Source organism: Pusillimonas sp. SM2304, assembly GCF_031628915.1.
Lineage (GTDB): Bacteria > Pseudomonadota > Gammaproteobacteria > Burkholderiales > Burkholderiaceae_B > Pusillimonas_C.
Genome location: NZ_JAVLUJ010000002.1, coordinates 565,297 through 790,204 on the forward strand (window position 1 = coordinate 565,297; position 224,908 = coordinate 790,204).

Genomic DNA, 224,908 nt, shown 5'->3' on the forward strand with positions numbered 1-224,908 from the left:
ACGCTGCCTTCCATGGCGTACTGCGGCTGCGTGCCGGTTTGCGCGGCGCTGGTGGTCACCAGGCCATTTTGCGAAATCTGGAAGGTCGTGCCGGTATGCATCAGCATGAAGCATCCGGTTCCGTAGGTATTCTTGGCCATGCCCTCGGTGAAGCAGGCCTGGCCGAACAGCGCGCTTTGCTGGTCGCCCGCCACACCGCAAATCGGGATGGCGTGACCGAGCAGGCTGGCTTGCGCCGCGCCGAACTCGGCGCCTGACGGCAAGACCTGAGGCATCAGGGCGGGCGGGATGTCCAGCATTTGCATCAGCTCGGCGTCCCACGCATTGTCGTGCACGTTGAACAGCATGGTGCGCGACGCATTGCTGACGTCGGTCACATGCCTGTCGCCCTGGGTCAGTTGCCAGATCAGCCAGCTGTCTATCGTGCCGAATGCCAGTTCGCCCTTGTTGGCCAGCTTGCGCGCCTCGGGGACGTGATCCAGTATCCATTTGAGCTTGGTGGCCGAGAAATAGGCGTCGACCCGCAAGCCGGTTTTCTCGAGGATGACGCGGTCGAAGCCTTGCTCGCGCAATTGAGCGCAGGTCGGTTCGGCGCGCCGGTCCTGCCAGACAATGGCGTTATAAAGGGGGGCGCCGGTTTTCCTGTTCCAGACCACCGTGGTTTCGCGCTGGTTGGTGATCCCGATGGCATGGATGTCCCGGGCGGTCAGGCCGGCCTTGGCGATGGCCTGCTGCGCCGTCGTCAACTGCGTTTGCCAGATTTCCATGGGGTCGTGCTCGACCTGGCCGGGCTCGGGATAGATCTGCGTCAGCTCTTCTTGGGCCAGCGCCACGATATTTCCCTGCTGATCGAAAACGATGCTGCGTGTGCTGGAGGTGCCCTGGTCGAGTGCAAGTAGATAGGTCATGACGGTTCTGGAGAATGGCTGAAGTGAAGTGTACGGGCATCCAGGCGGGGCTACAAGGCGGTTCGCTCCTGGGCGACATCGCATTGCACTTGGGCGTGGGCCAGCAGGTCGGGGAAGGGGTCGGGAGGCTGGGCATCGGTAAACAGGCGGTCGATCTGGCTGAGCTGGGCCACCTGCACCATGGCGGGACGGTTGAACTTGCTGGCATCGGTCGCCAGCCAGACTTCGCGCGCGTGCGAAATGATGGCCTGCGAGACCTTGACTTCACGATAATCATAATCACGCAGGGAGCCATCCGATTCAATGCCGGAAATGCCGATCAACGCAATATCCACCTTGAACTGGCGGATGAAGTCAACGGTCGCCTCTCCGACAATGCCGTAGTCCCGGGGGCGCACCACACCGCCTGTGACAATGACTTCGCAGTTCTGATTGCGGCTCAGGATGGCGGCGACGTTGATGTTGTTGGTGATGACGCGCAGGCCGGTGTGATGCAGCAAGGCCTTGGCGATGGCTTCAGTGGTGGTGCCGATGTTGATCAGCAGCGAGCAGTCGTTGGGCACGGCGCGGGCCACCGCCTGGGCGATGCGGCGCTTGCCCTCGGCATGCAGGCTCTCGCGCTGGTGATGCGCAATGTTTTCTATGGTTGAGTTGGGCAGGCGGACGCCGCCATGAAAGCGCGCCAGCAGCCCGGCTTCCGACAGGCGCTGCAGATCGCGCCTGACGGTTTGCACGGTCACGCCCAGATGAAGGGCCAGCTGGTCGACCGTACTGCTGTGGTGCTGGTGCACATGCTGCAGCAGCTTGATTTGGCGGGGATTCGGGTTCATTTTATTGTTTTCCATGCAACAAAACGAATTTACAACGAAACAAAAGGAATCGATCCTAGGGTTTTCATCAAGGGAAATATACGCAGAAACGAACAATAATGCGCAGAATAGAACAATAAATGCGAGACAAGCCATGCAGTTGACGCTCGAGAGCATCAGCAAGAAGGTAGGCAGCGAAACCTGGCTGTACGACATGAGCCTGAGTCCCCAGCCGGGCGCGGTCACTGTTTTGCTTGGCGCAACCCAATCCGGCAAGACCAGCCTGATGCGTGTCATGGCCGGCCTGGATGCGCCCACCGCCGGCAAGGTCATGGTCGATGGCCGCGATGTCACCGGCCAGCCTGTGCGCCAGCGCAACGTTGCCATGGTCTATCAGCAGTTCATCAATTACCCCTCCCTGACAGTCCGGCAGAATATCGCCTCTCCGCTGAAGTTGCGCGGCGAAAAGCAGATTCGGGAACAGGTTCAGTCGCTGGCCGACAAGCTGCATATCGGCATGTTTCTGGACCGCTTGCCGGCCGAACTGTCGGGCGGGCAGCAGCAGCGCGTGGCGCTGGCACGGGCGCTGGCCAAGAAGGCGCCCCTGATGCTGCTTGACGAACCGCTGGTCAACCTTGATTACAAGCTGCGCGAAGCGCTGCGCGAAGAACTCAGCCAGGTCTTTCGCAGCACCGATGCCACGGTGGTCTACGCCACCACCGAGCCGGGCGAAGCCTTGCTGCTGGGCGGCTATACGGCGGTGCTCGATCAGGGCAGGCTATTGCAGTACGGGCCCGCCGCCGAGGTCTTTCACTTTCCCAAGTCCTTGCGGGTCGCCCGGGCATTCAGCGACCCGCCCATGAATTTCTTCAGCGCAGCGCGGGTGGCGGGTGGCGTTCAGCTGCCGGGCGGCTTGCTTGTGCACGGCGTGTTGCCAGGCGAGGCCGCGCATGCGCAGCAGGCCGTTACTGTGGGCTTGCGCGCCAGTGCGCTGCGGCTGCATGCCCGGGAAGGCGATCAGGTCTTGCAGGGCAAAGTGCTGCTGGCCGAGATTTCGGGCTCTGATACCTATGTGCACTTGTCCAGCGGCATCGGCGACGTGGTGGCCCAGATACCCGGCGTGCACCATTTCGATATCGGCGCTGCGCTGACCTTGCACTTTTCTTCGTCTTCGATTTATGTGTTCGACCACGATGGCGGCCTGGTGCTGGCGCCGCCCAGGGCGGGGGAGTACTGACATGGCCCGCATCGACCTGGACCTTTCGCACGCCTATGGGGCGAACCCGCAAAGCGATGACGACTACGCCTTGCTGCCGCTGAATATGACGTTCGAAGACGGCGGCGCTTACGCCTTGCTGGGCCCTTCGGGCTGCGGCAAAACGACCATGCTCAATATTATCTCCGGCCTGCTGACGCCTTCCCGCGGTACGGTGCATTTCGACGGCGTCGACCTGACCTCGGCCACGCCACAGCAGCGCAATATTGCCCAGGTCTTTCAGTTCCCGGTTGTCTACGACACCATGACGGTGGGCGAGAACCTGGCCTTTCCCTTGCGCAATCGCAAGGTGCCCGCCGCCCAGATCAAAGCGCGTGTCGGCCAGATTGCCGAAATGCTCGACATGAGCCACCAGCTCGATCAGCGGGCCGCGGGCCTGTCGGCCGATGCCAAGCAGAAAATCTCGCTGGGGCGCGGCTTGGTGCGCTCCGACGTCTCGGCGGTGCTGTTCGACGAGCCGCTGACCGTCATCGATCCGCATCTTAAATGGCAGTTGCGCCGCAAGCTCAAGCAAATCCACCACGAACTCAAGCTCACCCTTATCTACGTCACCCACGATCAGGTCGAAGCCCTGACATTCGCCGAACAGATCATGGTGATGTCGCGCGGGCGTGTCGTACAGATGGGAACGCCGCAAGCATTGTTCGAGCGGCCGGCGCATACGTTCGTCGGACATTTCATCGGCTCGCCGGGCATGAATCTTTTACCCATCGATGTGGACGATGGGGTGGCGACCCTGGCAGGCCAGGCCGTCGCCTTGCCTGCCGGTCTGGCAGCTGGCCAGGGCCAGCTCAAGTTGGGAATACGGCCGGAATACACGCAGCCGGCGCCATTGGACGAGCCGGGCGTCGTGCAAGCCACCGTCGAGGCAGTGCAGCACGTAGGAACCTATCAGTTGCTGACGGCCCGCGTCGGCCCGCACACCGTGCGCGCGCGGCTGGGACTGGAGCACAGGCTTCCCGGCATCGGCGAGGCCATCGGGCTGGGGCTGTTCGGCCCGCAGGCCTGCTTCTACCGGAACGAGGAGCTCATCACATGAGTCAATACGTCAAACCCGTCAATCAGAAGGCGTGGTGGCTGATTCTGCCCGTATGCCTGTGCGTTGCTTTTTCCGCCGTCATACCCCTGATGACCGTCGTCAACTATTCCGTGCAGGATGTCATTTCGCCGACCCGGGCCGTCTTCGTGGGCACGGAATGGTTTACCGCCGTCATGCGCGACGAGGACCTGCATGCGGCATTGCTGCGCCAGTTGCTGTTTTCCCTGTCGGTCCTGGCCATAGAAATCCCCTTGGGGATTATGCTGGCCCTGTCCATGCCGGCCTCGGGCTGGAAGGCCTCGGCCGTCTTGGTGCTGGTGGCGCTTTCCTTGCTGATTCCCTGGAATGTGGTGGGAACGATCTGGCAGATTTTCGGGCGCACCGACATTGGCCTGATGGGGCGCGCGCTGTCCATGCTGGGCATTGATTACAGCTATGCCAGCAACCCGACTCAAGCCTGGCTCACGGTGCTGCTGATGGATGTCTGGCACTGGACGCCGCTGGTGGCCTTGCTGGCCTATGCGGGCCTGCGCTCCATCCCCGATGCCTACTATCAGGCCGCCAGCATCGACGGCGCCAGCAAGTTTGCGGTGTTCCGCTACATTCAACTGCCCAAGATGCGCGGCGTGCTCATGATTGCGGTCCTGCTGCGATTCATGGACAGCTTCATGATCTATACCGAGCCCTTTGTATTGACGGGCGGCGGTCCGGGCGATGCCACCACTTTTTTAAGCCAATACCTGACACAGAAGGCCGTGGGGCAATTCGACCTGGGGCCGGCCGCGGCATTTTCCTTGATCTACTTCCTGATCATCCTGCTGTTCTGCTTTATTTTGTACAACTGGATGCTCAGGGTGGGCACGCAAAGCAAAGAGGCCGATCATGAACAATAAGAAGCGGTTTAAAAAGCGCAGCCTCTTCTTGATCTTGTACCTGTTGTTTGCCATGCTGCCCATCTACTGGATGGTCAACATGAGCTTCAAGACCAATGCCGGTATCTTGTCCAGCTTTTCCCTGCTGCCGCAGCACTTTACGCTGGACAACTACATCACCATCTTTACTGACCGTTCCTGGTATAGCGGCTATATCAACAGCCTGATCTACGTGGCGCTCAATACGGTCATTTCCCTGTCGGTCGCCTTGCCGGCCGCCTACGCGTTCTCGCGTTATCGCTTCCTGGGCGACAAGCACGTTTTCTTCTGGCTGTTGACCAACCGCATGACGCCGCCGGCTGTGTTTCTGCTGCCTTTCTTCCAGCTGTACTCGACGCTGGGCATTATGGATACCTACTGGGCGGTGGCGCTTGCCCACCTGGTGTTCAATGTGCCGCTGGCGGTGTGGATACTAGAGGGCTTCATGAGCGGCATCCCGCGCGAGATCGACGAAACCGCCTATATAGACGGCTACAGCTTTCCCCGTTTCTTCCTGACTATTTTCCTGCCGCTCATCAAGTCGGGCGTGGGCGTGGCGGCATTCTTCTGCTTCATGTTCAGTTGGGTCGAACTGCTGCTGGCGCGCACGCTGACCAGCGTCAATGCCAAGCCCATCGTGGCCACCATGACCCGCACTGTGTCGGCGTCGGGCATGGACTGGGCCACACTGGCCGCGGCGGGAACGCTGACCATCATTCCGGGCGCCATCGTCATCTGGTTCGTCCGCCACTATATTGCAAAGGGTTTTGCAATGGGCCGCGTGTAAGGCCCGCACAAGGAGCGCACTATGTTTGGCTGGATGATGTGGACCTTGCCGGTCGCCGTCTTTTTTGTCTGCATTGGCCTGATGCTGGCGGGCATGACGATCTGGGAAATGAAAAGCCCCACCACCTTGCGCAAGGGTTTCCTGCCTATGGCCACCACACGGGGCGACCGCCTTTTCATTGGCCTGCTGGTCGCTGCCTACATCAACCTGGGATTCCTGGGCCTGGCCGAATCCCTGGCAGGCTGGCTCAGCCTTGAGCACGAGCCCAGTATCTGGATCAGTTTTGTCGTGTCGATGTTGGTCCTTGCTTTCATCATGCGCAAGGGCTGAATGGCTGTTTGGCTGTTGTTGCGCAATCCGACCATCCCCCGGAACCGCGCAACAGGACAAAGCAACGGGGACGGTTCTACCTAGGAGACAGCAATGTTATTTCGTCGTACCGCATTGGCGCTAGCCATCACGTGCCTGGTCTCGGGCCAGGCTTTCGCTGGCGAAGCCGAAGCCCAGAAATGGATTGATAACGAGTTTCAGCCCTCTACCTTGAGCAAGGATCAGCAACTGGCTGAAATGAAGTGGTTCATCGAGGCCGCCAAAAAACTGAAAGAGCAGGGCGTCAATGAAATATCGGTGGTTTCTGAAACCATCACCACCCACGAATACGAATCCAAGACGCTGGCCAAGGCGTTTGCGGAGATTACCGGCATCACCGTGCATCACGATCTGATCCAGGAAGGCGACGTGGTCGAGAAGCTCCAGACCTCCATGCAGTCCGGGCGGTCGATCTACGATGGCTGGATTTCCGACTCCGATCTGATCGGAACGCATTATCGCTATGGCAACATGCTGTCGCTGACCGATTACATGAACGGCGAAGGCAAAGAATGGACCAACCCGGGCCTGGACATCAAGGACTTCATTGGCACCTCGTTCACCACCGCGCCTGATGGCAAGCTGTATCAATTGCCCGACCAGCAGTTCGCCAATCTATATTGGTTCCGCGCCGACCTGTTCGCGCGGCAAGACCTGAAGGATCAGTTCAAGGCCAAGTACGGCTACGAGCTTGGCGTGCCTGTGAACTGGACGGCCTATGAAGACATAGCCAACTTCTTTACCAATGACGTCAAGACCATAGACGGCAAGCCCATCTATGGCCATATGGATTACGGCAAGAAGGATCCGTCGTTGGGATGGCGCTTCACCGATGCCTGGCTATCGATGGCGGGCACGGCCGACAAAGGCACGCCCAATGGCATGCCGATCGACGAATGGGGCATACGCGTTGCCGATGACAAATGCACCCCGGTCGGCGCGTCGGTATCGCGCGGCGGCGCCACCAACTCACCGGCGGCCGTCTATGCCTTGACCAAATATATAGACTGGATGAAGAAGTACGCGCCCAAGGAAGCGCAGGGCATGACCTTCAGCGAGTCCGGCCCCGTACCGGCCCAAGGCCATATTGCCCAGCAGATCTTCTGGTACACGGCATTCACGGCAGACATGACCAAGAAAGGCCTGCCTGTGGTGAACGACGACGGCACGCCAAAATGGCGCATGGCGCCGGCGCCGCATGGCCCGTACTGGCAGGACGGCATGCAGAACGGCTACCAGGACGTGGGTTCATGGAGCTTCTTCAAGGATCACGATCCCAAGAAAGTGGCGGCGGCCTGGCTTTATGCCCAGTTCGTGACGTCCAAAACGGCGTCGCTCAAGAAATCCATTGTGGGGCTTACCTTTATTCGCGACAGCGACATTCACAGCGATTATTTCACTCAACATGCCAATAATTACGGCGGCCTGATCGAGTTCTACCGCAGTCCGGCGCGGGTGGCCTGGACCCCCACGGGTACGAACGTGCCCGACTATCCCAAGCTGGCGCAACTGTGGTGGAAGAACGTGGCGACCGCGATTACAGCGGAAAAGACGCCTCAGCAAGCCATGGACAGCCTGGCCAAAGAGATGGACGCCGTCATGGCAAGGCTGGAGCGCGCAGGCATGAGCCATTGCGCGCCCAAGCTCAACCCTGAAAGCGATCCGTCCAAATGGCTGAGTGACAAGCAGGCGCCCTGGAAGAAGCTCGACAACGAAAGCCCCAAAGGTGAAACGGTGGCCTACGATGCCTTGCTGAGCGCATGGAAAGAGGGCAAGGTAAGGTAAAATCAGGCCTTTTTCATGACTACTTCCGTTTCCCCCCAAGCATCCGGGCGCGCTCAGTTAATCACGGCGCTCGCCGGGCTGGACCAGGTCGACCTGGCCATCATCGGCGGCGGCGCGACCGGCCTGGGGGTGGCTCTGGACGCGGCCCAGCGCGGGCTGTCGGTGGTCCTGCTAGAGTCGCACGATTTTGCCAAGGGGACCTCGTCGCGCGCAACCAAGCTGGTGCACGGGGGGGTAAGGTATCTCGCCCAGGGCAATATTGCCCTGGTGCGGGAAGCACTCCATGAGCGCGCCACCTTGCTGCGGAACGCGCCTCATCTGGCCAGGCCGCTTCCGTTCGTCATGCCCAGCTACAAATGCTGGGAAACGCCATTCTATGGCGTGGGCTTGAAAGTGTACGATGCGCTGGCGGGCAAGGCGGGGCTGGGGGCGACGCAATTCCTGGATGCTCGCCGGACGCGGGAATGCATACCGGGCGTCAAAGAGCAGGGCTTGAAAGGCGGTGTGAAATACTGGGACGGCCAGTTCGACGATGCGCGGCTGGCCTTGGCGCTGGCGCGTACCGCTGCGGCGCAAGGGGCTTTGCTGCTCAACTATTGTCCGGTGACCGAACTCATGCATGATCAGGGCAGGGTGGCGGGTGTGCGCTGCATTGATGCCGAGTCCGGTCAGGACTACGCCGTCAGGGCGCGTTGCGTCATCAATGCCACCGGTGTCTGGGTGGACGAGATCCGTCAAAAAGACGGCGAGGCCAGCGGCCGGGCGGTGCAAGCCATGGTGGCGCCCAGCCAGGGTGTGCATCTGGTCGTCGACCGCGAGTTTTTCCCCGGCGATCATGCCTTGCTGGTGCCCAAGACCGAAGATGGCCGGGTGCTGTTCGCCGTGCCCTGGCTGGGCAAAGTCATCTTGGGCACCACCGATACGCCGCGGCATGACTTGTCGCGCGAGCCGGATGCGTTCGCGCAAGAGGTCAACTTCATTCTGGGCGAGGCGGGCAAGTATTTGCGCCGCGCCCCCACGCGCGCCGATGTGAAAAGTATCTGGGTCGGGCTGCGCCCCCTGGTGCGGCCGCCCGAAAACGAAGGCGACAATACCAAGAAGATCAGTCGCGAACATACGGTGCTGGTCAGCCCCAGCGGCCTGGTGACCGTAACGGGCGGAAAATGGACGACATACCGCGCCATGGCGGAAGACACCTTGCAAAAGTGCGTGGATAGCGCGCTGCTGGGCCGGCTCCCGCCCGGCAGGACAGACAGCCTGCAGTTGGTGGGTGCGCCAACGGGCCGCCCGGAACGCACATCGATCACCCAGGCGCCGGGTTTGCTGGCCTATGGCGCCGAGGCCGGCTTTATCCAGGCTTTGCCGGGCGCCGGCACCGACCTTGCGCCGGGTCTTAGCGAGGCCATGATCCGTTTTGCGGCGCGGTATGAATATGCACGCAGCGTCGAAGACGTCCTGGCGAGACGATCCCGCCTGTTGTTTCTGGACGCGAAGCTGGCTGGCCAAGTGGCGGCGTCTGTGGCGGCGATCATGCTAGAGGAAACCGGTGTTGATCCCAAGCTGGACGAGTTTCTGGCGCTGACCGAACACTACCAGCGTCTGCCCGCTTGAGCCAGCTGGCATAAGCGATAAGGGAGCGGGGGCCGTAACGGCAACGCCTGGATAATAAGGGCGCGCTATGAGCCGAACAGGGTCCGGGCCGACTCGAAACGCTGCGCGAAATAAGGATTGTCCATAGAATCAATGCGCACACGTCCACCCGTCGAGGGCGCGTTCACGAAGCGCCCGTCGCCTATATAGATACCCATGTGTGAAAAAGATCGGTTCAGGGTATTGAAAAAAACGAAATCGCCCGCCTCCAGCCGCTGCGTTGCGATAGGCCGGCTCAGGCGGGCGATGGCTGCCGTGTTGTGCGGCAGCGGCTGGCTGGCCGCACGGCCAAATACGTAGGCGACCAGGCCGCTGCAGTCGAACCCGGTGTCGGGCACGGCGCCGCCATAACGATAGCGCGTTTCCAGCAGGCCCAGCGCGGTCAATACCACGTCGCCCCGCTGGCCGGGGTCGAGCGCAATGGTGGGGGGCGGCATATCCGGGCCCTGCGACGGCGGAACGGATTTCGGACCGGCGCAGGCGGCGAGCAACAGTAGCCCTATCAGGGCAGCTGACATCCGGATTTTTCGGGCCGCAATGCAAATCATGCAAGTCATAGTAGTAACAATAATGTAACTTCAACTGTTGGTTTTACGTTGTTTTTAAACATTAATATGTAACAAATCCGAGTGTATTTTCATGTATATTGTGTAACATCGATGCGACTGTAATGTAAATTTCTTTATATCTTTGATACTATTCCTGCCTGAGCATACAAAATATGCATAAAAACAGCCAGTTCAATGAGTATTTTGTAAGTGTCGACCGAAATAAAACGTAACGCCAAAAAGATACACGCTAGAAAGTTTTGTCATTTTATTAACATTTGTTAGCACTCGGCCGGCTTCATCAACCTGCTTGTTTAGTGAGCTACCGGTTTTCAACCAAGGAGGGCAAAATGCCCGTAACAGACAATTCGTCATTAAGCGATATTCAAGAAGTCAATTTGTCGTACTTGATGCTGGCTCAGCGCCTGTTGCGCGAGAACTATGCGGCGGGCATGTTCCGCCTCGGTTTTGACTCCGATGTTGCCGACATCGTCATGCGTTTGTCTCCTGCTCAATTGGTCAAGCTGGCCGGCTCCAGCCAGCTCATTTGCAAATTCCGCCTGAATGACTACGATCTGCTGTCGTCGTTGACCCAGGATGTATTGGGTGGCGTGCTGCAACAGGCGCACTCGACCATTCTCTTGTCGCAGCGCTCTGCCGAGCAGACGGCATAATCAAGGCGGCGTCAGTACTTACCATGGCAACTAAAAGTGTAGCGCGCGAAGCCGAAGAAATTCGTCTTGCCACTGAAATGATACAGCTTGGCGCCCGCTTGCAGGTCCTGCAGGCCGAAACCAGCCTGAGTTACGATCGCTTGGCCAGGCTGTACCGGGAAATCAAGGGGTGTTCCCCTCCGAAAGGCATGCTGCCATTTTCCGTTGATTGGTTCATGACTTGGCTGCCCAATATCCATTCCAGCATGTTCTATAGCGTCTATCAATACATGGACGCCTATACGCCGGCCAAAAAGTCGCGCGCCCTGGTCGAGGCTTATCGCCTGTACCTGGAGCAATCGTCGGCGGGCCGCAGCGCCGATGCCGGCGAAGAGCCTGTGCTCAGCTTCACGCGCGCCTGGATGCTGGTCAGGTTTTTCGACAGCAATATGGTGCAGTTGTCGCATTGCGTGCGGTGCAGGGGCGGATTCGTTGCGCATGCGCATGATCCGCAGAACGACTTTGTATGCGCCATTTGCCGGCCGCCTCCCCGCGCCGGAAAGACGCGCGCCAAAGCCGCCGCCGACAAAACCCCGGCCGGCGTCCTGCGGTCGGCCCGCCAGGCCGCCGCCAAAGCCAGCCCCGTGGCGAATTGACCCCATCCCGCCCCAGGCCGTGCAAAAACCATCCCGCCTCGGATTGCCCCAGGCGGTTTTTTTTGCTGTAGAGCGGACTTTTTTTCTAGAGCCCGGATTTAGGCTTAAAAACCCCCCTTGAAAGGCGCTTTTGTCAGGGCGAAAACAGGGGATCATACCCACTATGTGTTTACTGAAGGCGTATCCGTGTTTATTTTCATTGGGTTTCTGATCGTATTCTTCTCGGTATTCGGAAGCTTTGTCGCTTTGGGCGGGCATCTGGGCGCGTTGTATCAGCCATTTGAGTTCGTGCTGATAGGCGGCGCGGCGCTGGGAGCCTATATTGCGTCGAACAATGGCAAGTCGATGAAGTTGCTGGTCGAGGCCTTGCCGGTCGTCATCCGGAAGAGCCCCTACAGTAAAGACCTGTACATGGAGCTCATGGCCCTGTTGTATGTACTGCTGAACAAGGCGCGCCGCGATGGGCTGATGTCTATCGAGTCCGACGTCGAAGAACCCGAGACCAGCCCGATTTTCACCGAATACCCGCGGGTCTTGCGCGACAAGAACCTGATGGAGTTCATAACCGATTACCTGCGCTTGATGATCAGCGGCAACATGAGCTCCTATGAAATCGAAACCCTCATGGATCAAGAGATCGAAGCGCACCATCACGAGCATAACGTGCCCGCGCATGCCCTGCATGTGGTGGCGGATGCTTTGCCGGCCTTCGGGATTGTGGCGGCCGTGCTGGGCGTGATCAAGGCGCTGGCCTCGGTCGATCAGCCGCCCGCCATTCTGGCCGACTTGATTTCCAAGGCCATGGTGGGGACTTTCCTGGGCATTTTGCTGGCGTACGGCTTCGTGGCGCCGCTGGCATCGGCCATCGAGCGCCGCACGGTGGCGTCTTCGAAAGTGCTCGAATGCATCAAGGTGACTTTGCTGGCCAGCATGAACGGCTATCCGCCCCAACTGGCGGTGGAGTTCGGGCGCAAGGTGCTGTATTCCCATCTTCGTCCTTCATTCATGGAACTGGAAGACCATGTGCGCCAGACCCGTACGGCTGGCAAGAAGGCGTAGCAGGCGGTCATGAGAAAGTCCGAGCCGCGTATCGTCATCCGGCGCAAGCGCGTCGTCGCCGCCAACAAGCATGGCGGAAGCTGGAAAATCGCCTACGCCGACTTCATGACGGCGATGATGGCGTTTTTTCTGGTGATGTGGCTGTTGTCGCTGGTTCCTCAAAAAGACTTGCAGGCCATCGCCGAGTACTTCCGCATGCCGCTCATGACCGCGATCACGGGCGGGATGAAGAACGACAGCGGCAGCAGCGTGATTCCGTCTGGTTCCCCCAGCGTGATTCCCAATCCCAACCCCATACCGTCGCGCGGCGATGTCCATACCGAGGGCGATTTGCGCGATGTGCGGCGTTTGGAGGACTTGAAGGCCGAGCTGGAAGAGCTGATACAGACCGACCCGGTATTGCAGCAGTTCAGGCCTCAGTTGCTGCTGGATATGACCCCCGACGGTTTGCGGGTACAGATTATCGACAAGCAGAACCGGCCTATGTTCGCCACCGGCAGCGCCCAGGTGCAGCCTTACATGCGGGATATCCTGCGCGAGCTCGGCCCCGTTTTCAACAAGCTGCCCAATAGCCTGACGGTGGCCGGCCATACCGATTCGATCCAGTATGCGACGGGCGAGCGCGAGTACAGCAACTGGGAACTGTCCGCCGACCGGGCCAATGCAGCGCGCAAAGAGCTGGTGGCTGGGGGTATGGATGAACCCAAGATCAAGCAGATTCTGGGGCTCGCCGCCTCGGTCAGCCTGGTTAAAGATAATCCGGCCGCGGCCGTTAACAGGCGCATCAGCATTGTTGTGCTGAATCAGCGTGCCGAGCGGCGCATCGACGAGCAGAATGCGGCCGGCGCGTCTAACGCCAACCTGAAGGATTTGCTGGAACCCGGGCCGGCCCTGGATCTGCCGGGACTGCCCGTGTTGCCAGGCCTTATGTTGCCCGGGACGTTGGGCGGGCAGTAGCCGCTGAAAGGCCTCCGGCGTGCGGCAGGCCCGGTCCCGGTGGGCATCAGCATCGAGTAACCATCACAACAGCCAGGCTCCAGCGGATGAAGCAGATGACAGAGCGCTACAGTAAAAGGAAGAAAGCATGAGTGCGGGCGTCGACCTGAGCCAGTTTTTCGAAACGTTTTTTGACGAGGCGGATGAGTTATTGGCCGATATGGAGCAATTGCTGCTCGGCCTGGACATCGACGACCCTGATGCCGATCAGCTCAATGCCATTTTCCGGGCCGCCCATTCCATCAAGGGCGGCGCGGGAACGTTCGGCTGTTTCGGCCAGTTGGCCGACACGACCCACCTGCTGGAAAACTTGCTGGACTACATTCGCCGGGGCGAAATGCCGCTGCGCAAAGACATGATCGACCTTTTTCTGGAAACCAAAGATGTGCTGACAGAGCAAGTATCCGCCTATCGGAATGCGCAACAGCCCGACTCAGAGGCCTACGAGCGTATTTGTGCCCAGCTTCGGGAGCTGGCGCTGGAAAAAAAGGACGCGTCCGCGCCTGTAGCGGCTGCCAGCCCGGCTGCCGCCGCACCGCCGCCCGCACCGGCCGCCGCGTCGGCGCCGCAGCAAGATGCCGCATTGCCCTTGTGCGTCAGCCTGACGCGGCTCAACCCCAAGGACTCGGAGGCCCTGGCGGCCGAAATGGCTTTGCTGGGAGATGTCCTGCATCAGGAAAAAACGCCCGATTCCCTGACCATATGGCTCAGCACCACCGCCACGTCTGACGACCTTCAGGCGGTGTGCTGCTTCATTGTCAACGATGATCAGGTCGAGATCGCGCGCCGGGCAGTGCCCGCCCAGGCGGCCGCAGCGCCTGCGCCGGCCCCGGTTGAACCCGAGCCGCAAGCCGCCGCGGCGCCTCAAGCGCCGCCGGCTCAGCCCAAGGCGGCAACGCCCGTGCCGGCAGCTCCGGCCAAGCAGGAAAACAAAGCCCCCGCGGCGGCATCCAGCAGCTCCACCATACGCGTCGGTGTCGAAAAGGTCGACCAGATCATCAACTTGGTGGGCGAACTGGTCATCACCCAGGCCATGCTGGTACAAACGGCTTCAACGCTCGACCCGGTCCTGCACGACCGCTTGCTCAATGGTATAGAGCAGCTCGAGCGCAACGCCCGCGACCTGCAGGAGGCAGTCATGTCCATACGCATGATGCCTATGGACTATGTCTTCAGCCGCTTCCCGCGCGTGGTGCGGGAAAGCGCCGCAAAAATGGGCAAGCAGATCAAGCTCACGACCTACGGGCAGGCGACCGAACTGGACAAGAGCCTGATCGAACGCATCATCGACCCGCTGACGCACCTGGTGCGCAACAGTATCGACCACGGCATTGAGTCGCCGGAAGCGCGCAAGGCAGTGGGCAAGAGCCCGGAAGGCAATATGGTGCTGTCGGCGCAACATCACGGGGGGCAGATCGTGATCGAGGTGTCCGACGATGGCGCGGGGCTGAGCCGTGAGCGTATTCTCAAGAAAGCCCTGTCGCAGGGCATGGCCGTGTCCGAAAACACGCCCGATGACGAACTGTGGCAGCTGATCTTTGCGCCGGGCTTCTCGACGGCCGAGAAGGTCACCGACATCTCGGGCCGCGGCGTGGGCATGGATGTCGTGCGGCGCAACATCCAGGGCATGGGCGGGCATATTCAGCTTAGCTCGCGGCCGGGGCAGGGGACGTCCACGCGCATCGTCCTGCCGCTTACGCTGGCCATTCTCGACGGCATGTCGGTGCGGGTGGGTGAAGAAACCTTCATTCTTCCGCTCAGCCACGTCACCGAATCCATGCAGCCCTCTGCCGACCAGATCCGGCGTATTTCAGAAACCGAGTATGTCCTGCACGTGCGCGGCGAATACCTGCCGATGGTGGCCTTGCACAACGTCTTCGCCGTCGAAGGGGCGGAAACCGAGATCACGCGTTCCATTGCCGTGGTCCTGCAGGCCGAGGACGTGCGCTTTGCCTTGCTGGTCGATCACCTGATCGGACAGCATCAGGTCGTGGTCAAGAACCTCGAATCGAACTATAGAAAAATACCGGGCGTCTCGGCCGCCACCATCCTGGGCGATGGCAGTGTCGCGCTCATTGTTGATGTGTTCGCGCTGATGCGCGTCACGCGTGACAAAACAACGACGGTCTAAGGCCTATTTAAAGTTTCGGAGAAAGCCATGTTTACAAAATTCGACACCAACGCCGAGCATGCGGATACCGCCGGCCAGGAGTTCCTGGTATTTACCTTGGCTGCCCAGGAATACGGGATCGATATCCTGAAGGTTCAAGAAATCCGCGGTTACGACAGCCAAAGCGTGACGCGCATTGCCAACGTCCCCTCGTTCGTCAAGGGCGTGACCAACTTGCGCGGCATCATCGTTCCTATCGTCGACATGCGCATCAAGTTCAATCTTGAACGTGTCGAGTACGACCACCAGACCGTGGTCGTCATTCTTAACCTGCAGTCGCGCGTGGTCGGGGTGGTCGTTGACGGCGTATCCGACGTATTGATGCTGCAGCCTGGGCAGATCAGCGCCGCGCCGCAGTTCGGCACGGCCTTTTCCACAGAGTACCTGACCGGCATCGGGACGCTGGGCGAACGCATGCTCATCCTGGTCGATATCGAAAAGCTCATGACCAGCGAGGAAATGGCGCTGGTGGAAAACGCAGTGGCGTAAAGGCGGCCGCCATCGTCGGCCCGGTGTGTTCAATTGCAAGAGGCAAAAGCAGTATGCGCAGTTCTTTGTTTTCAAATCTGAAGATTCGCACCAGCCTGATTTTGGTGCTGACTTTCTTTTTGATCATGCTGGTGGCGGGCGCCGCGTTGGGCGTCCTGTCTTTGCGTGCCAACAACCAGTCGTTGCTGAGTATCGCCCAGAACGAGCGTTTGAATACCCGCCTCTACGAGGCGGTCGACGGCTATCAAGAAGTGCAGGCCGGGCTGGGCCGGATCGCAGCCAGCTTCCTGGTCAACAGCGACCTGCAGCGTTATGCAATCGATAGCGAATGGAATAACGATGGCGGCGCGAATGCGGGATCGGCGCTGAGCGATGAGTCGCGCGATCTGATTGCCGCGTCGCGCAGCCAGTACGAACAGGCCCGCAAAGCGCTGGCCGTTTATCAAGAGCAGGTCGAGGCGGTGGACGACCTTGACGGCCACCACGCCCGGGTCATCAAAGACACGACGGCGCTGCTGGAGCAGGGCATAGGCCCTTTGTTCGGCTTGCTGGAGGCGGGACAGACCACCGAGTTCCATCAAGCCCTGGGCGGCCGCATGCAGTCGCTGCTCGACACGCAGGCCCAGTCACTGGCCCGTCTGCGCAGCTATCAGCAACAGAGCCTGAACACCATCTACGACAGCGAAGCCAGGCATTATCAATTGGTCATCCAGTTGGTGTCGGTCGCCATGATCGGATGCATCTTGATTGCCGTGCTGGCCTATGCCTTTCTGGGCCGCATGGTCTTGCGCCCCTTGCGGCTGGCCGGTGCGCATTTTGACCGGATTGCGGGCGGAGACCTGACGCAGCGCATCGAGGTGAAGTCGCGCAACGAGATCGGTGTGCTGTACGAGGCGCTGCGCCGGATGCAGGAGAGCCTGACGCGCACGGTCAGCACGGTGCGCCACGGCGTGGAAGAGATCAACCTGGGCTCGCGCGAGATTTTCATGGGCAACACGGACTTGAGCAGCCGCACCGAGCAGCAGGCCGCATCCTTGCAGGAGACGGCGGCGAGCATGGAGCAGTTGGCCAGCACGGTGCGTCAGAACACGGATAACGCGACCGAGGCCGATACGCTGGCCAAGAGCGCCTCTGAGGTAGCGCAGCGCGGCGGTTCTGCGGTGTCAGCGGTGGTGAGCACGATGGACGAGATCGCCACGAGCTCGGGCAAGATGGTGGAGATTGTTGGGGTGATCGACGGGATTGCGTTCCAGACGAACATCCTGGCGCTGAATGCGGCGGTCGAGGCGGCGCGCGCGGGCGAGCAGGGCAAGGGTTTTGCGGTGGTGGCGGGCGAGGTGCGCTCGTTGGCGCAGCGCAGCGCGCAGGCGGCCAAGGAGATCAAGGTGTTGATCGAGGAGGCGCAGCAGAAGGTGCAGTCGGGGGCCAAGCAGGCGGACCAGGCGGGCCAGATCATGCAAGAGGTGGTGGGTTCGGTGCATGGGGTGACGACGATTATGGGCGAGATTTCGTCGGCTTCGCGCGAGCAGTCGGACGGGATCGAGCAGGTGAACCAGGCGGTGACGCAGATGGACAGCGTGGTGCAGCAGAATGCGGCGCTGGTCGAGCAGGCTGCGGCTGCGGCCGGTTCCTTGCAGGATCAGGCGGCGCGGCTGGCCGAAGCGGTGGCGGTGTTCAAGATCAACGCCAACGAAGTCATCGAGGTTGCGGCGCAGAAACTGCAGCATTCCCATTCCGGAGAAGATTCCGGCCCAGGCCCATTAAAGAGTTTGCCACAATCTTTCGGAGCGCTTGCCCGCTCCTAGACCATGTCTTCTATTGCTTCGTCCATTTTCACCATGCCCGCCTTGCCCGAAGTCGGGCATAACGATTTTGACCGCGCGGCACGCATCCTGCGTGCGCGGGCGGGGATCATCCTGGGTAAGCACAAGCAGGAAATGGCTGAACGGACCCTGGGCATGCGGGCCAAGGCCATGGGGCTGGGCACCGTGGAAGAATACCTGGACCTGCTCGAGCATAATGCGCAATCGCCCCAATGGGAGGTGTTCATCAATGCCTTCACCATCAACCATACGGCTTTCTTTCGCGAGCAGCATCACTTTGCCATACTGGCTAAGTTTGCCAAAAGCCGTAAAAAGCCATTTTCGGTGTGGTGCAGCGCCAGCTCCACAGGGGAAGAACCCTATTCGATTGCCATGACCTTGCGCGAATCCTGCATTGCGCCCGATACCGGCGTTTCCATCTGGGCGACCGATATCGACACCCATGCGATCGAGGCGGCGAAAAAAGGGATGTACACCAGCGAACGGGTCAAACCGGTGCCCGACGAATACCTGCACAAGTACTTCCTGCGCGGTACGGGGCATCGTTCGGGCATGGTGCGGGTCAAGCCCGCGCTGCGTGGCATGATCGAGTTCGACGTGTTGAATCTGTTGTCGCCCCACTGGCCGGCCGAGCAGAAGTTCGACGCCATATTCTGTCGCAACACAATGATTTATTTCGACAAGACGACCCAGACCCGTATCCTGGAGCGTTTTGCGACGGTACTCAAACCGGGCGGACTGCTGTTTGCAGGCCATTCGGAAAACTTCACCTATCTGACCAAGGCATTTCGCTTGCAAGGGCAGACCGTATATGTAGCAACGTAGCGGCAATCATGCAGGGTGTCCGCTTTTTTTACTGTGCAGCGTAAGAATGAAAAAAATTCGTGTCCTGTGTGTCGATGACTCTGCGCTGGTCCGGGGGTTGATGTCCGAAATCATCAACCGCCAGGCCGACATGGAGGTGGTGGCGGTCGCGCCGGATCCGCTGATCGCGCGCGAGCTGATCAAAGAGCATAATCCCGATGTGCTGACGCTGGATGTCGAGATGCCGCGCATGGACGGCCTGGACTTCCTTGAGCGCCTGATGCGCTTGCGGCCCATGCCGGTGGTCATGGTGTCGTCCCTGACTGAACGCAACTCCGAGGTCACCTTGCGCGCCCTTGAGCTGGGCGCCGTCGATTTTGTGACCAAGCCCAAGCTGGGGCTGCGCGACGGCCTGATGGAATACAGCGATCTGATCGCCGACAAGATCCGCGCCGCCGCGCATTCCCGCCCTCGTCCCCGCACGGCGGCGCAGGCCGGCGCAACGCCCCGGCCCAGGCTGGCGCAGCCCTTTTCAACCACCGAGAAGCTGGTGCTGATCGGCGCGTCGACCGGTGGCACCGAAGCCATACGCCAGGTGCTGGAACCCCTCCCGGCCAACAGTCCGGCCATCATGATCACACAGCACATGCCGGCCGGGTTTACGCGCTCTTTCGTACAAAGGCTGGATAATCTTTGCGCTGTTCAGGTACATGAGGCTGAAGACGGCCAGCGGGTGCTGCCCGGCCATGTCTACCTGGCGCCCGGCGGCGTCGCGCATATGAAACTGGCCCGCTCGGGCGCCAACTATGTGGTCAAGCTCGAGTACAGCGAGCCGGTCAACCGGCACCGCCCCTCGGTGGATGTGTTGTTCCATTCCGCCGCCGAACTGGCCGGAAAGAATGCCGTGGGCGTCATCCTGACAGGCATGGGCAAAGATGGCGCCCAAGGATTGTTGGCCATGAAGCAGGCCGGCGCAACAACCTTTGCGCAGGATGAAGCCAGTTGTGTTGTATTTGGAATGCCGCGCGAAGCGTTGCTGATCGGCGCCGCCGATAGCGCGGTGCCTTTATCGGAAATGAGCGAGCGTATCTTGGCAAGCGCGGGCTCGTACGGCCACCGGGTCTGATTCCCCGTCAGACTGGCGGCCACTTTATTATTTTGGAGAAGTTAAGTGGTACAGAAAACCATGAAAATATTGGTAGTTGATGATTTTCCTACCATGCGGCGCATCATCAAGAACCTGCTCAAGGACTTGGGCTTCGAGAATGTCGATGAGGCGGAAGACGGGGCCATGGGTCTCGAGAAACTGCGCAATGGCAGTTTCGAGTTCGTCGTTTCCGACTGGAATATGCCCAATATGGACGGGCTGACCATGTTGCAGAACATTCGCGCCGACCCCGCGCTGGCCCAGCTTCCCGTGCTCATGGTGACCGCTGAAGCCAAAAAGGAAAATATCATTGCCGCCGCGCAGGCCGGGGCAAACGGTTACGTGGTCAAGCCTTTTACCGCTGCAACGCTCGAAGAGAAATTGAACAAGATCTTCGAAAAGCTCGGTGCATAGGGAGGCGGCCATGATGAATACGGAAAACCCCCAGGCGGCCGGCGTGGCGGAAGAACCGCCCGTCGACCTGATACACCGGATTGCCTCGTTGACCCGAATGCTGCGCGAAAGCATGCGCGAACTGGGGCTGGACGAGGCCATCAAGGATGCCGCGCACGCCATTCCCGACGCGCGCGACCGCCTGCACTATGTTGCGCGCATGACCGAGCAGGCCGCCAATCGCGTGCTGAACACCACTGAGCAGATGCAGCCGCTTCAGGAAAACATGCAGCGCGACGCCAAGGCGCTCGATGCGCGCTGGCAGGCCTGGTTCGACCATCCTGTCGAGCTGTCGGAAGCGCGCGAGCTGGTAGACGACACCCGCGCGCTGCTGCAGGACATCCCGAAGCAGACACAGCGTTCGCAGGAAATGATCCTGGACATCATCATGGCGCAGGATTTCCAGGACCTGACCGGCCAGGTCATCATGAAGATGCTGGGCGTAGTGTCGGCCATTGAAACAGAACTGGTGCAGGTGCTGATCGACAACGTGCCGCAAGAGCGCCGCGAAGAAGCCAATTCGCTGATCAATGGCCCTGAAGTCAATCCGCATGGCAAGGCCGATGTTGTCACCAGCCAGGATCAGGTCGACGACCTGCTGTCCAGTCTGGGATTCTGATCACGGGCGCTGCGCTTCTACCGCAGTGGCGTCGGCCCGGGGCGCCCAGGCGCCGTCAGCGCCCGAATTAAGCGCATTTATCGGGTTTGCTCCGCCATTCGTTTTGGCGGGGGGCGACTAGAATCCTCCTGAAGCATTGTTTCAGGCGCCTGCTTGCTTAGAGCAGGACACCCATCACCCTCCCGTCTTTACGATTGCATGGCAGAGGAAAGCGACCTCGAGAAAACCGAACCCGCCTCACCCCGGCGCCTGGAAAAGGCGCGCGAGGAAGGCCAGGTTGTGCGTTCGCGCGAGCTCAACACCTTTTTGTTGTTGGCAACGGGCGTGGCGGTGCTGTGGTTCACCGGCGCGCACATGTATCAGGGACTGACCGGTATCCTGCGCTCGGGGCTGTGGTTTGACCTTAGGGTGGGGCACGATACCAATGTCATGCTCGCCGTTGCGACGGGCTCGGCGCTGCAAGGCATACGCGTCCTGGCGCCCCTGTTTGTGCTGCTGGCCATCGTGGCTGTTCTGGCTTCGGCCTTGCTGGGCGGTTTCATGTTTTCAACCAAAGCGCTCGAACCCAAGATCGAGCGCCTGAACCCCATCAAGGGCGTGGGCCGGATGTTCTCGGCCCAGACCTTGGTAGAGCTGCTCAAGACCCTGGCCAAGGCGGCGGTGATCGGCACGGTCGCGGTGCTGGTCATTTCACACTACCGCGACCGGATGATTTCGCTGATGCACGCGACGCCGTCCGAGGCGCTGACCACGGGTATCGGGCTGGTAGCTCTGTGCTGCGCCCTGATTGTGGCGGGTTTATTCCTGATCGTGGCCATCGATGCGCCCTGGCAGATCTACAGCCACTACAAGAAAATGCGGATGTCCAAACAGGACGTCAAGCAGGAACACAAGGAAAGCGAGGGCGACCCTCATGTCAAAGGTCGTATCCGGCAGCAGCAGCGGGCTATGGCGCGGCGGCGCATGATGGCCGAGGTGCCCAACGCCGATGTCATCGTGACCAACCCCACGCACTACGCCGTGGCCCTGGCCTACAAAGAAGGAGAGGGCGGGGCGCCGCGGGTTGTCGCCAAGGGGTCGGGCCTGGTCGCGGCGCGCGTACGCGAAATCGGGCAGGAGCACAAAGTGCCCCTGCTGAGCGCGCCGCCCCTGGCGCGCGCGCTGTATCACAATGTCGAGCTGGGCCGGGAGATTCCGGCCGAGTTGTATTCGGCCGTGGCCGAAGTGCTGGCGTGGGTGTTCCAACTGCGCAGCTGGAATAGGGGGACGGGGGCCGAGCCCAGGCAGCCTGCCCACTTGGATGTCCCGCCAGGGTTGGATCCCCAGGCTAACGACGGGCTTGCCGCACACGCATCATGAATAGTTTTCTCGCTTTACTCAAAGACAACAGCGCTGCGCATGCCCGCCTGATGGCCGGGCCAGTGCTGATCGTCATGGTTCTGGCCATGATGATCCTGCCGCTGCCGCCGTTTATTCTTGATTTGCTGTTCACCTTCAATATCTCGCTGGCGGTGATGATATTGCTGGTGGCCATGTTCACCAAGAAGCCGCTCGACTTCGCCGCCTTCCCGGCGGTCTTGCTGTTCGCCACTTTGCTGCGCCTGGCGCTGAATGTGGCCTCTACACGCGTGGTCCTGATGCACGGCCATAAAGGCCCTGATGCCGCAGGGCAGGTCATCGAGGCTTTCGGCCACTTCCTGGTGGGCGGCAATTTTGCCGTGGGTATCGTGGTGTTCGTGATCCTGGTCATCATCAACTTCATGGTGATCACGAAGGGCGCGGGCCGTATCGCGGAAGTAGGCGCGCGCTTTACCCTGGACGCCATGCCCGGCAAGCAGATGGCCATCGATGCCGACCTGAATGCCGGCCTGGTGGGCGAGGACGAGGCGCGCCGCCGCCGGATGGAAGTCGCCCAGGAGGCCGAGTTCTACGGGTCGATGGATGGCGCCAGCAAGTTTGTGCGCGGCGATGCCGTGGCCGGCCTGCTGATTATGATCATCAACGTCGTGGGCGGCCTGATTATCGGGGTGGCGCAGCACGATCTGAGTTTCGGCGAGGCGGGGCGCGTGTATACCTTGCTGACCATTGGCGATGGGCTGGTCGCGCAAATTCCCGCCCTGGTCATTTCCACCGCCGCGGGTGTCGTGGTGTCGCGTGTGGCCACCGACCAGGATGTGGGCCAGCAAATGGTCAGCCAGTTGTTTGCCAACCCGAATGTCCTGTTCATTACCGCGGCCATCGTCGGCATCATGGGACTTATTCCCAATATGCCGCATCTGGCCTTTCTTTCCCTGGCGGCGGCGATGGCGGGCGGCGGCTGGCTGATGCTCAAACGCCAGAAGGCCGAGGAATTGCTGCAGGCCGAAGAGCCCCGCAAGACCCAGGCCGCGGTCGAAGCGGCTGCCGCCGAAGCCAGTTGGGACGACGTTGCGCTGGTCGATCCGCTGGGCCTGGAAGTAGGCTACCGCCTGATTTCCCTGGTGGACCACGCACAGAGCGGCGAATTGCTGCACCGCATTCGCAGCCTGCGCAAGAAGTTCGCGCAGGATGTCGGCTTTTTGCCCCCGGTCGTCCATATCCGCGACAACCTTGAACTCAAGCCCAATGATTACCGCATCCTGCTGTCCGGGGTAGAGGTGGGCCGCGGGTCGGCCACCCCGGGGCAGTGGCTGGCCATTGACCCGGGCGGCGTCACCATGAAGCTGCCCGGCACCGCCACCACCGATCCGGCCTTCGGCCTGCCCGCCGTCTGGATCGACGTTTCCCTGAGGGAGCAGGCGCAGATCGCCGGCTATACCGTGGTCGACGCCGGCACGGTCATTGCCACCCATCTGAACCACCTGATGCACCGCCATGGCGCGCAGTTGCTGGGCCGCCAGGAAGTTCAGCAACTGCTCGATCATATTGGCCGCGAAGCGCCCAAGCTGGTCGAAGACCTGGTGCCCAAGACCGTCAGCCTTACGCTGCTGCAAAAGCTGCTGCGCGGCTTGCTGGACGAAGAAGTGCCGATTCGCGATGTGCGCAGCATTATCGAAACACTGGCCGACCATGCGCCGCGTCTTGCGGCGCTCAACCCCAACGGCACCGGGCCCGACGCCGGCGAGCTGCTGGCGCTCACGCGGGTGGCGCTGGGCCGGGCGATTACACAGCAGTGGTTCCCCAACGAAGGCGAATTGCGCGTCATTGGCCTGGATCCGCGGCTGGAACGCGTCCTGACCCAGGCCCTGACCACCAGCGGGGCGCTGGAGCCGGGCCTGGCCGAAAACGTGCTGGCCGAAGCCCAGCGGACCGTCCAGCTCCAGGAAACCAATGGCGATGCTACAGTACTCGTTGTGCCGCCGGTCTTGCGCCCCTCGTTATCGCGCTTTCTGCGGCATCATTTCCCGCAACTCGGCGTGCTTTCCAATGCGGAAATCCCCGATGAGCGCATCTTGAAAATTACCGCTGTGATAGGTGGGAGCGCAGGTTGAACATAAGTCGTTTTTTTGGCAGCACTAACCGCGAGGCGTTGCGGCAAGTGAGGCTGGCGCTGGGCCCGGACGCCATGATCGTGTCCAACCGGCGCGTCAATGGCGGGGTCGAGATTCTGGCCACCGATCCTACATCGGTGCCGGCCGATGCTGCCCCGGGGCAGGCCCAGGCCGCCGTGCCGCCGCAGGTCCAGCCCCAAGCGCCCGCTTATGGCGCGCGCGCGCCGGCGCCGGACGCGCGCGTCGAAGTCATGAGCGCCATCGGCGAAATGCGCGGCGCGCTGGAAAGCCGCATTGATGAGCTGTTGTGGGGCAACCAGCTGCGGCGGGCGCCGCAGGCCGTTTCGCTGTTCCAGACCTTGCTGGGTTTCGGCTTCAGCACGGCCTTGCTGCGCGCCATGCTCAAGCGCCTGCCCGAGCAGCTTTCCGCCAAGGCGGCATTCCAGTGGGCGCGCAACGAGCTGGTCACCCACCTGCCGGTTCTGGACAATGAAGACGCTTTGTGGACGCAAGGCCTGGCGCTGGCCCTGGTCGGACCGACCGGCGTGGGCAAAACCACGACCATTGCCAAGCTGGCTGCCCGATGCGTGCGGCGCACCGGCCCAGACGGCCTGGTCTTGCTGACGACGGATACCTACCGCATCGGCGCGCACGAGCAATTGAAGATATACGGCCAGATGCTCCGGGTGCCTGTGCATGTTGTCCAGGATGTCAACGAGCTGCGCCAGGTCATGCAGGGGATACGCCCGGACCAGACCATACTGATCGACAACGTGGGCATCAGCCAGCGCGATCGTTATATTGCCGATCAGGCGGCCATGCTGGCCGGGGCCGGCCGCCCCGTCCAGCGCCTGCTGGTGCTCAATGCTTCCAGCCATGGCGATACACTCGATGAGGTGGCGCGCAGCTATGCCAATGACGGCGGTTCGCCGCTGAAAGGCTGCATTATCACCAAGATCGACGAGGCCAGCCGGCTGGGCGCTGCGCTGGACACGGCGATCCGGTATCAGTTGCCCATCCATTATGTGTCGAACGGCCAGAAGGTGCCCGAGAATCTGGTGTTTCTGCAGGCGGCCGAGCTGGTCGACCAGGCGCTGGTGCACAATCAACAGGCGCGTGCGCTGTATGCGCCGACCGAAGCCGATTTTGCCGCCCTGATGTCGCTGAGCAAAGCGCCGGAAGACGATGCCGGCGCCGCCGCGGCCGCGCGCCGCCGCGAACGTTTGCTGCCCGGCCTGCTGTCCATGGCCGGCACGGTTGCGCCGGATCTGTCTATGGACGACCTGCACGCCGCTTGCGCCCACATCGATGACCAGGTGTCCGTATCCGAGGCCTACGACCTGTGGCGCAGCCGCACTGCCGGGCCCGATGCCGCTACGCTGGACAGTTACATCCGGCATATGGCGCGGGTGGCCCAGGGCGCCGCGTCGGAGCAGGGCAGTGCCCGGGTGCTTGCCGTGCACGATCAGGTCGGCATCAAGTCGCTGGCCGGCAATCGCGGGCAATTGCGCGCCACGTTGCTGCTGGGTGGACAGGGCCAGGCGTACAGCACAGTCATGCAGCAACTGAGTTTTGCCGACGGATGGCAGTCGTCCTGCGGCGCCGCGGCCCAGGCCTCGCCCAGCGCAGCCGATGCCGTGCACCATCAGGTTCAATGGCTGTTGCAGCATCACGGGCAACTGCCCCTGGTGCATTTGCTGGAAGGCGGCACCCAGGCGCTGTGGCGGCGGATCAACACGCTGGGGGTCGACTGGCTGGCGCAATGCACCGGCACGACCCGTGTCCATGCCGATGCCTGCCCGACCACGGCGGGCGCCGTGGCCAAGACATTGCGCCACAGCCCCATCAGTTTGCCCGGCTGCCTGCCGGTGCTGGGTGAAATGGCGGGATTGCCCGCCGGCGACCTGGTCTTGTGGGTTGCCGCTCAGCATGTGGAGCTGGTTATGCGCCAGCAGCCCAATCTTACTGTCACGCTGGTTTCAGTGCGTCTTGTCAATCGTCAGGACGGCGCCACGGTCAAAACCCTGTACGGCCTGAGCAATATGGCGGAGCCGGCGGCCAGCGCCGACCTGTTGGGCGCTTGGCTGGTCATTCGCGCTGAAGCGCGGCAGTGCATACGCTATGCAGCCCGCATCTGGGAAGGCCTGCCTGCGGGCGGCGGCGTAGACGATCTGCAAAAGAAAGCCCTGGCTTCGGTGCAAGCGGGTCTGGCGGCATGGCAACTGAAGCAGGGCGCCGATGCCGCAGTCGCCAGAACGGTGGCGGCGAGCCTGGTGGGCAAGCGCGACCTGCCCGCGCTCACGGCAGCGCCGGCCTTGTTAAAGCTGTTCGCCCTGAAAGAGATGGTTGAGTAAAGCGAAAGGCGGCCTGGCATGCCGCCGGACCGCGATCAGCCCGCTTTGATGTTCTTGGTCTGGCCCTTGGAACCGGGCTTGCTGCGGCCGCTGGCGTCGTACAGATTGCCGACGCTGACCAGGTTGCGCAAGGTTTCCAGCGCTTGCTGGTTATGGGCAAGAAACGTGTCGATGATAATGCCGTTGGAGGCATTCAGTTCGCTGGCCTGCCGGGCTTTGTCGAGCAGGTCCGCGCACAGCGCTTGCAGCCTGGGGTGGTCGTCGGCCAGTGCATCGAAGCCGGCTTGGTCGGCGCTGTAGCCCAGTGTGGTCAGCAATGCCTGGCGCTGTTCGCCAATGGCGGCAAGCTGGTCGGCATAGTGGTTCTTCGCGGACGTGCTTTCCGCCAGGGCCTGATCGTCTCCGGGTTCAGTCAGGACGCGCGCCTCGGTTTCCAGCGCGGCAATGAATTCCTGAACCAGGCTTTTTTCCTGTTCAAGCACGGTCTGCAGACGATCAAGCGCGTGAGGCATGGGAGTAGGGGTTTCTTATTTCAATAAATCGCGAACGCTGGCCAACAGGCCATCGGCGATACGGCTAGGGTCGATCTTGAGCTGCCCCGATGCCAGTGCGTCGCGGATTTCCTGGACGCGCGCCACGTTGATGTCGTTGTCGGCATCTTGCAAATTGGCCAGATGACGGGCGGCGGGACTCAGGTCGACCGCGCTCTTGCCGGCGGCCGAGGTGGAATTGGATACGCCTGCGCCGTTCACGCCGTCAGCTCGCGTGCCGGCGACATTGCCGGTTGCGGGGCTTTTTACAGGGGGTGAGCTGATTTTCAAGGCGATCTCCGGATACTGGCAAATAAGTTTACTGTGTCGTCTGGATTCTTTTACGGCCAATAAGGGCAGAACTTTAGGCGTATTGTTTGCTTTTACCCAATTTTACCCGGCAACGTGCTTTGTTACATAAAGACCTGGACCGTATTGGCGTTCAGGACGGTGCCGCTGACGATCTGCCCCGAACTGGAGCGTATCTGGATTTGGGCGCCCGGCGCGCCGCTTTGCAGGGCCTGGCCTTCGCCGGTGGCCACAAAGCCGGTGCCCCGGGCTTCGGTGCGCACGGTCTGGCCGCGCTGGATGGAATCGGGATTGCGCAAGGCGCTTGATTTAATGGGCCCGCCAACAGGAATCCGTTGCGCCGCAATGTAACCGATGGCCTGGCTGGGATCGAAAACAACACCCCGCGCCATGCGCAAGATGTCGCCTTCGCGTGCGCTCATGTCGTCCAGCGAAAGGGTGTCGCCCGCCTGGATCGCGCGATTGGCCACATAGTAGTGGCCCTGGATGCTCAGATTGGCCTGCACATAGCTGGTCCAGGCCTGCGGCGCCATGCAGCGCACCCCCACCGTGATACGGGCACGCAGGCGCTGGCCGCTGGGGAAGAAAGCCTGCAGTGCATCGCAAGCGGCCTGATTGGTAATGCGGGGCGTTTCGACACTGATCTGTGCTGCGCCGGGGTAGCTGCTGGCCTGCCCTTGCAGGAAGGCTTCGACTTCAGCGGCGACTTCGGCGGGGTCTTGCATCCCGGCCGCTGTTTGCGACCCGGCGGCAGGCGCCGGAGCCAGGCAGATAGACGCGGCGGTCAGCAAGGAAAGGAATGAGAACTTAGGCATAAACGCATTCTATAGAAGGCGCTGGCGCCGCAATGCGGGAATTGGCTGACAATTAGTGGCTTATTTCGTTCTTTATGAAATGCCTGCTCACATTACCATGCTGATATGTAAGCGAACTGTATTCATTTTTTGCAGTTCGGCGCCGTCTGGGGCGGATCTATTTTTAGGGTGAGTGGCGAATGATCGACCGAATCAGTGACGATTTGAGTTTTTATCAAAAGGCTATCGATTTGCGGCAGCAGCGGCAGGAAGTGTTGGCGGCCAACATTGCCAACGCCGATACCCCCAATTACAAAGCGCGCGATTTTGATTTTACCTCGGCACTGAAACAAGCCATGGGCGGCGAGGGCAGCATGCGCTTGCCCAACACCCAACTGGCGCTGACCTCGTCCCGCCATATCCCGGCCAAGGCCATGGCTGCCGATCCCGCCGAACTGCTGTATCGCCAACCCTTGCAGCCCAGCCTTGACGGCAACACCGTCGATATGGATGTCGAACGTGTGGCGTTTGCCGACAACACCTTCCGCTATCAGACCGACCTGACTGTGGTCTCGGCCCGCATCAAGGGCCTGATCGCGGCAATGCAGCAATAGAAGCCGTTCAGCGCGTAAACAGGAACAAGCATGTCTTCAACCAGTATCTTCCAGATTGCGGGCTCGGCCCTGACGGCGCAGTCGCAGCGCATGAACGTCACGGCCAGCAATATCGCCAACGCCGACAGTGTGGCCGGCCCCGACGGCCAGCCCTATCGCGCCCGGCAAGTCGTGTTCCAGATGGCGCCTGTGCCTGGCCAAGCTTATGCGCAGTCGGTGGGCGGCGTCAATGTGTCGGCCGTGCTGGAAAGCGCCGCCCCGCCGCGCATGCAGTACGACCCCAAGAACCCGCTGGCCAACGAAGACGGCTATGTCACGCTGCCCAATGTCGACGTGGTGGCTGAAACGGTCAACATGATCTCGGCCTCGCGTTCGTACCAGGCCAATGTGGAAGTCATCAACACGGCCAAGAACCTGATGATGCGCACGTTAACCATCGGCCAGTAGGCTGTATGGCATCGCTAAATTTTTCGGAGCTACAAAGTGTCTACAGTAACTAATCCGACCGACAGCTCATCCGCGGCCATGGCGGCGGCCAATGCCAACACCAACAACCTGATGGGCGACACGCAGGACCGTTTCCTGACCCTGCTGGTCACCCAGTTGCAGAACCAGGACCCGCTCAATCCGATGGACAATGCGCAGGTCACTTCGCAAATTGCCCAGCTCTCCACCGTCAACGGCATCAACCAGCTGAACAATACGCTGCTTGCGCTGTCCGGCCAGATGGATGTGTCGCAGTCCATGCAGGCGGCCAATCTGATCGGCAAAGACGTGCTGGTGCCGGGCAGCAAGGTGTCGCTGGGCGGCGAAACCGGCGCCAAGGTGGCTACCCCCTTTGGCGTGGACCTGATTTCCCCGGCGGCCAAAGTCACCGTGTCCATCCTTGACGGCTCCGGCAAGGCGGTCAGGCAGATCGAACTCGATCCCCAGCCTGCCGGTGTGTTTTCGGTGGAGTGGGACGGCAAGGGCGATGGCGGCGCCGAAATGCCCAATGGCGCCTACACCGTGCAGGTCACCGCATCCGACGCGGAAGGCCAGCCGGTGTCGGTTGGGCCGCTGACCTACGGCAAGGTGGCCAGCGTGGCGTATTCATCCACCGGTTTGCAGCTGGACCTTGGCCTGGCCGGCAAGCATTCGCTGCTGGATATTCGGAAGATCATGTAGTTTTGCGGCAAGCTTCGCGGTGGCGCTGCGGCGCGCCGCATCACTCATAAATAGTTAAATTCAACGAGGTAAATCATGGGTTTCGGACAAGGTTTAAGCGGCTTGAACGCTGCAGCGCAGAATCTGGACGTTATCGGCAACAACATCGCCAACTCCGGCACGGTGGGCTTCAAGGCCGGCTCGGCGACGTTCGCCGATGTCTACGCCAGCTCGCGCGTGGGCCTGGGCGTACAGGTGGCCAGCATCAATCAGCGTTTCACCATCGGCAACGTCTCCGGCACCGGCAACCAGTTCGACATGGCCATCGACGGGGCCAAGGGCCTGTTCCGGGTGCTGGACCAGAGCGGCAGCGTGCTCTATACCCGCAACGGCCAGTTTTTCCCCAATAAAGACGGCTACCTGGTCAACGCCCAGGGCCATCGCCTGACCGGTTACGAAGACGGCGGCACCAATATCGTGCCCATCCGCGTCCCCTCGGGCAACATCGCGCCGGCGGCCACCAGCACAGTGACCACCAAGGCCAACCTGAACGCGAATGCGCCCTTGGCGGGCGGGCAGGTGCTGGAAGAAGAGGGCGTGGTGGTACTGGGTGGTACGACCTACACTTTTACGGGCAACTGGTCTGCGCCTGTCTGGACTGGCGCTACGCCTCCAGACGGTAACTATACGACGGGCGCTGATAACGTCCCTGTCACCATAGCGGCGGGCGTTCCCGACACCGCTACGCTTCCCGAAGGCGGTGGCAACAGCGATTACATCGCCCCCGTGGCCGCGGCGCCTTTCGACCCCGCCGACCCCACCAGCTACTCGCCGTCGCACAGCCTGCCCATCAACATCTACGATTCCCTGGGCAACTCGCATCAACTGATCCAGTATTTCGCGAAGCGCGAGTCGACGACCCCGGGTGTCAGCGAGTGGGACGTCTACTATCGCCTGGACGGCGCCGAACTGCCGGCCCCCTATAACGATGCCAGCGCGGGCACGCGCCGCATGACCTTCGACGACGGCGGCCGCCTGACCAATCCGACGGCGCCTATCGCCATCAACATTCCCGGCATAGGCGGCGTGAACTCGCCGGCTCAAACCCTGAGCTTCACCCTGGACTACGCCAACTCGACCCAGTTTGGCGGCGATTTCAACAGCACCTTCGGCCAGAACGGCTACGCCACGGGCGAGTATGCCAGCATGTCGGTCGCTGCCGACGGTTCCATTGTGGCCAGCTATACCAACGGGGAAACCCGGGCCAACGGCACGCTGGTGCTGGCCGACTTTGCCAACCTGCAGGGCCTGCAGCCGGTGGGCGGCAACGCCTGGGCCGAAACCTCGGCCTCCGGCCAGCCCATATTGGGCCGCCCGGGCTCCAACGGCATGGCGCAGATCAAGGGCCAGGCGGTCGAGGATTCCAACGTGGACATGAGCCAGGAACTGGTCAACATGATTATTGCGCAGCGCACCTACCAGGCCAATGCGCAAACCATCAAAACCCAGGATCAGGTGCTGCAAACCCTGATCAACATGCGCTAAGCAGGCATTCATGGACCGCATCATTTACACCGCCGCGGGCGGCGCCGCGCGGGTGCTCGAGCAGCAGGCCATCATCAGCAACAACATGGCCAATGTCAGCACCACGGGGTTCCGCGAGCAGATGGCCATCCACCGTTCTGTACCGGTGGTGGGCCAGCCGGGCATGCCCACGCGCGTGTCCTCGGTCACCATGACCCCGGGCAGCTATATGGGACAGGGCGCCATGGTCGAAACCGGCCATGCCCTGGACGCCGCCATCACGGGCGACGGCTGGTTCAGCGTGCAGACGCCCCAGGGCGAAGCCTATACGCGGGCGGGGGAATTCGCGGTCAATGAACAGAACCTGCTGGTGACCCAGCAGGGCCTGCCCGTCCTGTCGGCCGATGGCGCACCGGTCGAGATCCCCGAGCGCGGCTCGGTGACCTTTACCGGCGATGGGCAGATCAGCGCCCTGGGCGCGGGTGACAACCCCAACGACATTCAACTGATCGGGCAATTGAAGCTGGTCAATCCGCCGGCCGAGAACATGGTGCGCGGCGATGACGGCCTGTTCCGGGTCGCGGGCGGGCAGGCGGCGCAAGCCGATCCCGATGTGCGCCTGGTGCCGGGTTTCGTCGAGAAAAGCAATGTCAACGCCGCCGAAGCCATGGTGGGCATGATCGCCAATGCGCGCCGCTTTGAAATGCAGATGAAAGTCATCCAGGACGCCAGCTCCAATGCGGAACGCGCCAACTCAATTTTGTCGACCAATTAAAGGCTAAGGCCGGTACGTAGCGCAGGCGCGGCCTGCGCGTCAAGGAAAGAATATGATTCGTTCACTGTGGATTGCAAAAACCGGTCTGGAATCGCAACAGACCAATATGGATGTGATTTCCAATAACCTGGCCAACGTCAACACGTCGGGCTTCAAGCGCAGCCGCGCCGTATTCGAAGACCTGATGTACCAGACCATCCGCCAGCCGGGCGCCCAGGTGGGCGCCGCCAACCAGTTGCCGTCGGGCCTGCAGGTGGGTACCGGCGTGCGCACGGTGGCAACGGAACGCATCCACTCCCAGGGCGACCTGAAAGACACCGGCAACTCGATGGATATCGCCATTCAGGGCAAGGGCTTCCTGCAGGTCGAAATGCCTGACGGCACCTTTGCCTATACGCGTGACGGCAGCCTGCAGGTGGACCAGAACGGCCAGTTGGTCACCGCCGGCGGCTATCCCATCCAGCCGCCCATCAACATTCCCGACAACGCACTGACGATCACCATCGCGCGCGACGGCACCGTCTCGGTGACCCAGCCGGGCGCAACCGGCACCAACGTTGAAATCGGACAATTGCAGCTAAGCACCTTCATCAACCCGACAGGCCTGCAAAGCGCGGGTGAAAACCTGTACGTGGAAACCGATGCGTCCGGCCCCGCCAACTTCGCCCAGCCGGGCCTGGACGGCGCCGGCCTGGTGTTGCAGCAGTACACCGAAACCTCCAACGTGAACGTGGCCGAAGAGCTGGTGAACATGATCACCACCCAGCGCGCCTACGAAATGAATAGCAAGGCTATTCAGACCTCCGACCAGATGCTGGCGCGCCTGACCCAACTGTAATAATGCTTAAACGTCTTAGCCATTGCCTGTTGTATGCCGTTGTGGCGGTGTTGTCCGGCTGCGCGCTGGTGCCGCCCGAGCCGGTCGTGACCGGCCCGTTGACGGCGGCGCCGCCATTGCCGCCCGCGCCCAGCGCGCTGGCGAACGGGTCGATCTACCAGCCCACTGCCTACGGCAACTACCCCTTGTTTGAAGACCGGCGTCCCCGCAACGTGGGCGATATCGTCACCGTCATCATCCAGGAAAAAACCAATGCGGCCAAGAACGTGCAGACCAGCACGGACCGCAGCGGAAGCGCTGGCTTCGACGTGGCTCTGGCGCCCGACATCCTGCCCTCGGGCCTGGGCGCCCGGCAGAATTTCGACATCGCGGGCAACAACGAGGCGCAGGGCAAGGGCTCCAGCCGCGCTGACAACACCTTCTCGGGCACACTCACGACCACCGTGGTGGGCGTGCTGCCCAATGGCAACCTGCAAATTGCGGGCGACAAGCAAATGGCCATCAACCGGGGCAGCGAGCATATCCGCTTTTCAGGCGTGGTGGACCCGCGTTCGGTCACGGGCTCGAATACGGTGCTGTCCACCCAGGTGGCTGATGCGCGCATCGAATTCCGCAGCAAGGGCGTCATGGATGAAGTGCAAACCATGGGCTGGCTGCAACGCTTCTTCCTGAATATTTCTCCGTTCTGACATGGTATCCGCTTTGATCTCTTTCCTTTTCAGCCCGTCCGGCCGCAAGGCCAGGCGGCTGGCCGCAGCTGCTTTATGCGGCTTGGCGCTGGCAGGCGCGGCGCAGGCCGAGCGAGTCAAGGACCTGGCTTCCATACAAGGCGTGCGTTCCAACCAATTGATCGGCTATGGCCTGGTCGTGGGGCTGGACGGCAGCGGCGATCAGGTCAGGCAAACGCCGTTCACTCAGCAAAGCCTGACCAACATGCTGTCGCAACTGGGCATCACGATTCCCCAGGGCACCAATATGCAGGTCAAGAATGTGGCGGCTGTCATGGTCACCGCCAGGCTGCCGTCTTTTGCGCGGCCCGGCCAGGCGGTGGACGTGGTGGTGTCGTCGATGGGCAACGCCAAGAGCCTGCGCGGCGGCACGCTGCTGATGACGCCGCTTAAAGGCGCCAATGGGCAGGTGTATGCGCTGGCCCAGGGCAACCTGCTGGTCGGCGGCGCGGGCGCCGAAGCCGGCGGTTCCAGCGTACAGGTCAACCAGTTGAACGGCGGTATTATTCCCAACGGCGCCATTGTCGAACGCGGCGTACCCACCGTCTATGCGCAGGACGGCATCATCAATCTGGAACTGAACAATACGGATTTCGGCACGGCGCAGAACATGGTGGCGGCCCTGAACCGCCAGTTTGGGCCGCAGACCGCGCAGGCGCTGGATGGCCGCGTCATCCAAGTGCGCGGCCCGCTGGACCCCGCCGCGCAAACCGCTTTTCTGTCGCAGGTGGAAAACCTGGATGTCGTTGTGCCGGCCGCCCGTGCCAAGGTGGTGATCAACGCACGCACGGGTTCCGTGGTCATGAATCGCACCGTCACGATAGACGAAGCCGCTATTGCCTACGGCAACCTGTCGGTGGTGATCAGCCGCGACACCCAGGTCAATCAGCCCGACACGCCTTTTGCGGGTGGCCAGACGGTCGTGACGCAAAACACCGAAATCGAAATGCGGTCCGATACGGGCAGCCTGACGCGGGTCAATACCAGCGCCAACCTGGCCGATGTCGTCAAGGCGCTGAATGCGCTGGGGGCCACACCGCAAGACTTGCTGTCCATTCTGCAGAATCTGAAGAGCGCCGGCGCCTTGCGTGCCGATCTGGAAATCATATAGGGCAAACCATGGCATTTGTTCAATATATTCCCCGGCCCAGTGCCAGCAGCCCGGTCTCGTCGCTGGATTTCAGCGGCCTGAACAGCCTGAAGCAGGGTGTGCGCGATGGGGCGAATGCGCCGCTGGAGGCGCAACAGAAAGTCGCCCAGCAATTCGAGGCGCTGTTCATCCAGCAAATGCTGAAACAGGCACGCCAGGCGTCGATTCCATCCATGCTCGACAGCCAGCAGACGCGCCTGGCGCAGAGCATGGGCGACGAACAGATGTCGATGCAACTGGCGGAGTCGGGTATTGGCCTGGCGCAGGCCTTGCTGGATCAAATCCAGCGCGGCCAGGGCGATGCCGGTCCCAAACTGCCCAGCCAGGCCACGCCGCCCGAACTGGCGTCTTCGCGCCTGCCCGGCCTGCGTTCGCGCATTGGCGACGAGCGTGCGCAAGATGCGCCCTCGATTTCAGACCTGATCTCCCTGCTGACCAAGCATCCGGCCGCCGATCGCATCTATTCAGCCATCAAGGGCGCCCCGGGACACATACAGAATTTTGTCGGAAGAATGTCCGATGCCGCCCAGCACGCGGCGGCCCAGAGCGGCGTGCCGGCCAAGTTGATCCTGAGCCAGGCCGCGCTGGAGTCGGGCTGGGGACGGCGCGAAATCCTGCGTGAAGACGGCAGCACCAGTTTCAATCTGTTCGGCATCAAGGCCAGCCCCAACTGGAAGGGCGAGGTGGTCCATGTTATGACGACCGAGTATGAAGACGGCGTCGCCCGCAAAGTGGAGCAGCCCTTTCGCGCTTATGGTTCCTATGCCGAATCGTTTGCCGATTACGCACGGCTGATCAGCCAGAACAAACGCTATAGCCAGGTGCTGGAAGCCTCGTCGGCCGAAGATGCCGCCCATCGCATTCAAGCCGCCGGCTATGCCACGGATCCGGCCTACGCCGACAAGCTCATTTCCATCATGGGCTATTTCGACAGCGGAAGCGCAGCGCGGCGGGGTTAGTTTTGGGGCCGACCAAGGCTAAACCTTTCGGGTTTCCGGCCGTTAATGCAGTACGTAGTCTTTAAATACAGACGGGTGCGCGCCGCGCCCGGCTGACTGAAAGCGGAATCCTTCATGAATTTAGCGAAACTGGGTCTTACAGGTATATCGGTCGCGCAGAACCGTCTGCAGGCGGCGGGCCACAACATCAACAACGCCGCCACCGAAGGCTATAACCGCCAAACGGTCCTGTCGGCGACCGCGGGCGCGACCGCTACCTACGCAGGGTACATTGGCCGGGGCGTTCAGGCCGTCACGGTTCAGCGGGCATATGACGGTTTTCTGTTTCGCCAACTGGTGAACGCACAAAGCACGGGTGCATCCATTGCGACCTATGGCTCGGAAATCACCCAGATCAACAACCTGTTTGCCGATCGTACGGTAGGCATTACGCCGGCCCTGCAGAAGTTCTTCGACGGCGTCCAGGCCGTGGCCACGGCGCCCGCCGATAGCGCGGCCCGCCAGGAGCTGCTGGGCAGGGCGTCCAGCCTGGTGGGACAGATCAACGATGCCAACGCCTTCCTGGACGGCCAGCGCGGCAACATCAATACGCAGATCACCACCGTGGTCACCCAGATCAACAGCTATGTCGAGCGTGTGCGCGACCTGAATGCGCAGATCACCACTGCGCGCGCCACCGCATCGGGCCACGAGCCCAACGACTTGCTGGATCAGCGCGACCAGTTAGTGTCGGAGCTGAGCCAGTTGGTCGGCGTGAACGTGGTGGAACAGGATGGCAAGTTCAACCTCACCATGGGCAATGGTCAGGTGCTGCTGGGCGGCGACACGGTGTATCCGCTGCATGCCCAGCCCTCGGCCGACGATCCCTCTCGCACGGCCGTGTTTGCCAGTGTGCCAGGCGGCGCCAAAGGCGCCATCGTCAAGGTCGAGCTGGATGAGCGCCGGATTACAGGCGGTACCTTGGGTGGCTTGCTCGATTACCGGCAAGAAGCGCTGGATTCGGTGCAGAACGATTTGGGCCGCATGGCGGCAGCCCTGGCCGTGGCCTTCAACGACATCCATCGCACGGGCGCCGATCTGAATCAGAACGCCGGCGGTGATTTCTTCCGCCTGGGCGATATCAAGTCCATGCCGGGCGCCAAGAACGCAGGCAGCGCCGTGCTGAATGTACAGTTCGACGACGTCAATAAACTGACCAGCCAGGACTACCGCATCGAATACACGGCCTCGGGCTACACCGTGGCACGCCTGCCCGACGGCAAGCCTTTTGCCCTGCCGGCCGATGGCATTGTCGATGGCGTCAAGTTTGATGTAGGGACCGGCACCCCGGCGGTGGGCGATTCGTGGCTGGTGCAGCCGACGCGTTCCGCGGCGGCCGGCCTGTCGCTGATCATCGACGACCCCGCCAAGATTGCCGTCGCCGCGCCCAATACCGGCACCGCCAACGGCGATGTCGGGTTGAAGCTCGCCGAACTGCAAAACAGCAAAGTACTGGGCAATGGCTCCATGAGCTTGAACGAATCGTTTTCGCAGATCGTCAACAAAGTGGGTGTGCTGACACAGCAAAACGCCACGGAAGCCAAGGCGCAGGCCACCCTGATCCAGCAGAACTTCGCCGCGCAGCAAGCCGTATCGGGCGTGAACCTGAACGAAGAGTACGTCAATCTGGACCGCTATAACGAGCAGTTCCGCGCTGCCTCGCGCCTGATCGATATCAGCTCTACCTTGTTCGACACCTTATTGGGCCTGCGCAACTAGTTTTTATATTTTTGCCGGTTTTGTTCATTGATCTGGTTCGCCGCTTAATTTTTCAGGATGTACACCATGCGTATTAGTTCCACCTTGTTTTTCCAGACGGGACTCAATTCCATCAATGCCCAGCAGTCCGATCTGATGCATCTGTATCAGCAGATCGGCAGCGGCCGGCGCATGGTCACCCCGGCCGACGATCCGCTGGCGGCGGCGCAGGCCATCAATATCAGCCAGTCGCAATCGCTGAACAAACGCTACGCCGACAATCGCGCGGTGGCCAAGCAGAACCTGGGCATCGAAGACAACACGCTGTTCTCGGTCACGAACCTGCTGCAAGACATCAAGACGCGTCTGGTCGAAGCCGGCAACGGCACCATGTCGGATGCCGACCGCGCCACCTTGTCCAACGTCTTGGTGAACTCGCGCACTACCTTGCTGGGCCTGGCCAATGCCACTGATGGCAGCGGCCAGTATCTGTTTTCAGGCGCCAAGGGCGGCACGGCCGCCTTCCAGGATGTGAATGGCAAGATCGTCTACATGGGCGACCAGGGCCAGCGCAAGATACAAGCGGACCAAACCCGCCAGATTCCGGGCAGCGACGTCGGTACGGATATCTTCAATCGTGCGGCGCCGGGCACCAATAGCTATCTGAGCCGTGCCCTGGATACCAACACCGGTACCGGCATCATGAGCGGGCCGGAAATTACCGACCCCAACGGCGCGAATATCGGCAATGTCTTCAGCGTCGAGTTCACCAGCCCGACCGAATACACGGTACAAGTCACGGACGCCACTGGCGCGACCGTGCAGACGGTGACGGGCAATGCCTACGACCCAGCTTCGGGTTCGAAGTTGACGCTGCCGGGCGGCGTTCAGGTCAGCTTCTCGGGCGCCCCAGCCACTGGTGACACCTTCAAGATAGAGCCGGCCAGCGCGCCCGACCACGTGGGCACTGCCGACGCAGCCAACACAGGCGGCGCGACCATCTTCTCGCCCACGCTGTCGGACTATTCGATTTCCCGCCCGGGCGATGTCTACAGCATCGCGTTTACCGGACCAGACCAATACGAAGTGACGGTCAACAATACGATCACTGGAACGACCGAGACTTTCCCGCCGCAGACGTTTGTGCCTGGCCGCGAGAACACCTTGTCGCTGCCTTACGGCATGCAGGTCAAGATTTCGGGCAGCCCCGCGGCCGGCGATGCGTTCACCGTGCAGGCCGCCGACCAGAACGTCAAGACCGACCTGAACATTTTCAATACGCTGGACGACATCATCGCTGCGCTGGAAAACCCCATGGAAGGGGACCCGGCGGCGGTGGCCATGTTCCAGAATGTGCTGTCCACCGCCATTCAGCGTATCGACGTCAACTACAACAATGTCCTGACCGTGCGCGCTTCGGTGGGTACGCGGCTGAACGAACTGGACGCCATCGATGCAAATGGCAATCAGCGCGCGCTCAGCTACAGCGCCCAGTTGTCGGCGATGGAAGATGTCGATTACTACAGCACGTCCACGCAACTGACGCTGCGGACCGCAGCGCTGGAAGCCGCTTCGCTGGCTTTCCGCAAAATCCAGGCAACGAGCTTGTTCAATATGAAATAGCAACCATTCCATCGCTAGATCAAGCGTGCGCGCGAAGCAGCGCAGATGAAACCGACATCAGGCAAGCGAGGCCGGCAAAGTGTGCGTTTGAAATAGAAATGGAATAAGGCGGTGCTGTCGCCAGCCCGGGACAAGGCCGGAGACAGCGTCCTGATCCGACGAAGGTGTGAGAATAATTAATGAAGTTCAGTCAACTGAAACTCAAAACCAGCCTGACCATTGTGGTGCTTTTCCTCTCGGCGTTGACGCTGGCCGCGGTGGGGATCAGTTGGTATGGCCAGCAGCAGACCCGCGCCGAGCTCGACACCTTGATCGCGACGGGCGTGTCGGCCAATACCCATGTCAAGAATGCGTACGTGGATGCCTTGCTGGCGGTCAACCAGATCGATGCCGCCATCAAGGTGGACAACCCCCAGCAGCGCAGCCGCGAACTGGACGCCGCCGACAAATTGCTTGAAAGCTCCCGCAGCCGCCTGCAGCATTTTCTTGACGCTAATAATCTGAACGGCAGCAGCGGCGATGTCACCAAGCAGATTCTGCGCGAAACCTTTGCCTCGTATTGGGCGCAGGCCCGCGAGCTTGGGGCTTTAGCCAGCACACAGAATACCGCCGCCTATGAAGCGCTCAAGCGCGGCCAGGCCCGCAATGCGGCCCGAACCATTGATTCGGCATTCAACAAGTTCGATGCCTACGTACAGTCCAGCAATGAAACCGTGGTCGGCAGCATGGATAGCCGTTTCCTGCAGGCGCGCTACCTCTCGGCGGGCCTGGTGGCGTTGGCCTTGCTGCTGGCCCTTCTGGCCATTTTCACGATGTCGCGCACCGTGCTGCGGCCGCTCAAGCAGGCGAGTCTGCACTTCGATTACATGGCCGCGGGCGACTTGACGCATCGTATCGACGTGTCGTCGCGCAACGAAATCGGCGCCTTGCATGGGTCGCTCAAGCGCATGCAGGACAGCCTGGGCCGCATGGTGGGTGCGGTGCGCCTGGGCATGGAAGGGATACACAGCGGTTCGCAGCAGATCGCGGCGGGCAATACCGACCTGAGCGCGCGCACCGAGCAGCAGGCTGCCGCTTTGCAGCAAACGGCCGCCAGCATGGAGCAACTGGCCAGCACCGTCAAGCAAAATGCCGATAACGCGCGCCAGGCCAATCAACTTGCGGCTACCGCCTCTGATGTGGCGCAGCGCGGCGGCCAGGCGGTGGGCGAAGTAGTGTCCACCATGGAGGGCATTTCCGCCAGCTCGAACAAGATATCGGACATTGTGGGCGTGATCGACAGTATCGCGTTCCAGACAAACATTCTGGCGCTCAATGCCGCCGTTGAAGCCGCCAGGGCGGGTGAGCAGGGCAAGGGTTTTGCCGTTGTCGCCTCGGAAGTCCGTGCCTTGGCGCAGCGCAGCGCGCAGGCGGCCAGGGAAATCAAGGGCTTGATCGAAGACTCAGTCAAGCGGGTGGCCGAAGGCTCCGGCCAGGTCGAGCGGGCCGGCGCCACCATGCAGGAAATTGTCGACGCCGTCGCGCGCGTGACTGACATCATGGGCGAGATTTCCGCCGCCACCACCGAGCAGTCCTCGGGTATCGATCAAATCAATCATGCCGTCACGCAAATGGATTTGGTGACCCAGCAGAACGCGGTGCTGGTCGAGGAGGCGGCAACGTCGGCCGCCAGCCTGCGCGAGCAGGTGGTTAACGTGAACAACGCCGTGGCTGTTTTCAAGACGGCCGACAAGCAAGTGATCGATGTGGCCGCCAAGCAACTGCCGGCGGCAGCGGCGCGCCAACCCGCCGCCGGCCGCAAGCTTGCCGCGAACCCGCCTGCGCCTGAGACGGGCGCGCTGGAGCGTCCCCAGGCCGATCCAGCCAAGCGGGAAGCCGCGCCGCCAGCCCCCGCGCAGACGCCCGCGCAAACAGGCAAAGCCGCGACGCCGGCCAAGCCGTCCTACGTCATGAAGCCCGAGGCGGGCGCCAGCAAGCAGCCCACGATCAATGAAGATGACTGGGTGGAATTTTAATGAACTTCGTCTATACATTGTCGCGCCGCGCGCTATCCGTTCTGCTTCTGTCCCTGACCTGCCTGTTGGGGCTGTCGGCATGCAGCACCACAGGCAGCAGTTTTGATTCATCGGCGCTGCCGCTGATTGTGCCGGGCCACACCACGCTGGCCGAAGCCAGCGCCTTGTTTCATGCCGACCCCGTCGATGTCTACCGGCAGCTTGACGGCTCGGCTACGGCGCGTTGGGCCCACAAGGCCACCCTGGCCACCGACGCCGTGTATTTCAACCAGGAGCTCTGGCTGGCTTTCGGGCACGACGGCCGCTATCAGCGCATCGTCAAAAGCGTCAATATTCCCAGAGCGTACGAGTTTCCGGCGCAGCAGCCCATGCCGATGCAGTAGTCCCGCGTACCCGCGGCCGTTGTTTTTCAGCAGTTGATTTTTGTTCGCGTCCAGGCGCGGCCCATAACGCTATTCAGGTTCTATTATGTCCACTTCCTTACCCAATTCCGCCAACGGAAAGAAAAACAAAGCACAAAAGAAACGTAGCCGTTTCCGTCTTGCCGATGCCAAGGTCAGCACGATTCTGATGCTGGTGCTGGCGGTGTTCATGATGTTGATTCTTGCGGTAGGCGGGATGAGTGCCTGGTTCCTGCAAAGCGACCTGGAGCAGTTCGAGGCCGTGCAGCGGCAGAACAAGCGGGCCCAGAACGTTTACGACATGGGTTCCGACATGCTGACCGCCCGCGTCTCGTTGCTGGTGGCGGCCCGTTACCAGCAGGAAGCGGCCGCAGCGGAAGACGCCAAACTGCGTGAAAATTCATTGGCCATGCTGGGCGCGGCGAAGATGAAGCTGGACGAAGTCAAGACACAGTTCGACGAGTTCCGCAAAGAGATGCCTGAAACAGCCGAAGGCCGCCGCCTGGCGACGCGCATCATCAGCTCGTATCGCCCCTATGTGGACGACGGCATCGAGCCTATGGTGCAGGCGCTGGAAAGCAATGACTTCACCACCTTCTACTTTGTGAACAATGAATTCGGCATTGCACGTTCCGATGCCTTCCAGGAGTCGATCGAAGCGTATGTAAAGTACGTCGACGCTGTGCAGGAAGTCAGTTACAACGACGCGGTCAACAGCTTCAAGCAAGCGTTGACAGCCATCGGTATCGCGGTGCTGGTCGGCCTGTTGCTGATGCTGGTCATGCGTATTGTCTTTGGCCGGATTGTGGTCAAGAAACTGGTGGACGCCGGTGCGCATTTTGACCGGATCGCGGGCGGAGACCTGACGCAGCGTATCGAGGTGAAGTCGCGCAACGAGATCGGAGTGCTATACGAGGCGCTGCGCCGGATGCAGGAGAGCCTGACGCGCACGGTCAGCACGGTGCGCCACGGCGTGGAAGAGATCAACCTGGGCTCGCGCGAGATTTTCATGGGCAACACGGACTTGAGCAGCCGCACCGAGCAGCAGGCCGCATCCTTGCAGGAGACGGCGGCGAGCATGGAGCAGTTGGCCAGCACGGTGCGTCAGAACACGGATAACGCGACCGAGGCCGATACGCTGGCCAAGAGCGCCTCTGAGGTAGCGCAGCGCGGCGGTTCTGCGGTGTCAGCGGTGGTGAGCACGATGGACGAGATCGCCACGAGCTCGGGCAAGATGGTGGAGATTGTTGGGGTGATCGACGGGATTGCGTTCCAGACGAACATCCTGGCGCTGAATGCGGCGGTCGAGGCGGCGCGCGCGGGCGAGCAGGGCAAGGGTTTTGCGGTGGTGGCGGGCGAGGTGCGCTCGTTGGCGCAGCGCAGCGCGCAGGCGGCCAAGGAGATCAAGGTGTTGATCGAGGAGGCACAGCAGAAGGTGCAGTCGGGCGCCAAGCAGGCGGACCAGGCGGGCCAGATCATGCAAGAGGTGGTGGGTTCGGTGCATGGGGTGACGACGATCATGGGCGAGATTTCGTCGGCTTCGCGTGAGCAGTCGGACGGGATCGAGCAGGTGAACCAGGCGGTGACGCAGATGGACAGCGTGGTGCAGCAGAATGCGGCGCTGGTCGAGCAGGCGGCGGCAGCGGCCGGTTCCTTGCAGGATCAGGCGGCGCGCCTGGCCGAAGCGGTGGCGGTGTTCAAGATCAACGCCAACGAAGTCATCGATATGCCGGAGCCGTCCCTGGAAGTGGAAGGGCGCAAGGGGCTCAATGCTTTGGAGGGGGCTTATTCCTGAACGGGATAAGGTAACCATGCAGGTGAAGGCGCCCGTTTTTTAACGGGCGTTTTTTTGGCTGCTGGATGCGTGGTTTTTGCTGTTAAGGTGCAGCCCTGCGGGCTGCCTTGGGCTGGTTCCGGCACGGCGTGCTTGTTTCCGCATCTTCCTCGTTCGGCCGGGCGTCGGGCGAACTCACTCGCTGCGCTCGCTCAGACAGCGCCCGACGACAGCCCCCGGCCTGCCTTCGGAAGCCTGCGGCGCACGCCTAACCGCCGGCCCCAGCCCAAGGCAGCCCGCAGGGCTCGTCATCACCACGGATAAAACAGCAAAATACACAGCTGATACAAGTGTGGAAATATCGAGCCATAGCAAGGTGAGCAGACGAAAGATACAGGCCAGTCAGGCGATAACAAGGACGTGTCAGTTATCTCTTGTCTAAAAGGCGGACGTGGCGGGTGCTGTGCAGGCGCCTCGCGCAAGCCGGTTCAGCCGTATCAATCGTGGATGCAAGAGTGCGGCTGTTTGAGCCCAGTGCTGATGGACAGCCGGGGGCTGTCCATTCGGGCGAGTTCCGCGCTCGCCACGATTGATACGGCTGAACCGGGCAGCCACGGCAAAGCCGTGGCCGTAGCGCGCGAAGCCGGAGCAGCGCCCGCCACGTCCGCCTTCTTAAGAATAGATTCAAAGAACAGATCAACGTCCCCGTGCGCTCGCAGGCGAACGGGTCAGCGCTACCGGGTTCCGTCCTTAAACCAATAGTCGCCCTGAAGAATAGAGCAGATACTTACCCACCGCCAGCCAGCGCCTGCGCCAGCCGCGCCATCGTGCTGTAGCCTTCCTCGAAGAAGCGCGACAAGAACGACGAAGACTGCGGCAATACGGTCGCCAGCAGCACCAGCCCCGTCATCAGGCTGATCGGAAAGCCCACCGCAAACACCGACAACTGCTGCGCCGTCCGGTTCAGAATGCCCAGGGCCAGATTAATCGTCAACAGCACGATAATCAGCGGCAGCGCCAGCAGCATCCCCGACACCATCACCTGAGAGCTCCACTCGAACAGCACGCCCCAGCCATTCGTGTCCAAGGACCCCACCCGTATCGGCAGCACATCGAAGCTGCGGATCAGCCCCGCCAGCATGATCAGATGCCCATTCAGCGCCAGAAACAGTAGCAGGGCCATATTGTTCATGAAACGGGCCAGCACCGCCGTATTCGCGCCCGTGGCCGGATCGAAGAAGGAGGCGAACGAAAGCCCCATCTGCAGCCCGATGAACTCGCCCGCCGTCTGTACCGCCGCAAAGACAATGCGCATCACCAGGCCCATGGCGATGCCAATCAGCACTTGCTGCACCGCCAGCCACAGCGCGGCAAAAGAGCCTGTCGGCAAATCGGGCATGGGGTCCAGCGTGGGCGCGATGCCGACGGCAATGATCGCGGCGAAACCGACCTTGACCCGCGTGGGAATAGAGCCGTCGCCCAGCAGGGGCGCCGTGCCCAGCAAGGCCAGGATGCGTATGAACGGCCACAGGAAGGCATTGAGCCATCCGTAGAGCTGGTTGATGTCGACCGAAATCATGATGTTGCCCGCGTCCCGCGGCGCTTACGATACCAGGCTGGGTATCTGCCTGAGCAGGCTTTGCATGTAATCGACCATGGTCGTGATCAGCCAGGGTCCCAGCAGGACCAGCACCGCGCCCACCCCCAGGATCTTGGGAATGAAGGACAGCGTCATTTCGTTGATCTGCGTGGCGGCCTGGAAAATGCTGATGAACAGCCCAACTGCCAGAGCCACCAGCAAAAGCGGGCCGGCCATGGACAGCGCAATTTTCAGCGCCTGGTAAGTCATCGACATGACGGTTTCGGAATTCATGTGTTCACCTTACTGATAAAAACTGCGGGCCAGGGAACCCAGCAGCAGGTGCCAGCCGTCGGCCAGCACAAACAGCATCAGCTTGAAGGGCAAAGAGATGGTGACCGGCGGCACCATCATCATCCCCAGTGCCATCAACACGCTGGCCACGACCAGGTCGATGATCAGAAACGGAATGAAAATGGTAAAGCCGATCTGAAAAGCCGTTTTCAGTTCGCTGGCCACAAAAGCGGGCACCAATACACGCAGCGGGACCTGATCCGGGCTTTCAATATCGGGCACATTGGCCATGTTGGCGAACAGCGTCAGATCGGTTTCGCGCGTCTGGTGCAGCATAAACGTGTGCAGGGGCTTGACGCCGCGCTCCAGGGCTTCCTCGAACACGATGGCGCCGCTGCTCAAGGGCTGGTAGGCATCCGTGTAGATCTGGTCGAACACGGGCGACATGGCAAAGAAAGTCAGGAACAAGGCAATGCCGATCAGGATCGAATTGGGCGGCGACGCGCCCGTCCCCATGGCGTTGCGCAACAGGCCCAGCACAATGATGATGCGCGTGAAGCCCGTCATCATCATCAGCATGGCCGGCAGGAACGACATCATGGTCAGCAGGACCAGTGTCTGGAGGCTCAGCGACCAGGTCTGGCTGCCGTTGTCATTGAGTGTCGACGTGATGGCGGGCAGGGTGGCCTGCGCCAGGGTATCGGCGGGCAACCACAGCATGACCAGCCCGGCCAGTATGGCCCAGGCCCGCAGGGCGGGTGCGCGCATAAAGCGGCGGAAGGAATAGGCAGGGTGATTCATGGCGAAAATAGCGAGCGCCGCGTGCTTAGCGGCGTTTCAGGACCTTGCCCAGGGCGGCGGCAAAGCTGGGGGTGTCCGTTGCCGCCTGAGGGCCGGCCATTGCGCCGGGCGCCGATGGTCCAAGTGTGTGCAGCAGGGTGATCTGGCTGGCCGTGACGCCCAGTACCAGCCGGGCGTCCTCGATTTCTACGACGGTGACGTGGGCGCGCGCGCCCAGGCTTTGCGTGCCCAATACCTTGACCGCCCTGTGCCCGCCTGTTTGCGCCCAGCCCGCGCGCCGCGCAATCCAGGCGCAGGCAAGAATCAGCCCGACGATGAAGATCAGGCTGATGATCAGGCGCAGGACGCTTTCTTCCGTCATGCTGGCGCCTAGCGGCGGCTGTTCAAGCGGCTGATGCGGTCTGAAGGGGTAATGATGTCGGTCACGCGTATGCCGTACTTCTCATCGACCACCACCACTTCGCCCTGGGCGATCAAATAGCCATTGACATAGATATCCATGGGCTCGCCGGCCAGGCCGTCCAGTTCGACGACGGAACCCTGGCCAAGCTGCAAGATATTCTTGATGGTCAGGCGTGTGCGGCCCAGCTCGACCGAGAGCTGCACCGGAATATCCATGATCATGTCGATGTCGCTATTGCCTTCAATGGCGCTATCGACCAGCGGCTGGAACACATTTGCCGCCGGGTTGGCGATGGCCGCGGGCGCGGTTTCGGCGGCGGCCGGGGCTTGTGCCGCGGTCTGCTCGGCCAGGGCGCTTGCCCAGTCATCGGCTTCCTGGGCAAGGCCGTCGGCCTGGGTGGCTTTTTGTATCTGGCCCGCCTGTTCAGACAGGGCGGCCGCCCAATCGGCATCCGCGTTTTCAGTTGCCGGATTGACTTTGGCGGAATCGTTGGTGGGATCAGTCATTTTGCTTTGCTCAAGTGAGGTCTGTTTCAGAGTTCGCCAATATTCTTTTCACGCGCAAGGCGTATCGGCCGTTGAAGGTTCCGTAACTGCATTCCATGACAGGAACGCCGCCGACGTGCGCCGTGATCGCGGGGGAAATATCGATGGGCAGCACGTCGTTGACTTGCAGCCTGATCAATTCGGCGATGCTGGTGTGGATCTGGGCGAATTCGGCCACGACTTCCACGTCGGCGCTGCGTACCTGGCGTGTCAACTGCTGGGTCCAGCGCTGATCGATCGCGGCGACGTTGGCCTCTTGCAGTGGCCGCGTCAGCAGGTCGCGCACCGGCTCGATCATGGAATAGGGCAGGCAGATATTCAGATTACCGCCCGAGGCGCCCAGTTCGATATTGAAGGAGGTCACCACCACGATCTCGTTGCCGCTGGTAATGCTGGCGAACTTGGTGTGCATTTCCGAACGGATGTACTCGAACTCCACGGGATGAACCTGTTCCCAGGCCGTGCCGTAGCTTTCCAGCGTCAGGCTGAGCAGCCGGCGGATAATGCGTTGCTCGGTCGTGGTGAAGTCGCGGCCCTCTACACGCATGCTGTAGCGGCCATGGCCGCCAAACATGCTGTCGATGACCAGAAAGACCAGGTTGGGGTCGAAGCTGAACAGGGCCGCGCCGCGCAATGGCTTCATGGTCACCATGTTCAGGTTGCTGGGCACCGGCAGGTTGCGTTCGAACTCGGAGTATTTCTGTATGCGGATGGCGCCTACGGTGATGTCGGCATTGCGGCGCATGAAACTGAGCAGCAAAGACCTGAGCTTGCGTGCAAAGCGCTCATTGATCAATTCCAGCGTTTGCATCCGGTGGCGCACCACACGGTCCGGCGAGCTCAGGTCGTAAGGCCTGACGCCGCTTAAGTCTTCGGCCTGGGTAACGTTTTCGCTGCTTTCGCCGGTAACTCCTGCCAGCAGCGCATCGACTTCATCCTGCGAGAGTAGGCTTTGATAAGACATTTATTGAATCACGAAGGCGGTAAACAATACGCCGGTAATCACGGGGCCGGCCGGTTGCGGCGCGTACGGCGCCTGGAGCGTCTGCGTCAGTGTGCGGACCAGGGCGGCCCGGCCTTCTGTCGTCTGGATGTAATCGGCCTGTTGCTCGGACAGATCCCTGAGGATGCGGTCGCGTACTTCCGGCATGTAGTTGATGATCATGCGGCGCGAGCTTTCGTCGGGTACGCGCAGGGTCACCGCGACATACAGAATGCGGTTGCCGCGCTCGTTGCGCAAGGTGACGGTAAAGGGCTCGAGCGGTTCAAAAATGGGGTTGGGCAGGGGCGCGGCTGGCTGTTGCTCCGCTGGCACTTCGGCGCTGGCGGTGTTCAGTCCCAGCGCAATGCCGGAACGGTCGAAGTAGAACAAGGTAGCCCCAATGCTGGCCACCACGATCAGCACGATCGATAGAACAGACTTGACTAATTGACCGATTTTGCTGGATTCGTTTTTGGGCATGACGGGTTGCGGTGATTTGCGGTTGAATGGGGTCGCCATCGTGCAAGCGCACAGTTTCTTTCAAGGTAATGCATTGTGCCGCATCGCCGCACATGCAATCGCGTTGAATAAGGGACTGAATACTCGATAGCTCCTGAGTTTGGCTGACGGCGGCCGTGCCTGCCGGTCAGGCGAAGGTGTCCACCAGTGCATTGGCTGCGGGCATGCGCGCGGCGGCCGGCAACGCCAGGCTGTCGGCGCCATCGTTGGCGGCTTGGCCCGTTCCCGAACTGCCGCGGCCCTGGCCAAAGGTTTCGTTGAATGCCTGGCCGGGTTGTCCCTGGTCGTTGACACTGGTCTGGCCCAGCGAAATACCGGCCTGGGCCAGCATTTGCTGCAGCTGGGGCAGGGCGTTTTCCACCGATTGCCGCACCGAGGCGTGGGCCGATACAAACACCGCATGCGCGACGTTGTCGTTCAGGTTGATGGAGATGCGCAAAGGCCCCAGTTCAGGCGGATCCAGCCGGAGCTCGGCCGTGTGCGGCATGTTGTGGCCGCCCTGAGTGATGGTCAGGACCTGGCGCCCCAGCTCCGCCCCCCATTGCGGACTTTGCAAGGGCGCGGCAATGCCGGGCAACTGCGGCTGCGCGCCAGGGATGGGCAGGGGGTTGGACTGCATGGAGAGCAAGCCGGCGGACGCGCCGGGCATGGTCGCCGCAGCGGCAGCCTGAAGCGTGCCCGCATCGGCCTGGAACGGAATGGTACGGATATCGCCCGCAGCGCTGGCCAGGGCGGTAAACACCTCGGGGAAGGGGGACGCCGGCTTGGGCTGGCTGTGGTCGGCCACTTGCATGCGGGCCTGCATGGTCAGCACGGCCTGCTTGGCGCCGGCAATGCTGGCGGCTTTGCCGGCGCCAAGCACGGCCGGCGACAAGGGCGAATGCTGCGGCTGAAGATTGGGCGCAGCCGCCGCCGGCAATAATGTGCTGCGGACACGGTCGCCGGGCAGGGTGTCGGCCAGGGCTGCCGCCTTGCGGGCCAGCACGCCGGCCTGGTCCTGGGCGGCCGCCAGGGAAACGTTCGCCGCAGGAGCAGCCGGCAAGCGCGACAGCAGGCTGCGTACGCTTTGCTCGGCGTGTGCCGTCGTGCGTGCCGCCTTGTCCGCGACGCCGTGGTGCTTCAGCGCGGTGGCCAGGCCGGACTGGCGTACGGCCGCCACTTCGGCGGCGATGTTCAGGGCGATTTGCGGCAATGTCAGGCCTTGTTCGGCGGCTGCCTGCGCCAGGGCCTCATCGCCAAGCTCAGCCGGCTCGGCCTTGGCTTCGGATGGCGCCTTCCTGTCAGCTCCGCGATGGGCCGGGCTGGTTGCGTTGTGCGCCGGTTCGTGGCTGTGCTGGCGCGTCAGGACGTTGGAAAAACGGTTGTCGGGCGACGTGGCTTCGGCATTGCTGTCGTTGTGGACGTGCGCGGCATTTTTTTGCGCTACGGGCAGTACAGCGGAAATGTTTGATGTATGCATGTCTCGGCCTGATCAATGGGCTTGTCGAACCCGACGGTACATATTGGCCGAGAATTCGTCGCTGACGAGCTGTTCGGCGCGATTGTCGCGTACAAGCTGTTGCTGCGTTTGGCGCGTTTGCAGCGCTTCAAACGAGTTCAGCCGGCGTTTTTCGCTATACCAGCGCTGCCGTCCGTGCTCAAGCTTGCTGTCAATTTGCGCAACGACTCTATTTTGCTGCGAGATGGCCTCGTCCAAAGTGGCGATAAACTGCCTAAAATTGTGATAGTTCGATGCCGACAGGCCGTTTTCTGTCGCTTTTTGCAGGCGCTCGGCGTAATCCTGGCGGTAAACCTGCAGGGTGGACAGCTGCGTTTCCGCGTTATTGCGCTCGTTCATCAGTAGTTGTAACTGCTTGCCGGCCTCATCGGCGCCGTTCTGGGCCAGGTCGATCAGGGTCGGTAGCGCAGAATGCTTAGCCATGGTTCATTCCTTGAAATGACGGCAGTCCCTGGTTGCCGCCTTTGTTCAGCAAAGTGGCCAGTTCGCCCGCCGCCGACGGGTAATCGATGCGGGTTTCTATGCCTTGCTGAAGATAAGCCTCCAGCCAGGGGTATCGTTCGATGGCTTCGTCGATGTGCGGGTCGTTGCCCGGCGTGTACGCGCCAACGGCGATCAAATCGTGATTGCGCTGGTAGCGCGACAGCATTTTCTTGAACTGGTGCACCAGCGTGAACTGTTCTTTAGGCACGATGGCCGCCATCACCCGAGAGATGGACGCTTCGATATCGATGGCCGGGTAGTGCCCCGATTCAGCCAGGCTGCGCGACAGCACCACGTGGCCGTCCAGGATGGCGCGGGCAGAATCGGCGATGGGGTCCTGCTGGTCGTCGCCTTCGGTCAGGACGGTATAAAAGGCAGTGATCGAGCCGGCAGGCCGCCCGTCCAGCGGCGCGCCATTGCCGGCCCGTTCGACCAGGGCGGGCAGTTTGGCAAAGACCGAGGGCGGATAGCCCTTGGTGGCGGGCGGCTCGCCGATGGCCAGTGCGATTTCGCGCTGCGCCATGGCGTAGCGGGTCAATGAATCCATGATCAGCAGCACATGCTTGCCTTGATCGCGGAAGTATTCGGCCAGTTTGGTGGCATACACAGCGCCTTGCAGACGCAGCAAGGGTGACACGTCGGCCGGCGCAGCCACCACCACCGAGCGTTTCAGGCCTTCGGGGCCCAGGTTGTGCTCGATGAACTCCTTGACTTCACGGCCCCGTTCGCCGATCAGGCCCACCACGATGACGTCGGCCTGCGTATACCGGGCCATCATGCCTAGCAGTACGCTCTTGCCCACGCCCGAACCGGCGAACAGGCCCATGCGCTGCCCGCGCCCCACCGTCAACAGGCCATTGATGGCGCGTACGCCCACGTCCAGCACGGTATCGATGGGCGCGCGCGCCAGCGGATTGATGGCCTGGGCGCCAAGCGGCGCCGCCGTCACATGGCCCAGCGGCCCCAAGTCGTCCAGCGGACGGCCGGCGCCATCCAGCACGCGGCCCAGCAAAGCATCGCCTACGGGCAGGTGACGCGACAGCACAGGCGGCGGCCCGGCCCGGTCCAGGGCGCGCAAGGGCAGGGGCAGGCGGCTTTGCACCGCCGGCTCCATCGGAATGACCCGGGCGCCCGGCGCGACGCCGGAAATATCGCTTTGCGGCATCAAATACAGCGTGTGGCCATGAAAACCCACGACCTCCGCGTCGGCCCAATAATTTTGTCCCGGCGCGATTTCTATCTTGCAGGCGGCTCCGACAGCCAGCCGCAGGCCCGTGGCTTCCAGCACCAGGCCGGTGACGCGGGTAATACGGCCGCTGACATGCCAGGAATCGGTGGCCGCAACGCGGCGCGCACCCGCTTCAAGCTGGGCGCGCCAGCGTTCCGCCGGCATCGAGAGCAAGCCGGGCTCGGGCGCCATCAGGCTTTCCCGTCCAGCGGGGCCTGGTGGCCCAGCGAGGCAATGACGCGCTGCCAGCGTGTCTGCAAGGTGGCATCAATGCTGCCCAGGGCGGTTTCGGCAATGCAGCCGCCGCGCTCGATCGACGGGTCGGGCAGCAAGCGCCAGGACCCCGATACGCCTTCGGTGTGCAGATAGTGCTCGACCAGATCCAGGTCTTCCGGGTTGAGCCGCAGCTTGATCAGGGCTTCGTGGCCGCTGTCGACCTGCATGACATCATGGACCAGATCCAGGATCTTATCGGGGTAGGCCTGCAGGGTACTGCGCAATACCCGTTCGGCAATCTTGATGGACAGCGCGATCAGGGCTTGCCCCATTTCGGCATGAACGGACTCGATGGCGCCGGCGCAGGCTTGCGCCAGTGTTTGCAAGTGGGCGGCTTCTTGCGCGGCAAGCTCATAGCCCGCCTGGTGTCCGGCGGCGTAGCCGGCGTCGTATCCCTGCTGATGCCCCGACGCGTGCCCCGCATCGCTGCCTTCGGCCAGGCCCTGGGCGTGGCCGGCCGCATAGCCCTCGGCGTGCCCGCGTGCCTGCGCGGCGTCGCGCAGGCGTTCGACTTCTTTGCGCAAATGATTCAGGTCGGGCACCGGCGCCACCGCCGCCACGCTGGCGGCTGCGGGCGCGGGCTTTTCAAAAGCCCGCATTTCCCAGCGCTTCCAGGTTTCGGCGGCGCGGCGATGGCTCACGGCCGGTTTGTCAGACATATTCGTCGTTTCCAAGCCCGCTCAGCGTAAACTGACCGGCCTCGGCCAGCTTGCGCGCCACCTGCACAATGGCTTTCTGTTCCTCTTCGACTTTGGACATCCGTACAGGGCCTTGCGCCTCCAGATCGTCGCGCAGCATTTCGGCTGCCCGGTTCGACATGTTCTTGAAGAACTTCTCGCGCAGCTCTTCCGGCGCGCCCTTCAGGGCGATGGTCAGGGCGGCGGTATCGATTTCTTTCAGGATCAACTGGATGGCGGTGTCTTCCAGGCCGGCCAGGTTCTCGAAGACGAACATCTCGTCCACAATGCGCTGGGCCAGGTCGGCATCCAGTTCGCGCAGGCTGGCGACCACCGCATCTTCCTCGGCGGAATTCATGAAGTTCAGGATCTCGGCCGCCGTGCGTACGCCACCCATCTTGCTGCGCTTGGCGCCCTGGCCGGACAGCATGTCGTTCAGCACGTCGGTCAGTTCATGCAGCGCGGCCGGCTGCACGCCGCCAAACGTTGCAATGCGCAGCATGACATCGTTGCGCAGCCTTTCGTTGAGCAGGGCCAGTACGGCCGAAGCGCGGTCGCGCTCCAGATGCACCAATATGGTGGCAATGATCTGCGGGTGCTCATCGGAAATGAGTTCGGCCACGCTATTGGCTTCCAGCCAGTTCAGCGCGTCGATGCCGTTGCCGCTGTCACCGGCTTCAAGAATATCTTCGATCAGGCCGGCGGCGCGGTCAGTGCCCAGCGCCTTGGTCAGCACCGAGCGTATGTAATCGTCGGAGCCCAGCGTGACGGCCATGAACTGGTCGGCTTCCTGGCGGAAGTCTTCAAGCACCTTGTCCACGTCGGCGCGGGTGATCTGCTTGAGGTTGGCCATGGCGCCGCCCACCATCTGTACCTCGCGAGCGCTCAAGTATTTGAAGACCTCGGCCGCTGCGTCTTCACCCAGAGACATGATCAGGATCGCGCAGCGATCAAGGTCGGTATCAACGACTGCCATCTTTCTTTTCCATCCATGAACGCAGGACCATCGCGACGGCGCGTGGGTCTTTTTGTGCCATCGTACGCGCCGTGGCCAGGTTTTCTTCGTGGCGATTCATCTCCGACGCCAGCCTTTCCGCCGCAGCCAGCTTTTCCTGGTTCTTTTCCACTTCAGCGGCTTCGGCTTCCTGTTTGGCCTTGGCTTCGGCATTGCTGGCCAGCATGGGCTTGGCCACGCCGCGCCACAACAAGTACAGGACCAGCGCAATCAAGAGATACTTAATCAGCTGCATGGCGTAGTCCAGGTACAGCGGGTTTTCCCAGATAGGCAGGGTAGCCGGCGTGTCGTCGCTGAACTGGCTGTTGATCACGCTGAGCGTGTCGCCGCGCTCGGCCGAATAGCCCATGGCTTGTTTGACCAGCTCGTTCAGCTTGTCGAGTTCGGCGGCGGGCAGGGGTTCGAGCTCGCCGTCGTTATTGCGGTAGTTCACCACCACGGCCACCGACAGGCGCCGCAGCGTGCCCAATGGATCCTTCACGTGGCTGATCGTGCGGTCGACCTCGTAGTTGATGGTGGCGTCGTTGCGCGAATTGCTGGTGCCCTGTTGCAGCGTGCCGTTGGTGGCCAGCACGTTCGGCTGATCTTCCGGGTTGCCGTTCTGGCCCTGGTTGGCCGCGACGTTGGGGTCGGCCGGATTCTGGTTCTGATTGGCGGCGGGCGGCGTGACGATGGGCGCGGTGGCATTGAGCGGCGGCTGATTGGTCAGCGCGCCGGGTACGCCTTCGGGCGGCAAGACATTATGCTGCACCGATGCGCTGGTCTGTTCGCTGCGTACGGCTGCTTCGCCCGGCTTCTGATTGGGGCGATAGACTTCCGATGTCTGTTCACGCTGGGCGAAATCCACGTCGGCGCTGACCTGGGCGCGCACATTGCCCGGGCCGACCAGGGGCGTCAGCAAGGTCAGGATGCGCTGGACCGTCCGGTGTTCGATATCGTTCACCAGGCTGCGGCGGCTGTCGTCCGCGGCGGCTTCGCCGGTAGGCGAGGTAAGCAGGCGTCCGTTCTGGTCCACCACCGATACGTTGTCCGCGGTCAGGTGCGGTACGCTGGATGACACCAGCCAGGTAATGGCGGCGACTTGCGGGTCGCTCAGGCTGCGGCCGGGGTACAGCGTAAGAATGATGGAAGCGGTGGGCGGCTGGCGGTCGCGCACGAACAGCGATTCGCGCGGGATGGCCAGGTGGACGCGGGCGCTTTGTACCGCATGCAGACCCTGGATGGAGCTGACCAGCTCGCCTTCGAGGGCGCGCTGGTAATTGATCTGCTCGGTGAACTGGCTGGCGCCGAAACGGGTCTGGTCCAGCAGTTCGAAACCGGCTTCGCCGCTGCGCGGCAGGCCTTGCTGCGCCAGTTGCAGGCGGGCTTCATGTACTTTGTCCGCCGGCACCATGATGGCGCTGCCGGTTTCCGCAAACTTGTAGGGCACGTTCATTTGCGTCAGCGCCGTCACAATGGCGCCGCCGTCGCGATCCTCGAGATTGGAAAACAGCACCTTGTAATCGGGCGAGCGCGTCCACAGCAGCAGGACGACAAGCAGGGCCACTGCGGCGGCGGCCGCGCCGAGCTGAACGGGCTTGGGCCAGCCGTTTATTTTTTCCAGCGCCGGAAAGCGGGCCAACAATTGTGCCGATTGGCTCATTGACGACCTCTACCGCTAAGGTGGTTTTGGCGCAAGGGGAACGTCAAGCAGTGGGTTGGCAAGGTGTACATGCGACAAGACAAAGGTAAGAGAGCCTGAATTATGACCCGCAAGATCGGCGCGGCAAGCGCCGAAAAACACGGGTTTTGTGGGTCATTTAGCTCTTATGAATAGCAAGGCAGGCGAATTGCGTGCACCGGAACTATAGCTGTCGGATAGTGGTGCCGTATAAGCTGAAAAGCCGGGCTTTTTGGCGCTTGATGCACCGCTTGGGCCGGGGGCGTATTGATTACATTAGGCAGGCGGGAAAAGTCCGCATCGATTCAATACGCTTACTGATTATTATGGCCATACCACAACTATCCGCGATCGAGAACATGTTGGCGCAAATGCGCGCGGTTGCCGATGCAGCGTCATCGTCGCCCACCCGCACGCAACCCGCCGCCGCCGACACCGGCGGCTTTGCCGCTGCGCTGAAAAGCTCGCTCGAGCGCGTTTCTACCCTGCAAAACGACTCCGCCGCGCAAGCCCGCTCCTTTCAGCTGGGCGCGCCCGATGTATCGCTGAACGACGTCATGATCGACATGCAGAAGGCCAGCATTGCCTTCCAGGCAACGGTGCAGGTGCGCAACCGCCTGGTGGCGGCTTATCAGGAAATTGCCAGCATGCCTGTGTAATTCAATTTCTATACCAAGCGCGCGCTTTATCGGCGGCGCTTGCTGTTGCGTTCAACTTTGATCCGGAAAGGAAGCAGGGCGCGAGATATCAAGGCATAGCAGGCGGCGCGGGCTCGGGCAGCAGCGCCGCTTTTTTGTCGCCCGCCTCCAGGCCATAGAGCCAGGCCAGCAGTTCGGCAATCGCCTGGTACAACTGGGGCGGAATATGCGAATCAAGGTCCACCTGCATCAGCAAGCCGACCAGCTCAGGCGATTCGTGCACGTACAAGCCATGGTCCTTGGCCGTGCGGATGATGTTTTCAGCCAGCGTGCCATAGCCCTTGGCCACCACTCTGGGGGCCGAGTCGCTTTTGTCGTAGGTGATTGCAACGGCGCTGGGGCGGCCATCGTCCAGGGCATGCGGACGTGTGCTCATGGCGTGCCCGCCTGGTCGCCAGGGTCGGCGGCGATAGGCTCGGGCGCCGGTTCTGGTGCGTCTTCCGGCGCAATCGACAACTGGCTCAATTGCAAACCCTGGGCAGAGTAGCGCCCGCGCAAGGCTTCCGCGTGCTGGTCCAGCAGGTCGGCGGCGTCCGGCGCGATCAGGTGCATGACCAACTGCTGTCCCGACAAGGTCAGGCGCGCCTGAACATGGCCCAGCGTAGGCAGGTGGACATTGATGCGCGTAGCCCAGTGGTCTGCGACGTCGGTGCCGAGCGCCGCCTCGTGGCGGGTGACTTCCCATTCCATGGGCGCTTCGGGCCAGGCTTCGCCGCGCCAGGCAAACGTCTGGTTGGCCAGGACTTCAAGCTGCTGGCGCACCAGCACATGCGTTTGCGGGTCCAGGCCCGGAACGGGCGGGGCGGACGGCGAAGGCGTTGCGGCCGTTTGCGTGGTCCCCGCCGGGTGGGTGGTTTCCGCGCCACGTGCGCCTGTGCTGCTGCTCGCCGTGAGTTCGGCGCCGGCGCGCGGCGCCGCCGCATCGCCCGCCGTATTGTTGGCAGGGTTCGCCGCCTGGCGTCCCACCTGTGCCTGCGGTTCCTGTTGCAGGCTGGCCAGGCTGTGCTTGCCAAACGCCAAGTGGTTCAGGTGCGACTCGTAAAACATGCCGCTGCCCTGCAAGGCCTGGGACAAGGCCTGGGCCAATTGCATAGCCATGGGGGGCGCGCCCGTAGCGGCCAGGCCGGCGCCGGCTGTCACGCCGGCTGCCGCGCTGCCGCCCGAACCCGCCGGCGCGGCAGCGCCCGGGTTGAGGCTGGCCGGACCGCCGGCTGCCGGCCCCGCGGCGCGTGCCCCGGCACTTCCTGCGGTTGTTTGTGCGCCCGCGGTCGCTGCATTCGGGCCGGTCCCCGTTCTGGCTTGCGCCTGTCCATTGGGGTGGCGGTCCAGCAGGGGCCGTTTGCCCATGACCGCGGCGGATTGCTCGGGGTAATTCGCGAGCAAGGCCAATATGGTTTTTGCGGCCTGGCCCAAGGTCGTGGGGGCCGATGGCGTGGCGGCTGTGTTGGGGGCGTTGCGGGCCAGCAACGCGGCGGCCGTGCGCGCATCCAGCCTGGCCCGATCAACGGCGTGGCGGTTCTGCTGCTCGGTTTGCGCGGTAATCCGGTCGACGGTTTCACGCGGATGGCGTTGGGTTTCATTGCGCGCGGCGTCGGGCCGTTCGGGGTTGCCGGGTTGCGAGACGGCATCGGGCCGGGCCCCCGACACAATATTGGCCTGCGCGGACAGCGTCGTGCCCAACACGGCGTCCAGCCGTTGCACCAGCAGGGTGCCCAGGGCCGGCGGGCCGACGCTCATGGGTTAAACGAAGGCGCCAGATAAGCCTGAAGCACCGACTGTTGGCGTTTCATGTTGCCCAGCAGCACACCCAGGCGGGCAAGCTCGGGGGCCGCCAGCGTGCGTATATGGGCGTCATCTTCCAGAATCTTGACCAGCAGTTCGCGCCGGGCAAGGCGGTCTTTGTTGTTCAGGTCCTTCATGCCGCGCAGCGATTCGACGGCGGCCTGGTATTCTTCGCCCAAGGTGACGACGTCGTCCCATTGGTTGGCGCGTGCCGCCGCAAGCATGCGGCTTGAAATGCCGGCAATGATTTCGTATTGGCGCAGGATGGATGGCGATGTGCTCATGGATGGAATCGCTTGGCTGTACAGCTGTTATACGTGGTAACGCGGTGGTATGCCTGCTTAAGGACAAGCATATAAAAAATAGGTCAAAAATACTACAGGCAGCTGTATAAAACGATGTCCTGGGCCGTTTATACAGCGGTTTCGGTCTTGGCCGGGTCGACAGCCATGCGCCAGGCGCTGCTGAGGTCGACCAATATGCGCTCGGCCAGGGCGAGCTTTTCAAGGTCGGCGTTCAGGTTGGCCAACAGCAGGTTGCGGATGATCAGTTCGTAGGTGGCCACCAGGTTCGTGGCCAGCTCTCCGCCCGCTTCCTGGTCGACACTGGCTTTCAGGCCCGAGTCGACGATGTCGATGGCTTTCGACAGGGCCTTGCCGCGCCCCTGTATATCGCCATTCTGCATATGGAGCCGGGCTTTCAGGATGGCGGCCTGGGCGCCATTGAACAATAGGGTGATCAGGTGTTCGGGGCTGGCGCTCAATACCTCGGTTTCCAGGCCTATATTTGCATAGGCCTGGGCCGATTGCCTGCCGAAACCGCGTTTAGGGGCGCCGTATGTCATGATTATTTATCCGAGCTGGAGCCCAGCATGGAAAGTTGTTGCGTCAGGTAGGTGCTGATGGAGTTCATTTGCGACATCATGACATCAAGCTGGGCAAACTGCTTGCGGTAGTTTTCCATCTTCATGTCGATGCGGTCGGACGTTGTGTCGTACTGCTTCTGCAGGTCTTTGATTGTGCGGTTGATGCTGTCGGTGGCATTGCTGATGACACCGCCCGTCTTAATGAAGCTGTCGGCCGCGGCGCCCAGTTGCGCGCTCAGGCCGTTTTCGCCCGTGAACAGCTTCTGCACGTCGACCATATTGTCTTTCAAGGCATCGTTCAGTTTCGTCGCATCGACAATGAGCGTACCGTCGGTTGGATTGGTGGTAATGCCCATTTGCGACAAGTTGGCGATGGCGCCCGACGAGTCGGCCACATTCAGTGCGCCACGGATTTGGCTTTGCACATTGCGGGCCAGGCTGTCGCCGGTCAGCGCGCTTTGTGTCTCGGCTTCCACATTGAACGCCGTCAGCGACTTGATGGTGGTTTGCAGCTTGTTGTAGGCCGTCACGAACGCGTTGATGGCATCGGCGGTCACGGTATCGTCGTTGACCAAAGACAATGTGGCCGGTTCGGTGGTGACCTTGGACAGGGTCAGTTCCACACCTTCAATGGCATCGGTGACATGATTGCTTTGGCTGGTGATGGCAATGCCATTGATGGTCAATTGCGCATTGGCAGCGGCTTGCTGCTGCGTCAGGCCGCCTGTTGCGCCGCCGCTGTTAGTGCTGTTGTAGCCGATGGCGGCCTGCAGCTCGTTGCTGCCTTCGACGGTAATGCTGGCCACTGCGGCGTCGGTGCCGCTGGCGCTGGCCGTGAGCAGCAGTCGATGGGGCGTGCCCGAGCCGTCGTTGACCAGGGTGGCTTTGACGCCCAGCTCCGGGTCGGCGTTGATGGCTTTGACGATGCCGTTCAAAGAGGTATCGGCTTCATCCAGGGTCAGCGTTTTGGTGGTGCCGTCGGCCAGCGCGATCTCGATGTCGACAGTGCCGGAACCGGTGGCAATGGCCGTGGTACGGTCGGCTTGGCCCGCGGCCACCATGGTTTGCGTGGCGGCCAGTTGGGTCACGGCAATGCTGTATTCGCCCGCAATACCCTTGGCGGACGCCGTGGCGGTAAAGGCATCGCCGCTGACGCTGGCCTTCAGGGCGCCGAAGGCTTCCGGTTTACCCAGTGCATCGGATGCTTTTTTCAAGGCCTCAATGGTGCCTTTGAGCGTGCCGTAGGCCGATAGACGGCTTTCGACCGTTTTTTGCCGGGACTGGATCAGGGCCAGCGACTGATTTTCCGCAGTGCGCAGATCTTCCAGCAACTCATTCAGGGGCAAGCCCGAACCGACACCAATAGATGAAATAGCCATGTAAAACTCCCAATGAGGGTATTGTGCTGCAAAGTAAACGGATTCAATACAAACGTTAGCGGCTTGAAGCCTTGGCAATTTAGGCGTTTACCCCTAAATTGCGTGGTGGAACTATACCCGCGTATCCACGCTTTTTCCCTGAAGCTGCACGATCATCTTGGCCACGCGTATGACGGCGTCGCTGGGGACCGTGCGCAATACGTCGCCGGTTTCGTTGTCGATAATGGACACCACCACGCGTTGGGCTTCGGGGTCGACATCGAAGCGCATGCCGGTCGACCAGGCTTTCAGATTGCTGTTGAGCATTTCCAGCGCTTTTTCCAGGGGAGCCGAGCCGTCGGGTTGCTGCCCATCTTGCCGATTCAGCGTACCGCCTGTCGCGTTGCCGCTGTCCGTGGCCTCGCTGGCCGCCGTGACCTGAACCGCCGGTTCAGGCAGCGATACGGGGCGTTCGGGCTGGCTGGAGGGCAAGCCATAGGTGGCGGCAGCGGCGCCGGGAGTGATCGGGTTGACCATGACGGGGGGCTCCTGGAAATTATTATTGGGTGGACGCAAGCGCTCTACAGATGTCTATAACGGCATGGCTGGAAAAAACTTTAATTCAGCGAATAGACAATAAAATGGCGTGCTGATCGAACCTACTCATAGGGCAGAAGCGGGACACAATAGCGAATCTGAAAGTCCGTTCTATTGATCCCGCATGCCTAGCTCCGAAGACCTCCTTGTCGGACAGTACGCTCCTCTGGTCCGCCGCCTGGCCCTGCAGCTGGTTGCCCGGTTGCCCGCCAGCGTCGAACTCGATGACCTGATGCAGGCCGGCATGATGGGTCTGCTGGATGCCGTGCGGCGCTATCAGCAAACGGCCGATGCCCAGTTCGAAACCTATGCCGTTACCCGTATCCGGGGCGCCATGCTGGATGAGCTGCGCAGCCAGGACTGGCTACCGCGTAGCGTGCGCAGCAAGGCCAAAAGCATCGAAGAAACCCTGCACAGGCTGAATCATCGTCTGATGCGCCCGGCCACCGAGGCTGAAATTGCCGAAGAAATGGGCTTGCCGCTGCCTGAGTACCAGACCTTGCTGGAAGAAGCGCGCGGCGTGCAGGTAATCCATTACGAAGACTTGGCCAGGCGCGACGAAGATGCCAATCCGATGTTCGAGCGCGCCCAGGTTCACGATGCGGCGGAGCAGCCGGTGCATTGGGCCAATCCCTTAAGGCATTTGATGTCCAAGGGGCTGCGCCACGCCTTGGCTGGCGCCATACAGGGCCTGCCCGAGCGCGAGCAGCTGCTGCTGTCCCTGCAGTTCGAGCAGGACCTGAACCAGAAAGAGATCGGCGCCGTCATGGGCATTACCGAGGGCAGGGTGTCGCAGTTGCGATCCCAGGCCGTGGCACGCATACGCGCCTCGCTGGCCCATAACGACTGGCACGAAAGTCCCGGCGAAGAAGAGTTCCAGGCTTTGCTATAGGCGCGCATACGCGCCGCCAACCCCCATTTCATTCATGACCGGCATCAATGGTGTTGTGCTTTCTTAAAGATGTATTTAATATGTATCTTAATGGTTTTTATTTTTCAAAACATGTCTCGTAGGGAAGCATCATGGATATAGATCGTTTCAAGCACCAGCACGTCGAAATACTGCAAGGTATTGCCAGCTTGCGCAAGCTGGCCCATGCCGGCATCCAGGAAAATGCCCACAATATTGCGCGGCAGATCGTGGCGCTTAGCAATATCGTCAAACTGCATTTGGCGATTGAGGACCGCATCCTGTACCCGGCCCTTCAGCAGGCCAGCAATTCCCGCTTGGCGCAAATGGGCCAGGCCTACCAAGACGACATGAAAGGCATTGCCAACGCGTACATCGCTTTTTCACGCCGCTGGAGTTCCGCCGCCGCCGTGGCGGGGCAGGCGGAACAATTCCGTATCGAAGCCAATTCCGTGCTTAAAGTCGTCCATGCGCGCATGCAAAAGGAAAATACCGAGTTCTACCCGGCAATTGAAACGCTATAGGGGGTATTTACCGCTTTCTTCCGCACTTTGCCGACAGGCCTGGCTGCCTACAATCCACACTAGGGAAAACCCGAGACTAGCACTCATTATTGGAGCGTGGCATGAATTGGTTGGCCAATCTGACAGTTAAAACCAAACTGATCGGCGGATTTTTGATTGTGGCGTTCATCGCCGGGATTATTGGCGTAGTGGGCCTGTATTCGCTGCAGCAAGTCCATCGGATGGCCGAGCAAATGTACGGACGTGAAATCGTCGGCATGCGTGCCGCCGCGGATGCGCGAGGCAGCGTTATTGCGGTTGGCCGCGACATACGCAGTGCGATCGTGGCCGAGCCGCAGCATCGTCAGGCTTATATCGACGCGGTAAAAAGCGACTTTTCTGTTATTTACACCAATTTTGATCGGCTGAAAGGCCTTTTCGTCACGGAATCCGGCCTGGCTACAGTGGGTCAGGCTCGGTCCAATGTCGAGGCCTATGAAAAAGCCGTCAACAGCGTCATCGGGACGCTGAGCTCCCAGGCGGCCGATAGCGCTGAGCAGGCCCGGCTATTGCTAACGTCTCAAGCGGCCCCGTTGGGTGATAAGGCGGTGGACGGCATGTATCAACTGGTTGATCGCAAACAGAGCGATTCCAGCGCGCTGGATCAGCGAATTAAGCGGGTTTATGACAGTGCCAGCCTGACCATGATAGGGCTGACCGCTGTGGGCGTGATCATTGCATTTTTGCTGGGCTGGCTGATTACCCGAAGCCTGACGCGTCAGTTGGGCGGCGAGCCGGGCGCGGCTGCCAGGGTAGCCAATGCCATCGCCCGTGGGGACCTGAGCGGCCGCATCGACACCTCCCGCGCCAATGACGGCAGCGTGATCCACGCCATGAGCGTGATGCAGGCCGCCCTGCGCAACATCGTCAGCTCGGTTCGGGCCAGCAGCGACAGCATTGCCACTGGTTCCGGCCAGATCTCTTACGGCAATGCCGATCTGTCGCAGCGTACCGAAGAGCAGGCCGCCAACCTGACCGAAACCGCCGCCGCCATGGAAGAGCTGTCCAGCACGGTCAAAAGCAACGCCGACGTCGCCCAGCAGGCGGCGCACCTGGCGCAGGCCGCCAGCGGCGCCGCCGTCAAGGGAGGCGAAGTGGTGGGCGAGGTGGTGCAGACCATGGACGAAATCAATACTTCGTCCAAGAAGATCGTCGACATCATCGCCGTGATCGACAGCATTGCCTTCCAAACCAATATCCTGGCGCTGAATGCCGCCGTCGAGGCCGCCCGGGCGGGCGAGCAAGGGCGCGGCTTTGCCGTCGTGGCCAGCGAGGTGCGCAGCCTGGCCCAGAAAAGCGCGGCGGCCGCCAAGGACATCAAGCTGTTGATCGACGAAAGCGTATCTCGGGCTCAGGCCGGCAGCCAGATGGTCGATGCCGCGGGTGAAGCCATGACCGGAATTGTGACCCAGGTACAGCGCGTGACCGACCTGATCAGCGAAATCAGCGCCGCCACCAATGAGCAGACCACCGGGATTGCGCAGGTGAACGACGCCGTCCTGCAACTGAGCGACGTGACCCAGCAGAATGCCGCCTTGGTCGAGCAATCAGCCTCCGCGTCCAGCAGCCTGAACGAGCAAGCCAAGGCCTTGGTGGAAGTGGTCAGCATCTTCAAGCTGGGGCAGGAAGAAGCCCGGCTGAAACAGCGGGATGCGCGCGACGCCAAAGACAGTCGGCCTGTTGCAGCGCTTGCCCGGCCGTCGGCCGCCCCTGACCAGGCCAAGACACCGGCTAAAACCGCCTCGCCGGCGCAGATTCCCGCCGCCGCGCAACAGGTGTCCGCACCCACGCCCACGCCTTCCAGGCAGGCCCTGACCATGGGCAAGCCCGCGCCGGTGCGTGAGGAAGAGTGGGAAGAGTTCTAAGCAGCGGTTCGTAGCGCGCTTTGCTTACGGCGGCAGGCGGCCAATTCGGGCACGTGATTGGGCGTCAGTCCGACCTTTGGGCCGCTGTTGCTCAAAGCAGATATTACTGATGTAGCTTGGTGTACTCAAGAACAGATGGAATACGCCGCGGTAACCAGACCCCTTCGGGACGAACGGCCTCCCATCCAAGACAAGCGAGCCAGATGGCGCGGGGGATAGGTTTTTCGCCATTCCGATAGTAAATCAGCATCCGGCGAGAAATGCCCAAGGCCTTGGCCCCCTCGTCCAGTGAAAGCTGATTATCGTGAAGCCAATTCCATATGCGCTCATGGCCTATGCCGCCATTCTGTTCAATAGCAAGGTTACGCAGATTATCGGCCGCTAAATCCGGTCCATCGTTGGCCCATTCTACGTATTGCCCGCCCACACCCAACCTGGCGCTGGCAAAGACGCTTGGATCCTTAAGCGGCGCCAGCGCTTTCGTATTCTCGATCCAGGCACGAAGGTCAACCGCGACGGCAAGCCCGTCGGCATAATCAAGGTGTAGACGATATCTGGGCAGCGTCTGCATCTTTGTGAGTTGGAAGTGTCTTTTGCTCATTGTTGGAGCTCCCGGAACTTGGCAGTCAGTGCAATGCGATGGGTGCGTGCCCATTCCAGAACTTCGGCAATTTCGCGCGCGGCAAGCCTGCCGTGAATAATCTGGGTGGTGTCAATTGGCGTGTATATATTAGTGCAATGGTTGCACTTTTTCAAGGATGAAAGCACCGTTTTGGCGTCATACTGAGCACAAGGCGCGTGCACGGTCACTATAGGCAGCGATCACTTGCGGATGAAGCGCGTGTGTAGGATTTTGTCCGTACGCAGAAATACAGCGGGCCGAGCAACTGCGTTTTAAACCTGTCATATATTCTTCAAGAAGTTGCGGTATGGTCTAACTTGCTTACCCAAACAGCCCTGAAGAACATGAAAGTCACCGTATTCGGTATAGGTTATGTCGGCTTGACGCAAGGCGCGGTACTGGCCGAAGTCGGCCACGACGTCGTGTGTGTGGATATTGATGCGGGCAAGGTCGAGCAGCTCAAGCAGGGCAATATTCCCATTTACGAGCCCGGCCTGGGCCGCCTGGTCAAGGAAAACCATGCCGCCGGGCGGCTGAACTTCACCACGGATGCCGCCGCCGGCGTGCACCATGGCGACGTCCAGTTCATCGCCGTCGGCACGCCGCCGGACGAAGACGGCTCGGCCGACCTGAAATACGTGTTGGCGGTGGCGCAAACCATTGCGCAGCATATGGAAGCGCATCGCATCGTCATCGACAAATCCACGGTGCCGGTGGGGACTGCCGATAAGGTCGCTGCATGCATGACCAAAGCCCTGGGCCAACGCGGCCGTCCCGACCTGACCTTCGACGTCGTATCCAACCCCGAATTCCTGAAAGAAGGCTCCGCCGTGGGCGACTGCATGCGGCCCGACCGCATCATCATCGGCACCCGCAGCAGCCAGACCGAAGACACCATGCGCGAGCTGTATGCGCCGTTCAACCGCAATCACGAAAAAATCATCGTGATGGACGTACGCAGCGCCGAGCTGACCAAATACGCTGCCAACTGCATGCTGGCCACCAAGATCAGCTTCATGAATGAAATGGCCAACCTGGCGGAGAAGTTGGGCGCCGACATCGAAATGGTGCGCCAGGGGATCGGGTCGGACCCGCGCATCGGCTACGACTTCATCTACGCGGGCGCCGGCTACGGCGGCTCATGCTTCCCCAAAGATATCCAGGCCTTGATACGTACGGCTGACGGCATTGCCTTCGACGCCCGGATACTGAAAGCCGTCGAGGCGCGCAACAACGAACAGAAAACCGTGCTGTTCAAGAAAATAGAGCAACATTTCGAAGGCTGCCTGCAGGGCAAGACCATGGCGCTGTGGGGCCTGAGCTTCAAGCCCAATACCGACGACATGCGTGAAGCGCCCAGCCGAGTGCTGATGGAGGCCCTGTGGAACGCGGGCGTCAAGGTGCAGGCCTATGATCCCGAAGCCATGGAAGAAGCGCAGCGCCTGTACGGCACGCGCGACGAAATGACCTTGTGCGGCACCAAGGAAGCCGCCCTGAAAGGCGCCGACGCGCTCGTCATCGTGACCGATTGGCAGGCCTTCAAGGCGCCTGATTTCGACTATATAAAGCAACGCCTGAACCAGCCCGTGGTGTTCGACGGCCGCAATCTGTTCGAACCCGCGCGGATGGAAAGGCGGGGTATTACGTATTATTCGATAGGGCGGTAACGGTTGCGTGGCTAAGCTGCCTGCCGATCTGGCAGGCGTACGTCCACCGAAATTTCAGAAAAAGGGGCAAACACGCGCCCTTGCGCATCTTTTTCGATGGTTTGCCATTCGATCAACCGCTCTACATCGTTATAGACATTCTTGTAATCACGGGACAGTTGCCGGGCCAGTTCTGCAATCGATATAGGACCATATTGACGCAAAGCCGCCAATAGTTCCCACCGGCGTGGCGTAAATACGGCAAACAGTTGCCCGACGTCGGAGAATCCAATACTGAAGTACGGGTCAGTTGTGTTCCCCTGATCCAGTGCTTTAAGCGTGCTGGAGAATTGCTCAAGCGCAATTTTTGGGTTCTCGCCAACCTTTACGTGCAAAGTTCGGTCATTCATGGCTCCACCCTTTCAATGTCCACTAAAAAATCCGCAATGAGTTGCTCTGGATTTGTAAACTGATACGCTAGTTGTCTTAGACCGATGTGTTTATGGTCGCCTTTACCACGTTCGTTGTCATACCCAACAACGCGTTCCCCCTGAACAATGTAGGCTAAGCGATATTTATAGTGGTGTGGTGAAGCTGGAATCGGTTGCGGCAGCTGCCACACTACCATTTCAATAAAGCCATGCTTGTAAGCGATACGGCTACGATGGACTAAGACGGCGCTCATCGTAGAGGTGGACAACTAAAAAATATGGTCTTTGATGCCATAATACCTTCCGTCCAGCAAATCTTCAATGTATGTCTAGATGCTGATCGGTAGGATTTTTCGGGAAGGCTTAGTCCAGTGTGGTTTCCCGAGGGGCAGTAAATAACGGATTCCAGGTAGAACACCCCAAAGGTTGGATTAATGTCCAACTTTTGGGATGCAGTTCACGTTGGGCGGTCTGCAAAATACACTAGCCCAGGCCGTCCAGCCCAGGGTAGCGCTTGTCCTTTTCAGATAGAACAGGACATGATGTTGGCCATTTAATATTCAATATCGGGCAGTTCCACGCCAGTCCCGCTTCATCGTCCGGGCGGTAATAGTCGGTGCATTTATAGACAAAATCGGCGCTATCGCTGATGACGCAAAATCCATGCGCATAGCCCGGAGGTATCCATACCTGGCGGTGGTTTTCTTCAGTCAGCTCTACGGCCACATGCCGGCCAAAAGTGGCGGACGCGGGATTGATGTCGACCGCCACGTCAAGTACCGCGCCCCGCAGCACGCTGATCAGCTTGCCTTGCGGGTGTTCTTTCTGGAAATGCAGTCCACGCAGGACGCCTTTTCCGGATCGCGAGTAGTTATCCTGGACGAAGGGCAAGGCAATGCCCGCCTCGTCCCGGTAGCGCTGCGCGCTGAAGGTTTCCATGAACAGGCCGCGAGAGTCGCCAAATACGGCCGGCTCAATAATCAGGACGCCGGGTAATGGGGTGGGCGTAACGTTCATTTATCCGTGTCCGTCAACCAGTTTCAACAGGTATTGACCATAGCCGGTCTTGGATAGCGCCTGGCCCTGGGCCAGTACCTGTTCCACGCTAAGCCAGCCATTGTGATAGGCAATTTCTTCCAGGCAAGCCACTTTCAGCCCTTGCCGTTGTTCTATGGTCTGGACAAACGTGCCGGCATCCAGAAGGCTTTCATGCGTACCTGTATCCAGCCAGGCAAACCCGCGTCCCAGCAGGCTCACGTTCAGGTCGCCTCGTTCCAGGTAAGCATTGTTGACATCTGTGATTTCTAGTTCGCCGCGCGCCGACGGCTTGATTCGGCGGGCAATGTCGATGACGTCGTTGTCATAAAAGTATAGGCCAGTGACCGCATAGCTGGATTTGGGGCAGGCCGGCTTTTCTTCGATGGATACCGCCTTGCCCGCCTTGTTGAATTCCACCACGCCAAACCGTTGGGGGTCGTTGACGTGATACCCAAACACCGTTGCGCCGCTGCTGCGTTGCGCCGCTTCGCGCAGCATGCCGCTGAAACCGTAACCATAGAAGATATTGTCGCCCAGCACCAGGCTGACGCTGCTATCGCCAATAAAGTCCGCCCCGATCAGGAAGGCCTGGGCCAAACCGTCGGGCGAGGGCTGCTCGGCATAGCTCAGCGATACGCCGAAGTCGGCGCCATCGCCCAGCAGCTTGCGGAAGTTGGGCAGGTCTTCGGGGGTGGAAATGACCAAAATCTCGCGTATGCCGGCCAGCATCAATACGGACAAGGGGTAGTAAACCATCGGCTTGTCGTAGATAGGCAGCAGTTGCTTGGAAATGCCCCGGGTGATGGGATGCAGGCGGGTTCCGGAGCCTCCTGCGAGGATGATGCCTTTCATGGGAATGACGCGGTGCCTTAGCTGCTGTTGATCGTAGCGGAAAGTATAGCCAGGATATGACGAGAGCAATTGTGGGAGTAAAGGGGATATTGCTGCTTTGATGTATATACAGCCGCCACCTTTGGAAAGTCGGCAGGCGTTTGCGAAAGCAGGTTTCTTTGAATGCTGCTACTCGCGAGTCGGACCTGATGGCCCCTTCCGGAAACCGTTTTCAGCATCTTCAAGGCCGTCTGTCTGTATGGTGCGCTATTCGGGTAAGCAGGCAATATTGGCTTGTTTTTAGCTGGGAAGATGGCGTTGCCCATGCGCATTCATAGAAATACCTTAAGTCGTTTCGATTTGATCTGACAGCATGGCCTGCCAAAGGCGAGGTTACCCGGTTTGATAGAGGTGCGGATACTTATCAACCAGCGCGAAAGCGCCAGAGTAACCTCATGAATAGTGCTCCCCGTAGCGTGATCAAATACAAGGTGGGTCTTTCGGAGCTACGGGCAAGGGAGATGCCTTTCTGCGAGAGCAGCCAGATCCTGGATGTAGTAGAGGAAATCATTCATAGGCCAACAGGTCCGATTCGCTGTCTATTTCTCCCCAGCTTCCCTGGTAAGGGATGGCCTCAATGGGAATTTTGCCTGCCTGAATGATGCTCTGCAAGATTCCGGTCATGTGTATCTGGTCTCTGCCCACCTGAGCTAGTTTGCTCCGGACGGATTGAATTTCGGACCATCCCAGTGGAGTGAGCCGCAGCAGTCCCATGTATTGTCCCTGAATTACTTCTATCGCATTTGGCTTGTTGCCAATTTCGGCCAATGTACCGTTCTCATGCAGTCGGAACGTCTCCGCATCCGACAGGGGGTCCTGGAAACGCCGTTCCCAGATATTTTGCCAGTTAGGATCGTAGGTAATAGCCAGGTCGGCTTGCGATGCACATAGCAGGGATACGGCTTCCCGCTCGTAGAAAATGTCAGAATAGCTGACAATGCAGGGCTCTTGTGACAGCCAGGCGTGAGCGCAAGCAAGCGACGAAACCATATTGGTGTCCGCCCAGCGCACATTGTGAAATTCAGTGAGGACTCGGCCGGTAAGCATGTCGCTACGATAGCCGGTGACAATACCGATATCGTAGATGCCGGCGGCATGCAAGGCTTCGATCTGGTGTTCAAGGAGTGTGCGACCGCGAAACTCCACAAGACATTTTGGTCGGGCGTCAGTCATGCGTTTCATGCGGCTGCCGCGTCCTGCGGCCAGGATGAGTGCTTTCATAGGAATAGACTCCGGATTCTCAGCTTGTCGGTTGTATCAAAGGGGGCAGGTTCCCGCTCCGGGTGCCACATCCAGGCTTCCCAAGGCATATGCCGGCTTCGGATTGCCTCAATCTCGCCGGCCTGGGTGTATGCCAATGCCTCGAATCCTTCAGGACAGACCTCTGGAGCGTAGGTGTGGAAGCTGTTCACTTCCTTGATGATGGTTCCGGTAACCGGATGTCGTGTGCCGGCATGTCCCGCGACGGGAATCAGTGCGCACCCTGCATAATGGGCCATGATCTGCATGCCCCTGCAGACGCCCAGAACGGGCAGGTCTTCCTGCTTTGCCCAGTCCAGCAAGTCCCATTCGGTTTCATCCCGTAGCGGTGTGGCGTCAAGATCATCGCCGCCCGTCAGGATCAAACGATTGATTCCCCAGCTTTGGCAGTACTCGCGAATTCGTCCTTTACCCAGGTTGGGCAGAAACAGCCATGCCACCTCCGGCAGTGCGGCGGCGAGGAATGCTGCCCAGTCATGGGCGATCGCGTCTCGCGGTTCCCGATAACTCTGCGCCGATGTGATACGCATCGTCACGCCCAGGCGTATGGGCTTAGTTGGCCTCAATGGGTCGGAGAATTTTTCCCGCACAGTTCAGCTCCACATGATGAGCGTTGGACACTCGACGATAGATCTGCTCACCGCAGCCGATAGCCGCAGGCAGGCCCAATTCCGCGCAGCGCACTGCCATGTGCGAGTTTGCTCCGCCGTATTGCGTGATCAAGGCGCCGGGCGCTTTGGTGAATATCCAGTCAAACCCGGGATCCGCATTTTCGATGCAGACGATCCGGCCCTGGATCTGGATAGTGGAGGGTGTGTTGGCGGTCAGCTTCACTACCGCTCCTGTTGCGGTTCCCAATCCGATGAAATTCGGGACGCTGCGATTCAGTGTGGCCACATGGATGTCGCTTGAACTGAAGATGATATGGCTCAGGCGCATGGCATGAGCTGCGTCCAGCGAACGGCGAGCATGGTCCGCCAAGTCCAGATAGTGTCGATCCATGTCGTCCATGATCGCTTGATACTGCGATTGCTGGATCGAGCTCCAGCTTAGGAAAGAGAGGTCGTCCCTGGACAAGCCATGTGCTCCCCCCCAGCGGATGATGGCGGAAAGCGCATCGGACAGGCATTTTGTGAAGATGAACTTGACTTGCTCCCGGCCAGCTATCGCCTTGGCGGCATAGTCGAACAGGGCTGGCGCGTCGATGCCGGTCAGTCCTGTGGCGGACAGAAGTTCATTGAGTGCCTGGGTTTCCGCGGGCGTGGGGTCGAAGTCGCCCGGTTGAGCAATGGGCGTCCAGTCGCTCATATCGGTGAATAGGTCATCGCGTTCATCGTAGCGTAATGAGGTGATCTCATAGGTCCCCGGGCGCAAGTGCCCGTATCGGCGAAGGAACTCGGCTGGAGTTATGCGGCCCGTCCCTGCGTGTTGATAGTCCTCCAGCAGTTTGCGGGTGACCGTTTCGATACTGCGCTTGAACAGCGCAAGCCTGTCTTCTGACAATGCGCCCCGGTGAACCGCGGAACGCAGGAGTGTTTCGGCGATGAACCCATGGCGTGCCGCAATGGCAAAAGGCCTTGTGCCCGATTCCGTGCAACGATCGAGCAGATGGGTGGCGCAGTCTATATCAGAGCCGATAGGCCGTTCCCGGGAAATTTCCTCGTCCAGCCGCGCAGCGTCGCGCAGTGCGCATTCCAGCGTATTGTCTGGCGCGAGCCGAATATTATCGAGTGTCAATTGGCGCAGTGATTCGCGGTACCGGGCTAGATCGGTGGGAGACAGAAGGCCAGGGTAGCGCTCGGGAAATGTTGCGTCGAAGCAGAAGTCCAGGCAAGTGGGAACGATCTCAAACTCGATCTTGTCATGGAACTCCGGGTGCTGTTCGAGGCGTTGCAGCCAAGCATTGACGAGCCGGCTTCCCAGCTCATCGGATAGTGATGCTGGCAGAAAGGAATTGAAGCTATTGCGTACGTCGATATAGGGATGGTGGTTGATGGTCACCATCAGGTCGGCCGGACCTGTATCCCGGTAGCCCATCTGTGCACGTGACAAGCTCCAGATGCGTTCTGTGATGAGGTATCGGTATAGAGATGCCGCCAATGGCCTTGGGGTCGTGCCGATAATCTCCGCGGGATTCCAATCGGGCATGACGGCCAGTATGGTCCGATCACCCAGAATTCCGGCCATCGGGCGTGATGTCTGTTCGACGAAACGTTCGACCTGGGTTAATTGGCGGTGAACCCGGCGTTCCGTAACGGGGTGCCAGTTGCGGGCGAGGGCGATGCGGCGCACCTGGAACAGGCATGCCATGCCCTGGCTATCCAGGCCGAATTCGATATCCAGCGCGGCACAGTGGCAAACTTGCTCGAGTTCGCGCGCAAGCCGCAAGATAGCCGCGATCCGGTCCGAACGCACCAGGTGTTCCGGACATCTGCGGTGCACATACAGGCTTTTATGTACTCCGCTTCCACCGGTTACGGCATCGGTCCGGCCGCTTTCGTCATCGTAATCGATGCAGAAATAGGGCGCCCCGTGAACCATGTCGTATGTCATGATCACGCCGCTGAGCACAATATCCGATGCCATGGCCTGTACCAGTACCTGGTCCCTCGGATTCCCGGTCATGGATAGCACAACCCGCTGAATTGCGGTGCGCAGTGCGCCTGGTTCGCCCGAGTCAACATCCAGGATGCTAAGGAAGGCGCCGGCCATCGATGAAGTGGCCGCATCCTCCGATAGCGCGCTCGACCTTACGGCAACCGTCTGTGTGCCGAATTTTTCCTGGATGGCGTCCAGTATCCTGTCGGGTTCCGACAACCATTTTTCACAGGGAAAATACAGCAGCTCGCCTATGGTGGCTGACTGGATCCTGCCTGTCAGGTTGCTCAAGGTTTCCGCCTTCGTCCCGAACGTAAAGCTGGAGCTCGTCTGGATGGCCTCAGTCATTGCCATGCTCCGGCAAGCCCAGGATGGCGAGATGCTTCAAAACCGGATGAATCACGAAATATGTCGCGCCTTCGTCAGGGCTCTGGGCCTGTGGCTGACGAAATGAACCGCTTGCTGCGTAGTCGTGCAGCAGGCGGACCAGGCAGTCAGCCCTGATTGAGGCGTCGTACCTGCGGTCGATATCGATCTCCCTGGTCGGATCCGGATAGGCCTGGTGGCTCAGAATTCCGCCTGTATCGATATTCTCATCCAGGAAGATAGCCGTCACCGAAGGCTGCTCTTTGTTCAACAAGGCGTAGTAGACGGTGGTGCTGCCCCGGTAGCCGGGAATATGGCCGGCATGCAGGTGCAGGAACTGGGCTCCCAGGCCCAAGGCTTCGCGAGAGACGATCTGTCCGCCCGCACCCGAATAAATGAGCGTCTTGGGATGCAGCCGCTGAACGGCTTCGAGCGCCGCGCTGTCGTTCACGCTGGCGGCCGGGGTGGTATGCGCAGGAATCCCCGCCCGCCGGCAGGTGGCGGCGACGGACTCGGCCAGATCCACAAGCTGCACGTTTCTCCATGTCCTTGGGGAGGGCAGTGCCTTGGAGGATGATGCTGCATGGTCACCCAGCAACAGGACGAATTCCGGATGTAGGCCGCAGGCTGCCAGCGCCTGGATGTAGGCCTGGGACCTGGCGGTGGCTGCGGCAATCATGCCTATTCCCTTCAGTACGACAGGAGGGCGCAGCGGCTGCGGCAGGGCCGGCATCGCATGGCTCCTTGCAGTTCTAGGCGGGCGGGCGGCTATCTGGTCGACCAGATGCCGCTCCTGTCCAAGGACGGCCTTCAGCCTCGCACTACCTGATCTGCCTGTTGCGATTCCCGTGGCCGTCAGCGTGTCAACGCACTTCAGCAGGCCGTTCAAATAGCGCAGGTCGCCGGTGCTTGCGGCAGCAAGGCACAGAACCTCGGCGAGCAGAAGGTAGCGCTCCGTTCCATGGTAGCGGCTTGTGTCGAGGGGTTTCCAGCTGCTTGAATATCCATCATGCAGTCTCTTGGAAACCTCAAACCGCTGCAGGAGGTGGTCCAGTGTCTGGTAGTCGCTGGCCGAGGCAGAGGCGCCTGCCAATTGCTTCTTCAAGTGTACAAGCTGTCCCGCGACGGGGGCGCAGTCATCCGGCATGGCGGATCCGCTGTCTGTTCCGCAGGCGGCAGCAAGAGCTGCCGCGCGCTGCTGGCGCCAGGATTGCAGGAAGGCCTGGCCTTCGTAGGAGGTGTAGAAGTAAGTATTCCGGTTTTCCAGCAAGTCGCCGGATGCGTAACGATAGGAGGGAATGCCGCTCATGATGACTTCCATAGGCCGGCCAGCATGAGCGCCCGTTCCGCCAGTGCGGGAATGTCTGCGGAATCGTTCGAGGAGTCGATAACCAGGTCTGCTCCCGTGGGCCGTTCGAATGGTATGTGTACGCCCACGACGTTGGTCGTTTTTCCAGCGTCGGCGGCGGCGTACAGGCCCTTGACGTCGCGCTGCCGCAAGGCCTGCATCGGGGCATCCATGAATATCTCGAAATAGCGGCTGAAGCGCGTCCGATTGTTCAGCCGCATATCAGCGAAGATGGATAATATGCAGCAGACGACATGAATACCCTGGCGATCCAGCATTTCACACAGGGCAGTGATGCGCTCGGCATTGATGCGTCTGCCTTCCACGGTGTAGGGATTATTGCCCTGGTCGAAAGCAAATATCTGTCGCATCGTATCGCCGTCCAGCAGGACGGTGTTGGGATGGCGTGCCTGTAGTTGGCGGGCGATTTCGGTGCCCAAGGTCGTTTTTCCGGAGCCCGAGAGTCCGATCAGCCAAATCACCATCAGTTAGACTTCCTATTTGCCATGATATGGTCCATATGCATCAGGGAATGTGCCGCAACCTGGGCCGAGAACCCGAAGTAGGGCGCAAAATACTTGCCCCGCAGTTGGGCGCGGATGCTTCGATGTTCACCCCACAAGGCTTCATCATTGAATACGTCCGGCAGCCTGCCGGAATTGGCCTCGACGTGGGTGAAGTAACGGCGCAATGCGACGTCTGGCGATTCCTCGCCGGTGAGCTCATCCTCGTTGGCGCCGGGCACATCCAGCAGTACGAACTTTTTGTCCGTATACAGCGCCGCCAGGGGCGGGCCGCCGTAGTCGAACAGCATGTAGTCGGCCAATTGATACAGCGGCAGATTGTCGGTGTGATCCGTGATCAGCGCCGTCAGTGGTTGGCGTGCAAGTGCTTCAACGCGCTCCGGCTCGGATTCCGGCATGAGGGGGTGGACCTTGACAATGATGTTGTACCTCCCGGCCAGCGCACCTATCTCCTCATCGAAATGTCCCACTGAAGACAGGGTCTTCCAGGTTGGCAGCCAGACGATAGTCTGTTTCGCAGGATCGCAGCCGTATCTGGCTCCCAGGGTTGTCAGGTCCGGAGTGTCGTTGAAGTAGCGGTCGAACCGGGGATAGCCCATTTGTATGATGGTGGAATCGCAGACCTTGGAAAGCGCTTGGGCATGAAAGGGCCCGAAACAGAGGATGGCGTCGTAGGCCTGGTTCCAGGAAGAGAGATTCCATCCGGACTTTCCCGCAGCATACATGAAGCGGACGTTGTGCTGAGCCAGTTGACGGACCAAGGGCGGCTTGTATCTGCCCGCCTTTGGATGGTTGGAGACAAGATAGCGGTATTGCCTTCCCAGGCTGATGGCTTCGTCGGCGGAAAGGACTGGGGCGCCCCATCCGGTAGTGGCTTCCTTGGCGTTTTCGGCCGGCACGTCGACCAGTACTATTTCGAAACTGCCGGCGGGCAATAGATCCCAGACCGGGCCAAAGTGGTTGATGAGTTCCAAGGAATGGAGCAGGAACCCAAAAGAAGGTTCGCGGGAAATGATGTTCATGCGCATTCCTGTGAGGGGCGGGATCGGGCCGCTGCGTTGAATAGCCTCGATGAAGTGGTCGGAAGCCGGACTTTAAGCGATTGTAAGGGCTGGCATGTATCTCCGCGGGGTTGATTGCGGGGAATTTTGGCCGTAGATCAGCGAATTTAGGCGCCTGCGGGTCTGGTATCGTGTCTACTCATGAAGCTGGACCGCAAGCGGGGAGCTGAGTCTTGGTGAGGCGAATGGTTAGTTTGGTTGAGTGGGTCGATTTCCCTCCGCTGGGAGATGACCGGGGTTCCTTGGTAGCGCTGGAGGGCGGCAAGACCGTCCCTTTTGCCATTGAGCGGGTCTATTACCTGTTTGGTACCGGTCGTGGCGTGTCGCGAGGGCATCACGCGCACCGCAGGTTGCAGCAGGTAGCCGTGTGCGTGACCGGACATTGCCGCATGTCCTTGGACGACGGGGGCCAGCGTGAAGAGGTCCTTCTGAATTCACCGACGCGAGGCTTGTTGATCCGGAGTATGGTCTGGCGGGAAATGTGCGATTTTTCCCCAGATTGCGTTCTGCTGGTCCTGGCGAGCGAACATTACGATGAGTCGGACTATATCCGAGACTATGGACGCTTCCTGGCGGAGCTGGGAAGGGACTCATGAAGCCGGACTTTGACGGAGAATCTGTTGGGCCTGCAGGAAATGTCGCGTCTGTGGATAGCATGTTGGCGTACTGCCAGGCTCAGGATGTACTGTTTGCGGAAACGCTTTCCCGGCTGAATCTCCAGGCGCTCGAATTGCCGCCCCGGAGGACGGGGCGGCTCCGGGCCAACGTCTGGCGCAACCATAACTTTGAAACGTTCGAGGGATTGCTGCGTCCTTTCCTGGTCTATGCGGGCCTGGATCTGGAATGCCGTGTCAGCGAATATGACGATACCTTAGGCTTTGCCCAATGGGCGCCGGCAGACGTCGAGATTCTGTGGGTGGATAGTTCCCGGTATACCGACCGGATGACGCTGGAAGATTGGCTTGCCTGGCTTCGCGGCCGCTTGCAGGACCTCAGGTCAAGATCTTCGGCGCCCATCCTGCTGGCCAGTTGGGATCCCTGGGGCGCCAGGGACGGCGCCCCAGGCCTAGCTGCGCTGACGGACGCCGTACCCGGAGCCTATGTTGCCGATTTGAGCGCCGCCAGCATCGATGAAGGCATCGTGCTTTTGGATCCCCGGGTTGCAAAGGTTTCCGGCTCGCCCATTTCCCGTCCCGCCCAGGTTGCCCTGGCTCGCCGACTAGGTTGCCATTGGCTGCCTGGCTTGTTGCTGCCCCCCATCAAGGCGGTGGCCGTCGACCTGGATAATACGCTGCATGCAGGGGTACTGGGGGAAGATGGCCCTGACGGGGTCCGGCTGGATGTGGGGCACGTGGCCTTGCAGGAGTCACTGCGTGCTTTGAAGGAGCGTGGTGTTTTTCTTGCCCTGATATCGCGCAATGAGCGTGAGGATGTCGAGGCCTTGTTCGCGCACCGTGCCGATTACCCGCTGCGCTGGGAGGATTTTTCGGTTATTGAGGTATCCTGGGGAAGCAAGGCGGATGCCTTGGGTCGCGTAGCGCGGCAGCTTCGCATAGCGCTGGATGCCGTGCTTTTCGTGGATGACAATCCCGGCGAACTGGCCAGTGTGGCCGCCGGTTGCCCAGGGATACATGCCTTGTTTGCAGACTCAACGGGGGCGGGAACTTATCGCGCACTGAAATATTTCCCCGGCTTGTGTCGTTTATCCGTTTCGGCCGATGATGCCCGCAGGGTCGAAGACATGAAGGCCAATGCCGAGCGCGACACCTTGTTGCGGGCAGCGGGCGGGGAAGAGCAATACTTCCGGGAGCTGGGCATCGCGCTGACCTTGCGCTACGACCAGGTTGCCGATATTTCGCGCTTGGCGGACTTGTGTCGCAAGACCAACCAATTCAACCTGGCATTGCGCCGCTACAATCAGGCCGATCTGGCCTCGTTGATGGTGCGCGACGATGCCTGCGTGGCGGCGGTATCGCTGTCGGACCGCTTGTCCGATAGTGGCACGATAGCTGCTCTGGTGGCGGTCCGCGAGGGAGACATGTTAACAGTCACGGAATTGTGCCTGAGTTGTCGGGCTTTGGGTCGCCGGCTCGAAGACATGATCGTGATATCCGCCATACGTGGCATGCGCTTGTTCGACGGATGCGCCCAGATCCTGTTTGACTACGCTTCAGGACCGCGCAACCAGCCAGCCCGGCGCTGGCTCGATGGCCTGCCCGATCGCCTTGGCGCGAAGGTGGCGGGCGACGGTGGCGAGATGCCTGCCGAATCGCTAAGACAGTTTTCCGCACCCTCGGGTGTGGAGCTAATGCAGGAATAAGGATATAACGTGGATCGTCAGCAGATCGAATTGGCAGTACTCACAGTCATTGGGACCGTCCTGAAGGTACAGGTCGGTCCAGACACGTCCCGGGCCGACCTGGCGGCATGGGATTCGCTCAAGCACGTCGAAATCATGTTTGCGCTCGAGGATGAGTTCGGCATCGTATTTTCCGAGGAAGAGCTGTCTGGCCTGAACAGCGTGAAGGCGATTATTCAGCGGATCGTGGACGATGAGGCATAACATCCTCGTCGAAGGCTTGGGCTTTCGCCTGCGCCCTGTAGCCGATACGGACGCGCCGCTGCTATTGGCGCTTCGGAGCGATCCCGTTTTGAACCGGTACCTGCACTCCACGCCTCCAACATTGGCAAGCCAGTTGGATTGGCTGGCAGCCTATTACGAGCGTCCTGGAGATTATTATTTCGTTGTCGAACGCCGAAGTGACGATGCAGCCGAAGGAGTGCTATCGCTATACGACATGGATGTCTCACAGACTGTGGCAGAGTGGGGGCGATGGATACTCAGGCGGCATTCGCTTGCCGCAGTCGAGAGCGCAGAGCTTGTTTACCGCTGCGCCTTTGAGCAGCTGAGTCTAAAGGAAGTCTATTGCCGCACGGTTGCGTCGAATACGCAAGTGGTGGCGTTTCATGACTCCTGCCGTTGCGCCAGTCGGCGGGTTTTGCCCGATCATTTCATGCTTGGAAACGAAGCCTTCGATGCGGTCGAGCACCGGGTGGATCGGGATAACTGGAATGGTGCAGTCAAACCGTATCTGGGCAGGTTGTCAGAAAGAATCGCGGCGAGGTTGACTCATGATCGCTCCTGACTGGAATCTTGATGAAGCGCCTCCTTTCGTTTTTCATCACATTGGCTATGCCTGCAGAGCGATAGATAAGGCGCGTGTGCCTTTTGAGGCACTGGGGTACCGGCAGGAGGGCGAAACTTTTGCCGATCCGATCCAGGGCGTTGCGGGGTGCTTTCTGGTAGGGGCGGGCCCTCGTCTTGAACTTCTGGAGAATCTGAGTAATTCAAATACCCTGACACCCTGGCTTGATGCGGGAGTGTCCATGTATCACTTTGCTTATCAGGTCGGTCGCCTGGACGAGGGCGTGGAATGGGCGAGGAAGCGGCGCGGCAAATTGATGGCGCCGGCCGCACCTGCAGTTGCTTTCGATGGCAGGCCGATCTGTTTCGTGATGCTGCCCGGGCGCCTCTTGATCGAGTTCATCCAGGGGCCAGCCTGACGGCTCGACACAACACAAATTACGGAGTTGACTATATGTCAAAGCAAGAACTGTCCCATCTGGAAAGAATTTCCGAAGATTCCCTATATGCCGCAGGTGTGAACACGGCATCCATCCTGTACTCCTTCCACATTGCCCAGCGTCATTTTCGCGGCACGAATTTATTGGAAATGGGTCCGGCTGAAGGGGTCATGACGCAGCGCCTAGCGACGCTTGGATTGAAAATGACACTGGTCGAGGGGTCGGCCAGATTCTGCGAAGATCTGTCAAGCCGGTTCCCCGACGCAACTGTCGAGCATGCGCTGTTCGAGGAGTTCAATCCCTCTGAACGGTTCGACAATATCGTTCTTGGCCATGTGCTGGAGCATGTCCAGGATCCCGTGGATATCCTGTCGCGCGCGGGGCGCTGGCTGGCTCCGGGCGGCCGGATATTCGGGGCCGTCCCCAATGCCCGTTCGCTGCACCGGCAGGCGGCGGTCATTATGGGCATGCTGCCAGCCGAGGACGCCTTGAATGAGACGGACCTGCACCATGGCCATCGGCGGGTGTTCAATCCTGAATCCTTTCGTCAGGCGTTTTCCCAAGCAGGCCTGCGTATCGATCTATTCGGCGGCTATTGGATGAAGCCCGTGTCCAACGCCCAGATCGAGACAGATTGGACGCCACAGATGATCGAGGCTTTCATGGTGCTCGGAGAACGCTATCCCGACATCGCAGGCGAAATCTACGTGCTGGCTTCAAATCCCGAGTCATGACCACATCCGGCCTTCCCGTTCCTTTTCTGGATCTTAAACAGATCAACGCGCATTATCGCGAGGAACTGATTGCCGCTTGCACGCGGGTGATCGACTCCGGCTGGTATATCGCCGGAGAAGAACTTGTTGCTTTTGAGCAGGAGTTTGCGACCTATTGCGGGGTGCAGCATTGCATTGGTGTGGCTAACGGCCTGGATGCGCTGACCCTGACCCTACGTGCCTGGAAGACTTTAGGCCGGCTGAAAGAGGGTGACGAGGTGCTGGTTCCCGCCAATACCTACATTGCAAGCATTCTCGCGATAACGGAGAATCGCCTGGTACCGGTGCTGACGGAGCCCGACCCGAGGACTCTGAACGTCGATCCTGAAAGAATTGAGGCGGCAGTGACCGGGCGCACGCGCGCCATCGTTCCGGTGCACTTGTATGGCCGCCTGGCTGACATGCCGGCGATCATGGAGATCGCCAGCCGCCGCGGTCTGTTGGTGCTTGAGGATGCTGCACAGGCCCATGGAGCCGGCCGCGACGGACGCAGGGCAGGCTCTTGGGGGGACGCAGCTGGATTTAGCTTCTACCCTGGCAAGAACTTGGGAGCTTTAGGGGATGCCGGTGCGGTTGTCACGAATAATACAGAGCTGGCTGACAGGCTACGCGCTTTGCGCAACTATGGATCGCATGAGAAGTATCACCATGATTTTCAAGGAGTAAATAGTCGCCTGGATGAGATTCAAGCGGCGATGCTTAGGGTAAAGCTCCGACATCTGGACGAGGACATTCGCCTGCGGCGTCGGGTGGCAAAGGCTTATCTGGATGGTATAGCGTGCCCGGATATTGTCCTCCCCAGACTTGCAGATGAGGAGTGGGATGCGCACGTCTGGCATCTTTTCGTAGTGCAGTCCGAACATCGCGACCTTTTGCAAAGCCACCTGGAACGCTCGGGTATCGGTTCGTTAATTCATTATCCCGTCGCGCCGCATCGGCAAACGGCCTATAGCGGCTACTGGAATGAACCGCTGCCTGTCACGGAGGCATTGCACCGCAATGTGCTGAGCCTGCCGATCGGTCCATCGATCGGAGCGCGCGAGATTGATGCGGTCGTTGCTGCCTGTAATTGCTTTATCGCCTGACCTGAGTCAGGGCAAGGACATGGTTAAGCGCTGAGCGGAGGCGCATCGGTGGCCGGCCCGGCTCGGCCAACTGGGGTCAAAAAATTAAATTCCAGGATTGGTGTTATGGATGATATGAGGGCTTTTGAAGGCAGGCTGCTATCAATGTCCGAGGCAGCCTGCGTCGGGCGTCTCCAGGTATTGGCCCCTGAACAGCAATGGCAAGCCAATCCTTTGGAAATGGAGGGCTTCGCCATACCAGATACGGTCAGGCGAACGCAGCAATCGACATCGATTCAATACAAGGCCGTTCTGGAAGATGTCCATGTGGTTGCAGGTGTCGGTGCAGTCATAAGTCCGTCTACACAGGAAATCATAAGTGATATTTTATGCAAATATCATGATGATCTGGATTTTGACTGGTACTTCAGATATGGCCTGGATGCTCGCGATAGAAATTCATCACGTTGTTTTTATAATAAAAAATATCCAATCAAAATAGAGAACGCAATCTCGTTTTTCTCATGGGAAAACCGTAATTATGCTCATTGGATATTTGAAAAATTAGCGAGCTTCTATTGGATCACGAAAGACAGGTTTCCGAAAGATACCTTGATTTTAATCGAAGACGATCTGCCTGAATCAATTCTAAAATCGTTATCGGAATTTTGGCCGCTAGATAGAATTACCTTGCTGCCAAGAGGAACGGCGGTTCAAGTGAAGTCGCTCTATTATTTCACCAATTCCTCCGATCTATGGGAGTCTAGAAGAAAATATCATATCAGTGGCCACGAGTTCAGTATTTATCCCGAATCGTTTCGTTGGCTACGGGAACGTATAACTGGCTCTTATGCTGATCGGGAAACAGAACGCCGAAATGCTTATTTAATCAGGTCTTCCGGTGGGAATGGTCGTACGTTGACCAATCAGGATGAGCTGATCTCTGTCGTTGATTCGTTGGGATTTAGCTGCATTCAGCCGGGCGGGATGGATTTCGCGGGGCAAGTGAATCAATTTTCGGCATTTCAAGTAGTCGTAGCATCATCGGGGGCTGCGCTGGCCAATATGCTATGGATGGCGCGTGGCAGCGTCATTGTCGTGCTCATATTGGATTCCTCTGAACTCTTTTATTGGCTATGGCATTCGGTGGCGGAAGCACTGGGCATTCGCTTGATCTATTTTCCCTTGAGGCCCATACCGCATCCTTTGCTTAGATTGTTTCATTGGGATGGCTATATCCAGATAGAAAGGTTTCTCCCGTGGTTGATGAAGCAAAGCTTTGTTGACGAGCACGCTCCCGTCCATGAGGTCAATAATCTTGAATGGACACGAACGGTACAGACAGCCTGGAAAAAATCGCCTGAGTTTTCGGAATGGCTATCCGCGCGGGCGCCGTCATCCGCTCGTGTCCGGATGATTCTATCCATGCTCCAGAGCAAGCCGGCCGTTGCGACTGTGGGTGCAGTCGTTATGGTTTCTGATGCTGAGAGCGCATCGTTACTGCCCTCCACATTGGACAGCTTGAAATCCCAACGCCGAAAGCTAGACAAGATTTGGGTCATCGGCCGTGATATTCCGCCTTCCATGATTGATCCGGAAATTGAAGTTTTCGGGGGGCTTACGCCTTGGTCGCTGTCCCTTTCCAGTAAGGCCGATCAAGCTGACGCGCCGGACTTCTCGTGGATTATCCAGTCAGGCGACCAATTGGCGCCGCATGCGACGCTTACGCTAGGCGAGCATCAGCTCAAGAAACCGGAAGTATTGATCTGGTACACCGACGAAGTGGCAATGCAGCATGGAAGTTTTGTCGAGCCCCTGCTCAAACCCGACTTGAATGTCGATTTATTGCGCAGCTACCCTTATGTCGGTCGCAATTTGATTATAAGTACCGCCGCGATTCGGGAAGGGGGATTGGATGAGCGGATGGCCGAGCTGGCCTCGGTGGATTTGCTATGGCGTATAGTCGAGCAAAAAGGGGAATCTGTAATCGGCCATGTGCCCGAGGTGCTGCAATACTGTGCGACCAATTTGATGGTCTGGATACGCAAGCCTCAGGCCCTGGCTTGCTCGGTGGCCGTGACGCAGGCGCACTTGAGCCGATTGGGTATCGACGCACAGCTCACGCCAAGGCCCGACATGGGCATCGTGCACACCAGCTATCCGCTGCTGTCCCGCCCTCTGGTATCCATCATCATCCCAACGCAAAACAAGTGGTCTGCGCTTCTGCCTTGTGTTGAGAGCCTGATCAGATATACGACATATGAAAACTACGAGCTTGTCATCATCGATAGTGGCGGCCACGAATCTGCCATACGCAAAGGCCTGTCAGCCTTGGAGAGCTCCGGAGGAAGGATTTCCTTCAAAGTTCTCCCCTGGCATGCGGAGTTCAACTATGCTGCGATAAACAATTTTGCAGCGGCTCAGGCCCGGGGTGAAGTGCTGTTGTTCCTGAACGATGATATCGAACTGGACGGCAAGTCCCGGACAGACTGGCTGGACCGTTTCTTGGCTCAAGCCCTGAGGCCCGAGGCAGGGATAGTTGGTACCCGGCTGGATCTTCCTCAAGGACGGGGCGTCGAGCAATGTGGATTGGTGCTGGGGCTCGATGAAATGGTCAGGCAAGGCTTTCGTGGGGAATCCGTGGACGAGCCCGGGTATATGAATCGCCTGGTCGCCCAACACAATATCAGTGCCGTCAGCGCGTCCTGCCTGATGATGCGCAAGAAAGTGTTCGATGAGCTGGGTGGCTTCGATGCCGAGACGTTTCCTGTTTTCTACGCAGACATCGATCTGAGCCTGAAGGCGGCAAAGGCGGGCTATTTGCTGGCCCTGGAGCCGGACACGGGTTTGATTCATATGGGAGGTGCCACCCGGTTCTCGAAAGAGAGATTCGAGTCGCAGGCTCTCTTGAAAGAGGAAGTCCAGGCTCGAAATCTATACGCCCGATGGCTTCCTCAACTGGCGAACGATCGATATTATCATCCTGCGTTTGACAAGCAGTCCGCCGGTTTTGACTTGAGCTTGAGTGCTGCGCGTATTCATGACCCTTTGCCGGGGCGGCCCCTGCCGGTTGTATTGGCCGCGCATCTGGATTGGCAAAGCAGTAGCTACCACCGGATCTTGGATCCATTCTTGGCCATGTCGAACGAAATGTTTCTTGAGGGCGGGGTGGGGCAGGGGCGTTTTAGTCTGGATGACGTAGTGCGCATCCAGCCCGACACTATCGTGTTGCAGGGCGCCTGGATCAAGCCGCATATGTTGTCTCAAATTCAGCATTATCGTGAGATGACGCAAGCCAAGATCGTTCTGGAGTTTGACGATTACAGGCCTAAGCTCTCTGCTGTGGATATGGCTCGAAAAATGACATTTCCCGGCTTGATGGAGAATGTCCGCGGCGTCATGCAGCATATCGATTGGCTTGTGGTTTCTTCGCCCGTGCTTGCCCAGGAATTTTCCGACTACCATTCTGACGTTCGTGTAGCGATGAGTGGCTTGCTTCCAGCGTCCTGGGGGCGTCTACAAGGCCGGAGGAGAACCGGGCCCAAGTTGCGAGTCGGGTGGGCATCCAATACAAACTATGTCGTGGATCTGGAAGTTATTTATTCTGTGATCAAAGAGTTGCAGGATGAGGTGGAGTGGGTATTCTTAGGAGACAGGCCGAAAGCTGTCCACGGCGAATATCATTCGAAGTGCGATATCAAAGACTACCCGAATGCACTGGCCGGCCTGAATCTCGATCTGGCAGTGCTTCCCATGCAGGTCAATTCTTATAATCGCGGCAAGAACAATCTCAATCTTCTGGAGCTCGGTGCTTGCGGCGTGCCGGTGATTTGCACATCCATAGAGCCATATCAGGGGAACCTGCCGGTGACATTGGTGCGCAACCGGCATGAGGAGTGGGTAGAGGCCATTCGTTCGCATATTTCTGACTCGGATGCTCTGGCTCGGGCCGGCGACGCTCTTCGCGATGCAGTAATGGGCAACTGGATGTTGGAAGGGCGGTTTCTCGATCAGTGGCGGAAAGCCTGGGAGGTGTGAATCTCGGGCAGCCAAGACATGCCGTCTATTCGCCCAACCGTGCAATCACCGCTTCTTTTACGCGTTGAGAATTCAGTGTATCGTTGTATTTGAAGAAGAGTTTTCTCGCAGTTGCCTGCTGTTGCAAGACAGCATCTCTTTCGAGCGCAAGGCCGGCTGTAATGGCCTCTAGGAGCTCATCGAACTGGGTGACGATAGGGCCGGGAAATGCAAGGTCCATATCGTAGAGCAGGCCGTCTTCCTGAGTGCGGTAATGCTCGATATCGTAACCGAAGCAAATAATGGGCTTCCCTAGATACAGGGCCTCGATGTAAACGCTTGAATAATCAGTAATCAGCAGATCGCACTCACGTGCCAGCGCCGAAAATTCCGGAACCTTTTTCTGAGACATATCGAATATCAATTCGTTGTCGATATACTCGTCGAAGTTGAAGTAGTTGTCGCTATTCCTGAAGTAATGGGGCCGATAGCCGAGAACGGCATTGTGCGCATGCAGGATGTCTTTCAGTTTACTGATTTCACTGTTGGAGAATTGATAATATTGTGCGCTGTTGCTGATACCCGTCTGGCGATAGGTGGGTGCATAGAGTATGAGCTTTTTGCCGCTGCGGTTTGTTCGGATCAGCCGTAGTGATTCTTGTATGTAGCTGGGTAGCCGATCTTCGTCTTGCCTTAGAAAGTCGTTCCGGGGCAGGCCGGTCACCCATACCTGGCGATAGTTCAATGGATAGAACATGGCTGCCATGGCGTAGCTGTCGATATCGGAAGAGGCCAGGAGACCTGCATAGCCCAATCTTTCCTGTGCGCGGTACTTAACTCGATCGGTGTGGCGCAGGGTGCTTTCGTTCGCCGCGTATATTAGGCGCTTCAGGGGAATACCGTGCCATAGATTGACCACTACCCGGCTGCGCAGAGCGAGCTTGAGTATGCTGAAACGTCCGTTGTCCCATCGCAGGGAATAGTCCATCGAGATGGAGTGCGTGAGGAAGACTACCTTGCATTGCGCCAAGAGGCAAAGGCCCTTCAGGGACCCATGGCGGACAATCTCATAATTTACAGCACCTTCTATGCGTAACTCCGGGGGCCTTCCTCGGTAGAAGATGATCTTTCGTACGGCCGGATCCGCTTTGACCAGCTCGAAAAGCGCGCGTTGATTTTCGATAAAGCGGTCGGTGTGCAGGTGATGCGTGGCAAATGCCCACAGATAGTTCCGCTTGGGCGTCAGCCAATCGGCCAGCCGCCATAAGGGATGAAGCAGATGGAAAAGCAGATGTTTAGCCATGAATCGCTTGTTACCTTGCGGGTCAATCGAATCGCTCGACGATCGAGGAAATCAGATCAAGTGCTTGCTTGAGTTCCCCGACATGAGTTTGATCCAGAACCTTCAGTGTTTTGCGAATATGCGTGCTGGAAATTCCCTCAGTGCGCGGTAAATAGACCACTTCGCAGTAGTCCTTCAGATAATCGAAGCGGCCTTCCCAGTCATTTCCCATGCCAAAGATGGACACACTGTGCTCCTGGATGTCTTTGACTTTTTGCTCCCAGCACGTTTCAGGAATGACCAGGTCGACATCGCGGATCGATTCGACAATCTTGATTCGGTCTGCAAAAGGCACTACGGTATTTTTATTTTTGACCCTATTGAAATCATCGGTGGAAACGCCTACGACAAGACGATCCCCCAGGCTGCGAAGCCGCTGCAGCAGGCGAAGATGGCCTATATGGAAGAGATCGAATGTGCCGTAGGTGAGTATGGTTTTCATAGGGCCACGTGATTCTATTTGCTAAAAAGTCTATTGATTGATTGGCTCAGTTTTATTATTCGCAGGTTTATTCCATTGACCATGAAATAAAAATTCTTGTTTCCGGTTTTGGCTGCAAATAACAGCCAATCAGGTTTTGTTATGCCTACTTCGCTGCGCCATTCGTACAGCAAAGATGCCGCTTTCCGCAGGTACTCGCTTTCCCTGGGCTTCGGTACGCGGAGCCTGGTGTTGATAAGCCCGAATATCAATGATCGATTGTATTCATATGCCAGCGGTCCGTACCATTCGTTATATTCAGGCTCTTGATTCAAGAGCTCGATGAGCCTGCGGCTTTGTGAGAAAATTTCGAAATGCCTGTCGTCGGCCGACTTTGTTATTGAACCGCTCCGCTGCCTGTAATTCAGTATCGTTTTTGAAATGAAGTAGCAGCTCTTTGCCTTGATCATGGCGGTAAAGCTCCATACCATGTCTTCATAATGGCAGAGCTTTGGCAGCGATATTTCGATGGACTCGATAAATCGGCGCCGATAGGCTTTGTTCCACAGAGTGTGCAGGTTTCGGATGGCACCTTGTCTTTCGCTGTGCAGTGACAGGTCCCGATCCTCATGGCCGAGATTCGTGTACCTATTGGGAAGGTTGGAAATCTTGAGCCCGTTGTCCCAGACGCGCTGATGATTGAACATGAGAACATCAGGATTTTTTTTCTGGAGATGGGCGGCAACTTCGGCGACCGCCCCAGGCTCGAACCAGTCATCGCCGTCCAGAAACATCAAATATTCGCCGCGAGCATGAACAATGCCAATATTTCTTCCTTCTCCAGGACCCTCGTTTTCTTTATTTTCAATGATCCTGAAGGTGTCCTCCCTGCCGATGGCGGTTTGGCGGATCAATTCCCCTGTGCGGTCTGTGGAACCGTTATTGACGACGATTACCTCGTAGTCCTTGAAGGAATGGTCGATACAACTGGCCAACGCTTGCCCGATGAATTTTTCATCATTCCAGGCGACAACAATAATGGATAATAAAATCATGACGGTAGGCCATTACTTCATTTATTGCACTGCAGATTCAGGTGTGCACAGCAATACCGCCTCTCCACCGGTATTCAATTTCACCCATTTAAAGCCATAGCGGTATGGAACGCCCGATGCGCGTATTATCCGTGGAATTTCAATGATATCGTCCCATATGTGATAGACGCAGATGGCCAGACGGGGGCGATCGCGCTTTATCGTATCGAGCGCGCCGGCGAGCGCCATGCGTTCAGCGCCCTCAATGTCCATCTTTATAAGATCAACGCGCTCGACCCTTTTCTGCCGGACGTAGTCGTCGAGCGTGATGGTTTCCACCTGTATTTCGCCGGAGCTGCCAAAGATCGACGTGGCGCCCTGGATGGTGGGGGCGTGAATATTGACGAAATCTCCGCTTTTATCGCTCAGCGCGAGTGAGCAGATATCGACCTTATCCGCAATGTTATTGGCATCAAGGTTGTAGCGCATCAACCTGAGGTTTTCTTCGAGGATTTCAAAGGCATGGACATGGCAATCGCCTTTGGCGGCTTGATGAAACAACACAGCGGTATCACCAACGAAAGCGCCGGCATCGATGATGGTGTCGCCGGGCTGGACGCGGCAGTCGCCATGCTGATATTGATCGTAAAGGAAATCATGAATGCCCAGCACCCACGGGTGAGTAAGGAGCTCGCCTTCATATCCCTGTGGCGCCAGCGCTAGCCGTTTATATGCCGCTCCGTGGAATTCTTGCGTTTCATAGGGATAATGCCAAATCCTTTTAATATCCGCGTCATATTCCGCATGCTCTTCTTTCGGCACGCGGTCAATCTTGGCCCAGCGTTTTGCAAGCCAGAGAATGAGCCGTTCCTGATCGGCTTCCGGTAGCTGCTTGTACAGGAGATCGGAGATTTCTGAAAACTGTGGCGCAAAGCGCTGTTTCATGGCTTCCAGACGCTCCAGCTCTTCTGTCGAAAGGAGGGTGATTGTGCGCTCAAGGTCGTGTTCGAGAAGGCTTTGTGTCATGGGCCGGGTGTATTCAATGAGTGGATGTATGCCAGAAGGGTGTTGTCGCTTATAGCAATGCTTCGATCATATCCGGGGAAAAAACGGGAATTCCCAAATGGCGCGCTACCTTGCTCCGCTCCTGAAATGAGTCATCAATAAAGATGGCGTTTTCCTGGTCGATGTAGCTTGCTTTCGGCGTGCCGTCGGTAATATGGACGATGTGATCGAACAGAGCCTGCAGGCGGGCCTTGCAAAGGATTTTAGGCAGATCGCCCGCGTGGCGGGTCAGCAGCGTGATGGTGCAGCCCATGTCGATGGCTTGATACAGGAACGCTATCAGAAGATGATTGACCTTCCCTTTCAACAATATGCAGTCATCCAGATCAACATAGACATGCCGATAGTCCAGGTCGATGCGATAGCGGTTCTCCAGCGCGCGGTCCAGTTCAATATGGTAGCGATTGGCCTCTATGGCCACTGGCCACTCGAAGGCGTCGAACGCGCTGAGCAGGGGAAGATTGACGCCCATGCCCCGATGCAGGGCAGAGGACCCAGCGAAGCGGGTGGCGACTTCAAGCAGCCTGGGCTGACCTTTGTCATCCAGTTTGGCCTGAAAGAACCAGGCCCCGCGTGGCCGCAAGCGGCGATTGATGGTCGCCGCCCAATCAGCGAAAACGTCGGAGAAATCGTCGCTTGGCGACGTCCTTACACTAATGCCGTTGCTGATTCGATTACGTCCGCGGGCCGCATGAAAATGCAGCTTTCCATGACGATCCGAGAAGCAGTCGATGGTCCATTCTTTACCTGGCAGATATTCCAGGATCAGCATGGTTCGGTCAGTTTGCTGCGCCAACAGAGCCATTGCCATGGCTTCATCGTCGGCGCGCGCGGCGTGACGCGAGCCATAGCCGCGGTCGGGCTTGATGAATACCGGATAGGCTCGAACAGTTTCCAGATTCGGGTAAAGCCGAGGCAGGGGAACCAGGCCGTCCAGCATGCCGTAAATGGCGCTTTTCGAGGCGCAAGCACGGGTTGTTTCCGGAGAGCTTCCGACCACGCACACAGCCAACTGCGTCGCCAGATCCTGCAGGGTTTCGGCCACGGCGTCCATAGTCGGGTAGATGGCGTCGATCTTGTGTTCGCGTATGATCTGGGCCATGTTCCCGGCGAAATCGGGGCTGTCATGGAAAGGCAGATCGCCCAGATATTCTTCATAGACAAAGCGTCCATGGTCTTCCACGCTGGATCCACCCACAAGGTCGAAATGCATGGAATAGCGCAGTGCCCGATGAATTTCCAGGCCGATTTCCGAACCGCAAGGGAAAACCAGAATGCGTTTGCTCATTTGACGGTCTGCCGGACGATACCGATCAGCCTTTCCTGTGCCTCTATGGGCAAGGTCGGGTAAATGGGCAGGCAGATGACCTGCTCTGCCAGGGCGCTGGCGTTGGGTAGCGACTTGCCGGCGGCGCTGGGCAGCCCCCGATACATCGGAAAGGAACTGATAAGTGGATAGAAATAGCGCCTGGCGTGGATGTTTTGCGATTTCAGCCGTTCGTACAGCTCGTCCCGGCTGACAGGGTGCTCTGGACGGACGAAGAGGGGACAGTACGCATGGTTCCATTCCAAGTCGGCGGGTACCTGCTGCAGGCGCAGGCTCGGGATGTCCTTGAAGGCGTCCAGGTAACGCTGGTACATGATGGTGCGGGTGTTCAAGGCTGCATCGATGTGCCTGAGCTGCAGCAGCCCCATGGCAGCGCTGATTTCGTTCATCTTACCGTTGATCCCCGGAGCCACCACGGTGACCTCGTCGGCAAACCCGAAGTTTTTCAGATGGTCAATGCGCTGTTTGATCTTGGCATCGGGGCAGACAATGGCGCCGCCCTCGAAGGTATTGAACACTTTGGTAGCATGAAAGCTCAGGACGGCAAGGTCGCCATGATTCAGGATGCTTTCACCGCGCTGCCTGACGCCGAATGCATGAGCTGCGTCATAAATGACCTTGAGGCCGTAGGTGTCCGCGACCTGCTGAATGCGCTCGACATTGCAGGGAATTCCATAGCAGTGCACGGGCAATATGGCGGTCGTCGCTGGAGTGATGGCTTCCTCTACCCGCTCGGGATCCAGATTGCAGGTATCGGGATCGACATCGACAAACACCGGCTTGATGTTGTTCCACAACAGGGAATGGGCGGTAGCGACGAAAGTATATGGCGTGGTGATGACTTCGCCACTGATGCGCAGTGCCTGCAAGGCAGTGAGCAAGGCGAGTGTACCGTTGGCAAACAGACTCAGATGCTTGACACCCAGATAGGCCGCCAGCTCTTTTTCTAGTTGTTCGTGGAACGGGCCGCTGTTGGTGATGCGTTTGCTTGCCCATATTTGTTCAAGATAGGGAAGGAACTCTTCCAGGGGCGGCAGATGCGGCTCGGTGACGAAAATAGGTTGCTGGGGGTTCATGGTGTTGATGTAAGGTCGCACAAATCTGAAATGAGCTCATCCATTGAGAATCGTTATCATCATCAGGTTTTGACTGTCTCACAGGTCATGTGTAGTCGATGTTACATATTGCCATGCAAAATAGTTAAATGATGGGTTGATTAAGAGGGATATTTGGGCGCTGAGCCAGACATCGTCTGATCTATTGAGCAGTTATGCTTTGCTCTCGCTACCTGCGCCGCCGGCGCCTAGTGTGTAGGTTTCATGCGGGGTGGCCGCCGCTAGGCGTGATGGGTGTGCAGAAAATATGCATGACATGACGACGGCAAAACGCAAATAAGAGAGTATTTAATGATGGATGTAGCTTCTTCCATAGATTTTCAGCCCAAAGTTACAGTTGCTATTCCGGCTTATAAGGCTACCTTTCTGGGCGATGCGCTACAGAGTCTTCTCGATCAGGATTTCACTGATTACGAAATTGTCATTTGTGATGATTGTCCCAATGATTCAGTTAAGAAAATCATTGATCCATTTTTGATCGAATTGGGCGAGTCGAAAGTTCGCTACTATAAAAACGAAAAAAGGCTATGGGGAGGCGGCAGCTTATCAAGGTGTATAGACCTGGCTCGCGGTGAATATATAAAACCATTGTTTGATGATGATCTTTTGCTCCCTGGCTGTTTAAAGGTGTTCTCTGCGGTGCTAGATCGACACCCTGACGTTTCATTGGTTTCTTCGCGACGTTACCTTGTTGATGAGAATGGAGAGCGCCTTCCCGATTTTATAGCTAATGTCATGCCGTTTGATGAAGACGCATGTGTGCATGGAAAGGATTTGGCATCTTTCCTGGGCGATACGACATTGAATTTTATCGGTGAGCCGTCTACGGTAATGTTTCGTCTTGAACAAATCCGGTCTGAAGTGGGCGCGTTGTTTCATTTAGGAGGGCAGCATATTGCCTGGGTAGGCGACTTGGCCATGCATGCCAAATTGCTGCGCAGAGGCCATTTGGCCATGCTGCACGATGCTTATTCATGTTTCAGGATTTCCACCGAACAATTTAGTCATCAAGGACGTGTTTCGCCGGGTGTCGGAGAAAAAGGACATGCAGACTTCAGGAGGATGATTCGCGAATTGGGGTGGTATCGCTCTGATAATAATCATATGGTCAGGGTGAAACCATTAGCGAATAATAAACATAAGGGTTTTGAGTCCATAGCACTGCTTGAGCGTATTAGGAGAAAATATCATGCTCAAGGTTCAATTAAATCGCAGCCAAAATGGGGTGTCCCGGAATGGCTAGTTGATCGTGCGCCGTCGGCCTCCCGTATCCTGGCTATCCAGACGATGCTGAGGGCCAATCCGGATGCCGGAACGCTGGGGGCGGTTGTAATTGTGCCCGATGGCACCGACATGCAGGCTATAAGCAACACGCTGCAAAGCCTTGGTGCGCAGCACCGCCCCCTTGACGGTGTCTGGTTAATCGGCAGCACAATTCCTGCTGATGTTGCCGGCAAGGGGATTGAGCTCTTGCAGATGGATGCCCCCTGGGCGCTAGTATTGTCGGACCGAATTGCGCAGGGCGATATACCTGATTTTCTGTGGATTCTATTTGCGGGTGAGCAACTGCTGCCGCATGCCGCGCTGACGATGGGTGAGTATCGTCTGCGCAAGTCTGATCCCTTGGTCTGGTATGCAGACGAGGCTGGATCAAGCGCTGGGACAATCGTCAATCCCATGCTTAAACCCGATTTCAACCTTGACCTGCTGCGCAGCTATCCGTACGTGGGGCGTAGCCTCGTGGTTAGCACGGCGGCTGTACAGGCAGTTGGTGGGTTGAGTGTGGATTGCGGTGATTTGGCGCCGGTGGATTTCATATGGAAATTGGTTGAGCAGGCCGGTCCACCTGTTGTGGGCCATGTCCCTGAGGTTCTTTTTCATAGTGCCCAACCTTTAATGGATTGGGTTTGCGATAAACAGGTTGCGAAGCAGTCCCGTTGCGCGACGGAGATGCATTTAGCACGCCTTGGCGTCGCCGCGACCCTGAGCCAGGGGGCAAAGGCTGGATTGTGGAGCATTCGTTACGAGTTGCCTGCCAAGCCTCTAGTTTCCATCATCATCCCTACGCGTAATCACTTTCCTATACTTCAAAAATGTATAGAAAGCTTGATGGAAATAACGCAATACACCCAGTATGAGCTGCTGATAGTCGATAACAACAGTACTGACGCGGACGCTTGCAAGTTCTTGAGCGAATTGGAGGCTTTGGGAAGCGATCAGATAAAGGTCCTGCGTTGGCCGGAGGCATTCAATTTTTCAAAGATCAACAACTTCGCGGCACAATATGCGCGTGGCGGCGTATTGTTGTTCTTGAATAATGATATAGAGGTCATCGACCCGGAATGGCTTACTGTCATGCTGAGCCATACGCTAAGGCCAGAAGTGGGTATTGTGGGTGCACGTCTGGATTACCCCGATGGCCGCGTCCAGCATGCGGGCTTGACTTTGGGCATGGAAAATAGCGTGGGTTTTGCCTTTCAAGGCAAACCTGGTGGTTCGCAGGGGTATATGAGTCGTTTGCAGGTTACGCAGAACGTCAGTGCCGTGACGGGCGCCTGCATGATGATGCGTCGAGACGTCTTTGATGAGCTTCAGGGCTTTGATGAAGAATCATTCTCCATCTACTACGGCGATGTTGATTTAGCCTTGCGAGCACGGCAAGCGGGCTTCCTGACTGTTTGGACGCCCGAAGCACGCCTCGTTCATATGGGAGGGGCCACACGCTTGCTGACAGAGAGATTCGGCGTGGCGGCACTGCCCGACGACGCTGATCGAGACCGTTTGTATGCAAAGTGGCTGCCGCAACTGGCTTCCGACCCGGCTTACCATCCTGCATACGGGAAAAAGGCGCCCGGCTTCGATTTGAGCCCGGACGCGGCGCGTATCCAGATTCCATTGCCAGGCCGCCCTTTACCTGTGGTGTTGGCCTCGCACTCCGACTGGCACGGTTGCGGGCATTATCGAGTGATTCAGCCCTATCAAGCGTTGGAAAGCGCCTTGCGGGTAGAAGGCGGCCTCAAGTTTCATGATTTTCATTTTACGGACGTCGCCCGTATTGCGCCGGATGTGATCGTGCTGCAGGGGGCCTGGGCAAACGAAGGCGTCTTGAAACAGATAGCGCGTTACCAGGAAGCGGCAGGTGCCAAGGTGGTGTTGGAGTTTGACGATTACGTACCCAACATTCCTGTGCAGAGCATTTATCGCAAGCAGATTCCGCAAAGCGCTATTGCCAAGATTCGGCGGGCGATGGAAAAGGTAGACTGGCTGGTCGTGTCGACCTCTGTCCTGGCCGAAGAGTATGCGCCCTACCATCATGATATTCGGGTTGCCCACAACGGTCTGTATGCCCCTTGGTGGAAAGGGCTCTCGTCAGTGCGCAGGGCAGGCAAGAAGCCGCGCGTCGGTTGGGCGGGGGGCAGCAGCCATACAGGCGACCTGGCGGTTATTCAGGCTTTGGTTAAAGACATGCAGGACGAAGTCGAGTGGGTATTCATGGGTATGCAGCCTGTAGGGGTGGCTTGTGAGTTTCACCCAGGCGTGCCTATCGAGCAGTATCCGCAAGCATTGGCTGGCCTGAATCTTGACTTGGCCGTGGTGCCGCTGGAAATCAATCAGTTCAATCGAAGCAAGAGCAATCTGCGTTTGCTGGAGTTGGGCGCTTGCGGGGTGCCGGTAATTTGCACCGACATTGAACCTTACCGCTGCGGCTTGCCGGTTACGCGTGTACGCAACCGCTATCAGGACTGGGCCGAGGCCGTTCGGGCGCATCTGTCCGACCTTGATGCCGCCGCTCGGGTCGGTGACGAGCTGCATGCAGCGGTTCTGCGCGACTGGATGCTGGAAGGCGACAATTTGGATCAATGGACGCAGGCCTGGTTGCCGAAGGCGTAGACATGCAAAAAGGCGGTATCCCATGAAAACGGGATACCGCCTGTAATACTGCTTATAAGCCCCTTCAGGGGCTTATAGACCGTCAGCGAATTAACGCAGCAGCGACAGAACAGTTTGTGGCACTTGGTTGGCTTGAGCCAGAACCGAGGTACCTGCTTGCTGCAGAATCTGCGCGCGAGTCATGTTCGACACTTCCACCGCGTAATCGGCGTCTTCAATGCGCGAACGCGAAGCCGACAGGTTGGTGATGGTGTTGTTCAGGTTGGAAATGGTCGATTCGAAACGGTTTTGAATCACACCCAGATCGCTACGGGCAGCGTCGACTGTTTGCAGAGCCGTATCGATAAGACCGATGGCAGCGGTTGCATTGGCGAAGCCCGAAACACTGATGGCGGCAGCGCCACCGGAGATCAGCGTGGCGACAGTAGCGTCAACCGTGCTGATTTCGATAACGTCGTTGGAGGTGGCATTGGCGCCAACTTGGATGCTCAGCGTGCCCGAAGCGTTAAGCAGCTTGGTGCCGTTGAATTCTGCACCGCCGGCGATACGGTCGATTTCTTCCAGACGTGCGTCGATTTCGTCTTGGATCGATTGGCGGTCAGTGGTTTGGTTGGTGTCGTTAGCGGCTTGAACGGCCAACTCGCGGATACGCTGCAAGTTGTTGTTGATTTCGTTCAGGTTGCCTTCAGCCGTTTGAGCCAGCGAGATGCCGTCGTTGGCGTTGCGGGCAGCTTGGGTCAGGCCGCGGACTTGTGCGGTCATGCGGTTGGCAATGGCTTGGCCGGCAGCGTCGTCTTTGGCGCTGTTGATGCGCAGGCCGGAAGACAGGCGCTCGATGGCGGTGCCCAGAGCCGATTGGGATTTGTTCAGGTTGTTCTGGGAAACCAGAGCAAGGTAGTTGGTGTTAATAACAGCCATGGATAACTCCTAAATGGATATAAGTACGGCGAATCTGGCTCCGCCTGGTTGCCAAGAAGTAACAAGCCTGTTCTGTGGGCGGTACTGCTGGATTTCGCCTTAAAGCACAGCCGGTTGCTCCCTGTTCATAGGCATTAACGGCTAGGGGTAGGGGAACTTTAGGGGTGGCTGAGTTTTTTTTGGGGACGGCCTTAGGGCGCCAAGGCTGTTTGATTTCCATGGCAATGGACAAGACTAGGCATGCTCAAGCGGTTGAACTTGTTTAGCGATAAGTTTGGCCACTTTGGCCTCGGTGATCTTCAGATCGTAGGCCTGCTGCAGATTTAGCCAAGAGGCTGCATCGCCGCCGAAATAAGCGGCCAGACGCAGTGCGGTATCAGGGGTGATACCACGGCGTTCGCGAACAATTTCGTTCATGCGTGTGGCGGGAACGTGCAGTTATCAATTTTATGCCGTTTAACGCTTAACGTTAAACGGAAAACATGCCGCACTGCTATCCATGTCATCTTTTGGTAAAGAAAGACACCTGCTGCACGCATTGGCCGAGATCACAAGAAAAGGCCGGAGCGGCCATCGGTGCATTTTTTTTACGAAAAAATATTCAGTAAATAGTCAGATTTTGTTCAGCTTATTGTAAAGTAAAGCCATCCAAAACCGGAGGCTTATCATGCGTGATTGTTTTCACAGCTGGTTCAGGCGTGGCGCGGGTGCGGCGGCACTGTCTTTAACGGTGGGGTTGGCCGGAGGCTTGTTGCCAACCGGTGCCTTGGCAGCCGATCAGCCGCCGCTGGAGCTTGATGTGCCCTATGTGCCGACGCGAACGGAAGTGGTGTCGCGCATGCTGCAGATGGCGCAGGTGGGGCAATCGGACTTTTTGGTGGATCTGGGTTCGGGCGATGGCCGTATTCCGGTGGCGGCGGTGCGGGACTTTGGCGCAAAGGGCGCTTTTGGGGTCGACATCAATCCGGAAAGAGTGGGCGAGGCACAGGCCAATGCCAAGCAGGCCGGCGTGTCGGACCGGGTGGAGTTCAAGGTTCAGGATCTGTTCAAAACGGATTTTTCCCAAGCCACGGTACTGAGCATGTATTTGCTGCCCGACGTCAATCTGAAGCTGCGGCCGACGATTCTGGACTTGGCGCCGGGCACGCGGGTGGTTTCCCATGATTTCAGCATGGGGGACTGGGAAAGCGACGATTTCGATCAGGTCGGCAATAGCCGTGTTTATTTGTGGATCGTGCCGGCCAAGGTGGACGGCGCGTGGCAGCTCACTGGGCCGGACGGCGAGTTTGCGCTGGATCTGAAGCAGGCATTTCAGAAGCTGGAGGGCCAGGCAGACGAGCAGGGCGCCGTGAGCGGCGCGCTGCGCGGGGCCGATATCCGTTTCGACGTTGACCGCGGCAACGGCACGCAGCGCTATGTGGGGCGTGTGCAGGGCGATACGATGGTGGCCGTGGAAGCGCCGGGGGCCGTGCAGGGCTGGCGCGCCACGCGGCGCTGACAAGGATGACAGCCATGTCACGTTCCGCGGGAGGCTTGTCGGTACTGGACGCGGTCGCCATGCTGGTGGGTGTGGTCATCGGGATCGGGATCTTCGGTTTCCCGCCCCTGGTGGCGCAGCAATCGCACTCGCCCGCCATGTATATGGGCCTGTGGCTCGCCGGCGGCCTGGTCATGCTGGTGGGGGCTTTGTGCTATGCCGAGCTGGGCAGCGCGTATCCCGATTCAGGCGGCGAATATCATTTTCTGGTCAGGGCCTGGGGGCCGTCGGTGGGTGTGCTGTTTGCCTGGGCGCGCGGCACCGTGATCCAAACAGGGTCGATCGCCGCGGTGGCTTTCATTTATGGGGATTACGCCCAGATACTGTGGCCGCTGGGGCGCTATGGCCCGGCCTTGCATGGCGCAATGGCTGTCATTGCGCTCACGGCATTGAATGTGCTGGGCACCTTGCAATCCAAGCGCCTGCAGTTATTGCTGACGGGCGCCACGATTGCCGCCTTGCTGATCACCAGCATCACCGGCTTGACGCTGGCTGGTTCGGCTCAGGCCGCGACCGCGCAGATTGCCGAGGGCCCCTCGGGCGGCCTGGCGGCTGCGCTTGGGCTTGGGATGGTGTTTGTGCTGCTGACTTATGGGGGCTGGAACGAAGCGGCTTATCTGTCCGGCGAGTTGCGCAATCCGGAAAGGAATATGAGCCGGGTGCTGCTGGTCGGAACGGTGGTGGTGACGTCGGTCTACGTGATCGTCAATTTGGCTTACCTGCAGATTTTTGGGCTGGAAGGCCTGCGCGCCACGCAAGCGGTGGGGGCCGACTTGATGGGGCTGGTTGCCGGGCCGTGGGCCGCTGTGCTGCTGAGCCTGCTGGTGTGCTGCACGGCCTTGGGTACGATCAATGGCAGTATTTTTACGGGTGCGCGCGTGTATTACGCCTTAGGGCGCGATGTGCCGGCCCTGCAAGGCCTGGGCGCCTGGAGCGTGCGCGGCGCAACGCCTGCCCGGGCGTTGCTGTTGCAGGGGGCGATCACCCTGGTCCTGATTCTGTTCGGCGCCGTCACCCAGGGCGGTGTCCAGGCCATGGTGGCTTACACCGCCCCCGTGTTCTGGCTGTTCATGCTGCTTAGCGCCACCGCCTTGATCGTGCTGCGCCAACGCGACAAAGATAGGGCCAGGCCTTTCCGGGTGCCGCTGTATCCGCTGACGCCTGTTTTGTTCGCGGCAAGCTGCCTGGCACTGTGCTGGTCCAGCGTGCAGTATGCGGGGGTCGGTTCGCTGCTTGGGCTGGCCGTGCTGGCCGCTGGGTTGCCGCTGCTGTGGCTGCAGCGGCGCGTACAGAATGCCTGATACGCAAGACGCCTACGCGGGGCGCGCGGCCAGGCGCCGCGCTATTCGCCTGGCGCCTGGCGCTATTTCCCCGTGTTCAGCACATCGATGGACAACCTTAGGTTGCCGGCTTCGTGAGCCAGGGCGTGTACCGAGCTGCCCAGGTCCTGGACCAGCGCGGCATTCTGGTTGGTGGCGTCGTCTATCTGGGCGATGGCCTGGTTGATTTGCTCGAGCCCGCTGGACTGGTCGGTGGAGGCCGTGGAAATCTCGGATACGATCTGCGTGACGCGGCTGACCGACTCCACGATTTCAGTCATGGTCTGCAGGGCTTGTTCGGCTTGCCGGGAACCTACGTCGACCCGGTTGACGGATTCATCGATGAGTATCTTGATGTCTTTGGCCGCTGCGGCGCTTTTTTGCGCCAGGCTGCGCACTTCGCCGGCCACCACGGCAAAGCCGCGGCCGGCATCGCCCGCACGGGCCGATTCAACCGCCGCATTCAGGGCCAGGATATTGGTCTGAAAGGCGATTTCCTCTATAAGCAGGACAATATCGCCAATCTTGCGGGAGCTGTCTTGTATGCCCTGCATGGTGGCAGCGACTTCGCTGACGGCGGCGCCGCCCCGCTGCGCGGTTTGCATGCTGGTGTCGGCAAGCTGGCTGGCCAGGCGCGCGTTATCGGCGTTCTGCCTGACGGTGATGGTGATCTCTTCCATGCTGGAAGCGGTTTGCTGCAGCGAAGCCGCCTGATCGTCGGTACGCGCCGATAAGCGGGTGTTGCTGGCTTCCAGCGTCTGGGCGGTGCGCGTGGTGGACGAAGCGCCGGCATGAACGTCCGATACGATGCTGACCAGGCTCTTGCGCATGGTGTCCAGATAGAAGTGCAGCCGGCCGACTTCGCTGCGCTGATCCGCGTCGATGTCGATCTGCAGATTGCCTGCCGCGACTTGCTGAATGATGCGGGACGCGGCATCCAGGGGTTCGGTGATGCGCCGGACAGTCACCCAGCCGTAGGCCAGGTTGGCCGCAAGTGCTGCGGCAATCCCCGTGAGCATCCATCCCAGCCAGGCTTCGGGCACGCCGCCGGTGGCCGCAAACCATAGCGGCACGGCGAGCGTGGCCAGGAACACGGCCGCAATGCGCAGCATGCTGGCCCCCAGGGTATTGCGCAAGGGCAGGGCGGCAAGGTCCAGCAGCCGGCGCCAGCCAGCGCGTACGCGCTGGCCGTGCCGCACGGTATACCCGCCGGCCAGCCCGCCATTCATATCGTGATAGAAATCCTGCGCCGCATCGATCTGTTCCTGCGTTGCCTTGACCCGCACCGAGGCATAGCCGGTGATTTCGCCATGTTCATACACCGGTGTGGCATTGGCCAGCACCCAATAAAAACCGCCATCTTTGCGCCGATTCTTGACGACGCCCAGCCATGGCTTGCCCGCTTGCAGCGTATCCCATAGATCCTGGAACACATCGGGCGGCATATCGGGATGGCGCACCACATTGTGCGGCTTGCCGATAAGTTCTTCGCGCGTGAACCCGCTGACATCAATGAAGGCAGGATTGACGTAGGTGATGATGCCTTTCTTGTTGGTCTTGGAAATCAGGTACTGATCTGGGCGTACGACGGTTTCGACGTCAATGACGGGAAAATTCTTGCGCATGCGAGCCCCCTTTTAGCAGCTTAATGTTATAAAAAGTATCTTTTTGCTAAGCATAAACTAGATTGCCCGCAGCGGCTGTCGTTTTGGGGCGACGACTGAAAATTCAGCCGCTGCGTAGTTCTCCGCTCAAAAAAAACCGGCCCCATGTTTGGGGCCGGCTGACGCCGGGTTAGCGGCGTTATCGCGTCAGTCTGTTCAAGGTCAGTACAGCACGCTGGGCAGCCACAGGCCGATGCCCGGGAACACATACAGCAGTACGATGGCGATGATCTGTATGCCCATGAACGGCAGCATCCCCGCGAAGATCTGATTCAGCGTGACGTGCGGTGGAGCGACTCCCTTCAGATAGAAGGCCGACATGGCAACCGGTGGCGACAAGAAGGCCGTTTGCAGGTTCAGCGCAACCAGCAGACCGAAGAACAGCGGGTCGATCTGGTAGTGGGCCAGCAGCGGCAGGAAGATGGGCATGAAAATCACGATGATTTCCGTCCATTCCAGCGGCCATCCCAGCAAGAAAATAACGATCTGCGCCAGGATCATGAACTGCACCGGGGTCAGATTCATGCCCAGCACCCAGTTATTGATGATCTCTTGGCCGCCCAGCAGCGCAAAGGCCGCCGAGAAGATGCTGGATCCCACGAACAGCCAGCACACCATGGCGCTGGTCTTGGCTGCCAGGTAGACCGACTCCTTCAACATGGGGATGTTCAGCCGCCGGTAGGCCAGCGCCAGCAGCAAGCCGCCGAACGAACCCATGGCCGCCGCTTCCGACGGTGTTGCAAAGCCGAAAACGATACTGCCCAGCACCGCCAGGATCATGATGGCCAGCGGGAAGAACGAACTGAGCAGCATCTTGAAGACTTCAAGGCGTGCAAAGGTCAGGATGGTATAGAAGAGCAGCAGCAGTACCGCGCCTATGGCCAGCGTGATCCAGAATCCCATGGGGGCGTCAAGGCGGGATGCCGCTTCGGCCGCTTCTTCTTCGGCAGGAGCCGCGTCAGCCCCCAGCGCCGGAGCGCCTTCGGGTTCGGCCAGGGTGGCGGAGCCTTCGGGTTCGGCCAGGCCGCCCGAGAACTGGCTGCTGTCATAATCCGCCGAAAAACCCATTTGAACCAGGCCGCTTTGCTGTTCAGGCGCGGGTTCGGTCACGATCTCGTAAGTCAGCGCCATGGCGGCGGCGAAGACCAGCGCGGGCAGCAGCGCAATGACCATGTGGTTCAGCAAGGTGCGCATGGGCACATTGGCGTTGCGCTTGCCTTTCATGGCGCCGAGCAGGCCGGGGATGACGCGGTTGCTGATCGTGTTCTTGATGGTTTCGGCGAACTCGGGCAGCGTGACGCGGCGTTCTTCCTCGGACAGCGGCGGGGCGGATTTGGGACTGACCTTGGCCACGATCATGATGTACACCACGTACAGCAGTGCCAGCATGATGCCGGGGAAGAAGGCGCCGGCATACAGCTTGACGACGGAAACCCCCGCTACGGCGCCATAGACGATCAGCAGCACCGACGGCGGGATCATGATGCCCAGGCAGCCGCCCGCGGTAATGGAGCCGGCTGTCAGCCGGATGCTGTAGCCGGCCTTGAGCATGGCCGGCATGGCCAGCAAGCCCATCAGGGTAACCACCGCGCCCACGATACCGGTTGCCGTGGCAAAGACGGCGCAGGTGAACACCGTGGCGACCGCCAGCGAACCCGGCACGCGAGCCATGGCCAAATGCATGCTTCGGAACAGTTTTTCAATGAGGTTGGCGCGTTCGACCAGGTAGCCCATGAAAATGAACAGCGGCACGGCAATCAGCACGTCGTTGGTCATGACGGCATAGGTGCGCAACACCATCAGGTCGAGTGTTTGCTCGATGGCGATTTGCGGCCCCATGCCCCGGTAAGCCAGGTAGGTGAACATGACCCCCATGCCCATGAGGGTAAAGGCGGTGGGAAAGCCCAGCATGATGGTGACCACGATCAGTCCCAGCATCAGCAAGCCCAGGTGGCCGTTGGTGATGTCGGCCGGCGAGGGCATCAGCACAATCAGTCCGATGACCACGGCCACGAGTATAGAGAGGCCGAACCATATTTCTTTTCTCATGGTTGCTTCCCCTTTTCCTGCTCGATGACGATGCTGTCGAGCGCATTGATTTCTTCGGTATCCACGTGCACCATATCTTTGAGTTTGTCCACATCGACTTCTTCGACGTCTGCATCACGCTTGGTCCAGTAACCTTGTTTCAGGCACTGGATGCAATAGACCACTTCGACAAAGCCCTGGAACAGCAAGGTAATGCCGGCCAGGGGAATGATGGCCTTGAAGGGATAGATGGGGGGGCCGTCGGCCGTGATGGTGGAATGTTCGTTGATCATCCAGGATTCAGAGGCGTAGTTGTAGCCCGCCCAAGCCAGCGCGATGACGCCCGGAAAGAAAAACAGGATGTACAAGGTCAGGTCCAGGCCGGCTTGCAGGCGCGGCGGAAAGAAGCCGTAGAGCACGTCGCCGCGGACGTGGCCGTTCTTGGACAAGGTATAGGCGCCCGCCATCATGAATAGCGCGCCGTACATCATGTTCATGGCATCGAAGGCCCACGAGTGCGGAGCGCCCAACGCATAGCGCGAGAACACCTCGTAGGTCACGAACAGTGTCAGCGCCATCACAAACCAGCCGAACAGCTGCCCGACCCAGGTATTGATCCGGTCGATGGTCAGTAAAAATTTTTGCATGGTAAATAGCCTGCATAGGGAGAAAACGGCAGGGGCGCGCAAGCGTGGTGCACAGGCGCCCCTGCGTTGCCGATTTAAAAACACCACCCGTACTGCTGGGTGGTATTGTTGGTGGAGCTATCGGCTTAGCTCTTCTGGGCGGCTTTGCGGTAGTGGTTGTAGGCCATGCGCCGATTGTTGTTGGTGTCCATGTCCCAGGCCACCGCGCGGGCGGCGAAGGCGCGTTGCGATTCTTCGATCTTCTTGAACATGGGATTGGTCTTGCCCTTTTCGGCAACAATCTTGTCCCAGACCACCAGTTGCTCTTGCAGGATGGCATCGGGCGTTTTGTAGAACTTGACGCCGTCTTCCTGCAGCTTGATGTAGTCTTGCGAATAGCGATCGACCGCTTTCCAGGACATGTCGGCCGATGACGCCTCGACGGCGTTGGCAATGATGGCCTTCATCTTGTCGGGCAAGCCGTTGTACTTGTCTTTGTTGAAGATGATTTCGAAGGTTTCCGACGATTGGTGGAAGCTTTGCAGCATGCACACCTTGGATACGTCGGGGAAGCCCAGCAGGCGGTCGGACGAAGCATTGTTGAACTCGGCGCCGTCGAGCAGGCCGCGGTCAAGCGCCGGAACGATTTCACCGCCGGGCAGGGCATTCACAGCCGCGCCCATGGCGGTGAACAGGTCAATGGCCAAGCCATTGGTGCGGAACTTCAGGCCTTTCAGGTCTTCCGTTTTTGTAATCGGTTTCTTGAACCAGCCAAACGCCTGCGTAGGCATGGGGCCGCTCAGGAAGGTGACCACGTTGCCGCCGATTTCGCTATACAGTTCGTCCAGCATTTCTTTGCCGCCGCCGTATTTGTGCCAAGCCAGCACCATGTTGGCGTCCATGCCGAAGGCGGGGCCCGAGGAATACAGCGCCAGGGCGTTTTGTTTGCCGTAGTTGTAGCCCAGCACGCCATGGCCGCCGTCGAGCGTGCCTTTGGACACGGCGTCGAGCAGGGCGAAGGCGGGTACGACCGCGCCGGCCGGCAAGACTTCGATCTTGAGTTCGCCGCCCGTCATGTCGTTGATCTTTTTGGCGAAATCCAGTGCGTATTCGTGGAAGATATCAACCGTTGGCCAGGTGCTCTGGAAACGGAAATTGACCGGGGTTTGCGCGCTGACGATGGCGGGAAAACCCATGCCGACCACGGCTGCGGTGCCGGCTGCGGCCCCCCCTAGAAACTGGCGGCGCGAAGATTTAGGCTGGACGGATTTGACGTCCACTTTTGCACTACTTTTCATCTGTGTCTCCTGGCTTTATATGACTACGTATTGTCGATTGCAACAAAGTACAAACTCTTAACTGCCGTTGCTTTTATAGGCGATACGCATACGCGCGTCAACAATTTGTATACCAGGAAAATTCCTGCCTTTCACGTCATGGTGCGCAGTTTTATAATGAGGTAGAACAAGCTTTCATGCGCCTTTCAAAGCCATTTAAGGTCAGCATGGTTTAGGCTTAAATTACTTTTGGCTGGGTTCTGAGCAGGGTTATCACGTAGTAATTTCTGTGCGTTTTCTGTTCAGCCCGGGCGCTTGTCCCCCCCATTTTTGCTTCAAATGAAATCCGGTTCAGCGGACCCGGACGGTATCGACCTCGATTTCGGGTGGCCGGCGCTTGCCGGTATCGACCTCGCCCAGGAGTTCGACTTTTGTTTTGGCGTCGATCGCCTGGGGCGGGAAGTCGTCATCATCGATTTCAACGACGATTTCGCCCGTACCGTCTGAAAAAATATACTTTTCGTCGCCGATTTTGCGCAGCAGATGGCCAGTCAGCCTGACGTTCTGGTCGTCAACCGGCTTTTCCAGAATAGCGGCCACTGTCGGGGTGCCGGCCGCTTCAGAGGGCCCTACGTACTGTGCGTGGGCGGGCAGGGCGAATACGCCGGCGATCATGGCGGCGGCCAGTGCGTGCCGTGGTTTGAAAGGAAGGTTCATGTGCGCTCCTGCGTTGATGGGTGATGATTAACCATAGCAGGAAACGGTTATTGTGGGTGTGCGCAGTCGCAACAAATCATACTTGGTAGATGACGTCGTTTTCGCTTTCCCCTTCGTCGTGGAAGGCGCCGCTGACCGCCCAGCGCCCCCATTCAGTGACGATGTTGTCAGGCGTGCCGTTGACAATGTAGCCAATGCAGGGCTTGTCGTCCATTTCGGCGCCGGTTTCTATTTGCGTAATGAAGACCAGGCGGCCGCTGCGTGCGGAGTAAATGCCGGGAGAGCGGATCGCGTCGATGGGCTTGATCATAAGGTTGTCCTTGCCAATAGGCGGGACCGTGGCATGCAACCCATGGCCCCGCTGACAAGATTGTGATCCTGTTTGATGTGTCTGAAAACGTTGAAAAACACAACTATTGCAAAGATGGCCGGCATGGGTGTCAATAAATGCAAATTTGTGTGCGCACCCTGAACGGGAAAGACAGCAAGCCGCAGAAGTGGTGTGAAGGTAAAAAGCAATTGCTTACATAATGGGCGCCTGTCGATTACGGGTTTTGGCGTCCTGAAACGTCTTAGTTATAGAAGAGAGGCAGGTACGCCTTGGCGGTGGCCTGTCTTCTTGCTTCATGCCCATTTACTTCCTTGGATTTGCAATGTCCCTTTCCATCAAGTCTGGTTTTCATCTTGTCTCATTGGCTGCGGCCGCCTTCATGCTGGGCGGGTGCCACACTGCCGCGGTGCAGCCCCGTGCGGCGGCCGCTCCGCAGGCGTATGCTTCGGTCGCCGCCTCGCCCGTGCTGCGCCAGGATGCCTTCAAGGGTATCTATGAAGTGGCGGTTTCCGCGGATGCGGCCTCGGTGTTCGTGGCGACCATCAATGATTTTGACAAGCAGAATGGCGGCTTTATCCAGCGGCTCGATGCGCGCAGCTTGCAGCGGCTGCAAACCATTCAGGTCCCGCATCGCTCGTTTGCCCTGGGCTTGAACCGGGTGACCAGTACGCTGTATGTGGGCAATACGCTGGACGGCTCACTGTCCATCGTGGACGCGGCCAGCGGCATGAGCAAGGGCGTGATACAGCTTGCGGTTCCCGTCAAGAATGACAAGGGCGAGGAGTCGATGCCGCATACCCGCAAGGTGATCGTCGACGAGCAGCACAACCGGGTCTTCGTGACCAGCCCGGGCCAGCCTGGGCTGATCTGGATTGTGGATGGGGCGACCAACACGCTCACCCACACCATAAAGAGCGATGGCATCTGGACGGCAGGCGCCGCCTATGACGCGCAGGCCAATCGCCTTTATGTGAGTCAGGGCGGTGTCAATGAAATTCTGGCCATTGACCCGGATGCGGGCCAGGTGGTGGGCCGCTTCAGCACGGGCGACACCACGGACGCCAGGGATTCAAGGCATTTCTTCATCAATCTGGCGATCGATGTGAAAGGGCAAAGGCTGTTCTCCACCGACGCCAATACCAATCAGGTCTATGTGTTCGACATTGCCAGCGGCAAGCAGATCAAGACTGTGCCGATCGGCGCCGGCGCTTTGGATGTGGTGTACAACGCGCAGCGCAATGAAATCATCGCCACGCACAGAGGCGTATCGCGCGAGCAGCCCAACGGCAGCGGCGGACTGAGCGTTATCGACGGCGCTACCTATCAGGTCAAGCGCAGCATCGATCTGCCTGTGCATCCCAACAGCCTGGCGCTGTCGCCCGATGGCGACACCCTGTACGTAACGGTCAAGGCGCCGCACGGCGACACCCATCCGGCGTGGCGCAAAGATGCGCTGGACAGCGTGGTGCGTATCGATTTGCGCTAAGGAGATGGGTTGAACTGGCACGCTTTCGGCTTATACGGCTGGCGGATCTGTTTCCCGCGCAGGGTGGCGGTGCTGTCCAAGGGCTTTGATGAATGCGGCCAGCCCGCTTTTGTCGGGGCCGTCTGCAATGACCATGCCCTTGTCCTGCGGGTCGATCGGTATGCCCGCCTGTTCGATCAGGCGAACGCCTGCGCCGATCGCCATCACCGGTTTCCCGTGTCTGAATGGGTCGCGCAGGTATTCCAGCGCCTGCCCGTCCTTGCAGAGCGCGTCGATCGCATCATCTCCATCGGGCACGACGATCGCGTCAAACAAAGACGATGGACTATTCGCAAATGAGGCATCGGCATCGATGTGCGTTTCGCCATCGGTAGGTATCAGGCCAATATGTGGACCGACCAGCCGCACGACAGCGCCTTGGGCGATCAATGCTTTGGCGATCTGGCCGACCGTTGCCGCACTGACACCATCGGCCACCATCAACGCAACTTTACGTGTGCGTATGCCTCCGTTGCCTGGCCTTGCGGTCAAGGATAAAAACTCCGAGCGTGTGACTTCCGGCTTGATTGCCTTCGCCTTAGGAAGGGGCTCGGGCAGTGTGGGCATGCCCAGGTTGGTTGCGACAGCGCTGGCTAATGCTCCGGAAACGTTGCCCAGCATCGCCACGGTGCGCTGGCGGATGCCAGGCACGGTTACCTTGCTCAGTTCGAACGAGAACGCATCGATGATGTGGCGTTGCTCATGCTCGGTCTGGCTCTCGTAGAACAGACTGGCCTGGTTGTAGTGCTCTGCGAATTTCTCGGGCTTGCCGCGCAGCTCCTCGCCCGCAATGGGTTCGGGAAACGGTATGTAGCCTGCTGCCCCGGCCTGGAACGGACAGCCGCCGGCCAGGGAGTTAGGTTCGTAGGCGACACGGCCGCGGTGAAGGGCCTGGCGATGCATGCCATCGCGCTGGTTGTTATGAATGGGGGCGACTGGCGCATTGATAGGGATTTCGTGGAAGTTGGGCCCTCCCAGGCGCGATAACTGAGTATCTACATAGGAGTGAATTCTGCCGGCCAGCAGGGGATCGTTCGTAAAATCAATGCCGGGAACGACGTGCGCGGTACAGAAGGCGACCTGCTCGGTCTCGGCAAAGAAGTTGTCCGGATTCCGGTTAAGTACCATGCGGCCGATCGGGGTGACCGGCACCAGCTCTTCGGGGATCAGTTTGGTGGCATCCAGCACATCGAAGCTGAATTGCTCGGCCTGCGCTTCATCGAAGACTTGTACGCCCAGTTCCCACTCTGGGTATTCGCCTGCCTCTATCGCTTCCCATAGATCGCGGCGGTGGTAATCCGGGTCGGCGCCGGATATCTTGACGGCTTCATCCCATACATGGGAGTGTGTGCCCAACAGGGGGGTCCAGTGGAATTTGACGAATTTGGATTCGCCTTGCGCGTTGACGAAACGAAAGGTATGAACGCCAAAGCCCTGCATCATGCGGTAGCTTCTGGGAATGCCGCGATCAGACATCACCCAGGTAACCGTATGGATGGACTCGGGCATAAGGGAGATGAAATCCCAAAAAGTATCGTGCGCGGAGGCAGCCTGCGGCATACCGTGATGGGGCTCGGGCTTTACAGCGTGTACCAGATCGGGGAACTTCATGGCGTCCTGGATGAAGAACACCGGAATGTTGTTGCCCACGAGATCCCAGTTGCCTTGGTCGGTGTAAAACTTGACGGCAAAGCCGCGCACGTCCCGGGCGGTGTCCTTGGACCCGCGCTCGCCTGCGACGGTCGAGAACCTTACAAAGACGGGCGTCTGTTTGCCGGCTTCGGCAAAGGGCGACGCACAGGTCAGCTCTGTCAAGGCTTCGTAGCATTCAAAATAACCGTGAGCGGCGGAACCGCGAGCGTGCACAATACGCTCTGGAATCCGCTCATGGTCGAAGTGAGTGATTTTTTCGCGAAGGATAAAGTCTTTCAGCAGCGCAGGGCCGCGCAGGCCGGCCTTGAGCGAACTCTGATTATCGGCAACCGGCACGCCCTGATTGGTCGTCATGGCTTGGCCGCTATTATCAGCCCGTACTCGAGGAAGGCCGCCATCTGCGGCATTGACGCCGGCGGCTGCCTTTGCGCCGGTTTTTCCGGATATGTTCTTTTCGGACAAGGTGCTTGCCGAGGCTGACTCATCTGCAGGCTTGGACGTCTGCCCGGCGAGGGGGGCAGACGATGCATCGCCATATTCAGCGGCCTTATTGGCATTCTCTGGCAGGCTGTCTACCAAATCGCCAACCGCACGGGCTTGTTTCAGGGCGGGGTGCTTGGATTCAGTTGCCGGAGGCAGTGCCGGGCCGCTATCCGAATTGAAATAAGCGGTATCGACCGCGGCTTGTTCCTGGGTCTTGGACTGCTTGCGTTTGCCTGTTGCCATGACTGGCTCCTTGAGCGTTGAGATTAGGACATCGGGACGGGGTACTCCAAGAGATAAAGGAAAAATTGTTTTGGTTTGCTTTAGTGCGTGAAGGTCATGGTATCCCTTTCCCGCCAAAAAAAGCTCACCAAGCGTAACAGCGATGCCAACCGTCACGCTGGGTGGCGGACCGTCGGCAGTTTGGCCCGGAGCACAAGCAGCCCGGGCAGGGTCAGCGCCGCAAACCCGGCCCCGGCCAGGAAGGTGGTCTGGTAGCCCCCTATATCCCACAGGCCTCCAGCAATTACACTCGCCAGCAGCAGGGCCAGGCCGGTCAGCAGGTTGAACATGCCGAACGCTGTGCCGCGCAGTTCGGCCGGCGCGCTGTCGGCAATCAATGCCGCGAATATCCCTTGCGTGAACCCCATGTGCAGACCCCACAGCACGACCCCGGCCGTCAGCCCGCCCAGTCCTGGGGCAAAGGCCAGGACAAGGTCGGCGGCCACCAGCAAAATCAAGCCGGTGCCCAGGACGGCCATCCGGCCAACGCGATCAGACAGCGCGCCGGCCGGATAGGCCGACAGCGAGAACGCCAGGCCCATGACCACCAGGACGGCAGGAGTCCACATGGGCGCCAGCCCGGCGGCCTGCCCGCGCAGGATCAGGAATGCTTCGCTAAAGCGCGCCAGGGTGAAGATCGTGCCGACGCCCACGACCCACCAATAGGCCGGCCCAAGGCGTGCAAGTTCACGCCGGCTCAAGGGCGCGCGCACCCGCCGTGGCGCCTGCGCGTGCTTGGGGTCGCGCACGAACAGCAGCAGGACGCCGATGGACAAGAAGGCCGGTATCACCGCGATCCAGAACACGGTCTGGAAGTGGTTCGCTGTCAGCCACATCAGTCCGATGGCCAGCAGCGGCCCCAGGAACGCACCGAAAGTATCCAGTGTCTGGCGCAGGCCGAAGGCTGCGCCCCGCAGCGGGGCAGGGGTAATGTCCGCGACCAGCGCATCGCGCGGCGCGCCGCGTATGCCTTTGCCGACACGGTCGATGAAACGAGCGCCTGTCAGCCAATCCAGCGTCATCGCCAGCGGAAAGATGGGCTTGGTCAGCGCCGCCAGCCCGTATCCCAGCGCGGCCAGCAGCTTGCGCTTGCCCAGCCGGTCGCTCAACGCGCCGGAAAACACCTTGGTGATCGAGGCCGTGGCTTCGGCAATGCCTTCGATCAGGCCCACGGCCAGTACCGACGTGCCCAGCACCGTCACCATGTAGATCGGCAGCAGCGCATGGATCATCTCGGACGAGATATCCATCAGCATGGAGACGAAACCCAGCGCCCAGATGCCGCCGGGGATAGCGCGCCAGCCCGTGCCGTGCCTGGTGCCGGCCGGTGAATCGCCCGCTGCCGTTGTGGTCGAGCCTTGCTCAGCGGTTTTCATCATGCGCCTCGAAGACCTGCCTGGCATAGGCATCGAGCAGGGCTTCGCAGCCTTCAAGCCGCTGCGCCGCTTCTTCGGCAAGGGCGGCTCCGTAGAAATCGAGCTTGCGGATCTTGGCGAACCAGCCCTGCAGCTTCTTCAGGTCGGTGTCTTCTTCCTCGAGCTCCGCATACGTGAATTTCTGGATCGCGACCTCTTTGGCGATCTCGGCTTCGAAATCGGCGCAGCGTCCAAGGAACTCGCGATATTGATCGTCACGATCCGCCTTGAAGCGGGCGACCACCTTTTCCTCTTGGGCGCGGTCCAGGGCGACGGTCTCCAGGATGACGCAGTCGCCCCCCATCTTGGCGATGTCGTTCTCCATCATTTTCAAGCGGCGTGCGTGGTCTTCGGTCTTGGGCAGCAGGCACACGCCGTTCTGCAGATAGACGGCCCCCATGCCCTTGATGCGGCGCCATAACGCGATACGTTTCGTGGTGGGTTCCGACGGCACTTTATAGGTAAGGAGAAGCCAATTCAGGGCTTGCATGATGCGCTCTTTAGTTCATTTGTAATGAAACGATCGTTGCATTATATGTGTATGCGCGGTATCAAGTCCAGGCGGCTCGAAAGGCAGAGTATTCGGCCATTGCCCCATGTATATATGGTTGGCAGGCTGCATCAAACTCCAGTATTCTTGACCGTTCATCGACAGGGCGGGCATCGTCCGCCGTTTGAGTTGCATCGACCCAAACCCTAGGTCTAACAAGAATCAAAAGTCGGGGAAGGCATTGTGGAACATCACGCTTTTTCACAGGGACGGCCGGAGCGGCGTCTGTTTCAGCAGGTGTCAACCGACAACGTCGCGCCCGCCGCCCGTTTCGATTTCTGGGTCAGCGATGTCGTTCGAACCTTCAATGTCGGTTCTCCCGACGCGCAGCAGCGCAAGGATTTTCGGGCAAAGGTCACCTCGCTGGCCACCGCGACCGGCGAAATGCACTACACCGAATCGGATGGCTTGAATGTGCACTTGACGGCGCACACCATCCGGAATGCCCCGTTCGACGAGCTGGCTTTGATTCTCATGCTGGATGGACAGGCACACTGCGCCTATGATGGCGGCGAGGCGGCGACAATCACCAAGGGCGGTTTCTTCCTGCTGGACGGCTTGCATCCCACATCGCTGTACCTTTCCCGGCACGCATTCATCCAGCTCGATCTTTCCCGCTCTTTGCTTAAATCGGTGTTTCCGGGCGCGCTGCCCAAACCGGCGCAGATCAATGCTGCGCTCGCCAGTTCCCGTTTGGCCGGGCTGCTAAGCGACCATTTACAGCAGTTCCCCAGAATAGCGGAGGGGTTGGACCCTGGCGAGCAGCTCGCCTTGCTTGACGCGTCCGAGTCATTTGCGCTGTCCACGATAGAGGCTGCGTTCTCTAAGACACTGCAAGGAACAGAGCGATCGAGCGCGGGGTTGTTCGCGGCCGCGCAGCGCTACATCAGGCGTCATCTGACGGCCCCGGATCTTGGCCCGGACGCCGTCGCGGCAGCTATCGGTTGTTCGCGTTCCACGCTTTACCGGCTCTTTGACGGTCATGAGCTATCGGTACAGGGTTATATTCGCGAGCTTCGCCTCCAGCAGTTTTTTCGCCTTCTTCAGCAGGACACGCGTCATGTGCCCATTTATGCTCTGGCTCAGCGTTGTGGCCTTTATGATGTGCCCAATATCAATAGGCTGTTTCGCAAACGCTTTGGGCTAAGTCCGCGCGAGGCGCGCGCAGGGGAAAAGTGAACGGCCGCATGACGGCAGGCAGTCTGGTTTCCAGACGCCAGGCACGGTAAAAACAAGTCAAAAACCGCCTTGTGAAACGCAAGGATTTCATTTCTTGAACGCACTGATTATTTCTCTGCCCTTAAGATAATTACACTGTAACCAATAATATCTTTCTTGGCTTTCGGTCAGGTTAATGCACGCTGCCGGCTTGCAAACCGGCAACAGAGGAGGGGGCGTCATGCGAAGGGGAATCTGGGCGACGCGTGTTTACTTCAACCGGGTGTCGCGTTGTTCCAGCCCTATGGCTGAAGGAATCATAGCGAAGCGCCTTGCCAGAGACCTCTGGGTCACATGGCACCGGGTCTTGTTGGCGGGCAGCTTGGGGCTGATGCCGGTTGTTGCCGCGGATGCGGCAGTGCTGCGGGGGGTGGACGGCGATGATGGCGCGCCAGGATTGATTGGCTCTGCGGGTGCGGGCGGCGCCAATATCCCTGGCCGTGAAGGCGGCGCGGGTACTATGTTTGGTGGCGGTGCGGACGGCGCCGGCGCAGCACCGGGCCGTGGCGGCGACAGTTCACTAACGGAATCGAACGGCGGGGGCAATGGCGGTCATGGAGGACGCAACGGTCCCAATTATTTAGGGGGGGCGGTGGCGGCAGCGATAGTGGCGGCGGAGGCGGCGGTACAGCATTTCCAGAGGGCACCGGTGGCGGCGCAAGCGGAGGAGGCTATGGGCAGGAGGCCGCACCAGGAGGCTTGTTGTCGGATAGCGCTGGCGGAGCGGGCGGAACGGGTGGCAAGGGTGGTCCGGGTGCCCCTGCGGGCGGCGGCGGAGGCGGCGGCAGCGGCGCCTTCTTGTCCGGCTCCGGTAAATACGAAGCCAATGGCATCATGATCCAGGGTGGCCAAGGCGGTCACGGCGGATTAGGTTACTTCAGCGGCGGGGGCGGCGGTGGAGGGCATGGTATCCGCGCGCTTCCCGGAATTGAATTGAATATCACGAGCTCGCACATCGCAGGTGGCAAGGGTGGAGACAGTGGCTTAGGCAGCGCCAGTACGGGTGGTGGCGGGGAAGGTGGTCACGGGATAGTGGTGGGCCCAGCGATTGGCGTGCGTAACTGGGTTCGCTTGGATGCGGGTAGCACGGTGTCGGGGGGAGATGGCGGTTCCGTTGTCTCCAGCGTTACCCATTGGGGCGGCACAGGCGCTGCGGGAGGCCAGGGCATATCGCTGGCGGGAACTGGCGCATACTTGGGCAATGCCGGGAAGGTACGCGGCGGCAACGGCGGCGTCGGTGGCTACGCACGAGAGTTTGACGGCGGCCGAGGCGGCGCCGGCGGGCACGGCATGGCCTTGACGGGCGATGGCTCCCAATTGGTTAACACGGGCCTGATACACGGCGGCGCAGGTGCGGCGGGCGGCGCCAGCGAAAACGCAAATGCGGGCGCGGCCGGTGTTGGCGGTTATGGCATCGCGATTCAGGGGCATGGCAATGTCCTCGTCAATGCTGGACGTATCGGCGGCGGGCTTTCCGCTGATGGCGTGCAAGCGCATGCCGTGTCCATCACTGGCAACGCCAATACGCTGGAATTGCGCGCGGGCTATGCCTTCACAGGACATGTCGTGGCCGCTGGCGCGGCGAACACACTGGTGCTGGGCGGCAATGCTGCCCCGGCGCAAGCCTTTGATGTCTCCGCCCTGGTCGGCGCAGTGGGCAGCGGTGGGCCGGCCGTTCAGTATGCCGGCTTTGCCGCTTTCGACAAGACAGGCGCCGGAAGCTGGCGCCTGACAGGCACAAACGTCAACGCCATGCCGTGGACGATACGCGGCGGCCGGCTAGTGGTGGATGCCAAGATGCCCGGAGCATTCATGAGCGTGTCCAAGGGCGGCACGCTGGGTGGGACGGGCACGGTGGGCAGCACAACAATTGGGTTGGGCGGCACGCTTGCGCCGGGCAACTCGGTGGGCGCGCTCACGGTAGAGGGTGATTTGGTCTTCGAGGCCGGCTCGCGCTTTGCCGTGGAAGTGAACCCCGCAGGCACCCAGGGCGATCACGTGGTGGTGACAGGCGATGCTATGCTCAACGGCGGTTCGGTGGTGCACATCGGCGCCGCCGGCGCTTATGATGTGCGCTCGACTTATACGATCCTGTCGGCCGGTGCGCTGAAGGGGAAATTCGACGAGGCCATGTCGGATTTCGCCTTTCTGACGCCGAGTCTTCTGTACGACTATGGCGCCGGCACCGTAGGCCTGGCACTGGCGCGCAACGAACGTGATTTCGCGTCGGCTGCGCTCACCCGCAACCAGCGGGCCGCGGCCGACGGCATCGATAGCATAGCTGGCTTGGGCGCCGCGCATCCAGTCTACGACGCCATTGTGCAGTTGCCCCAACAGAACGACCTCATCCGCGCCAGTTTCGATGCCTTGTCGGGCGAAATCCATGCGTCGGCGAAGTCGGCATTGATCGAAGACAGCCGTTTCATCCGCCATGCCGCCAACGACCGCGTTCGTGCCGCCTTCGGCCATGCCGGGGCATCGGTGGGGCCGGCTCTTGCTTACGGCGTGGGCCAGGCGCCGCTGCCGGTGTCCGCCGATCATGCCGGCCCGGTGTTCTGGTCGCAAGGCTTCGGGTCTTGGGGCGCTACGGACGGAGATGGCAACGCGGCCAGCCTTGACCGCTCGACAGGGGGCCTGTTGATCGGCGCGGACCGTCTTGTCGGCGACTGGCGTTTGGGGCTGCTTGGCGGCTACAGCCGTTCGCATATCCGTGCCGATGCCCGCCAGTCCTCTGCTGACAGCGACAACTATCATCTGGGGTTGTACGGCGGCACGCAATGGGGCGACATCGCGTTCAGGATAGGCACCGCTTACAGTTGGCACAAGCTTGATGCGAGGCGCTCGGTTGCCGTCCCTGGCATCGACGAGCGGTTGGACGGGGACTACGACGCAGCGACATTCCAGGCTTTTGGCGAGCTGGCCTACGGCATTCAGGCCGGAAACACCCGGCTAGAACCCTTTGTCAACCTTGCCCATGCGAAGCTGCATACCAACCGGTATACGGAGACAGGCGGAGATGCGGCGCTCATCGGCAACAGCGGCAACACTGACATCACCTACACCACTCTGGGAATGCGCGCCGCACGCGACATTGCTTTCGGCAAGGTCGATGCCACCGTTACAGGCATGGCCGGTTGGCGGCACGCATTTGGAGACATCAAACCCACAAGTACTCATGCGTTTTCTGCGGGCGACGCCTTCTCGGTTACTGGCGTGCCGCTTGCTCGCGACAGTGCTGTGATTGAAGCGGGCCTTCATTTCAAAGTTGCTTCCGATGCCGTATTCGGTCTGACCTATGCCGGCCAGCTCTCGAGCCAGAGCCGCGACCACGGTTTCACCGCACATCTGGCGATTAGGTTCTAGGCAGCAAGGCGGTCCTGGATCCGGGCGGCGATGGGGTGGTTGTTTCGCGCAATCCCGACGGCATCGCCGCCGCAGGCATTCAGCCTGATCATGACGCGCCGCGGCTAGGCCGGCTTTCTATTCGGCTTCCATGAAATCAAAAGGCTTTGCAGGAACGAATTGGCCCGACACTTCGCCGGCAAGCGTCCGGTTCATGTCCACGCCCAAGTCCAGGGTATGTGTTTTGGCACCCTTAGAAAAGTCGAGACGCTTGAGATCCACCCAGAACACATTGGGCGACGTGGCGGACTCGGCATAGAACAGCCTGTTTTTCTGGTCCGCCACGATGCGCCAGCGCGTCGTGGACAGATTGGGCGCATCCGGCAGACTGATGCCATAGGGCACCGAGACATTCCGGACGATGCTGAACACCGCTGCAGCAGCGGTGCGGGGATCGTCGCTCTGAACGACCGCATCGGTGTAGTAGCCTGCACGCACGAATCGATCGGACGCACGGTTGGTGCCAGGCAGAAACGCACGCCCATCGACGCCGCTCCAGTAGCGCGTGATCGCGAGCTGCTCATCATAGGAGGGCTCGTTCGTCATCACTCGGAACTCGCGACCGTGATGAATGTGCAGCTTGCCATCGATCCACTCCAGAATCGCGCTGTCGCCCGTAGCGTCGGACAGCGACAGATGCAAAGGGGCAAGACTGCCGGGGCGGCCCGGCACTTCACCGCTGGCCACCTGCAACAGCTTGGCGCGCGCATGCTTGACCGCCTCGTCCACCGTGGCGAACTGGTCAAGAAAATATTGCGCCCATATCGAGAGCGATATACGGGGCGTAACGCCATCGTCCTCGGGATATGTGGCATTGGCCAGCCACAGCAAATTGGCGTTCAGGCCCGCCTCGTTCATGCCATCCACCGCCGAGATTTCATAACCGGAAACGATCAGGCTGCCATAGGTCGACGTCCATGCCACCGATCGCGGCCCGGCTGCCCCATGCCGCTTCATGCCACGGGGAAAAACCCAAAGATTACTGATGATCGGGTCTTTGAAGTCCATCGTGCGACCCGTGAGATAGGTTCCGTTGGGGCCATGGTAAATGACGCGAGTGCAAGCCTGCGCCTGGACGGCCACCAACGTCGCAGCCGCAGCCAGCAGGGCAACAATGCGTGTAAATCGGATCATATTGAACTGCACTCCTTTAGAACCGATAAGCCGGCCCCAGGACCGGGCCGAGCAGGCCCGTCTTATAGATGTGGCCATCATGATGGTAATCGACATCGGTCCTGCCTGCTACGGGACAGCCGCAGGATGCTTGGTGGAACGATGCATGGCCGACGCATAGGTTTTAGGCGTAAACCGAACCGTCAGGCGTGCCACCGGGCTGACACAGGCAAGATGCAAAACAGCCGCCCAGCTCCCCGCCATGAGCCGGCGCTTCCGTTTATTGATGATGCTTCCAGTGCGCGTATAGATCCGGCTGGCCTGCGAGGCGCGTCGGCACATGCCGGATCGTCATGGACTGTTGGCTGAGCGGTTTGGCCAAGTCGGCGTAGATCTCCGCGGTGGACAGGCCGAAGGGATCACCGTCTTCGTTGGAGTAGGCGTAGGTCACTGCCTTGACCCCCGCCAGGCGCATGGCGCCCATGCACATGGGACAAGGGTGACCGCTGGCGAACACCGAACAGCCTGCCAGCGAAGCCGAGCCCAGCTGCTTGCTTGCAGCCCTGATGGCCATGAGCTCCGCATGTGCGGTCGGGTCGTTGGTCTGCACGACCTCGTTGACGCCCTGGGCGATGATTTCGCCGTCTTTGACGACCAGTGCGCCAAAGGGCCGCCCGCCTTGCCTGATATTGGCATAAGCCAGGGCGATGGCCTGGCTGAGTAAATCCGTGTCCTGCTTCATGCCTTATCCTTTTCAACGTTTCAGCGTTTGCCGGCAGCCAGCAATGCGCTTTCGATCTCGCTATAGCCGCGTGAACGGGCATGTTGCAGCGGTGTGACGCCTTCCCGGTCGGCGAGGTCGGGATTGGCGCCCGCCTTGAGCAGCAAGCTGACGATCTGCTGATGGCGCTGGCCCCCGTTGCCCAGAATGATGGCCTCGAGCAAGGCAGTCCAGCCCAGATTATTGACATGGTCAACCGCTACGCCTGCTTCGATGAGGGTTTTCACCGTTTCGACATGGCCGCGCTCGGCCGCCGGAATCAGAGCGGTGCCGCCGTAGCGGTTGGTGCTTTGCAAGTCAGCATTGTGCGACAGGGTCATTTTCAGAATATCCAGATGGCCCCGCGCGCCGGCATAGAGATAGGCGCTGTCGTTGATACGGTCTTTCGCGTTGACATCCGCGCCGGCATTGATCAGAGCCCGGGCGGCATCCACAGCGTTCGCCCGGGTTGCCGCCAGCAAGGCGGTTGATCCCGACGCGTCGCGCGCTTCGATCTTGGCTCCTTCCGAAAGGAGCTGCTTGACGGCATTAACATCGTTGTATTCCGCTGCGGCATGCAAGGGATATTGATTCACGGCGGCTCCTGACAGGGCGTGTGTGCTTGCAAGCATGGCTGCCGCGCCGACAATCGCGGCCAGTGACTTGACCATATGACCTCCAGGTTGTTTGAGCAAAAGGATAGTTCGGCGACAGATTATTTGGAAATTAAATTAGTTGATTATTTATATTGGACCGGGCATGAGGTAACCCTATTGAAAACCGGTAGTTTATTTGGCCGCAGCGATGGCCTTGAGGCCGGATGCCGCGCAACCCGCGTCGATGTCGCCCGAAGGCGCCTAGCTTCGCCATCAGAAAACCTGCCCTGAAAATCGGCCGCAATCCCGATTGAGGCGGAAGAGAAAGTTTCATTCATCCCCCGCAATGCACATGCTATGTTTTGCTATGCGGTTGACGCTTTGTTTCCACTGGAATGTTACTTTGAGGCCCGGATAGTCGCCAGTGGCAGGAACAGGGCCAGCGGTGAATCAGGCAAAGCAATGAAGCCATGATGCTGATAGAAGGCTGATGCCGCATCGTCTTTGGCATCCACCATCATGGCAAAGGCGGTAATCTCGGCTCGGGCAGCGCGTTCAAGCGCATCGGCCAGTAGCGCACCGCCCAGCCCCTGTCCCTTGAAAGCCTGGTCAACGGCCAAACACCCCATGCGAACCGCTGGCACGGTTGGATAGCGTGGCAGTTTTTTGCCGATGGCCGTCGCACGCACGCGCAGCGAGCGTTGGCTTGCAGAAAACCAGGATGCCATCGAGAGCTCCAATGCTTTCGTTGAGCAACATGGCCTTCCGCTGGCGAAGTACCGGATGTTCTGATGAGCCGCTAGACGCCACCGAGTTTGATGAATGCCCTGATCCCCCGATTGTGGGGAAGAAGAGCCCAAAAAAAGCTGCCCCGAACCTTGCGGTGTCGGGGCAGCTTGTATCCTGGTGGCGCATCCCTGATTCGAACAGGGGACCTGCGGATTATGATTCCGTCGCTCTAACCGGCTGAGCTAATGCGCCAAAGCACGAAACTTTAACATATTTTTTTCTTTCTATGCAAGAAGGGGATTAAAAGTGTGTTGGGCAAGGCAAGAAGGAGCGGGGAAGGGTTTGAAACGGGCCGCGCAAAATCAAAGGCCCCGCCTTTTGGCGGGGCCTTACTGCCGATATGGCAGTTAACACAACACTAAGGTTGTGTTGGATGGCTACCGAAGAAGGTAGCAACACTGCCATCGGGCAGTGACTTAACGATAGTGCCAACCCGCTGGCCATACAAGACCGGGAAAACACTGAGTATTTTTATGCGAGCATCTATTAACATCAAAAGTTATGCGTTGGTTTTGTTGGCTTCGCTCGCCTCTTCGGGCATGGGGCTGTTGGCATTGCCCGACAGGGCGGCGCTCAAGCTATATAGGGGTGCAAAGGATTCGGCCTGAGCCATGGGCCAAGCTGTCCTGAAGATGGTGTTTCGGAACTTTCCTTCCAGCAGTTCGCCTTTCTCCAGGTCCGGAAACAGCGCCGACAGCACGCGGACTTCGCCATTGGGTATGCGGCGCGCAATGTGATGGGGACGCAATTCGCCAGGGTGCGTCAGGCCGGCGGCGCCCAGCAGCTCGGCGAGTGCGCTCAGGGTGTTCCGGTGGAAGCCGGCAACCCGTTCGGACTTATCGGGCACGTCCAGCGCGGCCTGGCGCTTGGGATCTTGCGTGGTGACGCCGGTGGGGCACTTTCCTGTATGGCATGCCTGGGCCTGGATGCAGCCCACGGCAAACATGAAGCCGCGCGCGCTGTTGCACCAGTCCGCCCCCAGGGCCATGACCCGCGCCATGTCGAAGGCGCTGATGATCTTGCCCGATGCGCCCAGTTTGATCTGTTCACGCAAGCCGATGCCGACCAGGGTATTGTGTACCAGTCGCAGCCCTTCGCGCAGGGGTGTGCCGACATGGTCGACGAACTCAATAGGCGCGGCCCCCGTGCCCCCTTCGGCGCCGTCGACCACAATGAAGTCGGGGGTGATGCCGGTTTTAAGCATGGCCTTGGCAATCGCGAACCATTCCCAGGGGTGGCCGATGCACAGCTTGAATCCAACCGGCTTGCCGCCGGATAGTTCCCGCAGCCGCGCCACGAAATGCATCAGTTCCAGGGGAGTGGTGAACGCGCTGTGAAAGGCGGGCGAATTACAGTCCACGCCCACGGGAACGCCGCGCGCTTCGGCGATTTCCAGGGTGACCTTGGCGCCCGGCAGAATGCCGCCATGGCCAGGCTTGGCGCCTTGCGAGAGCTTTATTTCTATCATTTTGACGCTGTCCTGGCGGGCGCGCTGGGCAAAGGCTTCTTCCGAAAAAGTGCCTTTGCCGTCGCTGCAACCGAAATAGCCTGATCCGATGTTCCAGATCAGGTCGCCTTGATGCTCAAGGTGATAGCGGCTGATACCCCCTTCACCGGTGTCATGGGCAAAACCGCCCAGGGCCGCCCCTTTGTTCAGCGCCAGCACGGCGTTGGCCGACAGGGCGCCAAAACTCATGGCCGAGATATTCAGCACGGACAGGGAATAGGGCTGCGTACAGTCCGGGCCGCCGACTGCGATGCGGAATTCGCTGGCGTCGGGATGGGCCGGTTCCATGGAATGGTTGATCCATTCGTAGTCGGTGCGATAGACGTCGCCCTGGGTGCCGAAGGGGCGCTTGTCCACCTCTCGTTTGGCGCGTTGATACACCAGCGAGCGGTCTACGCGCGAAAAGGGCAGGGCAGTGGTGTCGTCTTCAATAAAGTATTGCCGCATTTCAGGGCGTATGGATTCGAAGAAGAAACGCAAATTGCCTATCACCGGGTAGTTGCGGCGGATGGCGTGCCGCGTTTGCCGCAAGTCCCAGCAGCCCAGGCCGGCCAAGGCGGCGAAAACCAGGGCGAAGGGCAGCCACCAGGCACTGGCGAACAGTCCGAGCACGGTGAAGATCAAGGCGCCTGCAATGACGGCGTAAAAGGCAGAGTAGCGGGTAAGGAGGCGATCCATGGCGTTTCCGTGTTGAGGGTTGAAGGGACCAGCGGGCCGTTGCAATGGCTGGAGACAGGGTAAAATACCTGACTCTTCAACCGCAAGGACGGCCTTGCCGCTTCGAACATCCGGGGCGAACCCAAGCAAGGGGACGGCCCCTGTCGGAGCAACTGTTATGTCGACATCAATGTCCTGGCTGGTACTGATTATTGCAGGTCTGTTTGAAATAGGCTGGGCCGTAGGCCTGAAATACACCGAAGGTTTTACCAGGCTGTGGCCTTCGATTGGTACTGCGGCGTCCATGGTGATCAGCCTGGCGCTGCTGGGCCTGGCCATGAAGCAGTTGCCGCTGGGTACGGCGTATGCTGTCTGGGTAGGGGTCGGCGCCGTGGGTACCGTACTGTTGGGCATTGTCATGCTGGGCGAATCGGCCAGCGTGGCCCGCCTGCTCAGTGTGGGCTTTATCGTGCTGGGCATCATCGGCCTGAAGCTGGCCGGCTGAACCCGGCCCGGGGCCGGCCGATGCGGTAGGGGCTGGCCTGCGCCCCATTCGTGATATCGGAGAATTTCTGTGAACAAGAATATAAATATCGTCCTGGGCGACTGGGATACGTGCAAGGCCGACGCAGCGGCCATTCGGTATGCAGTGTTTGTGCTAGAGCAGCAGGTTCCCATCGAACTGGAAATGGACGAGCACGATGTAGTGTGCGTGCACGCCGTCGCCTACAACGAAGAAGGCCTGCCCTTGGGAACGGGGCGTCTGCTGCCCGATGGCCACATCGGGCGCATGGCGGTCGGCGCCGAATACCGCAGCCTGGGCGTGGGGTCCATGCTGCTGCGCGCCTTGATTGACGAAGCGCGTGTCAGGCAATATCTAGAGGTCGTCCTGTCGGCGCAGTTGCACGCACAGGATTTTTACGCGCGGCACGGGTTCGTGGCAGAGGGGCCGGTATATATGGATGCCGGTATCGAGCACGTGACCATGCGCCATGCGCTGACTGCGTAGCCAGAAACAAAAAGCCCCATGAAATCACGAATGATTTCATGGGGCTGCTTGCCTACCATAAGTGGTGCCCAGGAGAGGACTCGAACCTCCACACCTTGCGGCACATGGACCTGAACCATGCGCGTCTACCAATTCCGCCACCTGGGCATAAAGTGTATGCTAACGCTTTGGGTACTACTGCTTGCGTTTCGCGCTACATCTTTAAGAGGCGCAAAGTATAACCCATATTTTAAATAAATGGAAATCACCTTTGATCAAGAGATCTAAAAAAGACACCAATAACAACGAAAAGGGCGCTGGACACGAGCTGCCGCCGGACTTTGACCCGGACGTACCCAGCCGCGAAGTCATCTTGCAGTATTTGCGCGGCAATCCAGGGCCCATCACTCCCCAGGCGCTGGCGCAGGCTTTGGGCGCGCCGGTGCCGCTCTCCGTCGGATTCGATCGCCGCCTGAAAGCCATGGAACGCGATGGCCAGGCCTTTTACAATGCCCAGGGGCAGTTGCTGCTGAATAACAAGCTGGATTTCATTGCCGGAAAAGTGCAGGGCCATCGCGATGGCTTTGGCTTTTTGCTACGCGATGATGGCGGGCCGGATCTATTTCTGTCTCCGCGCGAAATGCTCAAGGTGCTTCATGGCGACCGCGTCCTGGCCAAGCCCGATGGCGAATACCGGGGCAAACCCGAGGCGAGCATCGTTGAAGTCGTTGAGCGGCGCACCAACAAGTTGGTGGGGCGTTTCCTGAAAGAGCGCGGTGCGTTCATCGTGGTTCCCGAAGACCAGCGCATCAAGCACGATATTCTGATTCCATCGGCCGACACAGGCGATGCCGAGCACGGCCAGGTCGTTACGATCGATATCGTTCAACAGCCCACGCGGCACACGCAGCCTTTGGGCCGCGTGGTCGAAGTCCTGGGGGAAATCGACGATCCGGGCATGGAAATTGAAATCGCCGTGCGCAAGTTCGATGTCCCGCACGAGTTTTCCGAAGCCGCCTTGAACCAGGCAGCCAAGATTCCGGCGACGGTCAAGGCGGCCGAGCTGAAAGACCGTGTCGACTTGCGCGATGTGCCGTTCGTGACCATTGATGGCGAGGACGCCCGCGATTTCGACGATGCTGTTTTTTGTATGCCGGTGGAACTGGGTACTGAAAAACGCAAGCGGCCGGGTTGGCGGCTGTTGGTGGCCATTGCCGATGTCAGCCATTATGTGCGGCCGGGCGATGCGCTGGATGACGATGCGCTTGACCGCGGCACCAGCGTGTACTTTCCGCGCCGGGTCATTCCGATGCTGCCCGAGTCGCTGTCCAATGGCATCTGTTCATTGAACCCCGATGTCGACCGGCTGGTGCTGGTGTGCGATATGGTGATTGCCGCCAGCGGCACGAAGGCCGGCAGCATCACCGCCTATCAGTTCTACGAGGCGGTGATTCATTCGCACGCCCGCACGACGTACACCGATGTCTGGACGGCGCTGCAGCAGCCGGGCGGACCCGCGGGGCAAGCCATGCAGCCGGTGCTGCCGCATATACAGAATCTGTACGAGCTATACCAGCTGTTCGCCCAGGCCCGGATCAAGCGCGGCGCGATTGATTTCGATACGGTCGAGACCCGCATTGTCTGCAATCCCCTGGGCAAAATCGAGCGCATAGAAGCCTATACGCGTAACGATGCCCACAAGCTGATCGAAGAGTGCATGCTGGCGGCCAATACCTGCGCCGCGGAATTCATGACGCGCAACAAGCGTTTGGGGCTGTATCGCGTGCATGAAGGGCCCACCCCCGAAAAGCTCAAGTCCCTGCGCGATTACTTGCGCAATCTGGGGCTGACGCTCGATGGCGGCGATGATCCGTCAACGACCGACTATGCGCGCCTGATCAAGGCGGCGCGCGCGCGGCCCGATTTTGAAATCATACAAACCATGTGCTTGCGCTCTTTGCAGCAAGCCATATACAGTCCCGAGCAAGTGGGCCATTTTGGCCTGTCTTACGACCACTATGCACATTTCACTTCACCCATACGCCGCTATCCCGATCTGCTGACGCATCGGGTGATCAAGAGCGTGTTGCGGGGCAAGCGCTATGTGCCGCAGTTGGACGACGTCAGCGGGGCAGCGGCGCTGCCCAAGGGCGAGCGTGAACATGCCATTTGGGAGAAGCTCGGCCTGCTTTTGTCGGCGCGTGAGCGCAGGGCGGATGATGCCTCTCGCGATGTCGAGGCCTGGCTGAAGTGCTGGTTTGTCAAAGAGCATGTGGGTGAAGTCTTCAGCGGCCGCGTCACTGGCATTGCCACGTTTGGTATTTTCATTACGCTCGATACGCTTTTTGTGGAAGGCATGGTGCATGTCTCCGAGCTGGGGTCCGATTACTTCCAGTACAACGAAGCCATGAATGAATTGCGCGGCGAACGCACAGGCATACGCTATCGCCTGACCGACGCGGTGCAGGTTCAGGTGTCGCGCGTGGATCTGGAAGCCCGCCGCATTGAGTTCCGTCTGGTCAAGGGCACGGGTTTCAAGGAACTCAAAGCGTCCATCGAGCCCGATGCGCCTGTCGAGCGGCGCACTAAGCGCGCGGCGCCGGCCAAGCCGGACGCGCTCAAGGGCACGACCGCGCGTCAACGCAGGGCGGCGGCCAAGCGCGGCGCGCAGGCTGCGGCGCCTGGAAAAACAAGCAAGGCCAGCAAGGCCAGTAAAACCAGCCGCGGCCGGCGATAGCCTTCGGCCCCGCCGGCTTTCCCGCTGCGCCCGGCAGGTTTCAGGCGCAGTGCCCGCCCCGTGTGCCTGCACCGGGGCGGACGGGTTTAAAATCAGGGCTGGCCGCTTTGCCCGTCTTGCAGCGCTGGCTGTAATGCGGGCCGCGCGCTTCGGGTGCACCCAGAATACTTCAAAGGAAAATCATGTCGTCTCACCAGGTCCTGGCCGGCTTTCATGCGGTCATCGCTCGCTTGCGCCATGCGCCGGACTCCATCAAAGAGCTCTATGTCGAGGCGTCGCGGCGCGATAAGCGCATGCTGGCGTTTATCGAGCAGGCGCAGGCGGCCAATATCCGCGTCCGTCCCGTTCCCGTCGACCGGCTGGACGGTCTGGCGCGCGGCACGCGTCACCAGGGCGTGGTGGCCCTGGCCGAGGCGCATGAGCTGGCCGTTGATGTGGACGAGGTTCTTGACCTGCTCGAGGATAAGCCTGAGCCCGCCTTGTTGCTGATCCTGGATGGCGTGACCGATCCGCATAACCTGGGGGCCTGCCTGCGGACCGCCGATGCGGCGGGCGTGCATGCGGTGATTGCGCCGCGTGACCGGGCCGTTGGCTTGAACAGCACGGTACAGCGCGTGGCCTGCGGCGCCGCCGAAACCGTGCCTTACATCATGGTCACGAATTTGGCCCGGACCATGCGGCAATTGAAGGCGCGCGATGTCTGGCTGGTGGGTACGGACGACCAAGCCACGGGGAGCCTGCATCAGGTGGATGCCCGCCGCCCGATGGCCTGGGTCATGGGCGCCGAAGGCGAAGGCATGCGGCGGCTGACGCGCGAAACCTGCGACGAGCTGGTGACGATTCCCATGCTGGGCTCGGTCGAGAGCCTGAATGTCAGCGTGGCCAGCGCGGTATGCCTGTACGAATCGGTGCGCCAGCGCGCAAGCGTCTAGCGAATTGGCTTATCGCTGCGGCCGCCGTCGTTCCGGGTGGGCATGGCCGCAGTATGATTGAGTGGCGCCCCTGCGGCGCCGACCCCATCCTATCTTGTTGACCTCTATCCATCATGGCTAAAAACGGCTTTACCACTACGATTGTTCATTCCGACCGGCGCGCTTCGGTCGAGCACGGCGCCATCCATAAGCCGATGCATCCGTCATCCGAATATGCTTTTGCCGATTCGCGCGAACTGGCAGCGGTGTTTCAAGGCAAGGCGGGCTTCACCTATGCGCGGCAAGGCACGCCGACGACGGCCGCCCTGGAATCCAAGATCAGCCAGATGGAAGGCGCCGCCGGCACCGTCAGTTTCGCGACCGGCATGGCCGCTCTGGCAGCCACCTTCTTTACCTTGCTCAAGGCCGGCGACCACCTGATCAGCAGCCAGCACATTTTCGGCAATACGAACAGCCTGCTGGGCACGCTGGCGGATCTGGGGGTGAGCGTGACCATGGTCGATGCGACCGATGAGCGTAACGTCGCCGCGGCGTGGCGCCCTGAAACCCGCATGGTCTTTACTGAATCGCTGGCCAACCCCGGCACCCAGATCGCCGATCTTGCGGGCATAGGCCAATGGTGCAAGGAAAAGAATCTGGTCTATGTGGTCGACAATACCCTGGTCAGCCCCCTGCTGTGCAAAACCAAAGAGGTGGGGGCCACGCTGATTGTCAATTCCTTGTCCAAGCATATTGGCGGGCATGGCAATGCGCTGGGCGGCGCCGTGACCGATACGGGGCTGTATGACTGGTCGCACTATCCGAATATTGCCGAGCCTTACCGCAAGGGCAGCCCAACGTCGTGGGGACTGACCCAGATCAAGAAGAAAGGCTTGCGCGACATGGGCGGCACCTTGTCGTCGGAAGCCGCGCATCGGCTCGCCGTGGGCGCCGAAACGCTGTCGCTGCGCATGCACAAGATTTGCGCCAATGCCTTGGCGCTGGCACAAGCTCTTGCCCAGCATCCCAAAGTGGCCAAAGTACATTATCCCGGCATGCCTGATCACCCTCAGCATGAGCGGGCGCGCCAATTGTTCGGCGGTCTTTTCGGCGGCTTGATGGGTATTGAGCTGGCCGACGATATTGATGTGTTCGATTTCCTGAATCGTCTCAAGGTGCTGGCCCTGGCAACGCATCTGGGTGATAACCGGACGCTGGTGTTGCCGATGGCACACACTATCTATTACGAAATGGGCCCCGAGCGCCGGGCCTTGATGGGGATCTCCGACAACTTTCTGCGTGTATCCATTGGTATTGAAGATGCACAAGATCTGATCGGCGATTTCAACCAAGCACTGGCGTAGGGAAGAATTCCCGCTGTTTCTGGCAAGCATTTACCACAACTTGATCGGCTGTGGTCAGCCTTGCAGCAAACTTTGCGAAATTTCATTATGCTGCTGCGCAAAAACAAAAAAGTCAGTAACGATGCGGGTTTTGGGGGCTTTTTTGCTTGACACGCCCATTTTTCAAAGGCTTAATACGCGATAGTCATCCAGTCGTGCTTTTGCAAGAATGCAAGCTGGTTGCGCTCGCAGTGTCTTTTGTGAGTAGTACGAATCGCAGCAGCATTTGTACTTAGTATTTTTTAAACCAAGCGCCAAACGGCCCCCAGGGCAGGGTTTGGCTACAATAAATTTTTAGGGGTAATCCTTAATGAACAAAACCGAGCTTATCGAACACATTTCCACTAAAGCAGATTTGTCGAAGGCCGACGCCGGCCGCGCACTTGAGGCATTCATTGGTGCGGTGAAAACTACCCTGAAGAAAAAAGGCACCGTTACGCTGGTCGGTTTTGGCACATTTGCTGTGTCCGAGCGCGCTGCCCGTACAGGTCGCAACCCACGTACCGGCGAAGCCATCAAAATCAAGAAAGCCAAGGTACCCAAATTCCGTCCTGGCAAGGCTTTGAAAGACGCCGTCAACTAAATTCGGTTGGCGTCTTTATCGGTTTGCATTGCAAAACGCGATATCTTATAATCCTTTGCTTATCGCGTTTTGCAGCAAGTGCAGTGACCCGAAATTTGCAACGGTGGGTAGTAAGTAAACCCACCGCCACACATGGCTTAAACCCCATGCGTTCGCAAAGAAAGGGTGCTTAGCTCAGCTGGTAGAGCGGCGCCCTTACAAGGCGTAGGTCGGCGGTTCGAACCCGTCAGCACCCACCACTTACTGCAAACACAAAAACCGCTTAGTTTTGGCTAGGCGGTTTTTTTTTCGTTCGTACTATGAGTGCAAGGCGCCCTTGCCATCGTATGGAGCGCAGCGCCAGGAAATCAGGTCAATAATTTATTGCGAATAGTTCGCATTATTGTTAATATAACGGTCTTGTTTTGAGAAGCAGCCGTTTGTGCACGATACTGACGCTGTGCAACCTTTATTATTGCTGGATCCATGTCGCGTTTTCGTGTCCAACCGAAGTTTCGCACCACGCTTGTCAAAGTATCTGGGGCGATTGTTGCTGTGGGCCTGCACCTGGCGGTGCTGGGTGCCATCTTGTCCACGCCATCCTCCAAACCTGAAATAGAGCTGCCCGAAGCGGTTGAAGTACGCTTTGTGGAAATTGCCGATGTGGTTGTCGATGCGGCGCCGAACGTAGAAACTCCGGAAGAGCCCGTCGAGGCCGAGATTCCTCCGCCCGAGGAAATTCCGTATCCGCCTCCCGAACCTGACATCATGCCGGAGCCCGAGCCAGAACCCGAGATCGAGCCTGAACCTGAGCCCGAACCCGAACCCGTTGTGGAAGAGCCCGAGCCGGAAGCGATCCAGCCCGAGCCGCCGCCACCGCCCAAGCCAAAACCGAAGCCCAAACCTAAACCCAAGCCCGTCGTCAAGCCGGCTCCGACGCCGCCACCCCCCAAGGTCGTTGCGCCGTCAGGGCAGGCTGCGGCACCCGCTGTACCCAAGGCGCCGCCCAAGCCGGTGGATCCAGACCGGCCGCGCATGATCGGCAAGGTCGATTATCTGGGTAAGCGGCCCATGCCGGTGTATCCGCGCGCTTCCGAGCGCCGCGGCGAGCAGGGCAGGGTGGTGGTGCGTGTACTGATTTCCGCGCAAGGCGCAGTGGTGAATGCGACGGTGCAATCGTCGTCGGGTTATTCCCGTCTTGATGAATCCGCGCTCAAGGCGGCGCGCACCGCTCGTTTCAAGCCTTACACTGAAAATGGCATTGCATATCAGGCCATGGCTGACATTCCTTTCGATTTTGTTTTATAGGACGTAACGAATAATGTTCGATTTAGTAAACAGCGCAATGCATGTGCTTGCACAACTGGGCGAGGCTGCGCCCGCCGTGCAGTCGGGTGCGGCCGAGGCGGCCAATATGGCCGCTGCGGCGGCTCCGGCTGCAGCGACGGCTGCCGCTGCGGCTGGCGTGGGCACGACGACGGCCGCCGACGTGGCTCAGGGCGGCATGCTGCATTTCATTTCCGAAAGCGACCTTGTGGGCAAGACACTCTTTGGCATTTTGGTTGCCATGTCGCTGATCAGCTGGTACCTGATCTTCGTGAAGTCTTTCCTGAACATGCGCATACGCCACCGCTCGAACAAGTTTCTGCGCGAATTCTGGGCGGCCAGTTCGCTGGAGCAGGTCGAACACGAGATCACCACGCATGGCGCGGGGGAGCCGTTCGCCCATCTGGCCAGCCATGCCATTCATGCGCGCAATCATCACGCCAAATACGGCGCCCTGAAGCTCGAGGAAAAAGGCTCGACGGGGGCTTTTGTGACGCGCACAATACGCAAGGTGATCGATGAAGAAACAGCAAGGCTGGAGAACGGCCTGACCGTGCTGGCTTCGATTGGCTCCACCGCTCCTTTCGTAGGCTTGTTCGGGACGGTGTGGGGGGTATATCATGCACTGATAGGCATTGGCCTGTCGGACGGCGTGACGGTCAATCGCATTGCGGGTCCGGTGGGCGAGGCCCTGATCATGACGGGTCTGGGTCTGGCGGTGGCCATCCCCGCAGTCCTGGCCTATAACGGTTTCGTGCGCGGCAATCGCGTTTATCTGGCTCGCCTGGATGCCTTTGCGCATGACCTTTTTACTTTCCTTTCAACCGGGCAGCAGGCCTATGAGTCGTCGGGCAGAACGCGCCGTGTCGCGCTCGCCGCTGCTCCCAAGGGTGAATAAATGGCATTCGGCAGCTTCGATAATGGCAATGGAGCAAACCATACGGTCTCCGAGATCAACATGGTGCCCCTGATTGACGTGATGCTGGTTCTGCTGGTGATCTTCATCATCACCGCGCCTTTGCTCAGTCATTCCATCAAGATCAACATACCGCAAGCCAGCGCGCAGCCGGTCGAGCAAGAACCCAAGATCATCGATCTGGCGGTTGACGCCCAGGGCCAGTTGTTCTGGAACGAGCAGGCGATTGGCATTGACCAGCTTAAGGAAAAGTTCGCGGCGGAAGCAGCGCTGGACCCTCAGCCCGATCTGCGCATCCGCGCCGACCTGAACACTCGCTACGAAGTGCTGGCTCAAGTCATGAGCAGCGCCAGGGGGGCAGGGATGAAGCGGCTTGGCTTCATCACCAAGCCAGGCGCCGACGCGCATGCTGAAGAGGGCGCGGCGCCGGAAGCAGCGGCTGCATCGGGCGCCACAGCGGCTGGCGCCCCGGCCACGCCTTGAACGGCAACGGCCTGGTGATCAGCGTTGGACACGCCGCTGCGGCTTTGCTCAGCGGCGTGTCAGCATTGTAACGGCACGGGCCTAAAACCTGTTAGTCCTCCACATGGCGGCACACTTCGATATAGAATCACACCATGCGAGTTCTAGTAATCGAAGATGACACCACGCTGGGCCATGCCTTGCAGGAATTCCTGGTCGAACAGGGTTATGCGGTTGACTGGCTGGCCGACGGCGACCAAGTGCTGGGTGCTGTCGCGGGGCAGAGCTACGACCTGCTGCTGCTCGACCTTAATCTGCCCGGCCAAAGCGGCCTGGACATCCTGCGCAAGTTGCGCGCCGCGGGCGAACAGGTTCCCGTACTTATCCTGACGGCGCGTGATGGCGTCGAGGACCGTGTGGCGGGGCTTGATGCGGGCGCCGACGACTACGTCACCAAACCGTTCGAACTGGCCGAGCTGGCTGCGCGGGTGCGTGCTTTTGGCCGGCGCCGTGCGGGCCAGGCTCAGCCTTTCATCGAGGCCGGTCCCTTGCTGTTCGACTCGGTCGGGCGCGAGGTCCGAGTCAATGGCGAAAGGTTGTCGCTGTCGGTCCGGGAGCTCTCGGTGCTGGAAATGCTGATGGCCCGCGCCGGCCGTGTTGTCACCAAGCGCCAGATCGTCAATTCCCTGTCGGCCTGGGATGCCGATTTCAGCGAAAATGCGGTCGAAGTCTATGTGTATCGGCTGCGCAAGCGGCTCGAGGGCACGGGCGCCGGAATACAAACGGTGCGCGGCTTCGGCTACCTCCTCGATGTGGACAGTGCTGGATAAGCTCCGGGCGGCCTTCCCTCCGCGGGGTTCGCTCGCCCGCCATCTGGTTCTTCGTCTTTTCCCCGCGGTCCTGGTGCTGGTGGCGCTCGATTTAAGCGCCACGTGGGTGATGACGCGCAAGATCAGTTTTGATGCCTGGCTGCTGCGCGATATTTTCTGGACGATGATCATCAGCCAGATCGTGCTGGTCAGCATCTTTGCCTGGGTGCTGATTTCGGGCGTCCGGTCCGGGCTGGCGTCGATCAATCGGCTTTCGCATGAAATCAGCCAGCGCTCGGTGGATGACCTGCAGCCGCTGGACATGGCGGGGCTTCCCACCGAAGTAGCGCCACTGGTCACGCATTTCAATGATCTGTTACTGCGGCTGGATGACTCCATGCAGGCGCAGAAGCGGTTCATCGGGCACGCGGCCCATCAATTGCGCACGCCGCTGACGGGGCTGAAGCTTGAGTCCGAGCTGATGCTGACCCGCAACCTGCCTGAGGATGTGCGCGAGCGTGCCGAGCGCATCAAAATGGTGACGGATCGCATGATCAGGCTGGGGCAGCAATTGCTGGTGCTGGCCAAGGCCGATTCCAGTACGCGGCCTCAGGACAGTTTTGTGCGCATGGACTTGTGCGAGTGGGTACGGGCAAGCGGTGCGGAATGGATACCCACCGCTAGGGCCCGGCACATTGATCTGATATTGATCGCGCCGGAGGAACCTGTATGGGTCGATGTGGATGCCTTGCTGCTGGAAGAGTTGCTGAGCAACTTGATCGACAACGCCTTGCGCTACGGCACGGGCGCGACAGCCATTAATTTGCGCGTGACGGCCAATCCGCCTTCCTTGGCGGTGGAGGACAATGGTCCGGGCATTGATGGGGAAGATTCCGAGCGGGTGTTCGAGGCGTTTTACCGCTCCCCGCGCGCGGGCGCGGGCGGGTCAGGGCTGGGCCTGGCGATTGTGCGTGAAATTGCCCGTGCGCACGGTGCGTGGTGGAGCCTGGCCAGCCGGCCGGAGTTCCCGGGCACCCGTATTACGGTGGTGTTCCCGGGGCCCCGCATCGGCGCCCGGCTGACCCGGCAAGAGTAGGCCTCTTGCCGTTTTTTCCCGTTTTTATTGGGCCGTGCTTGGCATGGCGGGTGTCAGGGTGTCTGGCGGCGCGGGAATGGCCGGCGTGGGCGTCATGGGCGTGGGCGTGACGGGTGTCAGCCCGGGAGACGACGGGGACGTGGGCTGGCCGGGAATGGTAATGGTTGTTTCGCGCAGCACGCCGCCACCGCCGATGCTGCCCTGTGTGGTGGTGTTTTGGGTGGCGGTATTCTGCCCCGACATCTGCAACAGGCAATCATCGCGTTCGCCCGCCGGCAAGGCATCGCAGCGTTTGGTCTGATTCTGGTCGTAAGCCTGATTGCTGCTGGTCAGGCGATTGCGGCGCGCCTCTTCACGGGCCGCGCCGGCCTCTCGCAGGCAGGTGGCCTTGTCCTGATTGGTCTGCCCGGTATTGCAGCGTTCTACATCCAGTTGGTAGCGGGCGTTGATATCGGCCTCGGTCTGCGCGTTGCCGCTGTTTGCGGCGTAGGCGGCGGGCGCCATCAGGCAGGCGCCCAATGCGCAGGCGGTCAGGGCGTGGCGGGTCAATTGAGTGGATCGAGTATGCATCATATACGTACTCCTTTGATTCAAGGTTCGGATCCTCTTGTAAACAAGAAGGACTTCAAAGACAGTATATAAGCCTGATGATCCTGCAGTGTAAGGGAGTATTTCAGCGTTTCCCGGCCTAGGTCAGCCCTTCGTTTTCCGTCTGCTTGCCGGGAGGGTCGCCGGGCAGGTCCGCGATGGCGCCTTCCTGAGCCAGCCGCTCTTCTTCGCGCGCCTTGCGCTTGATGGCTGCCCGCATCAACAGCATGGCCGTGACGGGAGAGGTAATGACCAGGAAGACGGTGATCAGGATCTGATGGACGACGGCGCGGTGCTCCAGCGTGGACGAAACCAGGATGGAGGCCACCAGCACGCAGAACACGCCCAGGGTGTTGCCCAGGGTAGGCGCGTGTATGCGGGAATAAAAGGTAGGCAGGCGCAGCAGGCCCAGTGAGCCGGTCAGCGTAAGAATGCCGCTGATGACGAGTAACAGCGCCACAGGCACTGCTATCCAGATAGGCAGGGTTTCCATCATGGTTCTATGACCTCGCCGCGCAGCAGGAACTTGGCCATGGCAACGGAGCCCACGAAACCGAACAGGCTGATCAGCAGGGCAATGTCGAAATACAGGCTGGAATTGAATTGCAGGCCCAGCACCAACAGAATCAGCATGCCATTGATGTACATGGTGTCCAGGGCCAGCACGCGGTCGGATGCGGCAGGGCCGCGCAGCATGCGCAATGCGGCAAAGGCCAGGCCCAGCACGAAACAGCCCAGGGCGAAGGTGGCCGACCAATAGACAAGGTGGTTCATTCGAAAATCTCCATCAGGGGGCGTTCATATCGCTGCTGTATGGTTTGAAACCATGCTTCTTCGTCTTTCAGGTCCAGGACGTGCAGGGTCAGCAGGCCATCGTCGTCGGAATAGTCGGACCAGACGGTGCCGGGTGTGTAGGTCACGATACATGCCAGGGCCGCCAGCCCGTGCGCATCGCGTATCCGCAAGGGGATCTTGATGAATCCTGGCGTGGCATGGGCGCGCCGCCCCAGCCAGACAATGCGCGCCACGGCGATGTTCGACTTGGTGATGTCGATGGCAACGTGGACGATCAGCCGCAGCGCGGTCGCAAGGTGCTTGGGGGACGAGCGCAATGGCCGCAGCGCCGAGGCGGCCCAGGACAGCAGGACCGCCAGGATGGCGCCCAAGGCAATCTGTCCCGGTGACAGCGAGTCGTTCAGCAGCAGCCAGATGGCCAGGAGCACGGCGGGCAGGACCAGCAGGTTCAGATAGCGCTTCATTGTCCGGCTCCTGGCGTAACGGCCCGATTGGGGCTTTGCGTCAGCACGGCATTGACATACGACGAAGGGCGATCCAGATAGCTGGCGGTTTGCTCCATGTAGCGCATGACGGGCCCGGCCCAGAAGGCCAGTGCAATGGTGGCCAGTATCAGCACGCCTACGGGGGCGGCTTCACTGATGCGCAGGCGCGGCGTGATGGTTTCTTCCGCGCTCCAGAACAGGCGTATGCCGGTGCGGCTCAGGGCAATGATGCCGGCCAGGCCCGAGCCCAGCATGCCGACGACCAGGGACCAGGCGGCCAGCGAGGGCGTGTCGGTGGCCGAGGTCTGCAAGGCGGCGGACAGCAGCGCGAACTTGCCGATAAAGGCCGAGGTGGGGGGCAGACCGATAATCAGCAGGGCGCAGAAACCGAAGGACATGCCCAGGAAGGCCATGGCGGCGGGTATGGCCACGCCCACCACGTCATCGGAGCGGTCGGCGGATTCGGGGTCCTCCAGGTCGAAGGCTTCCAGGCTGACCGCCAGCACATCGGCGCCGAAAGACTGCGTGCGCTCGACCAGTTCCAGAAGCATGAAGAGCGCGCCCAGGGCGCATACCGAACTGATCAGGTAGAACAAGGCCGGCCCGGTCAAGGTCACGCCGGGCATGCCCAGGGCGGCAAACAGCGTTCCGGACGACATGATGACGCAGTAGCCTGCCTGGCGTTCAGCCTGGGGCGCGGCCAGCAGGCCGATGGTGCCGAACACCAGCGTGGCCATGCCCGCGGGAAACATCCATTCGCCGCCGAAGGCGGCCGGCGCGCCAGTGGGCAAGAGCAGGGATCCGATACGCAGCAGGGCATAGATGCCCACTTTGGTCATGATGGCAAAAATACCGGCTACGGGGGCGCAGGCATTGGCGTAGGCGGCCGGCAGCCAGAAGTTGAGCGGCCAGGCCGCGGCCTTGATCAGGAAGGCGATGCCCAGGATGGCGGCGCCCGACTCGAACAGCCGCCTTTCGGCGCCGGCCAGCTGCCCCGCCCGCAAGGCCAGGTCGGCCATGTTCAGGGTGCCTGTCACGCCGTAGATCATGGCCATGGCGATCAGCAGCAGGAACGATGCAAGCAGATTGACCACGATGTAATGCAGGCCCGCGGCGACGCGGGAACGGCCCGAACCGTGCAGCATCAAGCCGTAGGACGCGGCCAGCAGCACTTCGAAGAAGACGAACAGGTTGAACAGGTCGCCGGTCAGGAACGCGCCGTTCAGCCCCATGAGCAGGAACTGGAACAAGGGGTGAAAGTGCGCGCCTGCGCGATCCCACCGGGCGGTAGCGTAAACCCAGGTGGCGGCACCCAGGACCGCCGTCAGGACCAGCATGATGGTCGACAGCCGGTCGACCACGGCCACGATGCCGAAGGGCGCCGGCCAGTCGCCCAGCAAATACACGCCCACGCCATCGGGCCAATCGCTGGGCAGGTAGCCCGCCGACAGGCAGAACAGCGTGATGGCAAAGTAGACCTGGGCTGCAATGGAAAGAAACCCTAGCGTCAGCCGCGCGCGCCGGTGCGAGTCGTTGAGCAACAGCATGAGCGCGCCGACCATGAGCGGCACAGCAACAGGAAGAATGGGTAGATGCTGCATCCATTCGTTCATTGGCGGCGCTCCCTTCCGTCAACGTGGTCAGTATCCGACAAACCGCGCGAAGCCAGCAGGACTACCAGGAACAGGGCGGTGGTGGCGAAGCCGATCACAATGGCGGTCAGCACCAGGGCCTGCGGCAGGGGGTCGGCGTACTGAGCGGCGTCGGCGGCCCAGTCGGCATTGATGACGGGCGGCGCGTCCAGCGTCACGCGGCCCATTCCGAAAATGAACAGATTGACGGCATACGAAATCAGCGTCAGGCCCATAATGACCTGAAAGGTACGGGGACGCAGCAGCAACCATATGCCTGATCCGGCCAGAACGCCTATGGCAATGGCTAGGACAATTTCCATCAGGGGGTGTTTCCTTGTACGTGGGCTGCCGGCGCCGAGGCGCCCGCGGCCGGTTTGCGATACAGCCTGAGCGACTGGTGGGCCAGCGCGACAAGCATCAGTACGGTGGCGCCAATGACCAGCATGTATACCCCGATGTCGAACAACAATACGGTGGACAGATGTATATGGCCCACGATAGGCAGGGCGATGTCCCAACTGACCGCGGCCAGGAAGGGCTTGGCGGCCCACCATACCGACATGGCGGCCGTCCCGGCCGACAGCAGGCCCAGGGCGATCCAGGTTTGCGGATGTATGCGCGGCCGCGCCTCGACCCAGATGACCCCGCCCACCATGTACTGCAGGATGATGGCAGTGGCCATGATCAGCCCGCCCACGAAGCCGCCGCCCGGCAGATTGTGGCCGCGTATCAGGAAGTACAGCGAAATCAGGGCCGCCACGGGCAGCAGCAGGCGTACCAGCACGGCGGGCACCTTCATGACGCCGTCGGGAATCAAGGCTTTGGGATCGGGCTCGGCAAATTTGTCGAGCAGCTTGCCCTGGGTCGGCGGTTTCTGGCGGGCCTTGGGCAAGGTCATGCTTTCGGGTGGCGGACGGAAGCGCCGCAGCAGCGCATAGACCGTCAGGGCCACAATCCCCAGCACCGTGATTTCGCCGAAAGTGTCAAAGCCCCGGAAGTCGACCAGAATCACGTTGACGACGTTGGCGCCGCCGCCCAGGGGCAGCGACTGCTCGACGAAGAAGGACGAAATGCCGGCAGGATGGGGGCGCGTCAGTACGGCGTAGGCGATGGCCGACAGCCCCGCGCCGCTGATGACGGCGATGATCAGGTCGCGGAAACGCCGCACGAAGGCGTGGATGGTATTGTGCAGGACGGGCTGCTCGTCATCGCCTTCGACGCGCGGAGGCAGCCAGCGCAGGCCCAGCAGGATCAATACGATGGTGACGACTTCCACAGCCAGTTGGGTCAGCGCCAGATCGGGCGCCGATAGCCAGGCGAAGGTCAGGGCGGTCACCAGGCCCGCGCCGCCCGAGAGCAGCAGGGACACGGCCCGGTGGTATTTGGCTTGCCGCGCCGCGCCGATGGCGCACGCCGCGCCGGCCACCCACATCAGGGCGAAGAAAGGGTCGACCGGCGTCGAGACTTCAGGCCGGAACCAGCCGCCCCGCAGCAGCGGCAGCATGGCCACGAAGAATGTACACAGGACGATCAGCAGCAACTGGGGCTGCAGGCGCGGCGAACGCGCCCAGGCAAGCAGGAAGTCGGCCAGGGTATCCAGGCCTTCCAGCACCAGCTCGAAGGTCCGGCGGCCGTCGAAACGATAAATCAGCGGCGCCTTGCCCGGCCGGGCGCGGTGCCGGTGGCGCAAGAGCCAGAGCAGGAAGACCCCGCCGGCCAGCGCCACGAAGCTCATGGCCAGCGGCAGATTGAAGCCGTGCCATATGCGCAAGTCATAGACGGGCGTTTCTGCCCCCAGGATGGACAGCGTCGCTGTATGCAGGAAAGGCCCCAGGGTGAAGCTGGGCAATATGCCGACGACCAGGCAGGCCAGCACCAGGATGGCGCTGGGTATCAGCATGCGCAGCGGCGGCTCATGCGGCGCGCGCGGCAGATCGCGGGGGGGCGGGCCGAAAAACACCTGGATCACAAAGCGCAGGGAGTAGGCCACGCTGAAGGCGCCGGCGATGACGGCGGCAATGGGCAACCCGTAGCGGCTGAAGCCGTTTCCGCTGGCAAAAACCGTTTCGGCGAAGAACATTTCCTTGGAAATGAAGCCGTTCAGCAGCGGTACGCCGGCCATGGAGGCCGCCGCCACCACGGCCAGCGCGGCGGTAATCGGCATGCTCCGATAAAGGCCCGACAAGCGGCTCAGGTCGCGCGTGCCGGTTTCATGGTCGACGATGCCCGCCGCCATGAAAAGCGATGCCTTGAAGGTCGCATGGTTGATCATGTGGAAGACGGCAGCCACCAGCGCCAGCTTGCTGTTCATGCCCAGCAGCAGTGTGATCAGGCCCAGATGGCTGATGGTGGAATAGGCCAGCACCCCCTTCATGTCCATCTGGAAAGTGGCCGCGTAGGCGCCCAGCACCAGCGAGCACAGCCCCGCGCCGCCGATGATGTAGGCCCATTCATCGGTGCCCGCCATCACGGGCCAGAAGCGGGCCAGCAGAAAAACGCCGGCCTTGACCATGGTGGCTGAATGCAGATAGGCGGACACGGGCGTGGGGGCCGCCATGGCGTTGGGCAGCCAGACGTGGAAAGGAAACTGGGCGCTCTTGGTCAGCGCGCCCAGCGCGATCAGCACCAGGATGGCGACATACCACGGGTGGGTGCGGATCAGGTCGCCCGAGGCGAGCACGGCGTCCAGGTCGTAGCTGCCCACGACGTGTCCCAGCATCAGCATGCCGCCCAGCATGCACAGGCCGCCCGCGCCGGTAATCGTCAGCGACATCCGCGCGCCGCGGCGGGCATCCAGCCGGTGATGCCAATAGGCAATGAGCATGAACGACGACAGGCTGGTGAGTTCCCAGAAAACGACCAGTTGGATCAGGTTGCCCGAGAGCACCACGCCCAGCATCGAGCCCATGAAGGCCAGGAAGAACGAGAAAAAGCGCGGCACCGGGTCTTGGGGAGACAGATAGTAGCGCGCGTACAGCACGATAAGCGCGCCCATCGTCGTGATGATCATGGCGAACAGCCAGGAATACCCGTCCATGCGCAGCGTGAAATCCACCCCCAGGCTGGGCATCCAGGGGATGACTGTTTTGACGATATGGCCGTCGAAGATGCCCGGAAACTGGCTGAACACCAGGACGCTGCAGGTGAGGGCGACAAATCCCGCCAGCCAGGCCTCCAGCTTGCGCGCGTTTGAAGGCAGCAGGGCAGCGACGATGCTGCCTGCAAAAGGCAGGGCAAGAATGAGTACAAGCGACATCAGGGGCAGGAGCGTTGAGTTTGTATGAATCTAGCCCTAATAATACGATATGTTTCGTTCAGCTTTGCGAAAGCCGGTGCGCACGGATTGTGTTTTTGCTTGACCTAGGTCAAAAAAGATTTTCCGCTAAACCTGGAGAATGTTGATATTCAGGCATTTTTCGCGTTTTGTGCGCATCTTGCCGTGCCTGCAGCAGTTTCAATCGGAGAACGCCCATGGGTGTCGAAAGTCCCTCAGTGAACGACAATACGGTTTTTTTTCCTGATATCGAAATCTCCGAGACGCTGATCCGCCGATTCGATAGTTCCGGCCCGCGCTATACCTCGTATCCGACGGCCGACCGCTTCAATGCCGGTTTCACCGAGGCTGCTTATCTGGGATACCTGGGGCAGCGTGCCGCGGCCGCCAGCAATCCCTTGCTGTCCGTCTACGTGCATTTGCCGTTTTGTGAATCGCTTTGTTATTTTTGCGCCTGTAACAAAATCATCACGCAAGACCATGGCCGTTCGGCCGAATACCTGCGCTACCTGGACAAAGAAATGGCGCTCGCGGCCAGGCACCTGGGCGCCGACCGTAAAACCGGGCAGTTGCATCTGGGCGGCGGCACGCCTACTTTTCTGAGCGCCGCCGAACTCACGCAGCTCATGGACATGATCCGGCGGCATGTTGAATTTACGCCCGACGCCGAGCTGGGGGTCGAGATCGACCCGCGCACGGTGAATGACGCAACCCTGGGCCTGCTGGCGGGGTTGGGCTTCAATCGCACCAGCTTCGGCGTGCAGGATTTCGATCCCGACGTCCAGGCCGCCGTCAACCGCATTCAGCCCTTGACCATGGTCGAGGCGGCGCTGAACGCGAGTCGCAAGGCGGGCTTCCAGTCTGTCAACATCGATCTGATTTACGGCTTGCCCAAACAGACGCTGGCCAGTTTCGACCGCACGCTCGATGAAGTCGTACGCTTGTCGCCTGATCGCATCGCCCTGTATAACTATGCGCATTTGCCCTCCCGTTTCAAGGCCCAGCGCCTGATCAAGGCTGAAGACCTGCCGTCGGCGGAAGCGCGTTTGCAGATCTTCCTGATGTCCATGCGGCGCTTGCTCGAGGCCGGCTATGTCTACATTGGGCTGGACCACTTCGCCAAGCCGGACGATGAGCTGAACCAGGCCCGGCTCGACAAGAGCCTGCATCGGAACTTCCAGGGCTACACGACGCGGGCCGAGTACGACCTGATCGGCTTTGGCGTATCGGCCATTGGCAAGATAGGCCGTTCGTACAGCCAGTCGGTCCGGTCGGTCAATGCCTACTACAAGCATCTTGACGAAGGCCGCCTGCCCATAGAAAGAGGCTTCGAGCTGTCGGACGACGATGTGTTGCGCCGCCAGATCATCATGACCCTGATGTGCAGCATGCCGCTCGATTACCAGGCCATCCGGCAGGCGCACGGCATTGACTTCCCCGATTATTTCAAAGCGGAGCTCGAGCGCCTGGCGCAGTTCGAAGAGGCCGGCTTACTGAAAAAAGATGAAAGCGGCCTCTGTATTACGCCCAAAGGGAGGCTGTTTGTGCGTGCCATCGGCATGGTGTTCGACAAGTATCTGGGGCAGCCGACGGTATCGACGTATTCGAAGCTGATCTAGGACCGGCGGCAAACTGGGGGCGACGCCCGTTCCGGGGTCAACCAGGCGGTTCCCGGCGGGAACGGTTGTCCAGGGCTTGTTGTGGGGGCAGTGTTTTCATGCGAAGCAGATAGACGGTGACGCCGATGCCGGGAATCAGCAGCAGCGGCCGCAGCCACGCTATTGGCACGTACCAGGCTGAAAACGCCAGCGATGCCCACATGACGGTCAGGGCAATGATTTTGCTGCGCAGGGGAATCCCGCGGCCCGCCTGCAGGTTGGCCAGATAGGGGCCGAATACGCGGTTGGCCAGCAGCCAGCGGTGCAGGCGGTCGGAGCCGCGCAGGTAGCAGGCCGAGGCCAGCAGCAAAAACGGCGTGGTGGGCAGCAGGGGTAGAAATATGCCGAGTATGGCCAGCAGCAGGGCCAGCGTTCCGGCAAAGTTGAACAGGATTTTGATCACAGGGTCAATTGGGCAGTTGCCTGAAAAAGGCCATTTACAGGATTCTAGCAATATGGCAACAAGCAAGATGCGTGTACAGGACTTTCTGGCAAAGCTTCCTTTGTTCAACGAACTGTCGGAGCACGAGCTCGACATCCTGGCCAAGGGGACGACGGAAGTACAGGCCGCGCGCGGCGATATCGTCTTTCATCGCGGCGAACCCTGCGTGGGCTTTCACACCGTGGTGTATGGCCAGATCAAGCTGATGTTTGTGTCGCCCACGGGCGTCGAGAAAGTGGTGCGGCTGATCGGGCCGGGCGACAGCTTCGGCGAAGCCCTGATGTTTCTGGACAAGGCATATATTGTGTCGGCGCAGGCCCTGGCCGATACCATGCTCCTGCATGTGGCCAAATCGGTGCTGTACGCCGAACTCGCCCGCCAGCCGGATTTCGCGCGGAAGATGCTGGCAGGCCTGAGCCAGCGCCTGCACAGCCTGATGGGCGACGTCGAGGCTTACTCCTTGCGATCGGGCACGCAGCGTGTGATCGGCTATCTGCTGAAAGACGGGCACGGCGAAGATGGCCGGCCGTTCCGGCTGGAGACCAGCAAAACCGTCATTGCGTCGCGCCTCAACCTGACGCCGGAGCATTTTTCACGCATTCTGCACGACTTGGCCGCCCAGGAATTGATTCACGTCAAGGGGCGTGAAATCACGATTCTGGACATGAACGGGCTCAGCACCTACCAGGATTGATTCATTGCCAGGGGGCCGGCGCGGCGGCCGCCAGTGCCTTGGCGATGTCTTTCCGGGCCGTCCGGAACAGCCTCAGCGCCTGCGCAATATTCCAGCCCAGCCAGACGGCCGACACGGCCAGGGCCAGGCCCGCCGCGTGGGCGAAGGCCAGCGGGCGCAGGCTGGCCGCGGCCAGCAGCAGCAAGGCCGCCAAATGCGGCCAGAATTGCCGGGCGGCCATGCGGTCGGGAATAATCTGCTTGACTTTGGGCACCACCCGCAAGGCCACGGTCAGGTCTTTCTGCAGGTGGTACCACAACAGGAAGGGAATGATCTTGTACAGCATGCCGTTGATGGCCGACCAGGCGAAGCCCACCAGGAACAGCACGCCCAGCGTGACCGAGTAATCGCCCCAGCCGGCCATCTGCAGCAGCCATACGGGTCCACAGGCTGCCAGGCTGACCATGGCGGTACGCCAGAATAGCGTTGTGGCATCGGCTTCGGGCCGCTTGCGCGTCAGGAGCAGTTGAAAGGTCGTGGCGGCAAACAGGGTATAGGCCGCCAGCAGCAGCACGGCAATGGCGCGCGCTGTTTCCCACTGTATGGGGCTGCCGGCCAGCAGGTTCACGGTATGGGCTGTCAGCAGCACGAAAATGGCCGGCGTCAGCCAGCGCGTGATGGGCTTGGGATACAGCTCGGTCACCTGGAAGATGGGCATCACCTGGTACGCCATGCCGATCAGCAGCAAGCCTACCCAGCCCAGCAGTCCCCAGGCGCCATGCAGATCGGTGATGTGCCTGGAAAAGGGCAGCCATTGCGCCCACCCGGCCGCCAGCAGCGTCCCCAGCATGACCGTGGCCGCCAGGGCAATCATCGCAAAGCGGGTGGCGGTCAGGATGTCGGCGGCCCCCTTGGCCGCCAGCTTGCGGTAGCGCCACAAGCCGCCCGTGGCGGCCAGGACCAGCCACAGCAGCGCGCCGCCCAGCAGTCCTATCGCCAACTGGAACAGCCAGGCAGGCCCGGCGATGAATCCCCCGGCCAATGCCAGCGTGCCGGCGCTGAGCAGCGCCTGGACAGCGGCGGCGGTCATGCGCGGCGCCAGGACCTGGATGCCGGTTGCCACGGGCAGGATTTGCATCAAGGCGCCCGCCATGGCGCTGGCCAGCACGCCCAGCGTAAACAGATGGGTGATGGCCAGCGTGGGCGGCGCCCAGCGCGACACCAGCGCTGCGGGACCGGTCCAGAGCAGCAGCAGGGCGGCCAGCAGGACAAATACCGGCGCGCTGAGCAGCAGCCGCAGGGGCACATCGATAGGAGGGGATCGATTGAACGACAGGGCGCGTTGCATCAGGGCTTATGCCAAATCAGGATTTCGTAGCGGTAATCAGGCCGGACGGTGGCCTGGTACCGGAAGCCGTTCAGGTCCAGGATGCCATAGAGCGGATGGGGCTCCCGATCGATGAGCATGCGCAGGCGATGGCCTGGCGCCAGCACGGCCAGTGCGTCCAGCACGCGCTCCAGCGGCTCGGGCGGCGCCAGGCCGCACACGTCAAGCAAGATATCCCGATCAGCGTTGTCCATTGTCGTCACCATACATGAGGCGTGCGCCGGCCGAGGCAGAAACCTTGTTGCGCACCATGGCAATACTACATTTACCTAACCGACATAAAGTTGATATTTATTAAGGAATGTCTGGTCTGATGCCTGCATAGTGATGACTGCGTTTTAGCGCAATCATTTTTCAGCAAGGATGAACATCGTGTTGCAGACCGTTTTAGACCGACTCAAATTAAAGGGCAAGTCGCTGTTGCCTATCGTGCAAGGTGGCATGGGCGTGGGTGTGTCCGCCCATCGCTTGGCCGGAACGGTCGCGTCCTATGGCGCCATGGGCACGATATCGAGCGTGGACTTGCGCCGCCACCATCCCGACCTGATGCTGCAGACCGGCAAGTCGCGCAACAAGGCGTTGATCGACTCGGCCAACCTGGTGGCGCTGGATCGCGAAATCCACGCGGCCCGAAAGCTGTCGGCGGGCAATGGGCTGATCGCCGTGAACATCATGCGGGCCGTGTCGGAATACGCTTCTTATGTGCGCCAGTCCTGCGAAAGCGGGGCCGATGCCGTCGTGGTGGGCGCAGGCCTGCCGCTGGATCTGCCCGAGCTGACGGAAGGGTTCAAGACAGCCATTATCCCGATTCTGTCCGATGTGCGCGGTATTGGCCTGATCTTGAAGAAATGGATGCGCAAGAACCGCCTGCCCGACGCCATTGTGATCGAGAACCCGCGTTTTGCGGCCGGCCACCTGGGCGCGCCTACGGCCGAAGCGCTGAACAACCCGAATTTCGCTTTTTCCAAGGTGCTGGAAGGCACCTTGCAGCTGTTCAAGGATATGGGCCTGGAAAAGGAAAAAATCCCGTTGATTACAGCGGGCGGCATCCATAGCCACGAGCAGGTGGTCAGGCTGATGGGCATGGGCGCCAATGCCGTGCAGTTGGGTTCGGCCTTTGCCGTCACGGAAGAGGGCGATGCGCATCCCAATTTCAAGAAAGTGCTGGTGGAAGCCAAGCCGGAAGACATCGTCACGTTCATGAGCGTGGCGGGCTTGCCGGCGCGGGCGGTACGTACCCCCTGGCTGGCCAACTACCTGGAAAAAGAAGAGAAGCTGCAGCGCATTGCCAAGAAACGCCCTTGCACAGTCGGCTTCGATTGCCTGGCTTCTTGCGGCTTGCGCGACGGCATCAGCAAGCACGGCCAGTTCTGCATCGATACCCAACTGGCGTTCGCGCTGGCGGGCGACATCCGGCGCGGGCTGTTTTTCCGGGGCTCCGAAAAGCTGCCTTTCGGCAACGCCATTCGTCCGGTGCGCGAGCTGATCGAACTGCTGCTGGCCGGGATACGGCCCGCCATGGATGCCGTACGCGCGCCCACGGTGCGTGCCGCCGACGAGGCCCTGGTGATCGCCTAGATTCCATTTTTCTTTTCTGGATGTCATGACACACGCAACTTCCGATTTGCAAGCTGCGGCGGGGCGTGCTGCGCCCGCCGTCGAACTGGTTTGCCCCGCCGGCAGCCTGCCGGCCCTGAAGTCAGCCGTCGACCACGGCGCCGATTGCGTCTACCTGGGTTTTCGCGATGCCACCAATGCGCGTAACTTCGCGGGCCTGAATTTCGACGAGGCGGCGATCAACGAGGGCATACGCTATGCGCATCAGCATGGCCGCAAGGTGTTCCTGGCATTGAACACCTACTCGCAGCCTGCCGGCTGGCAGGCCTGGCGCGCAGCCGTGGACCGCGCGGCGGGCTCGGGGGTGGACGCCATGATTGTGGCCGATCCGGGGCTGATGCTTTACGCCAGCCAGCGTTATCCGCAACTGCGTTTGCATCTGTCGGTGCAGGGTTCGGCAACCAACTATGAAGCCATCAACTTCTATCGCAAGCATTTCGGCGTGGTGCGCGCCGTCTTGCCGCGTGTGCTGTCCCTGGCCCAGGTGGAACAAGTCACGGAAAACACGCCGGTCGAGATCGAGGTGTTCGGCTTTGGCAGCCTGTGCGTGATGGTGGAAGGGCGTTGCGCCCTGTCATCGTACGTGACGGGGGAATCGCCCAATACGCATGGGGTATGTTCACCGGCCAAATCGGTGCGCTGGCAGCAGACCGGCCAAGGCCTGGAGTCGCGCCTGAACGGGGTGCTGATCGACCGCTACGCCGATGGCGAGAATGCGGGCTATCCCACTTTGTGCAAAGGCCGCTTCGATGTGGCCGATGAAAACTACTACGCGCTGGAAGAACCCACCAGCCTGAATACGCTGGAGCTTTTGCCCAAGCTGATGCAGATGGGCGTGCGCGCCATCAAGATCGAGGGCCGCCAGCGCAGCCCGGCCTATGTGGCGCAGGTCACGCGCGTGTGGCGCGATGCCATCGATCAGTGCCGGGCCAGCCAGCAGCGCTATTCCGTCAAGCCGGCGTGGATGGCGGCGCTGAACAAGGTGGCGGAAGGGCAGCAGCATACATTGGGCGCGTATCACCGCCCGTGGAAATGAGTCGATGGATGCCCGGAACCAGGCCTTGTCCTGGCCGGGATAGCCGGAAGGAAGAAATGTGAAGATCGCTTTGGGTCCTGTGCAGTATTACTGGTCGCGTGTGGCCATGATGCAGTTTTATGAGTCGATGACCGAGGCGCCTGCCGACATCGTGTACTTGGGTGAAACAGTCTGCTCGCGCCGGCATGAATTGCGCTTGCCCGACTGGCTCGAGATAGCAAAGATGCTGGCCGATGCGGGCAAGGAAGTCGTGCTGTCCACGCAGGTATTGCTGGAGTCGGGCCAGGATCTGACGACCATGCGCAAGATTGCGGCCAACGAGGATTTCATGATCGAGGCCAATGACATGGGCGCGGTGCATTGCCTGGATGGCAGGCCTTTTGTGGCGGGCCCTTACCTGAATGTATACAGCGGGCCCACCCTGGAGCTGCTTTCCGGCCTGGGCGCGCAGCGTTGGGTGATGCCGCTGGAGATGGGGCGTGAAGGGCTGGCGCGCCTGCAGGCCGACCGGCCGCAGGGCTTGCGGACCGAGGTCTTTTCCTATGGGCGCATGCCGCTGGCTTTTTCGGCGCGCTGCTTCACGGCGCGCCACCGCAATATTCCCAAAGACAACTGCCAGTATGTGTGCATGGATCATCCCGATGGCCTATTGCTGGAGACGCGTGAAAGCCAGCCATTTCTGGTGCTGAACGGCATCCAGACGCAGTCCGCGCTGGTGTACAACCTGATCAACGAACTGGACGCCATGCGCGAACTGCAGGTGGATGTCTTGCGCATCAGCCCGCAGTCGCAGCACACGGGCGAGATTGTTCAATTGTTCCGCCAGGTGCTGGATGGGCAACTGGGCGCCGCCGATGCCTTCGGAAGCATGCTGCCGCTGATGCCGGCCGGGCCCTGTAACGGCTATTGGCACGGACGCCCGGGCCTGGAACAGATGGTGGCGTAAAGGATAACGGGCTTATGTATGCAGGCGAGCGGTTCAACAGCATCACCCATCTGGTGGGCGCGGCACTGGCCGTGGCCGGCGCGATTCTGCTGGTGGTGATCGCCGCGCGTCTGGGCGACCCTTGGAAAATCGTCAGCTTCAGTGTGTATGGCGTCATGTTGCTGGGCCTGTATCTGGCCTCGACGCTTTATCACAGCCTGCGCGGGCGCGCCAAGCGCATCTGGTGCAAGTTTGATCACTGCGCCATCTATTTGCTGATCGCGGGCAGCTACACGCCCTTCGCGCTGGTCAGCCTGCGCGGCGGCTGGGGCTGGTCCTTGTTCGGTATTGTCTGGGGCCTGGCGCTATTGGGCATCGTTCAGGAAATCTGGCTGGCCAAGGGTCGCCGCATCCTGTCATTGCTGATTTACGTGGCCATGGGCTGGCTGGCGGTGATTGCCGCCGTCCCCTTGATCGATGCGCTGAGCTGGGAAGGTTTCCGCTGGCTGCTTGCAGGCGGCCTGGTTTACACCGCGGGCATTGTTTTCTATGCCACAGACGAAAAGTGGCGTTACGGGCATGGCGTCTGGCATTTGTTTGTCATGGGCGGCAGCGCTTGCCACTATTTCACGGTCGTCACCTATGTGGCCTGATCTATAAACAAAACAAGGAACTCATTGTGAACCCAGGAAGTACTTCCTTTCCCGCCTCGCTGGGCAGGCTGCTGGCGCGCCTGCCCGCCTATCCCGGTTCGGTCCTGTTCGCCAGCGGGCTGAATCTGGCGCTCGCGCAGCATCTGCCTGCCGATACCCTGCATATGCTGGAGAACAGGGTCTTGCGCATTCAGGCGCGCGACGCGGGCGTGGCTTTCGACTTCGTCTGGCGCAAGGGAAAGTTCACCGGTGTGGCGCCGGGCAGCGACATCGCATTGACGATCGCCGCCAATCTGCTCGACTTTTATTTGCTGATCCAGCGCAAGGAAGATCCGGACACGCTGTTTTTCAGCCGCCGGCTGACGATGGAAGGCGATACGGAACTGGGGCTGCTGGTGAAGAATACGCTGGATGCGCTGGATATGGCCCTGTTCTCGCCTGATCAACTGGCGCCCGTCAAAGTGTTCGGGCGCCTGTCGACGCTCAGGAAATCGCGCGTCAACCGCGCCGCAGGGTAAAGGCGGGAAACAGGCTCGACACGCGCTCGACCAGCGCGGCGCTGGGGTAGCCTTGCTCCATCGACGCATTCAGGGCCGCATCGCTGCAGCCCTGTTCGCGAAAGACTTGCAGGGCATAGCTTTTTACCTGCAGATCGGCCAGCGTCTGCGCCAATTGGATGATGTCCGCTTCCGGCAGCAAAGCAGGATGCAGGGTCGTACGGCATTCGTAATCGACCCCGCTGGCCAGTATCGCCTGCAAGCCGGCCAGGGCCGGGCCGCCGCTGCCCGCCACTTTGGTGACGCGCGCGTAATTGCCGAACAAGGTTTTGACATCGAAGCCCACCCAGTCCAGCATGGGCAAGACGCTTTTCAGGCGCTCCGGGTGCGTGCCGCCGCTGTGCAGCCCTATCTTGAAGCCCAGGGCGCGCACTGCGCCGATGGCGCTGGCCAAGCCAGGGTCCATGGTGGGCTCGCCGCCGCTGAACACTACGGCATCGACCAGGCCGCGCCTTCTTTCCAGCAGGGCCAGCACCTCGTCCCAGGGAATCGGGCTATGCGGCGTGCGCGCCTGAAGATGCGGGTTGTGGCAGTAGCCGCAGCGCCAGGGGCAGCCCTGTACAAAAATGACCGTGGACAGCTGCCCGGGGTAGTCGGTGGCGGTGAACGGCGTGATGCCGCCCACCTTCAGGCGGCGGGGCCGCCCGCCGATAGCTTGCACCACATCCTGCGGCATGGGCGTGTCAGGCGGCAAGCCGGGCTCCTTGCTCGCTGAAATACTTGCGCTCGTGGAATTCGCCTTTTTTGCCGATGTTGAACGACGACATCGGGCGGTGGTAACCCATGACGCGCGTCCAGATTTCGCAAGGCTGGCGTTCCTCGTCGGTCAGGGTGATGGCGGTTTGCGTGGTGGCTGTGTTGGGTGTGCTCATGAGTGTGCTCCTTGTTGAGGGTAGAAAACAGAAATGAATGCGCGAGCCGGCATCAGGCCGCTGCGCGCTGCTTGCGTGCGACGATTTCCTCGTCGCACTTGGGACAAAACTTGTGGCTGCCCCCCAGATATCCGTGCACCGGGCAGATGGAAAAAGTGGGGGTGACGGTGATGTAGGGCAGATGAAAGCGGCCCAGGGCGCGCTGCACCAGCGTGCGGCACGCCTGCGCGCTGGACAGCGGCTCGGTCATGTACAAGTGCAGGACGGTGCCGCCGGTGTATTTGCGCTGCAGGTCGTCCTGCCGCTCCAGCGCCTCGAACGGGTCGTCGGTAAAGCCCACCGGCAGTTGCGACGAGTTGGTGTAATAGGGCATGTCCGGCGTGCCGGCCTGCAGGATGTTGGGGTAGCGCTTGCGGTCTTCCTTGGCGAAACGATACGTGGTGCCTTCGGCCGGCGTCGCTTCCAGGTTGTACATATGGCCGGTTTCTTCCTGGAATGCCAGCATGCGGGCCCGAACGTGATCCAGCAGGCGAATGGCCAGCGCGTGGCCTTCGGCAGTAGTGATGTCATGCTTGCCGCGGGTGAAGTTGCGCAGCATTTCGTTGATCCCGTTCACACCCAATGTCGAAAAGTGATTGCGCAGCGTGCCCAGGTAGCGCCGGGTGTAGGGGAACAGGCCGTTATCCATCAGGCGCTGGATGACCTCGCGCTTCAGTTCAAGGCTGGTCTTGCCCAGTTCCAGCAGTTCGTCCAGGCGCTTGAACAGCGCGGTTTCGTCGCCCGCATGCAGGTAGCCCAGCCGGGCGCAGTTGATCGTCACCACGCCCAGCGACCCGGTCTGCTCGGCGGACCCGAACAGGCCGTTGCCGCGCTTGAGCAGCTCGCGCAGATCCAGCTGCAGCCGGCAGCACATGGACCGGATCATGTTGGGCTTGAGTTCGGAATTGATGAAGTTCTGGAAGTACGGCAGGCCATAGCGGGCCGTCATCTCGAACAGCAGTTCGGCATTGGGACTGTGCCAGTCGAAATCCTCGGTGATGTTGTAGGTCGGGATGGGAAAGGTGAACACGCGCCCTTTTGCATCGCCCGCCATCATGATCTCGATGTAGGCGCGGTTGATCATGTCCATCTCGGCCTGCAGGTCGCCGTAGCGAAAGGGCATTTCCTGGCCGCCGATCAGCGGCACCTGTTCGCGCAGATCCTCTGGGCAGACCCAGTCGAAGGTCAGGTTAGTGAACGGCGTTTGCGTGCCCCAGCGCGAGGGGACGTTCAGGTTGTAGATCAGCTCCTGGATGTACTGCTTGACCTCGGTATAGCTCAGGGCGTCCTTGCGGACGAAGGGCGCCATATAGGTGTCGAAAGAGCTGAAGGCTTGCGCACCGGCCCATTCGTTTTGCAGGGTGCCCAGGAAGTTCACGATCTGGCCCACGGCGCTGGACATGTGCTTGGGCGCGCAGGACTCCACTTTGCCCGGAATGCCGTTCAGGCCTTCGTTCAGCAGGGTCCGCAGCGACCAGCCGGCGCAATAGCCCGACAGCATGTCCAGGTCATGAAGGTGAAGGTCGGCGTCGCGATGCGCTTTGCCGACCGCTTCCGGATACACTTCGTCTAGCCAATAATTGGCAATGACTTTGCCCGAGACGTTCAGTATCAGGCCGCCCAGCGAGTAGCCCTGATTGGCATTGGCGTTGACGCGCCAGTCCACTTGATCAAGGTATTCGTTAATCGAAGAGGCGACGTCGATGTGTGCCATGAAAACTCCGTATCACTATATGTTGTGGTGAAACGAAGATTATTGACTATATGTAGTAGGGTCAAGCAAATGCCGGGAATAATTGGCATTAGCTTGATATAGGCTAAGAATGGACAAAGAAAAGCGCCCTGTCCGTTGCCAGGAACAGGGCGCGCAGGAAGCAGGCGGGGATTTTTCAGGCCACGATCTGGAAATCGATGACGATTTCTCCGGGCAGGCGGGCGACGTATTCAATCTGGATCTGGTCGCCGAAGTGCCCCTGCAATTGCTGCAGTAAAGGCAGGGGGTCGTGATCATTGCAAAAACGCATGGTTTCGCCGGGCTGCAGGGCCGATAGCGCGCCGAAGATGGCGGCATGCCGGAACCGCTTGGCGACACCGCGCGCATCGAATGGGTAAACGGCGTCGGAAAACTGCGGGATGGAAGAAGCACTAGACACGATCATATCCTTGTAAGAGTAAAAAAATCGTGGCTTGATTATAGGGAGCGCCGGTCTGATTTCCGGTCAGAACCACATTGCGAATAAGGTTGAAATCATTGGCTTTCCAGCGGTTTTTGGGTCATGGCGATGAGCGCGCCGATGACCAGGACTGCGGCGGACGCGGCCAGCCCCATGGACAGCGAACCCGTCAGGTCGCTGAGCCAACCGGCTGCAACGGGGCCGATGGTTTGTCCCAGTGCAAACAGGCTGGTCGCTACGGCCAGGGCGCTGCCCCAGGCCGGCCTGGGCAGATTGGTTTTGACAAACGCGGTGGCGGCCGAAGGCACCATGAATACGCTGGACCCGACCAGCGCGGCCGATAGCCATAGCCCGGCTAGGGTGGGAAAGGCCAAGGGCAGCGCCGCGCCGACGGCCAGCACCGTCATGGACGCCGCCATGGGCCAGCCGTTGCGCCGGCCATTGAAGACGGGCCGCCAGATCAGGGGCGCCAGCAACGTCATCACGCCCAGCAGACTCCACATGATGGATGTCGTGGCGGCGACCGATATGGCCGGCGCGAGCGCCTTGCGCAGCCAGGCGACGATGAAGGTCATGTAGGCGATGTAGCCCAGTCCGAACAGGAAATAGGCAGTGAACTCGGGTAGGCAGGGACGCCAGGGCCACGGCGCGCGCATGCCTGGGGTCGAGGGCTCGGCAATGCCGCGCATGGCGGCGATCGCTGCCCAGGACAAGGGAGCGCAGATGGCGGCGCAGGCGATCCAGGCCCAGGTCCAGGCTGCAGGCCCGGCGGCATCGAACAGCCAGGGCAAGAGCGCGCCGGTCGCCAGCATGCCTACGCCCCCGCCGCTGAAGAAGATGACGATGGCATGCGTGCCCACCACGCCCGACAGGACGCCGCCGCAGATGAATGCGCCGGCCGCGCCGAAGCCGGCCAGGAAGCGGAACAGGGTGATCAGATGAAAGTGGTGGGTCATGCCGCTGGCCAGCAAGGCCGCCGTGGTCAGCGCAAGGCCCGCCACAAAGAGCCGGCGGTTGCCCCATCGCGATACGCACAATAGCGTCAGCAGGGCGCCCAGCAGATATCCCAGCGCATTGGCCGTGTTCAGCCAGCCCGCCTGGGCGTAGTTCAGGCCCAGGTCGGTTTGCATGGCGGGCAGAATCAATGCATAGCCAAACCGCGCGAAGCCCACCGACACGGCGGCTCCGCCCGAAAGTGCCCAGGATATCAGCGCCGGTTTCATGTGCTGCCGCCTTGTCTCGTCGTTTTTGTATCCGGCCGATCATAACAGGGGCGGCTGCACCCGAAGGCGTCCGCCGGACGGGGATGCGGCTGCGGTTCGCTGCGCCGTCCCGGCTTTGCCGCGCGAACATCTGTTACAGCGCTGCCCGATTTGATAAGTGAATGTTGCAGCGGAAAGGCGTGACGCCACAGAGCCGCAGGCCATCCGCAGTTACATTTATTCGTACTTGCCATGGACGCGCCGCAGCGTAACGCGTTAGGGTAAAGGTGATTTTTCAAGGAGGTAATCATGAATAAAGATACTCTAGAAGGCCAATGGAAACAGCTCGCAGGTAAAGCCAAGATTGCGTGGGGCGATCTGACCGATGATGATCTGGCCAAAGTCGAAGGCAGCGCAGAGCGCCTGACCGGCCTGGTTCAGGAAAAATATGGCCGCACCCGCGAAGAGGCGGAACGCGAAGTCAAGGAATTCTTCGACAACAACCGCTAGCCGGCCTGGCCGCATAGAAGACATGCAGTGCACGAAGAATAGAAATAGATAAGGGGAAAACCATGCTTTATTACGCCGTTGTCTTTTTTGTGATTGCCATCATTGCCGCGGTACTCGGGTTCGGCGGTATCGCCGCCGGCGCGGCATCGATTGCGCAAATACTGTTTTTCATTTTTATCGTCCTCGCCGTCCTGGCGCTGCTTAACGGCTTGTTCCGGCGACGATGAAGTAAAGGCCAGTGCTGCCTGATTGACATCAGGTGTTGGGCCCGCCCGCCTTCTTGGCAGGCGGGCCTTTTTTTTGCGGCGGCTTCCCATGCAAGATCACCCCAGCGGGTCGCACGGTGTTCATGCTTCAGTGCTGCACGTTGGCACGCATGACATCCGCCACTGCGCAACGGCCGACATTGCCAACGCAGGCGTACCAACCAAGGTGGACATGAAGCTCACGGGCCACAAGACCGTGGCGATGTTTATGCACTATGTTCATACCGAGGACAAGCGAGCGCGGGATGCGGCTGAGCCGTTGGCGGATCGGCGGCTGGCGATTACCGGAGTACCCCGTTCTATGGAGATGACTGCATGATAAGGAAGAAGCCTACGGTGGCGGGGAAATCTGCCGCCTTACTGGCTGGCTATGTCGGCATACATGGCGGCATCGTGGAACTGCTGGATGCCGCGCGCCGGGCAGCGGCGCGCAGTGTCAACGCGCTGATGACGGCCTGCTATTGGGAGATTGGCCGCCGGATCGTCGAAGCCGAGCAGAAAGGCAGGCGGCGGGCTGGTTACGGCGAGCAGTTGATGGCGCGGTTGTCCGCTGACCTGACAGCGCGATTCGGGCGGGGGTTCAGCCCGGATAACCTGGAAAACATGCGGCGCTTCTTCATTGCATACCCCGTAGCGGCAATTTCCGAGACACTGTCTCGGAAATCTGGAGAAGGGCTGCCCGTAGGGAACTCCGAGACTGTGTCTCGGAAATTCGACCTCTCAGAACTGTCTCAGGTCTTCACTTTGCCGTGGTCAGCCTACGTTCGGCTGCTGTCGGTCAAGGATGACCATGCACGCCAGTTCTATGAGGCCGAGGCGCTGCGTGGTGGCTGGAGCGTGCGACAACTCGACCGGCAAATTGGAAGTCAGTTCTACGAACGCATAGCCTTGTCCAAGGACAAGGCGGCGATGTTGGTCAAGGGTTCGGTGTCTAAGCCCGAGGATACCGTCACGCCCGACGACGCCATCAAAGACCCGTACGTGCTGGAGTTCCTCGACCTCAAGGACGAGTATTCGGAATCCGACCTGGAAGAGGCCTTGATTCAGCGGCTGGAAGACTTCCTGCTGGAACTGGGTGAAGGTTTCACCTTCGTCGGCCGGCAGCGCCGGTTGCGCATCGACCAGACCTGGTATCGGGTGGACCTGTTGTTCTTCCATCGCAAGCTGCGCTGTCTGGTCATCATCGACCTGAAGCTAGGCAGCCTGACCCATGCCGATGTGGGGCAGATGCACATGTACTGCAACTATGCCAAGGAGCATTGGGCTTACCCGGATGAGAATCCGCCGGTGGGCCTGATCCTGTGTACTGATAAGGGACATGCACTGGCACGGTATGCGCTGGACGGCTTGCCGACCAAGGTGATGGCAGCGAACTACCGGATGGTGCTGCCGGATGCGGAGCTGCTGCAAAAAGAGCTGCAGAACACGCGGCGCCTGCTCGAATCTCGCGGAGCACTGGCACCGTATACGGTTTCAAGCCCCGCGTGATTTGCACGAAAGGCTTGATACTGGACCATTTTTGCCGCCGGCCCGCCCCCAAGGCAAAAGCGCCCCCTTGGGGGATGAGCCCGGACACAGGACAGTCCCTGCGGACTGTTCTGTGCCTGGCGAATCGGAGCGGCCTGCAGGCCGCGAGGTGGACAGCAAGCAGGCGCGAGCCTGCGCAGCGTGGGGGCTTTTTTTGCCGCCGGGCCGCCCCCAAGGCAAAAAGCGCCCCCTCGGGGGGCAGCAAGCGGGCGAAAGCCTGCGCAGCGTGGGGGCGTTTATTTGTTATGCTTGAACCCATGCGGGCGAGCTTGCCCGCTTCTTGACGTCAATGCCCTGAAGTATTTACGGCCTTTTCCTGTACGTGGATATCACCTTGTTTTTGCCTAGCCGACTGTTTTCCGTGAGGGGGCCAGCCATGATCCTGCTGGCGGTCTGTCCGTTGGCGGCGCTGGCTGGGGCACATACGTGGACGCAGGCCAAGGTCAGCGCCGCCATCAACTACGCGGGCAGCGACGCCGCGACGATGTATGCGCCTGCCGGGTCGGCAGCCGGCACGCCGGCGCAAGGCGCTTCGGCATCCGGCGGGCGGATCACCGCCGTGCAGGCCAGCCGCGACTACCAAGGCCAGGCCAGGGTACAGACGCGCGTCTGCTGGAATGGCACCGAACGCTGCGTACCCATGACCGGCCAGAGCCTGAACACCCGGGCATTCAATGGCCTGGATGCGGGCAAGCCCATTTACCTGGTCCACACCGTGTGGGGCAAAGGGCCGCTGCCCGGGCCGCTGTTCGTCAAGGGCAATGTCATTGTCTGGTACGACCGATAGCCGGTTTACTCATCCAGGCTGCGTACGGCGGTATTCAGCGCAGCAAAATCGAAATGCGGTTGCGGGGACTTGAAGCGCAGCATCAGGGCCGTGACCACGGCGGGGACCAGTGCCGCCAGCAGGAAGGATTCAAGCAGATATTCGGGTTTGTCGCCCGGCCCGGGGAAGAGCAGAATGCCGGCCACCAGCCCGCATAGCGTGCTGACGATGGCGGTGGCGCCGCCATAGCGGCGATTGAACAGGCCGAAAAATACCGGGAAGGCGGCCGCAGAGCAGAACAGGTCGGCCAGCAAGAACAGGTAGAGCACGCTATAGCCCTGGGCGGCCACGATCATGACGGGAATCGCCAACAGGAAGATCAGCCAGCGGGACAGCGCCATCAGGGTCGTTTTCCTGATGCTCGGCGTCAGGCGGCGCACATCCACCGCGATCAGGCTCGATACCGCGCTGATGGTGGTATCGGCCGTGCTCATGACCAGGGCCAGGCCCAGGGGAATCAGGGCAATGGCAAACCAGCCGGGAATATGAGGCAGCAGCACGCTGAACAAGGCCACCGAGCTGTCGCCGGTATGTCCCAGCCCGACAAAGGCAAGCCCGAACAGGCCCATGACAAAAATAAAAGGGCCGGCGAACAGGCCGCCCAGCAGGAAGCCGCGGCGCATGGTCCGGGTGTCGCGTGCGGAATAGACGCGCTGCCAGTTGCCCTGGTGGAACAGGCCGGTCAGCAGGATCGCCACGAAAAACGTCAGGCCCGCCTTGATGCCGACCGGATCGGTCAGGCTGATCAACTGCGGCGCCTTGTCTTGCAGCCCGGCCAGCGCGGGCCCGAAGCCGCCGACGGCATGCCAGCCTAGTACGAGCAGCACGATCAGCAGCGGCACGATGACGGCCATTTGCACCTTGTCGGTAAAAATCGATGCGCGCAGCCCGCCGTATGAAGTGTAGAGCAGGGTCGCTCCCATGACGATGGCGGCCGTCACCCATAGCGGAACCGGGGCCAGCAGCGTGACCAATTTGGCGATGGCCGTGATTTCGGCGGCCAAGGTAATGAACATGTAGAACATCATGATGATCAGCACCAGGCCGTACATGCCTCTGCCATACCGCATGATGACGAATTCCGTCAGGGTGTGCCCCTGCGGGATCAGTTCGCGCATGCGCCGGCCCAGCGGAATCATCAGCCAGCGCGGCGAGGCGGCGCCCAGGCCGTAGCCGATGACTGCCGCCAGGCCGCCCCAGGTAGCGGCCTGGGCCGGTGCGAACAGAATCCAGGCGCCCAGCGACGTGGCCAGCAGGGTCAGGATCGTCGCCACGGTACTTTGGCTGTTGCGGGCAACGACATAGTCTTCCAGGCTGCTGCGTTCATGCCGGGCGTAGAGCATGCCCGATAGGGCGAAACCCGCCGAGAACAGCAATAGCCAAAGCACGGCCGAAGAGCTTGAAAGCATTTTTTCCCCTACGCGTCCGGCCTGCCGGAACAAACGAGCCTGGCGCCGCCGGCGGGCGGCGGCGCAAAAAAGGTCGTGGCGGGAAAAGGGATGATGTGCGGCGCTTCCTTCCCTTCGCCGGCATGACCCGGATCAGGTTCAAAGGGTTACCGCGGCAATGTGCGGAATCTCAGCCCAGCATAGGGCTCCCCCAGGAACAGCTGGCAAGCTTAAAGCGCGGTGCAGGGCTTGTCAACGAAAGGCATGGGGTTTTCCATGATGGGTGGCCTGGATTGGCCTGTGGTAAAACCACAGGCATGACAACAAAACTGGAACGGATCGTTCGTCCACAGGAGACAAAGCAGGGATACGAAAAGGTATTCCTGTTCCTGCGCGAAAAGCTGCTGGGCGGCGCGCTGCGGCCGGGCGACCTGCTGCTGCCTGAACGTGAGCTTGCCGAACAGCTCGAGGTCAGCAGGCCGGTGGTGCGCGAGGCCCTGCGCGCCCTGGCCATGGTCGGCGTGGTCGATATCCGCGAGCGTGTCGGAACCTTTGTGAAGAAGCCCGACGTGTCGGTGCTGGGCGATATCTTTGCCTTTACCCTGGCCCAGGATGGCGGTGTCATTGAAGACATCATGCAGGCGCGCGTGGCGATCGAGTGCCAGGCCATCCGCCTTGCCTGCCAGCGGATCACGCCCAAGGACCTGGAAGAAGTCAGCCAGGCGCTGCTCCGGATCAAGGAAACCATTGATTCGCCCGACGAGGGCGGGGATGCCGACTTCGAGTTTCATTCGGCCATCGTGCGCGCCAGCAAGTCGGACACCCTGATCAGCATGTATACGGCCATGCGGCCGCTGTTTATCCGCCTGCACAAAGAGCGGCGCGCCGTGGTCCAGACCGATCCGGCGCTCAAGCCACAGATCATCGACGACCACCGGAAAATATTCCGTGCGCTGGCCGAACGCGATGCGGAAAGCGCGGATGAGCAGTTGCGCATCCATTTCCAGATCGGCGACGAGCGGCGCTACCAGGCCACCTACGCAACGGCATTGCGATAAGCCGGCAGCGGCTTGCGGGCCATGCCAAGGAGACTCTCATGATCAAGAAAATAGGATTTATCGGGCTGGGTACGATGGGGCAGCACATGGCTGCCAATCTGCTCGCCGCGGGCTTTGACTTGCTGGTGCACGATCTGGCGCCCGAGGCCGTCCAGCGGGCGGTGGATGCGGGCGCGCGCGCTGCGGACAGCATTGCGCAACTGGGCGAGGCATCGGATGCCGTCATCCTCATGCTGCCCAACAGTCCGGACGTGCAGTCCGTCATCCATGGGGCGGACGGCTTGCTGGCGCACCCGCCCGCTCAGCGGCTGATCATCGACATGAGCACCATTTCGCCCGTGGTGGCGCGGCAGTTGGGCGGCGAACTGGCCGATCGGGGCGTCTACTTCCTGGATGCGCCCGTATCCGGCGGGCCGGTGGGGGCCCAAAGCGCCTCGTTGACCATCATGGCGGGGGGCGATGTCCAGGCCTTCGACCTGGCCAAGCCGGTGCTGCAGGCGATGGGCACCACGATTACCCATGTGGGCCAGAGCGGCGCGGGCCAAACGCTGAAACTGTGCAATCAGCTGATTTGCGGCATCAATATTCAGGCGATCTGCGAGGCGCTTGCCCTGGGGCGGGCCTCGGGTGTCGACCTGGATGTGATGCGCGAAGTGCTGATGGGCGGGTCGGCCGCGTCGTGGATGCTCGACAAGCTGGGCCCGTCGATGATACAGCGCGATGCCAAGGCCGGTTTCCGCATTGACCTCATGCTCAAGGACCTGAAGCTGGTGCAGGAACTGGCGTTTGATCTTTCGGTGCCTTTGCCGGCCACTTCGCTGGTCGCCACGCAATATCTGGACGCGCGTGTCCATGGCGAAGGGTCCAACGGCAATCAGGCCCTGTTTGCCGTCTACGACCGCATGGCCAACCAGGTCCGATATTAAACAGGGGCACCGATGACGACATTGGATTTTTCTGTCGTGCTGTCGCGCTGGGATATGTTTGTCCAGGGCCTGTACCTCACCATCCAGCTGACGCTGGTTGCCACGGCCTGCGGCTTCGTACTGGGCACCTTCTGCGCCATAGGCAAGCGCGGTCGCAGGCTTTGGCTGAAGCGGCTGTGCGGCGGCTACATCGAAGCCATCCGCAACACGCCTTTGCTGGTGCAGATTTTCCTGGTGTACTTTGGCCTGTCCAGCCTGGGCCTGTCATTGAACGCCGTGCTGGTGGCCATGATTGCCTTGACGATCAACGTTGGCGCCTATTCGGCCGAGATCATGCGTTCGGGGTTTGATTCCATTGAGAAAGGGCAACTGGAAGCGGCCGAAACCCTGGGCTTGTCGCGTTGGCAGGTTTATTGGCATGTCATCCTCAAGCAGGCGCTGGAGCGGGTCTATCCCGCCCTGACCAGCCAGTTCGTGTTGCTGATGCTGGCCTCGTCCATTTGTTCACAGATTTCCGCCGAAGAACTGACCGCCGTGGCCAACTTCGTGCAGTCGGATACCTATCGGCCGCTGGAAACCTATGTGGTTGTAGGTGGTTTGTATATCGCCTTGTCGGTCTTGCTGCGGGCGCTGTTCTGGGTCCTGGGCATGATGATTTTCAAGCGCCGCCGGGCGCTTGCCACCCCGATCTAGGCGAGGCGCGCGCATGGGACAGAGTTTTGCGGTTGGATACCTTGCCTTTTTATTGAAAGGCGCTTTGTGGACGGTGGGTTTGTCTACCATCGCCCTGATATGCGGGGGCGTGCTGGCGCTGATCGTGGCCTTGTGCCGGATCAGCACGCTGCGATGGCTGCGCGTGGCCACGGCGCTTTATATACAGATCATCCAGGGTACGCCCGTGCTGGTGATTATCTTTCTGATGTATTTCGGCCTGCCGTCCCTGGGCTTGACCGTATCGCCGCTGGCGGCCGCTTCGGTATCGCTGTCGGTGTATGTGTCGGCCTACCTGGGCGAAAGCTGGCGCGGTTCGATACAGTCTGTGCCGCAGGCGCAATGGGAAGCGGCCGAATGCCTGGCGCTGAGTCGGGTGCAGCGCATGACCAAAGTGATTCTGCCGCAGGCGATCCGGATTGCGACCCCGCCCACCGTGGGGTTCATGGTGCAGATCATCAAGAACACCTCGCTGGCGTCGGTGGTCGGGTTTGTTGAACTGGTCCGGGCGGGGCAAATTGTGAACAACACGATCTTTCAGCCGTTCGTGATCTATTTGCTCATCGCCTTCTTATATTTTTTGATGTGTTATCCGCTCTCGATGCTGAGCAGGAGGCTGGAGAACAAGGCGGGAGGCCAATCTTATGCTTGACACGAACGGGGCCCAGGCCCGCGATGTGGTAGTGCGCCTGGAAGGCGTCCACAAGAAATTCGGCCAGACCGAGGTCCTGCGCGGCGTCGATATGGAGGTCGGCCGCGGCGAGGTGGTGGCCATTATCGGCCGCAGCGGTTCAGGCAAGAGCACGGCGCTGCGCTGCATCGACCTGCTGGAAACCATAGACAGCGGCACCATCGCCGTCTGCAGCCACCGGGTCGATGACCCCGATGTGGACCGGAAGTCCCTGCGGCTGGACATTGGCATTGTGTTCCAGAGCTATAACCTGTTTCCGCACCTGACGATCGAAGAGAACGTCATGCTGGCGCCCACCGCGGTCAAGAAGCTGTCCAAGCAAGATGCCCGGGAACTGGCTCGCCGTGTCCTGGGGCAGGTGGGCCTGCTTGAAAAGGCGACCCAATATCCTGAGCAGTTGTCGGGCGGACAGCAGCAGCGGGTGGCCATAGCGCGTTCGCTGGCCATGGAACCCAAGGTGATGCTGTTCGACGAGGTCACATCCGCGCTCGATCCGCAATTGACGGGTGAAGTGCTGCGCGTGATCGAGGACCTGGCCCGGAAAGGCATGACCATGATCATGGTCACGCACGAAATGAACTTTGCGCGGCGCGTCGCCGACACGATTATCTTCATGCACGAAGGAAAAGTTTGGGAGAAGGGGAGCGCGGACATGCTGAACGATCCCCAGACGCCAGAGCTCAAGGAGTTCCTGCAGAACGAACTCTGACATGACCTATATAAACCGGAGACCTACCATGAAAAAACGTACCTTCCTGACATCCTTGCTGTGCGCCGCCGGCATGATGGCCGGTGTTGCCGCCGTGGCCCATGCCGATGTGCTGGACAACGTCACCAAAAGCGGGAAAATCCGCATATCCACCGACCTGGGCATTCCGCCCGCGGGCATGATGAGCGCATCGATGGAACCGATGGGCGCCGACGTCGAGGTCGGAAAACTGCTGGCCAAGGACTGGGGCCTGGAATATGAGCTGGTCCAGACCACCGGCGCCACCCGCATTCCGAACCTACAGACGGACAAAGCCGATATCGTGGTGTCGACCCTGTCGGTGACGGAAGAGCGGGCCAAGGTCATCGACTTTTCGCATCGCTATGCCGTGCTGCAATCCATTGTCGCGGGTTATCAGGACATCCCTGTCAGCAGTCTGGAAACCATGAAGGGCCATACGGTGGCGGTGACCCGCGGCACCACGCAAGACACCGAGCTGACGCCCCAGGCATCCAAGTATGGGTACAAGGTTGCGCGCTATGATGATGACGCGACCCTGGTGACGGCGGCCGTCAGCGGACAGGCCAAGATGGTTGCCACCTCGCAGTCGCTGGTGGCTCAGATCGATCAGAAAATCGGCAAGGACAACTTCAAGCCTTTGTTCGTCCTGCGCAACTTCGACCTGGCCATTGGCGTGAAGAAAGGCGAGGCGCGTCTTTTGGCCAAGGTCAATGAGTGGGTCGATGCCAATGTCAAGAATGGCAAGCTGAACGAGATCTACAAGAAATACTACGGTACCGAATTGCCCGAAGACATGCGCGGCAATTAAGTGTCCGGGATCACATCGATTTTTCAGTAAACAGGAATAGCGTCATGCGTATTGTTATTGGTTCGGACCACGCCGGCTGGCCTTTGAAGCAGGCGATTGTGGATCACATCAAGAGCCTGGGCCACGAGGTCAATGATGTGGGCAGTTACGATGAACAGCCGGTGGACTTTCCGGATATCGCCCGCGCGCTGACCGGGCAGTTGACCTCCGGCGGCGCGGAGCGCGGCATCATGGTGTGCGGCACGGGTGTTGGCGCATGTATCGCCGCCAACAAGGTCAAGGGCATCCGGGCCGCAGTGTGCCACGACATCCATTCCGCGCATCAGTGCGTCGAGCACGATGACGTCAATGTCATGTGCATCGGCGCGCAGATCGTCGGGCCGTGGCTGGCGGTCGATCTGGTCGGGGCTTACCTCAAGGCCGAGTTCTCGACCGACGAGGATTGCCGCCGGCGGGTCGAGAAACTGCACGCCATGGACCTGGCTTGAGCGCTGGCAAGGCGGACGACATGCAGCAGGATCATCCCGCCATCTTTGTTGCCGGCATTTATGCCGCCGACCTGGTTTTCACCGCGAGCCGCTTGCCGGCTCCCGGTGAAACCATCGCCGCGACGGGTTTCACCCGGGGGCACGGCGGAAAAGGGTCCAACCAGGCCGTGGCCGCCGCCCGGGCGGGTGGACGGGTGTCATTCTTTACCTTCATCGGTGATGATGCCTTTGGCCAGGATGCGGCGCAATTCTGGCGCGACGAAGGGGTGCACAGCAAAGCCGTGGTGGTCAAGGGGCAGGCCACCGGCGCGGCCGGCATCTTCGTCGACCCGTCGACCGGCGGCAATGCGATCACGGTTTTTCCAGGGGCATCGGGCACGATGCAAGCGGCCGATATCGACCGCGTCGAAGCCGACATTGCTGCGTCCGATGTCTTTGTCGTGCAACTGGAGCAACCCGTCGAGGTCGCGCTGCGTGGACTGGAACTGGCGCGCCGCCACGGGGTGGCCAGCATTCTGAATCCTGCGCCCGCCGTGCCTTTGCCGGATGCGATATTTGCTTTGTGCGATTACCTGTTGCCTAACGAAACCGAGGCCGGCCTGTTGACGGGCTTGCCCGTCGAAACCCTTGAACAGGCCGAAGCGGCGGCGCGGGCGCTACTGCAAAAGGGGGTGGGCAACGTCATCGTGACCTTGGGTGAGCGGGGCGCGCTGTTTTGCAATCACACCGAAACCTTTCTGGTCCCGCCCGTCAAGGCCGGCGCTTGCGTCGACACCACCGGCGCGGGCGATGGCTTTACAGCCGGTTTCGCCGTGGGGCTGGGGCAGGGCATGCCGGCGCGCGATGCCATGCGCTTTGCCGCGGCGCTGGCGGGCATTTCCGTGACGCGCCACGGCGCGGGCGTGTCCATGCCCACCTTGGCCGAGATACGGGCCGTATTGAGGCCTTAAGGGGTTTTTGCGCTATGATGGCACCGCGACACGGGGTGCCTGGCCCGAAACGGCCGGCTGAGATCGACACCCGTCGAACCTGAAACAGTTAGCACTGGCGAAGGGATGTCGGCCATGGGGCCAGCGGCAGCATTGCCGCGCGCGCATACCTTTGCTATTTCCGCGAAGGTATGCCATGAAGAACAGCCCAGCAGCATTTCCCATTCATCAGCAGGTCGTCCTGGTCACCGGCGGCGGCCGGGGCCTGGGCCGGCATATTGCGGGCGCCTTTTTGCGAGAAGGCGCCCGCGTTGTCGTCAACTACCTGAATAGCGCCGAGAGCGCCCGCGCGCTGGCTGCCGGTGCGCCGGAACGCGCGTTCGCCGCGCAGGCCGACGTCACGGACGCCGATGCCGTGCAGGCCATGCTGGCCCAGGCGCGCGAGCGCTTTGGCGCGCCGGTCACCACCGTGGTCAATAATGCCTTGCCGGCATTTTCGTTCAATGGCGACGCCAGGCCGCATGCCGATGCCTTGTCGTGGGCGCAACTGAACCAGCAGTTCGAAGGCGTAGTGCGCGCTGCCTTGAACACCACGCAGGCCGCGCTGCCGGGCATGCGCGAACAGGGCTTTGGCCGCATCATCAATATAGGCACCAACCTGTTCCAGAATCCGGTCGTGCCCTATCACGACTACACCGCCGCCAAAGCCGCCTTGCTGTCGCTCACGCGCACGCTGTCGCATGACCTGGGCCCGGACGGCATTACCGTCAATATGCTGTCGGGCGGGCTGCTGCGCAGCACGGATGCCTCGGCAGCCACGCCGGAAGCGGTGTTCAACCTGATCGCATCGAGCACGCCGCTGCGCCGTGTGACTACGCCGGCCGAGTTCGCCGATGCCGCGTTGTTCTTCGCGTCGCCCTGGTCACGGTCTGTGACAGGACAGAATCTGGTGGTCGACGGCGGCCTGGTCAAGAACTAGGACGGGCCATGACAAAACGGATGCTTCACCTGAACCTTTTCATCTTCGGCTGCGGACACCACCGGGCCGCTTGGCGCCATCCCGACTCGGCGGTCGAGCGCCTGGGCGACATCGGCTATTACGAGCAGTTGGCGCAAACAGCCGAGCGCGGCAAGCTGGACGCCATTTTCTTTGCCGATGGGCAGTCCACCGATAACCTGCCGGACGGCCCGCGCTGGTTCCTGGAACCCTTGACCGCCCTGGCGGCCATCAGCCGCGCCACGCAGCGCATCGGCCTGATCAGCACCGTCTCCAGTACTTTCTACACCCCGTTCCACGCGGCGCGCATGGTTGCGTCGCTGGACCATATTTCGAAGGGGCGGATAGGGTGGAATGTGGTGACCTCCATGTTTGACTCAGAAGCGCGCAATCACGGCTTCGATGCCATGCCCGGGCACGACTGGCGTTACACGCGGGCGGAAGAGTTCGTCGATGTGGCGCTGCGCCTGTGGGATTCCTGGCGCGACGATGCGCCGCAACTTGACCGGCAGGGTGCTTACGTTTCACCTGAATCGGTGCGCGCCATCGATCACCAGGGCGAGCATTTCCGGGTCGATGGACCGCTGACCATACCGCGTCCGCCTCAAGGCCATCCCGTGCTGTTCCAGGCCGGCGCGTCGGAGCAGGGCCGGGACCTGGCTGCGCGCCGGGCCGAGGCCATCTATGCCGTGGCCTACGATCTGGCGGCGGCGCAAGACTATTATCGCGACATCAAGAGGCGGGTGCGCGAGGCGGGCCGGACCGATCCCGTTCCGATCATGCCGGGCCTGGTCGCCTATGTGGGCTCGACCCAGGACGAAGCGCGGGCCAAACAGCGCGCGCTGGACGAACTGTTGCCCGCGCAGGATGCGTTGCGGCAATTGGGCATGTATGTGGGCCAGGACTGCACGGCCTGGGAACTGGATGCGCCCGTGCCCGCTTTGCCGCCGCTGGAGGCGTTCACTGGCCCCAAGGGCCGCTACGCAACGGTGCTGCGCATCATCCAGACGGAACAGCCCACGGTGCGCCAGTTGCTGGGCCGACTGGCGGCCGGGGGCGGACATTGCACCATGGTAGGCACCCCCGAGCAGATTGCCGATGAGATGGAGCGGTGGCTGCTGAACGAGGGGGCCGACGGCTTCAACCTGATGCCGCCTGCGCTGCCGGGCGGCATCGACGATTTCGTCGATCAGGTCGTACCGGTGCTGCAGCGGCGCGGCCTGTTTCGCAAGGACTACGAAACAGACACCTTGCGCGGACATCTGGGCTTGCCGCGTCCCGCATCGCCCGGAAGCTGACGGCCCTGTCGTGCCGTACCGGGCGCGGACGGTTATTGCTGGACGGCTTCCAGCGCAATGTCCAGGGTGACTTCATCGCCCACGGCAGGCGCAAACTTGCCGGCATTGAAGTCGCTGCGCTTGATCACCACGGTGGCGTTGGCGCCGATGGCGTCTTTCTTGAGCATGGGATGCGGCTGGTTCACAAATGAGGTGACCGTCAGGGTGACGGGCTTGGTAATGCCTTTGATGGTCAGGTCGCCGTCGATGCTGACGGGCTTGCCGTCCTGGAAGGTGACCTGGGTCGACTTGAACGTCGCGGTGGGATGATTGGCGGTATCCAGGAAGTCGGCGCCCTGGATGTGGCCGTCAAACGCTTTGGAGCCGGTGCTGACCGACGTCATGTCTATGCTGATGTCGACCGACCCGGTGCTGGCTTCCTTGTCCAGCGTGACGGTGCCTGTGGTGGTGTCGAAACGCGAGATTTGCTTGGACATCCCCATGTGGTCATAGGAAAAGCGCGGGAAAGTATGGCTGGAATCCACCGCATACGTGCTGGGCGCGGCCAGTGCGGGGGCGGCAAACAGGGCGGCAAGCGCCATCATGGCGAAATGTTTTTTCATGTGCAATCCTTTGGAAAACAGGGGATGGAAGGTGAGTCAAAAAGGGTATTACGGCTTGGCCACGACATTGAAGGTGACCTGGATGTCGTTCGCCACAATGCTGAAGTCGCTCCAGTCGCCTTCGCCTATGCCGAAGTCGCCGCGCTTGAGCGTAAATGTGCCGGTAAACAAGGCCGAGCCGTCCTGTTCTTCAAGCGAGAAGGGCGCGCTGACGGCTTGGGTCTTGCCTTTGATGGCCAGTTCACCGGTGAGCTGATAGCGATTGCCGCCCAGCGCCTGGACGGTGCTCGACTCGAAGCGGGCCAGGGGGTGGGCCGGCGTGTTCAGCCATTCGCTTTTCTCGATTTCGGCGTTGGCCTCTTCAGTGCCCACATCGATGCCTGCCAAGGGAATCTGAAGGACGACGCTGGCCTTTTCGGGCGCCGCCGGGTCGAAACTGAATGCAGGCGCTTCGATGGCGTTGAAGCCGCCCTCCATCGTGACACCCATTTGTTGATAAGAAAACGCAATGCGGCTGCTTGCGGTGTCCAGGGTGGTGTACTCCGTGGCATGGGCGCTGACAAAAGGGGCCAGCGCCAGCGTGGCGGATAGTGCGGCTTGGTGCAGCAGGCGGGTGTTCATGCGGTTCTCCGGGTATGCGTCAATGCGTTGAAATCTGCGGCGCGGCCGCTTTGCGCCTGCCGGCGGGCAGCATGCGCGTCAGTACGGTGTCGCGGTCAATGAAGTGGTGCTTCAGGGCTGCGGCGACGTGGGCAATGACCAGCGCCAGCAGGGTGTAGTTCAGTATCTGATGGGTTTGTTGCAGCAGCTCGCCTAAAGCCGGATCCTTGGAAACCAGATTGGGCAGGGGCAGCACGCCAAACCACACGACCTGGAAGCCCTGGGCCGAGCTCATGGTCCAGCCGCTCAGCGGGATGGCCAGCATCAGGGCGTACAGCAGCCAGTGCGCCGCGTGGGCGGCAAAGCGCGTGGCGCGCGTCATGTTCGCGGGCAGCGGCGGAGGGGTGTGGGTCAGCCGCCAGGCCAGGCGGGCCAATATCAGCATGAATAGCGTGACGCCCGCCCATTTATGCCATGAGTAAAACTTGAGCTTGCCCGGCGACAGCGGCAGGTCGTGCATGTAAAAGCCCAGCGCGAAGGTACCCATCAGGCCCAAGGCCACCAGCCAGTGCAACAGCATTGCGGTACGCGTGTAACGGGGGTTCATGCTTGCTCGAGTATTCAGGAATCTGTCAGAAAAAAGCTATTGTATTGATTCCCATAATCAAGGGGAAGGTCTGTGCATGGATAACACTGTCCCATGAATAGGACAATGAGCGGGTTTTGGGGCGGGATGTCTCGCCACGTTCAGTGGCTATGCGTTCAGGAATAGGGACGCGCCCGCCGTGCCGCGGGCTGTGCCGGCGCCAGGTCGTTTACCCAGACCTGGCGCCGCGCCGCGGCTCAGTCGGCATTACCAGGAGGCAATGACCGAGTTCTTGAACGTCTTGAGCACGAAGTCTTTGGTTTCGGGCGAATGATAGGCCTTGACCAGCTTGGCAACCCAGGCCTGGTCCTTGTCTTCAGTGCGAACCGCGATGATGTTTGCGTAGGGGCCTTTGGCGTCTTCGATGGCAATGGCATCCGTGACCGGGTCCAGGCCGGCGGAGGCGGCGTAGTTGCCGTTGACGGCCGCGGCATCCAGATCGGACAGCGAACGCGGCAACTGGGCGGCGTCCAGTTCGACGATGTTCAGCTTTTTCGGATTGTCGACGATATCCAGGGGGGTGGCCTTCAGGCCGGCATCGGGATTCAGCTTCAGGATGCCTTGCGATTCCAGCACCAGCAAAGCGCGTCCGCCATTGGTCGGGTCATTGGGAATGCCGACGCGGGCGCCATTCTTGAGCTCGTCCAGCGATTTTACTTTCTTGGAATAGATCCCCATGGGAAACGTGATGGTATAGCCGACATTGCTCAATGTGTAGCCGCGATCCTTGATCTGCGCATCCAGATAGGGCAGGTGCTGGTAGCTGTTGGCGTCCAGGTCGCCGGCAGCCAGCGCCGCATTGGGTTGCACGTAATCGCTGAATTCCACGACTTCTATCTTCAAACCGTCCTGGGCGGCAATGCCTTTGACGAACTCCAGGATCTGGGCATGGGGACCGGCCGTGACGCCGATTTTGTAGGTTTTGTCCTGGGCCAGGGCGGGACCGGCGGCCAGGCTGGCGACAACACCCAGACCGGCAAACCATTGCAGTAATTGACGACGTTTCATTTTCTTCCTTTTGAAAAGTAAAACCAAATTCGCATGAACCGTGGATTGGTCAGCGATGACTCAGGCGGCGCACCAAAGCGTCGCCCAATGTTTGCATCAGTTGCACAAAGACGATCAGGATCAAGACAACCAGCAGCATGACTTCCGGCAGAAAGCGCTGGTAGCCGTAGCGGATGCCCAGGTCGCCCAAGCCGCCGCCGCCCACCGCGCCCGCCATCGCCGAGTAGCCCACCAGGCTGACCAGGGTAATGGTCAGGCCGGCGACAATGCCGGGGAAGGCTTCCGGCACCAGCACCTTGTAGACGATCTGCCAGGTCGTTGCCCCCATGGCCTGCGCCGCCTCGACAAGCCCCCGGTCCACTTCGCGCAGCGCCGTTTCGACCAGGCGCGCCACAAATGGCGCGGCGGCGATCGTCAGGGGGACGATGGCGGCGGCTGTGCCGATCGAGGTGCCGACAATCAGCCGTGTGAACGGAATGATGGCAACCAGCAGAATAATGAATGGCGTGGAGCGCACCGCATTCACCACGATGCCCAGGCTGCGGTTCAGGCTCAGGACGGGCAGCACGCCTTTGCGGTCCGTCAGATGGAGCAAGATGCCCAGCGGTACGCCGACCAGCGAGCCGACCAGGCCGGAAATGCCCACCATGATCAGCGTTTCGACGAATGACTTGATGAATAGATCAATCAACTGCGATGACATGGTTCAGCTCCTCTACCGTTACGCCTCGTGTTTGCATGAAGGCTTTCGCCTGTTCGATTTGCTCGTCGCTGCCCCGTGCCAGAATCGCCAGGGAGCCGAAGGCCTGTTCCTGGATTTCGTCGATCTGGCCATGCAGGATATTGAAGTCCAGGTCAAAGCGGCGTACCGCTTCCGACAGCAGGGGTTCTTCTACGCCGCTGCCGGTAAAGGCCAGGCGCAGCAAGTGGGACTGCGCATCGCCTTCCTTGGCTTGCGCCAGTTGCGCGCGCACCCGCTGCAGAACGCCTTTGGGCAGGTCCAGCGAGATGACGTCGCCGATCATGGCGCGGGTGACGGGATGCCGTGGCGCCCTGAATATGTCGAGCACGGGGCCCAGCTCGATGACCTCGCCGGCCTCCATGACGGCCATGCGGTCGCAAATCTGCTTGATCACTTCCATCTGGTGGGTGATCAGCACAATGGTCAGCCCCAACTCGCGATTGATCTTTCTGAGCAGTTCCAGAATCGACTTGGTCGTTTCGGGATCCAGGGCGGACGTGGCCTCGTCGGACAGCAGGACCTTGGGGTTGTTGGCCAGGGCGCGCGCAATGCCCACGCGCTGCTTCTGTCCGCCGCTGATTTGCGCCGGGTAGCGGTCGGCCAGGGCGGTCAGGTCCACCAGTTCCAGAAGCTCGTCGACCTTGCGGTTGATTTCAGGCTTGGGTATGCCGGCCAGTTCCAGAGGCAGGGCAACATTGCCGCGCACTGTTCTTGACGATAGCAGGTTGAAATGCTGGAAAATCATGCCGATATGGCGGCGCGCCTCGCGCAGCCTGGCCGGGTTCAGCGATGTCATCTCCTGGCCATCCAGAACGATGTGGCCCTGGGTGGGGCGGTTCAGCATGTTCAGGGTTCGGACCAAGGTGCTTTTACCGGCGCCGCTGCGCCCGATAATGCCGAAGACTTCGCCTTTCTTCACTGAAATACTGACATTGCGTATGGCGTCGACGGGTCCTGACGGGCCGTCGAAACGCTGGGAAACTGCTTGTATCTCTATCATGACGCGGCAATAAGAAAGGCAGCAGGCCGTTTGCAAACAACGGGGCTGCTGCCGTAGATAGTAAAGGTTGAGTGATTGTAAGCGATGGAAACGTCACGCACGAAGGAACTTTTAGCTGATTTTATATTCCTTTTGGTTATATAAAAGCGTGCTTCCTGCTCTGGTTGTGGATAGGGCGGGGAACGGGCTGGACGTCCCGGGCGCAGCGCACCCGGGACGTCTTGCGCTCAGGAAAGGTTGCGGGTACTGGCGACGATTTTCCCGGAATGCACGGCGGGTTCGACGAAGGGCTGGTGCTCCGGGCGGCTGCGCTCACCTTTGCCGTAGTAGCCGGCGGAGATGTCGTGGCTGCGTTTTTTGGCATGGACCATCGTGCTGGACTCGCGCTGCGGATGCAGCACGCGGTCGCCTTGCGCATCGCGTACGCGGGTCACCAGCCCCATGCGGTTCATCAGTTCGATGAAGGGTTTGGGGTCGAGCTCTTCCACATTGGCCATCTGGCCCACATCCCAGGCGCCATCGGCGATCAGCATGGCGGCGGCGACCACCGGCACGCCGGCGGTATACGAAATGGCCTGGCTGCCGACTTCTTCGTAGCTGTCCTTGTGGTCGCAGATGTTGTAGATCAGGACTTCCTGCGGCTTGCCGTTTTTCTTGCCCTTGACCAGGTCGCCGATGCAGGTTTTGCCCGTGTAGCCGGGCGCAAGTGACGCGGGATCGGGCAAGACGGCCTTGACGACCTTGAGCGGCACGACTTCCAGCCCTTCGGCGGTGCGCACGGGCTGTTCGGACAGCAGGCCCAGGTTCTTGAGCACGGTGAAGACATTGATGTAATGGTCGCCGAAGCCCATCCAGAAACGGATATTGGGCACGCCCAGATTCTTCGACATGGAGTGCAGTTCGTCGTGTCCGGTCAGGTAGGTGGTGTTCTTGCCCACTACCGGCATGTCCCAGTCCTGCCGGCGCTCGAACATGGCATTGGCCTTCCATTGGTTTTGCTCCCACGACCAGACGGTCGAGGTGAATTCGCGAAAGTTGATTTCGGGATCGAAGTTGGTGGCAAAGTAGCGGCCGTGGCTGCCGGCGTTGATATCGATGATGTCGATCGATTCGACTTTGTCGAAATAGGTGTCCATGGCAAAACGGCCATAGGCGTTGACCACACCCGGGTCGAAGCCCACGCCCAATATGGCCGTGACGTCGGCTTTCAGGCAGTCGTCGCGGCGTTTCCATTCGTAGTTGCCATACCAGGGCGGCGGTTCGCAGACCTTGCTGGGGTCTTCGTGGATAGCGGTATCCAGGTAGGCAGCGCCGGTTTCTATGCAGGCGCTCAAGACCGCCATGTTCAGGAAGGGCGAGCCCACGTTGATGACGATCTGGCTGTTTGTGGAACGGATCAAGGCCTTGGTGGCTTCGATATCCAGCGCGTCCAGTGCATGGGCTTGCAGACGGCCGGGGCCGCGCAGGCTGTCTTTTTCCTTGATGGACGCGATGATGGCCTGGCATTTTTCGAGCGTGCGCGATGCGATGTGGATATCGCCCAGCAAAATGTTGTTCTGCGCGCATTTGTGCGCGGCTACATGGGCTACGCCGCCGGCGCCGATAATAAGGACATTGCGTTTCATTGTGGATAATCCCCCAATTTTTGAAATAAGTGCAGTGCTGTCAGGACAGACTGTTGACGTAGTCGTCAAAGGAAAATTCGCGCACTACGCGCACCGAGCCATCGGCTTCTTTGACTGCGATTGACGGCATGTGTACGCCGTTGAACCAGTTTTTCTTGACCATGGTGTAGCCGGCGGCGTCGCCGATTGAAATGCGATCGCCCACTTGCAGCGGCGCGGCAAAGCGGCCTTCGCCGAAGATGTCGCCCGCCAGGCAGGTTTTGCCGCAAACCATATATTCATGTTCGCCGGCGCCGTCGCCCAAGGGGGCGGTCTCGCGGTAAATCAGCAGGTCGAGCATATGGGCTTCGGTCGAGCTGTCGACCACGGCCAGGTGCTTCCCGTTGAAGCCGATATCCAATACGCTGACTTCCAGCGTCGTGCTGTGGCGCACCGCCGCTTCGCCCGGCTCCAGATAGACCTGTACGCCGTATGCTTGCGCAAAGCGGCGCAGGCGCTGGCAAAAGGCGTCCACTGGATAATCCGGGGCCGTAAAGCTGATGCCGCCGCCCAGGCTGACCCACTTCAGCCGCTGCAAGAGGGCGCCGTAGCGTTCCTCGACCTGCGTCAGCAAGCTGTCGAACCGCGCAAAATCGTTATTCTCGCAGTTGTTGTGGATCATGACGCCGTCCAGCAGGTCGGCGATGGATAGCAGGCGTTCGGGGTCGCTTTCGCCCAGCCGGCTGTATGCGCGGGCCGGGTCGGCCAAGTCGAAACCGGCGCAACTGACGCCGGGGTTCAGGCGCAGGCCCATGGGCTTGCCCTGGGCAAATGGGGCGAATCGCTTCAGTTGGTTGATCGAATTGAAAATGATCTTGTCGCAGTTGGCGACCACTTCCTGGATTTCGTGGTCAGCAAAGGCGACGCTGTAGGCATGGGTCTCGCCGCCGAACTTCTGGTAGCCCAGCTTGACTTCGTACAGAGAGGAGGAGGTCGTGCCGTCCATGTGGCGGCGCATCAGGTCGAAGACCGACCAGGTGGCAAAGCACTTGAGCGCCAGCAATACCTTGGCGCCTGAATGCTCGCGAATATAGTCTATGGTTTCGAGGTTGCGCAGCAGGGCTGACTTGTCGATGAGGTAGTAGGGGGTGGGTAAAGTGTGCATCGTGTATCAGGTGGCGGGCAGGCTGTTCGAGCCCGGAGGTTTAACGTTGGTGTCTTTGTGTTGGGTGGTGTTCTTCTTGCCCAGCCGTTCGATGACCAGTGCCGGCCGGTTTGGGAAGGTGGCCAGGATCTGCATCCTGCCCCCAACGCTTTCTATATAGTGTTGCAGGGTGGAAACCAGCATGTCGTTGCGCTTTTCGATTCGGGAAACCGTGCCCTGGCCCACGCCCAGCGCGATGGCCAGGTCTTCCTGGGTGTGGTGGGTGGCTTTGCGCAGATCTTTCAGCGTGTCCACGGTGGTGGCGTTGATCTGGGTGGCGATTCCATTCACGTAGTCATGCTTTGGTTTACTGCCAGCAGGTGCCGTTTTCGCCTTGTTGGGCTTCTTGGGCATGGTGATTCCTTTGCTTGTTCGTGGCCGGGGCGGGTGCGAGGCCGAGCCGTACCGCGGGCTCGGCCATCCATTTATGCACGCTATGTTATATGTTTTCAAATGAATATTCAATAGGATGCATAATTGGTCCGCTGCCGCAGGGCGGGGAAGAAAGAACGCTCCGGAAGGCGATCGGCCTGCGGCCTGTTGCGAGTCGGGTAAGATGACGCCTGAAGCACACCCATCGCCCAGAGTCCAACCAGTCGGGACCCCCGTGAAGATCGACGCGACCACCGTTCAGCTTGTGCTGGCCATTTCTGAAGAGGGCAGCATTTCGCGCGCCGCGGACAAGCTCAACCTTGCCGTGGCGGCGGCATCGCGCCGGATCAGCGGGCTTGAGCGGCAACTGGGGACGAAACTGTTCATGCGCGTGTCCCATGGCGTCAGGCTGACGGAATCGGGCCAGAAGCTGCTGCAGCACATCCGGCAGATCGACAACCTGGTTCACCGCCTGCAGGACGATGCCCAGGCCATCAGCCAGGGACGCGAAGGCCGGGTCGTCATCGGCGCGCCCAAGACCGTCGTCATTCAGTTCCTGGCCAGGGATATTGCCTTCATCCAGCAGCGCTACCCCGGCATTACCGTCCAGGTCATCGAAGAGAACAGCAAAATTGTGCAGCAGTTGCTGCGCGATAAGGTCATCGACGTGGGCATCTATGAAAAGAAAAGCGGCTTCCTGGACCTGGCGCGCTACGATTACCGGCAGGACCAGTTGGTGCTGGTTTACAGCCGTTCGCATTTTTCGTTTCCTTCGGAGCCCGTGCCGCTGGGCGACCTTCTTGACGCACCGCTCATTGCCCTGGGCAAAGGGTCGGCCATTCTGGCGGCGGTGCAGCGGGCCTACCGCAGCCGCGGCCGGCTGTTCCAGAACAAGTTCGCGGTCAGCGGCTTCGATACCATGCTGGCGCTGGTCCGGCATGGCCTGGGCGTGGGGTTGATGCCCCCCGGCGTTCTGCATGGCTTTCACCTGGACCCGGCGCTGGCGACGGCGCAGATCCAGGGCGACTGGCATGAGCGCAGCTATATGCTGTCGGCCATCGACACCCATGTGCAGCAGCAAGCGCTGCACAACGTGGTCCAGGCGCTGATCGGCCCCCAGGCCTGAGCCCTTTTTTTCGCTACGCCACGGTGATTTCGCAAAATGCGAAGCCAGGCATGCGCCCGGCGGGCTTGCCGCCTGCGCGCGTACAGTCAAGAATAGGGTTCATAACGATCAAGACAGGAGACAATATGGCTCAAAAAAAACCTTTGCCGCTGCAAGGCATACGCGTACTGGATGTCAGCCAGGTGATGGCCGGGCCGTTTGCCTGCATGATGCTGGCCGATCTGGGGGCGGATGTGATCAAGGTGGAGCCGCCCGGCGGCGACCAGACGCGGGGCGCCATGGGTTTCAAGATGAAGGGGCCCGACAGCATGGGCTTCCTGAATCTGAACCGGAACAAGCGCTCGCTGACCCTGAATCTGAAAAGCGAAGAAGATCGCGCGTTCTTCTACGACCTGGCTAAGACCGCCGACGTCATCGTCGAGAATTATCGTCCGGGCGTGGTGCAGCGATTGCGCATCGACTACGAAAGCATCAAGGCGATCAACCCGAAGATCATCTACGTCAGTATTTCCGGTTTTGGCCAAAGCGGGCCCTGGGCCTCGCGCCCGGGATTCGACTTGATGGCCCAGGCCATGTCGGGCGTCATGAGCGTGACCGGCTACAAAGGGGGGAAGCCCGTCAAGGCGGGTGTCCCGGTCGCCGACATCGGTTGCGCGCTGTTTGCCGTCTACGGATTGCTCTCGGCTTATATCGGTGCGCAAAAGACCGGCGAAGGCCAGCATATCGATGCCTCGCTGTTCGACGCGGCGATGGCCTTCTCGATCTGGGACATGTCCGATTACTGGGGTACGGGCGTGCCGCCGGGACCAACGGGCACCAGCAATAAAATGAGCGCCCCCTACCAAGCGGTGAAGGCGCGCGACGGCTATTTCGTCATGGGGGCGACCAACCAGAAGCTGTGGGGCAAATTGTGCGAGCTGCTGCAGCGCCCGGACCTGATCAGCCATCCTGATTACGACACCGTGTCGCAGCGGCTGAAACACCGCGAAGCGCTGATCGAGGCGCTGGAGCAGGAGTTCGCCGCGCGCGATGCCGATGACTGGGTCGAGGTCTTGCTTGCCGCCGGCATTCCGGCCGGGCCCATCCTGACCTACCCGGAAGCCTTTGAGGGCGAGCACGGCACGCATCGGCGCATGTGCATGGAAATAGATCATCCCATCGAGGGCAAGGTCAAGAATATTGGTTTCCCAGTCAAAATGCTGGGTACGCCGCAACAAGTGCGCCGCCCGCCGCCGCTGCTGGGCGAACACAATCAGGAAATCAGGACGGAAATCGAAGCCGGCCATCAATCAGAGGGGACGCCATGAACGAAGCAGTCAGACTGGTCATGCATGAATCGGGCGCGGCCGAAATCGTGATCGACCGCGTTGATCGGCACAATGCGATGACGCTGCCCATGTACGAATCCCTGCTGGCGCTGATCGGACAGTGCGCAGGCGACCCGGCGGTGCGCTGCATGCTGTTCCGGGGCGCGGGCGGGAAGTCCTTCATTTCAGGCACGGATATTTCGTATTTCAAGGATTTCCGCCATGGCCATGAAGGCCTCGATTACGAGGCCTTCGTTGAACGTGTCATGGACGCCGTGGAGCGGATTGCAGTGCCCACCGTCGCCGTCATCGATGGGTGGGCCGTGGGCGGCGGACTGGCCCTGGCAACCGTCTGCGATTTCCGGGTGTGCAGCGACCATTCGCGTTTTGGCGCCCCGATCGCCAAGACCCTGTCCAACACGCTGTCTTCACGCAATCTGGCCCGTTTGCAGGCCGCCTTGGGCGTGCCGCGGGTCAAGAAGATGCTGTTGCTGGCCGAGTACCTCTCGGCCCAGGAGGCATTGGCATGCGGCTTCGTCTATGAAGTCTGCCCCCAAGACAAGCTGGAAGCCGCGGCCCACGCCTTGGCGCTGCGGCTGATGGGCTTGTCGCCTGTCACGCAGGCGGCCGTCAAGGAAAGCCTCAGGCGCATCGTCGCCGAACAGAATCTGGACGACGGAGACTTGATCCAGTCGGTGTATGGCAGCGATGATTTCCATCGCGGGGTGGCCGCCTTTTTCTCGGGTTCGGCGCGGCCGAAATAAACCGGGCGACGATTTTTTTTCCGCACAAGCCGCCTATAGTGCGCTACATTTTATCGGGAGGGGAACAGACGCAGTTTCTTTATGATCGGGGGACGATATGAGCAAACCGCAGGACAATCCATTACAAGACACCGAGTTCGACAGCCTGCTGCCGCCTTTGCGGCTGAACCGGCGCGGCTTCATGGCCACGTCGCTGGCGGGCGGATTCGCCCTGGCCGCGGGACCGGTCGCGGCGCAGACCGTTATCAGCACGGATACCCAGGGGCTGGTCGACGGCGTTGCCGATGTGCCGGCCGGCGCTGACACCTTTCCGGCCTATTGGGCGGCCCCGGAAGGGAAAACAGATTTGCCCGTGGTGTTGGTCATTCAGGAAATCTTCGGTGTGCACGAATACATCAAAGACGTGTGCCGGCGATTCGCCAAGGAAGGTTATCTGGCCATCGCGCCCGAGCTCTATGCCCGGCAGGGCGACCCAAGCGGCTACACCGAAGTCCCCAAGCTGATCAGCGAGGTCGTCAACAAGGTGCCCGATCAGCAGGTGATGGCGGATCTCGATGCCGCGGTGACCTGGGCCGGCCAGAACGGCGGCGACGCCAAGCGCCTGGGCATTACCGGTTTTTGCTGGGGCGGGCGTATTACCTGGCTGTACACCGCGCATAATCCCGCCGTCAAGGCGGGCGTCGCGTGGTATGGCCGCTTGGTGGGCGCCAGCGACGAACTGCATCCGGTCCAGCCTGTCGATGTGGCCGGCAAGCTCAGCGGTCCCGTCCTGGGCTTGTACGGCGGCAAAGATACCGGGATCGCGCTCGACACCATAGACGCGATGAAACAGGCGCTGGCCGCCGGGTCTGACGCGGCCAAGGCTTCCACCTTTGTGGTCTACCCCGATGCGCCGCACGCCTTCCATGCCGATTACCGGCCCAGCTACCGGGCCGACAGCGCGAAGGACGGCTGGACGCGCGCGCTGGATTGGTTCGCCAAGTATTTGGGCTGATTCCAGGCCCGGCCCGTGCTGTACATGCGCCAAGGGCGCTGTGCTTCCCTTGGTGCATGGCTGAATCAAGAAGCGCGATGGTTATTTCGCCGCGCTTTGAATTTTGTCTCCGGCCGCCTGAATCTGGTCCCCCGCGCTGCTGACCGCTTTGTCGATTTCTTTTCCTGCTTTCTCGGCCGGGCCTTCTTTCTGGCATCCGGCCAGGGCGAGCATCAACATGCCCATGGCTGCCACGGCCACAGCTTTGTTCTTCTGCTTGAACATTCGTTTCATCCTTTTCTGTTGCGGGTTTACAGCATACACGCAAATATCAGGAAATCCTGTCCTGGATTTCGTCGCACAGCGCCTGATAGGCCTTGCCGGCGGCGCTGCCGGGCGCCGTGGCCATGACCGGCGCGCGATGAATGCCCATGCGCTCGATGTCGGAGGCAAATGGAATCTGGGTCTGCATGAAGCGTCGTTTGGCTGCGGCGCGCATGGCGTCGATGGTGTCGACATGCAGTGTCTTGACGCCTTGCACCATGGAGAAGAATCCGTGCAGTTTTTTCTCTGGAAGCTTGTGGTCCTTGAAGAACGCGACCAGTTGTTCAAATGTGCGTTGCGACAGCGTCGTCGGAATGACCGGCACCAAGATGGCGTCGGCGGATCGAAAGATGTTCTCGGAAAGCGTAGAGATGCTGGGCGGGCAGTCCAGGATGATCACGTCGTAATCTTTCTTGACCGCCTTCAATGATTTCTTGAGTCTTGAACGGCTGTTGCGCATCCGTGACAGGAAAACGTCGAAGTCGCGGAAGCTCATGTTGGCGGGAAGGATATCCAGATTGCCGTAGTCGCTGCCGCGGATCGCATCGGTGAATTTTTCGACATCCTTGAAAAAAGCCGCGTCCGTCAGCTTCTTTGACGGCTTGACCCGGAAATAGAAGCCCGATGCGCCCTGGGGGTCAAGGTCGCACAACAGCGTCCGCTTTCCCGAGGCGGCCATTGCGTAGGCCAGATTGACCGAGGTCGCCGTCTTGCCGACGCCTCCCTTGTTCGAATAGCAGGCGATGATGTTCATAATTCAGGCCTTTGGCGCTTGAAAGAGCGCGCTAAATGTCTGTTGTATGGCCGGGCTGTTGAATCGCGCAAAGTTCTTCATGATCTTGGCACGTTCCTGAAGCTGGCGATTGTGCAGCGCCCCGATCAATGCCCCCAGGCTTTGGGCAATTTCAAGGCTGTGGGGGCTCTGCGCCTGGGGCCATTCCAGCAGGATGGCCTGCAGGCTGGCCTGATGAACCGAGTAGTCGTTGAACCGGCCCAGGTTGTTCTGCAGGCCCTTCAGGGCTTTAAGCAGCTTTTTGAAGGCTGCAGGGGGGAAGACCGGCCCGAAGAGCTCCATCAGGTAGCGCAGCTTCTTGCAGTGGATGCGCAAGGCGTGGACGTCGGCGTCGTCCGTGTCGGGGCCGATGGCCGCTGCGGTTTTGCATACCTTGCGATAGCGTTTCCAGATCAGCTTGCGGGCATATGCCTGGGCCGGCAGATCGGCATTGGGGCCTTGCTTCAGGACGCCTGGCCGGGCAAAGCTGGCGGCAAGGCCAGCCATGGCCTGCTTGTGGCCGCTGCTGCGCAGGTGGCGCGCCAACTTTAATTGCTCGGTCTGCCTGTGTTCGGCAAACATGCCGTAGAGCGCGTCCAGGCCCTTGTGCAGCGTGTGGGGCGCAAGGTCGTAGTACACCTGTTTTTCCAGCAGGTGGACATCCAGATCCCGCAATCGGCCCGTTGGCGCCATCAGCGCGGCGAATTGGGCTTTCAGGCTTGCTGCTTGCCGCGCGTCGTAGACCCCCTTGAACAGGCTCAGTACCGATCGGATCTTGCGCAGCTGGATGCGGTAGTCATGAAGAAATTCCGTGTCGTGGTCGGCGATGATGCCCGGCACATTGGCACGGGCAAGCGGAATGTAGGCGGAAATAAACGTGTTTGCCGCCTCGAACGCCGTCGTATCGCTTGCGATGAGGATGTCCGGTTTGGCTGCGTAGGCCGATCGGGTGGGAAAGAGCTGGCCATACAAGGCGCCGCTGCTGAAGGCGGTGCCGCCCAGTTTCTGGATATGTTCGCGCAATGCGTCCAGCGAGGCATCGTAGCCTTTTATCCCTTGAAGCGCGGCCAAGGCCGCGGAGCGGCCTTTCGTCGTGGTCAGGAAGGTCAGGCAGGCCCGGCAGTGGGTCTTGCCCTCGTCGTCCATCAGCGCCAGGACGGCTTGCTGCATTTCGCCCGATCCGATAGAGAGCAGGCGCCGCAGCGGCGAGCAATCCGCCAGGGCATGCTTGACGGGACCTTTCGGGAAATCGGCAATGAACTGTATTTCGTTTTTCCCCGGCTGTTCGGTGATGAAGCCATCGGCGCGCAACAGCTTGGCACAGGTGCCGGTTTGCAGAAGCATGCGGCCCGAGCGGCGCAGTGCTTGATCGAAGCTGTCGCGCGCCGTATAGGGCACGATGTCGTTCTGGGGTGTCAGGACGGGGGTAAGTTTGCCGACAGCTTGTGTCGTCAGTTCGCCCAGGGCGGCGACGGGCAGGTGGTAGCAATCGATGCCGGACTCGTTCATTCGTGCTTCTTGGCGGGGGAGCTTATATAAGCCTGGATCAGTGTCTCGATGATTTTCTGCACACTTGAGTCTTCTTCTATGGCGCGGATCTTCAGTGCTTTGAGCGTTTTTTTATCCAGGCGCAAGGACGTATTTTTTTTGTCGTCGGCGTTCGTTTTTTTTGTGCTGCCCGGTTTATCTTTTGCCATGACTTCCACCTATAGATGACGTCATTATTTCATGACGTTCATAGGCGGTCAAGGTGAACCGTTTCCCGATGCTCAGCCACACGCCCGGTATCTTCCGTCCATTCAAAGCGCATGTCGCCGCCTTGCCGGGGCGCCATGTCAAATCGCAGATAGGGGTTGATGGACAGCGAGCGGTGATAGCGGGCCGTGATGACGGGCTTGCCGTCCAGTGTCGCCTTGAAGGCCGTGATAATGCGTTGTGGCGGCGTGGCGCCGCCGGCGTCGGTCGCCAGGCCGGTGATCATGGGGTGCGTGATCATAGTCAGGACTTCGCCCGCTGTGCCCGGTTCCCAGTGCTTTGGCACGCGAACGCGGGTCTTCATGTCGTTGGTACCGTCCGATTGCGCCGGGGCGATACAGCCGCTGGCGGTGACACGCACTTCGCGTTCGGCGATTACTACGCGGCCGTCATCGGTGTGCGCCACGGCAATCACGGTTTGCGACTCGCTCAGGCGAATCCGGGTGGCCAGGTTCAGCGCGCCGATGTCCGGCCCGAACTCGAACTCCGCCACTTCAGGGCTGGGGTTCCCGGGGGCAAAGATCGCCAGGCGCCGTATGGATGGCCCTTCCGGTTTCAGACTGGACTGGATCGTCAGCGGCACGGCGGAGCCGTCCTCTGCCACCAGGGGCAAGCCCAGCGCCAGGTCTTGACCGGCGGGCTGCGCGTCGCCGACATGGTCGCGGATCAATGGAATGCTGCGCCAGGCCTGCGCGTGCGCGCCTTGGGGGATCAAGCATGCGGCCATGCCGGCCAGGGCAAAGCGCAGCGCGCGCCGGCGGGTGATGCTGTGGTTTGCCTGGGGGCGGGTCAGTGCACGATTCATTCTTCAATGCGCGGACAGTCCGCGCTTCCAGGCAATGCGTGCGCCGACGATGATGGCAGACGCGGATATCATTGAGCTATAGGCAAGGGTGGACAGGCCTGTCAGCCCCTGGCCGATCGAACAGCCCAGGGCCAGCGCGCCGCCAGCGCCCATCAATACGCCCCCGGCCATAAAGCGGGACATCTGGCGCGGCGACTCGAATCCTTCGAGCCGCAAGCCGCCGCGCAGGGCCGCGGCCAGAAAGGAACCGGCCAGCACGCCCAGCACCACTGCGACCCCGAAGCGCAAGCTCATCCCGGTGGCAATCATGGTGTATTGGAGGGTGTCGCCGATCGGCGCAACAAAGCTGAGCGAGGCGACAGGCGTGGGCTCGAAGTCGTCCGCCCCCAGCCACCCGGTGGTCAGCCATCCGGCCACGACCAGCAAGCCTGTCACCGCGCCGCCCGCCAGGTCGCGCAAGCGCTGCCCGCTGGCGCGCGGCCGCAGGGAGAAGAGCGCCAGCGCGGCCGTCAGCGTCCCGACGACCACGGCGCGTACGATGCCGTCAGGCACCGTTGCCAAGGCGGGGGCGAGCGTCGTCAGTTCTGCGGCGGCGATGCGCAAGGGCGCCGCCACGCCCCTGAGGGTCATGTAGGCGGCGATGCCCAGGCATACCAGCACGACGAAGGATCTTAGATTGCCCTGTGCCAGCAATACCAGCGCCCGTGCTCCGCAGCCATTCGCCAGCCCCATGCCGTAGCCGAACATTACCCCGCCCAGGGGCAGCAGCAACCAAGAAAACGAGGGCGTCATGTACAGGGACTGGCCGATATCGACCAGCCCCATTGAGGCCACGATCTGTGTACCGGCCAGCGCAATGGCCAGGGCCAGGGCGAACGCATGCAGCTTGTAGCCATCGCGGCCCGACCAGTATTCCTTCAGGCCGCGATGCAGGCAGAATCCGCTAATCTGGCCACTGGCGCCAAAAACAAAACCAATGGCCAGGCCGGCCCAGAGCACAAGTTCAAGTTGTTGCATACATAATATGAGCAGGTCAGGCGCGCGTACCCCATGTATCGAGCGCTATGGCGTTGTACCATGCCTGGCCGTATTCGGCTTCAAGCTTGCGGAAAGTGGCATCCGCCTCTTTGGGGCTGACGCCGCCGGAGGCTTCCACCAGCTTACCGTCTTTGAGTGCGTACAAGTGGGCAACCGATATCCCGTAGTCGGGCGCGATCAGGCTGTAGCAGGTGTTGGTAAACGACGCTTGCGCGGCAGGCTTGCCGGCCAGCGCGTTGACGATGGCGGCGGCGGCCACCTTGGCCTGGGCGTTGGCTGAAAAGCCCGACTTGGGCATGGGCGCGGCAAGGGTGGCGTCCCCCACGACATAGATGTCAGGCACGAGCTCGGATTCGAAGGTTTGATGCTTGACCGGCACCCAGCCGCTTTCATTGGTGACGCCGGCCTGTTCGGCAATAGCGCCTGCTTTCTGCGGCGGAATGACATTGAGCACATCGGCCTTGTGGATTTCGCCGAACTCGCTTTCCACCGACAGGTTCTGGGCGTCGACGCGAACGACTTTGCCATCTTTGGACAGCGGCACCCATTCGATCAGGTCGCCGTAGAGCTGTTTCCAGCCGTCCTGGAAAAGCCCTTGCTTGGAGAATGCGTCTTTCGCATCCAGGATGACGATCTTGGATTTGGGTTTGTTGTGTTTCAGGTAATGCGCCACCATGCTGACCCGCTCGTAGGGGCCGGGCGGGCAGCGGAAGGGATTGGCTGGCGCGACCATCAGGAAGGTGCCCCCATCCGGCATGGATTCCAGCTGCTTCTTGAGCAAGGTGGATTGCGGCCCGGCCTTCCAGGCATGCGGCGCTAACTGCGAGGCGGCTTCATCGTAGCCTTCCAGGGCATTCCAGCGAAAATCGATGCCGGGCGACAAGAGCAGCTTGTCATACGCAAGGGTTTGGCCGCCGCCCAGGCTGACTTTCCGGGCCGAGGCGTCCACGGCCGATGCGTAGTCGTGCACGACGTTCACGCCCAGCGCGCGCAGGTCGTCGAAGCCGTGGCCTTGCTGTTCGAACGTGCGCAGCCCGCCAAAGTACAGATTGGTGAACGGGCAGGTATAAAAGGTCTTCGCGGGTTCAAGCAGCGTGACCTCGATGGCCGGGTTGCGGCGCTTGATGTAGCGGGCCGCGGTTGCCCCGCCGAAACCGCCGCCAACAATCACGACGCGCGCCGCCGAGGGCCGGGCATAGGCGGGAACCGACAACAACAGGGCGCCGGCGGCCGTGGCTTTGCCGGCGCGGCCCAGCCATTGACGGCGGGAGAAATTCACAGGACTCTTCATTTGCTGGCCTTATTTACCGGATTCGGCTTGTGATGTGATCTGCGAGAAATGGCGGGCGAGCGCCGCGATTTCCTCGTCGCTGAACCCCTTGATCAGACGGTTCATGATGGTGGTATTGGGAGGCGGCGCATCCGACTTGAAGGCCATGAGCTGCGCGGCAAGAATGCTTTCGGGCCGTCCGGCGATCGAAGGGATGCCCCCGGGCGACCGGCCGTCGGTCCCGTGGCAGTTGGCACAGGCGCCGGCCTGCACGGTGATGTCGAATGTGGATTGGGCCGCTGCGGCCGGCAACAGGGCGAAGCCGGCCGCAAGGGCGGATGCCGCGGCGGTTGCCCGCGCTATGCTCGAAACAGTACGCATGGATTTACTTTTAATCAATTTGTAAGAATTGGCATGGTACCCATGAGCCCTGCCAATTCAAACGACCTTTCTTATCCATGCTTATGATTTTTGGTAATGAGACGCGCCGGCCTGGCCGGCACGTGCGGCTACCAGGTGGTGGCGTAGGCGTCGGCAAACGTCTCTTGAACGAATTTTTTCAGCTCGTCAGACCGGTAGGCCTTGATGTAGCGGGCAATGCGGGGATCGTCTTTATTATCTTCGCGGGCGGCGATGACCACCACGGCAAATTCAGCGCTATCGCTTTCAAGCGTCAGCGCGTCTTTGGTGGGGGACAGTCCGGCCTGGACCGCATAGGCCGAATTGACGGCTGCGGCGTCCACGTCAGCCAGCGAGTGGGGCAGTTGCGCCGCTTCGATTTCAATGATCTTCAGCTTTTTGGGATTCTCGACAATATCGAATGGCGAGGCGGTCACAGTCACGCCCGGCTTGAGCTTGATCAGCCCGGCAGCTTGCAGCACCAGCAGCGCGCGTGCGCCGTTGGTGGGGTCGTTGGGGATGGCAAGCTGCGCGCCTGTGGGTAAATCGGCCAGCGATGTATGGCGTTTGGAATAAATCCCCATTTGCTGGACGACGCCGTCGGCGACAGCGGCAAGCTTGTAGCCGCGGGTACTGTTTTGCGATTCAAGAAAAGGCCGGTGCTGATAGACGTTGATGTCGATATCGCCTGCATCCAGCGCCGCATTGGGCTGGATGAAGTCGCTGAACTCAACCAGTTTGACTTCCAGGCCCTGTTTTTCGGCCAATTGCTTGACGACTTCGCCCATTTGGGCGTGCGGACCGGCGGTGACGCCGACACGCAACGGGGCATCTTGCGCCAGGGCGGGTCCGGTGAAAAACAGCGCCGTGAATGACGCGGCGGCAAGAACTCGGCGTAGGGGTGACTTCAGCATATAAACCTCTTTGAACTCAGTAAGCGGCGGCGGGCCCATTGTGCAAGCCCAGCCCGTGGAAAAGAAAATCGAATCAGGGATTCTACCTATAATATTTAATTCTTTAAGTTTAAGTATTATCGTTGCCCTATGCCCGCCTATCCCGAGTTGCATCGCCATACCGCCGACTTGCTGTCCGAGAATTATTCAGCCATCGACGCCGATCTGCCTCAGTTGCTTGAACTGCTGTTTGCGCGCAGCGCCAGCGAAGATTGGCACAAGGCAGGCACATTCAAGCACCATTTGCTGGGCGTCTACCGCACGCTATCCTTATGGGATCAGCCGCGCGAAGTGCGTCTGCTTGGTTTATTCCATAGTGTCTATGGCAATGAGTACGTCAACCTGACCTTGTTCGACCGTGAGCGCGAGCGTGACGCTTTGCGCGCGGCCCTGGGTGAAGAGGCCGAGGCCTGGGTCAGCCTTTTTTGCGCCATGCCGCGCACCCGTTTTGTGCAAGCCATACTGGAAGGAGAGGGCGGCGGGGCACAAGGCATGCTGCTGACGGATGGCAAGGGCAACACGTTCACGCTGACGCCCCGGCAGGTGGCGGCATTCATTGTGGTGACAGTGGCCGATGTCGGCGAGCAGTGGCATAGCTGGCAAGACGATATCTTTGCCGCATACCCTTATCAGGAACGCCGGGAACTGGCGCCGCATTGGGCGGCCTCTTTATGGCCCGGGCCGCTGAAACCGCCGGCCAACATCCTGCACATGCTGTCGCGCCTGCTTCATGCACTGAAATCGCTGCCCGGCGACACCGGCATTCCGGCGCCGCCCGCTTTCGGCCAGGGCGACGCCGTCATCGAGGCCAGAGATGAAGCCGCGGCGTCGGCGCTGTACTGGCAAGTCATCACCCGCATGCACCCGCTGACCGAAATGCAGACGGCGCAGCACCTGCTCGAGTCCGCGATTGCCCACAACCCCTGGGTGGGCGAGCCCCGCCTGCTCCTGGCGCAACTGGCGCTGACCCAAGGCGACTTCGCCACGGCCGAAACACAGGCTCAGGCGGGTTTGGCGGCGTTGCAGGCATGGGGCACCGCATGGGACAAGCGCATCGCCTGGGAAGGGTGGATTGCCTGGGCGCGCATCTTGCTGCAAAGCGCCCGCGCGCGCCAGTGGCCCGGCCATATCGGCGGCCTGAATTCCCTGGGCCTGGTGGTTTCCGGCCAGTAAAGTTCAGGCCTTGCCGGCGAAACGCCGATCCAGCTCTGCATTGGTGATCAGGCCGTCAAACCCGTCGAAACGGCCATTTTCCGCAATGTCCCGCGCCACGCGCAGGAAGCTGTCCATGGCAGCGCGGGCCAAAGATCCGCCAACGCTGATGCGGCGTATACCCAGTTGCGCCAGATCCTCGGCGGTGAACCCCAGCGCGTTCCCATTCAGGAAATTGACGGCACGGCCGCCGGCCGCTTGGATGACCGCCTGGATGTGCTCCTGGCTCTGGATGCCGGGCGCGTACAGGCAGTCGGCCCCCGCGTCGGCGAAGGCTTTCAAGCGCCTGACGGTTTCCTGGATATCGGGCGCGTCTTTCACAAAACCTTCTGTGCGAGCGGTAAGCAGCACGCGCTCTCCGGTTTGGTCGATGGCCGCGCGGGCGGCCTTGATGCGGTCCACGGCCTGTTCAAAATCATAAAGGCCGGCGGCCCCATGCTGGGGCGCGTCCTCGATCGACAGGCCGGACACGCCGGCGGCAACGCATTGCACGATGTTCTCTTGCATTTGTTGGATGTCTTCGGCAAACCCGTTCTCAAAATCCGCATTCAGCGGAATGCCTACCGCAGCCGACAGCGTGGCCAGATGGGCCAATACGGCAGGCAGGGTTTGCGCGCCGTCCGGAAGGCCGTTGGCATGCGCGTGCCCTGAACTGGTGGACGCGATGGCCTTGAAGCCCATGTCTTCCAGGCATCGTGCCGTGCCCACATCCCAGGGGTTGGGCATGACAAAACAGCCCGATGTATGCAGCCGGGCAAACTCGTCTCGCTTTTCAGCAGTCCTGCGGGCTTGGGTCATGCGACATCCCCTTAAAAAGAAGCTTTTTACGTATTCTGAAGCAGTGTACTGCGGCTTGTTTCATCCTTTCGTCAAGCCAATGATACGACCATTCAGTCCTCCGTTTTTTGCCCGCGGAAAACTGATGCATGAAACGCATAAGGCGAGCTGCTTTTCTATACGCATCACAAACAGAACGATGGGAGACACAATGAAAAATCGCAAGACCCTTGCCGTGACGAGCATGGTGGCTTGTCTTGGAATGGCATGCGCCGCCGTAGCTTCGGCCGGCACCTATGTTTATGTGTCCAACCAGCACGACGCGGATATTTCCGCCTATGAGCTGGTGATGGCCGACGCGCCGCATTTAAAGCCGATCCACAATGCGGGCGCCGCCAAGCTGGTCATGCCCATGGCCGCCAGCCCGGACGGAAAATTTCTTTACGCGGCAGCGCGTGCCAAGCCCTTTGCCTTGTATAGCTATCGGATCAACCCCAGGACGGGTGAGCTTCAGTGGATCAACACCATTCCCATGCCGGACAGCATGGTCAGCATCGGCGTGGACCAGACGGGCCAATGGCTGCTTGGGGCGTCTTACGGGGGCGATACGATCAGCGCCCATAAACTTGGCGAGGCGGGCATACCCGAACCCGATGCAAGGCAATTCTTCAACAGCGGGGGATCGCGGCCTCACTCCATCAAAACGGATTTATCCAATAACACCGTGTATGTGCCGCACTTGGGCACAGACGAAATCCGCAGTTATGCCTTCGATGCGGGCAAGGACAAGCCTGTTGCCGAACAAGCGACGGCGATCAGTACCGAGAAGGGATTCGGGCCGCGGCACTTTGCCGTGGCGCCCGGCAACAAATTTGTTTATGTGTTGAGCGAACTGACCGGCAAGGTCAATGTTTACGAGCGCAAGGAAAATGGAGAGTTGCTCGAAATACAGTCGCTGTCGAGCCTGCCCAGCGACACCAAGCTGGTGCCCGGCCAGCCCCGAGTCCCCGTGGGGACGCCAGGCGCCGTGCCTTTCGATGAAACCATTGCTGTGTGGTGCGCGGACATTCAAATGACGCCCAACGGCCGGTTCCTGTACACGTCGGAACGAACGGGAAGTACCTTGAGTCAATTTGCCGTAGATGCCCAAACGGGCAAGCTGCGCTATCTGGGCCAGGTTCCCACCGAAGAAGGGCCGCGCGGCTTCGCCATCGATCCCGGCGGGAAGTTCGTGGTCGCAAGCGGCGAGAAGTCCCCGACGGTGTCGCTGTACTCGATCGACCAGGACAGCGGCCTGCTGACCCATCTGGGTAAATCGCCCGTGGGCAAGGGCGCAAACTGGGTAACCATCGTCAAGACGGATTGATGCAAGACGGCATCGTTCAGTCCAGCTTTACACCTGCCTGCTCAACGATTCTGCCCCACTTTTCAATCTCGGCGTCCCGGAATGTCACAAAGTCCTGCACGCTGCCCCCAAGGGGTTGGGTGCCGGATTTGTTCAGCACGGCGCGGAAATCTTCGCTGGAAAGCATGTCATTGGTCGCCTGATTGAGCTGTTCGATGACGGCGTCGGGGGTATTGGCGGGCGCAACGATGCCGAACCAGGCTTCCGAAGAGAAGCCGGGCACGGTTTCCGCAATAGCGGGCAATTCCTTCATGCTGTCGACGCGTTGTGCGCTGGCAATGCCAAGGCCATGCATTTTCCCCGATTGGACGAAGGGCAGGGTGCTGGGCGAATTGTCGAACATCACCGACACGTAGCCCGCCATCAGATCGGCCGATGCAGGCGCGCTGCCGCGATACGGAATGTGCTGCATGTTCAGGTCGAGCGTGGTTTTCAGCAGTTCCATCGTCAGATGGCTGGTCGTGCCATTGCCTTGTGAACCATAGGAAATCGTCCCTGGATTCTGTTTTGCGTAGTCAATGAATTCAACCACGGTTTTGAAGGGCGCGTTCGGCGAACTGACCAGCATGATGGGGACCGATGCGAACAGGACGACCGGTTTGAAGCTTTTTACCGGGTCATAGCCGGGGTTGGCATAAAGGTGCTGATTGATGCTCAGGGGGCCGGCGGTAGAAAAAAGGAGTGTGTGGCCATTGGGGTTGGCGCGGGCCACGCTTTGCGCGCCGATATTGCCGCCTGCGCCAGGCCGGTTTTCGACCACGACGGTTTGCCCGACGGCATCGCCGAGCTTCGCGGCGAACTGGCGCGCCAGGATGTCGGTGGTGCCGCCAGGGGGAAAGGGGACGACGACGGTGATGGGGCGGTCCGGGTAGGCCGCCTGTGCGGCAGTCATCGGAGCCAGCAGGGTCGATAGTCCAAGAAGTATCGACAGGGCAAGCGCGTTGTTCATGAGTGTCTCCAGTGTTGTTATGTTGGGCTTATGGGTAGCCGTAAAGTCTGGCGGGGTTGTCGACCAAGAGTTGATGCTGATGCGCTGGGTCGGGCGCCCACAGGGGGATCAGGTCGACCAGATCGCCGTCGTTCGGCATCGGTCCGTGATGGATCGGGTGCGGCCAGTTGCTTCCCCACAGGACTCGGTCCGGATAGTCTTTGATCACTTCATGGATCAGAGGAAGCATGTCGCGGTGAGGATAGCGGCCGGACGAGAGCCGATACAGGCTGGCGAGCTTGACCCAGGCCTTGCCGGTACTCAGCAGGCGCCTGACTACGGCAAATGCCGGATCGTTGATGCCTTGTTTGCCTTCGATGCGTGCGAGATGGTCGAGCACGAAGGGACACGGCAGCTGTTCCAGCGTTGTTTCAAGGTCCAGCAGCTCGTGGGCATGATGAAAGTGCAGCAGCACATGCCAGTCGAGTTCTGCCGCTTCTTTTGATAAAGGCTGCAACTGGTCGAATCCAACACCGCCCGAGACGACTGTCGACATGCGATAGCCTCGAACGCCGAGCTCATGCAGTGCCTTGCGTTCCGGTAGTTTCAGGCCGGGGGGCTGGACCAGGACGGCCCTGAACTGCGGACCCAATTGCTCCAGCGCGGCAAGTGTGACGCGGTTGTCCGTGCCATGGGCGCCGCCATGGACGATGACGCCGCGATCGAATCCGAGCGTGGCCAGCATGCGCTTGTAATCGCTAAGCGTGCAATCTTCTGGCGTGTAGCTGCGCTGCGGTGAAAAAGGGTAGAGCGCCTGGGGGCCAAAAATATGCGCATGTGTGTCGCAGCTATTTGGCGGCGCGACGAAAACGGGTTTCTTCGTTTCCCGGATGGGTCCTGGGCAAGATTTCATCAGAAAACCTTTACGCTTGCTTTGCGGTTTGAAGCTGCTTTTCTTTGTCTGCGATTTTGAGCAGCATGTCGGCCCCGCGGTTGGCGGCCGATACGCCGCGAAAGACATAGGCCAGGTTGATGATGCTCTGCATTTCTTCCCATGACGCGCCGGCTTTCCGGGCCGCCACGCCGTGGATGACCGCGGCGTCGCTGAGCTCGCAAACCAGCATGCCGAAAATGATGAGCTGGACCATTTTTTCGTCAAAGCATTCCGTTGTCAGTGCATGGGCGCGCGCTTGCTCCTGGAGTTGAACCATTTTGGCGTCCAGTGCCCCGGTGATTGCCAGCCGGGCTTCGACGCGCGGCGGAAGAAAGCCGGCCATGTCGCGATAAGACTGGGCGATCGCGTCTTGTCCGGTCTGGTTTTGATAAGCAGCGAGCAAGTCTTTCAATGGCATGTTTGAGTTCATATGATTTTCGAAAATAAATAGTATTGTCGAATATTAGGTTCAAAATGGATTTTCGAAAATATAGGGATTATGCTAGTATTCATGCCCTGTAGAACAAGCTTTTTGCTCATCAAACAAGTGGATCGATCATGAGTGTGACCTTAGCTGCCTCGCTCGAAGAGAAACTGCGCAATGCCATCGTCAATGGCGAGTACAAGCCTGGAGAGCACCTGAAGCTGGACGGGCTGCGGCAGCGTTTCGACGTCAGCATGAGTCCTTTGCGCGAAGCGCTGACCCGGCTTAGTGCGGAAGGTTTCACCACCTTGTACGAGAACCGCGGCTATCGGGTAAGCCAGGTGTCAGCAGCTGATTTTCAAGAAGTGACTTTATTGCGCCTGACCCTTGAAGTGCTGGCGCTGCGCTTGTCGATCACAAATGGCGACGCGGAATGGGAAGATCGTTTATCTGCGGCGTACGCACGATTGGACCGGCTGAACGAGGGGCGCTTTTCGAGTGCTGCGCTGCAGGATTGGGAAAATGCCCATCGCGCGTTTCATATGGCTCTGTTCTCCGCCTGTCATATGCCCAATCTGATGCGCTTTTGCCATACCTTGCATGATCTGAGCGATCGCTATCGCCGCCTTTTCCTGGAGGCCTACGAACCCGATCCGAATGTGCCGCAAGAGCATGCCGCCATTTATCAGTTGGCGATTCAGCGCGATGTCGAAGGCGCCTGCAATCTGCTGACCCATCATTTGACGCGCACAGGCGAACGCTTGGAAAAAGTGCTGCAGCGAGGCGATGCGCGGCCATGACCACGGCCAAGCCCGCAGGCCAGGCGCGTCCAGGCAAGAAAAAGCCCCGACCGGTACCGGTCGGGGCCTGAATTTTGGTGGAGAAGAGGAGGATCGAACTCCCGACCTCTGCATTGCGAACGCAGCGCTCTCCCAGCTGAGCTACTCCCCCAACACGGATATTTTAGCAAATCGGCAAAGCGATTGAACAGGGGTGGCGAAGGTTATAATGCCCGGTTAGTCGAAATTATTTCCAAGGCCTTAGACCACCCATGACAACCATTCTTGAAAACGTCCCAACCGGCCAGAAGGTCGGTATCGCTTTTTCTGGCGGACTGGATACCAGCGCTGCCTTGCTGTGGATGCGCAACAAGGGCGCCATTCCCTATGCCTACACCGCCGATCTGGGGCAGCCCGACGAAACCGACTATGAATCCATTCCGCGCCGCGCCAAGGAATACGGCGCCCAGGAAGCGCGCCTGATCGATTGCCGCGCGCAACTGGTCGCCGAAGGCATCGCGGCATTGCAGTGCGGCGCTTTCCACATTTCGACGGCCGGCGTCACGTATTTCAACACCACGCCCATCGGCCGTGCCGTGACCGGCACCATGCTGGTTGCCGCCATGAAGGAAGACGACGTCAACATCTGGGGTGACGGCAGCACCTTCAAAGGTAATGACATCGAGCGTTTCTATCGCTATGGGCTGCTGACCAATCCCGCGCTGAAGATCTACAAACCCTGGCTGGACCAGGTGTTCATCGACGAACTGGGCGGCCGCGCCGAAATGTCGGCATACATGCAGCAGGCCGGCTTCGACTACAAGATGTCGGCCGAGAAAGCGTATTCCACCGACTCGAATATGCTGGGCGCCACGCACGAAGCCAAAGACCTGGAGCATCTGAATTCAGGCATCAAGATTGTCCAGCCCATCATGGGCGTGGCATTCTGGCGCGATGATGTACAGGTAAAGACCGAAGAGGTCACCGTACGCTTTGACGAAGGCCGGCCCGTGGCGCTGAATGGCGTCGAGTACGCGGACAGCGTCGAGCTGCTGCTGGAAGCCAATCGCATCGGCGGCCGCCATGGCCTGGGCATGAGCGACCAGATCGAAAACCGCATTATCGAGGCGAAGAGCCGCGGTATCTACGAAGCGCCGGGGCTGGCGCTGCTGTACATCGCCTACGAACGCCTGGTCACCGGCATTCACAACGAAGATACGATCGAGCAGTACCGCATGAACGGGCTGAAACTGGGCCGTTTGCTGTATCAGGGCCGCTGGTTCGATCCGCAGTCCATCATGTTGCGTGAAACAGCGCAACGCTGGGTGGCGCGCGCCATTACCGGCGAAGTCACCATCGAGCTGCGCCGCGGCAATGACTATTCCATTTTGAACACCGAGTCGGCCAACCTGACGTATCAGCCCGAGCGCCTGACCATGGAGAAGGGCGAATCCACCTTCTCGCCACGCGATCGCATCGGCCAACTGACCATGCGCAATCTGGACATCGTCGATACGCGCGACAAGCTGTTTACTTACGTCAAAACCGGCCTGCTGGCGCCGGCTTCGGGCTCGGCCTTGCCGCAGCTCAAGGATAAGTCGGACACGTAGGGCGATCAGGCCGGGCGGCGCGACCGCCGCCCTTTGCCTTGAACGCGCCGCCTCCCGGTAAAAGATCATGACTTCCACAAAACCCGACTCCAACGTCAAGACGGCGCTGCGGGTCATCGAGATCATCGAGATTTTTGCCCGCGAGGCCAAGCCGCTGGCTTTGTCGGAAATCGCGCGCCATCTGGATGCGCCGGTATCCAGCTGCCTGGCGTTGCTCCGTACCCTGGCCAGCCTGGGCTATTTGTATGAAACGGGGCGGCGGCAAGGCTATTATCCTACCGGCCGCCTGCTGGCCATGGCCCAGCGCATTTCCCGGGCCGATCCGATTCTGGAAAGGGTGCGCCCCAGCCTGGAAGAGCTGCGCGACACGACGTCCGAAACCGTCGTGCTCGGCAAGCTGGACCAGAACGATCGCGTGGTGTATTTGGAGGTCCTGGCCTCGCCGCATCCGATCAGCTATGTGGGTGTTGCCGGTTCCCAGCGCGATATCCACGCCAACTCGCTGGGCAAGGCATTGCTCTCTACCCTGGATGTGCAGGACAGGCTCAAGTTGCTGTCCGCCAGGCCGCTGCAGAAACATAATGAACACACACTGATCACCCCCAAAGCGGTGGAAGCCAATATCCAGGCATCGCTCGAGCGCGGGTGGTTCGCCAACCTGGGCGAATCAATGGATGATGTGGGCGCGATTGCCTGGCCGGTCAGGGTGCTGGGCAATAATTACGCCATTTCCATTGCAGGCCCTTTGTACCGCATTGAAGAGCATATTGACGACAAGGCCAAGAAACTGCGCGCGGCCTGCCGTTTCATAGAGCAGAGCTTTTAGCGGGGCTGCTTTCGGCCGCCTGCGGCCCGGGCGTGGATTCAGCCAGCCCATCAGTACGATTTGGGCAGGCCCAGTACTTTCTCGGCGATGAAGCACATGATCAATTGCGGGCTGACCGGCGCGATGCGGGGGATGAAGCTTTCGCGCAGATAGCGCTCTACATGGTATTCCTTGGCGTAGCCCATGCCGCCCAGCGTCAGTATGGCGCTTTGGCAGGCGTTGAAGGCGGCTTCCGCCGCAAGGTATTTGGCGGTGTTGGCAAATTCGCCGCAGGGCAGTCCCTGGTCATAGAGATAAGCGGCTTTCTGGACCATCAGGTCGGCGGCTTCCAGGTGCATCCATGCCTGGGCCAGCGGGTGTTGTATGCCCTGGTTCTTGCCGATGGCGCGGCCGAAGACGACCCGTTCATTGGCGTAGTCTACCGCATGCGCCAGCGCGCAGCGGCCCAGGCCCACGGCTTCGGAGGCGATCAAGATGCGCTCGGGGTTCAGGCCGTGCAGAATGTATTCGAAGCCTTTGCCTTCCTCGCCGATGCGGTCTTCGGCGGGAATGCGCAGGCCATCGATGAACAGCATATTGGAATCGACCGATTTGCGGCCCATCTTTTCGATTTCCCGCACTTCTATCGCCGTTCTGTCCAGGTCGGTATAGAACAGGGACAGGCCCTGTGTCGGCTTCTTGACGTCGGACAGGGGCGTGGTGCGTGCCAGCAGCAGCATCTTGTCGGCGACCTGGGCCGTTGATATCCAGATTTTGCGCCCGTGGACGATATAGCTGTCGCCGTCGCGCTGGGCGCGGGTGGAAAGCTTGGTGGTATCCAGCCCCGCATCGGGCTCGGTGACGGCGAAACAGGCTTTTTGCTCGCCTTTGATGAGCGGCGGCAGGGCGCGCATCCGCTGCTCGGGCGTGCCGAATACGACCACGGGGTTCAATCCGAAAATATTCATGTGCACAGCGGAGGCGCCGGAAAAGCCGGCGCCCGAACGGGAAATGGTGTGCATCATCAAGGCGGCTTCCGACATGCCCAGGCCCGAACCGCCGTACTCTTCCGGCATGGCGATGCCCAGCCAGCCCGCCTGCGCCAGGTCGCGATGAAAATCATCCGGGTACTGTCCGTCGCGGTCGCGTGCCAGCCAGTAGTCATCGGTATAGTTGCTGCACAGGCTTTCCACGCCCGAGACCAATGCCTTGTGTTCGTCCGATAAGACAAAGCTCATGATATGTCCTTGTTCTGCGGGGTGTCGCGTGGCTGGGCCTGTTCAAGCACTTGGCCGACAAGGTCCTGATTCAGGCCTGCTTCCAGCAGGACTTCCCGTGTGTGTTCGCCCAAGCGCGGCGCGTGGCGCCGTATGCGCAAAGGGGTTTTGGAATAATGGCCGACCGGCGCGGGCGAGCGTATGGCGCCTTCGGAGGGATGCTGCAGCGTTGGCAGCATCTGGACCTGCTGTAGATGCGGGTCGTCGATCAGCGCGTCGACGTCGTAGAGGGGGGCCGCGGGTATGTCGGCCGCGCCCAAGGCCTGCAGCCAGTGTTCGCTGGTGTTGCCTGCCAGCACATCGGCGACCAGGCTGTATGCCTGGTCGATATGCCGGGATCGCGCGGTGTGGGTGGCGAAGCGTTCGTCGTTGAGCAGTTCCGGCCTGCCTATGAGCTGGAAGAACCGGGACCAATGCTTGTCGTTGTAGATCAGGACGCTGATATAGCCGTTGGCGGTGGCATAGGGCCGGCGATGGGCGACGAGCAGGCGCGCGTAGCCGGTGGGGCCCGCCGGCGGATCGAAGGTCCGGCCGCCCAGGTGGTCGCCCAGCACCAACTGGGACATGGCCTCGAACATGGGTATTTCAATGGCCTGCCCCTGGCCGGACGTACGCGCCTGTATGACGCCGGCCAGCATGGCGACGGCCACTTGCATCCCGACGGCGCGGTCGGCCAGCGTCAGCGGCGCATAGCGCGGAACGTCGCCCGAGTTCTGCTGGTAAAGCGAGGGAATGGCGGTCATGCCCTGGATCAGATCGTCGTAGGCGGGCTTGCCCGCGTAGGGGCCGCGATGGCCGAAGCCGTATGCGCCCACATACACGATACGGGGGTTGGCCTGGGCGACGGCGTCGTAGTCCAGCCCCAGGCGGGCCATGGCCTGCGGCCGGGTGTTGTACAGCAGCACGTCGGCGGTCTTGGCCATGTCCAGGCAGGCCTGCCGGCCCGCGTCTGTTTTCAGGTCCAGGACGATGGAGCGCTTGTTGCGGTTCAGATGCAGATAGATGGCGCCCATGCCGGGGTTGCGCATGGGGCCCACTGCGCGCATGTTATCCCCCGCGGGCGGCTCGACCTTGATGACGTCGGCGCCCAGGTCGCCAAGAATCTGCGTGGCGTAGGGACCCATCACCACGGCGCTCAGGTCGAGTATCCGGATGCCGTCAAGCGGGCCGGCGCAGGCGGGGCTTAGCGTCATTGCTGTGCGATTCCAGCCGCCTTGATCCATTTCCCCCACAAGGCGTATTGATCTTGCACGAACTTGGCGAAATCGTCGGGCGTGCCGCTGAATGCGTCGAAGCCCAGTTGCGCAAGACGGGACTTGGTCTCGGGCGTGCTGACGATTTTATTGATGGCGGTATTCAATATCTGGACGACATCGTCAGGCATGCCGGCAGGGCCGAAATAACCGTTCCAGGAGTTGATGTCGAAATCCGGCATGCCGGCTTCTTCCATGGAGGGCAGGTCGGGCACCAGTTCGCTGCGCTTTGCGGTCGATACGGCCATGGCATGCAGGCGGCCGGATTTGACGAAGGGCATGCCGGAGGTAAAGTCGGTGAACATGAAGTCGACCTGGCCGCCGACCAGATCGGTCAGCGCCTGGGGCGTGCCTTTATAGGGCACATGAAGAATCTTCAGGCCGGCTTGCACGCCGAAGGTCGCGCCCGCCACGATGCCGGTGCTGTTGCCCGAAGCATAGGTCACCGTATCGGGATGTTCTTTGGCGTGCTTCATGAGTTCCTGCACCGTTTTGTAGGGCCGGCTGGGATTGGTGACCAGCAGGAAGGGCAGGTTGCCGCCGCGGGCGATGGGCGTGAAATCCTTGATCGGATCGTAGGGGACGTTTTTCATCAGCCACGGCGCCGCGGAATGAGAGGTGTTGGTGGTCACGAAAAGGGTATAGCCGTCGGGCTTGGCCTTGGCGACGTAGTTGGCGGCAATGGTCGCATTGGCGCCGGGCTTGTTTTCAACGATGACCGGCTGGCCCAGCAGTTTGCCGAGCTCTTCGGCAAAGATCCGCCCGACCGCATCGGTGCCCGAGCCGGCCGGGAAAGGCACGATCAGGTTAATGGGCTTGTCGGGATAGGCCGCCAGGGCGTTTGTGCTGAAAACAGTCAGGCCCAGCAATGCGCCGGCGATGAGCCGGCCCGACGCGAATCGGCGCAGGGCGGTGGAAAGACGGGTGTGGCGGTTTTTTGTTTGCATCGTTGTCTCCGATGGCGCGGAAAAGTTCCGGCCGTTTTTATTATCAAAAGAGGGGTTAGCGTATGACCCGGTCCGGGTTCTCTTCGTAGGGGGGTGAATAAATGACCAGCAGCCGCGCGGGCTCGTTGCTGGTCACCGTGAAAGTATGCTGCTTGTCTGGCGGGAAATAGCAACAGTCGCCCGCCCGCATTTCCCCGCGCTCGCCCTCTACCTCGGCAATCGCCGAACCCGATAGCAAGTAGCAGATCTGTTCGATGCCGGGATGGGCGTGAGGGAGCGCGCCCTGGTTTTTTTCGATGGTGCCCAGCAGCACTTCCACATGCCGGGCCCCGACGGTGTCGCGGCTGATCAGGCGGCGGTTGACGGTGCCGTTGTGATTGGCCGGGGAATAGCCCGCGACGTCCGACTCGCTGATGATCCAAGAGGGTTTCTTCATGTCTCTATTTTCCTGTGTATGAAAATAGTTTTACACACATAAAATTATTCCGCAAGCGGGTATTGCCCGCAACCGTCATGGCGGGCACAGCATCACGCCTGGATTTGGGTCGGCCATGCAGTGCGCAGGGGTATGCGCAGGCAAAAAAAAAGCTGAATCCCGTGACAGGATTCAGCTTTGGGTTTTTTGGGTGCCAGGCGCCGGTTTATGCCTGCGCCAGTTTATTTAGGCAACTGGCCCAGCAACAGGAATTCCATGAGGGCCTTCTGCACGTGCAGGCGATTCTCGGCTTCGTCCCAGACCACGCTTTGCGGGCCGTCGATGACGTCGCCGGTGACTTCCTCGCCGCGATGGGCCGGCAGGCAGTGCATGAACAGGGCATCGGGAGCCGCCACCGCCATCATGTCGGCGTCGACGCACCAGTCGGCGAATGCCTTGCGGCGTTCTTCGTTTTCGGCTTCGTAGCCCATGCTGGTCCAGACGTCGGTGGTGACCAGATGCGCGCCGCGGCAGGCTTCCATGGGATCGGAGAATTCCTGCAGAACGCTGGACGATGGCTGGCCGATGCGCTGGGGGTCGAGCTGGTAGCCCGAAGGCGCCGACACGTGCAGCCGGAAGCCCAGGATTTCAGCCGCCTGGAGCCAGGTATACGCCATGTTGTTGCCATCGCCTATCCAGGCCACCGTTTTGCCCGCGATGGGCCCCTGGTGCTCGATGAACGTGAAAATATCGGCCAGGATCTGGCAAGGGTGGAACTCGTTGGTCAGGCCGTTGATGACGGGCACGCGCGAATGCGCGGCAAAGCGCTCGATGCGTGTTTGTTCGAAGGTGCGGATCATGATCAGGTCGACCATGCGCGAGATGACGCGGGCGGTGTCTTCGATGGGTTCCGAGCGGCCCAATTGGGAGTCGCCGGTGGTAAGATGGATGACCGAGCCCCCAAGCTGGTACATGCCTGCCTCGAATGAAACGCGGGTGCGGGTACTGGCCTTTTCAAAAACCATGGCCAGGTTGCGGTCGTGCAATGTATGGTGCGGCTCGTAGCGCTTGAACTTGTTCTTGATCAGTTGCGCGCGATCCAGCACATACTGGATTTCGGTTTTTGATAAGTCGCGAAATTGCAGAAAATGCCGCAGCGGCCCGGTTTTTGATGTGGCGTCAGACATAATAAGCCCTGTGTAAAAGAGCCATCTTACCCTGCCGGATGGCCATCCGCAAAAAGCGCATGGGTCCGGATCGCGGGGCCGGTGCGCATGGGGCGTCTGGCGGCCAGCCGGCTGAAAAAGACGCCCGGCCCCGGTATCATATACAATTCGCGGCGCAGGGAAAGTTTGGTACGCCTGAAATGGCTACGATTTGTCCGCGGAAGTTTATGACCCATCTTGTGCAGCAACTAGTTATTCACGGCGTCACCCTTGACGGGCAACGTTTCCGTCCCAGCGACTGGGCCGAGCGCCTTGCCGGTGTCATGTCGCAGTTTCGTCCGGCAGGCTCCATGGGCGGCCACCTGACGTATTCCCCGTATGTCGTGCCGGTTGTGCTGGATGGCGTTCGCTGCGTGGTGGTTGACCTGCGCCTGCGCGACCTTGAGCCGCTGGCATGGAAGTTCGTGTGCGATTTTGCCGCCGACAACAAACTGCAAACGACAGAACAAGAAACCTCGACACCCATCCGCCGCCCCTAGTGGGCTTTTTTTACGTCTGGATTTTCCTGGGCCATGGCGGCAGCCTTCCTGAAGAGGGATGCCGCCATCGTCCGGAAAAAGGCCTTACAGGGCGGGTACGGGCGTAATGACCTTGCCGGTGGTGGCAAAGGCGTCGACGTTATCCAGCACCAGGTCGGCCATGGCTTTGCGGGTCTCGTTGGTGGCACTGGCAATGTGCGGCACGATGACGACGTTATCCATTGTCTTCAAGGCGTCGGGCACCGTCGGTTCGGCCTCGTAGACGTCCAGGCCGGCGCCGCCCAGCTCGCCGCTGGCCAGGGCGCTGACCAGGGCGGCTTCGTCGATGACCGAGCCGCGCGCGATATTGATGATCGCGCCGTCGGGTCCCAGGGCCTTGAGGACCTCTGCATTGATCAGGCGGCGGGTAGCGTCCCCGCCCACTGTGGCAATGATCAGAAAATCCGCCCAACTGGCCAGGTCGGTCAGCGATGCTTCGTAGCCGTAGGGCACATCGCTGCGCGCGCGCCGGTTGTGATAGCGGATGTCCATATCGAAGCCGGCGGCGCGCTGGGCGATGGCCATGCCGATCCGGCCCAGGCCCACAATGCCCACCTTCTTGTGGCTGACCTTGGTGCCCAGGGGGAAGGCGGCCCCGTTGCCCCACTGGTTGGCCCGGACGTAGCGTTCGGCGTGCCCCAGCTTGCGTGCGGTGGCCAGCAGCAGGCCGAAAGCCAGATCGGCAACACAGTCATTCAGCACGTCGGGTGTATTGCTGACTTGTATGCCCTTGCTTTGGGCGTGCTTGACGTCGATGGCGTCGTAGCCGACTCCCTGGCTGCATATGGCCTTGAGATTGGGCAAGGCATCTATCAGCTCGGCACGGGTAGGTGTCATCGCGCTGGTCACGAGCGCTACGATGTCGTTTTTTCTGCTGGCGATGACCGCCTGGGCGTCAGGCGCCTTCCAGAGCTCGATCAGTTCGAAATGTTTGGCCAGGCGCTCCGGCGAGTAGGGGACGGTCAGCGGAAGCAGTTGCAGGAGTGCGGGTTTTGCGGTTGTCATGGTGTCTCGGGTCGGTTGCTGTTGTTGTTTAGGCAAACCGAACTATAACTGAAAGTGGGCGCGGCAAAAAAATAGGACGCCTGAGCGTCCTATTGTTGGCTGGGGAGGCCCCCAGCCGCTTTTTGCCGATTAAACCATGACAGCAATCAGGCGAGTGCTTTTACTGCGGCAGCAAGGCGGCTTTTATGACGGGCAGCCTTGTTTTTGTGAATGATGTTCTTGTCGGCAACGCGATCGATAATGCTTGTGGTTTTTTGGAAAACTTCAGCAGCAACGGCTTTATCGCCGGCTTCGATGGCTTGGCGCACGCGTTTGATCGACGTGCGAAGCATAGAGCGCAGGCTGGCGTTGTGTTTGTTGCGCTCTACCGACTGGCGAGCACGTTTGCGGGCTTGGGCGGTATTGGCCATTATGCGTATCCGTGTATCTGTGTGGGTTTATTCGGCAAAGACAGCTATTCTATATTACTTGCCACGCCGTGTAAAGTCTGAAGGCCTGAATCCGCAGCCAAGCAACACAGCGAAATAAGCCAGCGCGCTGGCCGCCAGGACCCCGCCCAGCCAGAGCACGCGCAGGCCGGGTTGCGCGCCCAGGGCGACCCAATCGAGCGACTGGCCGGCAAGCCACAGCACGGCCGATAGCGCGCCCAGGGCGGGCAGCATGCGCAGGCCGAAGCGGAGCCACCCGGGGCCGGGCGTGTAGAATCCGCCGCGGCGCAGCAGCACCACCAGGCACAGCGCATTCACGCTGGCGCCCAGTCCGATCGACAGGGCCAGCCCGGCGTGGGCGAATTGCGGCACGAAAATCACGTTGAACACCTGGGTCAGCACCAGGACGAACAGGGCAATCCGCACCGGGGTGCGGATGTCCTGCTTGGCGTAAAAGCCGGGGGCGAGAATCTTGATCGCGAGCAGGCCGATCAGGCCCACGGCGTAGGCCATGACAGCCAGGCGGGTTTGCATGACGTCGGCGCCGCTGAAGGCGCCGTAATGAAAGAGCGTGGCCACCAGCCCGTCTGACAGCAGGGCCAGGCCGACCGCGGCGGGCAGGCCCAGCAGCAGCACCAGGCGCAGGCCCCAGTCCAGCAGGGCGCTATAGCCGGCCTGATCCTGCCGGGCGTGCGCCGCGGACAGGCGGGGCAGCAACACCGTGCCCAGCGCCACGCCGAGCAGCGCGGTGGGAAATTCCATCAGGCGGTCGGCGAACGACAGCCAAGTCACGCTGCCCGGCGTCAGCCAGGTGGCGATATTGGTGTTGATCAGCAGCGAGATTTGCGCCACCGATACGCCCAGGATCGCGGGCAGCATCTGCCGCATGATCCGCTTGACGGTGGGGTCGTGCCAGGCCTGGCGGACGCGCGGGGAATAGCGGGGCAGCAGGCCGAGCTTGGCCAGCGCCGCCCATTGCACCAGCAACTGGGCCACGCCGCCTATCATGACGCCGGCCGCCAGGGCATAAATCGGTGTCTGGAAGTACGAGACCAGGAACAGGCTGGCGCCTATCATGGACAGGTTCAGCAGGACGGGCGTAAAGGCGGGAACGGCGAATTTGCTCCAGGTGTTGAGCACACCCGACGCGAAGGCCACCAGCGACATGCAGACGATGTAGGGAAACATCAAGCGGGTCATCCAGACCGCTGCGTCGAATTCTGCTTGCCGCGCCGCGGTGCGCATGCCGCTGGCCATGGCGCTGACCACCCACGGGGCGCCGATGATCCCCGCGGCAGTCACCAGCATCAAGGCGAATGTCAGGAGCAGCGCAACGCGGTCGAGCAATAGCCGTACGGCTTGCGCATCGCGCGTGCTGCGCGCTTCCCCCAGAATGGGCACGAAGGCCTGGGAAAAAGCGCCTTCGGCGAACAGCCTGCGCAACAGGTTGGGAATGCGGAACGCCACCCAGAAAGCATCGGTCAGCGGCCCCGCCCCGAACGAACTGGCAATCAGGATGTCGCGGAGCAGGCCTGTTATGCGTGACAGCAGCGTGAAGCTGCTGACCGTGGCTGCAGACCGGAGCAGGCTCATGAGGCTGGGCGCTTATTTAGGGCCCATGCGTATGGCGCCATCCAGACGGATGGTTTCGCCATTGAGCATTTCATTGGTGATGATGCTGTTGACCAGCTTGGCATAGTCTTCCGGACGGCCCAGGCGGGACGGGAAGGGGATGCTGGCGGCCAGGGAATCCTGCACTTCCTGCGGCATGCCGAACACCATGGGGGTGCCGAAAATGCCGGGGGCAATGGTGACGCAGCGTATGCCGGCCTTGGACAGGTCGCGCGCGATGGGCAGCGTCATGCCGGCCACGCCCGCCTTGGATGCGGCATAGGCGGCCTGGCCGATCTGTCCGTCGTAGGCGGCAACGGAAGCGGTATTGATCAGGACACCGCGTTCCCCTGTGGGTTCGGGCGTGTTCCCGCTCATGGCAGCGGCGGCCAGGCGGGACATATTGAATGTCCCGACCAGGTTGATCATGATGACCTTCTGGAACAGGTCGAGCGCGTGCGGGCCATTCTTGCCCACGGTGCGCGAAGCGGGCGCGACCCCGGCGCAATTGACCAGGCCGAACAGCGCCCCTGCCTGCGTGGCGGCGGCAACGACGGCCTGCCCATCGGCTTCCTGGGTGACATCGCAATGCACATAGCTTTGCCCCAGCTCGGCGGCCAGTTGCTGCCCGGCCTCATCCTGGACATCGGCCAGGATGACTTTGGCGCCTTCGGCGACCAGCATGCGGGCGGTGCCGGCGCCCAGGCCCGATGCCGCGCCGGTGACGATGAATACTTTGTTCCTGATTTCCATTTTTTGTCTCGATATATGTAAAAAACGGGCGCTGGGCCCGTTCAGAATCCGGCTCAGGCCTGCAGCGCCTGAAAGATGCGTTCTTTGATGTCTTCGACCGCGCCCAGCCCGGAAAGCTGGCGGTAGGCCGGTGCGTCCGGGCTGCCGGATTCTGCCCATTGCGAATAGTAGTCGACCAGCGGCCGGGTCTGTTCGCGATAGACAGCCAGGCGATTGCGGACGGTTTCTTCCCGATCGTCATCGCGCTGGACCAGGGGCTCGCCCGTCAGATCGTCGGTATCGGGCGTCTTGGGCGGATTGAACTTGGTATGGTAGCTGCGCCCGCTGGCCGGATGCACACGGCGTCCGCTCATGCGTTCAATGATGTTTTCTTCGGGAACGACGATTTCCACCACGAAATCCAGCTTGACATTGGCATGCTTGAGCGCATCGGCTTGCGGGATCGTGCGCGGAAAACCGTCGAACAGGTAACCGTCGCGACAGTCGGGCTGTTGCAGCCTATCGCGCACCAGGCCAATAATGATGTCGTCGGAAACCAGGCCGCCGGTGTCCATGATTTTCTTGGCCTCCAGCCCCAAAGGGGTCTGGGCTTTAACAGCGGCGCGCAGCATGTCGCCGGTGGAAATCTGGGGGATGCCAAATTTTTCGGTGATGAATGCCGCTTGGGTGCCTTTACCCGCACCGGGTGGACCGAGCAGTATCAGTCGCATGAATTCCTCCTGGAGTTTCGTTTTTCTAACTTTTTCCGATTATGCCGCAATGCAGCAATTTATGCACGTGATCCGGCGCGGAACCAGCGAATTTGAAGTCGATTTATAACCGATTTATGAATAATTCGCGTATCCGGTCCAGATCTTCCTGGGTATCCACACCCGCTGCGGGATGGTCTGCCGCAATATGCACGGCAATGACGTAGCCGTTTTCCAGGGCGCGCAGTTGCTCCAGCGACTCGAACGATTCCAGCGGCCCCACCGGCAGGCCGGGATAGGCCGCCAGAAACGCCACGCGGTAGGCGTACAGGCCGATGTGATGCAAGGCGGGCAGGCCTTCCGCCAGCCGTTGCGCGCCGTCGGCCAGGGCATTGCGCGCCCAGGGGATGGGCGCGCGTGAAAAATACAGTGCGCGCTGGCCATGCGAACAGACGACTTTGACGGCATTGGGGTTGAAGAGTGTGGCGGCATCGGTGATGGCGGTGGCGCAGGTGGCAATGGCCGCGTCGGGGGCCTGCGCCAGCAAATAGGCCACGGCGTCGATCTGCGCGGGGTCGATAAGCGGCTCGTCGCCCTGTACGTTGACGACGATGGTATCGGGCTCAAGCGACAGTTGTCCGGCCACCTCGGCCAGGCGGTCGGTGCCGGTGGGATGGTCGGCGCGGGTCAGCAGGGCCTTGAACCCGTGCGCCTGCACGGCGGCCTGGATGCCGGCGTCGTCGGTGGCGACCACTACCTGGCTGGCTTGCGATTTTGCGGCCTGTTCCGCCGTACGCACCACCATGGGCTTGCCGCCGATATCGAGCAGGGGCTTGCCCGGCAGGCGCGTCGAGGCGGCACGCGCCGGAATGACGGCGATAAAGCTCATGCGGTTTTGGCGGATTCGGCGGGTTGCCCCGATTTGGGTGCGCGCTTGGCCAGATCGCGGGCTTCGTCCTCGAGCATGACGGGAATGCCGTCGCGGATGGGGTAGGCCAGCTTGTCGGCCTTGCACACAAGCTCTTGCTGTTCGCGGTCATGGTGCAAAGGACCTTTGCACAGCGGGCAGACCAGTATTTCAAGCAGGCGGGATTCCATGCGCAGCTCCAAGGGAAAATCGGACGATAAAAGAAAGAGTTTAATGCCTGGGCCGTTTGTCGGCCATGGCGGATTTTTGCTGGGCAATGACGCGCAGCATTTCATGGATGTGATCTATCCAATCGGCATCCGAAAACACGGGTTCGGCGTGCACGACCCACAGCCGGGGATCGTTGAAATGCAGGCATTTGACGGCGTCCTTGCGGGTGATCAGGATGTTCGGGTCCGACAGGGCGCTGAATGGCGAGGTGTCGTAGCGATCGTGGTCCGGCAATGCCACCGTCTGGTTCAATTGCAGGCCTGCCGCGGCCAGCATGGCAAAAAAACGCTCTGGCTGGCCGATGGCGGCAACGGCGCTGACCGTCCGGTGGCCGTGGGCCGACCGCCAGGCATTCCATTCCAGGGTCGTGCCGGTGCTCAGTTGCGTCACGCTGACCGGCGCCAGTTGCATGGTCAATTGCCGCGCCAGGGTATTCAGGCGCTTCGGAGCGGGCTCGTTGGGCTGGGTATTGGTGATGATGACGTCGACATATTCAAGGCGGCTGGCGGGTTCGCGCAAGGGGCCTGCCGGCAGGACCCGCCCATTGCCGGTGCCGCGCCCATCCTGCACGACGATTTCCAGGTCCCGACCCAGGGCCAGATGCTGCAGGCCGTCGTCGGCGATGACGACATCGACTTGCGGATAGTCGCGCTGCAGCCGTTTCAGGGCCAGCGGGCGATTGGGGTGCACGGCCACAGGACAGCCTGTGGCCTGGGCGATCAGGGCGGGCTCATCGCCGAACAGGGCGGGATCAAGCTGCCCTTGTCCCGTCCTGGCCTTGTCGCCCACCTGAACGCCGTAGCCGCGGCTGACCACGCCGGGATGCCAGCCGCGCGCCTGCAGCGATTGCGCCAGGGCGACGACGACGGGGGTTTTTCCGGTGCCGCCCACGTAGATGTTGCCGACGATGATCACGGGCAGGCGGCTGTGATAGGCCAGTCCGGGGTCACGCTGGTATCGCAATCGCTTACGGGCGATGAAGGCGCGCGCTATCCAGGACGCCGGCCACAGCAGGGTGCTGATCAGCCCCTTCTTTTGCCAGGCGGTATGCAGGGTTTGGGTCAAGGACGGCGAAATGTTCAAGGCGGACTCTGAGTGGCGAAGTTGACGCGGGCGATCCCGGCAAGCCGGGCCGCCTCCATGACGCGGACGACGGATTCATGCGTGGTCTGTGCGTCGGCATTGATGACCAGAACGGCATCTTGCCGGCCGCCGGCCGCCGCGCGCAGGGCTTGCGCAATGCTTTGCGCCGTCGTGCCCGGCATCAGTTGGCCGTTCAATGCGTAAAGGCCTTCCTGGCTGATGGCGACATCGATAGCATCGGTTTCCAGCGCGTCGGCCCGAGCCTCGGGCAAGGCCAGTTCCATCTGGTTGAACCGCGTGAACGAGGTGGTGGCCGCCAGGAAAATCAAGATCACCAGCAGCACATCGATGAGCGGGATCAGGTTGATGTCCAGATCATCGTCCGCTTGCCTGCGCCGGAAGTTCATGGCCGCGCTCCGCGCTCGATCATCCGGTTCAGGGCGCTGGCCTCGCGTTCCATGCGGTGCAGATAGTGATCCACGCGCGAGCGGAAATACCGGTGAAAAATCAGGGCGGGGATGGCAATGATGATGCCGAAGCCGGTGTTGTACAAGGCAATGGAGATCCCCCGGGCCAATTGAGCGGGGTCGCCGCCGGCCGGGGTGTAAGATGCAAAAATCTCGATCATTCCCACGACGGTGCCGAACAGCCCCATCAGGGGCGCCACCACGGCAATGGTGGCCAGCGCAGGCAGGTAGCGGTTAAGGTTGTGGGCCACATCCTTGCCGACATCTTCAATGGCCGTCAGGCGATACGCATTGGTTTCGTCGCGATTGATCATGACCTCGGCCAGCACCCGGCCCAAGGGGGAGTTGCCCGCCAGCCGCAGCACCGCGTCGGGACTGCTGTTTCTTTGGCGCAGCAGCTCCAGGACCTGGCCGGGCAGGCGCGGGGGAAAGACCAGCTTGGCGCGCAAAGACAGGAACCGTTCGATGATCAAGGCGAGCCCCAGGACGGACGTGGCAATCAACAGCCATATTGGCCATCCGGCCGCGTTGATGATGTCAAGCAAAGCGATCTCCCCATGTAATAGGCCAAGGCATTTTAACGTTGTGTGGCGCCGTGCCGGAAACATTTCAAATGACGGAAAGTAGAATAGGCCAAATAGCGTATATTGACGGGCTGATTGACCCATAGACAGCCGCGAGGCCTGGCATGCGCGCCCATGGCAAGCCAAGACCGGCTGGGAATGGGCGAATGCGCCTGCCAAGGGCTCAAAACGCAAACATGGCGTCAAAGTTCGGCCTAGATTGGCTTGCCGTGTGGCTTTCGGGCGGGTATCCACAGAAACTGTGGATAATTCTGTGCACAAGTTGCCTGATAGGCGCTATTTACCGGCCCTACAGGTTCAGTGGTTAATTTGCGCTCATTTTGAAAAAATCGAAATAATATATTTACATCAATGGCTTATGTTGTTTGCTTAAAGCTGAAATTGATCTATGGTGGCGATTGAATTGATATTTCACCGATTTGACAAAACGATTTCCTCTGTGGACAGACCCTGCGGGAAACCGCGGGATCCGGCTTATGCGGTGTTTCTTTAGGCGGCCACGGAGTTTTTATGGATTCAAGAAAAATGCAGACCACGACTGACAGTGTTTGGACCATCAGCCAGTTGAATCGCCGGGTCGGTGAATTGTTGGAAGGAAATTTTTCGCGTATCTGGGTAAAGGGGGAAATCTCGAACTTCACCCAGGCGGCGTCGGGCCACTGGTATTTCTCAGTGAAGGATGAAGGCGCCACCGTCCGCGCGGTCATGTTTCGCGGCCGGGCGCAGGCGGTGGGCTTCGTGCCCAAGCCCGGGGAAAAGTTTGAGTTTCGCGTCAATGTCACCTTGTATGAGCCGCGCGGGGACTATCAATTGCAGGTCGAAAGCCTGAGAAGGGCGGGACGCGGCGATCTGCACGAGGCATTCCTGGCATTGAAAGACAAGCTGGCCGCCGAAGGCCTGTTCGATCCCGCGCGGAAACGGCCTGTCAAGCCGCTGCCGGCGGCGGTCGGCGTGGTCACGTCACTGGCGGCGGCGGCCCTGCACGATGTCTTGTCGGCCCTGGCCCGGCGGGCGCCTCATGTACCCATCATCATTTACCCCGCGCCGGTGCAAGGGCTGGAGGCGGCCGGCCGGTTGAACCAGGCCTTGCAGCAGGCGATCGGCCGCAACGAGGTGGATACGCTGCTGCTGGTGCGTGGCGGCGGAAGCCTGGAAGACTTGTGGAGTTTCAACGATGAGGCCTTGGCGCGCACGATTGCGGCCAGTCCTATCCCGGTGATCAGCGGCGTGGGCCATGAAACCGACTTCACGATTGCCGATTTTGTCGCCGATGTGCGCGCCCCGACCCCCACCGCGGCGGCGGAGCTGTGCTGCCGCAGCCGCCAAAGTTGTGTGACCGAACTGGGCGCAATCGTGTCGGCGCTGGCAGCGCAGCAGTTGCGCATGCTCGAGCGCGCCGCATTGCGGCTGGACCGCGCCGTGGCCATGCTGGTTTCGCCCGAGCAACGGTTGCGGCAGCAGAACGAACGCCTGTCGGTATTGAAAAGCCGCCTGACCCAGGCCGCTGTGCGCCCCCACGAGGGCCGCCGCGCCCAGCTGGCCATGCTCAGGACACGGCTCAGCTATGCCGCCCCCAAGCCCGCCGGCATCCGGAGCAACGTGTCCGGGCAGCAGCAGCGTCTGGGCCGCGCACTAGAGGGCCTGCTTGAACGGCGCCGGCAGCGGCTTGCCGCCACGCTGCAAACGCTCGAGGCATTGAGCCCCCGCAGCATCCTGCAACGGGGTTATGCCATCGTCCGCAAGGATAACGGGGAGATCGTAAAAAATGCGTTAGACTTGAGCGTTGGCGAATCGCTTAGTGTCGAGCTTGGCCGCGGCAGCGCGCGCGTCAATGTTACGCAAACGCACGGATTACTATAACGACCCGCGTTCGGACCCAAGTACGCCGACACGCTGCTTTCCCGTACCCTGACTGGTTTTTTTGAAGGAACTTGAACATGGCTTTTACCTTACCCCCGCTCCCGTACGCACTCGATGCCCTGGCACCGACCATTTCCAAGGAAACGCTTGAGTATCACTATGGCAAGCATCATCAGGCTTACGTCACCAACCTGAATAATCTGGTGGCCGGCACTGAGTTCGAATCCGCGACCCTGGAAGAAGTCGTCAAAAAGTCGTCCGGCGGCATTTTCAACAATGCGGCGCAAATCTGGAACCACACGTTCTACTGGAACAGCCTGTCGCCCAATGGCGGCGGCGAGCCCACCGGCGCGCTGCTTGATGCCATCAACGCAAAATGGGGTAGTGTCGACGCCTTCAAGGAAGCGTTCAACAAATCGGCAGCCGGCAATTTCGGTTCCGGCTGGACATGGCTGGTCAAGAAAGCCGATGGTTCGCTCGATATCGTCAACACCGGCAATGCCGCGACCCCGCTGACCACAGCCGACGTCCCGCTGCTGACCTGTGATGTGTGGGAACACGCCTACTACATCGATTACCGCAACGCCCGCCCCAAATATCTGGAAAGCTTCTGGGGCGTGGTGAACTGGGAATTCGCCGCATCCAACCTGGGCTGATCCCAGCGCACCCATCGGATCGGGATGCCCAGCATCCCGGCCCCGCCACCCCTGGCCGCCAGGGGTATTTTTTTGCCGCCGGGCCGCTCCCAAGGCAAAAAGCGCCCCCCTGGGGGGCAGCAAGCAGGCCGCGAGGTGGACAGCAAGCAGGCATTAGCCTGCGCAGCGTGGGGGCTTTTTCCTGCCTTGGGAGCGGCCCGGCGGCAACATTGAGGCGGCCACGGAATGGACAGGTCGGCCCCGGCCTCGAAGAGTAAGCCCTGTTTGCGCTAAGATCAGTTCATTGCGCGGTCATTCCAGGTGGCCCGTTGCCGATTTCCTGTTTCAGCATTCTTTTTGAGGTTTCCAGGTTTAATCATGACGACACAAGCTTATATTTGCGACGCGATTCGCACGCCTTTCGGCCGCTATGGCGGCGCCTTGGCATCGGTAAGGGCCGACGATCTTGGCGCCATTCCGATCAAGGCGCTCATGGAACGCAATCCGGACGTAGACTGGTCCAGGCTGGACGATACGTTGTTCGGTTGCGCCAACCAGGCGGGCGAAGACAACCGCAACGTCGCCCGCATGGCAACCTTGCTGGCTGGCCTAGCCACCGACGTGCCGGGCGCAACCATCAATCGCCTCTGCGGTTCAGGCCTAGACGCCGTCGGGTCGGCTGCGCGCGCCATCCGTGCGGGCGATGCCCAGTTTGTGCTGGCCGGCGGGGTGGAAAGCATGAGCCGCGCCCCCTTCGTCATGGGCAAGGCCGATACGGCTTTTTCCCGCAATGCGGCCATTTTCGATACCACCATAGGCTGGCGTTTCATCAACAAGCAGATGAAGGCGCAGTATGGTGTCGATTCCATGCCGGAAACGGCCGAGAACGTGGCGGACCAGTTCAAAGTCAGCCGCGAAGATCAAGATGTCTTTGCGCTGGCCAGCCAGTCCAAAACCGCCGCGGCCCAGAAGGCTGGCGTGTTCCAGGCGGAAATCACGCCGGTGCATATTCCCCAGCGCAAGGGCGACCCCATTGTGGTCGATACTGACGAGCACCCGCGCGAAACAACACTCGAGGCCTTGGCGCGCCTGAAGCCCATTGTCCGGCCCGACGGCACCATTACCGCGGGTAATGCCTCCGGCGTCAACGACGGGGCCTGCGCTTTGCTGGTGGCCTCTGAAAGCATGGCGCGCGAGCAAGGCCTGACGCCGCGCGCACGCGTCGTGGCCATGGCCACGGCAGGGGTCGAGCCCCGCATCATGGGCATTGGCCCGGCTCCGGCCTCCCAGAAGGTATTGGCGCTAGCCGGCCTGACCATCGACCAGATCGATGTGATTGAGCTGAATGAGGCGTTTGCCGCCCAGGGGTTGGCCGTGACCCGTCTGCTGGGCATTGCCGACAACGATCCGCGCGTCAACCCCAATGGCGGCGCAATCGCCCTGGGCCACCCGCTGGGCGCCAGCGGCGCCCGCCTGGCCTTGACGGCGGTCAACCAACTGCATCGCAGCGGCGGGCGTTACGCGCTGTGCACCATGTGCATCGGGGTGGGGCAGGGAATCGCCGTTATCCTGGAGCGTGTATAAGGGGTTTGCGGCGGACTCAAGGCGGCGGCAGGTTGGCAACGGCCGCGCCGGCCTTGACCAAATGCTGCCGGAACCAGCCTTGCTGCATCTCAAGCGCATACAGTATGGGCGCTTGCGGGCAGTGGGTATCCAGGCTGTGGGGCTGCATGTCTGCAATATTCACAATCTTGCCCTGTGCGTCGATGAATGCGATCGATAGCGGCAGCGGCGTGTTCTTCATCCAGAAGCACGGCATGCCCACGGCATCGAAGACAAACAGCATGCCGTGATCGGCAGGCAGGGCGTTGCGGTTCATCAGTCCGTATGAGCGGCTGGCTTCCGTGGCGGCCACTTCAGCCTGCACGGCATGCGGCCCGACCTTCAATTGGGCCGTTGGCAACAGCATGGCCTGGGCGCGTGCCGGGCCGGACGCCAGGCCAAGCGCCATCAGGGCCAGCACACAGCAAAAAAAAACAGGGCTAAGAAGCCCTGTATGGCGATACGATTTATGCATTGTTGTTAAGCGGTTACTACACTACGAGGCGTGTCAGGCAGCCGTGATGTTGAGTGCTTGTTTGCCTTTGGGCCCCTGTGCGATTTCGAATGCGACTTTCTGGCCTTCTTTGAGGGTCTTGAAGCCATTCATTTGGATGGATGAAAAGTGCGCAAAAAGGTCTTCGCCCCCATTGTCGGGGGTAATGAATCCGAAACCTTTGGCGTCGTTGAACCATTTGACGGTTCCAGTCAGCTTTTGTGTATCCCCAGGCGTGGAGGTTGCGGTTGAATCAGACATGCGGACTGCCTCTCGACTATAGTGTTAGATTGAAACTCGACTACAAGGGTTACCTTTAGCCTACGGATTCTGGCATGCAGCATACTTCCAAGCACTCAGAATACTACGATAATGCGCAATTTACCCTAAGATAGTCAACTATGGAAACCACTAGTATTTGTCATGGCTACTCATATCGAAAACCAGCGTGATACGGTTCTTGATCGTCAACCGGCCAAACTGGCTCCACCCCCCTTGTATCAGGTCGTTCTGCTGAACGACGATTACACCCCCATGGAGTTCGTCGTGACGGTGCTCCAGCGCATCTTTGGAAAAAACGAAGACGAAGCCGCCCGCATCATGCTGAAAGTGCACCACGAAGGGCGGGGCGTCTGCGGTGTCTATACGCGCGACGTCGCGGCGACGCGGGTCGAGATGGTTCGCCAGATGGCGCACGCCAGGCAGCATCCGCTGCAATGTGTCATGGAGCCCGCGCCGGAAGCCTGACGGGGGCCTTGGCCGGCATTTTTGCGCGCCGCCGCGCAGCCGATAAAAAGTACAGGTATAGTAAAGATATCGGGAGCTTTTGAGGCTATCCGGTAACAGTAATATGACTCTTTAATTAATGTTGATACGCAAGGTCGATTTAGTCATAGAATAGGATTTATCGAATTGTTTGTCCGCTCCGATATGTGATGGAGGAAGCGTGATCTCCGAAGAACTTGAAGTCAGCCTGCACATGGCCTTTGTCGAGGCCCGCACCGCGCGACACGAATTTATTACCGTAGAGCACCTGCTGCTCTCGCTGCTCGATAATGCGGCGGCGGCCGAGGTGCTGCGCGCATGCTCGGCCAACATCGATGCCTTGCGCCAGGAACTGCGTACCTTCATCAACAAGAACACCCCGGTCTTTCCCGGCGAGGACGAAGTCGATACCCAGCCCACTTTGGGTTTTCAGCGTGTCATCCAGCGCGCCATCATGCATGTGTCGTCGGGCAACACCAATCGCAATACGGTCACGGGCGCCAACGTGCTGGTCGCCATGTACGGCGAGAAAGACTCCCACGCGGTCTATTTTCTGCAGCAGCAGGGCATTACCCGGCTGGATGTCGTCAATTATCTTTCGCATGGCATCACCAAGGCTTCCGAAGAACCGCCGGTCGAGCCCGCCCGAGCCCAGGCCCCCGAGGCCGAACCCAAATCCGACCAGCAAAAGTCGCCGCTCGAACTCTATGCCACGGATCTCAACGCCGAGGCCCGCTCAGGCCGCATCGATCCCCTGATCGGCCGCGAGCACGAAGTCGAACGGGTGATCCAGGTGCTGTGCCGGCGCCGCAAGAACAACCCCTTGCTGGTGGGCGAGGCAGGCGTAGGCAAGACGGCCATCGCCGAAGGTCTGGCCTGGCGCATCACCAAAAAAGATGTGCCCGATATCTTGGCGGATGCCGAAGTCTATGCGCTCGACATGGGCGCCTTGCTGGCGGGCACCAAATACCGGGGCGATTTCGAGCAGCGGCTCAAGGGTGTCCTCAAGTCGCTGAAAGACAACAAGAACGCCATCCTATTCATTGACGAAATCCATACGCTGATTGGCGCCGGCTCGGCCTCGGGCGGCACGCTCGACGCCTCGAACCTGCTCAAGCCGGCGCTGTCTTCCGGGCAACTGAAGTGCCTGGGCGCGACGACGTACAACGAATACCGCGGCATCTTCGAAAAAGATCACGCGCTGTCGCGCCGCTTCCAGAAAATCGACGTGCCCGAGCCCACGGTCGAACAGACCATACAGATTCTGCGCGGCCTGAAGGGGCACTTCGAAGCGCATCATGGCGTGCGCTATTCGGCAGCGGCCATCACGGCGGCGGCGGAACTGTCGGCACGCCACATCAATGACCGCTTCCTGCCCGACAAGGCCATTGACGTCATCGACGAGGCGGGCGCCGCCCAGCGCTTGCTGCCGCGTTCGCGCCAGAAGAAAATCATCGGCAAGGCCGAAGTCCAGGCCACCGTTGCCAAGATCGCCCGCATCCCGCCGCAAAGCGTCTCCAACGACGACCGCAACAAGCTGGCCACGCTCGACCGCGATCTCAAGACCGTGGTGTTCGGCCAGGATGCCGCCATCGAAGCGCTTTCCGCCGCCATCAAGATGGCCCGCTCGGGCCTGGGCCGGCCCGACAAGCCCATCGGTTCCTTCCTGTTTTCGGGGCCCACCGGCGTGGGCAAGACCGAGGTCGCCCGCCAGTTGGCCTTCGTGCTGGGCATCGAGCTTTTGCGCTTCGACATGTCCGAATACATGGAGCGCCATACCGTATCGCGCCTGATCGGCGCGCCGCCGGGATACGTGGGCTTTGACCAGGGGGGCCTGCTGACCGAAGCCGTCAGCAAGCAGCCGCATTGCGTGCTGCTGCTCGACGAGATCGAGAAAGCGCACCCCGATGTCTATAACATCTTGCTGCAGGTCATGGACCACGGCACGCTGACCGACAACAACGGGCGCAAGTCCGACTTCCGCAATGTCATCATCGTCATGACGACCAACGCGGGCGCCGAGGCCTTGAACCGGAGCACCATCGGGTTCGCGGCAGCACCCAAGACGGGCGACGAAATGGCCGACATCAAGCGCCTGTTCTCGCCCGAGTTCCGCAACCGGCTCGACGCCATCATCGGCTTCACGCCGCTTTCACGCGATATCATCTTGCGCGTGGTCGACAAGTTCCTGATGCAGCTTGAAGACCAACTGCACGAAAAACGGGTCGAAGTGGTGTTCACTCAGGCGCTGCGCGATCACCTGGCCAAGGAAGGCTTCGATCCGGCCATGGGCGCGCGTCCCATGCAAAGGCTGATTCAGGACACCATACGCCGGGCATTGGCGGACGAGCTCCTGTTTGGCCGCCTGGTCGATGGGGGCAGCGTCGAGGTGGGCATGTCGGCAGACGGCAAGGTCGAACTCACGTTCTCCGACAAGGGCGATAAACCCGCTGGCACACAACAAGCCTCGCCTTCGCATCCGGAGCCCGAGCTCGTTGATTGACCGGGGCGGTTGCTGATGGCTGGCGCTCCGCTGTTTGCCTGCCCGCATTGCGCTACGCTGCACGAGCGCGTGCCGCTGGATCACGGAGCCGCGGCAAGCTGCGTACGCTGCGACTCGGTACTCTACCGTCAAAGCGCGATCTCGCTGAATGGCTGGATCGCGCTGGTGTCGGGCGCACTGATCGTATTTGCCATCGCCAACTACTTCCCTATCGCGACCTTGACCATTCAAGGCCTGAGCGTCCAGGCTTCCTTGCCTGGCGCCTTGTTCCTGACCTGGCAGCAAGGCCATAAAATGCTGTCGATCATGACCGGGCTGTTCGGCTTCTGGCTGCCCCTGACCCAGTTGCTTTTCATGTTTTGGGCGCTGCTGGCCATCCGGTCCCGCCGCCTGCCGGCCGATTTCCGTTACGGCATGCGCGTGCTGCACTATGCCTTGCCCTGGAGCATGGTGCCCGTCCTGATGCTGGGCATTCTGGTGGCCATTGTCAAGTTCTCCAGCCTGGCCACCATTCACCCGGGCCCCGCCATCTGGGCGTTTGGCTTGTTGACCTTTCTGTTGACCGGCTTGAGCCGGCTGACGACCAGCCGCTTATGGTGCTATGCCGAAGACGCCGGCCTGGTTGAGACGGCCACCGCCGAGGAGGCAAATGGCGGTTTGACGGCGTCGTGCCCATGTTGCGGCCTGGTGCAAAGTCTTGGCGACGAAGAAACCCCCGAAAGCTGCCGGCGTTGCGGCGCGCGGGTGTATTTTCGCAAACCCAACCAGACTGCGCGCGTGTGGGCGCTGGTGACGGCGGCATGTATTATCTATATTCCCGCCAATGTCCTGCCGGTCATGCGCGTCCGCACCGCGGCCAGCGATGGCATGCACACGATATTGGGCGGGGTGATAGAGCTCTGGCAATTGGGGTCATGGGATCTGGCCGTGATCGTATTCATTGCCAGTGTGGTCGTTCCCATTACCAAGCTCCTGGCCCTGATGGTGCTGATGATCAAGCGCGGATGGCGGGGCAATGCCGTTCAGCGGCAGCGCACGCGTCTGTATGAGCTGGTCGAGTTTATTGGACAATGGTCTATGCTGGACGTCTTTGTGGTGATCCTGTTGTCCGCGATGGCCAACTTCCCGGGTATTTCACAGGTCATTGCGGGACCGGGCGCCGTCAGCTTCGGCATGGTCGTCATACTGACCATGCTGGCCGCCATGAGCTATGACCCGCGCAGTGGCTGGGACCGCCGGTCTGCCGGCGGCACGGTGCGAACGGGGCGGTCCGCGCCGCGCTCCTTTGAAACCGGCGATGTTGCGTAGCGCAGTGTGAAGAGAAAACTATGACAGAACCGAATAACGATTCAGCGCCCGGCAAGCCCGCTACGGACCATGATCCGGGCGCAAGCCCGGCCAGGGTGCGCACGCCCCGGGTCGAGCCGCGCCGGGAACGCCGGATTTCCTGGATCTGGCTGCTGCCGCTGGTGGCTGCGCTGGTGGGCGCTTCTTTGCTGGTGCGTGGCTGGCTGCACATGGGGCCAACGATCACCATCAGTTTCGAATCAGCCGACGGACTGGAAATAGGGCAGACCAAGGTGCGCTACAAAGACGTCGTGATCGGGGTGGTCTCCGACATCAAAGTGGCGCCGGATCGTTCCAAGGTGCTCGTCAGCGCCGAGCTGAGCCGCGAGGGGTCGGAGTACATCACGCAAGAGGCCAGCCGCTTCTGGGTGGTGCGTCCGCGCCTGGGCATCAGCGGCGTATCGGGCCTGGGCACCTTGCTTTCGGGGGCTTACATCAGTGTCGATGCGGCGGAGTCCACCAACGGCGGCGATGCCGTGTACGAATTCGTCGGCCTCGAGAAACCGCCCGAGGTCACCAGCGGCAGGCCGGGTTCGCGCTTTACCCTGTTTGCCTCGGATCTGGGTTCGCTGGAAATCGGCTCGCCCGTTTATTACCGCCGGATCGAGGTGGGCCAGGTCATTGGCTACGATCTTGACGAAAACGGCAAGCAGGTCAATATCCAGGTGTTTATTGATGCGCCCAACGACAAGTTCGTGACCGAAGAGACCCGCTTCTGGAATGCCAGCGGCATCAACTTGTCGCTTGACGCCGACGGGTTCAATGTACAAACCAGCTCCCTGGTTTCGGTGATGGCCGGAGGGGTGGCGTTTGCCTCGGCGCACGAATCGGAGGACGCCGTGCCGGCCAAGCCGGACAGCCGCTTCGCGCTTTCCCCGACCTATCTTGAAGCCATGGCTGATCCCGATGGCCCCGCATTTGCCATCGAACTGCATTTTCCCCAGTCGGTGCGCGGCCTGAAAGTGGGCGCGCCCGTCGATTTTCGCGGCATGGAACTTGGCAAGGTCGTCGACATCGATCTGGAGTTCGACCTGCAGGCCCAGCGATTTTACGCGCGGGTCAAGGCCGAGCTGTATCCGTTGCGGTTTGGCGAAGCCTACGAAAGCCTGATGAAGATTGATCCGGGCTCTGAATATCCCGGCGCGGCGTTGCTGGGGCCCTTGGTCAAGCATGGGCTGCGCGGCCAGATCCGGGCCTCCAACTTGTTGACGGGCCAGCAGTATGTGGCGCTGGACTTCTTCCCGGAAGCCGATGCGGTGGAGTTCAATGCGCGCAAGGTTCCCGTGACTATCCCGACGATTTCGGGTAGCTTTGACCGGTTGCAGCAGCAGATCAGCAGTATTGTGGGCAAGCTGGATGCGGTGCCTTTCGAAGGGATAGGCAATGATCTGCGCAGCAGCCTGGAGGCCATGACCAAACTGTTGAGCCGGCTGGAAGGCGAGCTGGCGCCACAGGCGACCGATATGTTGAAGACGACCCAGAAGTCGCTTAAGCAGGTTGAAAAACTGCTGTCCGATAATTCGCCCATGAACAGCAATATCGAGCGAACCATGCGCGAAATCACCAACGCCGCGAAGTCTTTGCGTACCTTGGCCGATTACCTGCAGACGCACCCGACGGCACTGATCCGGGGCCGGGAAGACAGCTTCCCGGTGACCCCGTAGGAGCTCCCATGAATCGTTTGAAACCTCTGTTCTGCGTTGCCGCCTTGTTCCTGCTTGCGGGCTGCGCTGCCAACAAGCCCAGTCATTACTACACTTTGATGCCCTCGTCGCTGTCCGCGGGCCAGCCGGCTGCGGCGGCGGCGCCGAAGCCGCAAGCATCGGCGGCCGGATATGCCATCAGCGTAGAAGCGGTCGCACTGCCCGAGCAGGTCGATCGGCCGCAAATTGTCATCACCGACCCTGCCTCGACACAAGTCATGCCGCTGGGCGATTCGCTGTGGGCCGCGCCGTTGCCGCATGAGATTCAGAATGCCCTGTCTGATGCGCTGTCGCGCCGCCTTGGCGTGCTGGATGTCGCGGCCACAGGCATTCCCGATACGCTTCCGGTGTGGCGGGTACTGGTCCGCGTGCAACGCTTCGAGTCGCTGTACAACCAGCAAGCCTTGCTGGATGCGACCTGGCGGCTGACGCCAGTCAATCAGGGCAGCAAGCCTTCGATGATCTGCCGGGGTGAAACCGGGGTGCCGGTCCAGCCGGGCATGTCGGCCTTGGTGGCGGGGCATCAGCAAGCCCTGAGTAACTTGGCGGATGTCATCGCCGAACAGATCCGCAGCGGCCAAACCCAGGTGGCCAGCCAAAAGGTAAACCTGAAAGGTTGTACCTTTTCTTAGTTTCCCGATTAGGGTTAACCTTTGTATGAAAAAAGGTGAAACCCGTATAGTATTCCGTTCTTTCACCGATGTGCCGCTGCGTGGCGAGCAGCCGGGCGGCCGCCATCGGGGCATGATGCTGCACAGGGATACGGAACACGGTCATGGCGACGACGACATTGGGTGTCAAGGTTGATGAAACGCTGCGCGAGCGCTTGAAAACCGCCGCGGCCAAGCTGGGCTGTACCCCGCATTGGCTGCACAAGCAGGCCATTTTTTCTTATATCGATGCCATCGAGCGCGGGCATGTCCCGGCTGAGATCTCCTATCTGGGCGGCAACGAAGGCGAAGAAGGGGGCGAGGCGCCGGCCGCCCTTGAACCGGCGCTGCCCTTTTATGAGTTTGCACAGGATATTCAGCCGCAGTCCGTATTGCGCGCGGCGATTACCTCGGCCTATCGCCGCCCTGAAACCGAATGCGTCCCCATGCTGCTGGACCAGGCGCGCTGCGCCCGTCCCAACGAAACCTACGCCCTGGCCAAGCGCCTGGTCGAGGCATTGCGGGGAAAACGCAAGAGTGGCGGTGTTGAAGGCCTGATTCAGGAGTTTTCGCTGTCCAGCCAGGAAGGCGTTGCCTTGATGTGCCTGGCGGAAGCCTTGCTGCGTATTCCTGACCGCGCTACGCGCGATGCGCTGATACGCGACAAGATCAGCCACGGCGACTGGCGCTCCCATATGGGCGAATCGCCTTCCTTGTTCGTGAACGCCGCAACCTGGGGCCTGATGCTGACCGGCAAGCTGGTCAGCGTCAACAGCGAACAATCGCTGTCCAAGGCGTTGACGCGGCTGATCGGCAAAGGCGGCGAGCCCTTGATCCGCAAGGGGGTCAACATCGCCATGCGCATGATGGGCGAGCAGTTTGTGGCGGGGCAGACCATTTCAGCCGCGATCGCCAATGGCCGCAAGCATGAAGACAAGGGTTTCCGGTATTCGTACGATATGCTGGGCGAAGCCGCCACTACGGCGGCCGATGCCGAACGCTACTACACGGCTTATGTCCAGGCCATACATGCCATCGGAAAAGCCAGCCACGGCCGCGGCATCTACGAAGGGCCGGGCATCTCGATCAAGTTGTCGGCCCTGCATCCGCGCTATTCCCGGGCCCAGCGCGAACGGGTCATGGCCGAATTGCTGCCGCGCGTCACCGAGCTTGCCAAGCTGGCGCGCCAATACGACATCGGGATGAATATCGACGCCGAAGAGGCCGATCGCCTGGAGCTTTCCCTGGATTTGCTCGAGGCCTTGTGCTTTGACGCGGACTTGTCGGGCTGGGACGGCATCGGTTTCGTGATTCAGGGCTATCAGAAACGCGCTCCGTTCGTCATCGACTATGTCATTGACCTGGCGCGCCGCAGCGACCGCCGGTTGATGCTGCGCCTGGTCAAGGGGGCTTATTGGGATACCGAGATCAAGCGCGCGCAGGTCGACGGGCTGGAGGGCTATCCGGTGTATACACGTAAAGTTTATACCGATGTGTCTTATCTGGCCTGCGCCCGCAAGCTGCTCGATGCGCCCGAGGCGGTGTACCCGCAGTTTGCCACGCACAATGTCCATACGCTTTCCGCCATCTTCCATATGGCGGGCCAGAATTATTATCCGGGCCAGTACGAGTTCCAATGCCTGCATGGCATGGGCGAGCCTCTGTACGAGCTGGTCACCGGTCCCGTGGCGCAAGGCAAGCTGAACCGCCCGTGCCGTATCTACGCCCCGGTCGGCACGCACGAGACATTGCTGGCTTATCTGGTGCGCCGTCTTCTTGAAAATGGCGCCAACACATCGTTTGTGAACCAGATCGGCGATGAAAGCATTTCGATCGACGCCCTCATTGCCGACCCGGTGGCGGCCGCCGAGCGTATCCATCCGCTGGGCGCGCCGCATGACAAGATTCCCTTGCCGCGCGACTTGTACCGGCAGGCAGATGGCCGGCTGAATTCGGCGGGCCTGGATCTGAGCAACGAACAGCGTCTGGGCTCTTTGTCGGCCGCGCTGCTTAATAGCGTGGGCCATGCCTGGCGCGCCATGCCGCGGCTGGCCGAGGCGGATGTAGCCTGGGACGATGCGCGCGCCATGGCGGTGCGCAACCCGGCCGATGACCGGGATGTGGTCGGCCACGTGATCGAGGCCTCTGATATTGAAGTGGCCCAGGCCCTTGCGGCGGCTGAACACGCGGCGCCCATCTGGGCGGCAACGCCTGTAACCGATCGGGCCCATTGCCTTGAGCGTGCGGCGCAGATGCTCGAGGACGACATGCAGCCCTTGCTGGGACTGATTGTGCGCGAAGCCGGAAAATCCTTGCCCAATGCGATCGCGGAGGTGCGCGAGGCCGTGGATTTCCTGCGCTATTACGCCCGGCAGGTCGTACAGCATTTTTCCAACGACACGCATCGCCCCTTGGGGCCGGTGCTGTGCATCAGCCCCTGGAATTTCCCGCTGGCAATTTTCACCGGGCAGGTGGCCGCGGCGCTGGCGGCGGGCAACCCGGTGCTGGCCAAGCCGGCAGAGCAGACCAGCCTGATTGCCGCTGCGGCGGTATCCATTCTGCATCGGGCCGGCGTGCCGCCGGGCGCGGTCCAGCTTTTGCCCGGACGCGGTGAAACCGTCGGCGCAAGCCTGGTGGCCAGCCCTGCCGTGCGGGGGGTGATGTTCACCGGGTCGACCGATGTTGCGCTGCTGATTTCGCGTACCTTGGCCGAGCGGCTCGACGATACCGGCCATCCCATCCCCTTGATTGCGGAAACCGGCGGGCAGAATGCGCTGATCGTGGATTCGTCGGCGCTGTCCGAGCAGGTGGTCTTCGACGTGCTGACTTCCGCGTTCGACTCGGCCGGCCAGCGCTGCTCTGCCTTGCGTGTCCTGTGCGTGCAAGAGGATTGCGCCGATCACGTGCTGGCCATGTTGCGGGGCGCCATGCAAGAGCTGGCCACGGGCAAGCCCGACATGCTTTCCACAGACGTCGGCCCTGTGATCGACGCGGATGCGCGCTCGGCCATCGACGCGCATATCAAGGCCATGCGCGAAGCGGGCCATCGGATCGACCAGCCGGCCTTGGGCAAGTCGTGCCAGCACGGCACGTTTGTCGCGCCCGCCCTGATAGAAATCGACAGCCTGAGCGAACTCAAGAAAGAAGTCTTTGGGCCGGTGCTGCACGTATTGCGGTACAAGCGCGACGAGCTCGATGCCCTGGTCGATGCGATAAATGCCACCGGCTATGGGCTGACGTTCGGCGTGCATACCCGGCTTGACGAGACCGTGAGCAGGGTATCCGAACGCATTCAGGCCGGCAACATCTACGTCAACCGGAATATCGTGGGGGCGGTGGTGGGCGTGCAGCCGTTTGGCGGCGAAGGCTTGTCGGGTACAGGTCCCAAGGCGGGCGGGCCCTTGTATTTGCCGCGCCTGCTGGCGCGGTGCCCCGCGGGCCTGCCCGACGGGTGCCAGGCGGAACAGGTGGCGGGCGCACCCGCCACACTGCCCGGGCCCACGGGCGAGAACAATCTCTACTATGTGAAGCCGCGCGGCACCGTGCTGTGCATCAGCGCGACGGCGGCCGGCGCGCAGGCCCAGTTTGACGCCTGCCTGCAAACCGGAAACCAGATGGCGCTGGCCGACAACGAAGCCGGACGCGCATTTCTGGAAGGCTGCGACCCTCCCGCCAGACAGCGTATCCGGCTGCTGGCGGAAGGGGATAGGGAGCAAGCCGATTATGATGCCGTGCTGTTCGAGGGCGACAGCGATGCCCTGCGTGAATTGAATCGCGCGGTGGCGCGGCGGTCCGGCCCGATTATTTCGGTCCAGGGCTTGAGCAGCGATGAGCTGGCGGGCGGGGCGGGCTATCGGCTTGAACGCCTGCTCAGGGAAGTCTCGGTCAGCGTGAATACCGCTGCGGCGGGGGGCAATGCCACGCTCATGATGGTGGGCTGATCCATGGCCGTCCAGGGTTTCAGTAAAGATGTTTTCAGGGTTACGTCCGATTATCAGTCGGGTGTACATTTGGTTTAATTCGGGCGCCACTTGCTCCCGAGGCTAACCGTATTTCAAACAAAACGGAGATAACTATGCAGTCCATCAAAGGATTCAAGCTTTTGGGCGCAACGGCCGCCATCATGGCCGGATTTGCGTTCGGTCCGGCCCAGGCCGCCGACAACACGGTCGTCAAGCTGGGTTTTGCCGCCCCGCTTACGGGTCCGCAGTCGCACTACGGCGAAGACATGAAGAACGGTCTTACCCTGGCGCTGGAAGAGGCCAACAAGCAGAACATAGAGCTCGACGGCAAGCCGGCCAAGTTCGAACTGATTGCGCGCGACGACCAGGCCGACCCCCGCACAGCCGTGCAGGTCGCCCAGCAAATCGTGGACGATGGCGTGCAGGGCATGCTGGGCCATTTCAATTCCGGCACGACGATTCCTGCCTCGCGTGTTTATAACGACGCAGGCTTGCCGCAGATTGCGATGGCGACATCGCCTGAATACACGCAGCAGAACTACGACACCACCTTCCGCATGATGACCAGCGACACGCAGCAAGGCGCGGCGGCGGGCGAATTCATCGTCAAAGACCTGAGCGCCAAGACGGTTGCGCTGATCGATGACCGCACGGCATACGGCCAGGGCCTGGCAGACCAGGTGGCCAAGGCCGTCGAAGCCAATGGCGGCAAAGTGATTGCCCGCGAATACACCACCGACAAGGCCAACGACTTTACGTCCATCCTGACCAACATCAAGGCCAAAGCGCCCGATGTGATTTTCTTCGGCGGCCTGGACGCCCAATCGGGCCCTATGCGGCGCCAGATGGTGACCCTGGGCATCAAGGCGCCGCTGGTCTCGGGTGAAATGACCCGCAGCGATACCTTCCTGAAACTGGCCGGCAGTGCCGCCAACGGCACGTATGCCTCCTTGGCCGGCGTGCCGCTCAAGCAAATGGCTGCCGGCGAAAAGTTCGAAACGGACTACAAGGCGCGTTTCAACGTCAATCCCGGCGTGTATGCGCCTTATGCCTACGATGGCGCCTGGAACATGATCACCGCCATGAAGGAAGCCGGTTCGGCCAAGCCCGAGAAATACCTGCCCAAACTGGCCAGCCTGCAGCGCGCAGGGGCCACCAGCGAACATATCGCCTACGACCAGAATGGCGACCTGAAGGAAATCTCCGTCACGATTTATGAAGTCAAGGACGGTAAGTGGGAAATGGTCAAGACCATGGTCAGCAAGGCCGACTGATCGGCGCACCTGCTGAGGTCCCGGGCCCGGCCGACGCCGGCCCGGGGCCAAACAATACAGCCCCTTACCTGCGAGTCATAAAGCATGGACATTCTTATACAACAGTTGATCAACGGCGTTACCGTGGGCAGC

General features: G+C 60.5%; 220 protein-coding genes, 4 tRNA genes, 3 pseudogenes and 2 riboswitches (2 of these 229 running past the window's edge). Of the genes and pseudogenes, 111 read left to right on the top strand and 116 right to left on the bottom strand.

The window, feature by feature from the left end; genetic code table 11:
- Positions 1-908, bottom strand: partial view of a glycerol kinase GlpK gene (glpK, locus tag RE432_RS11645; RefSeq protein WP_310933577.1) — the 5' portion only. 586 nt of this gene lie to the left of the window's left edge; only the first 908 of its 1,494 coding nucleotides appear in the window; the start codon lies at positions 906-908; its stop codon lies beyond the left edge, outside the window.
- Between the two features lie 50 nt (positions 909-958).
- Positions 959-1,738 (bottom strand): DeoR/GlpR family DNA-binding transcription regulator, encoded by a 780-nt coding sequence (locus RE432_RS11650; RefSeq protein ID WP_310933578.1) that lies wholly within the window; start codon positions 1,736-1,738, stop codon positions 959-961.
- A gap of 133 nt (positions 1,739-1,871) precedes the next feature.
- On the opposite strand from RE432_RS11650, the gene RE432_RS11655 reads away from it, so the two are divergent.
- The 7 genes from RE432_RS11655 (at position 1,872) to RE432_RS11685 (ending at position 9,495) form a co-directional block, all read left to right on the top strand.
- Positions 1,872-2,954: an ABC transporter ATP-binding protein gene (locus tag RE432_RS11655; protein WP_310933579.1), complete on the top strand. Its 1,083-nt coding sequence runs from the start codon at positions 1,872-1,874 to the stop codon at positions 2,952-2,954.
- Position 2,955: 1 nt separating this feature from the next.
- Complete coding sequence (locus tag RE432_RS11660; RefSeq protein WP_310933580.1) at positions 2,956-4,032, top strand: ABC transporter ATP-binding protein; 1,077 nt, start codon at positions 2,956-2,958, stop codon at positions 4,030-4,032.
- Positions 4,029-4,925: a sugar ABC transporter permease gene (locus RE432_RS11665; protein WP_310933581.1), complete on the top strand. Its 897-nt coding sequence runs from the start codon at positions 4,029-4,031 to the stop codon at positions 4,923-4,925. The genes RE432_RS11660 and RE432_RS11665 overlap by 4 nt, the downstream gene beginning before the upstream one ends.
- On the top strand, positions 4,915-5,730 hold the full coding sequence (locus RE432_RS11670) for a carbohydrate ABC transporter permease (RefSeq protein WP_310933582.1): 816 nt from the start codon (positions 4,915-4,917) through the stop codon (positions 5,728-5,730). Before RE432_RS11665 ends, RE432_RS11670 begins: the two co-directional genes overlap by 11 nt.
- A gap of 21 nt (positions 5,731-5,751) precedes the next feature.
- Complete coding sequence (locus RE432_RS11675; RefSeq protein WP_310933583.1) at positions 5,752-6,060, top strand: DUF2160 domain-containing protein; 309 nt, start codon at positions 5,752-5,754, stop codon at positions 6,058-6,060.
- A gap of 93 nt (positions 6,061-6,153) precedes the next feature.
- On the top strand, positions 6,154-7,884 hold the full coding sequence (locus RE432_RS11680) for an ABC transporter substrate-binding protein (protein WP_310933584.1): 1,731 nt from the start codon (positions 6,154-6,156) through the stop codon (positions 7,882-7,884).
- A gap of 15 nt (positions 7,885-7,899) precedes the next feature.
- On the top strand, positions 7,900-9,495 hold the full coding sequence (locus RE432_RS11685; RefSeq protein ID WP_310933585.1) for a glycerol-3-phosphate dehydrogenase/oxidase: 1,596 nt from the start codon (positions 7,900-7,902) through the stop codon (positions 9,493-9,495).
- Between the two features lie 65 nt (positions 9,496-9,560).
- Here the strand turns inward: RE432_RS11685 and RE432_RS11690 are convergent, their stop codons facing one another.
- Entirely contained in the window at positions 9,561-9,971 is a 411-nt protein-coding gene (locus RE432_RS11690; RefSeq protein ID WP_310933586.1) for a C40 family peptidase, read from the bottom strand.
- Positions 9,972-10,432: 461 nt separating this feature from the next.
- Here RE432_RS11690 and flhD point away from each other — a divergent pair, with 461 nt between their 5' ends.
- The 14 genes from flhD (at position 10,433) to flhF (ending at position 26,775) form a co-directional block, all read left to right on the top strand.
- Positions 10,433-10,756 (top strand): flagellar transcriptional regulator FlhD, encoded by a 324-nt coding sequence (gene flhD / locus RE432_RS11695; RefSeq protein WP_310933587.1) that lies wholly within the window; start codon positions 10,433-10,435, stop codon positions 10,754-10,756.
- Between the two features lie 23 nt (positions 10,757-10,779).
- Positions 10,780-11,391 (top strand): flagellar transcriptional regulator FlhC, encoded by a 612-nt coding sequence (gene flhC, locus RE432_RS11700; RefSeq protein WP_310933588.1) that lies wholly within the window; start codon positions 10,780-10,782, stop codon positions 11,389-11,391.
- A gap of 186 nt (positions 11,392-11,577) precedes the next feature.
- On the top strand, positions 11,578-12,450 hold the full coding sequence (gene motA, locus RE432_RS11705) for a flagellar motor stator protein MotA (RefSeq protein ID WP_310933589.1): 873 nt from the start codon (positions 11,578-11,580) through the stop codon (positions 12,448-12,450).
- Between the two features lie 9 nt (positions 12,451-12,459).
- Positions 12,460-13,407, top strand: a complete 948-nt coding sequence (motB, locus tag RE432_RS11710; protein WP_310933590.1) for a flagellar motor protein MotB — start codon at positions 12,460-12,462, stop codon at positions 13,405-13,407.
- A gap of 127 nt (positions 13,408-13,534) precedes the next feature.
- On the top strand, positions 13,535-15,577 hold the full coding sequence (gene cheA / locus RE432_RS11715) for a chemotaxis protein CheA (protein ID WP_310933591.1): 2,043 nt from the start codon (positions 13,535-13,537) through the stop codon (positions 15,575-15,577).
- A gap of 27 nt (positions 15,578-15,604) precedes the next feature.
- On the top strand, positions 15,605-16,105 hold the full coding sequence (locus tag RE432_RS11720; protein WP_310933592.1) for a chemotaxis protein CheW: 501 nt from the start codon (positions 15,605-15,607) through the stop codon (positions 16,103-16,105).
- Between the two features lie 53 nt (positions 16,106-16,158).
- Positions 16,159-17,910 carry a methyl-accepting chemotaxis protein gene (locus RE432_RS11725; RefSeq protein WP_310933593.1) on the top strand — a complete coding sequence of 584 codons (1,752 nt, stop codon included), beginning with the start codon at positions 16,159-16,161 and terminating at the stop codon, positions 17,908-17,910.
- A 3-nt stretch (positions 17,911-17,913) separates the two neighbouring features.
- Positions 17,914-18,753: a CheR family methyltransferase gene (locus RE432_RS11730; RefSeq protein ID WP_310933594.1), complete on the top strand. Its 840-nt coding sequence runs from the start codon at positions 17,914-17,916 to the stop codon at positions 18,751-18,753.
- Between the two features lie 46 nt (positions 18,754-18,799).
- A complete protein-coding gene (locus tag RE432_RS11735; RefSeq protein ID WP_310933595.1) occupies positions 18,800-19,858 on the top strand; it encodes a chemotaxis response regulator protein-glutamate methylesterase in 1,059 nt (352 codons plus the stop codon).
- Between the two features lie 45 nt (positions 19,859-19,903).
- Entirely contained in the window at positions 19,904-20,293 is a 390-nt protein-coding gene (gene cheY / locus RE432_RS11740) for a chemotaxis response regulator CheY (RefSeq protein ID WP_310933596.1), read from the top strand.
- 13 nt (positions 20,294-20,306) lie between these two features.
- A complete protein-coding gene (cheZ, locus tag RE432_RS11745) occupies positions 20,307-20,951 on the top strand; it encodes a protein phosphatase CheZ (protein ID WP_409079871.1) in 645 nt (214 codons plus the stop codon).
- 198 nt (positions 20,952-21,149) lie between these two features.
- Positions 21,150-22,310, top strand: a complete 1,161-nt coding sequence (gene flhB, locus RE432_RS11750) for a flagellar biosynthesis protein FlhB (RefSeq protein WP_310933598.1) — start codon at positions 21,150-21,152, stop codon at positions 22,308-22,310.
- A complete protein-coding gene (gene flhA / locus RE432_RS11755; protein ID WP_310933599.1) occupies positions 22,307-24,421 on the top strand; it encodes a flagellar biosynthesis protein FlhA in 2,115 nt (704 codons plus the stop codon). The genes flhB and flhA overlap by 4 nt, the downstream gene beginning before the upstream one ends.
- Positions 24,422-24,468: 47 nt before the next feature.
- Entirely contained in the window at positions 24,469-26,775 is a 2,307-nt protein-coding gene (gene flhF / locus RE432_RS11760; protein ID WP_409079846.1) for a flagellar biosynthesis protein FlhF, read from the top strand.
- A gap of 35 nt (positions 26,776-26,810) precedes the next feature.
- On the opposite strand, the gene RE432_RS11765 is transcribed toward flhF, so the two are convergent.
- The 3 genes from RE432_RS11765 to flgA form a co-directional block, all read right to left on the bottom strand.
- Entirely contained in the window at positions 26,811-27,287 is a 477-nt protein-coding gene (locus RE432_RS11765; RefSeq protein ID WP_310933601.1) for a flagellar protein FlgN, read from the bottom strand.
- A gap of 15 nt (positions 27,288-27,302) precedes the next feature.
- Complete coding sequence (flgM, locus tag RE432_RS11770; protein ID WP_310933602.1) at positions 27,303-27,596, bottom strand: flagellar biosynthesis anti-sigma factor FlgM; 294 nt, start codon at positions 27,594-27,596, stop codon at positions 27,303-27,305.
- Between the two features lie 122 nt (positions 27,597-27,718).
- Positions 27,719-28,429, bottom strand: a complete 711-nt coding sequence (gene flgA, locus RE432_RS11775) for a flagellar basal body P-ring formation chaperone FlgA (RefSeq protein WP_310933603.1) — start codon at positions 28,427-28,429, stop codon at positions 27,719-27,721.
- A 179-nt stretch (positions 28,430-28,608) separates the two neighbouring features.
- Between flgA and flgB the strand changes: the two genes are divergently transcribed.
- The 14 genes from flgB to RE432_RS11845 all read left to right on the top strand — a co-directional run bounded on the left by flgB (position 28,609) and on the right by RE432_RS11845 (position 43,713).
- Positions 28,609-29,022 carry a flagellar basal body rod protein FlgB gene (flgB, locus tag RE432_RS11780; RefSeq protein ID WP_310933604.1) on the top strand — a complete coding sequence of 138 codons (414 nt, stop codon included), beginning with the start codon at positions 28,609-28,611 and terminating at the stop codon, positions 29,020-29,022.
- 30 nt (positions 29,023-29,052) lie between these two features.
- A complete protein-coding gene (flgC, locus tag RE432_RS11785; protein WP_310933605.1) occupies positions 29,053-29,469 on the top strand; it encodes a flagellar basal body rod protein FlgC in 417 nt (138 codons plus the stop codon).
- Between the two features lie 36 nt (positions 29,470-29,505).
- Entirely contained in the window at positions 29,506-30,189 is a 684-nt protein-coding gene (locus RE432_RS11790; protein WP_310933606.1) for a flagellar hook capping FlgD N-terminal domain-containing protein, read from the top strand.
- A 75-nt stretch (positions 30,190-30,264) separates the two neighbouring features.
- On the top strand, positions 30,265-31,713 hold the full coding sequence (locus RE432_RS11795; protein WP_310933607.1) for a flagellar hook-basal body complex protein: 1,449 nt from the start codon (positions 30,265-30,267) through the stop codon (positions 31,711-31,713).
- A 10-nt stretch (positions 31,714-31,723) separates the two neighbouring features.
- On the top strand, positions 31,724-32,467 hold the full coding sequence (locus RE432_RS11800) for a flagellar basal body rod protein FlgF (protein ID WP_310933608.1): 744 nt from the start codon (positions 31,724-31,726) through the stop codon (positions 32,465-32,467).
- Positions 32,468-32,519: 52 nt separating this feature from the next.
- Positions 32,520-33,305, top strand: a complete 786-nt coding sequence (gene flgG / locus RE432_RS11805; protein WP_310933609.1) for a flagellar basal-body rod protein FlgG — start codon at positions 32,520-32,522, stop codon at positions 33,303-33,305.
- Positions 33,306-33,307: 2 nt separating this feature from the next.
- Entirely contained in the window at positions 33,308-33,994 is a 687-nt protein-coding gene (locus RE432_RS11810) for a flagellar basal body L-ring protein FlgH (protein WP_310933610.1), read from the top strand.
- A gap of 1 nt (position 33,995) precedes the next feature.
- The gene (locus RE432_RS11815; RefSeq protein ID WP_310933611.1) at positions 33,996-35,144 is read left to right on the top strand and encodes a flagellar basal body P-ring protein FlgI; all 1,149 of its coding nucleotides are present in this window, start codon (positions 33,996-33,998) and stop codon (positions 35,142-35,144) included.
- Between the two features lie 8 nt (positions 35,145-35,152).
- Positions 35,153-36,142 carry a flagellar assembly peptidoglycan hydrolase FlgJ gene (gene flgJ / locus RE432_RS11820; RefSeq protein WP_310933612.1) on the top strand — a complete coding sequence of 330 codons (990 nt, stop codon included), beginning with the start codon at positions 35,153-35,155 and terminating at the stop codon, positions 36,140-36,142.
- Positions 36,143-36,256: 114 nt separating this feature from the next.
- Positions 36,257-37,900, top strand: coding sequence for a flagellar hook-associated protein FlgK (flgK, locus tag RE432_RS11825; RefSeq protein ID WP_310933613.1), 1,644 nt, complete (start codon positions 36,257-36,259; stop codon positions 37,898-37,900).
- 66 nt (positions 37,901-37,966) lie between these two features.
- Complete coding sequence (flgL, locus tag RE432_RS11830) at positions 37,967-39,502, top strand: flagellar hook-associated protein FlgL (protein WP_310933614.1); 1,536 nt, start codon at positions 37,967-37,969, stop codon at positions 39,500-39,502.
- A 179-nt stretch (positions 39,503-39,681) separates the two neighbouring features.
- Entirely contained in the window at positions 39,682-41,517 is a 1,836-nt protein-coding gene (locus RE432_RS11835) for a methyl-accepting chemotaxis protein (protein ID WP_310933615.1), read from the top strand.
- Positions 41,517-41,900, top strand: coding sequence for a hypothetical protein (locus RE432_RS11840; RefSeq protein ID WP_310933616.1), 384 nt, complete (start codon positions 41,517-41,519; stop codon positions 41,898-41,900). The genes RE432_RS11835 and RE432_RS11840 overlap by 1 nt, the downstream gene beginning before the upstream one ends.
- An 85-nt stretch (positions 41,901-41,985) precedes the next feature.
- Positions 41,986-43,713, top strand: a complete 1,728-nt coding sequence (locus tag RE432_RS11845; protein WP_310933617.1) for a methyl-accepting chemotaxis protein — start codon at positions 41,986-41,988, stop codon at positions 43,711-43,713.
- 766 nt (positions 43,714-44,479) lie between these two features.
- On the opposite strand, the gene fliR is transcribed toward RE432_RS11845, so the two are convergent.
- The 13 genes from fliR to fliF all read right to left on the bottom strand — a co-directional run bounded on the left by fliR (position 44,480) and on the right by fliF (position 55,634).
- The gene (gene fliR, locus RE432_RS11850) at positions 44,480-45,271 is read right to left on the bottom strand and encodes a flagellar biosynthetic protein FliR (protein ID WP_310933618.1); all 792 of its coding nucleotides are present in this window, start codon (positions 45,269-45,271) and stop codon (positions 44,480-44,482) included.
- Between the two features lie 24 nt (positions 45,272-45,295).
- Entirely contained in the window at positions 45,296-45,565 is a 270-nt protein-coding gene (fliQ, locus tag RE432_RS11855; RefSeq protein WP_310933619.1) for a flagellar biosynthesis protein FliQ, read from the bottom strand.
- 9 nt (positions 45,566-45,574) lie between these two features.
- Complete coding sequence (gene fliP / locus RE432_RS11860) at positions 45,575-46,366, bottom strand: flagellar type III secretion system pore protein FliP (protein ID WP_409079847.1); 792 nt, start codon at positions 46,364-46,366, stop codon at positions 45,575-45,577.
- A 25-nt stretch (positions 46,367-46,391) separates the two neighbouring features.
- The gene (fliO, locus tag RE432_RS11865) at positions 46,392-46,727 is read right to left on the bottom strand and encodes a flagellar biosynthetic protein FliO (RefSeq protein ID WP_310933620.1); all 336 of its coding nucleotides are present in this window, start codon (positions 46,725-46,727) and stop codon (positions 46,392-46,394) included.
- A gap of 8 nt (positions 46,728-46,735) precedes the next feature.
- Entirely contained in the window at positions 46,736-47,275 is a 540-nt protein-coding gene (fliN, locus tag RE432_RS11870) for a flagellar motor switch protein FliN (protein WP_310933621.1), read from the bottom strand.
- 10 nt (positions 47,276-47,285) lie between these two features.
- A complete protein-coding gene (fliM, locus tag RE432_RS11875) occupies positions 47,286-48,278 on the bottom strand; it encodes a flagellar motor switch protein FliM (RefSeq protein WP_310933622.1) in 993 nt (330 codons plus the stop codon).
- The gene (locus RE432_RS11880) at positions 48,279-48,776 is read right to left on the bottom strand and encodes a flagellar basal body-associated FliL family protein (protein ID WP_310933623.1); all 498 of its coding nucleotides are present in this window, start codon (positions 48,774-48,776) and stop codon (positions 48,279-48,281) included. It abuts the gene before it with no gap.
- Positions 48,777-48,942: 166 nt separating this feature from the next.
- Positions 48,943-50,274 carry a flagellar hook-length control protein FliK gene (locus RE432_RS11885; protein ID WP_310933624.1) on the bottom strand — a complete coding sequence of 444 codons (1,332 nt, stop codon included), beginning with the start codon at positions 50,272-50,274 and terminating at the stop codon, positions 48,943-48,945.
- Between the two features lie 12 nt (positions 50,275-50,286).
- A complete protein-coding gene (gene fliJ, locus RE432_RS11890) occupies positions 50,287-50,736 on the bottom strand; it encodes a flagellar export protein FliJ (protein WP_310933625.1) in 450 nt (149 codons plus the stop codon).
- Positions 50,729-52,216: a flagellar protein export ATPase FliI gene (gene fliI / locus RE432_RS11895; RefSeq protein ID WP_310933626.1), complete on the bottom strand. Its 1,488-nt coding sequence runs from the start codon at positions 52,214-52,216 to the stop codon at positions 50,729-50,731. The genes fliJ and fliI overlap by 8 nt, the downstream gene beginning before the upstream one ends.
- Positions 52,216-52,959 (bottom strand): flagellar assembly protein FliH, encoded by a 744-nt coding sequence (fliH, locus tag RE432_RS11900; protein WP_310933627.1) that lies wholly within the window; start codon positions 52,957-52,959, stop codon positions 52,216-52,218. The genes fliI and fliH overlap by 1 nt, the downstream gene beginning before the upstream one ends.
- A complete protein-coding gene (fliG, locus tag RE432_RS11905; RefSeq protein WP_310933628.1) occupies positions 52,952-53,953 on the bottom strand; it encodes a flagellar motor switch protein FliG in 1,002 nt (333 codons plus the stop codon). Before fliG ends, fliH begins: the two co-directional genes overlap by 8 nt.
- The gene (fliF, locus tag RE432_RS11910) at positions 53,940-55,634 is read right to left on the bottom strand and encodes a flagellar basal-body MS-ring/collar protein FliF (protein ID WP_310933629.1); all 1,695 of its coding nucleotides are present in this window, start codon (positions 55,632-55,634) and stop codon (positions 53,940-53,942) included. Before fliF ends, fliG begins: the two co-directional genes overlap by 14 nt.
- Positions 55,635-55,978: 344 nt before the next feature.
- Here fliF and fliE point away from each other — a divergent pair, with 344 nt between their 5' ends.
- Positions 55,979-56,311 (top strand): flagellar hook-basal body complex protein FliE, encoded by a 333-nt coding sequence (fliE, locus tag RE432_RS11915; protein ID WP_310933630.1) that lies wholly within the window; start codon positions 55,979-55,981, stop codon positions 56,309-56,311.
- 88 nt (positions 56,312-56,399) lie between these two features.
- Here fliE and RE432_RS11920 read toward each other — a convergent pair whose 3' ends face one another.
- The 6 genes from RE432_RS11920 to RE432_RS11945 all read right to left on the bottom strand — a co-directional run bounded on the left by RE432_RS11920 (position 56,400) and on the right by RE432_RS11945 (position 60,892).
- The gene (locus RE432_RS11920; protein ID WP_310933631.1) at positions 56,400-56,726 is read right to left on the bottom strand and encodes an EscU/YscU/HrcU family type III secretion system export apparatus switch protein; all 327 of its coding nucleotides are present in this window, start codon (positions 56,724-56,726) and stop codon (positions 56,400-56,402) included.
- On the bottom strand, positions 56,723-58,087 hold the full coding sequence (locus RE432_RS11925) for a flagellar hook-length control protein FliK (RefSeq protein ID WP_310933632.1): 1,365 nt from the start codon (positions 58,085-58,087) through the stop codon (positions 56,723-56,725). Before RE432_RS11925 ends, RE432_RS11920 begins: the two co-directional genes overlap by 4 nt.
- Entirely contained in the window at positions 58,084-58,416 is a 333-nt protein-coding gene (locus tag RE432_RS11930; protein ID WP_310933633.1) for a flagellar protein FliT, read from the bottom strand. Before RE432_RS11930 ends, RE432_RS11925 begins: the two co-directional genes overlap by 4 nt.
- Positions 58,417-58,544: 128 nt before the next feature.
- Positions 58,545-58,976, bottom strand: a complete 432-nt coding sequence (fliS, locus tag RE432_RS11935; protein WP_310933634.1) for a flagellar export chaperone FliS — start codon at positions 58,974-58,976, stop codon at positions 58,545-58,547.
- A 2-nt stretch (positions 58,977-58,978) separates the two neighbouring features.
- Positions 58,979-60,376, bottom strand: coding sequence for a flagellar filament capping protein FliD (fliD, locus tag RE432_RS11940; RefSeq protein WP_310933635.1), 1,398 nt, complete (start codon positions 60,374-60,376; stop codon positions 58,979-58,981).
- 111 nt (positions 60,377-60,487) lie between these two features.
- On the bottom strand, positions 60,488-60,892 hold the full coding sequence (locus RE432_RS11945) for a flagellar protein FlaG (RefSeq protein ID WP_310933636.1): 405 nt from the start codon (positions 60,890-60,892) through the stop codon (positions 60,488-60,490).
- Positions 60,893-61,076: 184 nt separating this feature from the next.
- Here RE432_RS11945 and RE432_RS11950 point away from each other — a divergent pair, with 184 nt between their 5' ends.
- From RE432_RS11950 to RE432_RS11960, 3 genes are all read left to right on the top strand, one after another.
- Positions 61,077-61,844: an RNA polymerase sigma factor FliA gene (locus tag RE432_RS11950; protein WP_310933637.1), complete on the top strand. Its 768-nt coding sequence runs from the start codon at positions 61,077-61,079 to the stop codon at positions 61,842-61,844.
- A gap of 131 nt (positions 61,845-61,975) precedes the next feature.
- Complete coding sequence (locus tag RE432_RS11955) at positions 61,976-62,386, top strand: hemerythrin domain-containing protein (protein WP_310933638.1); 411 nt, start codon at positions 61,976-61,978, stop codon at positions 62,384-62,386.
- A 101-nt stretch (positions 62,387-62,487) separates the two neighbouring features.
- Positions 62,488-64,290, top strand: coding sequence for a methyl-accepting chemotaxis protein (locus RE432_RS11960; RefSeq protein WP_310933639.1), 1,803 nt, complete (start codon positions 62,488-62,490; stop codon positions 64,288-64,290).
- Positions 64,291-64,393: 103 nt separating this feature from the next.
- On the opposite strand, the gene RE432_RS11965 is transcribed toward RE432_RS11960, so the two are convergent.
- Positions 64,394-64,891 carry a DUF2442 domain-containing protein gene (locus tag RE432_RS11965; protein WP_310933640.1) on the bottom strand — a complete coding sequence of 166 codons (498 nt, stop codon included), beginning with the start codon at positions 64,889-64,891 and terminating at the stop codon, positions 64,394-64,396.
- Between the two features lie 365 nt (positions 64,892-65,256).
- Here RE432_RS11965 and RE432_RS11970 point away from each other — a divergent pair, with 365 nt between their 5' ends.
- Positions 65,257-66,579: a UDP-glucose/GDP-mannose dehydrogenase family protein gene (locus RE432_RS11970; RefSeq protein WP_310933641.1), complete on the top strand. Its 1,323-nt coding sequence runs from the start codon at positions 65,257-65,259 to the stop codon at positions 66,577-66,579.
- Positions 66,580-66,590: 11 nt separating this feature from the next.
- On the opposite strand, the gene RE432_RS11975 is transcribed toward RE432_RS11970, so the two are convergent.
- From RE432_RS11975 to rfbA, 4 genes are all read right to left on the bottom strand, one after another.
- Positions 66,591-66,968: a hypothetical protein gene (locus tag RE432_RS11975; protein ID WP_310933642.1), complete on the bottom strand. Its 378-nt coding sequence runs from the start codon at positions 66,966-66,968 to the stop codon at positions 66,591-66,593.
- Complete coding sequence (locus tag RE432_RS11980) at positions 66,965-67,243, bottom strand: DUF6516 family protein (protein WP_310933643.1); 279 nt, start codon at positions 67,241-67,243, stop codon at positions 66,965-66,967. Before RE432_RS11980 ends, RE432_RS11975 begins: the two co-directional genes overlap by 4 nt.
- Positions 67,244-67,472: 229 nt before the next feature.
- A complete protein-coding gene (rfbC, locus tag RE432_RS11985) occupies positions 67,473-68,006 on the bottom strand; it encodes a dTDP-4-dehydrorhamnose 3,5-epimerase (RefSeq protein WP_310933644.1) in 534 nt (177 codons plus the stop codon).
- Positions 68,007-68,879, bottom strand: a complete 873-nt coding sequence (gene rfbA / locus RE432_RS11990; protein WP_310933645.1) for a glucose-1-phosphate thymidylyltransferase RfbA — start codon at positions 68,877-68,879, stop codon at positions 68,007-68,009.
- A gap of 140 nt (positions 68,880-69,019) precedes the next feature.
- Here rfbA and RE432_RS19630 point away from each other — a divergent pair, with 140 nt between their 5' ends.
- Entirely contained in the window at positions 69,020-69,196 is a 177-nt protein-coding gene (locus tag RE432_RS19630; RefSeq protein ID WP_409079848.1) for a type II toxin-antitoxin system RelE/ParE family toxin, read from the top strand.
- A gap of 229 nt (positions 69,197-69,425) precedes the next feature.
- On the opposite strand, the gene RE432_RS11995 is transcribed toward RE432_RS19630, so the two are convergent.
- The 6 genes from RE432_RS11995 to RE432_RS12020 are packed head-to-tail and all read right to left on the bottom strand — an operon-like array spanning position 69,426 to position 76,036.
- Positions 69,426-70,139 (bottom strand): phosphocholine cytidylyltransferase family protein, encoded by a 714-nt coding sequence (locus RE432_RS11995; RefSeq protein WP_310933646.1) that lies wholly within the window; start codon positions 70,137-70,139, stop codon positions 69,426-69,428.
- Positions 70,136-70,708 carry a gamma-glutamyl-gamma-aminobutyrate hydrolase family protein gene (locus RE432_RS12000; protein WP_310933647.1) on the bottom strand — a complete coding sequence of 191 codons (573 nt, stop codon included), beginning with the start codon at positions 70,706-70,708 and terminating at the stop codon, positions 70,136-70,138. The genes RE432_RS11995 and RE432_RS12000 overlap by 4 nt, the downstream gene beginning before the upstream one ends.
- A 22-nt stretch (positions 70,709-70,730) precedes the next feature.
- Positions 70,731-73,124, bottom strand: coding sequence for a PEP/pyruvate-binding domain-containing protein (locus tag RE432_RS12005; protein WP_310933648.1), 2,394 nt, complete (start codon positions 73,122-73,124; stop codon positions 70,731-70,733).
- Positions 73,117-74,451: a hypothetical protein gene (locus RE432_RS12010; protein WP_310933649.1), complete on the bottom strand. Its 1,335-nt coding sequence runs from the start codon at positions 74,449-74,451 to the stop codon at positions 73,117-73,119. The genes RE432_RS12005 and RE432_RS12010 overlap by 8 nt, the downstream gene beginning before the upstream one ends.
- Positions 74,448-74,975 (bottom strand): adenylyl-sulfate kinase, encoded by a 528-nt coding sequence (locus tag RE432_RS12015; RefSeq protein WP_310933650.1) that lies wholly within the window; start codon positions 74,973-74,975, stop codon positions 74,448-74,450. Before RE432_RS12015 ends, RE432_RS12010 begins: the two co-directional genes overlap by 4 nt.
- Entirely contained in the window at positions 74,975-76,036 is a 1,062-nt protein-coding gene (locus tag RE432_RS12020) for a CDP-glycerol glycerophosphotransferase family protein (RefSeq protein ID WP_310933651.1), read from the bottom strand. The genes RE432_RS12015 and RE432_RS12020 overlap by 1 nt, the downstream gene beginning before the upstream one ends.
- Positions 76,037-76,260: 224 nt before the next feature.
- On the opposite strand from RE432_RS12020, the gene RE432_RS12025 reads away from it, so the two are divergent.
- From RE432_RS12025 to RE432_RS12060, 8 genes are all read left to right on the top strand, one after another.
- A complete protein-coding gene (locus tag RE432_RS12025; RefSeq protein WP_310933652.1) occupies positions 76,261-76,671 on the top strand; it encodes an FdtA/QdtA family cupin domain-containing protein in 411 nt (136 codons plus the stop codon).
- 59 nt (positions 76,672-76,730) lie between these two features.
- Entirely contained in the window at positions 76,731-78,395 is a 1,665-nt protein-coding gene (locus tag RE432_RS12030; protein ID WP_310934214.1) for an HAD-IIIC family phosphatase, read from the top strand.
- Between the two features lie 30 nt (positions 78,396-78,425).
- Positions 78,426-78,638 (top strand): acyl carrier protein, encoded by a 213-nt coding sequence (locus RE432_RS12035; RefSeq protein WP_310933653.1) that lies wholly within the window; start codon positions 78,426-78,428, stop codon positions 78,636-78,638.
- Complete coding sequence (locus RE432_RS12040; RefSeq protein ID WP_310933654.1) at positions 78,628-79,221, top strand: GNAT family N-acetyltransferase; 594 nt, start codon at positions 78,628-78,630, stop codon at positions 79,219-79,221. The genes RE432_RS12035 and RE432_RS12040 overlap by 11 nt, the downstream gene beginning before the upstream one ends.
- On the top strand, positions 79,208-79,639 hold the full coding sequence (locus tag RE432_RS12045; protein ID WP_310933655.1) for a VOC family protein: 432 nt from the start codon (positions 79,208-79,210) through the stop codon (positions 79,637-79,639). Before RE432_RS12040 ends, RE432_RS12045 begins: the two co-directional genes overlap by 14 nt.
- Positions 79,640-79,674: 35 nt before the next feature.
- The gene (locus RE432_RS12050; RefSeq protein WP_310933656.1) at positions 79,675-80,394 is read left to right on the top strand and encodes a class I SAM-dependent methyltransferase; all 720 of its coding nucleotides are present in this window, start codon (positions 79,675-79,677) and stop codon (positions 80,392-80,394) included.
- Positions 80,391-81,518, top strand: a complete 1,128-nt coding sequence (locus RE432_RS12055) for a DegT/DnrJ/EryC1/StrS family aminotransferase (protein WP_310933657.1) — start codon at positions 80,391-80,393, stop codon at positions 81,516-81,518. The genes RE432_RS12050 and RE432_RS12055 overlap by 4 nt, the downstream gene beginning before the upstream one ends.
- A gap of 105 nt (positions 81,519-81,623) precedes the next feature.
- Positions 81,624-85,535, top strand: a complete 3,912-nt coding sequence (locus RE432_RS12060) for a glycosyltransferase (protein WP_310933658.1) — start codon at positions 81,624-81,626, stop codon at positions 85,533-85,535.
- Between the two features lie 25 nt (positions 85,536-85,560).
- Here RE432_RS12060 and RE432_RS12065 read toward each other — a convergent pair whose 3' ends face one another.
- From RE432_RS12065 to RE432_RS12090, 6 genes are read right to left on the bottom strand one after another with little or no spacing between them, the layout of a single operon-like run.
- Positions 85,561-86,817, bottom strand: coding sequence for a CDP-glycerol glycerophosphotransferase family protein (locus RE432_RS12065; RefSeq protein WP_310933659.1), 1,257 nt, complete (start codon positions 86,815-86,817; stop codon positions 85,561-85,563).
- Positions 86,818-86,839: 22 nt separating this feature from the next.
- On the bottom strand, positions 86,840-87,298 hold the full coding sequence (locus tag RE432_RS12070; protein ID WP_310933660.1) for an adenylyltransferase/cytidyltransferase family protein: 459 nt from the start codon (positions 87,296-87,298) through the stop codon (positions 86,840-86,842).
- A 14-nt stretch (positions 87,299-87,312) separates the two neighbouring features.
- Positions 87,313-88,332: a glycosyltransferase gene (locus RE432_RS12075; protein WP_310933661.1), complete on the bottom strand. Its 1,020-nt coding sequence runs from the start codon at positions 88,330-88,332 to the stop codon at positions 87,313-87,315.
- A 21-nt stretch (positions 88,333-88,353) separates the two neighbouring features.
- The gene (locus RE432_RS12080; protein ID WP_310933662.1) at positions 88,354-89,337 is read right to left on the bottom strand and encodes an FkbM family methyltransferase; all 984 of its coding nucleotides are present in this window, start codon (positions 89,335-89,337) and stop codon (positions 88,354-88,356) included.
- Positions 89,338-89,386: 49 nt separating this feature from the next.
- Complete coding sequence (locus tag RE432_RS12085) at positions 89,387-90,664, bottom strand: ATP-grasp domain-containing protein (protein WP_310933663.1); 1,278 nt, start codon at positions 90,662-90,664, stop codon at positions 89,387-89,389.
- On the bottom strand, positions 90,661-91,779 hold the full coding sequence (locus RE432_RS12090) for a DegT/DnrJ/EryC1/StrS family aminotransferase (protein WP_310933664.1): 1,119 nt from the start codon (positions 91,777-91,779) through the stop codon (positions 90,661-90,663). Before RE432_RS12090 ends, RE432_RS12085 begins: the two co-directional genes overlap by 4 nt.
- Before the next feature lie 330 nt (positions 91,780-92,109).
- Here RE432_RS12090 and RE432_RS12095 point away from each other — a divergent pair, with 330 nt between their 5' ends.
- Positions 92,110-95,709 carry a glycosyltransferase gene (locus RE432_RS12095; RefSeq protein ID WP_310933665.1) on the top strand — a complete coding sequence of 1,200 codons (3,600 nt, stop codon included), beginning with the start codon at positions 92,110-92,112 and terminating at the stop codon, positions 95,707-95,709.
- Between the two features lie 90 nt (positions 95,710-95,799).
- Here RE432_RS12095 and RE432_RS12100 read toward each other — a convergent pair whose 3' ends face one another.
- Positions 95,800-96,627 carry a flagellin gene (locus RE432_RS12100; RefSeq protein ID WP_310933666.1) on the bottom strand — a complete coding sequence of 276 codons (828 nt, stop codon included), beginning with the start codon at positions 96,625-96,627 and terminating at the stop codon, positions 95,800-95,802.
- Between the two features lie 234 nt (positions 96,628-96,861).
- Positions 96,862-97,065 (bottom strand): annotated as a pseudogene (locus tag RE432_RS12105) (HigA family addiction module antitoxin); the annotation flags it as partial.
- 229 nt (positions 97,066-97,294) lie between these two features.
- Here RE432_RS12105 and RE432_RS12110 point away from each other — a divergent pair.
- Complete coding sequence (locus tag RE432_RS12110; RefSeq protein WP_310933667.1) at positions 97,295-98,125, top strand: class I SAM-dependent methyltransferase; 831 nt, start codon at positions 97,295-97,297, stop codon at positions 98,123-98,125.
- Between the two features lie 14 nt (positions 98,126-98,139).
- Positions 98,140-99,465: an APC family permease gene (locus RE432_RS12115; protein WP_409079849.1), complete on the top strand. Its 1,326-nt coding sequence runs from the start codon at positions 98,140-98,142 to the stop codon at positions 99,463-99,465.
- Between the two features lie 62 nt (positions 99,466-99,527).
- Here RE432_RS12115 and RE432_RS12120 read toward each other — a convergent pair whose 3' ends face one another.
- The 6 genes from RE432_RS12120 to RE432_RS12145 form a co-directional block, all read right to left on the bottom strand.
- Positions 99,528-101,108: a methyl-accepting chemotaxis protein gene (locus RE432_RS12120; RefSeq protein ID WP_310933669.1), complete on the bottom strand. Its 1,581-nt coding sequence runs from the start codon at positions 101,106-101,108 to the stop codon at positions 99,528-99,530.
- A 201-nt stretch (positions 101,109-101,309) separates the two neighbouring features.
- Positions 101,310-103,196, bottom strand: a complete 1,887-nt coding sequence (locus tag RE432_RS12125; protein ID WP_310933670.1) for a TRAP transporter large permease subunit — start codon at positions 103,194-103,196, stop codon at positions 101,310-101,312.
- On the bottom strand, positions 103,193-103,822 hold the full coding sequence (locus RE432_RS12130) for a TRAP transporter small permease subunit (protein WP_310933671.1): 630 nt from the start codon (positions 103,820-103,822) through the stop codon (positions 103,193-103,195). Before RE432_RS12130 ends, RE432_RS12125 begins: the two co-directional genes overlap by 4 nt.
- Positions 103,823-103,947: 125 nt before the next feature.
- Complete coding sequence (locus RE432_RS12135) at positions 103,948-105,099, bottom strand: TRAP transporter substrate-binding protein DctP (RefSeq protein WP_310933672.1); 1,152 nt, start codon at positions 105,097-105,099, stop codon at positions 103,948-103,950.
- Between the two features lie 330 nt (positions 105,100-105,429).
- Positions 105,430-105,795 (bottom strand): NirD/YgiW/YdeI family stress tolerance protein, encoded by a 366-nt coding sequence (locus RE432_RS12140; RefSeq protein ID WP_310933673.1) that lies wholly within the window; start codon positions 105,793-105,795, stop codon positions 105,430-105,432.
- Between the two features lie 76 nt (positions 105,796-105,871).
- The gene (locus RE432_RS12145; RefSeq protein WP_310933674.1) at positions 105,872-106,105 is read right to left on the bottom strand and encodes a hypothetical protein; all 234 of its coding nucleotides are present in this window, start codon (positions 106,103-106,105) and stop codon (positions 105,872-105,874) included.
- Positions 106,106-106,448: 343 nt separating this feature from the next.
- Here RE432_RS12145 and RE432_RS12150 point away from each other — a divergent pair, with 343 nt between their 5' ends.
- Positions 106,449-107,612 carry a YncE family protein gene (locus tag RE432_RS12150; RefSeq protein WP_310933675.1) on the top strand — a complete coding sequence of 388 codons (1,164 nt, stop codon included), beginning with the start codon at positions 106,449-106,451 and terminating at the stop codon, positions 107,610-107,612.
- 30 nt (positions 107,613-107,642) lie between these two features.
- On the opposite strand, the gene RE432_RS12155 is transcribed toward RE432_RS12150, so the two are convergent.
- The 3 genes from RE432_RS12155 to RE432_RS12165 form a co-directional block, all read right to left on the bottom strand.
- Positions 107,643-110,030: a catalase gene (locus RE432_RS12155; RefSeq protein ID WP_310933676.1), complete on the bottom strand. Its 2,388-nt coding sequence runs from the start codon at positions 110,028-110,030 to the stop codon at positions 107,643-107,645.
- A 152-nt stretch (positions 110,031-110,182) separates the two neighbouring features.
- Positions 110,183-111,448, bottom strand: coding sequence for an MFS transporter (locus RE432_RS12160; protein ID WP_409079850.1), 1,266 nt, complete (start codon positions 111,446-111,448; stop codon positions 110,183-110,185).
- A complete protein-coding gene (locus tag RE432_RS12165; protein WP_310933677.1) occupies positions 111,432-111,974 on the bottom strand; it encodes a Chromate resistance protein ChrB in 543 nt (180 codons plus the stop codon). The genes RE432_RS12160 and RE432_RS12165 overlap by 17 nt, the downstream gene beginning before the upstream one ends.
- 243 nt (positions 111,975-112,217) lie before the next feature.
- Here RE432_RS12165 and RE432_RS12170 point away from each other — a divergent pair, with 243 nt between their 5' ends.
- Both RE432_RS12170 and RE432_RS12175 read left to right on the top strand, forming a co-directional pair.
- Positions 112,218-113,213 carry a helix-turn-helix domain-containing protein gene (locus tag RE432_RS12170; protein WP_310933678.1) on the top strand — a complete coding sequence of 332 codons (996 nt, stop codon included), beginning with the start codon at positions 112,218-112,220 and terminating at the stop codon, positions 113,211-113,213.
- Positions 113,214-114,305: 1,092 nt separating this feature from the next.
- Positions 114,306-116,615, top strand: a complete 2,310-nt coding sequence (locus RE432_RS12175; protein WP_310933679.1) for an autotransporter domain-containing protein — start codon at positions 114,306-114,308, stop codon at positions 116,613-116,615.
- A 117-nt stretch (positions 116,616-116,732) separates the two neighbouring features.
- Here the strand turns inward: RE432_RS12175 and RE432_RS12180 are convergent, their stop codons facing one another.
- From RE432_RS12180 to RE432_RS12195, 4 genes and pseudogenes are all read right to left on the bottom strand, one after another.
- Complete coding sequence (locus tag RE432_RS12180; RefSeq protein ID WP_310933680.1) at positions 116,733-117,788, bottom strand: linear amide C-N hydrolase; 1,056 nt, start codon at positions 117,786-117,788, stop codon at positions 116,733-116,735.
- A 259-nt stretch (positions 117,789-118,047) separates the two neighbouring features.
- Positions 118,048-118,509 carry a nucleoside deaminase gene (locus RE432_RS12185; protein ID WP_310933681.1) on the bottom strand — a complete coding sequence of 154 codons (462 nt, stop codon included), beginning with the start codon at positions 118,507-118,509 and terminating at the stop codon, positions 118,048-118,050.
- A 20-nt stretch (positions 118,510-118,529) separates the two neighbouring features.
- Complete coding sequence (locus RE432_RS12190) at positions 118,530-119,198, bottom strand: ankyrin repeat domain-containing protein (protein WP_310933682.1); 669 nt, start codon at positions 119,196-119,198, stop codon at positions 118,530-118,532.
- A 323-nt stretch (positions 119,199-119,521) separates the two neighbouring features.
- Positions 119,522-119,797, bottom strand: a pseudogene (locus tag RE432_RS12195) (GNAT family N-acetyltransferase); the annotation flags it as partial.
- Between RE432_RS12195 and RE432_RS12200 the strand changes: the two are divergent.
- On the top strand, positions 119,796-119,915 hold the full coding sequence (locus RE432_RS12200; protein WP_310933683.1) for a type II toxin-antitoxin system CcdA family antitoxin: 120 nt from the start codon (positions 119,796-119,798) through the stop codon (positions 119,913-119,915). The pseudogene RE432_RS12195 and the gene RE432_RS12200 overlap by 2 nt on opposite strands.
- A 112-nt stretch (positions 119,916-120,027) precedes the next feature.
- On the opposite strand, the gene RE432_RS12205 is transcribed toward RE432_RS12200, so the two are convergent.
- Both RE432_RS12205 and RE432_RS12210 read right to left on the bottom strand, forming a co-directional pair.
- Positions 120,028-120,104 (bottom strand) — tRNA-Met (locus tag RE432_RS12205).
- Positions 120,105-120,411: 307 nt separating this feature from the next.
- Entirely contained in the window at positions 120,412-122,097 is a 1,686-nt protein-coding gene (locus RE432_RS12210; protein ID WP_310933684.1) for an FMN-binding glutamate synthase family protein, read from the bottom strand.
- 169 nt (positions 122,098-122,266) lie between these two features.
- On the opposite strand from RE432_RS12210, the gene sugE reads away from it, so the two are divergent.
- Positions 122,267-122,581: a quaternary ammonium compound efflux SMR transporter SugE gene (sugE, locus tag RE432_RS12215; RefSeq protein WP_310934216.1), complete on the top strand. Its 315-nt coding sequence runs from the start codon at positions 122,267-122,269 to the stop codon at positions 122,579-122,581.
- A 69-nt stretch (positions 122,582-122,650) separates the two neighbouring features.
- Entirely contained in the window at positions 122,651-123,085 is a 435-nt protein-coding gene (locus tag RE432_RS12220) for a GNAT family N-acetyltransferase (protein ID WP_310933685.1), read from the top strand.
- Positions 123,086-123,147: 62 nt separating this feature from the next.
- On the opposite strand, the gene RE432_RS12225 is transcribed toward RE432_RS12220, so the two are convergent.
- Positions 123,148-123,232 (bottom strand) — tRNA-Leu (locus tag RE432_RS12225).
- 103 nt (positions 123,233-123,335) lie between these two features.
- Here RE432_RS12225 and rnr point away from each other — a divergent pair.
- The 10 genes from rnr to RE432_RS12275 all read left to right on the top strand — a co-directional run bounded on the left by rnr (position 123,336) and on the right by RE432_RS12275 (position 133,286).
- On the top strand, positions 123,336-125,801 hold the full coding sequence (rnr, locus tag RE432_RS12230) for a ribonuclease R (protein ID WP_310933686.1): 2,466 nt from the start codon (positions 123,336-123,338) through the stop codon (positions 125,799-125,801).
- Positions 125,802-125,983: 182 nt separating this feature from the next.
- Positions 125,984-126,733, top strand: coding sequence for a 23S rRNA (guanosine(2251)-2'-O)-methyltransferase RlmB (gene rlmB, locus RE432_RS12235; RefSeq protein ID WP_310933687.1), 750 nt, complete (start codon positions 125,984-125,986; stop codon positions 126,731-126,733).
- Positions 126,734-126,846: 113 nt separating this feature from the next.
- Complete coding sequence (locus RE432_RS12240) at positions 126,847-128,076, top strand: cystathionine gamma-synthase family protein (protein ID WP_310933688.1); 1,230 nt, start codon at positions 126,847-126,849, stop codon at positions 128,074-128,076.
- 349 nt (positions 128,077-128,425) lie between these two features.
- The gene (locus RE432_RS12245; RefSeq protein ID WP_013741687.1) at positions 128,426-128,698 is read left to right on the top strand and encodes an HU family DNA-binding protein; all 273 of its coding nucleotides are present in this window, start codon (positions 128,426-128,428) and stop codon (positions 128,696-128,698) included.
- A gap of 163 nt (positions 128,699-128,861) precedes the next feature.
- A tRNA-Val gene (locus tag RE432_RS12250) sits at positions 128,862-128,937 on the top strand.
- Positions 128,938-129,163: 226 nt separating this feature from the next.
- A complete protein-coding gene (locus tag RE432_RS12255) occupies positions 129,164-129,985 on the top strand; it encodes an energy transducer TonB (protein WP_310933689.1) in 822 nt (273 codons plus the stop codon).
- 13 nt (positions 129,986-129,998) lie between these two features.
- A complete protein-coding gene (locus RE432_RS12260) occupies positions 129,999-130,901 on the top strand; it encodes a MotA/TolQ/ExbB proton channel family protein (RefSeq protein WP_310933690.1) in 903 nt (300 codons plus the stop codon).
- On the top strand, positions 130,902-131,402 hold the full coding sequence (locus RE432_RS12265) for a biopolymer transporter ExbD (protein WP_310933691.1): 501 nt from the start codon (positions 130,902-130,904) through the stop codon (positions 131,400-131,402).
- A 134-nt stretch (positions 131,403-131,536) separates the two neighbouring features.
- Positions 131,537-132,211 carry a response regulator transcription factor gene (locus RE432_RS12270; RefSeq protein WP_310933692.1) on the top strand — a complete coding sequence of 225 codons (675 nt, stop codon included), beginning with the start codon at positions 131,537-131,539 and terminating at the stop codon, positions 132,209-132,211.
- Positions 132,192-133,286 carry an ATP-binding protein gene (locus tag RE432_RS12275; protein WP_310933693.1) on the top strand — a complete coding sequence of 365 codons (1,095 nt, stop codon included), beginning with the start codon at positions 132,192-132,194 and terminating at the stop codon, positions 133,284-133,286. The genes RE432_RS12270 and RE432_RS12275 overlap by 20 nt, the downstream gene beginning before the upstream one ends.
- A gap of 24 nt (positions 133,287-133,310) precedes the next feature.
- Here the strand turns inward: RE432_RS12275 and RE432_RS12280 are convergent, their stop codons facing one another.
- From RE432_RS12280 to RE432_RS12310, 7 genes are all read right to left on the bottom strand, one after another.
- On the bottom strand, positions 133,311-133,859 hold the full coding sequence (locus RE432_RS12280; RefSeq protein ID WP_310933694.1) for a hypothetical protein: 549 nt from the start codon (positions 133,857-133,859) through the stop codon (positions 133,311-133,313).
- A 115-nt stretch (positions 133,860-133,974) separates the two neighbouring features.
- A complete protein-coding gene (gene mnhG, locus RE432_RS12285) occupies positions 133,975-134,370 on the bottom strand; it encodes a monovalent cation/H(+) antiporter subunit G (protein ID WP_310933695.1) in 396 nt (131 codons plus the stop codon).
- Positions 134,367-134,648, bottom strand: coding sequence for a K+/H+ antiporter subunit F (locus tag RE432_RS12290; RefSeq protein ID WP_310933696.1), 282 nt, complete (start codon positions 134,646-134,648; stop codon positions 134,367-134,369). Before RE432_RS12290 ends, mnhG begins: the two co-directional genes overlap by 4 nt.
- On the bottom strand, positions 134,645-135,133 hold the full coding sequence (locus RE432_RS12295) for a Na+/H+ antiporter subunit E (protein WP_310933697.1): 489 nt from the start codon (positions 135,131-135,133) through the stop codon (positions 134,645-134,647). Before RE432_RS12295 ends, RE432_RS12290 begins: the two co-directional genes overlap by 4 nt.
- Positions 135,130-136,767, bottom strand: a complete 1,638-nt coding sequence (locus tag RE432_RS12300) for a monovalent cation/H+ antiporter subunit D (protein WP_310933698.1) — start codon at positions 136,765-136,767, stop codon at positions 135,130-135,132. Before RE432_RS12300 ends, RE432_RS12295 begins: the two co-directional genes overlap by 4 nt.
- Positions 136,764-137,108, bottom strand: a complete 345-nt coding sequence (locus RE432_RS12305) for a Na+/H+ antiporter subunit C (protein WP_310933699.1) — start codon at positions 137,106-137,108, stop codon at positions 136,764-136,766. The genes RE432_RS12300 and RE432_RS12305 overlap by 4 nt, the downstream gene beginning before the upstream one ends.
- On the bottom strand, positions 137,108-140,044 hold the full coding sequence (locus RE432_RS12310) for a monovalent cation/H+ antiporter subunit A (protein WP_310933700.1): 2,937 nt from the start codon (positions 140,042-140,044) through the stop codon (positions 137,108-137,110). The genes RE432_RS12305 and RE432_RS12310 overlap by 1 nt, the downstream gene beginning before the upstream one ends.
- 215 nt (positions 140,045-140,259) lie before the next feature.
- On the opposite strand from RE432_RS12310, the gene hemN reads away from it, so the two are divergent.
- Positions 140,260-141,681, top strand: coding sequence for an oxygen-independent coproporphyrinogen III oxidase (gene hemN / locus RE432_RS12315; RefSeq protein WP_310933701.1), 1,422 nt, complete (start codon positions 140,260-140,262; stop codon positions 141,679-141,681).
- Positions 141,682-141,718: 37 nt separating this feature from the next.
- Here hemN and RE432_RS12320 read toward each other — a convergent pair whose 3' ends face one another.
- Positions 141,719-142,123 carry a YbaN family protein gene (locus RE432_RS12320; RefSeq protein WP_409079851.1) on the bottom strand — a complete coding sequence of 135 codons (405 nt, stop codon included), beginning with the start codon at positions 142,121-142,123 and terminating at the stop codon, positions 141,719-141,721.
- Positions 142,124-142,175: 52 nt separating this feature from the next.
- Here RE432_RS12320 and RE432_RS12325 point away from each other — a divergent pair, with 52 nt between their 5' ends.
- Positions 142,176-142,856, top strand: coding sequence for a Crp/Fnr family transcriptional regulator (locus tag RE432_RS12325; protein ID WP_310933702.1), 681 nt, complete (start codon positions 142,176-142,178; stop codon positions 142,854-142,856).
- Between the two features lies 1 nt (position 142,857).
- Here RE432_RS12325 and RE432_RS12330 read toward each other — a convergent pair whose 3' ends face one another.
- Both RE432_RS12330 and RE432_RS12335 read right to left on the bottom strand, forming a co-directional pair.
- A complete protein-coding gene (locus RE432_RS12330; RefSeq protein WP_310933703.1) occupies positions 142,858-144,183 on the bottom strand; it encodes a hypothetical protein in 1,326 nt (441 codons plus the stop codon).
- On the bottom strand, positions 144,183-144,416 hold the full coding sequence (locus RE432_RS12335) for a DUF2249 domain-containing protein (RefSeq protein ID WP_310933704.1): 234 nt from the start codon (positions 144,414-144,416) through the stop codon (positions 144,183-144,185). Before RE432_RS12335 ends, RE432_RS12330 begins: the two co-directional genes overlap by 1 nt.
- A 169-nt stretch (positions 144,417-144,585) precedes the next feature.
- On the opposite strand from RE432_RS12335, the gene RE432_RS12340 reads away from it, so the two are divergent.
- From RE432_RS12340 to RE432_RS12360, 5 genes are read left to right on the top strand one after another with little or no spacing between them, the layout of a single operon-like run.
- Positions 144,586-145,800: a nitronate monooxygenase family protein gene (locus RE432_RS12340; protein WP_310933705.1), complete on the top strand. Its 1,215-nt coding sequence runs from the start codon at positions 144,586-144,588 to the stop codon at positions 145,798-145,800.
- Positions 145,801-145,825: 25 nt separating this feature from the next.
- Positions 145,826-146,875: a peptidase U32 family protein gene (locus RE432_RS12345; RefSeq protein ID WP_310933706.1), complete on the top strand. Its 1,050-nt coding sequence runs from the start codon at positions 145,826-145,828 to the stop codon at positions 146,873-146,875.
- A gap of 58 nt (positions 146,876-146,933) precedes the next feature.
- Positions 146,934-147,821, top strand: a complete 888-nt coding sequence (locus RE432_RS12350; protein ID WP_310933707.1) for a U32 family peptidase — start codon at positions 146,934-146,936, stop codon at positions 147,819-147,821.
- Between the two features lie 14 nt (positions 147,822-147,835).
- Positions 147,836-148,453 carry a PAQR family membrane homeostasis protein TrhA gene (gene trhA / locus RE432_RS12355; RefSeq protein WP_310933708.1) on the top strand — a complete coding sequence of 206 codons (618 nt, stop codon included), beginning with the start codon at positions 147,836-147,838 and terminating at the stop codon, positions 148,451-148,453.
- A 26-nt stretch (positions 148,454-148,479) separates the two neighbouring features.
- On the top strand, positions 148,480-148,971 hold the full coding sequence (locus tag RE432_RS12360; RefSeq protein ID WP_310933709.1) for an SCP2 sterol-binding domain-containing protein: 492 nt from the start codon (positions 148,480-148,482) through the stop codon (positions 148,969-148,971).
- On the opposite strand, the gene RE432_RS12365 is transcribed toward RE432_RS12360, so the two are convergent.
- From RE432_RS12365 to RE432_RS12385, 5 genes are all read right to left on the bottom strand, one after another.
- Positions 148,952-149,686, bottom strand: a complete 735-nt coding sequence (locus tag RE432_RS12365) for an anaerobic ribonucleoside-triphosphate reductase activating protein (protein WP_310934218.1) — start codon at positions 149,684-149,686, stop codon at positions 148,952-148,954. The genes RE432_RS12360 and RE432_RS12365 overlap by 20 nt on opposite strands.
- A gap of 7 nt (positions 149,687-149,693) precedes the next feature.
- Positions 149,694-149,882, bottom strand: a complete 189-nt coding sequence (nrdD, locus tag RE432_RS12370) for an anaerobic ribonucleoside-triphosphate reductase (protein WP_310933710.1) — start codon at positions 149,880-149,882, stop codon at positions 149,694-149,696.
- A gap of 52 nt (positions 149,883-149,934) precedes the next feature.
- Complete coding sequence (locus tag RE432_RS12375) at positions 149,935-151,635, bottom strand: ribonucleoside triphosphate reductase (protein ID WP_310933711.1); 1,701 nt, start codon at positions 151,633-151,635, stop codon at positions 149,935-149,937.
- A gap of 175 nt (positions 151,636-151,810) precedes the next feature.
- A complete protein-coding gene (locus RE432_RS12380) occupies positions 151,811-152,080 on the bottom strand; it encodes a DUF2249 domain-containing protein (RefSeq protein ID WP_409079852.1) in 270 nt (89 codons plus the stop codon).
- An 89-nt stretch (positions 152,081-152,169) separates the two neighbouring features.
- Positions 152,170-153,318, bottom strand: a complete 1,149-nt coding sequence (locus tag RE432_RS12385; RefSeq protein ID WP_310933713.1) for a YbfB/YjiJ family MFS transporter — start codon at positions 153,316-153,318, stop codon at positions 152,170-152,172.
- 288 nt (positions 153,319-153,606) lie between these two features.
- On the opposite strand from RE432_RS12385, the gene RE432_RS12390 reads away from it, so the two are divergent.
- The 5 genes and pseudogenes from RE432_RS12390 to RE432_RS12410 all read left to right on the top strand — a co-directional run bounded on the left by RE432_RS12390 (position 153,607) and on the right by RE432_RS12410 (position 156,387).
- On the top strand, positions 153,607-153,807 hold the full coding sequence (locus RE432_RS12390; protein ID WP_310933714.1) for a CsbD family protein: 201 nt from the start codon (positions 153,607-153,609) through the stop codon (positions 153,805-153,807).
- A gap of 62 nt (positions 153,808-153,869) precedes the next feature.
- Complete coding sequence (locus RE432_RS12395; protein ID WP_264132051.1) at positions 153,870-154,034, top strand: DUF1328 domain-containing protein; 165 nt, start codon at positions 153,870-153,872, stop codon at positions 154,032-154,034.
- Positions 154,035-154,158: 124 nt separating this feature from the next.
- Positions 154,159-154,392 (top strand): annotated as a pseudogene (locus tag RE432_RS12400) (tyrosine-type recombinase/integrase); the annotation flags it as partial.
- On the top strand, positions 154,389-155,561 hold the full coding sequence (locus tag RE432_RS12405) for a PDDEXK nuclease domain-containing protein (protein WP_310933715.1): 1,173 nt from the start codon (positions 154,389-154,391) through the stop codon (positions 155,559-155,561). The pseudogene RE432_RS12400 and the gene RE432_RS12405, both read left to right, overlap by 4 nt.
- A 415-nt stretch (positions 155,562-155,976) precedes the next feature.
- Positions 155,977-156,387, top strand: coding sequence for a flagellar protein FlhE (locus RE432_RS12410; protein WP_310933716.1), 411 nt, complete (start codon positions 155,977-155,979; stop codon positions 156,385-156,387).
- 5 nt (positions 156,388-156,392) lie between these two features.
- Here the strand turns inward: RE432_RS12410 and RE432_RS12415 are convergent, their stop codons facing one another.
- The gene (locus tag RE432_RS12415) at positions 156,393-157,835 is read right to left on the bottom strand and encodes a sodium:solute symporter family protein (RefSeq protein WP_310933717.1); all 1,443 of its coding nucleotides are present in this window, start codon (positions 157,833-157,835) and stop codon (positions 156,393-156,395) included.
- 92 nt (positions 157,836-157,927) lie between these two features.
- Positions 157,928-158,037: riboswitch (TPP riboswitch) on the bottom strand.
- Positions 158,038-158,131: 94 nt separating this feature from the next.
- Between RE432_RS12415 and RE432_RS12420 the strand changes: the two genes are divergently transcribed.
- From RE432_RS12420 to RE432_RS12465, 10 genes are all read left to right on the top strand, one after another.
- Entirely contained in the window at positions 158,132-158,872 is a 741-nt protein-coding gene (locus RE432_RS12420) for a FadR/GntR family transcriptional regulator (protein WP_310933718.1), read from the top strand.
- On the top strand, positions 158,869-159,798 hold the full coding sequence (locus tag RE432_RS12425) for an NAD(P)-dependent oxidoreductase (protein ID WP_310934219.1): 930 nt from the start codon (positions 158,869-158,871) through the stop codon (positions 159,796-159,798). Before RE432_RS12420 ends, RE432_RS12425 begins: the two co-directional genes overlap by 4 nt.
- Positions 159,799-159,810: 12 nt before the next feature.
- The gene (locus RE432_RS12430) at positions 159,811-160,491 is read left to right on the top strand and encodes an amino acid ABC transporter permease (protein WP_310933719.1); all 681 of its coding nucleotides are present in this window, start codon (positions 159,811-159,813) and stop codon (positions 160,489-160,491) included.
- Between the two features lie 13 nt (positions 160,492-160,504).
- Complete coding sequence (locus RE432_RS12435) at positions 160,505-161,161, top strand: amino acid ABC transporter permease (RefSeq protein WP_310933720.1); 657 nt, start codon at positions 160,505-160,507, stop codon at positions 161,159-161,161.
- Positions 161,154-161,909 (top strand): amino acid ABC transporter ATP-binding protein, encoded by a 756-nt coding sequence (locus RE432_RS12440; protein WP_310933721.1) that lies wholly within the window; start codon positions 161,154-161,156, stop codon positions 161,907-161,909. The genes RE432_RS12435 and RE432_RS12440 overlap by 8 nt, the downstream gene beginning before the upstream one ends.
- 28 nt (positions 161,910-161,937) lie before the next feature.
- A complete protein-coding gene (locus RE432_RS12445) occupies positions 161,938-162,738 on the top strand; it encodes a transporter substrate-binding domain-containing protein (protein ID WP_310933722.1) in 801 nt (266 codons plus the stop codon).
- Positions 162,739-162,782: 44 nt separating this feature from the next.
- Positions 162,783-163,226 (top strand): RpiB/LacA/LacB family sugar-phosphate isomerase, encoded by a 444-nt coding sequence (locus RE432_RS12450; RefSeq protein ID WP_310933723.1) that lies wholly within the window; start codon positions 162,783-162,785, stop codon positions 163,224-163,226.
- A 20-nt stretch (positions 163,227-163,246) separates the two neighbouring features.
- Positions 163,247-164,176: a ribokinase gene (gene rbsK, locus RE432_RS12455; RefSeq protein ID WP_310934220.1), complete on the top strand. Its 930-nt coding sequence runs from the start codon at positions 163,247-163,249 to the stop codon at positions 164,174-164,176.
- Between the two features lie 21 nt (positions 164,177-164,197).
- Positions 164,198-164,299: riboswitch (TPP riboswitch) on the top strand.
- A gap of 52 nt (positions 164,300-164,351) precedes the next feature.
- On the top strand, positions 164,352-165,134 hold the full coding sequence (locus RE432_RS12460) for a 3-oxoacyl-ACP reductase (protein ID WP_310933724.1): 783 nt from the start codon (positions 164,352-164,354) through the stop codon (positions 165,132-165,134).
- 20 nt (positions 165,135-165,154) lie between these two features.
- Positions 165,155-166,450 carry an LLM class flavin-dependent oxidoreductase gene (locus RE432_RS12465; protein ID WP_310934221.1) on the top strand — a complete coding sequence of 432 codons (1,296 nt, stop codon included), beginning with the start codon at positions 165,155-165,157 and terminating at the stop codon, positions 166,448-166,450.
- A gap of 32 nt (positions 166,451-166,482) precedes the next feature.
- Here the strand turns inward: RE432_RS12465 and RE432_RS12470 are convergent, their stop codons facing one another.
- From RE432_RS12470 to RE432_RS12510, 9 genes are all read right to left on the bottom strand, one after another.
- Positions 166,483-167,052, bottom strand: a complete 570-nt coding sequence (locus RE432_RS12470) for a YceI family protein (protein WP_310933725.1) — start codon at positions 167,050-167,052, stop codon at positions 166,483-166,485.
- A gap of 48 nt (positions 167,053-167,100) precedes the next feature.
- Positions 167,101-167,673 (bottom strand): YceI family protein, encoded by a 573-nt coding sequence (locus RE432_RS12475; RefSeq protein ID WP_310933726.1) that lies wholly within the window; start codon positions 167,671-167,673, stop codon positions 167,101-167,103.
- Between the two features lie 19 nt (positions 167,674-167,692).
- Positions 167,693-168,259 (bottom strand): cytochrome b, encoded by a 567-nt coding sequence (locus tag RE432_RS12480; RefSeq protein WP_310933727.1) that lies wholly within the window; start codon positions 168,257-168,259, stop codon positions 167,693-167,695.
- A gap of 246 nt (positions 168,260-168,505) precedes the next feature.
- Positions 168,506-169,306, bottom strand: a complete 801-nt coding sequence (locus RE432_RS12485; RefSeq protein ID WP_310933728.1) for a MetQ/NlpA family ABC transporter substrate-binding protein — start codon at positions 169,304-169,306, stop codon at positions 168,506-168,508.
- A gap of 49 nt (positions 169,307-169,355) precedes the next feature.
- Positions 169,356-170,009: a methionine ABC transporter permease gene (locus RE432_RS12490; protein WP_310933729.1), complete on the bottom strand. Its 654-nt coding sequence runs from the start codon at positions 170,007-170,009 to the stop codon at positions 169,356-169,358.
- Positions 169,990-171,048, bottom strand: coding sequence for a methionine ABC transporter ATP-binding protein (locus RE432_RS12495; protein ID WP_310933730.1), 1,059 nt, complete (start codon positions 171,046-171,048; stop codon positions 169,990-169,992). Before RE432_RS12495 ends, RE432_RS12490 begins: the two co-directional genes overlap by 20 nt.
- A gap of 227 nt (positions 171,049-171,275) precedes the next feature.
- Positions 171,276-172,673 (bottom strand): saccharopine dehydrogenase family protein, encoded by a 1,398-nt coding sequence (locus RE432_RS12500; RefSeq protein WP_310933731.1) that lies wholly within the window; start codon positions 172,671-172,673, stop codon positions 171,276-171,278.
- A 40-nt stretch (positions 172,674-172,713) separates the two neighbouring features.
- The gene (locus RE432_RS12505) at positions 172,714-173,817 is read right to left on the bottom strand and encodes a carboxynorspermidine decarboxylase (protein ID WP_310933732.1); all 1,104 of its coding nucleotides are present in this window, start codon (positions 173,815-173,817) and stop codon (positions 172,714-172,716) included.
- 6 nt (positions 173,818-173,823) lie between these two features.
- Positions 173,824-174,147: a helix-turn-helix transcriptional regulator gene (locus tag RE432_RS12510; RefSeq protein WP_310933733.1), complete on the bottom strand. Its 324-nt coding sequence runs from the start codon at positions 174,145-174,147 to the stop codon at positions 173,824-173,826.
- 316 nt (positions 174,148-174,463) lie between these two features.
- On the opposite strand from RE432_RS12510, the gene RE432_RS12515 reads away from it, so the two are divergent.
- From RE432_RS12515 to RE432_RS12530, 4 genes are all read left to right on the top strand, one after another.
- On the top strand, positions 174,464-175,354 hold the full coding sequence (locus tag RE432_RS12515; protein ID WP_310933734.1) for a LysR family transcriptional regulator: 891 nt from the start codon (positions 174,464-174,466) through the stop codon (positions 175,352-175,354).
- Between the two features lie 125 nt (positions 175,355-175,479).
- The gene (locus RE432_RS12520; protein WP_310933735.1) at positions 175,480-176,661 is read left to right on the top strand and encodes a CoA transferase; all 1,182 of its coding nucleotides are present in this window, start codon (positions 175,480-175,482) and stop codon (positions 176,659-176,661) included.
- Positions 176,658-177,425: an enoyl-CoA hydratase gene (locus RE432_RS12525; RefSeq protein WP_310933736.1), complete on the top strand. Its 768-nt coding sequence runs from the start codon at positions 176,658-176,660 to the stop codon at positions 177,423-177,425. Before RE432_RS12520 ends, RE432_RS12525 begins: the two co-directional genes overlap by 4 nt.
- A gap of 97 nt (positions 177,426-177,522) precedes the next feature.
- Positions 177,523-178,419: a dienelactone hydrolase family protein gene (locus RE432_RS12530; protein ID WP_409079853.1), complete on the top strand. Its 897-nt coding sequence runs from the start codon at positions 177,523-177,525 to the stop codon at positions 178,417-178,419.
- Between the two features lie 81 nt (positions 178,420-178,500).
- Here the strand turns inward: RE432_RS12530 and RE432_RS12535 are convergent, their stop codons facing one another.
- From RE432_RS12535 to RE432_RS12575, 9 genes are all read right to left on the bottom strand, one after another.
- Positions 178,501-178,683 carry a hypothetical protein gene (locus RE432_RS12535; RefSeq protein ID WP_310933737.1) on the bottom strand — a complete coding sequence of 61 codons (183 nt, stop codon included), beginning with the start codon at positions 178,681-178,683 and terminating at the stop codon, positions 178,501-178,503.
- Positions 178,684-178,729: 46 nt separating this feature from the next.
- The gene (locus RE432_RS12540; protein WP_310933738.1) at positions 178,730-179,476 is read right to left on the bottom strand and encodes an AAA family ATPase; all 747 of its coding nucleotides are present in this window, start codon (positions 179,474-179,476) and stop codon (positions 178,730-178,732) included.
- A gap of 3 nt (positions 179,477-179,479) precedes the next feature.
- Positions 179,480-181,003, bottom strand: coding sequence for a CHAD domain-containing protein (locus RE432_RS12545; RefSeq protein WP_310933739.1), 1,524 nt, complete (start codon positions 181,001-181,003; stop codon positions 179,480-179,482).
- On the bottom strand, positions 181,000-181,191 hold the full coding sequence (locus tag RE432_RS12550; RefSeq protein ID WP_310933740.1) for a hypothetical protein: 192 nt from the start codon (positions 181,189-181,191) through the stop codon (positions 181,000-181,002). The genes RE432_RS12545 and RE432_RS12550 overlap by 4 nt, the downstream gene beginning before the upstream one ends.
- Positions 181,192-181,229: 38 nt before the next feature.
- Positions 181,230-182,054 (bottom strand): thiosulfate oxidation carrier protein SoxY, encoded by an 825-nt coding sequence (locus tag RE432_RS12555; protein ID WP_310933741.1) that lies wholly within the window; start codon positions 182,052-182,054, stop codon positions 181,230-181,232.
- Between the two features lie 3 nt (positions 182,055-182,057).
- Positions 182,058-183,071, bottom strand: a complete 1,014-nt coding sequence (locus tag RE432_RS12560) for a YeeE/YedE family protein (RefSeq protein WP_310933742.1) — start codon at positions 183,069-183,071, stop codon at positions 182,058-182,060.
- A 16-nt stretch (positions 183,072-183,087) separates the two neighbouring features.
- Positions 183,088-184,371 carry an NAD(P)/FAD-dependent oxidoreductase gene (locus tag RE432_RS12565; RefSeq protein WP_310933743.1) on the bottom strand — a complete coding sequence of 428 codons (1,284 nt, stop codon included), beginning with the start codon at positions 184,369-184,371 and terminating at the stop codon, positions 183,088-183,090.
- 21 nt (positions 184,372-184,392) lie between these two features.
- Entirely contained in the window at positions 184,393-184,743 is a 351-nt protein-coding gene (locus RE432_RS12570; protein WP_310933744.1) for a hypothetical protein, read from the bottom strand.
- 128 nt (positions 184,744-184,871) lie between these two features.
- Positions 184,872-185,675 carry a MetQ/NlpA family ABC transporter substrate-binding protein gene (locus tag RE432_RS12575; RefSeq protein WP_310933745.1) on the bottom strand — a complete coding sequence of 268 codons (804 nt, stop codon included), beginning with the start codon at positions 185,673-185,675 and terminating at the stop codon, positions 184,872-184,874.
- A gap of 129 nt (positions 185,676-185,804) precedes the next feature.
- On the opposite strand from RE432_RS12575, the gene RE432_RS12580 reads away from it, so the two are divergent.
- On the top strand, positions 185,805-186,887 hold the full coding sequence (locus tag RE432_RS12580) for a DUF6817 domain-containing protein (RefSeq protein WP_310933746.1): 1,083 nt from the start codon (positions 185,805-185,807) through the stop codon (positions 186,885-186,887).
- 3 nt (positions 186,888-186,890) lie between these two features.
- Here RE432_RS12580 and RE432_RS12585 read toward each other — a convergent pair whose 3' ends face one another.
- Entirely contained in the window at positions 186,891-187,724 is an 834-nt protein-coding gene (locus RE432_RS12585; RefSeq protein ID WP_310933747.1) for an isocitrate lyase/phosphoenolpyruvate mutase family protein, read from the bottom strand.
- A gap of 190 nt (positions 187,725-187,914) precedes the next feature.
- Here RE432_RS12585 and RE432_RS12590 point away from each other — a divergent pair, with 190 nt between their 5' ends.
- Complete coding sequence (locus RE432_RS12590) at positions 187,915-189,069, top strand: beta-propeller fold lactonase family protein (protein WP_310933748.1); 1,155 nt, start codon at positions 187,915-187,917, stop codon at positions 189,067-189,069.
- A gap of 16 nt (positions 189,070-189,085) precedes the next feature.
- On the opposite strand, the gene RE432_RS12595 is transcribed toward RE432_RS12590, so the two are convergent.
- Genes RE432_RS12595 through RE432_RS12605 form a run of 3 tightly spaced genes read right to left on the bottom strand, consistent with a single transcriptional unit; the run spans position 189,086 to position 191,388 of the window.
- Positions 189,086-190,057 (bottom strand): tripartite tricarboxylate transporter substrate binding protein, encoded by a 972-nt coding sequence (locus RE432_RS12595; protein ID WP_310933749.1) that lies wholly within the window; start codon positions 190,055-190,057, stop codon positions 189,086-189,088.
- 28 nt (positions 190,058-190,085) lie between these two features.
- Positions 190,086-190,949 (bottom strand): amidohydrolase family protein, encoded by an 864-nt coding sequence (locus RE432_RS12600; RefSeq protein WP_310933750.1) that lies wholly within the window; start codon positions 190,947-190,949, stop codon positions 190,086-190,088.
- Between the two features lie 10 nt (positions 190,950-190,959).
- Complete coding sequence (locus tag RE432_RS12605; RefSeq protein ID WP_310933751.1) at positions 190,960-191,388, bottom strand: carboxymuconolactone decarboxylase family protein; 429 nt, start codon at positions 191,386-191,388, stop codon at positions 190,960-190,962.
- A 140-nt stretch (positions 191,389-191,528) separates the two neighbouring features.
- Between RE432_RS12605 and RE432_RS12610 the strand changes: the two genes are divergently transcribed.
- Positions 191,529-192,194 carry a GntR family transcriptional regulator gene (locus RE432_RS12610; RefSeq protein ID WP_310933752.1) on the top strand — a complete coding sequence of 222 codons (666 nt, stop codon included), beginning with the start codon at positions 191,529-191,531 and terminating at the stop codon, positions 192,192-192,194.
- Positions 192,195-192,269: 75 nt separating this feature from the next.
- On the opposite strand, the gene RE432_RS12615 is transcribed toward RE432_RS12610, so the two are convergent.
- Positions 192,270-192,345 (bottom strand) — tRNA-Ala (locus RE432_RS12615).
- Positions 192,346-192,445: 100 nt separating this feature from the next.
- Here RE432_RS12615 and argG point away from each other — a divergent pair.
- Both argG and RE432_RS12625 read left to right on the top strand, forming a co-directional pair.
- A complete protein-coding gene (gene argG / locus RE432_RS12620; RefSeq protein ID WP_310933753.1) occupies positions 192,446-193,783 on the top strand; it encodes an argininosuccinate synthase in 1,338 nt (445 codons plus the stop codon).
- Positions 193,784-193,850: 67 nt separating this feature from the next.
- Positions 193,851-194,609, top strand: a complete 759-nt coding sequence (locus RE432_RS12625; protein WP_310933754.1) for an IclR family transcriptional regulator — start codon at positions 193,851-193,853, stop codon at positions 194,607-194,609.
- A gap of 50 nt (positions 194,610-194,659) precedes the next feature.
- Here RE432_RS12625 and RE432_RS12630 read toward each other — a convergent pair whose 3' ends face one another.
- The 5 genes from RE432_RS12630 to argF form a co-directional block, all read right to left on the bottom strand.
- Positions 194,660-195,826: an acyl-CoA dehydrogenase family protein gene (locus RE432_RS12630; RefSeq protein WP_310933755.1), complete on the bottom strand. Its 1,167-nt coding sequence runs from the start codon at positions 195,824-195,826 to the stop codon at positions 194,660-194,662.
- Positions 195,823-197,058 carry a CoA transferase gene (locus RE432_RS12635; RefSeq protein WP_310933756.1) on the bottom strand — a complete coding sequence of 412 codons (1,236 nt, stop codon included), beginning with the start codon at positions 197,056-197,058 and terminating at the stop codon, positions 195,823-195,825. The genes RE432_RS12630 and RE432_RS12635 overlap by 4 nt, the downstream gene beginning before the upstream one ends.
- Positions 197,055-198,065: a tripartite tricarboxylate transporter substrate binding protein gene (locus RE432_RS12640; RefSeq protein WP_310933757.1), complete on the bottom strand. Its 1,011-nt coding sequence runs from the start codon at positions 198,063-198,065 to the stop codon at positions 197,055-197,057. The genes RE432_RS12635 and RE432_RS12640 overlap by 4 nt, the downstream gene beginning before the upstream one ends.
- A gap of 55 nt (positions 198,066-198,120) precedes the next feature.
- Complete coding sequence (locus RE432_RS12645) at positions 198,121-198,501, bottom strand: cupin domain-containing protein (RefSeq protein ID WP_310933758.1); 381 nt, start codon at positions 198,499-198,501, stop codon at positions 198,121-198,123.
- Between the two features lie 221 nt (positions 198,502-198,722).
- Positions 198,723-199,667, bottom strand: a complete 945-nt coding sequence (gene argF / locus RE432_RS12650; protein WP_310933759.1) for an ornithine carbamoyltransferase — start codon at positions 199,665-199,667, stop codon at positions 198,723-198,725.
- A gap of 206 nt (positions 199,668-199,873) precedes the next feature.
- Here argF and RE432_RS12655 point away from each other — a divergent pair, with 206 nt between their 5' ends.
- A complete protein-coding gene (locus RE432_RS12655) occupies positions 199,874-200,185 on the top strand; it encodes a DUF3579 domain-containing protein (protein ID WP_310933760.1) in 312 nt (103 codons plus the stop codon).
- A gap of 84 nt (positions 200,186-200,269) precedes the next feature.
- Here RE432_RS12655 and RE432_RS12660 read toward each other — a convergent pair whose 3' ends face one another.
- From RE432_RS12660 to RE432_RS12705, 10 genes are all read right to left on the bottom strand, one after another.
- Positions 200,270-201,229, bottom strand: coding sequence for a 2-hydroxyacid dehydrogenase (locus tag RE432_RS12660; protein ID WP_310933761.1), 960 nt, complete (start codon positions 201,227-201,229; stop codon positions 200,270-200,272).
- A 146-nt stretch (positions 201,230-201,375) separates the two neighbouring features.
- On the bottom strand, positions 201,376-201,639 hold the full coding sequence (gene rpsT / locus RE432_RS12665; RefSeq protein ID WP_013741765.1) for a 30S ribosomal protein S20: 264 nt from the start codon (positions 201,637-201,639) through the stop codon (positions 201,376-201,378).
- A 54-nt stretch (positions 201,640-201,693) separates the two neighbouring features.
- Positions 201,694-203,250 (bottom strand): murein biosynthesis integral membrane protein MurJ, encoded by a 1,557-nt coding sequence (gene murJ / locus RE432_RS12670; RefSeq protein ID WP_310933762.1) that lies wholly within the window; start codon positions 203,248-203,250, stop codon positions 201,694-201,696.
- Between the two features lie 12 nt (positions 203,251-203,262).
- Complete coding sequence (locus RE432_RS12675; RefSeq protein WP_310933763.1) at positions 203,263-204,021, bottom strand: 3-hydroxyacyl-CoA dehydrogenase; 759 nt, start codon at positions 204,019-204,021, stop codon at positions 203,263-203,265.
- Positions 204,022-204,074: 53 nt separating this feature from the next.
- Positions 204,075-204,731 (bottom strand): adenylate kinase, encoded by a 657-nt coding sequence (gene adk / locus RE432_RS12680; protein ID WP_310933764.1) that lies wholly within the window; start codon positions 204,729-204,731, stop codon positions 204,075-204,077.
- Positions 204,732-204,834: 103 nt separating this feature from the next.
- The gene (gene kdsB, locus RE432_RS12685) at positions 204,835-205,599 is read right to left on the bottom strand and encodes a 3-deoxy-manno-octulosonate cytidylyltransferase (protein ID WP_310933765.1); all 765 of its coding nucleotides are present in this window, start codon (positions 205,597-205,599) and stop codon (positions 204,835-204,837) included.
- Positions 205,596-205,808, bottom strand: coding sequence for a Trm112 family protein (locus RE432_RS12690; protein WP_310933766.1), 213 nt, complete (start codon positions 205,806-205,808; stop codon positions 205,596-205,598). The genes kdsB and RE432_RS12690 overlap by 4 nt, the downstream gene beginning before the upstream one ends.
- 40 nt (positions 205,809-205,848) lie before the next feature.
- Complete coding sequence (gene lpxK / locus RE432_RS12695; protein WP_310933767.1) at positions 205,849-206,931, bottom strand: tetraacyldisaccharide 4'-kinase; 1,083 nt, start codon at positions 206,929-206,931, stop codon at positions 205,849-205,851.
- The gene (locus tag RE432_RS12700) at positions 206,928-207,338 is read right to left on the bottom strand and encodes a biopolymer transporter ExbD (protein WP_310933768.1); all 411 of its coding nucleotides are present in this window, start codon (positions 207,336-207,338) and stop codon (positions 206,928-206,930) included. Before RE432_RS12700 ends, lpxK begins: the two co-directional genes overlap by 4 nt.
- On the bottom strand, positions 207,335-207,943 hold the full coding sequence (locus tag RE432_RS12705; protein ID WP_310933769.1) for a MotA/TolQ/ExbB proton channel family protein: 609 nt from the start codon (positions 207,941-207,943) through the stop codon (positions 207,335-207,337). The genes RE432_RS12700 and RE432_RS12705 overlap by 4 nt, the downstream gene beginning before the upstream one ends.
- A gap of 564 nt (positions 207,944-208,507) precedes the next feature.
- On the opposite strand from RE432_RS12705, the gene xseA reads away from it, so the two are divergent.
- The 3 genes from xseA (at position 208,508) to pcaF (ending at position 212,061) form a co-directional block, all read left to right on the top strand.
- Positions 208,508-209,842, top strand: a complete 1,335-nt coding sequence (gene xseA, locus RE432_RS12710; RefSeq protein WP_409079872.1) for an exodeoxyribonuclease VII large subunit — start codon at positions 208,508-208,510, stop codon at positions 209,840-209,842.
- A gap of 77 nt (positions 209,843-209,919) precedes the next feature.
- Positions 209,920-210,498 (top strand): superoxide dismutase [Fe], encoded by a 579-nt coding sequence (gene sodB / locus RE432_RS12715; protein WP_310933771.1) that lies wholly within the window; start codon positions 209,920-209,922, stop codon positions 210,496-210,498.
- 357 nt (positions 210,499-210,855) lie between these two features.
- The gene (gene pcaF / locus RE432_RS12720; RefSeq protein WP_310933772.1) at positions 210,856-212,061 is read left to right on the top strand and encodes a 3-oxoadipyl-CoA thiolase; all 1,206 of its coding nucleotides are present in this window, start codon (positions 210,856-210,858) and stop codon (positions 212,059-212,061) included.
- Between the two features lie 16 nt (positions 212,062-212,077).
- Here the strand turns inward: pcaF and RE432_RS12725 are convergent, their stop codons facing one another.
- Together RE432_RS12725 and RE432_RS12730 are read right to left on the bottom strand one after the other, a co-directional pair.
- A complete protein-coding gene (locus RE432_RS12725) occupies positions 212,078-212,488 on the bottom strand; it encodes a DUF192 domain-containing protein (RefSeq protein ID WP_310933773.1) in 411 nt (136 codons plus the stop codon).
- A gap of 99 nt (positions 212,489-212,587) precedes the next feature.
- Complete coding sequence (locus RE432_RS12730; RefSeq protein ID WP_165028941.1) at positions 212,588-212,833, bottom strand: cold-shock protein; 246 nt, start codon at positions 212,831-212,833, stop codon at positions 212,588-212,590.
- 162 nt (positions 212,834-212,995) lie between these two features.
- Here RE432_RS12730 and clpS point away from each other — a divergent pair, with 162 nt between their 5' ends.
- The 8 genes from clpS to RE432_RS12770 form a co-directional block, all read left to right on the top strand.
- On the top strand, positions 212,996-213,319 hold the full coding sequence (gene clpS / locus RE432_RS12735) for an ATP-dependent Clp protease adapter ClpS (protein ID WP_310933774.1): 324 nt from the start codon (positions 212,996-212,998) through the stop codon (positions 213,317-213,319).
- A gap of 199 nt (positions 213,320-213,518) precedes the next feature.
- Positions 213,519-215,840 carry an ATP-dependent Clp protease ATP-binding subunit ClpA gene (gene clpA, locus RE432_RS12740; RefSeq protein ID WP_310933775.1) on the top strand — a complete coding sequence of 774 codons (2,322 nt, stop codon included), beginning with the start codon at positions 213,519-213,521 and terminating at the stop codon, positions 215,838-215,840.
- Positions 215,841-215,855: 15 nt separating this feature from the next.
- Entirely contained in the window at positions 215,856-217,148 is a 1,293-nt protein-coding gene (locus tag RE432_RS12745; protein WP_310933776.1) for a paraquat-inducible protein A, read from the top strand.
- A 20-nt stretch (positions 217,149-217,168) separates the two neighbouring features.
- Positions 217,169-218,851, top strand: a complete 1,683-nt coding sequence (locus RE432_RS12750) for an MlaD family protein (RefSeq protein ID WP_310933777.1) — start codon at positions 217,169-217,171, stop codon at positions 218,849-218,851.
- Between the two features lie 8 nt (positions 218,852-218,859).
- The gene (locus tag RE432_RS12755; RefSeq protein ID WP_310933778.1) at positions 218,860-219,522 is read left to right on the top strand and encodes a PqiC family protein; all 663 of its coding nucleotides are present in this window, start codon (positions 218,860-218,862) and stop codon (positions 219,520-219,522) included.
- A gap of 143 nt (positions 219,523-219,665) precedes the next feature.
- Entirely contained in the window at positions 219,666-223,481 is a 3,816-nt protein-coding gene (gene putA, locus RE432_RS12760) for a trifunctional transcriptional regulator/proline dehydrogenase/L-glutamate gamma-semialdehyde dehydrogenase (RefSeq protein WP_310933779.1), read from the top strand.
- Between the two features lie 182 nt (positions 223,482-223,663).
- Positions 223,664-224,776 carry a branched-chain amino acid ABC transporter substrate-binding protein gene (locus RE432_RS12765; RefSeq protein ID WP_310934223.1) on the top strand — a complete coding sequence of 371 codons (1,113 nt, stop codon included), beginning with the start codon at positions 223,664-223,666 and terminating at the stop codon, positions 224,774-224,776.
- Positions 224,777-224,860: 84 nt separating this feature from the next.
- On the top strand, positions 224,861-224,908 hold the 5' end (the start) of the coding sequence (locus tag RE432_RS12770) for a branched-chain amino acid ABC transporter permease (protein WP_310933780.1). The gene runs 885 nt beyond the window's last position; the window shows 48 of its 933 coding nt (coding positions 1-48); it begins with the start codon at positions 224,861-224,863; the stop codon falls past the right edge of the window.

What these genes read in the sequence shown, in the direction of transcription:
- RE432_RS11650 (WP_310933578.1), bottom strand. Translation starts at nt 1,738, where the DNA reads ATGAACCCGAATCCCCGCCAAATCAAGCTGCTGCAGCATGTGCACCAG.
- RE432_RS11655 (WP_310933579.1), top strand. Translation starts at nt 1,872, where the DNA reads ATGCAGTTGACGCTCGAGAGCATCAGCAAGAAGGTAGGCAGCGAAACC.
- RE432_RS11660 (WP_310933580.1), top strand. Translation starts at nt 2,956, where the DNA reads ATGGCCCGCATCGACCTGGACCTTTCGCACGCCTATGGGGCGAACCCG.
- RE432_RS11665 (WP_310933581.1), top strand. Translation starts at nt 4,029, where the DNA reads ATGAGTCAATACGTCAAACCCGTCAATCAGAAGGCGTGGTGGCTGATT.
- RE432_RS11670 (WP_310933582.1), top strand. Translation starts at nt 4,915, where the DNA reads ATGAACAATAAGAAGCGGTTTAAAAAGCGCAGCCTCTTCTTGATCTTG.
- RE432_RS11675 (WP_310933583.1), top strand. Translation starts at nt 5,752, where the DNA reads ATGTTTGGCTGGATGATGTGGACCTTGCCGGTCGCCGTCTTTTTTGTC.
- RE432_RS11680 (WP_310933584.1), top strand. Translation starts at nt 6,154, where the DNA reads ATGTTATTTCGTCGTACCGCATTGGCGCTAGCCATCACGTGCCTGGTC.
- RE432_RS11685 (WP_310933585.1), top strand. Translation starts at nt 7,900, where the DNA reads ATGACTACTTCCGTTTCCCCCCAAGCATCCGGGCGCGCTCAGTTAATC.
- RE432_RS11690 (WP_310933586.1), bottom strand. Translation starts at nt 9,971, where the DNA reads ATGCCGCCCCCCACCATTGCGCTCGACCCCGGCCAGCGGGGCGACGTG.
- flhD (WP_310933587.1), top strand. Translation starts at nt 10,433, where the DNA reads ATGCCCGTAACAGACAATTCGTCATTAAGCGATATTCAAGAAGTCAAT.
- flhC (WP_310933588.1), top strand. Translation starts at nt 10,780, where the DNA reads ATGGCAACTAAAAGTGTAGCGCGCGAAGCCGAAGAAATTCGTCTTGCC.
- motB (WP_310933590.1), top strand. Translation starts at nt 12,460, where the DNA reads ATGAGAAAGTCCGAGCCGCGTATCGTCATCCGGCGCAAGCGCGTCGTC.
- cheA (WP_310933591.1), top strand. Translation starts at nt 13,535, where the DNA reads ATGAGTGCGGGCGTCGACCTGAGCCAGTTTTTCGAAACGTTTTTTGAC.
- RE432_RS11720 (WP_310933592.1), top strand. Translation starts at nt 15,605, where the DNA reads ATGTTTACAAAATTCGACACCAACGCCGAGCATGCGGATACCGCCGGC.
- RE432_RS11725 (WP_310933593.1), top strand. Translation starts at nt 16,159, where the DNA reads ATGCGCAGTTCTTTGTTTTCAAATCTGAAGATTCGCACCAGCCTGATT.
- RE432_RS11730 (WP_310933594.1), top strand. Translation starts at nt 17,914, where the DNA reads ATGTCTTCTATTGCTTCGTCCATTTTCACCATGCCCGCCTTGCCCGAA.
- RE432_RS11735 (WP_310933595.1), top strand. Translation starts at nt 18,800, where the DNA reads ATGAAAAAAATTCGTGTCCTGTGTGTCGATGACTCTGCGCTGGTCCGG.
- cheZ (WP_409079871.1), top strand. Translation starts at nt 20,307, where the DNA reads ATGAATACGGAAAACCCCCAGGCGGCCGGCGTGGCGGAAGAACCGCCC.
- flhB (WP_310933598.1), top strand. Translation starts at nt 21,150, where the DNA reads ATGGCAGAGGAAAGCGACCTCGAGAAAACCGAACCCGCCTCACCCCGG.
- flhA (WP_310933599.1), top strand. Translation starts at nt 22,307, where the DNA reads ATGAATAGTTTTCTCGCTTTACTCAAAGACAACAGCGCTGCGCATGCC.
- RE432_RS11765 (WP_310933601.1), bottom strand. Translation starts at nt 27,287, where the DNA reads ATGCCTCACGCGCTTGATCGTCTGCAGACCGTGCTTGAACAGGAAAAA.
- flgA (WP_310933603.1), bottom strand. Translation starts at nt 28,429, where the DNA reads ATGCCTAAGTTCTCATTCCTTTCCTTGCTGACCGCCGCGTCTATCTGC.
- flgB (WP_310933604.1), top strand. Translation starts at nt 28,609, where the DNA reads ATGATCGACCGAATCAGTGACGATTTGAGTTTTTATCAAAAGGCTATC.
- flgC (WP_310933605.1), top strand. Translation starts at nt 29,053, where the DNA reads ATGTCTTCAACCAGTATCTTCCAGATTGCGGGCTCGGCCCTGACGGCG.
- RE432_RS11795 (WP_310933607.1), top strand. Translation starts at nt 30,265, where the DNA reads ATGGGTTTCGGACAAGGTTTAAGCGGCTTGAACGCTGCAGCGCAGAAT.
- RE432_RS11800 (WP_310933608.1), top strand. Translation starts at nt 31,724, where the DNA reads ATGGACCGCATCATTTACACCGCCGCGGGCGGCGCCGCGCGGGTGCTC.
- flgG (WP_310933609.1), top strand. Translation starts at nt 32,520, where the DNA reads ATGATTCGTTCACTGTGGATTGCAAAAACCGGTCTGGAATCGCAACAG.
- RE432_RS11810 (WP_310933610.1), top strand. Translation starts at nt 33,308, where the DNA reads ATGCTTAAACGTCTTAGCCATTGCCTGTTGTATGCCGTTGTGGCGGTG.
- RE432_RS11815 (WP_310933611.1), top strand. Translation starts at nt 33,996, where the DNA reads ATGGTATCCGCTTTGATCTCTTTCCTTTTCAGCCCGTCCGGCCGCAAG.
- flgJ (WP_310933612.1), top strand. Translation starts at nt 35,153, where the DNA reads ATGGCATTTGTTCAATATATTCCCCGGCCCAGTGCCAGCAGCCCGGTC.
- flgK (WP_310933613.1), top strand. Translation starts at nt 36,257, where the DNA reads ATGAATTTAGCGAAACTGGGTCTTACAGGTATATCGGTCGCGCAGAAC.
- flgL (WP_310933614.1), top strand. Translation starts at nt 37,967, where the DNA reads ATGCGTATTAGTTCCACCTTGTTTTTCCAGACGGGACTCAATTCCATC.
- RE432_RS11835 (WP_310933615.1), top strand. Translation starts at nt 39,682, where the DNA reads ATGAAGTTCAGTCAACTGAAACTCAAAACCAGCCTGACCATTGTGGTG.
- RE432_RS11840 (WP_310933616.1), top strand. Translation starts at nt 41,517, where the DNA reads ATGAACTTCGTCTATACATTGTCGCGCCGCGCGCTATCCGTTCTGCTT.
- RE432_RS11845 (WP_310933617.1), top strand. Translation starts at nt 41,986, where the DNA reads ATGTCCACTTCCTTACCCAATTCCGCCAACGGAAAGAAAAACAAAGCA.
- fliR (WP_310933618.1), bottom strand. Translation starts at nt 45,271, where the DNA reads ATGATTTCGGTCGACATCAACCAGCTCTACGGATGGCTCAATGCCTTC.
- fliQ (WP_310933619.1), bottom strand. Translation starts at nt 45,565, where the DNA reads ATGAATTCCGAAACCGTCATGTCGATGACTTACCAGGCGCTGAAAATT.
- fliP (WP_409079847.1), bottom strand. Translation starts at nt 46,366, where the DNA reads ATGAATCACCCTGCCTATTCCTTCCGCCGCTTTATGCGCGCACCCGCC.
- fliO (WP_310933620.1), bottom strand. Translation starts at nt 46,727, where the DNA reads ATGACGGAAGAAAGCGTCCTGCGCCTGATCATCAGCCTGATCTTCATC.
- fliN (WP_310933621.1), bottom strand. Translation starts at nt 47,275, where the DNA reads ATGACTGATCCCACCAACGATTCCGCCAAAGTCAATCCGGCAACTGAA.
- fliM (WP_310933622.1), bottom strand. Translation starts at nt 48,278, where the DNA reads ATGTCTTATCAAAGCCTACTCTCGCAGGATGAAGTCGATGCGCTGCTG.
- RE432_RS11880 (WP_310933623.1), bottom strand. Translation starts at nt 48,776, where the DNA reads ATGCCCAAAAACGAATCCAGCAAAATCGGTCAATTAGTCAAGTCTGTT.
- RE432_RS11885 (WP_310933624.1), bottom strand. Translation starts at nt 50,274, where the DNA reads ATGCATACATCAAACATTTCCGCTGTACTGCCCGTAGCGCAAAAAAAT.
- fliJ (WP_310933625.1), bottom strand. Translation starts at nt 50,736, where the DNA reads ATGGCTAAGCATTCTGCGCTACCGACCCTGATCGACCTGGCCCAGAAC.
- fliI (WP_310933626.1), bottom strand. Translation starts at nt 52,216, where the DNA reads ATGGCGCCCGAGCCCGGCTTGCTCTCGATGCCGGCGGAACGCTGGCGC.
- fliH (WP_310933627.1), bottom strand. Translation starts at nt 52,959, where the DNA reads ATGTCTGACAAACCGGCCGTGAGCCATCGCCGCGCCGCCGAAACCTGG.
- fliG (WP_310933628.1), bottom strand. Translation starts at nt 53,953, where the DNA reads ATGGCAGTCGTTGATACCGACCTTGATCGCTGCGCGATCCTGATCATG.
- fliF (WP_310933629.1), bottom strand. Translation starts at nt 55,634, where the DNA reads ATGAGCCAATCGGCACAATTGTTGGCCCGCTTTCCGGCGCTGGAAAAA.
- fliE (WP_310933630.1), top strand. Translation starts at nt 55,979, where the DNA reads ATGGCCATACCACAACTATCCGCGATCGAGAACATGTTGGCGCAAATG.
- RE432_RS11920 (WP_310933631.1), bottom strand. Translation starts at nt 56,726, where the DNA reads ATGAGCACACGTCCGCATGCCCTGGACGATGGCCGCCCCAGCGCCGTT.
- RE432_RS11925 (WP_310933632.1), bottom strand. Translation starts at nt 58,087, where the DNA reads ATGAGCGTCGGCCCGCCGGCCCTGGGCACCCTGCTGGTGCAACGGCTG.
- RE432_RS11930 (WP_310933633.1), bottom strand. Translation starts at nt 58,416, where the DNA reads ATGAGCACATCGCCATCCATCCTGCGCCAATACGAAATCATTGCCGGC.
- fliS (WP_310933634.1), bottom strand. Translation starts at nt 58,976, where the DNA reads ATGACATACGGCGCCCCTAAACGCGGTTTCGGCAGGCAATCGGCCCAG.
- fliD (WP_310933635.1), bottom strand. Translation starts at nt 60,376, where the DNA reads ATGGCTATTTCATCTATTGGTGTCGGTTCGGGCTTGCCCCTGAATGAG.
- RE432_RS11945 (WP_310933636.1), bottom strand. Translation starts at nt 60,892, where the DNA reads ATGGTCAACCCGATCACTCCCGGCGCCGCTGCCGCCACCTATGGCTTG.
- RE432_RS11950 (WP_310933637.1), top strand. Translation starts at nt 61,077, where the DNA reads ATGCCTAGCTCCGAAGACCTCCTTGTCGGACAGTACGCTCCTCTGGTC.
- RE432_RS11955 (WP_310933638.1), top strand. Translation starts at nt 61,976, where the DNA reads ATGGATATAGATCGTTTCAAGCACCAGCACGTCGAAATACTGCAAGGT.
- RE432_RS11960 (WP_310933639.1), top strand. Translation starts at nt 62,488, where the DNA reads ATGAATTGGTTGGCCAATCTGACAGTTAAAACCAAACTGATCGGCGGA.
- RE432_RS11965 (WP_310933640.1), bottom strand. Translation starts at nt 64,891, where the DNA reads ATGAGCAAAAGACACTTCCAACTCACAAAGATGCAGACGCTGCCCAGA.
- RE432_RS11970 (WP_310933641.1), top strand. Translation starts at nt 65,257, where the DNA reads ATGAAAGTCACCGTATTCGGTATAGGTTATGTCGGCTTGACGCAAGGC.
- RE432_RS11975 (WP_310933642.1), bottom strand. Translation starts at nt 66,968, where the DNA reads ATGAATGACCGAACTTTGCACGTAAAGGTTGGCGAGAACCCAAAAATT.
- RE432_RS11980 (WP_310933643.1), bottom strand. Translation starts at nt 67,243, where the DNA reads ATGAGCGCCGTCTTAGTCCATCGTAGCCGTATCGCTTACAAGCATGGC.
- rfbC (WP_310933644.1), bottom strand. Translation starts at nt 68,006, where the DNA reads ATGAACGTTACGCCCACCCCATTACCCGGCGTCCTGATTATTGAGCCG.
- rfbA (WP_310933645.1), bottom strand. Translation starts at nt 68,879, where the DNA reads ATGAAAGGCATCATCCTCGCAGGAGGCTCCGGAACCCGCCTGCATCCC.
- RE432_RS11995 (WP_310933646.1), bottom strand. Translation starts at nt 70,139, where the DNA reads ATGAAAGCACTCATCCTGGCCGCAGGACGCGGCAGCCGCATGAAACGC.
- RE432_RS12000 (WP_310933647.1), bottom strand. Translation starts at nt 70,708, where the DNA reads ATGCGTATCACATCGGCGCAGAGTTATCGGGAACCGCGAGACGCGATC.
- RE432_RS12005 (WP_310933648.1), bottom strand. Translation starts at nt 73,124, where the DNA reads ATGACTGAGGCCATCCAGACGAGCTCCAGCTTTACGTTCGGGACGAAG.
- RE432_RS12010 (WP_310933649.1), bottom strand. Translation starts at nt 74,451, where the DNA reads ATGAGCGGCATTCCCTCCTATCGTTACGCATCCGGCGACTTGCTGGAA.
- RE432_RS12015 (WP_310933650.1), bottom strand. Translation starts at nt 74,975, where the DNA reads ATGGTGATTTGGCTGATCGGACTCTCGGGCTCCGGAAAAACGACCTTG.
- RE432_RS12020 (WP_310933651.1), bottom strand. Translation starts at nt 76,036, where the DNA reads ATGAACATCATTTCCCGCGAACCTTCTTTTGGGTTCCTGCTCCATTCC.
- RE432_RS12025 (WP_310933652.1), top strand. Translation starts at nt 76,261, where the DNA reads ATGGTTAGTTTGGTTGAGTGGGTCGATTTCCCTCCGCTGGGAGATGAC.
- RE432_RS12030 (WP_310934214.1), top strand. Translation starts at nt 76,731, where the DNA reads ATGTTGGCGTACTGCCAGGCTCAGGATGTACTGTTTGCGGAAACGCTT.
- RE432_RS12040 (WP_310933654.1), top strand. Translation starts at nt 78,628, where the DNA reads ATGAGGCATAACATCCTCGTCGAAGGCTTGGGCTTTCGCCTGCGCCCT.
- RE432_RS12045 (WP_310933655.1), top strand. Translation starts at nt 79,208, where the DNA reads ATGATCGCTCCTGACTGGAATCTTGATGAAGCGCCTCCTTTCGTTTTT.
- RE432_RS12050 (WP_310933656.1), top strand. Translation starts at nt 79,675, where the DNA reads ATGTCAAAGCAAGAACTGTCCCATCTGGAAAGAATTTCCGAAGATTCC.
- RE432_RS12055 (WP_310933657.1), top strand. Translation starts at nt 80,391, where the DNA reads ATGACCACATCCGGCCTTCCCGTTCCTTTTCTGGATCTTAAACAGATC.
- RE432_RS12060 (WP_310933658.1), top strand. Translation starts at nt 81,624, where the DNA reads ATGGATGATATGAGGGCTTTTGAAGGCAGGCTGCTATCAATGTCCGAG.
- RE432_RS12065 (WP_310933659.1), bottom strand. Translation starts at nt 86,817, where the DNA reads ATGGCTAAACATCTGCTTTTCCATCTGCTTCATCCCTTATGGCGGCTG.
- RE432_RS12070 (WP_310933660.1), bottom strand. Translation starts at nt 87,298, where the DNA reads ATGAAAACCATACTCACCTACGGCACATTCGATCTCTTCCATATAGGC.
- RE432_RS12075 (WP_310933661.1), bottom strand. Translation starts at nt 88,332, where the DNA reads ATGATTTTATTATCCATTATTGTTGTCGCCTGGAATGATGAAAAATTC.
- RE432_RS12080 (WP_310933662.1), bottom strand. Translation starts at nt 89,337, where the DNA reads ATGACACAAAGCCTTCTCGAACACGACCTTGAGCGCACAATCACCCTC.
- RE432_RS12085 (WP_310933663.1), bottom strand. Translation starts at nt 90,664, where the DNA reads ATGAGCAAACGCATTCTGGTTTTCCCTTGCGGTTCGGAAATCGGCCTG.
- RE432_RS12090 (WP_310933664.1), bottom strand. Translation starts at nt 91,779, where the DNA reads ATGAACCCCCAGCAACCTATTTTCGTCACCGAGCCGCATCTGCCGCCC.
- RE432_RS12095 (WP_310933665.1), top strand. Translation starts at nt 92,110, where the DNA reads ATGATGGATGTAGCTTCTTCCATAGATTTTCAGCCCAAAGTTACAGTT.
- RE432_RS12100 (WP_310933666.1), bottom strand. Translation starts at nt 96,627, where the DNA reads ATGGCTGTTATTAACACCAACTACCTTGCTCTGGTTTCCCAGAACAAC.
- RE432_RS12110 (WP_310933667.1), top strand. Translation starts at nt 97,295, where the DNA reads ATGCGTGATTGTTTTCACAGCTGGTTCAGGCGTGGCGCGGGTGCGGCG.
- RE432_RS12115 (WP_409079849.1), top strand. Translation starts at nt 98,140, where the DNA reads ATGTCACGTTCCGCGGGAGGCTTGTCGGTACTGGACGCGGTCGCCATG.
- RE432_RS12120 (WP_310933669.1), bottom strand. Translation starts at nt 101,108, where the DNA reads ATGCGCAAGAATTTTCCCGTCATTGACGTCGAAACCGTCGTACGCCCA.
- RE432_RS12125 (WP_310933670.1), bottom strand. Translation starts at nt 103,196, where the DNA reads ATGAGAAAAGAAATATGGTTCGGCCTCTCTATACTCGTGGCCGTGGTC.
- RE432_RS12130 (WP_310933671.1), bottom strand. Translation starts at nt 103,822, where the DNA reads ATGCAAAAATTTTTACTGACCATCGACCGGATCAATACCTGGGTCGGG.
- RE432_RS12135 (WP_310933672.1), bottom strand. Translation starts at nt 105,099, where the DNA reads ATGAAAAGTAGTGCAAAAGTGGACGTCAAATCCGTCCAGCCTAAATCT.
- RE432_RS12140 (WP_310933673.1), bottom strand. Translation starts at nt 105,795, where the DNA reads ATGAACCTTCCTTTCAAACCACGGCACGCACTGGCCGCCGCCATGATC.
- RE432_RS12145 (WP_310933674.1), bottom strand. Translation starts at nt 106,105, where the DNA reads ATGATCAAGCCCATCGACGCGATCCGCTCTCCCGGCATTTACTCCGCA.
- RE432_RS12150 (WP_310933675.1), top strand. Translation starts at nt 106,449, where the DNA reads ATGTCCCTTTCCATCAAGTCTGGTTTTCATCTTGTCTCATTGGCTGCG.
- RE432_RS12155 (WP_310933676.1), bottom strand. Translation starts at nt 110,030, where the DNA reads ATGGCAACAGGCAAACGCAAGCAGTCCAAGACCCAGGAACAAGCCGCG.
- RE432_RS12160 (WP_409079850.1), bottom strand. Translation starts at nt 111,448, where the DNA reads ATGATGAAAACCGCTGAGCAAGGCTCGACCACAACGGCAGCGGGCGAT.
- RE432_RS12165 (WP_310933677.1), bottom strand. Translation starts at nt 111,974, where the DNA reads ATGCAAGCCCTGAATTGGCTTCTCCTTACCTATAAAGTGCCGTCGGAA.
- RE432_RS12180 (WP_310933680.1), bottom strand. Translation starts at nt 117,788, where the DNA reads ATGATCCGATTTACACGCATTGTTGCCCTGCTGGCTGCGGCTGCGACG.
- RE432_RS12185 (WP_310933681.1), bottom strand. Translation starts at nt 118,509, where the DNA reads ATGAAGCAGGACACGGATTTACTCAGCCAGGCCATCGCCCTGGCTTAT.
- RE432_RS12190 (WP_310933682.1), bottom strand. Translation starts at nt 119,198, where the DNA reads ATGGTCAAGTCACTGGCCGCGATTGTCGGCGCGGCAGCCATGCTTGCA.
- RE432_RS12200 (WP_310933683.1), top strand. Translation starts at nt 119,796, where the DNA reads ATGGCCGTCGCACGCACGCGCAGCGAGCGTTGGCTTGCAGAAAACCAG.
- RE432_RS12210 (WP_310933684.1), bottom strand. Translation starts at nt 122,097, where the DNA reads ATGGATCGCCTCCTTACCCGCTACTCTGCCTTTTACGCCGTCATTGCA.
- sugE (WP_310934216.1), top strand. Translation starts at nt 122,267, where the DNA reads ATGTCCTGGCTGGTACTGATTATTGCAGGTCTGTTTGAAATAGGCTGG.
- rlmB (WP_310933687.1), top strand. Translation starts at nt 125,984, where the DNA reads ATGTCGTCTCACCAGGTCCTGGCCGGCTTTCATGCGGTCATCGCTCGC.
- RE432_RS12240 (WP_310933688.1), top strand. Translation starts at nt 126,847, where the DNA reads ATGGCTAAAAACGGCTTTACCACTACGATTGTTCATTCCGACCGGCGC.
- RE432_RS12245 (WP_013741687.1), top strand. Translation starts at nt 128,426, where the DNA reads ATGAACAAAACCGAGCTTATCGAACACATTTCCACTAAAGCAGATTTG.
- RE432_RS12255 (WP_310933689.1), top strand. Translation starts at nt 129,164, where the DNA reads ATGTCGCGTTTTCGTGTCCAACCGAAGTTTCGCACCACGCTTGTCAAA.
- RE432_RS12260 (WP_310933690.1), top strand. Translation starts at nt 129,999, where the DNA reads ATGTTCGATTTAGTAAACAGCGCAATGCATGTGCTTGCACAACTGGGC.
- RE432_RS12265 (WP_310933691.1), top strand. Translation starts at nt 130,902, where the DNA reads ATGGCATTCGGCAGCTTCGATAATGGCAATGGAGCAAACCATACGGTC.
- RE432_RS12270 (WP_310933692.1), top strand. Translation starts at nt 131,537, where the DNA reads ATGCGAGTTCTAGTAATCGAAGATGACACCACGCTGGGCCATGCCTTG.
- RE432_RS12275 (WP_310933693.1), top strand. Translation starts at nt 132,192, where the DNA reads ATGTGGACAGTGCTGGATAAGCTCCGGGCGGCCTTCCCTCCGCGGGGT.
- RE432_RS12280 (WP_310933694.1), bottom strand. Translation starts at nt 133,859, where the DNA reads ATGATGCATACTCGATCCACTCAATTGACCCGCCACGCCCTGACCGCC.
- mnhG (WP_310933695.1), bottom strand. Translation starts at nt 134,370, where the DNA reads ATGATGGAAACCCTGCCTATCTGGATAGCAGTGCCTGTGGCGCTGTTA.
- RE432_RS12290 (WP_310933696.1), bottom strand. Translation starts at nt 134,648, where the DNA reads ATGAACCACCTTGTCTATTGGTCGGCCACCTTCGCCCTGGGCTGTTTC.
- RE432_RS12295 (WP_310933697.1), bottom strand. Translation starts at nt 135,133, where the DNA reads ATGAAGCGCTATCTGAACCTGCTGGTCCTGCCCGCCGTGCTCCTGGCC.
- RE432_RS12300 (WP_310933698.1), bottom strand. Translation starts at nt 136,767, where the DNA reads ATGAACGAATGGATGCAGCATCTACCCATTCTTCCTGTTGCTGTGCCG.
- RE432_RS12305 (WP_310933699.1), bottom strand. Translation starts at nt 137,108, where the DNA reads ATGGAAATTGTCCTAGCCATTGCCATAGGCGTTCTGGCCGGATCAGGC.
- RE432_RS12310 (WP_310933700.1), bottom strand. Translation starts at nt 140,044, where the DNA reads ATGTCGCTTGTACTCATTCTTGCCCTGCCTTTTGCAGGCAGCATCGTC.
- hemN (WP_310933701.1), top strand. Translation starts at nt 140,260, where the DNA reads ATGGGTGTCGAAAGTCCCTCAGTGAACGACAATACGGTTTTTTTTCCT.
- RE432_RS12325 (WP_310933702.1), top strand. Translation starts at nt 142,176, where the DNA reads ATGGCAACAAGCAAGATGCGTGTACAGGACTTTCTGGCAAAGCTTCCT.
- RE432_RS12330 (WP_310933703.1), bottom strand. Translation starts at nt 144,183, where the DNA reads ATGCAACGCGCCCTGTCGTTCAATCGATCCCCTCCTATCGATGTGCCC.
- RE432_RS12335 (WP_310933704.1), bottom strand. Translation starts at nt 144,416, where the DNA reads ATGGACAACGCTGATCGGGATATCTTGCTTGACGTGTGCGGCCTGGCG.
- RE432_RS12340 (WP_310933705.1), top strand. Translation starts at nt 144,586, where the DNA reads ATGAACATCGTGTTGCAGACCGTTTTAGACCGACTCAAATTAAAGGGC.
- RE432_RS12345 (WP_310933706.1), top strand. Translation starts at nt 145,826, where the DNA reads ATGACACACGCAACTTCCGATTTGCAAGCTGCGGCGGGGCGTGCTGCG.
- trhA (WP_310933708.1), top strand. Translation starts at nt 147,836, where the DNA reads ATGTATGCAGGCGAGCGGTTCAACAGCATCACCCATCTGGTGGGCGCG.
- RE432_RS12365 (WP_310934218.1), bottom strand. Translation starts at nt 149,686, where the DNA reads ATGCCGCAGGATGTGGTGCAAGCTATCGGCGGGCGGCCCCGCCGCCTG.
- nrdD (WP_310933710.1), bottom strand. Translation starts at nt 149,882, where the DNA reads ATGAGCACACCCAACACAGCCACCACGCAAACCGCCATCACCCTGACC.
- RE432_RS12375 (WP_310933711.1), bottom strand. Translation starts at nt 151,635, where the DNA reads ATGGCACACATCGACGTCGCCTCTTCGATTAACGAATACCTTGATCAA.
- RE432_RS12380 (WP_409079852.1), bottom strand. Translation starts at nt 152,080, where the DNA reads ATGATCGTGTCTAGTGCTTCTTCCATCCCGCAGTTTTCCGACGCCGTT.
- RE432_RS12385 (WP_310933713.1), bottom strand. Translation starts at nt 153,318, where the DNA reads ATGAAACCGGCGCTGATATCCTGGGCACTTTCGGGCGGAGCCGCCGTG.
- RE432_RS12390 (WP_310933714.1), top strand. Translation starts at nt 153,607, where the DNA reads ATGAATAAAGATACTCTAGAAGGCCAATGGAAACAGCTCGCAGGTAAA.
- RE432_RS12395 (WP_264132051.1), top strand. Translation starts at nt 153,870, where the DNA reads ATGCTTTATTACGCCGTTGTCTTTTTTGTGATTGCCATCATTGCCGCG.
- RE432_RS12405 (WP_310933715.1), top strand. Translation starts at nt 154,389, where the DNA reads ATGATAAGGAAGAAGCCTACGGTGGCGGGGAAATCTGCCGCCTTACTG.
- RE432_RS12410 (WP_310933716.1), top strand. Translation starts at nt 155,977, where the DNA reads ATGATCCTGCTGGCGGTCTGTCCGTTGGCGGCGCTGGCTGGGGCACAT.
- RE432_RS12415 (WP_310933717.1), bottom strand. Translation starts at nt 157,835, where the DNA reads ATGCTTTCAAGCTCTTCGGCCGTGCTTTGGCTATTGCTGTTCTCGGCG.
- RE432_RS12420 (WP_310933718.1), top strand. Translation starts at nt 158,132, where the DNA reads ATGACAACAAAACTGGAACGGATCGTTCGTCCACAGGAGACAAAGCAG.
- RE432_RS12430 (WP_310933719.1), top strand. Translation starts at nt 159,811, where the DNA reads ATGACGACATTGGATTTTTCTGTCGTGCTGTCGCGCTGGGATATGTTT.
- RE432_RS12435 (WP_310933720.1), top strand. Translation starts at nt 160,505, where the DNA reads ATGGGACAGAGTTTTGCGGTTGGATACCTTGCCTTTTTATTGAAAGGC.
- RE432_RS12440 (WP_310933721.1), top strand. Translation starts at nt 161,154, where the DNA reads ATGCTTGACACGAACGGGGCCCAGGCCCGCGATGTGGTAGTGCGCCTG.
- RE432_RS12445 (WP_310933722.1), top strand. Translation starts at nt 161,938, where the DNA reads ATGAAAAAACGTACCTTCCTGACATCCTTGCTGTGCGCCGCCGGCATG.
- RE432_RS12450 (WP_310933723.1), top strand. Translation starts at nt 162,783, where the DNA reads ATGCGTATTGTTATTGGTTCGGACCACGCCGGCTGGCCTTTGAAGCAG.
- rbsK (WP_310934220.1), top strand. Translation starts at nt 163,247, where the DNA reads ATGCAGCAGGATCATCCCGCCATCTTTGTTGCCGGCATTTATGCCGCC.
- RE432_RS12460 (WP_310933724.1), top strand. Translation starts at nt 164,352, where the DNA reads ATGAAGAACAGCCCAGCAGCATTTCCCATTCATCAGCAGGTCGTCCTG.
- RE432_RS12465 (WP_310934221.1), top strand. Translation starts at nt 165,155, where the DNA reads ATGCTTCACCTGAACCTTTTCATCTTCGGCTGCGGACACCACCGGGCC.
- RE432_RS12470 (WP_310933725.1), bottom strand. Translation starts at nt 167,052, where the DNA reads ATGAAAAAACATTTCGCCATGATGGCGCTTGCCGCCCTGTTTGCCGCC.
- RE432_RS12475 (WP_310933726.1), bottom strand. Translation starts at nt 167,673, where the DNA reads ATGAACACCCGCCTGCTGCACCAAGCCGCACTATCCGCCACGCTGGCG.
- RE432_RS12480 (WP_310933727.1), bottom strand. Translation starts at nt 168,259, where the DNA reads ATGAACCCCCGTTACACGCGTACCGCAATGCTGTTGCACTGGCTGGTG.
- RE432_RS12485 (WP_310933728.1), bottom strand. Translation starts at nt 169,306, where the DNA reads ATGAAACGTCGTCAATTACTGCAATGGTTTGCCGGTCTGGGTGTTGTC.
- RE432_RS12490 (WP_310933729.1), bottom strand. Translation starts at nt 170,009, where the DNA reads ATGTCATCGCAGTTGATTGATCTATTCATCAAGTCATTCGTCGAAACG.
- RE432_RS12495 (WP_310933730.1), bottom strand. Translation starts at nt 171,048, where the DNA reads ATGATAGAGATACAAGCAGTTTCCCAGCGTTTCGACGGCCCGTCAGGA.
- RE432_RS12500 (WP_310933731.1), bottom strand. Translation starts at nt 172,673, where the DNA reads ATGAAACGCAATGTCCTTATTATCGGCGCCGGCGGCGTAGCCCATGTA.
- RE432_RS12505 (WP_310933732.1), bottom strand. Translation starts at nt 173,817, where the DNA reads ATGCACACTTTACCCACCCCCTACTACCTCATCGACAAGTCAGCCCTG.
- RE432_RS12520 (WP_310933735.1), top strand. Translation starts at nt 175,480, where the DNA reads ATGGCTCAAAAAAAACCTTTGCCGCTGCAAGGCATACGCGTACTGGAT.
- RE432_RS12525 (WP_310933736.1), top strand. Translation starts at nt 176,658, where the DNA reads ATGAACGAAGCAGTCAGACTGGTCATGCATGAATCGGGCGCGGCCGAA.
- RE432_RS12530 (WP_409079853.1), top strand. Translation starts at nt 177,523, where the DNA reads ATGAGCAAACCGCAGGACAATCCATTACAAGACACCGAGTTCGACAGC.
- RE432_RS12535 (WP_310933737.1), bottom strand. Translation starts at nt 178,683, where the DNA reads ATGTTCAAGCAGAAGAACAAAGCTGTGGCCGTGGCAGCCATGGGCATG.
- RE432_RS12540 (WP_310933738.1), bottom strand. Translation starts at nt 179,476, where the DNA reads ATGAACATCATCGCCTGCTATTCGAACAAGGGAGGCGTCGGCAAGACG.
- RE432_RS12545 (WP_310933739.1), bottom strand. Translation starts at nt 181,003, where the DNA reads ATGAACGAGTCCGGCATCGATTGCTACCACCTGCCCGTCGCCGCCCTG.
- RE432_RS12550 (WP_310933740.1), bottom strand. Translation starts at nt 181,191, where the DNA reads ATGGCAAAAGATAAACCGGGCAGCACAAAAAAAACGAACGCCGACGAC.
- RE432_RS12555 (WP_310933741.1), bottom strand. Translation starts at nt 182,054, where the DNA reads ATGAATCGTGCACTGACCCGCCCCCAGGCAAACCACAGCATCACCCGC.
- RE432_RS12560 (WP_310933742.1), bottom strand. Translation starts at nt 183,071, where the DNA reads ATGCAACAACTTGAACTTGTGCTCTGGGCCGGCCTGGCCATTGGTTTT.
- RE432_RS12570 (WP_310933744.1), bottom strand. Translation starts at nt 184,743, where the DNA reads ATGCGTACTGTTTCGAGCATAGCGCGGGCAACCGCCGCGGCATCCGCC.
- RE432_RS12575 (WP_310933745.1), bottom strand. Translation starts at nt 185,675, where the DNA reads ATGCTGAAGTCACCCCTACGCCGAGTTCTTGCCGCCGCGTCATTCACG.
- RE432_RS12580 (WP_310933746.1), top strand. Translation starts at nt 185,805, where the DNA reads ATGCCCGCCTATCCCGAGTTGCATCGCCATACCGCCGACTTGCTGTCC.
- RE432_RS12585 (WP_310933747.1), bottom strand. Translation starts at nt 187,724, where the DNA reads ATGACCCAAGCCCGCAGGACTGCTGAAAAGCGAGACGAGTTTGCCCGG.
- RE432_RS12590 (WP_310933748.1), top strand. Translation starts at nt 187,915, where the DNA reads ATGAAAAATCGCAAGACCCTTGCCGTGACGAGCATGGTGGCTTGTCTT.
- RE432_RS12595 (WP_310933749.1), bottom strand. Translation starts at nt 190,057, where the DNA reads ATGAACAACGCGCTTGCCCTGTCGATACTTCTTGGACTATCGACCCTG.
- RE432_RS12600 (WP_310933750.1), bottom strand. Translation starts at nt 190,949, where the DNA reads ATGAAATCTTGCCCAGGACCCATCCGGGAAACGAAGAAACCCGTTTTC.
- RE432_RS12605 (WP_310933751.1), bottom strand. Translation starts at nt 191,388, where the DNA reads ATGCCATTGAAAGACTTGCTCGCTGCTTATCAAAACCAGACCGGACAA.
- RE432_RS12610 (WP_310933752.1), top strand. Translation starts at nt 191,529, where the DNA reads ATGAGTGTGACCTTAGCTGCCTCGCTCGAAGAGAAACTGCGCAATGCC.
- argG (WP_310933753.1), top strand. Translation starts at nt 192,446, where the DNA reads ATGACAACCATTCTTGAAAACGTCCCAACCGGCCAGAAGGTCGGTATC.
- RE432_RS12625 (WP_310933754.1), top strand. Translation starts at nt 193,851, where the DNA reads ATGACTTCCACAAAACCCGACTCCAACGTCAAGACGGCGCTGCGGGTC.
- RE432_RS12630 (WP_310933755.1), bottom strand. Translation starts at nt 195,826, where the DNA reads ATGAGCTTTGTCTTATCGGACGAACACAAGGCATTGGTCTCGGGCGTG.
- RE432_RS12635 (WP_310933756.1), bottom strand. Translation starts at nt 197,058, where the DNA reads ATGACGCTAAGCCCCGCCTGCGCCGGCCCGCTTGACGGCATCCGGATA.
- RE432_RS12640 (WP_310933757.1), bottom strand. Translation starts at nt 198,065, where the DNA reads ATGCAAACAAAAAACCGCCACACCCGTCTTTCCACCGCCCTGCGCCGA.
- RE432_RS12645 (WP_310933758.1), bottom strand. Translation starts at nt 198,501, where the DNA reads ATGAAGAAACCCTCTTGGATCATCAGCGAGTCGGACGTCGCGGGCTAT.
- argF (WP_310933759.1), bottom strand. Translation starts at nt 199,667, where the DNA reads ATGTCTGACGCCACATCAAAAACCGGGCCGCTGCGGCATTTTCTGCAA.
- RE432_RS12655 (WP_310933760.1), top strand. Translation starts at nt 199,874, where the DNA reads ATGACCCATCTTGTGCAGCAACTAGTTATTCACGGCGTCACCCTTGAC.
- RE432_RS12660 (WP_310933761.1), bottom strand. Translation starts at nt 201,229, where the DNA reads ATGACAACCGCAAAACCCGCACTCCTGCAACTGCTTCCGCTGACCGTC.
- rpsT (WP_013741765.1), bottom strand. Translation starts at nt 201,639, where the DNA reads ATGGCCAATACCGCCCAAGCCCGCAAACGTGCTCGCCAGTCGGTAGAG.
- murJ (WP_310933762.1), bottom strand. Translation starts at nt 203,250, where the DNA reads ATGAGCCTGCTCCGGTCTGCAGCCACGGTCAGCAGCTTCACGCTGCTG.
- RE432_RS12675 (WP_310933763.1), bottom strand. Translation starts at nt 204,021, where the DNA reads ATGGAAATCAGGAACAAAGTATTCATCGTCACCGGCGCGGCATCGGGC.
- adk (WP_310933764.1), bottom strand. Translation starts at nt 204,731, where the DNA reads ATGCGACTGATACTGCTCGGTCCACCCGGTGCGGGTAAAGGCACCCAA.
- kdsB (WP_310933765.1), bottom strand. Translation starts at nt 205,599, where the DNA reads ATGAGCTTTATCGCCGTCATTCCGGCGCGTGCCGCCTCGACGCGCCTG.
- RE432_RS12690 (WP_310933766.1), bottom strand. Translation starts at nt 205,808, where the DNA reads ATGGAATCCCGCCTGCTTGAAATACTGGTCTGCCCGCTGTGCAAAGGT.
- RE432_RS12700 (WP_310933768.1), bottom strand. Translation starts at nt 207,338, where the DNA reads ATGAACTTCCGGCGCAGGCAAGCGGACGATGATCTGGACATCAACCTG.
- xseA (WP_409079872.1), top strand. Translation starts at nt 208,508, where the DNA reads ATGCAGACCACGACTGACAGTGTTTGGACCATCAGCCAGTTGAATCGC.
- sodB (WP_310933771.1), top strand. Translation starts at nt 209,920, where the DNA reads ATGGCTTTTACCTTACCCCCGCTCCCGTACGCACTCGATGCCCTGGCA.
- pcaF (WP_310933772.1), top strand. Translation starts at nt 210,856, where the DNA reads ATGACGACACAAGCTTATATTTGCGACGCGATTCGCACGCCTTTCGGC.
- RE432_RS12725 (WP_310933773.1), bottom strand. Translation starts at nt 212,488, where the DNA reads ATGGCGCTTGGCCTGGCGTCCGGCCCGGCACGCGCCCAGGCCATGCTG.
- RE432_RS12730 (WP_165028941.1), bottom strand. Translation starts at nt 212,833, where the DNA reads ATGTCTGATTCAACCGCAACCTCCACGCCTGGGGATACACAAAAGCTG.
- clpS (WP_310933774.1), top strand. Translation starts at nt 212,996, where the DNA reads ATGGCTACTCATATCGAAAACCAGCGTGATACGGTTCTTGATCGTCAA.
- RE432_RS12745 (WP_310933776.1), top strand. Translation starts at nt 215,856, where the DNA reads ATGGCTGGCGCTCCGCTGTTTGCCTGCCCGCATTGCGCTACGCTGCAC.
- RE432_RS12750 (WP_310933777.1), top strand. Translation starts at nt 217,169, where the DNA reads ATGACAGAACCGAATAACGATTCAGCGCCCGGCAAGCCCGCTACGGAC.
- RE432_RS12755 (WP_310933778.1), top strand. Translation starts at nt 218,860, where the DNA reads ATGAATCGTTTGAAACCTCTGTTCTGCGTTGCCGCCTTGTTCCTGCTT.
- putA (WP_310933779.1), top strand. Translation starts at nt 219,666, where the DNA reads ATGGCGACGACGACATTGGGTGTCAAGGTTGATGAAACGCTGCGCGAG.
- RE432_RS12765 (WP_310934223.1), top strand. Translation starts at nt 223,664, where the DNA reads ATGGCCGGATTTGCGTTCGGTCCGGCCCAGGCCGCCGACAACACGGTC.